Below are 182,943 nucleotides of genomic sequence, written 5' to 3'. Positions count from 1 at the left end.
CTCGGTAGCTCAGTCGGTAGAGCAGAGGACTGAAAATCCTCGTGTCGGCGGTTCGATTCCGTCCCGAGCCACCATTTAGTTTTTCGGAGGGCTAGTGAAGTGGCTAAACACGGCAGACTGTAAATCTGCTCCTTTCAGGTTCGGTGGTTCGAATCCATCGCCCTCCACCATTTTCTCTTTATGAGAGCCATTAGCTCAGTTGGTAGAGCACCTGACTTTTAATCAGGGTGTCGAAGGTTCGAGTCCTTCATGGCTCACCATTTTTTTAAACGTAGAACCCGTCGAGAGGCGGGTTTTTTTGATGTCTATTTAGAACTTTATTTTGATGTTTTATTTGAACTTGTATTAAGTCTCCATATATAAAGGGCTGCCGCAAGGTCATTGTTGACCAAATACGGCAGCCCTTCTTTTATAAACGTATTAAGCTCTGCGTTTCAATTCTTCAACGAGCTCTGTGATCGTGGCATCAAGCCGCTCCTTCAGCTCGTCATTCAGCTGAAATTGCGATTCGCCAACTCCGGAGTCCAGGCGGGCGATTTGGGAGTCGATCGCATAGACGCCGCTGCCGAAATGCTTCGCGTTAAGCGAAGACAGTACAGGCTTCAGCGCGTAGTCGATGGAGAGCAGATGAGCGATCGTGCCGCCGAGGAAAAGCGGTGTAACGAATTTGCCGCTTAATCCTTTTTGCGGGAGCAGATCAAGGAAGGTTTTGAGTACGCCGGTAAAGGAAGCTTTGTAGACAGGGCTTGCAATAATGACAGCCTCCGCCGCTTCAACTTTCGCAGCTGCCTCAATAATTGGCTTGCTGTCGAACTTGGCATGGATGAGATCCTCTGCAGGAAGCGAGGCCACAACTACATGTTCAAATGAAATGCCCTGCTCGGACAAGTGGCTTTCTACATATTGCGTAATGCCGGACAGGCGCGAGCCTGGATTTGGACTTCCAGATAGGATAACGACTTTAGACATATAAATTCACTCCCTATAATGAATATAATTCCGATGTATTAACTTTGAATTAACTCTACCATCTTTTAACACAAGCGTCAACGGATTTGCAGAGCGTTCCATTTCCTTATCATTTTAACGCTGTCAGGGGATAATGTGAACCACATGATTATCGGAATAGCTGAAATTGCCAGGCGGTATATGTTACAATGACGAAAAAAAGGCATCATTCATGGCTGGAGATAGGAGATAGACAAAAATGAGCACGACAGAATGGTTAAACCCGCTGGAGCACATTTTGAACTGTCCGGTTCGTTTGGTTACTTTGCAGCAATCCGATTGGGAAGAGTTGACGAAGAAGGCTGACCGCGTATTTCTTGGCGATGACCCTAACAGCCGATTGGCGGCAGAAGGCAGCCGTGTTGAGCAGGAAGGCACTGTGTGGATCGTTGCGGGCAACGTTAACAAAACGATTGAAGCTATCGAGATTCAAAGCCCAGGCCTGCAGCAAAGGGAGCTGGAGCTTATTAGCTGGACGCTTCGCACGCAAAGCCTGCGCAATCAAACAACCAAAGCCTCCGCGGCTTCCTTATCGGAAAGCGAGAACTTTGCACTCAAGCTAAGTGAATGGATCCAGCAGCAGCTGGAATCGGAAGAGCCTTCTTATTCTATACCTGACAGCCTTACGGCTGGCGGCAAGCTTTTTGCCGAAATGATCCCTTTTCTTCTTATTACAGAGCAGCCCAATACGAAGCAAGCCGCTTTTTCTGAACTGGAGAAGCTGCTTCGCTCTTTCCTGGCTGACGATATTTTACTGATTCCGCTTAAAAATCAAGAATGGCTCATATGGGGCCCGGCTTCCCTTCTGAGGGATGCGGATTCTGAGCTCGCTGACGACGAGGATGAGGAAACGGTTGAGGACAGTCTGGCATCGATCTGCCATGGACTGCATGAAATGCTCGCCAGTGAATGGATTGGCGAGTGCCATCTGGCCGTTGCACACCCGACAAGTCCGGCGAAGGGCATCGTAGAGACGACTGCACTTCTTCGTGAAACGATTAATCTGGGACGCAAATTCCATGTCGGCACCAATATCCATTTGCCGTGGATGCTTCAACTGGAGAGATTGCTCAATGCCATTCCAGAGGTTCAGCGCTCGCGTTATCTGGAGCACTCGCTCAAAAGAAGCGAGCTGTTTGTCGAAGCGGAGATGCTCGCCACGCTGGAAGCCTTCTTCGCGCTTGATTGCAATGTCAGTGAAACGGCAAAAAAACTGTACATTCACCGCAATACACTGCTCTACCGGCTGGATAAGCTGAAGCAGGAGACAGGCCTTGATGTGAGGCAGTTCAGAGATGCCGTATTGGTTAAAATCATTTTACTATTGTACAAAGTTACGAAAAGAAATTAGTTTTTTTGTACAGTTTGTGCATAGTCAGCATACTGGGCTGTGGGATAAGATATAAGCATAACGAAATTTCTTTTAGGGGGAAAAATCACATGGCAGGCGTACGCTTAGAAGGCATTTACAAAAAATACCCGGGTTCCGACAAAGCATCGGTAACTGACGTTAACCTTGATATCAAAGACAAAGAGTTTCTCGTATTGGTTGGTCCATCCGGTTGCGGTAAATCGACAACACTGCGTATGATCGCAGGACTTGAAGAGATTTCCGAAGGTAAATTGTTCATCGGCGACCGTCTTGTAAATGACGTAGCTCCTAAAGACCGCGACATCGCGATGGTATTCCAATCCTACGCGTTGTACCCGCACATGAATGTATACCAAAACATGGCTTTCGGCCTTAAACTTCGTAAATTCAAAAAAGCGGACATCGACAAACGCGTTCGTGAAGCCGCTAAAATTCTTGATATTGAGCACTTGCTCGACCGTAAACCAAAAGCACTCTCCGGCGGTCAACGTCAACGTGTCGCTTTGGGACGCGCAATCGTGCGTGAGCCGCAAGTATTCTTGATGGATGAGCCGCTCTCCAACTTGGATGCTAAACTTCGTGGTCAAATGCGTGCGGAAATTTCCAAACTGACAAAACGTCTGGAAACAACGACAATCTACGTAACGCATGACCAGATCGAAGCAATGACGATGGGTGACCGTATCGTTGTTATGAAAGACGGCTTTATTCAACAAACTGCTTCGCCGGAAGAGCTTTACAACCATCCGGTAAACATTTTCGTAGCTGGCTTTATCGGCGCGCCTTCGATGAATTTCATCAGCGGCACGGTTTCCGAGCAAGGCGGAGCTTTGAAATTCAAAGCGACTGGCGTAGACGTTGCGATTCCAGAAGGTAAAGCAGCTGTTCTTCGTTCGAAAGGTTATGTAGGCAAAGAAGTAATTCTGGGCATTCGTCCAGAGGATCTTCACGAAGAGCCTGTATTCCTGGAAGCATCCCCGAACACAATCGTTAACGCGAACATCGAGGTTGCAGAAAACCTGGGTCACGAAATGTACCTGTACCTGAACGGTATCGGCACAGAAACAGTTATCGCACGTGTAGACGGACGTTCCGCGCTGCGTGACGGTTCCAGCGTTAAACTGGCTCTGGACATGAACAAAGTACATTTGTTCGACAAAGAATCCGAGCTGAACATTTTCGAAAACTAATCAATCCGTTATTCCAAGGCTGTCTCCCGATGGGGGGCAGCCTTTTTTACATTTATCCGGTAAAAGAAAAACCGTTTGAGCCATATGCGCGTCTAATTGTCACAAGAGGTTGCGCGGAGGGGGAAGGGCATGGATAAAGACGAGTGGGCGGCCGCTGCGGTGAAAGGCGATGAAGATGCGTTGTTTCGACGAATCGATATCGATAAGCGCCAGCTTTACGGCATTGCCTATTCTTATATGAGGAACGAGACGGATGCCGTGGAAGCTATGCAGGAAACGGTATGCAGAGTGTGGGCGAAAAGGCGTTCGCTTCGAGATCCGAGGCTATTCACAACTTGGATGATTCGGATTCTAATACGCGTCTGTATGGATGAACGGAAAAAGAAGCGCAGAGAGCTGGTATCTGCTGATTCATTCGTTCAGGGCTGGTCTGAAAGCCGCGCGATAAATAACTTGCCGGATATGGCGGAGCGAATCGACATGGAAGCGCAAATTAAATCGCTGCCGTCGAAATACCGGATGGTCATCGTTTTGAAGTATTACCGGGATTTAACGATTACGGACATTGCAGAGCTGTTGGAGAAACCGGATGGAACGGTACGTACTTGGCTTCATAAGGGCCTTACGCTTTTGAAAAATGATCTCACAGCGATAGGAAAGGGGGAGGACCATGGACAGGGAGGCAGAAAAGGGATGGGAAGAAGTGCTTCAGGCGCTGCGGAATGACCGTGAGCAGCTGGAGCAAGAACAGCATGAACCCAGTGATGAAAAGCTTGATGCGGCAATACTGACGGGCCTGAAGCTTGGCAGCAAACGTTCGGTACGAATGAAGCGGCGTCGGTTCGGGCTGCAAATGCTGGTATCGGCCGTATGCATCTTCATGCTGCTGACCGCGTTTATTAGAGTCTCCCCGGCTTTCGCTGCAATACTGCGCGATATTCCGGGCTTCAGCGGGTTTGTGAACCTGATCGAAAACGATACTACATTAAGAAGCGCAATAAACAATGAATTCATTCAGCCTGTAAACAAGTCGGACAGCAGGAACGGATATACGTTAACGGTAAGCGGCATTATGGCTGATGACCAGCGCGTCGTCATTCTATATACCGGTACTGGACCGGGCGTGACAAAAAATACGGAGATTAAGGAATATGTCATTCAAGATGGTGATGGCGAAAAAATTGTCGGTTCCATTGCATGGAGCCATATCGCCGAGCGTAAAGAGGGAGCAGCAATGTACGACACGTTTGACATCGTGATGGGAGAAGGTCACCAGGTACCACAAACGATTCATCTGGAAGTCAACTTGGAAGGACAATGGTTAATTGTAGACATTCCTGTCGATCATAGCCGTTTCGCCAATCTTAAGGAGACTATCCCTCTTAATAAAGACTTCGAGGTGGGCGGTCAGCGTTTTACGTTGAGAAAAGCAGTTATTACGCCCTTGCAGATCAGTATTGATGTGCAAACCGATTCCTCCAATGTGAAGAAGTCAAATAGCTTTATTAAGCTGGCTCTTGTCGACGAGAAAGGCAGGCGCTGGGATACAAAAGGCGGATTCGGCATGTTGGACGATGGGATGACGATACATTTTCAAAGCAATTATTTCGAAAAGCCGAAAAAGCTGTATCTTGTCGCCGATGGTCTGCTGCTGTCGGAGCGAAATAAGAAGTTTGTCATTAATACCGATATAGGGGAGACGCTTGAAACGCCGGAAAGCCGTTTTCAGTTAAAGAGCGCGGTGAGCGGAAGTCTTACGGTATCCTTATTGAATCTCGCTGAGCCGGAAACCGGTTATGGATATTGGTTTTTTGATTACGGGGCCACGTTCCGGGATGCATCAGGCAAAATCTATAAGCTGCTAGACAAAGATGGCACCCAGTATTCATGGCGTCCTACCGAGACAGGGTCGGACGCAGAGGCTTACTATGAGATCCCGCTTGCCGACTATGTACAGCCGCTTACTTTTGACGTATATCAATATCCGGGGTATGTGCTGGAGCCGATTCACATTGAAATAAAATAAAGCTTTTGGCGCCGGGCAGCGGTCAAACGTTGCGTTCGGCGCTTTTTTCCTTTACGATGAAGTCATTGGAAATCGACTTACATACAGACATATAGACGGTTAGATGAGGAGGCCGTACGATGGCTAAGAAAGTAAAGGTATCACAGCTGGTTCAGCATTTCTCGCTAGAAATCATATCCGGAGAAGACGGCTTGAAGCGTTCGATTACAGTAGACGATCTGTACCGCCCGGGCTTGGAGATGGCGGGTTATTTCGACTATCATCCAAGTGAACGCGTTCAGCTCCTCGGAAAAACGGAGTTAACGTTTCTGAGCACACTGTCGACGGAGGAGCGTAAATATCGGCTGGCGCAGCTCTGCCACGACGACACGCCTTGTATCATTATAACAAGGGGAATGGAAGCGCCTGCTGAGCTGATTGAGCACTCGAACACCGCACAAATTCCCGTGCTCCGCAGCAATACGGCGACAACGATTCTGTTCAGCCGGATTACCGATTTCTTGGAGAAAAAGCTTGCGCCTACAGCGACGATTCACGGCGTACTCGTGGACGTATATGGCGTCGGGATGCTGATTACCGGAGGAAGCGGTATCGGTAAGAGCGAGACGGCGCTGGAACTCGTGAAACGCGGTCATCGGCTCGTAGCCGACGATGCGGTTGAAATTCGCCAGACGTCGGACAATCAGCTGCACGGAAGCGCACCGGAGCTCATTCGGCATTTGCTGGAGATCCGCGGTCTTGGCATCATTAACGTCATGACGCTGTTCGGCGCAGGAGCCGTGCGCAACACGAAGCGGATTTCGCTTGTCATTAAGCTGGAGAACTGGCAGCAGGACAAGCAATATGACCGGCTGGGGCTTGATGAGGAGAAGACGCGTATTATCGACACGGATGTGACGCTAGTCACGGTACCGGTTAGACCAGGTCGAAACTTGGCCGTCATTATCGAGGTGGCCGCGATGAACTTCCGCTTGAAGCGGATGGGCTACAATGCTGCTCTGCAATTTACGAACAAGCTGACGGAGACGATTGCTGAAGACGCGGACGACTACGATTGATCGTGCCTGTGAAGCTTGGCTGAAGGAACCCATTCCAAGCGATAAGAAAAGGAGCTTATAACTCATGAGTATGATGATTAATCCCATCGCTTTTTCAATAGGGACGCTAGACGTGCGTTGGTACGGCATTATTCTAGGTACAGCCGCGCTTGTAGGCCTTCTGCTTGCTGTCCAAGAGGGCAAGCGCTTCGGGATCAAGCCCGATTTCTTCATGGACCTGCTGCTGCTGGGCGTGCCTTCTGCCGTTATTGGCGCCCGTATCTATTATGTAGCGTTCAAATGGGATGATTACAAAAACAATTTGCTGGATGTTTTCAAAATATGGAACGGCGGTATCGCGATTTATGGTGCGCTGATCGGCGCCTTCATCTGCGGTTATTTCTATTTCCGCTATAAAGGCTACAGCTTCTGGCGGCTGGTCGATATTTGTGCGCCTTCCTTGCTTGCCGGTCAAATGATCGGACGCTGGGGCAATTTCATGAATCAAGAGGCATATGGCGGCGTGGTAGAAGAAAGCTTTCTCCGCGATACGCTGCATTTGCCGAATTTTATCGTCAATCAGATGAATATTAACGGGGAAGGTATTTACCATCATCCCGCGTTTCTGTATGAATCAATCTGGAGTCTAGTGGGTATTGCTATTCTGTTCATCTTGCGCCGTCAAAAGTTTTTGCGTGCAGGCGAGCTGGTCGCGAGCTACTTCATCTGGTATTCCATCGGACGCTTCTTTATTGAAGCATTGCGTACGGATAGCTTGGCCTTCCAAGGTCCGGCATGGCTGGCTTCTCTCGTGAATGGTCTTTGGACGCCAATGACCGTGTTGTTCGAGCAAGGTTACCTCGATCCGGCTTACGGCAATATTCGGATTTCACAGCTTCTGGCGCTCGGACTCATTATTGCAGCTGTTGCTTTTATCATCATACGCAGAGTGACGGGGGCTGCTTCGGCGCATTACTCCGATCCTATCGTATCGACGAAGGAAGCGGGAGCGTCGGCATCCGAAAGTGCAGCGGCAGCGGAGCTTGATCGCGCGCCAAAAACAGAAGGATAACGGTAAAGCGTATTTCAGACAAGTAGGAGTGAAAGCAAACGTGATAAAGCCTGTACGTACGATGCTGTTTGATCTGGACGGGACTATAGTAGACACCAATGAGCTCATCATCCGCTCGTTTCTGGAAGCATTGAAGGGCATCGCCCCGGAAGGCTTTTCACGGGAGCATATTATTCCAAGCATGGGCCTGACGCTATCGGATCAGATGAAAATTTTCTCCGGACTGGAGCAAGTGGATCATCTGATCGCGGCGTACCGCGAAGTGAATTACAGGCTGCACAATGAGCTGGTCAAGCCTTTCGCCTATGTAGGTGAAGTGATGGACCATTTGCAAAAACAAGGGGTTCGCATTGGCATTGTGACGACGAAAATGCGGCTCAGCACAGAGAAAAGCTTGAAGTTCGTCGGTTTGTATGACTATATTGTTCCCGATGCGATCGTAACGATCGATGACGTGAAAAATGCGAAGCCGCATCCTGAGCCCGTACTGATGGCGCTGGATAAGCTGGGTGCAGCGCCTGAGGATGCCATTATGGTTGGCGACAGTCCTGTCGATATGCAGTCGGCCAACGCGGCGGGTGTCGTGTCGGTTGGTGTTGCCTGGTCGCTTAAAGGAGCGGAAAAGCTGCGGGAGAGCGGTGCGAAGCATGTCATTGACGATATGCGGGAGCTGTACGCTTTTGCCGGATTGGAGCGGGAGAAGCTTGCGGGACGTTGAGATTTATCCGGTAGAAGGGCCAAACGCGTTATGGCAGGTATACTCGACGGTTAGCCGCTTTAAGGCGGTTCGCAACTTTATTTTCATCCAAATCGCCCGCTATTGCCCGATTCTGCCGGTGAAAAACTGGATCTACCGCCGTATCCTCGGTATGAAGGTAGGCAAGCATACCGCCTTCGCGCTGATGGTGATGGTCGATGTGTTTTTTCCTGAGAAGATTGAGGTCGGAGACAATAGTATAATCGGCTATAATACGACGATATTGACGCATGAATATTTGATCCGTGAGTACCGGCTTGGCCGTGTGCGCATTGGAGCGAATGTAATGATTGGCGCCAATACGACGATATTGCCGGGCGTGACAATTGGCGATCATGCGGTCGTAGCAGCGGGCTCGGTCGTCCACAAAGATGTACCGGCCTATGCTTTCGTTGGCGGCAATCCGATGCGCGAGATCAAACGCTCGCCGGGCAGAAGCGAAGAGAAAGAAATTCAGGGTTAATCCTGAGCTCAATAGAAAGTTTCCCTCACCCTCTGCGGAGTTTAACTCTGCGGGGGGTGAGGTTTGTTTAGATGAATTGGACGAATTAGACGAAGATGGATTCACAGGCAGATAGTCTTGACGAATGAGGAAGCTTCATGCTAATATCGATAAATACTTTATTTTATTAGCAATTTAAAACTTTAATATACTAAAGCATTTGAGGGTGAATTCAAAATGTCGAAACCAAAGGTATTTGAAAAGCCGATTGGCGTAAAAGATTACCTCCCGAACGCCGTGGCAAAACTGCGCCAAATTGAGCGCGACGTGTTGACCTGTATGTCGGGTTGGGGTTACGAGCAAATTATTACGCCAACAATTGAGTATTACGATACGGTTGGTGTAGCAAGCTCCACATCGGATCAGAAGCTGTTCAAGCTGCTTAACAATCGTGGAACTACGCTCGTATTGCGCTCCGACATGACGGCGCCAATCGCGCGTGTCGTTTCTTCTTTGTTGAAGGAACAGCCGTTTCCGCTCCGTTTGTCCTATCACGTTAACATATTCCGCTCCATTGAAGAGGAAGCGGGCCGGGAAGCGGAGTTTTTCCAGACGGGTGTCGAGCTTGTTGGGGATGCTTCGGCTGAGGCAGATGCGGAAGTCGTTGCACTGGCTATTGCTTCTCTGAAGGCGGCAGGGGTAGAACGGTTTAAAATCGCTATCGGTCATATGGGCTTCCTGAACGGCTTGTTCGAGCAGACATTGTCCGGTAATACCGATGCGCAAGAGCAATTGAAGGCTTGCCTGCTCGGCCGTGATTACGTCGGTTACCGTGATCAATTGCGCAAGCTGTCGCTGGCAGAGCCGGTGCAACGCGAGCTGGAGAGCATCTTGCGGCTGCGCGGCGGCCAAGAAATTTGTGAGCAAGCGCTGGAGCTTACGACTGATGCGACGGCGCAAGCGTCCATTCGCCATTTGTGCGAAATCTGGGATGTGCTGAAAGCCTATGGCGTATGCGAGCATGTGTTGATCGATCTGACGATGATCGGTGACTTCTCCTACTACACAGGCATGACCTTTGAAGGCTATGCGGCAGATCTGGGCTTCCCAGTCGTTAGCGGCGGCCGTTACGACAATCTGCTCGGCCAATTCGGCCGTCCGACACCGGCGACAGGCTTTGCCATTAAGACGACACGTATTCTGGAGCTGCTTGGCGACCAGGACGATACGGCGGCATTAGCGCCGCGTGTGCTGATTGGTTACGACGCAGAAGGACGCGCTGAGGCGCTTGCAGAGGCGCAGCGTTTGCGCGGCGAAGGACAATCGGTCGTGACGGAACGGATGAGTGCAGAGGAAGCAGGTAAAGTGGCAGAGGGCGCTTTTTCATATAAAGGCAATAAATTTACGGAGCGGGCGTTCTACATCGCCGGCATTGAACGGACAGGAGGCAGCCAGGCGTGAGCGGAGCAGGTAAAGATATTTTGAAGGTAGCGATGCCGAAGGGCCGGATCTACAAGCAGGCATCGAAGTTGTTTCGGGAAGCGGGACTGCCGATTCCGAGCGATTTTGACGATACGCGCAAATTGATTATTGAACTCCCTGAGGCAGGAATGGAATTTATTATGGCGAAGCCGGTAGACGTTCCTACTTACGTGGAATATGGCGTGGCCGATATCGGGATTGTCGGCAAGGACGTTCTGATGGAGGAAAACAAGGATGTCTACGAGCTTCTGGACCTTGGCATTGCAAAATGCCGGATGTCGGTTATTGGACTTCCTGACTGGAAACCGATTATCAATCCGCGTGTAGCGACTAAGTATCCGTCTGTCGCTTCGGCCTATTTCCGTGAACGCGGCCAACAGGTTGAAGTAATCAAGCTTAACGGCTCTATCGAGCTTGCACCGCTGATTGGACTGGCGGATCGGATCGTCGATATGGTGGAAACGGGACAAACGCTGCGGGAAAACGGCCTGGTCGAGATGGAAGAGATATTCGGCATTACAAGCCGTCTCATTGCGAACCGCGTGAGCTACCGGATGAAAAACGATGCGATTCAAAGCCTGTGTGATCGGCTTCAAGTGACGATTGCTGCGAAGGTTTAAGCTTATCGCATAGGTAAGTGAAGAGTCGGAACCGTAATGGTTTGAAGTATACGAGGATGCGGCTTGGCTCGGTTGATCGAAATTGAGGTTTCCTTCTTATAAACGATTGAAACTAAGGATCAGGCTGCTGTGATAGGGGGATTAGAGGCTATGCGTATTATGAAGCCGGAGCAATTTGGATTGCAGCGCGAGGTGGAGTATGGATCGCCGGCGCAAAATGAAGCGGTTCGCCAAATCGTTGAGGGCGTCCGGACGGAAGGAGACGCGGCACTGCTGCGTTATACGGAGGAGCATGATCGTGTTCGTCTGGAAGCGTCATCGCTGCGTGTGACGCAGCAGGAGATTGAAGCGGCGTATGACAAGGTAGACGCTGATTTTCTCACGGCTATCCGTGAGGCGGCCGTGAACATTCGGGTATTCCACGAGAAGCAGCTGCGTAATTCGTGGATGGATTTGCAGCCGGACGGGACGATGCTGGGGCAAATTCTCCGCCCGCTGAAGCGGGTCGGCGTCTATGTGCCCGGCGGCAAAGCGGCGTATCCGTCGTCCGTGCTGATGAACGTCATTCCGGCACAGGTGGCCGGCGTGCCGGAGATCGTGATGGTAACGCCGCCGTCTACAGGCGGCAAGGAAGGGATCGACCCGTATATTCTCGTAGCCGCCGCTGAGGCGGGCGTCAAGGAGATGTACCGGGTCGGCGGTGCGCAAGCGATTGCCGCATTGGCATACGGCACGGCATCGATCGCTCCGGTCGATAAAATTTGCGGACCGGGCAATATTTACGTGGCGCTGGCGAAGCGCGCCGTATTCGGCGCCGTCGATATCGACAGCATCGCCGGGCCAAGCGAGATCGTTGTGCTCGCCGACGAAGCGGCGAATGCGTCGTACATCGCGGCCGACTTGCTGTCGCAGGCCGAGCATGATGAGATGGCATCTGCGATTCTCGTGACGCCGTCGGAGTCTTTGGCGCAAGCAGTTGCCGCTGAGGTGGAACGCCAGCTGGCGACGCTGCCGCGCGAGGCGATTGCCCGCGCATCGATCGACAGCTACGGCGCGATCTTGATCGTCGACTCTCTGGAAGCGGGAATTGACGTCGTGAACCGCTTGGCTCCCGAGCATCTGGAAGTGCTGACGGCAGACCCGATGAGCCTGCTAGGCTTGATCGAGAATGCAGGCGCGATCTTCCTCGGACCGTACAGCTCCGAGCCGGTAGGCGATTATTTTGCAGGACCGAACCACATCATTCCGACGAATGGTACGGCGCGTTTCTCGTCGCCAGTGAACGTGGACGATTTCTTGAAGAAGTCGAGTCTGATCTACTACAGCAAGCAAGCTCTGCTCGCAAACGGCGGCAAAATTATGACGCTGGCGCGGCATGAAGGGCTTGAGGCGCATGCCCGGGCGATTGAGATCCGTTTAGAGCAAGAGGGTCAGTAAGAGCGGGAAGAAGGCTGCTGTTTGAATCGACAGTAGGTGAGTATTGAACTATGAATGGAAAGAAGGATGGAATAATGACTGAGCTTAACAGCGTTCAGCGTAAGGCTGAGATTGCACGCAAGACGAACGAAACGGATATTAAGCTGTCGTTTGCAGTAGACGGTACGGGCGAAGCGAAACTTGAGACAGACGTTCCTTTTTTGAACCACATGCTGGATCTATTTACGAAGCACGGCCAATTCGATCTGCAGGTTGAAGCACGCGGCGACATTGATATTGACGATCATCACACGGTTGAAGATATCGGAATTTGCCTCGGTCAGACGCTGCGCGAAGCGCTCGGCGACAAACGCGGCATTAAGCGTTATGCGAGTGTTTTTGTACCGATGGACGAAGCGCTTGCCCAAGTTATTATCGATGTGAGCAACCGCCCGCATTTTGAATACCGTGCGGAATATCCGTCGGCACAAGTTGGCAGCTTCTCTACAGAGCTGGTTCATGAATTTTTGTGGAAGCTGGCGCTTGAAGCCCGCATTACGCTTCACGTCATCGTACACTATGGCCATAACACGCACCATATGATCGAAGCGGTGTTCAAAGCGCTCGGCCGGGCAATCGACGAAGCGACGAGCATCGATCCACGCGTACAAGGAGTGCCTTCGACGAAAGGGGTACTGTAGCATGATCGCAATCATCGACTACGGCATGGGCAACCTGCACAGCGTGAGCAAAGCCGTAGAGAGACTTGGCTATGAGGCCGTCATTACGGCTGATCCTGCTGTTATCGCTGCGGCGGACGGCGCGATCCTTCCAGGCGTTGGCGCATTTGGCGATGCAATGGACAATTTGCGCGAGACGGGTATGGATGCGGTAACGAAAGCGTATGCCGCATCCGGCAAGCCGCTGCTCGGCATTTGCCTGGGTATGCAGCTTTTATTTAGCCAAAGCGAGGAGCATGGGATCAACGAAGGATTGTCGCTGCTTCCGGGCAAGGTCATCCGATTCCAAGGCGACTACAAAGTGCCGCATATGGGTTGGAACAAGCTGGGCTTCGAACAAAGCGAAAGCCCGCTGTTTAAAGGATTGGACGAAGGGCATGTCTATTTCGTTCACTCGTATCACGCGAAGCCGGAGCAAGCCTCCGACCTGCTCGCGACGACCGATTACAATCAGCAAGTAACGGCAATCGTCGGTCGCGGCAACGTATACGGCATGCAGTTCCATCCGGAAAAAAGCGGCGAGCTGGGCATGCAATTGCTGGGCAATTTTCTTGCTCTGGCGGGAAGCCCGGTGAAGAGTTAGTATCGTAGCTCTAATGCCTTCAGTGGGGGATACCGAGCTGTGCGGCTCGGCTGACGGGTCACGCCATTGGCGAACCATAGTCGCTAATAAGGAAACTAACTTAACTCCCGTAGCTGCCTTATTCTACAAGTACCGATAACGAACCCACTTCGCAAAATAACGAAACTGACTTTGCTACGGAGGCCAATCCAAGCTAAAGTTGGCCTGCAACGAAGCAGCTTCGCAAATTAGCGAAGAGAAGTTCGTTGTAGGAGTTAATGCGAGATGGTTACTGTGACGGAGCGAAGCGAATTTCGCAATTGGCGAACCAAGGTTCACGGAAAGCGAAATTTGCTTCGCTAATTGGATAATAGCCCGTCGAATTTAGGCTAATAGCGAATTTAGCTTCGCCAAACAACGAACCAGCTTCGTAGTGGATACGATCTGCGCGGTTCAACATAAAAGGCAGCGCTGCAAAGCGCTGACCGACTCAAGCAAGAGAGGAGAGTGCAGTATGCTGGCCAAACGTATTATTCCGTGTCTGGATGTGAAGGACGGCCGTGTAGTGAAGGGCGTCAACTTCGTCAACCTGCGCGATGCAGGGGACCCGGTTGAGCTGGCGTCCACTTATGACCGCGAAGGAGCCGATGAGCTCGTATTCCTTGATATTTCCGCTTCGGTTGAAGGCCGTGCGACGATGATTGAAGTCGTGAAGCGGACAGCAGGCGAGATTACGATTCCGTTCACGGTTGGGGGCGGCATCTCCCATGTCGACGATATGAAGAGATTGCTGCGTGCAGGCGCAGATAAGATCGCGATTAATACGGCCGCGATTCTGAATCCGTCGCTCGTTCGCGACGGCGCGCGCAAATTCGGCTCGCAATGCATCGTGGTCGCCATTGACGCGAAATACAACGAAGCATGGGGCGAGTGGGAAGTGTTCACGCACGGCGGCCGTAAAGAGACCGGCATCAAGGTGCTGGAATGGGCGCGTGAAGTCGAAAAGCTGGGCGCAGGCGAGATTCTGCTCACCAGCATGGACGCGGACGGCACGAAGGACGGCTTCGATCTGAAGCTGACCCAAGCCATTTCCGATTCGCTGAGCATTCCGGTTATCGCTTCCGGAGGAGCAGGCAAGGTTGAGCACTTCGGCGACGTGTTCCAGCAGGCGCATGCCGATGCGGCGCTAGCAGCTACGATTTTCCACTATAAAGAAATGACAATACGCGAAGTAAAAGACGACTTGCGGCAGAAAGGCGTGGAGGTTCGATGACCGATCAATTGAAACAGCTAGCAGCTCTGATTAAATGGAGCGAAGAAGGCCTCGTACCTGCCATCGTTCAAGATGCGCAGAGTAAAGAAGTCCTCATGCTCGCTTATATGAATGAGGAGTCCCTCCGGTTGTCTGCGGAGAACGGTGTTACTTGGTTCTGGAGCCGTTCGCGGAATGAGCTGTGGAACAAAGGCGCGACAAGCGGCCACACGCAGCGCATCCGCTCGATGTCGTATGACTGCGACGCCGACACGCTGCTCGTGAAGGTTGACCAAGTTGGACCGGCATGCCACACTGGCAAATACAGCTGCTTCTTTAACGATATTGAGGTGCAGGGTGCAGACGCTGCTAACCAGCAGAGTGAAGAGTCCGATCGTTTTGCGATTCTTGGCAATCTTGAGGGGGTTATCGCACAGCGTTATGCGGAACGCCCGGAGGGAGCTTACACGACGTATTTGTTCGAGAAGGGTCTCGATAAAATATTGAAAAAAGTAGGCGAGGAAGCGACGGAAGTTATCATCGCAGCGAAAAACGGCGACAACGACGAGCTTCGTTCCGAGGCGAGCGATTTGCTGTTTCACTTGCTCGTATTGCTGCGCGAGCGCGGACTTCCGCTTGACGATGTGATGCGGGAATTGAACGGACGCCACGGCAAACCAGCCTCCAATAATGCAATGAAGCGCGAACAGGCGGGTGGCCAATAGGCTATGCGGCCTTAAAGCCGATTGGCATAGACACGGCTCCACAACGGAGCTGATCGATGCTGACCGGCTTTTCCCCTGTCCGCACAAATTGGACAATACGCTGATTATATAAGCGTCCGGTGTTGAAAGATGTCGGTTTTGTCCGCTTGCTGGCGAAAAAGAGTCGAAAATTGCCAACAGCTGATTTTTGAATTATCGTAAATACAATGTATAATGGTATAGTAAAGACGAAATGGCTGGCGTTCTTGTAGGGGAGACGCAGCATTTTATCAAAGCGGCCGGCTTGCCGCGATGCTGAAGACAGCCGGCGCAAGCAAGCTTTTGCAGAGGGTACCAGCCCATGTCAAAAGCCCGACGTCATGTCCAATCTTATTAATTGGTTTTAAAACGCTCAGGAGGGTATCATGTTAAGCGACAAGTTGCGTATTTTCTCGGGTTCGTCTAATCCGGTTTTGGCCCAAAAGATCGCCGAGGACTTAGGATTGACACTCGGCGCTATCAAAATGTCCCGTTTCAAGAGCGGGGAAGTGTACGTTCACTACGAAGAAACGATTCGGAACTGTGACGTATTCCTCGTTCAATCTTTCTCTCATCCGATCAATGAGCATTTCATAGAACTGCTTGTTATGATTGATGCGGCAAAACGGGCATCCGCCAAAACGATTAACATCATTATGCCGTACTACGGGTACGCTCGTCAGGAACGGAAGGCTGCGCCGCGTGAGCCGATTTCGGCCAAAATGGTGGCAGATGTGCTGACGACGGTCGGCGCGAACCGGGTCCTCACGATTGACCTGCATGCACCGGCTATTCAAGGCTTCTTCAATATTCCGGTAGACCATATGACAGCGCTGGATTTGCTCAGCGACTACCTGAAATCGAAGAACATCAAGAACCCGGTTGTCGTTTCTCCGGATGCGGGACGAGCTTCCACAGCTGAGAAGCTCGCCAACTACCTCGATACTTCGTTTGCCATTATGATCAAAAAACGTCCTGCGCATAACGAATCGTCCATTACGCACGTAATCGGCGACGTTCAAGGGCAGACGCCAATCATTATTGAAGATTTGATCGATACGGGCAACACGATCGTGAACGTAGTGGAAAGTTTGAAGGAACGCGGTGCGGAAGACGTGTATGTATGCGCAACTCATCCGTTATTTTCCGGCAATGCCATTGAGCGTTTGGATCATCCCAATATTAAAGAAGTCGTCGTAACCGACTCCATTCTGCTGCCGGATAACCGTCCGGAGCGCTTTACGGTTCTCTCGGTTGCGCCGTTGCTTGCAGAAGCAACAAGAATTATTATCGAAGGCGGTTCGATCAGTACCCTCTTCAAAAATGCCGGCGTATAGGGCCGAATTTGCATAGCTAGTCACGGAAAATCGCGGGCGGTTAATATAACGTCCGCGATTTTCCCACATATTCTTTCGTGTTAGGATAGGCGTTGCTATGGTATAATCGTAGAAAATCAGAAGATCGGGAGGTGCCTTGCCGGTGAAGGAGAAGAAACGAGCTGCCTTGGAACAGCCAACGAAAATTATACCGATACAATGGGACGCGACGTTTTTTTTCGAGAGGGCGGTACGATCACTGGACCGTTACCACTATGACAAGGCACTGAAGTATTTCCGTAGAGCTGTGGAATACGAGCCGGACAATCCGGTTAATCATTGCAACATGGCTGGTATTTTATCTGAAATGGGCAATTACGAGGAATCCAATCGCATTCTGAATTGGATCGTCGATGAACTTGATCCTACAATGACGGAATGTCATTTTTATATGGCGAACAATTACGCCAATATGGAGCTTTACGAAGCGGCTGAAGGCGCGCTTGTGCATTATCTGGAAGAAGACATGGACGGCCAGTTTCTGGACGAAGCGGAAGAAATGATGGATTTGCTTCATTTCGAGCTGGAACGGCCTACTCGTCTCACAAGTATTAAGTCCCGCGAAGGGATGGTCGAGCACGACCAGGCGCGAATGCTGCTTGAAGAGGGCAAGTTTGCCGAAGCAGTGCGGATTTTAGAGCAGATTATCGAGGCACAGCCTGATTTTCTTGCGGCACGCAACAACTTGGCGCTGGCGTTCTACTACATGGGCTTGTTCGACAAAGCGATGGATACGATTCGCGAAGCTTTAGAGATCGAGCCGGGCAATTTGCATGCCCTTTGCAATCTGGCGATTTTCTATCAGCATAAAAGCGACACCGAGCAACTGGCGCCGCTGGTGGAGATGCTGGTTAAGACCATGCCGTTCCACCAGGAGCATGTGTTTAAATTGGCTACGACAATGGGCATCTTAGGAGAACATGAGTCTGCTTACCGCCATTTCACCCGGCTGCTGAAGGATACTTCGCTGCCTCAGGACCCGTGTTTGTATCATTATGCGGCGGTAGCGGCCTGCAATATCGGGCGCTATGCGGAAGCGGAGCGCTTGTGGAAGCAAGCGGCGAAGCTGGACCCGGATTCGGGTATCCCTCGCTATTATATGGAACAGCTTGAGTTGGTCAAAGGCGGTGAGCATAACGCTTCAATCAGCTACCATTACCACCTGCCATTCGAGGAGCAGTTCAAGCTTTGGGAAAACTCCTCCGACGGTTTGCCGGATCATATGAAGCGGGATCCGCTCGTGCGTTCTTCGTTCTTCTGGGCGTTGCGCCACGGCGATCAGCATACGAAGCTTCAAGTCATTCAAGCGCTCGGCATGATTGCCGATAACGAAGTGAAGGATGTGCTTCGCTCCTTCTTACTGGAGAAGGACGAGGACGATTACTTGAAGCGGATTGCGATCTTTGTTCTTCGCACGATTGGCGTACAAGAGCCTCTTCAAGCGGTGCTTGAGGGCAAATCGACGGTCATCGAGCCGAATCGGGTGCCTTCCAGACTGCCTGTATGGGAGCAAAAGTGGCAGGACGTCGTCGAGACAGCGCTGGTTCGTATGAACAAGCATTATGATCTCGTTCAACAGCATGATCTGATGACGCTGTGGGTTGAGTTTCTGTCCCGGGTCTATCCCGACGTGCCAAAGCTTACAAAGGTAGAAGGCTGGGCAGCTGCTCTGGAATACCTTACGGCTAAGATGCACCGTCGTACGATCTCTTATCACGAGGTATCGCAGCGGTACAACACATCTATTGCAACGGTAAGCAAGAATGTAAAGAAGATCGACGAGGTTTGCGGCATTAAGGAAAAGATGAAGTCGCTTAGCTCCGTGTTCTCCATTACGGACGTCCAATCGGCTAGCGACTCCGATACCGATACCGACTCTGACTTGCTGGAATAGCAAGTCAAGCCGTTATCTCTTTACTCTCTTTCACTCTCCCTCACATGAGGGTTGAACGACATTTTATAAGAACTTGGCGATGGTGAAGCGGAGCGGCCATATCGTCCTGTAGAAGCGGCAGCGTTCGCTTTTGTCCACGAATGGTCCCCATAGGGGACTTTGTTCAAACCATTCGGGGGCAATGGCGATCGGAAGGACGATATGGCGGCACAGCGGCAGTCATTGAGCATCCATATAAACGGAGGTAAACCCAACATGTACAAATCCATTATTATTGGTACAGGCCCTGCAGGCCTCACCGCAGCGATCTATCTGGCACGCGCGAACATGAATCCTCTTGTCATCGAAGGTCCTGAGCCAGGCGGCCAGTTGACGACGACAACGGAGGTTGAGAACTTCCCAGGCTTCCCAGAGGGTATTATGGGCCCTGATCTGATGGCGAACATGCGCAAGCAAGCGGAGCGCTTTGGTGCCGAGTTCATCACAGGCTGGGTGAACAGCGTCGATATGTCGGAGCGTCCGTTCAAGCTGCAAGTGGAAGGCAAAGGCGAATTCGTCAGCGAGACGCTCATTATCTCAACCGGCGCATCCGCGAAGTACCTCGGCATTCCGGGTGAGAAAGATAACGTAGGACGCGGCGTAAGCACATGCGCAACTTGTGACGGATTCTTTTTCCGCGGGAAAAAGATCATCGTTGTGGGCGGCGGTGACTCCGCAATGGAGGAAGCGAGCTTCCTGACTCGCTTTGCCACTAATGTGGAGCTGGTCAATCGTCGTGACGAGCTGAGAGCTTCCAAAATCATGCAGGATCGCGCCAAAGAAAACGAAAAAATTAGCTGGAGCTTGAATCGTACACCGCTTGAGGTTGTAGCTAACGGTATGGGCGTAACGGGTCTGAAGGTCCGTGATAACGAATCCGGCCAAGAAGAGGTTATTGAGACCGACGGGATTTTCATCGCAATCGGCCATACGCCGAACACGAAATTTCTGGATGGACAAATCGATACGGACGATCACGGCTACATTAAAGTGAAGCCGGGTACCTCCGAGACGAACGTACCGGGCGTATTCGCTTGCGGCGACGTGCAGGACAGCAAGTATCGCCAAGCGATTACGGCTGCAGGCAGCGGCTGTATGGCGGCACTGGACTGTGAACGGTATTTGGAAGGCCACATTACACAAGACTGGAGCCAGTCTTTGTAAAAGATTCGGATCCTGCCTTTTCGAGCCCTTTTCGTGGGAACTGCGATTCCTGCGGACAGGGCTCTTTATATGAAGGAGCTGCGGCATTATGCGCCGAAGGCTAGCAGTACGTTGTCTTGACCGAACAAGTGCGTTCGCTTATAGTTGGATACAGAGAAGATAACCTATTAATGAGGTGGACTAGTAATGTCTGAGAAGATTTACGTTGGTGTCGATGTAGGCGGAACCGCCATTAAAGTCGGAATTTGCAATCAGGAAGGCGAGTTGCTGCAAACATACGAAGGGCCAACGGAAACAGCCAAAGGCACAGATGTGATCCTTCAAAATATTGCGCAATATGCCAAGAATATTGTGGAAGAATCGTCATATAACTGGGGGCAAGTGGAAGGCGTTGGCGTGGGAATCGCTGGCTTCCTCGATATTCCGCGAGGCTATGTTAAATTCGCGCCGAACCTGAAGATTCGCGACGTAAATTTGAAGGATTATTTGGAGGACACGCTTCAAGTAAAGGTGCTCGTTAATAACGACGCTAACGTAGCAGCGCTTGGCGAGGCATGGGCTGGAGCTGGCAAAGGCGTTGACAACTGCGTATGCTATACGCTGGGAACCGGCGTAGGCGGCGGTATTATTATCGGCGGCAAAATCGTCGAGGGCTTCGCTGGCATGGCAGGCGAGCTTGGTCATATTGCAATCGTGCCTGATCTGGAAGCGATCCAGTGCGGCTGCGGCAAAATGGGCTGCCTAGAGACGGTGTCTTCGGCAACCGGCATTATCCGCATGGCCAAAGACGCTGTGGAGCGTGGAGACCGTACGACGTTGTCCCTCGTTGAAAATATTATGGCGAAAGACGTTATCGACGCTGCAAAAGCAGGCGATGAAGTGGCTGCACGTATCGTTAACCGCGCCGCTTACTATTTGGGCAGATCGATGGCGGTTCTGGCTGTCGTTTTAAATCCAGAAAGCTTTATTATCGGCGGCGGCGTATCCAAAGCCGGTGATTTCCTATTCGATCAAATCCGTGAAGTATTCGAGAAATATACGCAAAACGAAGCAAAAGACGGTGTGAAAATCGTAGCGGCAACGCTTGGCAACAACGCCGGCGTAGTAGGCGCGGCAGGACTTATTCTGCGTGCGTAGCAGCAGACGACCCCGTTGATTGCAGCAAGCGCAGCGGGTCAAGAGGAGGAAGTTATGGAAGCGGGAGCGATGTCGAAGCTGGTTATTATTACAGGGATGTCGGGCGCGGGAAAGACCATAGCCGTACAAAGCCTGGAAGATCTCGGTTTCTTCTGTGTCGATAATTTGCCTCCGGTGCTCATTCCGAAGTTTGCGGAGCTGATAGAGCAGTCGAACGGAAAAATCGGAAAAGTCGCGCTTGTCATCGATTTGAGGGGCCGCGAGTTTTTTACCGCTTTATCGGAATCATTGAATTTTATTAAAGATCATTTTACGATCAGCTGCGAGATTCTTTTCCTTGATGCGAAGGATGAAGTGCTCGTTCAGCGCTATAAGGAAAGCCGTCGTCGTCATCCGCTGAACCCGGAGGGTATGCCTCTGGAAGGCATTCGAATGGAACGCCGCATGCTGGAGGATCTCAAAGGCTCCGCTTCGCTGGTGATCGATACGAGCAGCATCAAACCGGCTTTACTGAAAGAGCGGATTGTCTCCCGGTTTACGAATCTGGAGCAAAACAGCCTTCAAATCAATGTAACGTCCTTCGGCTTCAAATACGGCATTCCAATTGACGCCGATCTCATTTATGACGTTCGTTTTCTGCCGAACCCGCATTATATTGAGCATCTGCGTCCCAACACCGGGCAAACGCCTGAAGTTTACGAGTACGTGATGAAATGGCCCGAGACGCAGACCTTTTTGACCAAGCTGGTGGATATGCTTCAATTTCTTATTCCTTTATACCATAAGGAAGGCAAGAGCCAGGTTGTCATAGGGATTGGCTGTACCGGCGGCAAGCACCGTTCGGTAGCCATTGCTGAATATTTGGGAAGAGTGCTCGGCAGCAGCGATACGGAGCGTGTTCGTGTCAGCCATCGCGATGCCGACAGAGATAAGCATTGACGAGGTGATGTGATGCAGAGCAGGCATAAAATAATGAGGCGGCCCAAAATTGTCGTCATTGGCGGAGGAACCGGTCTGTCGGTTATGCTCCGCGGACTGAAGGAGAAGCCGCTCGACATTACGGCAATCGTAACGGTTGCCGACGACGGCGGCAGCTCCGGCATCCTGCGCAGCGAGCTGCAGATGCCGCCTCCGGGCGATATCCGCAATGTGCTTATGGCGCTTGCGGATGCGGAGCCGCTTTTGACCGAGGTACTGCAGTACCGGTTTAACAGCGGCACGGGATTGGCTGGCCATAGTCTGGGCAATCTCATGCTAGCAGCGATGACGGATATTGCAGGCGACTTTGTCACCGGCATTCGCGAGCTGAGCAAGGTGCTTGCCGTTCGAGGCAGAGTGCTGCCCGCAGCGGATCAAGCGATTGTGCTGAAGGCAGAAATGACCGATGGTACGATCGTGGAAGGCGAATCTGTTATTCCAAAATCGGGAAAGATCATCAAGCGCGTCTTCGTGGAGCCTAGCGACGTGGAGCCGCTTGCGGAAGCAGTGGAAGCGATCGAGCAAGCGGACGCGATTCTTATCGGTCCGGGAAGCCTGTACACAAGCATTATTCCGAATTTGCTCGTGCCGAAGCTGGCGCAAGCGATTTGCGATTCCGATGCGGTGAAGCTGTTTGTCTGCAACGTGATGACACAGCCGGGCGAGACCGACAACTATACAGTAAGCGATCATTTGGATGCGATTCATGCGCATATTGGTCATCATCTGTTCGACTATGTTATCGTTAATGATGGCGAGATTCCGCCTCAAGTTGAAGATAAGTATGCGGAAATGGGCGCGAAGGCCGTTCATCTGGATCTGGATGAAGTGACGAACAGAGGCTACGAGGTCATTGCTGACCGGCTTGTCCTGTTCCGGACATTCTTAAGGCATGATGCGGAGCGATTGAGCCATCATATCTATAAGCTAGTGGAAAACTGGATGCTTAGAAAGAGGTGAAAAAACGATGTCATTTGCGGCGCAAACAAAAAAGGAACTAACGATGGTTGAAGCGGACACTTGCTGCGAGCGTGCGGAATTGTCGGCACTCATCCGGATGAACGGTTCTGTCAGTGTATCCAGCCGCAAGGTCGTTCTGGACATCTCTACGGAAAATGCGGCTATCGCGCGGCGGATTTATTCGCTGCTGAAGAAGCATTATGAAGTGCATACTGAGCTTCTCGTTCGTAAAAAAATGAGACTCAAAAAAAATAACGTGTACATTGTCCGGATTCCGACAAGGGTACAGGAAATTTTGAGCGAGCTTCGGATCGTGTCCGAAGGATTCGTCTTCAATTTGGGCATAAATAAAGACATTATTCGCAAGCCTTGCTGCAAACGTTCTTACTTGCGCGGTGCTTTTCTCGCCGGCGGTTCGGTCAACAATCCGGAGGGCTCGTCTTATCATCTGGAAATTTCCTCGATGTATGAGGAGCACTGCAATTCGCTTGTTGATCTGGCGAACAAGTTCGATTTGAATGCAAGATGCATCGAACGGAAGAAAGGTTTTATTTTCTACATTAAAGAGGGCGAGAAAATTATTGAGCTGTTGAACATTATCGGCGCTCACCAAGCGTTGTTCAAGTTCGAGGACGTTCGCATTATGCGCGACATGCGCAACTCGGTCAATCGGATCGTGAATTGCGAAACCGCAAACCTGAACAAGACGATTGGCGCGGCGGTACGGCAGATCGATAATATTAAGCTTCTGCAGAAGGAAATTGGCCTAGGTAATCTTCCGGATAAATTGAAGGAAGTAGCGCAGGTTCGTCTCCAACATCCGGATATGAACTTGAAAGAAGTCGGCGAGCTGCTCAAAGGAAACGTCAGCAAGTCCGGCGTCAATCATCGTTTACGAAAAATTGATGAGATGGCAGAAAAAATACGCAATGGGTGAACTTTTATCCTAGTGCATCCTTTGGTATAATGATATAATGATGTACAAAACGGGCTTTATTACATGACATGTGAATGTTGATGCTTTATTGATTATGATATAGGGGGTATGGTTTCCATGACAAGGCTTCCGGTTGTCGTTCGTCTTAAGACGGGACTACATGCTAGACCAGCAGCACTTTTCGTTCAAGAAGCGAACAAATTTTCCTCTGAAGTATTTGTTGAGAAAGACGACAAAAAAGTGAATGCCAAATCGATTATGGGAATTATGAGCTTGGCGATTAGTTCCGGTACTGAAGTTTTTATTAGCGCGGAAGGTTCCGATGCCGAGCAGGCTGTAAACGCTTTAGTCGCACTCGTCAGCAAAGAGGAGCTCGAGAACCAATAATCGCTTGTTTTTCACGGATCACACAGAGAATTTAAAGGGGCTGTCGCTGAAGTCTGTAAAGACTAAGGCAGTCTTTTTTTATTGCGCGGAAAAGACGGGAATTTGACGGCCCGAGGTGGCCGTGATTCGATAGGCTTGTTGCTAATAGGGAGAAAAAGGCGCCGCCCATTGCTGGGCGGCGCCTTTTTTCTGTGCTTTGGAGGCGGAAGCTTGGAGCTTCCTCCATGGAAGATGATTATTGCACTTTCTCGATGACTTTGTCGACGAGTCCGTATGCTGTTGCTTCTTCCGCGCTCATGAAGTAATCGCGGTCCGTGTCGCGCTCGATGCGCTCGAGCGGCTGGCCGGAACGTTCAGCCAGAATGCCGTTGAGCTTGTCACGCATTTTCAGAATGCGGCGGGCGCGGATTTCGATATCGCTCGCTTGGCCTTCTGCGCCGCCAAGCGGCTGGTGAATCATAACTTCGCTGTTCGGCAGCGCATAGCGTTTGCCTTTCGCGCCTGCTGTCAGCAGGAAGGCACCCATCGAAGCGGCCATGCCAACGCAGATCGTCGACACATCCGGTTTAATGTATTGCATCGTATCATAGATAGCCATACCCGCCGTAATCGAACCGCCAGGGCTGTTAATGTAAATGGAAATGTCTTTCTCGGGATCGTCAGCCGCCAGGAACAGCAATTGCGCGATGATCGAGTTGGCCACGACATCATTAACGCCAGTGCCGAGGAAGATGATGCGATCCTTCAGAAGCCGCGAATAAATGTCATAAGCGCGTTCTCCGCGATTGTTTTGCTCAATAACCATAGGAACGAAATTCATGTCCAACGTAAGTCCCTCCTCGAAAATTACAAAGATGATGTTGCTGTAATCCCATAATAGCGGATTGCATTTCAAAAGTCAAAGATAGTCAAACCATTGTTTTCGGACGCCGATTTGGCGCGGTTTGACGGCCGTCAGATGACCATTAAGAGTAGATTAAACGGGCTGATTCATGCTGAACCACTAGATTGTTTTGACCAGTAATAAGGCTGTTTTAACGCGTGATTGAGTAACGGGAGTAATGTGGCAGACCTCCCAGCGCGAGGTGTAATGTTTCATGATAGGGGAGAATAATAAACTGCCGCTCATATGACTGGACCAAATGCTACTCTAAGTTGCTTGAAGACACATAGTTCCAAAACTCGATAAGTGGTTTGAAGTAACCTGAATATATTTCCCCGGAAAGGCTGATCTGACCATTCACCCACATCAAAATGCAAAAGTGCAGGTTGAAGAGCCCGATTTGCTCTAAAATGGCGCTCAAAATGCAAAAGTGCAGTTGAATGGGGCATAAATCGTCGAATTCGAATCAAATCAGGCATACAAAATGTATTTTTGCATTTTGATGGTCTGAAACAGGTGATATGAGGGGTATCAACCTGCATATTTGCATTTTGATATGCTGCAGGGCCATAAATACATAGTTATGTTGAGTTAGTTGGAGGGTAATAAGTGATATGGAGTACTAGGTTCGGGGATGCGATGCGAGTTAGTGGACTAACGTTGAGTAGTTGGCAGGGTTAAAGTAACCATGCGGTGAATGTGCGGAAGCTGGAAAGTCAGAGGATGTAAGACGTAGAAGGATGGAGTGAGGCAGATGATGAAGGGCAGAAAGAAGGCTATACATTGATTATTAAGAGGTAAGTGTTGTAAGTGTTGTTTGCAAGCTAAAGCTGTGAATGAAGGGAATTAATTAAATGCCGCTGGTTGAGATAGGACAAGCAGTAAGACAGCTATTATCTAGACGCAAAAAAACCGCCCCAGAAGGGCGGTTAGCATTCAAAAGTAGTATGGCGCGCCCGCTAGGAATCGAACCTAGATCTCAGGCTCCGGAGGCCTACGTCATATCCATTGGACCACGGGCGCATAATTAAATGGAACAGCAAAAATTAGTATATGATATTCTGGGCGGGAAATCAAGGCCTCTGAGAAAAATAAATTTGTGAAAATGGTGGCGGTAACCGTTTTCACGTTCAAATGTTCGCTTGCTAACGTTTAAACTTTTAGCTAAAATAAAGGTGGGACTTAAAATGAGCATGCGGGACATATTGAGTCCAACGGCCTATATCAACGAAATGCTCATCACCGTTCCAAAACGCAGTGAGCCGATGGAGTGAATAATAGAGGATGCGCCAGATTATTGAACTGCAGCAGCAGCTTCTCCCGGATTTGCTCGAAGTGATGCGGAAGCGGTACTCCATCTTAAATCAGGTCCAGTTATCCGATTTGATTGGCAGGCGGACTTTGGCTTCGTCATTATCGATGACGGAACGGGTGCTGCGCGCGGAGACCGATTTTCTGAAATCGCAAGGCTTGCTAGAGATTCACCCAACGGGAATGCGGATAAGTGAGGCGGGCCGAGAGCTATTGGAGCAATTGGAGCCCTTCTACACGACGATGTTCGGCTTATCCGAACTGGAAGAAAAAATTCAGACCGCTTTCGGTTTGCCCCAAGTTATTGTTGTGGCAGGGGATTCGGAGCAATCCGTGCAAACGAAGCGGGAGCTTGGACGAGCGGCATGCCAAGTGCTTCGCAAGGTTATGGAGCCCGGAGATGTAGTGGCCGTAACTGGCGGAACAACGATTGAGCAGGTAGCCAATCAATTAACGACTTCGGCTCCGCTGAAGACGAATTGGTTCGTACCGGCAAGAGGCGGCCTTGGCGAAAGCCTAGACTACCAAGCAAACACAATCGCCTCGACAATGGCAAAGCGCACTGGTGCGAATTACCGGCTGCTGCATGTACCGGATCATTTGGGCGAAGAGGCGTATGCTTCTATTATGCAAGAGCCCAACATTCGTGAGATTGTCGATGTCATTCGAAGCGCACGTATCGTCGTACACGGAATTGGAGATGCCAAAGTGATGGCCCGCAGGCGAAGGCTGAAGCCGGAGCTGCTGGATGCGATGACGAGAGATGGCGCGTTGGCGGAGGCATTCGGTTATTATTTTGACCGTGAGGGCCGGGTTGTGCATCAAATGCAGACGGTAGGATTACGTTTGGATGATATTGTTAAGACTGAGGTTGTTATCGGTGTCGCCGGCGGCAAAAGCAAAGGTGAAGCGATCGCAGCGGTGATGCGGTTCGGTCATAACGACGTAATCGTCGTGGACGAAGCGGCAGCGCTGGAAATCGTATCGATTATCGAGCAAGAACAGTCCCATTAGATTTGTGTCTTAACGGTTTGTGGCGGTCACCTGGGATAGCTGCAGAACGTTTTGAAAATACATTTAGCCCTTAAAAAACATTTAGGAGGAAATAACAATGGTTAAAGTTGGTATTAACGGATTTGGCCGTATCGGCCGTAACGTGTTTCGCGCGTCCCTGAGCAACCCTGAAGTAGAAGTGGTAGCGGTAAACGATCTGACTGACACTAAAACACTGGCTCACCTGCTGAAATATGACACAACGCATGGCGTGCTTGACGCAACGGTAGAAGCTAAAGAAGGCGCAATCGTAGTTAACGGCCGCGAAATCAAAGTTTTCGCTGAACGTAACCCTGAGAACCTTCCTTGGGCTTCCGTAGGCGCGGAAATCGTTGTTGAATCCACAGGTATCTTCACAGCTAAAGAAAAAGCTGAGCTTCACTTGAAAGGCGGCGCGAAGAAAGTTATTATCTCCGCTCCTGCTACTAACGAAGACATCACGGTTGTTATCGGCGTTAACGAAAACCAATACGATCCAGCTGCTCACACAGTTATCTCGAACGCTTCTTGTACGACTAACTGCCTGGCGCCATTCGCTAAAGTATTGAATGACAAATTCGGCATCGTTAAAGGTATGATGACGACTATTCACTCGTACACGAATGACCAAGCAGTACTGGACGTTCCTCATAAAGACCTGCGCCGCGCTCGTGCTGCTGCAGAAAACATCATTCCTTCCTCGACTGGCGCAGCAAAAGCAGTATCGCTGGTTCTGCCAGAACTGAAAGGCAAACTGAACGGTATGGCTATGCGTGTTCCTACGCCTAACGTATCCGTAACAGACTTGGTTGCTGAACTGAAAGTTGACGTTACCGTTGAAGAAGTTAACGCAGCATTCAAAGAAGCTTCCGAAACTTCGCTTAAAGGCATCTTGAACTACAACGAATTGCCGCTCGTATCGAGCGACTACAATGGCGACCCAGCTTCTTCCACAATCGACGCTCTGTCGACTATGGTTGTTGAAGGCAACATGGTTAAAGTCATTTCCTGGTATGACAACGAGTGGGGCTACTCGAACCGCGTAGTTGATCTCGCTGCTTACATCGCAAGCAAAGGTCTGTAAGACTAAGGGAGCATGTTCCCCTAATTGCAAGGAACGCTTGCATCCCGGATCATTCATGATCCGGGATGCGCTTAGTCTGCAGCGCTCCCGGTAACGCGTGGGGCGAAGCAAACGGCGTTCCTTCTCCATGAAGGAACGCCGTTTCTATGCCTGCACATTCACCGCTTTCTATTTTCCAAGCGTCCATTCATTGTCCTTACTTAACAGGTTCGACCGAATAAGCAACCAATCAGGAGGGTATACGATATGAATAAGAAAAGTGTTCGTGACGTAGAAGTAGCCGGCAAACGCGTATTTGTACGCGTGGATTTCAACGTGCCGCTCGAAGATGGCAAAATTACCGATGACAAACGGATTCGCGAGACGCTTCCGACAATTAACTTCCTGATCGAAAAAGGCGCAAAAGTCATCTTGGCAAGCCACCTTGGCCGTCCAAATGGTCAAGTTGTGGAAGAGCTTCGTCTGACTCCTGCTGCTGAACGCCTCTCCGAGCTGCTGGGCAAACCGGTTGCGAAAGCTTCCGAATCCACAGGCGAAGCGGTTAAAGCGCAAATCGCGGCTTTGAACGAAGGCGACGTGCTGTTGCTTGAAAACGTTCGTTTCAACGAAGGCGAAGAGAAAAATGATTCGCAGCTGGCGCAAGCTTTCGCTGAACTGGCCGACCTGTATGTCAACGACGCATTTGGCGCTGCTCACCGCGCACATGCATCGACGGAAGGCATTGCACATCATCTGCCGGCCGTATCCGGCCTTCTGATGGAAAGAGAGCTGGATGTACTGGGCAAAGCACTGAACAACCCTGAGCGTCCGTTCACGGCGATCGTAGGCGGTTCTAAAGTGAAAGACAAAATCGACGTCATCAACAAAATGATCGAGATTGCCGACAACATCATCATCGGCGGCGGCCTGTCCTACACTTTCTTCAAAGCGCAAGGCCATGAAATCGGCCAATCGCTCGTTGACAACTCGAAGCTGGATCTGGCACTCGAGTTCATCGAGAAAGCGAAGAAGCTGGGCAAAAACTTCCTGATCCCTGTCGATATCGTTGTAGCTGACGATTTCAGTAAAAACGCGAACACGAACATCGTTAGCATCGACAGCATCCCAGCTGACTGGGAAGGCATCGACATCGGTCCGAAAACGCGTGAAATTTACGCTGACGTGATCAAAAACTCCAAGCTGGTCGTATGGAACGGACCAATGGGCGTATTCGAAATCGAGCCATTCTCGCACGGCACGCAAGCTGTAGCAAATGCTTGTGCTGAAACAGAAGGCTATACAGTAATCGGCGGCGGCGACTCCGCTGCAGCAGCTGAGAAATTCGGCCTGGCTGACCGTATGAACTTCATCTCGACAGGCGGCGGCGCTTCCCTCGAGTTCATGGAAGGCAAAGTGCTTCCTGGCGTTGTAGCTCTTAACGATAAATAAGCTTAACTTCACATAGATCCATCCGGAATGAATATTGAATTAGGAGGTAATACGATGAGCAGAAAACCAATCATTGCAGGCAACTGGAAAATGTTCAAAACCGTATCCGAAGCCGTTTCTTTCTTCTCCGAAGTAAAAGGCAAAGCAGAGGTTGACGGTGTAGAGAGCGTAATCTGTGCCCCATACACAACGCTTCCCGCTTTGGTAGAGGCAGCAAAAGGCACGTCGATCGCGATCGGCGCGCAAAACCTTCACTTTGAAGACAACGGTGCATTCACAGGCGAGATCAGCGGCGTTATGCTGAAGGATCTTGGCGTGAAATATGTGATCATCGGTCACTCCGAGCGTCGTGCTTACTTCGCGGAAACTGACGAGATCGTTAACAAAAAGACGCATGCGGCATTCAAGCACGGCTTGACTCCAATCGTCTGCGTAGGCGAGCACCTTGAAGAGCGTGAAGCGAACCAAACGAAGGATGTCGTTAAAGTTCAAACCGAAGCGGCTTTCCAAGGTTTGTCTGCAGCACAAGCTGCTGAGGTCGTTATCGCTTATGAGCCAATCTGGGCGATCGGCACTGGCAAATCTTCGACTTCTGAAGACGCACAAGACGTTATCGGCTACATCCGCGGCGTCGTTGCTGGCCTGTATGATGAAGCGACTGCAAACGCAGTACGCATTCAATACGGCGGCAGCGTGAAGCCTAACAATGTTGCGGAATACATGGGCCAAGCGGACATCGACGGCGCTCTCGTCGGCGGTGCAAGCCTGGAGCCAGCATCCTACATCGCTCTTGTCGAGGGGGCCAAGTAAATGGCAGCTCCTAAACCTGTAGCACTCATTATTTTGGACGGCTTCGGCCTTCGGGACGATGTGACGGGCAACGCGGTCGCACAAGCGAAAAAGCCGAACTATGATCGTTACTGGTCGACTTACCCGCATACGACATTGACGGCTTGCGGTGAGGCGGTAGGCTTGCCAGAAGGCCAAATGGGCAACTCTGAGGTTGGCCATTTGAACATCGGTGCAGGACGCATCGTGTACCAAGACCTGACCCGGATCAGCAAATCGATCCGCGACGGCGAGTTTTTCGACAATGAAACGCTGCTTGGCGCAGTGCGTCATGTGAAAGCGAACAATAAGAAGCTTCACCTGTACGGCCTCGTGTCTGACGGCGGCGTACACAGCCATATCGCGCATTTGTTCGCGCTGCTTGAGCTGGCGAAAAAGGAAGGGCTCACTGAGGTTTATGTGCATGCTTTCCTGGACGGCCGTGACGTAGCACCGGATAGCGCAAAAGGTTACCTGGAGCAGCTGCAGGCGAAGATCGAAGAGGTTGGCGTAGGCCAGGTCGCAACGGTGCAAGGCCGTTATTATGCGATGGACCGCGACAAGCGCTGGGAGCGTGTTGAGAAGTCGTACCGCGCCATGGTTTATGGCGAAGGCCCAACTTCCACCGATCCGATCAAAGCGGTAGTTGAATCCTATGAAAAATCGGTTTATGATGAATTCGTTATGCCAACGGTTATCGTGGGCGAAGACGGCAAACCAGTTGGTCTCGTGGAATCCGAGGATGCGGTTATTTTCTTCAACTTCCGCCCCGATCGCGCGATCCAATTGGGACAAGTATTTACGAACGAAGATTTCCGCGGGTTCGACCGCGGCGAAAAAGCGCCGAAAAACTTGTATTTTGTCTGTTTGACGCTGTTTAGCGAAACGGTTGGCGGCTTCGTTGCGTATTCACCTAAGAATCTCGACAACACGCTGGGCGAAGTGCTCGTTCAGAATGGCAAGAAGCAGCTGCGCATCGCCGAGACGGAGAAGTACCCGCATGTTACGTTCTTCTTCAGCGGCGGCCGCGACGCGGAGCTTCCGGGTGAAACCCGCGTTCTGATTCCTTCTCCGAAGGTTGCAACCTATGACCTTCAGCCGGAAATGAGTGCTTATGAAGTTGCTGCTGCGGCTGTAAGAGAGATTGAAGCCGACAAGCACGACGCGATCATTCTGAACTTCGCCAATCCCGACATGGTTGGTCACTCCGGCATGCTGGAGCCGACGATCAAAGCGGTGGAAGCGACGGACGAATGTCTCGGCAAAGTGGTAGAAGCGGTTCTTGCCAAAGGCGGCGTAGCGATTATTACTGCCGACCATGGCAACGCAGATATGGTGTTCGACGAGAATGGCCGTCCTTTCACGGCACATACAACGAACCCGGTTCCTTGCATCGTTACACGTGCGGGAGCAGAGCTTCGCGAAGGCGGCATTTTGGCCGATTTGGCACCTACAGTACTTGATCTGCTGCAGCTGTCCAAACCGAAAGAAATGACGGGAACGTCGCTCGTTCAAGAGTAATAAACCAACCACTAAATCCAACAATTAAAAGGAGTGTTTCATTCATGTCTATCATCATTGATGTATACGCACGCGAAGTGCTGGATTCCCGCGGGAATCCAACTGTTGAAGTAGAAGTATCCCTGGAATCCGGCGGCCAAGGCCGTGCAATCGTTCCATCCGGCGCATCCACTGGCGCTTATGAAGCTGTTGAGCTTCGCGACGGCGACAAAAGCCGCTACCTGGGCAAAGGTGTTATTACAGCAGTAGAGAACGTAAACACAATCATCGCTCCTGAAATCATCGGTCTGGACGCTCTTGATCAAGTTGCAATCGACCGTAAAATGATCGAGCTTGACGGTACGCCTAACAAAGCGAAACTGGGCGCAAACGCAATTCTGGCTGTATCGATGGCTGTTGCACGCGCTGCAGCTGACGCGCTGAACGTATCCCTGTACACGTACCTGGGCGGCTTCAACGCTAAAACACTGCCAGTTCCAATGATGAACATCATCAACGGCGGCGAGCATGCCGACAACAACGTTGACGTACAAGAGTTCATGGTTCTGCCAGTTGGCGCTCCAACATTCAAAGAAGCTCTTCGCATCGGCGCTGAAATCTTCCACAACCTGAAATCGGTTCTGAAAGACAAAGGCCTGAACACAGCTGTTGGCGACGAAGGCGGCTTCGCTCCTAACCTGGCTTCCAACGAAGAAGCAATCACAACAATCATCTCCGCTATCGAGCGCGCAGGCTACAAGCCAGGTGTTGACGTATTCCTCGGTATGGACGTTGCTTCGACTGAGTTCTACAAAGATGGCAAATACCACCTCGAAGGCGAAGGCAAATCGTTCACATCCGCTGAATTCGTTGACCTGCTCGCTTCGTGGGTTGATAAATACCCAATCCTTACAATCGAAGACGGCTGCTCCGAGGACGATTGGGAAGGTTGGAAATTGCTTACCGACAAACTGGGCGGCAAAGTACAACTCGTTGGCGATGACTTGTTCGTAACGAACACAGAGCGTCTGTCCGACGGTATCGACAAAGGCGTAGGCAACTCGATCCTGGTTAAAGTGAACCAAATCGGTTCCCTGACTGAAACATTCGACGCGATCGAAATGGCGAAACGTGCAGGCTACACTGCAGTTATCTCCCACCGTTCCGGCGAAAGCGAAGACAGCACAATTGCTGACATCGCAGTTGCAACAAACGCTGGTCAAATCAAAACAGGTGCTCCGTCCCGTACGGACCGCGTAGCGAAATACAACCAATTGCTTCGCATCGAAGACCAATTGGGTTCGACAGCGCAATATGCAGGCAAATCTGCATTCTACAACCTGAAAAACTTCAAATAAGGCCGGTCGGGCTTAGCCCGATTGCCTCTGATAGAGAGAAGAGCATCCTGTGGGGTGCTCTTCTTTTTTGTGTGAGAAGGAAAACGGCCGTGCGGGTGGAACTCCTTTTTAAGCAGGGAATACTCCTATAAGGCGGCGGTGCAACAGCATGTCCATTCCGACGGTTGCAATCCAGATGTACTCGCTTCGCGATTTGGCGCAGCGTGATTTTCTAGGCACGTTGGCTCTAGTGGCCGACATCGGGTATGAGGCAGTGGAATTTGCAGGATTTTACGATACGCCGGCTAGACTGCTAAGACAAAGGTTGAATCAGCTGGGCCTAACCGCACCTTCGGCTCATATTGGGCTAAATTTCACGAATCCGGATCGAATGGAATCGGAGTTTGAGGCTCAGTTGGAGTATGCATCCGAATTAGGCTTGAAGCATGTCATCACGCCGTGGGCGCCTTTACCGGCACAACCGACGATCGATGAACTGGCCCGGCTTGCGGAGCTTTTCTACCGTTGCGGGGAGCAAGCTTCGCGTTATGGTTTGAAGTATGGTTATCATAATCACGAAGCCGAGTTCAAGCTCGTTGCGGGCCGCCCGGCTATTGATCATTTGCTGGAGCGGGTGCCAGCGGAGCTCATGACGATGGAGTTTGATTTGGGATGGGTGTATGTGGCGGGTAATGATCCGGTCGACTATTTGCGCAGATATGCCGGGCGGGTGCCGCTGGCTCATTTCAAAGATTTAAGCGACGGGCGGCGTGATATGGAGCTGGGAAGCGGCAAGGTCGGTTACGAACGTCTGATTCCGGAAGCTATCCGCGCAGGTGTCCAATATATGATTGTCGAGCAGGAGCAGTTTGCGGTAAGCGCAGTGGAGAGCGCAAAGCAGAATTTGGCGTTCTTTGAAAGCTTTGATCTGTCGGGTAAAACTGGATGAAGCAGGCAGGCGATCTAAACTATTGAATTCGTAGATGGGCTATGCTACAATCGATTTATGTGTTTTTAACGGAGCTCCTGTGCTGGAGGTGGATGAAATGGAAATCTTTTTGAAAATATTGCTCGTACTCTTCTCGGTCGGTTTGATCACGGTCGTTTTGCTGCAAAAGGGCAAAAGCGCTGGCTTGTCTGGTGCGATCTCCGGCGGTGCTGAGCACTTGTTCGGTAAACAGAAAGCACGCGGTCTGGATTTGTTCTTGCAACGTCTGACAGTTGGACTTGCAGTCGGATTTTTCGTGTTGTCCTTGATTGTTGCATACGTTGTGAAACTGTAGAAGTTGTACCGAAAAGCGGAAGGTGAAGCCTTCTGCTTTTTTTTGTTGTATTTTCCAGAATGCGCGGATGCGGGCCCCTTATTTCGTGTATACTAAATGGTATATGATAATCTATCAACCGGCAGCAATGGATGCAAGTCATGATAGAACTACCGGTGTATGAGGTGAAAAGGACAATTATGATGCAAGAGCAGGAACTGCTTGATTTTATGCGGGAGACGGCATATAAGCCGATGACCTACCAGGAGCTGGAGCAGCATTTCGGCATCGCGAATGCCGCAGAGTTCAAGCTATTTTTGAAAATGCTTAATCAGCTCGAAGAGGAAGGGAAAGTCATCCGGACGCGCAATGAGCGCTATGGTGTTCCCGAGCGGATGAACCTGCTGAGAGGGAAGGTGCAGGCGCATGCGAAGGGCTTTGCTTTTCTGCTGCCTGACGAGAAGGACCACCCTGACGTTTATATACATGCCAATGATCAGAAAAGCGCGATGAACGGCGATATCGTTCTCGTCCGTATTACTTCGCAAAGCGAAAGCGGGGGCCGCTTGGAGGGCGAGGTTGTACGAATCGTGCAGCGCGCAGTTGTTCAAGTGGTCGGCACATTCGAGAACCATGAGTCGTTTGGCTTCGTTGTTCCAGACGATAAACGGATCAACCGCGATATTTTTATCGCTAAGGGTGAATTCCAAGGCGCAGTTACGGGCCAAAAAGTCGTGGCGCGAATTGTGTCGTATCCTGAAGGGCGCGCTGCCGCAACGGGAGAAATTATCGAAATTTTGGGACATAAGAATGATCCCGGAATCGACATTTTGTCGATTATTCGCAAGCATCAGCTTCCGGAGAGTTTTACGGACGAGGTGCTGGCAGAGGCAGAAGCCGCTCCCGATTCCATCACGGAGGAAGAGATTATTCAGCAAGGCCGGCGGGATCTGCGCGATGAAGTCATCGTTACCATCGACGGCGAGGACGCGAAGGATCTTGACGATGCGGTTCATGTGAAGCGGCTGGATAACGGCAACTATTTGCTGGGCGTACACATTGCCGACGTAGGCTATTACGTGACGGAAAAGTCGGAGCTGGACCAAGAGGCGTTCCGGCGCGGCTGCAGCGTCTATCTGGTGGATCGCGTCATTCCGATGCTGCCGCATCGGCTGTCGAACGGTATCTGCTCGCTCAACCCGCAGGTAGACCGGTTGACTTTGTCCTGTGAGATGGAGTTTGATGCGAAAACGCTGAAACGGGTACGCCATGAGGTGTTCACGAGCGTCATCAAGACGAAAGAGCGGATGACATACTCCAACGTACGCAAGCTGTTGACGGCGACTGAAGAAGAGCCGGAGACTGAGCTGAAGGAACGCTATGCCGATCTGCTTGATATGTTCAAGCTGATGGAAGAGCTGGCAATGAGACTGCGGAAGAAGCGGATGAAGCGCGGCGCGATCGATTTCGATTTTCAAGAATCGAAGGTTATCGTGGACGAGCAAGGCAAAGCTGTCGATATCGTGAAGCGGGAACGTTCTGTCGCGGAGCAGATTATCGAGGAGTTCATGCTGTCGGCGAACGAAACGGTTGCCGAGCATTTCCACTGGCTGCGAGTGCCTTTCCTGTACCGGATTCATGAGGACCCGGATCAGGAGAAGCTGCTTCATTTTATGCAATTTGCGTCGAATTTTGGCTACGTCGTGAAAGGCAAGGGCAATTCGGTCCATCCGCGCGCGCTTCAGACGCTGCTGGAGGAGATTCACGGCACGAAGGAAGAGACGGTTATCTCGACCGTTATGCTTCGTTCGATGAAACAAGCGAAATACGATGCGGACTGTTTGGGTCACTTCGGTTTGGCTGCGGAGTTCTACACACACTTCACTTCGCCGATTCGCCGGTATCCCGATTTGGTCATTCACCGCGTTATTCGCGAAGTGCTGGAGAACGGCGGCTCGCTGCCGGAGAAGCGCCAGGAGGCGCTGATGGCTCGTATGCCGGATTATGCCCAGCATTCGTCCGAGCGGGAGCGCGTGGCCGTCGATGCGGAGCGGGACACAGATAAGCTGAAAAAATGCGAATTTATGCTGGATAAGGTCGGAGAAGAGTTCAACGGCATTATTAGCAGCGTAACGAGCTTCGGCATGTTCGTCGAGCTGGACAATACGGTGGAAGGGCTTATTCGTCTGAGTGATTTGACCGACGATTATTACCATTTCCACGAGCTTCACATGGTGCTGATTGGCGAGCGCACTTCGAAGGTGTACCGCATTGGCGACGAAGTGAAGATCCGTCTGGCTAGAGTGAACATGGAAGAGTATACGATGGATTTCGAGATGGTCGATATGAAACCGCGCAGCGGATTCAAAGGCGTAGCTGATGCTGGCTTCGGCGTAGGCCGCGGCGCGAAGAAGCGCGGCGGATTCGGCCGTGGCGGAGCGGATGATCGCGGACGCGGCGGAAAGCGCGGCGGCGGCGGTGACCGCGCCAAAGGCGGCGTGGGCGCGCTTGCACCAGCTAAGGGTGGCAAGGGCGATCGCCGTGGTAAAGGCGGCAATGGAGCCGCTGGCGCGTTAGGCGATGCAGCGAAGGCTAAAGGCGGCAAAGGCAGCGGCGGAAACGGCGAAAAAGGCGAAGGCCGTGGCAAGAACGATTCTATAGCATTGGGCGTGCCGAGAGATGAGAGATCCGGCGGCCGGGGGAAAGGTGTTGCAGAAGTGAACGAAGCGAGAGATGAAGTGAACAAGAACGAGGGCGGCAAGCGCCGGCGCAGAGGCGCTGGAGCCGAGGGCTCAACAGGTGCTACCGGTACAGGCGCAGCGGCTGAGGGTTCGCCGTGGCAAAAGCCGGCGGAGCCGCTGGAGCCAGGCAGACGTGTACGCGGCGGCAAAAGCGTTCCGCGTACCGATATGTGGGGGCTGCCCATCCGAGAGGGCAGCAAAAGCTGGGGCGGCGACACGGGCGAGGATCCTCGCTCGGAGAGACGTGATGGCCGCGGCGGTCGTGGCGGCAGCGGTGGTCAAGGCGGCCGCGGGCGCAGCGGCGGTGCTAGAGGCGGCAATGGTGCAGGCGGCGGCGGTACGGCAGGCCCGAGAGGTCATGCAGGCAGTGCTGGCACACCTGGCGGAGGTCGGCCGAAACCGGCAGCTGAAGCTCAGCCCAACGAAAATAATAAACAAGTTTCGCCTGACGTGAATAATTCCGGCGAAGAAGGCAAGAATAAGAAGAGGAAGAAGAAAAACGGAGGCGGCGGCGGTAACGCGACTGCTGCGTTCGTACGCAAAAATCGAAAATAAATACCAGATGTTTACTTTACCCCCAAACATGGCGTTGCTGCTCGGATCTGCCGGATTGCAGCGCCGTGTTATGGATAAGCTGGCAAAATATATTTAAGCTTGTCGCTTGCTTTTTGAATATGGGTATAGTACACTCAAAGCAATTGATGATATGAACCTGAATTCACATATTGAAAAGGGTGTCATTAAAGTCATGAGACCTTTTCCAATGTGTGAATTTTTTGTTTAAAAACGAAACAGGCGCATATTAATTTTATTTTGTGGAGGTTTTTACACATGCAACAAGGTACAGTTAAATGGTTTAACGCAGAAAAAGGTTTTGGCTTTATCGAAGTTGAAGGCGGCAACGATGTATTCGTACATTTCTCCGCAATCACTGGCGAAGGCTTCAAAACTCTTGAAGAAGGCCAACGCGTTGAGTTCAACGTTGTTCAAGGCAACCGTGGACCACAAGCAGAAAACGTAGTTAAGCTGTAATAGCTTACTAACTGCGAGGAACCGTCCGGGCCATCTGGTCTGGGCGGTTTTTGTATAGTCAGGGCATGATAAGGGTGCAGGACGTTTGTCTGTCTGTTGCATAGGCGCTAGCACTGAGCATTTTGCTTTGTTTAGCGATTGCTTAAGTTTGCTCCTTCCGGCAGGCAACAAAATGCAAAAGTACATTTTGATTACGCTTTTATGACTGGTTTTTCGCCTCAAAATGTAAAAATACATTTGAATGACGTGAAAATGCTCCAAATGGACGATATTGCGCGGATTCACCTGCATTTTTACATTTTGAACGCATAAATTGGCTTATTTACGGCAAACAAACTGTATAATTACATTTTGTTTATGAGGCAGGGACTGGCGTTGCATTGGGCCCTTATAATTTGTTACAATGTATTCCTAACAGCGCTTACTTGAACATGGGCGTAACGACGAAGAGGTGATTTCTATGGCGAGCAAGAAAAGCGACGGCAAGCAATTAGCGCAGAATAAGAAGGCTTCCCATGATTACTTCATCGAAGATACGTACGAAGCGGGAATCGTGCTTATGGGCACGGAGATCAAAGCGCTTCGCATGGGCAAGGCCAATATTGGGGATGCGTTCGCGACGATCCGGAACGGCGAGATATTTATCCATAACATGCACATCAGTCCTTTTGAGCAGGGTAATCGCCATAACCCGACTGATCCGACGCGCGCAAGAAAGCTGCTGCTGCATAAGCAACAGATTCATAAATTACTTGGCCTGTCTAAGCAAGAAGGCTACTCCATTGTGCCACTGAAGATTTATGTACGCAACGGTTATGCTAAGCTGCTCATTGGCTTGGGTAAGGGTAAGAAGCAGTATGACAAGCGCGACACAGCTGCCAAGCGGGACGCACAACGCGACATTCAGCGTGCGCTGCGTGAGAAGCAAAAGGTTGCCCGTTAGATGGTTTTAGAATCGATTCCAGCATCCTCCCTCCTTGCCAGCAAGAAGTTCGGCAGAGCGGGCGTGAATCGTGTTATACTAGGAATGTACAAATGAAGGATGGTTTTAAACGAGTCAAACGTGCAACATGGTTGCATGATGCATTCGTGCTCGATAGATCGTTAGATCCGGGCTTCATGTGCTAATCGGCGTTAAGGAGCCGTTTATGCCGTATTGGGGGCGTTTATGGATTCGACGGGGATAGTACGAGCGCGGGTTGCGGGTAGCAGGGAGTCGTCTGCTTCATCAACGCTAAAGCCTATTAAATGGCAAACAACAAACAAACTACGCTTTCGCAGCTTAATAACCTGTGAGCGTGCTCCTACCTAGCATCGCCCATGTGACTAGACTAGGGGCTAACAAGTAGTGGGATACGCCGTTCGGTCTCCGCCTGGGGTCGACGGAAGAAGATAATCAGGCTGACCCAACGCATAGCCGGTTACGGGGCGCTGCTCGGGTGACATCAAAACTGTGACTACACCCGTAGAAGCCTGTGTGGCGTTGTCTTCGGACAGGGGTTCAAATCCCCTCGCCTCCACCAATATGTAGAACCCCGACCGCATGAGGTCGGGGTTTTTGCTGTTGCAAGCAACGTATGTTTTGAACGATATCGGGCGGGGATGAATTATTGTTTTATCAAATGTACGGATTCTTTAGAGAGTTCACAATGTTGTGAAAATTTTCACATTCATATGAATTAAAGTATGTTATATTAAAGGTGCAAGGAGAAAGCAATACATAGCAACAAGAAGAAGGGAAGGATGTATCATGGCAAATCACATTCAAAAGCGTTTCTGGTTTGAGCGATCTAGTCTTTCTGTGAATCTTAGTTTATCGTGTAAGAAAGAAGTTAAGGTATCTTTTTAAGATAGTATGTGAAAAAAATCACAATAAAATCGGAGATGATTATCATGTTAGCATGGTTAAGAACGAATAAATATGTTGCAATGGTTATGCTCTTCGTTCGTGTCTACCTCGGTTATCAATGGATCGGAGGGGGCTGGCACAAATTAACGGGCGGATTCGATGCCACCGGGTTCTTGACTAACGCGATTAATAACCCGATAGCCAATGCAACGACTCAAAAATTGGTTTATCCGAACTTTGTATACTTCATCGAGCACTTCGCTTTGCCGAATGTAAAGCTCTTTAACTTTATCATCCCAATAGGCGAATTACTCGTAGGCATCGGATTGATTCTCGGGGGATTGACGGCTGCGGCAGCCTTCTTCGGACTCTTAATGAACTTCATGTTCATGTTCGCTGGCACGCTAAACACTAACCCATGGCTTGTTCTTCTCGGAGGAATCGTACTCTTTGCAGGCACCAACGCAGGACGGTATGGATTGGATTATTACCTGCTTCCGCTAATGCGTAAAGTACTCAAATTTAAGAAGCTTGATGGAGACGGAAAAATGACTCCTGCCGGCACTGCAAAAGCCCACTAACTCATACGCATTAAGCAAAAAAACGAACCTCCTCATGCGATCCATACGATGGGGTTCGTTTTTTCATTTCCGCTATAAAATCCGCCCATTCGGCGCATGCTTAGTTTGATGTCGAAAAGTTGCCGGTAAGGTATCAAAAATAAATTAGCCGTTTACCTCTTTAGAGGACTTGCTAAGACAGCCGTTGTAGTATAGCATAGAGGTAGCATAATTATATTTCTAAAAGACTAAGAAGAGGAATAGTAAAGCTTTCCATGCGTCCAGAGAGCTGTTGGTCGTTGCGAAACAGTCGCGGAAGAAGCTTGAACTCGCCTTGGAGTTGCTCGCTGAACAAGTCAGTAGGCGGAGCCGGATTCCTGACCGTTATCATCAGGAGGTATGAGATTTGCCGCTGCTTGCAGCCTGCGAATTTCTATCTGTAGAGTGCATGCCGTAACAAGCATGAATTTCGGAGTGGTACCGCGTAAGATGTTCAAAGTCTTTCGTCTCTGTTAAGGAGACGAGAGGCTTTTTTTGTTTATTTTATAATTTACACAATAATGACCATAAGGAAGGGAAGACCACCGATGAAAAATGTTGAGAAATACGCCAGAGGATATTATATGCCGCCGCAAACCAGCCTGAAATGGACGCAAAAAGAATATGTCACTGAGGCGCCTATCTGGTGCAGTGTTGACCTTCGTGATGGCAATCAGGCGCTGATTGTGCCGATGAATCTGGAAGAGAAGCTGGAATACTTTAAAGTTCTCGTCGACATTGGCTTCAAGGAAATTGAGGTCGGGTTTCCGGCTGCGTCGGAGACGGAATTCACCTTCCTGCGCACGCTGATTGAACAAAATTTGATTCCGGACGACGTAACGATCCAAGTACTGACGCAATCACGGGAGCATATTATTCGCAAGACGTTTGACTCCTTGAAAGGCGCTCACAAAGCGGTTGTTCATCTGTACAACTCGACTTCGCTGGCACAGCGGGAGCAGGTATTCCGCAAGTCTAAAGAAGAAATTATCGAAATCGCCGTAACCGGCGCGAAGCTGGTGAAGCAATGTGCAGAGGAAACGGAAGGCAACTTCCAATTTGAGTATTCACCAGAAAGCTTCACGGGTACGGAAATCGAATTTGCGCTCGAGATTTGCAACAAAGTACTGGATGTTTGGCAGCCAACTGCGGAGAATCCGGTGATCATTAACCTGCCGGCAACCGTATCCATGTCGATGCCGCATGTGTACGCTAGTCAGATTGAATATATGAGCGAGAACCTGAGCTATCGCGACAATGTCATTCTGTCGGTGCATCCGCATAACGACCGGGGCACAGGCGTGGCTGATGCCGAGTTAGGCATGCTGGCCGGTGCGCAGCGCGTAGAGGGTACGCTGTTCGGCAACGGTGAGCGCACGGGCAATGTTGATGTTGTTACGCTTGCTCTGAACATGTATTCGCACGGGGTTGATCCGAAGCTGAATTTCGACAATCTGCCGGAGATTCTGGCCGTGTACGAGCGGTTGACGAAGATGCGCGTAAGCGAGCGTCATCCGTACGGCGGCGAGCTTGTCTTCACAGCTTTCTCTGGTTCTCACCAAGATGCAATTGCCAAAGGTATGAAATGGCGTGAGGAAGAAGACCGTCAGCATTGGTCCGTTCCGTATTTGCTAATTGATCCGAAAGATATCGGAAGACAATATGAAGGTGATATTATCCGCATCAATAGCCAATCCGGCAAAGGCGGTATTGGTTACGTGCTGCATCAGAAATACGGCCTTGACCTTCCGGCGAAAATGCGCGAGCATTTCGGTTATGTTGTGAAGAACGTATCCGATCATCAGCAAAAAGAGCTGATGGCGGAAGAGATTTACGACATTTTCAAGAATGAATACGTTAACCTGCGCACGCCTGTAGAGTTCGTAAAGTATCGGATCAAGGAAGACGATAATGAGTTCGAAACGATCGTGACTATTCGCGTCAACGGCGAGGCGAAAGAAATTGTGGGTAACGGCAACGGCAGGCTGGATGCCATCAGCAATGCGTTGCAAACCGAGCTGGGCTTCGATTATTCAGACTTATTGTATACAGAGCATGCGCTTGAGACGGGTTCGAAATCGCAAGCCGTATCCTATATCGGCATTAAAGCGACGAACGGAACGTCCTATTGGGGCTGCGGCATCGATGCGGACATCATGGTGTCCTCTGTCAAAGCGTTGTTTAGCGCTGTGAATCATCTGATCGCCGAGTAAGCTAATTTACAAACAACACTAATCAAAGCACTCTGGCGGATTGTGGATTTGTACAATCCCGGTTCGCCTCCACGGATATGAAAACCCCCGACCACATTGGTCGGGGGTTTTGCTTTTCAACGATAACTGGAGCAGCGTTTATTGACTAGCTTCTTGTCTGAAAGGGTATCATGTTCAATTGAAAGCTTTTCCTGCGTGGTGTTTTATTTTTGGACAACTTTCCGTCAAATTTTTTACAGAATAAACTGATTTTTTAGTTGTTATGTTACTTAATATCTGTTAGCCTTAACTTAAGTAACATTATTCGGAGGGGTTCTCTGTGCAATTTGTTAATCCAATTCGGGACGTCAAAACCATACAAGCGATGAAAGAGGAGTTGAGAAAACACTCTGTAAGAGATTTGCTGCTGTTTGTATTGGGAATTAACACCGGGATTAGTCTTCTTGATTTGCTCAATCTTACTGTACAGGACGTTTGGGATGGCCAGAATGCTAAGCCTTTTCTTTATCTCAAGGATGAAAGGACAGGAGAAGAGAAGGCTTATTACCTAAACAGCAAGGTCAAGGAGATCCTAATCGAATATTTATCAAATATGGATTGGAAATCAGAGGATTATTTATTCAAATCCAAAAAGGATTGTCGTCCGATTACCCGTCAGCAGGCGTATCGAATTATTAACCACTCAGCAAGGGAGGTAGGCATATCAGAGAAAATCGGCACCCATACGCTGAGAAAGACGTTTGGTTACCATGCGTACTACAGGGGGGTTGCGATCTCCATCTTAAAGTCGATTTTGCATCATCATTCCACGGCAGAAACGTTAAAGTATCTGGGAATCGACAAGGCGGAGAAGAGAACCGTTAAAGTGGATGTAAATTTATAAATGATTGTGTTTGAAAAAGAAAAAATCTCCACATTAAACATGTGGAGAAGGATAGTTGCTTTGTATTCTTTTATTTAACAGAATCGTCTAGATTCATCGCTGCATGAATATCTACATTTGTTAATTCCGTAACAATCCCGTCAATAACTTGAACGTGCAAAGTTGCAGCATCTTTCATAAACCGGAAAATTCCGTTATCGAAATCGGTATCGACTTCTTTAAAGAAGATGCCTTCAAAATCGATTTGCTTCTCATGATTGAAGCTTAGCTTGTATTTCTCCCCATCTTTAATCAAATAGGCTCGAATTCCTTTTTCATAAAGACCTTCCTCATCCCGAATATAACGGGCAACGGAAACAATATGCAGGTCGACAAATGGGATCTCGCGTACTAAGGAATTAATGATAGATCCCTTCGTAATTTGTTCCCATCGGCTGTGTGCCGTCTGACCAAGAATGATCTGTGTAATGTTGTTATCTCTGGCCACTTCTGCAATGACCTTATATACAGGGCGGCTTTCATTGTCCTTCATAACAAACTGGGCCGTAGCATGTGCGTGGGCATATTCTTTCCATTGTTCGATATAGAACAATTTCTCGGCATCCAATTCGTCAAATGGCTTCGGATCAATGGTCAGTATATAAAGCGGAGCTTTCATCAGATTAGCGATTGCACAGCCACGTTTGATTAATCTTTCACTATTGGGACCATAATAAACGCAAACAAGAATGCTCTCATTATATACGCTGTTATTCATTTTAAGTATTTCACCTCAATGCTAGTAGTTGGACTCGCTTAAACTATGTAAGACTATAGTTGATGTTACGTAAAGAGTCAATACGCAGATAAGGAAGCTGCAGATAAAGAAGCAGAATTCTTAAACAAGGAGGAGTGCGCTTCACTATGTTCTATACCTTTATTTTTCTCCCGTTGATTAGTGCATTGTTTGTTCCTTTACTATATAAATATTTCAACCGCTTGGTGCATACGGGATGGTTCGTTTTAGTTGTACCTCTAACTATTTTTATCTATTTGCTGCAGTATATACCTGGCGTAGCGGCTGGCGGTACCTATAAATACACCTTATCTTGGATTCCTTCTCTTGATATGAATATTGTTTCGTACGTGGATGGGCTTAGTCTGTTATTCGGTCTGCTCATCAGCGGTGTCGGTGCACTGGTCATTGTTTATTCGATATTCTACATGTCTAAGATTCGAGAGGCGCTCCATAATTTCTATATTTATTTGCTAATGTTCATGGGCGCCATGCTGGGATTAGTATTCTCAGATCATCTCTTGGTCCTGTACGGGTTCTGGGAGTTAACCAGCGTTTCTTCCTTCCTGCTGATATCCTATTGGTACGAACGAAAGAGCTCTCGCCAAGGCGCCTTAAAGGCGCTGTTAATTACAGTCCTTGGCGGATTCGGCATGTTAGCCGGATTCATCATGATGATCATGATGGCGGATACGTACAGCATTCGTGAAATGCTCGCTAACCTGGATGTTCTCCAGAATCATGCGTTGTTTATTCCTGCTATGCTTTGCGTTTTGTTAGGTGCATTTACCAAATCAGCGCAATTTCCATTTGGCATTTGGCTGCCGGACGCAATGGAAGCGCCAACTCCGGTGAGCAGCTATCTCCACTCGGCTACGATGGTCAAGGCTGGCATTTATTTGGTGGCTCGCATGACTCCGATTTTTGGGGGCAGCTCTGTATGGTTCTGGCTGGTAGCTGGAATAGGGATCATTACGCTGCTGTATGGCTCGTTGACTGCGCTCAGACAGACGGATCTAAAAGCGATGTTAGCTTATTCTACGATTAGTCAATTGGGCTTGATTATGTGTTTGCTAGGGGTCGGTTCTTTAGCCGTCTACTTTGGAGCCAGCGACAGCGGCACCGTCTTTGGGGTAGCCGGATTTGCGGCCTTATTCCATTTGTTTAATCACTCTACCTTTAAAGGAAGCTTGTTCATGGTTGTCGGTATTATTGACCATGAGACAGGCCGGCGGGATATTCGCTACTTAGGCGGTTTGATGCAAGTGATGCCAATCACGTTCACGATCGCTTTGGTTGGCGGATTATCCATGGCGGGATTGCCGCCGTTTAATGGTTTTCTAAGTAAGGAAATGTTCTTTGCGGCAGTGAATGAGGTATCTCAGGCGGGGATTTTCGGTTTGAGCAAGATTGGACTACTGTTCCCGATCATTGCTTGGGTAGCCAGCATATTTACTTTCGTCTACTGCATGATTTTTATATTCAAAACCTTTGGCGGACAATATCGTCCTGAAAAATTGACGCGAAAAGTGCATGAAGCGCCTTGGGGCATGTTGTTTTCTCCAATCCTTCTAGGCTTACTCGTTCTATTCATTTTCTTCTTCCCGAATGTATTGGGCAAATATATTCTTACCCCGGCATTAACTGCCATGCTGCCGATGACGCCGATGTCTTCCTATGACTTGAAGATTAGTGCATGGCATGGGCTAAATCTAGAACTCGTGATGACGATCGGTGTTATTGTTGTCGGTCTCCTTCTCTTCAAATCATCGAAGCGATGGGTTCAGGCCATGCGCAATTATCCGCAAGGATTGACGTTGAACCATTGGTACAATAAGGGCTTATCCGGTACGGAGAGGTTCTCGACATCCTTAACGAATGGATATATGACAGGCTCGCTGAGGCATTACCTGATCTACACATTTACATTCTTCGTCATAGTATTGATAAGCTCGCTTTTGCTGCTGTATGGTATCCGGTTCGATTTCTCCAATGATGCAGCTATCAGCATTTTTGATGTAGGACTTGTGCTCGGAATGGTAATTGCCGCTGGTACGGTCTTACTGGCGGGCAATCGAATTGTAGCTATCGTAGCACTTGGCGCGTTAGGTTATATGGTTGCGATGTTCTTCGTGATCTTTAGAGCTCCAGACCTTGCACTGACGCAAATGGTGGTGGAGACCGTGAGTACGCTGCTATTCCTTCTGTGCTTCTACCATTTGCCGAAGCTGAAGAAACAGATTGAACGTGTTCCTTTCAAACTGACGAACCTGATTATATCCCTCGCGATGGGTTTAACGGTGACACTGCTCGCGTTGTCCGCCAACGGGCATAAATTGTTTGAACCGATTACCTCGTTTTTTGAAAATTCCTACAAGCTGGCAGGCGCCAAAAATATTGTCAACGCTATACTAGTGGACTTCCGCGGCTTCGATACGATGCTTGAAATATCCGTGTTGGCCGTTGCAGGGCTAGGTGTATATATACTGGTTCACCAGCGTTCCAAAGGGAGGGAACAACATGAAAACGAATGATGTGATACTGAAAAGCGTAACCCGAGTAGCTGCCGTGATCATATTGACCTTTTCGATCTATTTATTTATGAACGGTCATCATCATCCGGGAGGGGGATTCATTGGGGGACTGAGCATGTCATCAGCTATTGTCCTGCTGTATCTTTCTTTCGGAGTCGATAAGGTCAGGGAAAATATACGAGTTGATTTCAAAAAGCTTGCGGCGATTGGCGTGCTGATTGCGATTGGCACCGGAATGTCGGGCGTCATATTTGGCAAACCTTTTTTAACCCAGACCTTCGGCTATTATGATTTGCCGATCTTCGGGAATACCGAGCTCGCATCTGCTCTGATTTTTGATACCGGAGTCGCTCTCGCTGTCATAGGCACCGCAGTCAATATTATTCTAAGCATAAGTGAGGATCGTTAATATGGAGACATTAATGGTCATACTCGTCGGTATTCTAATATCCATTGGAACTTATTTGATTCTATCTAAGCAGCTGCTGCGGATTGTGCTCGGAGCATCGATCGTAGGTCATTCCGTCAATTTGTTGATCATTACTTCCGGCGGGCTGAAGAAGGGGAGCGCCCCGCTGCTGGGAGAGAAGGCCGCAGGCTTTGCGGACGCGATTCCTCAAGCCTTGATATTAACTGCGATCGTCATTAACTTTGCCGTGACAGCAGTAGTACTCGTTCTAAGTTACCGTGCCTATAAAAGCTTTGGGACGGATGACATGGAGCAATTAAGGGGAAATGAGAATGAATAATTTGTTGATCGCACCAGTTATCATTCCTTTGTTGACTGGTATGGTTCTTATTATATTCCAGAAAAATATTATGCTTCAGCGGATTCTTAGCCTGGTTGCCTTGTTAGCCACTGGTGTTATTGCCGTTCTATTGATGAATCGGATCAAAGACGGCGGTATTCAGTCGATACAGCTGGGCGGCTGGGAAGCGCCTTTCGGCATTAGCTTCGTAGGTGACATGTTTAGCGCCTTGCTGCTCTTGGCTACTTCAATTGTCGCGATAGGCTGTCTAATCTACGCCTTTTCTTCCATTGGCCGAAAACAAGAAAAACTATATTTCTATCCACTATTTTTGTTTTTGATTACAGGTGTCAATGGTTCGTTCTTAACAGGGGATTTGTTCAATTTATATGTATTTTTTGAATTGTTTCTGGTTGCATCCTATGTACTGATCGCACTGGGGGGAACACAGAGGCAGCTTCGCGAGTCGCTGAAGTATATTTTCACAAATATTATTGCTTCGGCGTTCTTCTTGATCGGCATTGCCTATTTATACTCGATGACGGGCACATTGAACCTCGCCCATTTATCGCTGCGGATCGCAGAGATCGGCCAGGATGGGTTAATTACGACCGTCGCCTTGTTGTTCCTGATTGTTTTTGCCATGAAGGCGGGCTTGCTGCTCTTTTTCTGGCTGCCAGGCTCCTATAGCGTACCGCCAACAGCAATTGCCGCTATTTTCGCCGCGTTGCTCACTAAGGTAGGGATCTACGCGATTTTCAGAATGTTTACACTCATCTTTTATCATGAACCGCAGATTACCCATCTGTTTATCGGGATACTAGCCGCAATTACGATGATTTTAGGCGGACTCGGTGCGATCGGTTTTTGGGATTTGAGAAAAATCTTAACCTACAATGTGATTATAAGTGTCGGATTTATTATGGCTGGACTCGTTTCTTTTACAACAACCGGCATAGCGGGTTCCATTTATTATTTAATTCACGACATCCTGATCAAGGCGCTTATATTCATAATTGGGGGAACGATTGTTCATCTGACAGGTACAAGCGATTTGAGGAAAATTAGCGGCTTGATTCGTCTTCACCCTCAATTAGGCTGGATGTTCTTCCTTGCAGCTTTGTCTATGGTGGGGATTCCGCCGTTAAGCGGTTTCCTTGGTAAAGTATTTACGACGCAAGGTGTCTTTGAATCCGGTTATTATTGGCTTGGAGCAATCGGGCTGCTGGCCAGCTTGTTCATCCTGTATTCGATGATTAAATTGTTTATGAACGCTTTCTGGGGCGAAACGATTCTAAGCGAAGATGAGGAGAAGGGGACGACGAAAGGCTTGTTGTTTCCGATCGCTTTGTTGACGGTGGCTAGTGTTGCTATGGGAATCGGCGCTGAGGCGATAACAGGTTACGTAGACCAAGCTGCGGAACAATTGTTGAATCCAAGCTTATATATTCAGGCCGTGTTTGAATAAAGGGGGAAACAGCCATGCCCGTTCAGGTGCTACTCAACATATTCATCGCCTACTTGTGGATGTTTCTGCAAGAGGAGATGAGCATATTAAACTTTATCAGCGGTTATCTTGTTGGTCTGTTTATTTTAATGTGCATCCGCCGATTTTTTAAAACACCGTTTTATCTATTTACGCTAATCGCAGTCGGCAAGCTATTCATTCTATTTATTCATGAGCTGAATATTTCTGCGATGATGGTCGTGAAGCAAGTACTCCGTCCTAAAATCGATGTGAAGCCAGGAATTTTCAAGGTCGAAACCGATTTGGAGGGAGATCTGGAAATTACGCTCCTATCCTTATTAATTTGCTTAACGCCAGGTTCGGTCATTATGGAGGTAAGCCCCGATTCAAAGGTGCTGTACATTCACGGTCTGAACATGCCCGAATCCAAGGATTCTGTATTAAAATCTAAATCTGTGTTTGAAAAAGCGATAAAGGATGTGACGAGAAAATGATATTTAAGACGGTGCTGGTCATTGCATTATGTATTCTAGCGCTGGCCATACTAGCCAATTTATATCGGATTATTAAAGGGCCATCCAGTGCAGACCGCGTTCAAGCGTTGGATTCCATCGGTATTAACTTGATCGCCAGTACTGCCGTATTCTCCGTGCTGCTGCACACGCATGCCTTTTTTGACCTCATATTGCTGATCGGGATTCTTTCATTTATCGGAACCGTCGCCTTTGCCAGATTTATTGAAAGAGGTGTTGTTATTGAACGCAAGCGATGAAATAGGTGAAGTAGTCGGAGCCGTCCTCATTCTCATCGGAGCTATTTTCAGCCTTATCAGCGCGATTGGGATTGTACGGTTGCCCGATGTGTACACAAGATCTCATGCAGCATCTAAAAGTTCTACGCTTGGCGTACTGTGCGCTTTGCTTGGAACCTTGCTGTATTTCATCATATCCGACGGTTTCTTCAGCATCCGCCTCATCTTGGGAATCTTCTTTGTATTTCTGACAGCTCCAGTAGCCGCCCACGTGATCACTCGGGCCGCTTACCGTGATAAGGTGCCGTTAGCCGAGCAGAGCGTCCAAGATGAATTGAAGGACTATTATAGGGAGAATGAAATTGTTGAAGTGGAGGTAGAGGATAAGGCCGAAGCCGTTAATTATCAGACGAAATGAAGACGTAACTCAGGCGAATTGTGGTTTTGCACAGCCACGGTTCGCCTCCACAATATATAGAACCCCAACCTCATTCGGTTGGGGTTTTTTAATTTGGAATGATACCCGGAGCAGCCTACAACTTGAATTTCTGCACCGCTTCTTCCAGGCCGGTCGTTCTGGTCTCAAGCTGCTTGGACGTATCGGCAATGCGCTTCGTGGCCTTTAACTGATTGGCCGTCATCGATTGAATCGCTGTTGCGTTTTCTGCAGCCATGATGGAGATTTGAGAAATTTGCTCGACGGACGCGGCGACTTCTTCGGAGCCAGCCGACATCTCCTGGGCAGCCGCCGTTATATCTTGAATCTGGCCGTTGACGATCAGGAACCGATCAGCCGTATGGTTGAACAGTGATTCCACTTGATTGAAAAGCTCTGTGCTTTTCGCCATCTCCTCGCTTTCCTTCAGCATCCAGGCTCCGATCTGTGTGGATTCCTGCTCAATTTGCTGCAGAAGCGAAGTAATATGGGCCGCGGAAACCGAAGAAGCTTCTGCTAGCTTGCGCACTTCGCCGGCAACGACGGCAAAACCCGAACCCTGCTCGCCTGCTCTAGCCGCTTCAATTGAAGCATTAAGCGCAAGCAGCTTGGTGAGGTCGGCAATGCTGGAAATGGATTGGAGGACAGGCTCGATCTCTAACATGTACGTATTCAGCGCCTGTACGGAGGTTGTTGTCTGCTGGACGACATGGGACATGAGAGCGACTTGCTCCTTCAATCCATGGATGGAGCTGCGTCCGTGCTCCACTGTATCCAAGGCTTCGCCGGAGGCATGGGATACGTCGGCAGAAGCCTCGGACACCCGCCCGATGGCAAGCGTAATTTCCTCCATAGATTTGGCGCTATCTTCGGATGCGATACGTTGGTGTTGTGCTCCATTTGCCAGTTCCGTCATGGATTGCTCGAGCTGCTGATTTAAGGCGACCAGTTGGTTGACCTCCAAGCTGAACTGCTCGGTGGAATGGACGAGATCATCCGTTGTCTCCGTAATATTGCCAAGGACATCTCCAAGGGTGCCTCCGAGTCGCTCTAACATCTTGTTCATAGCGGAGTATGCCTGTCCGATTTCATCGCCAGACTTCACGTTCTTGGACAGCAGAAGCGCCTTCGCCTCTGCAAGATCGCCGCTAGCGATTGCTTCGGCACTGCCTACGATAAGACGCAAAGGCCTCAGAGAACGGGACATGAACCACGAGATCAGAATAAAGATAAGCAAGGTTAAACTTCCCATCAGGATGAATAAGGGGATGCTTTCCTTCATGACTTTCTGATGTATCGTGGTCGCAACGGATACACTGGTATCGATTCCTAGCACTCCGATAATCGTGCCATCCGAGTCGCGAAGAGGCACGTAGGAAGAAATATAATCCCCGTACACGGGGTTTTGGATTACGTCGGTCTTCGACGATTTCCCGCTCAGCAATGCACGAATAGATGCGTGGGGTACATCGGTCAATTCCCCGATCGGCGATGCGGAATCCGATTCTTTTGGCTGGCCGTCAATGAGCAGAATAGGTTTCTCTTCGTCATCGATCATAAAAGTGTACACATACTGCGCGCCGATCTGCGAGCGGAATTGATCCATCTCTGCGCGAATGCTCCAGTATAGATCATTCTCTTTAGGATCTTTCAGGAATTGTTTGTAGGCGTTCAAGTCGAATCGTTGCGCATAGGCTTCGGCTATGTGAATGCTGAAGTTGCCGATCGTTTCATTGCTAGCCTTTTTGGTGTTCTGGATTTGCATGTAAATAAGAGTGGAGGACAAGATGATGAGCAGTACTAGAATACTAATGGATAATTTTACTGCTAGACGGTTTTTAAGTTTTAACATGAAGCGGTTCCTCTCCCTAGGTGCCCTAGATCCTGAATGTCAATCGACGCTAACTTCAGATGCTGTTCGATATTATTCTCCATATTCCTGCAATTTCCTTTGTTAGCTGTCGACAAATATTCTCAACTGTTCGATTCGCGACCAGTAAGAGGGGAATTGTTGCATAATGTAGCCATTGCCTGACTCTTGTTCGACTAGTTAATATAGGGATAGACAATTAGAGAAAGCAGGGTGATTGGCATCAAGCTGAGCCAGATTGAGGATAGGATCGATCTGATAATTCTTGAGCGAGGGGAAGCCTATCGGGAAAACGGCCATATCCTTTCTATAAAAGAAGTCAAGCCGCGGGTTTATGAAGCCGAAGTTGAGGGAACTGAGCTCTACGATGTGGAGATTCAGCTTGATTCACGTGGTGAAGTTAATCATACACTGTGCGAATGCCCTTATGATAAAGGCCCTATATGCAAGCATGCAGCAGCTGTGCTTTTGGAAATCAGAGACGAATTTTTCAATAAAGAAAAGGCTCAGTCTTTCCCTAAAAACAAGCCTGTTTCTAAAAAGACTATCGCTGACCAACTGTCTAATCTCAGTAAGGATGAGTTGATCACGATGCTCGTTCATTTTTCTGATGAAATTAAGGAAGTAAAGCAAGCACTCTCTTTAAAATTTATAGATGCCGATAGTAAAGAAGGATTAAATCAGTATAAAAAAGTCATTCGTGCATCTATTAAGCAATACTCTGACCGTCATGGGTTTGTTCCTTATCGTAATGTTTACCCCTCTATAGCGGGTGCAAGTAAAATATTGGAGAAGGCAGAGGAGCAGCTAGAAAGCCGACATCATCTTCGTGCGGCTGAAATTAGCTTTTGTGTTATGCATGAGATGGTAAATCTGTTGCAGTCATGTGATGATTCTGATGGATATGTAGGCGATTTAATTAAGGAATGCTTGAACGCTATACATCTTGCAGCTAGCCAAATTGGCTCTGCCAAGGATAGCCCCGCTCTGTTTCAGCTGCTCCTAAAAGAAGTGCTTCATGAAGGCTTAGAGGGTTGGAATGAGTGGCAGTTGTCCCTTATGGAAAGTGCCACTTGCTTAATAACTAACGTTGCGGAAAAGGATTCGTGGTTTAAACTGCTTGAAAGATTGGAGAGTCATGAAAGAAACCAATCCTCATACAGCTCCTATTTTACCGAGGAAGCAGCCAAGCTTCGATATCAAGTCATTGAAAGGCTTGAAGGCGACAGCCAAGCCTTATCGTTTTTACAAGATCATCTCCACATTACGGCTTTTCGCAAAATGGCAATTGAGACCGCAATCAAAAATCTCCAATTTGACAAAGCGCTGGAGCTGGTCGAGCAAGGAGAACGACAAGATACGAGTAAAGGTTATAGGGGTCTTGTTAATGAGTGGAAAAGATACCGCTATGAAATCTATGAGCTTACTCATCAAGTAGGGCACCAAATCGAGCTTGCAAAGGAATTTGTACGATCGGGTGAGCATAGCTATTACTTGCGGTTAAAAGAATTATATAGCAAGGATGAATGGGAAGCAGGCTACGAGGGGCTATTAGATGAACTAGAACATAATAGTGATAGTGATTGGGCTACTTCCTCCTTATACACTCGTATTCTTGTGGAAGAAAATCAGACGCTGAGACTGTTGAAATATGTTGATAAGCGCAAACAAACCTTAATCCATTACTACCCTCATCTGATCAGTGAGCATGCAGAGGAAGTTTTTCTATTGTTTACGCAGTTCATATCGGAGGAAACCGCTCAAGCTTCTAATCGAAATCAATATCGTAAAGTATGTGGTATTATTCGTCACCTCATCAAGGCAGGCGGAGGAGAGCATGCGAAAAGAATCATTGAGCAGTTGTGCGTCACTTATCAAAATAGGCCTGCTCTCATAGACGAGCTGCAAAAAATTAAACGGATTTAAAACTTCTCCAGACCGCTCCCAACGATAAAACTACAAGAACAGAAGCAATATCGTCAGAAGGTAGTAGCTTCTACGTTAACAATAGGGGTTAACTGTCCCCTCTCTAAACAATCCCAGCATCACGTGTCGGTGAGTTGTGGTTTTATACAGTCACTCTTCATCTTTACCAATATGTAGAACCTCAACCGCATATGGTTGGGGTTTTAATTTGGAAAAAATAGAAGCCGCCTCAGCCCGAAGGAAAACATTACGATTCTACGCTTGAAGATAGTTCGTGCTACAATCAATACAGGATTTAGGTAGCGTGAAATCGATATACTAGGGTGGTGAGCTTCCTTGTTTTACAAGAAACAGAATGCTGGAAACCATATTTATGCTTCCCTTGAAGGCATGTGCTTTAAGGTTAGAGAGATGAAGCACATAAATAGAAAAAACAGTTCAAATGAGTGGGAGCTAAGAGTTCAGTTTCTTAAATCCTATATGATGATAGTCGTCGCGAGCGGTCAGGGCTGGCTAACGATTGATGGACGTTTTGTCGAGCTGCGTGAAGGCAGGACTTATATTTGTTCGCCTGGACAGCTTGTAGAAGGTTTCCTCCAGTCTTTTGATGAGCGCGGTTTTTATGAATTGCGTTTTGATGTCATTGTTGATGAGGGAGTAACTGGTGACTACACAGATATTGTGAGACAAGAGGAGCATTTTCCTGTAAAGGGAGAGGTCGTTGCATCATCGCCAGTATCCATAATCGTATTATGTGAACGGATTGCGGATCATCTGCAAAGAGATTTGCTTCAACGATTTCGAGGACAAATTTATTTTCAAGAGCTGTTGTACACGATTTTGGCAGATGCACTGCTGCTGAAGGAACGTGATTCGGAAGCCGCGCTTGAGAATACAAAGAGCTATATTGAAGAGTACTATCAGTTGGATTTGAAGATTGAGCACTTGGCCAAGGTTGCGGGAATGAGCGAAAGACATTTTATGAGGCTGTTCAAAAAAAGATATGGTTGCAGCGCGATTGAATATTTGACCATTTACCGAATTAGTCAGGCACAGCAGCTTATTCGCTCAGGCGGGCACTATCGGCTCAAGGATATTGCAAGGCATGTTGGTTACAATGATGATGCCTACTTCAGACGGAAGTTCACACAGGTGTCAGGCATTCCTCCAGCAGCGTTTATGAGAAATTGCAAGCTAAAAATCGTCGCCTATCATCCAGCGATTATCGGGCAATTGCTCGCGCTGAAGGTTATACCTTGCGCTGCACCCTCCGACCATCCATGGACCGATTATTATAATAGAAAGTTTGAAAAGAATAACGTTCTGCCCTTAAGCACGGATACATCGCTAAAACTAACAGAGCTTGAGCTTGCGGCTCCCGATTTCATTGTTGGCTTGGATAATCTGACAACTGTGGAGGAGGAAGCAAGTCTTCGGGATATTGCGCCTGTTTTATTGCTTCCTGGGGAGGGAATGGATTGGCGCAGTCATTTGACCCTTATTGCCCAGTTTCTGAATAAAAAAGGCGCAGCGGATGCTTGGCTCGAGCATTACGAACGGAGGGTTCGTTTTGTAGCTGAGCAGATTACACCGGACATCTATGGGGACCGCCTTCTTGTACTGAGAATTAACGAAGCAGGCTTAGAAATGATGGGGAACAGAAGCGTCAGAACTGTATTTTACGATGATTTACGCTTGCAGCCAGCAGCCGGTGTCGAAGATACCGAGAAGAATCGGCAGGTTACGATTGCTCAGGCGGCTGAATTTAATGCCGACCGGTTATTACTGTTTATAGATGAGAACGCTCATCCCAGCATAAGCAAGCAAACACTTATGCGATCGGAGCAATGGCGTGTTATCCCAGCCGTTCGAAATGGTCGTGTGGATGTCCTGCCAGTCTATCCATGGACTGAGTATACGGCATTTACCAATGAGCTTATGTTGGACGAATTGCTGAAGTTATGGCGGTATCGTACCTGAAACAAAGTCGTTTTCATCAGTATTACCTCATAAAGAAATGAACTATACTACTAACTAGTGATAATGATAATCAACATCTATTGAATGTGTTCAATAGATGTTTTCATTACAAATAGTTGTAGGGGGATTAGTGAATGAGACACAAGTGGAAGATCGGTTTAATTATTATGGTGTTATTGCTGGTAGGAACAGCATGTGGTGCTGTTAACAATAAGGGAGAAGGTACTGCTCCTGGATCAGAAACACCTGCTTCGTCGTCAAACGCGACGGATCCTACAGCAAGTCCTTCCAGTCCAACGACGAGAATTGTGAAGAGTGAAAAGGGAGAGATTGAAATTCCAGCCGAGCCTAAGCGGGTGATTGGACTTTCTGTTGTCTATCCCGAATTTTTGTACGCGCTGGGTGTAACTCCGGTTGCTGTGCAAAATTATCATGAGGAGTTTCAGAGTTATCTGGAACAGCCGTTTAAAGATACGATAAAAATGGGAATTGCAAAAACACCAAATTTCGAAATGATTTTGGATAGTGAGCCGGATTTGATTCTTGCCCCTGCGTGGTGGTCTGAGAAGGATTATGATCAGCTGTCCGCAATTGCACCAACCGTGCTTCTGCCGCAGCGTGATGACTGGAGAGATGAACTTCGAGATATTGGCGAGGTTCTGGGTAAACAGGATGCAGCTAAGAAGGTTATTGAAGACTTGAAAAATAAAGAAGCGAAAGCGAAAGCGCGGCTTGACGAACTGGTCAAGGATGAGACTGTGCTGTATTTGCGGATAATGGACAATGGCATCATTATTAATGGTCCGAATATTGACCGAGGTAATTTTATTCATAATCAATTGGGTCTGAAGCCCGTCGAAAATTACCCGCAGAATGAGTCTACGCTGACCGTTTCGTTGGAAGTGCTTCCGGAGTATGATGCGGACCATATCATTGTACAGCTTGATGATGAGACGAAGGCTGAGCTGCAGGATAAATATGCTCACATACTGAATAGCTCATTGTGGAAAAACATGAAAGCGGTCAAAGCAAATCACGTTTACATGGTTGGAGGCAAAGAATGGTTTAATCTGGGTATGGCTCCGCTTGCCGATAGTTATGCCATAGATGAGGTTGTTTCCATATTCGAAAACAAACAACAATAGTCGGAATCGGCCAGCAAAAGGAGATTACTGATTATGAACAAAGATGAGCTTTACGATGTCACAATCATTGGTGGCGGACCGGCTGGCATGTATGCCGCATTTTACGGTGGCATGCGCAACATGAAGATTAAGCTGATAGAGGGAGCAGGTGAATTGGGCGGATTTCTGCATACCTACTCGGAAAAAACGATTTGGGATGTAGGGGGCATTCCCCCCATTCGCTGCGATAAGCTGATTTCATGGCTCGCCGGGCAAGCTTTAACCTTTGAACCGACACTCGTGTTTAATCAGCGAGTAGACGACTTGCAGCGTCAGGCAGACGGGACGTTCATTTTAAGGACGAATACAGGACAACAGCATTATACTAGAACGGTTATTATAGCTGCTGGACGCGGGATTACAGAGCTGCAGAAGCTGGACATTGAAGGTGCGGATCGGTATGAGCTCACCAACCTTTACTATACGGTTCAGGATTTGAGCAGTTTTCGTAACAAGCATGTACTTATCTCCGGTGGCGGCAACTCGGCAGTGGATTGGGCGCTTGAGCTGGCTGAAGTGGCGGAGCGGGTAACGGTTGTTCATCGCAGCACAGAATTTCGCGCTATGGAACGCAATGTAGCCAGCATACATGAATTGACGAATATCCGAACACCCTATCAAATCATTCAATTGCATGGACAAGGAGAGCAAATTCATCAGGTTACAATTGCTCATATGACGAACAATGTAACCGAGCGGTTGGACGTTGATGCTGTCATCATCAATCATGGCTATAGCGGGAACTACGGATCGCTCTTAAATTGGGGGCTTCGTATTGGTGAGAGTGGGCTGATTGTAAATGAGCAGGCAGAAACGAATGTGGCTGGCATCTTTGGCGCAGGCGATTGTGTCACGCACAAGAGCAAGGTGAGGCTGATTGCCGGTGCATTCAATGATGCGGCTCTGGCCATTAATAGCGCGAAACGTTATCTCGACCCCGAAGCGCCCGGAATGGCGTATGTTTCTTCTCACAACGAGCGGTTTAGAGAGTTGAATAAGAAATTATATAACTAAAGTAAGCTGGTTCCGATAGTCAATCGGAGCCAGCTTACTTCACTTTAACTGATAGATTCGCCCTTGAGCTTTCTCCAATGAACCCATACAATACGGATAGAGTTTGGAAGTATTCATGTTCATCTATTACTATAGATTGGCAGGTGAGTCTGAATGAGTGAAAGATTTTGGTTAGTGGTGCAATATCCTTTGAAAAGTGAAAGAGGCAGCCAGCGCGACCACTGGTTAAAAGATAAAGTAATGGAATACTTGGAACTATCCCTGGCAGATGCTAACTTAGGCTCTGTCGATGGCTTTGATATGGGTAAATGTATTTCTGACCCTAAGAAGTATGCTCTTCATATATTTTGCATCATTACAGAAGAGGAACGGAGCATAGCCTTGGTAAAAAGAGTTTTAAGAGAAAGCAGGCTCGATTATACTCGCATCAAAATTGCTACAATGCCCTATGGGAAGGCGGATGAAACATATACTTTGAAATATGCCTATAAAAAGGGTGTTACCGATTTTTCGCTATAGCATGACCTCCACCAATAGATAGAACCCCAGCCGTATGAGGTTGGGGTTTTTGCAGCATTTTATTACAGAAGTAGAATCCTTAGCTTAGCTGTAAGGTCGCTAGTCCATGCTTTACCCTTTTACTTTTGTTAAAATAAAGGATAATTCGACTTTATAAGCAGGTGTCCAATGATGAACAAAGCTTCAAAGGTTCCGATACATAAGCAGATTGCCGATATTTTTCGGATTCTTGCTTTTTCGTACCGTGAAATATTTATTTTCGAACTTCTGTATAAGGCGCTAACGTTATTTGTTTTTATTCCAGCTATTTCATCCGTATTTCGCGGATTTCTCCACTTAGGCGGGTTTGCCGGCGCTACCAATTACGAGCTGCTGCAATTTGCGATGAGCAAGTATGGCATATTATGCATGCTAATTCTGATTCCTATCGCCACACTGCTGATATTTATAGAGTTCTCAGTTTTAATTATTCTGACGTATTATGGTCACAAAAGGCAGCGTATCGGACTTGTTCAGGCGTTTTTGCAGTCGCTTTCCTATCTTCCGTCCTTGTTTAAATATGGATTTCTAGGGATGGCGATCTATCTGCTGTTGTTTCTACCACTTGGTGGCGGACTTGGCGCTTCGCTGCTGCCGTCTCTGGATATCCCGAATTTTATCTCGGGTGAGCTGGTAAAAACAGGCGGAGGAACACTGCTGCTTATCAGCGTATTGGCGATTATGTTGTTTTTCAATATTCGCTGGACCTTCTTGCTTCATATTGTGGTGATCGAGGGGGTGGCAGGCTTTCGGAAGGCGGCGAGAAAAAGCGCTGCATTCCTGACAAAAAGATATCTCCGCATATCTGTCGTCATGCTGTCGGTCACGTTATTGTATCTGCTCGTTGTCATTTTGCTGATTGTAGGTATTGTAGGAGCTGTTGGTCTTCTATACGCGCTATGGGAGCGGCAGACGGTATTTGCCGGTGTGGTGCGGATCGTCGCTTTGAAGAGCGCCGTATTATCCCTCTATCTGGCGACGCTATTTTCAATGCCGCTTTATATGGCCACGATTACCCGGTTATATATGGTGAAAGCGGACCCGAATCATGCCGTGCTGCAGCTTCCTGAACTAAAGGGCTGGGAGGATCGTTTCACTCTGAAGCTAGGATTGCTGCATAAGCATAAAAAGAAAATAATCGGTCTTGGTTCAATTACCGTTTTTGCAGCGGCACTTGCTCTGCTGCCTGCCATTGATGAAATGCAGATGGCGGATAAAAAAATTGAGATTATGGCCCATCGAGGATACGTTTCTAAGGGGCCGGAGAATACGATTGAAGCTATACAGGGTGCTATTGAGGCGAAGGCGGATTACGCGGAAATCGACATATTAGAAACCAAGGACGGCGACCTTGCCGTTATACATGATACCAATTTGAAGCGTCTGACAGGTACCCATGCACAGGTGTATGACCTGACGATGGATGAATTACGAAAGCTGGAAGTGAAGCAGGGGGATTTCACAGGGCGAATCAGCAGTCTGGCAGAAGTGATGGAGATGGCCAGAGGCAAAATCAAGCTAAACATTGAAATTAAAACACATGGAATGGAAAAAAATCTGGTGGATACCTTTACCCGGATCGTACACGAGAATGATTTTGAAAAAGAATGTGTGGTGCAGTCGCTGGATTATGAGATCGTGCAGCAAGTCAAAGCTTCGGCACCTGAGCTTCAGGTGGGGTATATCGTGTTCGCCGGTGTCCCGGATATGGGGCGGCTTCATGCCGATTTTGTCGTTATGGAAGAATATATGGCCAAAGAATCGGTCATCGCTTCGGCCAAACAGCATCATAAGCCGATTTACGTCTGGACCATAAATAGCACAGACAGCATGGGGCGATTCTTCAGCATGGGTGTCGACGGGATTATAACAGACTACCCCGAGGATGCGATTTCCGTTGAAGAAGAAATTAGAACCGGGCCGCTCTCGGCATTGACCCGGTGGCTTAATCAATTGAGTTTTTGATACCTGAAGAGAAACAGCCCGGTACAACTCCTGTTATGAATTCATGTGTGTTATAGTTTGGAGCTATTGTCGAAATGTTGCTATCGTATTCTGATTTTCTTGGGCTTCCTCATCAACATGGTTATACTGAATGTAATATGGCGGTGAGGAGCTGAGGCGATGGATACAGAGTTATTCGATAAGGTTTACGAGTCTATCGTGAACAGACAGCCAACCTATGATGGTATTTACTATACCGGTGTAAAGACGACAAAGATTGTATGTCGCCCTTCATGCCGAGCCCGTACACCCAAACGAGAAAATATTACGTTATATCCAAATTTAAAGTCTGCAATACGCGACGGCTTTAGACCTTGCAAGCGTTGCAAGCCCGAAACCCCGGGTACATTAAATCCAGATGCCATGCTAGCTGCACAAGTCGATGCGATTATTTCAGCAAATTATACATCAGCGTTAACCTTATCCTCACTGGCAGATCAACTCGCCATTAGCCCGTATCATTTGCAACGTACCTATAAACGTGTTACAGATCGCACACCAATTGAGCGGCTTCATCAAGTAAGGCTAAAGGAAGCGAAATTTCTCCTGGCGGATAGGAAGCTGACCATAAGCGGCATAGCTTTATCTGTTGGTTATAAACATGCTTCACATTTTGCTGTGTGGTTTCGTGAGCAAACGGGTCTATCCCCAACAGCTTATAGAGCTGCTATACAAAGTAATGCTGAGTCAAGGACGGACTAATGAAAGGAAGACAGGCATGAGAAATGAACTAATGTGGACAAGAGTTGAATTCGATCAGAGCAATTGGCTTCTGCTTGCTACGGAAAAAGGCTTATGCCGAATCATATTTCCGCATGAGGGAGTAGCGGATTTCCAAAGCTGGATTAGTCGTATTATCCCTAAGGGAGAGCTAAAGGAAGATCATGAAGCCATTAAGCATACAGGGATTATAGAATGGCTTGAGGGTTATTTTGCAGGGGAGCAATTGTCAATTGAAGGTGTTCAGCTTGATTTAATCGGGACTGACTTTCAGCAGCAAGTATGGGAAGAGCTTGGGAAAATACCTTATGGTGAAACCAGATCCTATGGAGAAATCGCCAGGGCAATAGGCAGGCCGCAGGCTGTTCGGGCGGTTGGCGCAGCGAACGGAGCCAATCCCATTCCTATTCTATTACCTTGTCATAGAGTAATTGGGGCCAATCGGAAGCTAACGGGCTTTAGAGGCGGACTTGAGATGAAGAAAAAATTACTTGCGATTGAAGGCATAACAAATGTTGAAGATGGTGGCTACGATCGATTCTTGTTTTGACATAGCTGTTCCTGCTAAGCCTTACTAACTTGTAAACCTGCTAAACGATTTCTAGCTGCCGATAAAGCAAAAAGCTCTATTCCTAATGGAATGGAGCTTTTTGGTGAGTTCATTTAGAAACATTGAAATTGTTGAATCGACTGCAGGCTTATTCCAGTATAAGCCCAAAACCTGCCGTTCCATTGAAACCCTGCAACCGAGGTGCGTCCTACGAAAACCGGGTAAAACCAGAATTGATTTCGATTCACGAGCCAAACGTACGTATTCCGAAATAAACAGCCGGCTATCGCTCTGGGGTCAACAGCAAAGGGTGTAACCGCAGGCTGCTGAGGGGTGAATGCTGGAGGAGGCGAGCTGGGACCCATGGCTCCCGGCTGTCCCGGTTGTCCGGGCGGCCCAGGCGGTCCTGGTTGTCCGGGCTGCCCTGGAAATCCGGGGAATCCTGGGGAACCTGGGAACCCCGGGGGACCTGAAGGCGGAAAAAATGACATGATCTTGTCACTCCTTATTTGATGGGCTAAAGCATTGTATGTAAGAGCGGAGAAAAGGGAATGGGCGTTTGTAATTTTAATGTGGTTTGCGTATGAGTATCCTGTAGAATACAAAGTTTCTTTGCTATAATTAGGAAGCCAGCGTGATCACTGGTTAAAAGATAAAGTAATGGAATACTTGGACCTGTCTCTATCAGATGCTAATTTAGGCTGTGTGGATGGCTTTGATATGGGTAAAAGCATTGAAGAACGAAGCGGGACAGACCCGGCCTGATGAGGCCGGTCTGTCCTATTCTATGTAAAAGAACATGAATGTATTATTAGGGAAGGGAACTCAAATGAAATAAAGCATCCTTTGGGAGTCTTCTTTAAGCTGAAAATATTTTCATGCGAGAGAATATATTGATTTTTATCTAATTAAATTTTAAAATATGTTAAATTATAAGAGATCATCTATTAAGGAGACACCTATGACTTTTCTGGATACGATCTGGAGTTGGTTAATAAATATACCCTATTTGGGAAGATTTCTAATTGGCGTTTTTGTGCTTGTATCATTAAATGAAATAATAGACAAGATATCTGGCTATAAACCATTACATATGCTTTTTGCTTTTCTGGTAAAAGTGACTTTCTCTCAGAAAATAGATGGTAATCGAAAGAAATACTATGACACATTGGCTACTGAAGAATTTCAAACTTGGCAAATGAACGTAATTAAAAAATTATACGGAGAACAAAATCTAGTCAGTCTGTTCGGCATTTCTTATGTAACTACTGTTTATTCAGCAAGTAGGGGCATATCTAATTCTTATAAAGATATTGGCGAACTTGAGAGTACTAAAATTGAAGAAAATATAATATTAAGTGGTATTAGTAAAAGGTACATTCGGTTAATGGGGAAAACCATAAAGAGACCAGACTTAGCGGGTTTTGTCTTAACAACTATGAAGTTGGATGCTTTTGGTCAGATTAAAGGATTTATAGCTAAAATAGCTACATATAAGCTTAATGTTGCTACAAGCCATGTTTTGGAATTTGAATTATATCTTGCATACAAGAAATATAAAGATAGGTTTTTGAGTTTTTCCAAAGATCAAATGCTTAATCGTTTGAAAATGAGGCAAAACATACATACCTCTCAGCAGGAAGAAGAAATTTTAATAACTGGCAAAGGGAGATACTCCTTATTAGGTGTGCAAATGCTGGTCGTTTATTTGACGAACGATGATGAATATCGTGTCTTGGTTATAAAAAGGTCGGAAGATGTTGCAGCTAGACCAGGATATTTTCAGTTCGTACCTTCTGGTGGGTTTGAGTTTTTTGAAAAAGAGAAAGAAATTAGTGAAATAAACATAGGTAAGAATTTCGATGTAGAATTAGCCTTATACCGAGAAATGGTTGAAGAAATTTTTGGAGAAGTTGAGTTTGAACATAATGGAACGGGAAACCCCGTTGATAATATTTATAAGCATAAAAAGGTTGTTGATGTACGTACTTGGTTAAAGGAAGATCAGGCAAAATTAGAGTTTTTAGGATCGACCGTGGATCTTGTAACTTTAAGACACGAGCTATCATTCTTACTACTGATTAACAATAAACAATTTTCAATGAATTACTTTAAACGGAATCATGAGGCGACTACATTAGTGGAAATGGACATTAAAGATTTAGAAAAGCATTTTGGAATAGGAAAAGAACGCTTGAATCCGACAAGTGCGAGTTTATTGAAACTTGCTTTGGATAGCGGAGCTCTCAAAAAGAAGATTGATCCATCAATAGAAGTTAATGTTGCAGGTTAGTATATTTTTATAGGTGAAGCATGAAGATTGGATTTGAAAGTAAGCAGAATAAATCTCCGTGGTTTCCTTCATTCTCAAAAAAATCCACAGCCAATAAGGCTGTGGATTTTCAATTAATGCTGATTATTGAATACTGGTTCCGTTCGAAGCAAGTAGTTACCCCTTACCTCTGCAGCCCAGTTTGCAAAAACCTCTCTCCATTGAATACTGTCAAAGAATTGGTCTACGGACTGGTTGTCGGAATCCCAGTCAACAAATATGTTGAGAGGTGTAATTCCTCCAGCCCATATTCCATTACCGACATCGTTGGCGGCTGCCCCACATTGGCTTCAAGGATTTCAACAAAAAATCTGCGGAAGTTAATGGCGAGCAATCCATAGCTTGAAAAAACCAAGCGTCGTATATTCGTCAGAATGTTTTCCGGATATTGTTCGCTTACGGGCAATGTGCGGGGAAAGAGCAATGCATCTTCAATTTCCGCAACAAGGCGGTTCAGAAACTGGCCCTGCAAGTCATTTACCGTGTTTGTTGTACTTAGAAATATAGGAATTCGAAAAGCACGACCCACGCATGCATTAATAGCCGATGATTTGCCCTGTTCAGTACCGGCAGGCTTAGGAGTTGAGGAGGAAGAGGAAATCTTTACATTACCGCGGACAGCGGGAAGCTCCCTTACAATGCTTACGGGAGAAAGCTTTTTCATAGGAAATTGCTGAGCTTTATCCTTATTTTTTGTATGACTGAATGTTCACAACTCCAATGCAAAAGATCTGATTGATATTCAACCATAGCCTATGCACATTAGCCCATTCGGTTACGGAACACTTCTGAAGAGCGTGATCGTCGCTAAAAAAAGTGCAGCCTATCACAAGGGATGGGCTGCACTTTACTTTTGTTGCGATTATTTGGTTTTATCTTTCAACATTTTTTCCATGGCTTGCAAGACCGTAGTGTTTGGCTCTGTATACTCATAAGCATACGCTTCAGGATAATTAGTCTTGTACACTACACGGTTAAACATACGAGGCACCATATCCTGATAGTATGACGTTGATTGAAGCGGGCTCAATAAATCCGCCGCAACATCTCCAGGGATGATTCGGACAACATCACCTAACACAGCCTTTATCTGTTCATCTGTAAATTGTTTTTTAATAATTTCTAAAACGGTAGAGTAGGTTGTTTTAAATGCGGATGCAAAATGACGCTTTCCATCCGATTCAGGTGATTGCATCAGCTCAATATTCATTGCTGCTGCGTCGCGAACATCAATCCCATACAGCTGCGAATCTGCCATAGCTCTGTCGCCGTGAAGCATAGCATAAATCATATCATGATGCCATGGTGCAAAGCTTGGTCCCATGACATGTGTAGGGTGAATCGTTGTCATGCTTATGTTTGTCGTATTTTCATGATAGTTGATAAACGACCAAGCCGCTTTTTCTTCCATTGTTTTTGAAACCATATGGAGGTCAAATAGGCCTTCCCGGTTTTCATCCGTCCAGTCATCCTCGGTAAACGTCGTTTTTGACGGATCTTCGTTCGCGTAAGCAATCGTTGATTCCGCACTGGTGTGCACGATTTTTTCCACACTGCCCGATTCAACAGCCAATTGTAAGAGCATACGGATTCCTTTTTGTTTCGTGCGGCCCTTATCTTTATATGTTTTATCGTTCGGATTAAATGCGCTCCCCTGGTTAAAAACCCACTTCGCCTCACTCAGCACTTCTTTCCAATTGCCTTGTTCCTCAAGATTCGCTTTGTATAAGTTCAAATTGGGCAGCATCGATTGAAGCTGTTGCGCTTTTTCTTCATTACGGTACGTGCCAGTTATCTGGTTATAACCCATATCAGTTAGCAGCTTGGCAATCCATACACCGATGTAGCCTGTTACCCCTACAATGACAATCTTATCGTTTTGTTCCACTTTTACGCATCTCCCTTCATTTTCATTTTAACTCACCTCCAGCAATTCTTATACGTTATGGAGAATCCTTTTAGAAGAATGAGTTGTGGTCCTTGTATCAATTAATAGTAGCAATCTTATAATTTCCGTCATTAGTAATATAAAAATCGCATATAATTGATAGAACATGAGCAATACATGTCTGATTTAGAGTTGCATAGGAGGTATTGTTCGTATTTTTTTTCACTTTTTCTTTCTAGCGATTGCACTCCATTCTGAAATGGGTTAATCTTCAATGAGCGACTTATTAGTAGGGTCTTAGTTTTACATTATTAATCGTATTCATGAAGAGGAGTAGATCTGTACATCCGCCAATGTCTGCAATTGGCAGTATTCCACTACAACTTCATATACTTAGGTACATGGTGCTGTGTTTACACAGCTCAAAATGGAAGATCAGTGCAAAGCTGACGCGGTCCCGCCACTGTAATGCTGAGTATGCTAACGTGTTTCCACTGTATGTAATACGGGAAGGAGTTAGCCATACGATGAAGCAAAGCCAGGATACATGCCATTTACCTTTTCTACGATTTCACGAGGATGAAAGGAGAGATGTTTAACTGTATGTATTTGGACATTGGTATGTCCTTACGCCCGTTTGTCAAACACCTTTCACGTTGATTAGTGAGAGGTGTTTTTTGTTTTGCTAAAAAAAATTAAGTTTAAGGAGATGGATCATGTTACTGCAAAAAGTATGGAAAAAGAGCATAGCATTAGGTTTGACGTTACTAATGATGTTCTCACTATTCAGCCCGATAGCTGCAATGGCAGCAGGGGGCACTACAGATGCAGAAGGCATCAAAGGATATGTAACCGTATCTGTTGAGAAATTTACGTTGGGACAAGGCTATGTTATTGAGCCGGTACGCGTTCCTTTGCATGAAGGAGATAATGCGGCAGCTGTTATATCAGAGCTCTTGGGGGAAAATCGCTATAAACATGGAGGCAGCATAGAGAGCAGCTTTTATTTGTCTAGCATATACGACCCTGGAGCCGGAGAAATCCATGTCCCTTCCTATATCTTGCAAGCCATCGGGGGAGCAGGGACTATCGGTGACCGTACCAATGCAGATTGGCTAGGGGAATTTGATTATACCTACAAATCGGGTTGGATGTTCGCTGTCAACAACGCCTTCCCGAATGTCGGATCCTCGGACGTCTTGCTTGAAAACGGTGATGTCGTTCGGTGGCAGTATACCGTCTGGCTGGGAGAAGACTTAGGAGTTCATGGCAATCTGATCAATCCTGCTCAAAAAGACGCATTAACTGGAAAAGTAGCAGAGATTAACAGCAGCACAGATAAATCAGAAATTCTTGCTGACGAAGAAGTTCGAACAGCATATGATAACGCTTATGCTGCACTCACCAATATGGAGAGCAGTCAATCTGCTGTTGATACTGCACTGGAAGATTTGGTTGAGGCAATGGGTGAGACTCCTGAGCTGAATACAGCTGAATTGGAAGCTTCCATACAAGCAGCTGAATTAAATAAAGCTTCTGTCAAGGTAAGTACTGACGGAACCGATGTAAGCACAGCCGATTATTGGGTTGTTGAAGCAGACCTTAACGCATTGGTACAAGTCATCCTATCGGCTCAGCAGTTAATCGCAGATTCCAATGCTAGGCAAGATGATGTGGACGCAAAGGTATTGGCGCTAAATCAGGCCGAGACTGCCTTTAATGAAGCAAAAAAACAAGGCACATCGGATGAGGAAAATAAACCTAAGTACAATATTACATTCACCGTAGCGCCTAAGGCAGCTAAATTAGAGCTTTATAATTCCAAAAATAAACTTGTAAATATCGGTGATGGCGAAGAAGGCACTTATAAAGTCTATAAAGCTTCTTTGCCTGCAGGCGATTATCGCTATAAAGGGACTGACGCTAGCGGAAACTCTATTGGCGAAGGCAAGTTAACGGTAACGACAGAGCCGGATCAAGCATTCTCATTCCGTCAATTAAACCTTAAAGCCAACAATTCAGGATGGAACGCAGATACCGACTATACGGTAAGAATCGGTCAGGACAGCCCAAGCGACCGGTCCCTTACTTTGGGAACCAAGACGGCTGCGGGCCAATATCCTGCATTTGTTCTTGCCGGCAAAACATATTTCTATTCCTTTGTGCCAAGTGAATCGCGTGAAGCAGAAGGATATATTACGCTTAGCAACAGTGTGACGGTCACGATATCCACTACAGCACAAGCTGTTACAGGAGCGATACCTTTATCACGAAGCATTACGTTTGCCGTGCCTGAGGGAGCTTCTTTGTTCGTAGGCCGGAAAATCAAGCATTTTGTTTCCTTTGAAAAAGTAGAACCTGTGGAAACGATGATTCTGGACGGTAAGCAGGTGTCCCGCTATAAGCTGGTAGACAACCAGGATTATAACTATCGGGTAAGCCAAGCAGGCAAGTTGACGAATACGGGAACGTTCAGAGCAACTGCAGCGAATGCGGCGATGGCGATTACGGAACAACAATTAAATGTTTTATCACCAGATTCGATTCTAAACCGGGGAACTTATCTAGAAGGAAATATTTATCTCAATATTAATGAACAAAATCATTTGAAGCTGGCCGCGCCGGGCGCTGAATTTAAACTATTAAGTTTACGCAGTTGGCAAGCTTTAATTGAAGGTATCGGTAATTATTTCTTTGAACCTGATTTTCATTATGAAATTATGTCCGGACAAGATGTCATTGATATTATTGAGGGCGAGCCGGGCAGCTATTCAACAATCCGTGCGAAAGAAAACGGAACCGCGATTGTTAAAGTTACTTATGATGCTATCAAGGTAAACGGTTCCTCTTATGTTACAGGTGCAAATGATGCCTTTAGTGCAATTTGGCCAGAAAATGTCGGTCTATTCGTTGTTACGGTAGGTCAGGGTCAGACAGGTATTGTAACTGGCATCGAGAGCAATAAGGCTCGCAATCAGAAGGCCAATGAAGGCAAGACGGGCAATCAAGTCATGAACCTTCAAAACGGAGCATTTGACGCTGATATCGATAGTGTGTACTTTGTGGATACAGAACCTGGGGCTACTTATACGTTCACTCCTTCAGCAGGCAGTACAGTCAGTGTTCTGCGTCCTGAAATCAATCATTCGACAGAAAGCGTATCTTATGGAGACGGCTCATTCTCTACTGAAAATGTGACTGCACATTCTAATGGATCGTTTAGTGTGCTGCTGACGGAAGGTCGCAATATTGTCAAGGTTGAGAGAGATGGCCTTGCCGAATATCAGGTTATGACGGCAAGACCGCTAAATGTGACTATCGATAATTTGACGCATCCAGGACAAGATGCTGGCCCTGGTGATCAAGTCAAAGTTATATTTAAGGGGATGTCATTCCCGGCTAACAAGCTATCGGGCATTTATAATTTTAATGCGCAGCTCAATTTTTTGGGGGGACCGAATCGGACACTGATTACCGGTCAGACTAAGCAATACAATATTACGAATCAGGGCAATAGCGTGGAATTCAAGGTGCCGCAGGATCTGGAAGGCAGTTATAGCCTGAATGACGGACATCTTAAATTGGGCTTTTTCGGAAGTCCTATTGGGGATCATCGTAATATTGATCCGGTAGTAGGGGCAAATCCTAACTTTACGGCATTGGCTAGAGAAGGATACTACAGTATTTTTCCCAAGATCGTAATTGTTAAGGGAGCGGATAAAACTGCTCTGCAGCTTGCAATTGATGATGCCAAAGAACAATTGGGATCGGTCACAGTAAGTACAGATGGAAACGATGTTCTTCAGACCAACTATTGGGTGTCGGAAGAAGTATATAGCCAATTGGTACAGGTCATTGAATCGGCGCAAGATTTAATAGCTGATGAAAATGCCAGCCAAGATAAAGTCGACGCTAAAGTACTAGCGCTAGACCAAGAACAAGCTGCATTTAACAATGCTAAGCAATTAGGATTGAAAAAAGCAGTTATTAATGTTACTGCACAGTTGAACAAGCATTTAGCTTATTTGGTTAACACAGTAAGCAACCCTACATTCGGCACGAGTGATGGGGAATGGAGTATTCTTGCTCTTGCCCGCGCGGGTTATGAAGTTCCTGAAGGCTATTACGCTACTTATTATAGAAATGTAGTTCGTGAAGTTGAAAAATTAATGCCTGCTGGTAAGCTGCATACTGCTAAGGGCACGGAGCATTCCAGACTGATCTTAGGTCTTACCGCAATCGGCAAAGACATCCATGATGTTGCCGGTTATGATATTAGCGCAGCATTAGGCGACTTTAATTACGTTATTAAGCAAGGGGTTAACGGGCCAATCTTTGCGCTGATTGCGCTCGACAGCCATCAATATGAAATCCCTGTTCAAAATGGGGTTGCCAATCCAACAACGCGCGATAAACTGATTGACTATATTATCAGTAAAGAAGTTGCCGGCGGCGGCTGGTCTTTGTCTGGTGCTGCTGATCCCGACATAACCGCAATGGCGCTTCAGGCTTTAGCTCCTTATTACGCGGAGAACGAACAGGTTAAAGAAGCTGTAGATCGTGCAATTGTTTGGCTTTCTTCTGCTCAGAACGGAGCTGGCGGTTACTCCAGCGGGGGACAGGAAAATGTTCAAAGCGTCGCCCAGGTAATTGTTGCCTTAACCACTCTTGGAATTGATCCGCATACGGATAAGAGATTTAACAAAAACGGTCATTCCGCAGTAGAGAATCTGCTGACCTATGCGTTGCCGACTGGCGGATTTGTTCATCCCAAAGGCGGAAGTGCGAATGAGATGGCAACGGATCAAGGCACCTATGCCCTTGTCGCCTATGCCCGTTATCTGAATGGAGAATCCAGTCTCTATGATATGACGGAAGTTGCTATTGAAGTCCCAGAGCCGGACGGTACGGTAACTCTTCCGGATGACGGTCAGTCTATCGTAATTCCTAACGATGGCAAGGACTACACGATACGGGTGAAAGAATCGGATCGTGACAAGCAGGTTTCCATCAAGCTGGATGATTCTTCGCAATCGAAAGCATTTATTGATTTCCCGGCTAATGCGGCGTTGCCGAATCTGACAATTTCCAGAGGCGGCATTGTAACCGAATTCCCTAAAGGAATTACAATGGATGGCGGGTCGAATCAGATACTTGAACTGATGACGCTCAATAATAAAGATGACGCTGCGCTTAAGTCGAGCTTGAACGGCGTAATCGATTCGAAGCAACAATTAAATGCCGTTCATCAATTTTTTACAATCGGCGGCAATCAATCGGTTCACTTTACGAATGGATTTGTGACGTTTACTTTTGAAGGCATGAAGGGCAAAGAAGCTGCATTTATTCAAAATGGGCAGCTTACCCCGATTCAAAAATTTGCTAGCAACTCAGAAGGGCTAGCGAGCGGGAAACATGAGTATGCGTATGAGGCTGGAAATGACCTCATTGTTAAAACGGATCACTTTACAGACTATGTCGTCTATTCGGTTAAGGAAAAAATCGAAGGCGGCGGCAATGGCGGTATAGAGCCTGAAAAAGCAACGATTAAATTATCGATTGATAAGCTGACAATTAATAAAGGATACGTATTATCGCCAGCAACGGTTGAATTTGTGGCAGGCGAATCTGTATGGGATGTTTTGAAGAGAGAACTGGATAAACGCGGTATCGTATATGGATATTCATTCTCGAGTAAATACAATAGCGTTTATGTGGAGTCAATCGCAGGCGATGGGGAATTTGATCATGGCAGCGGCAGCGGCTGGATGTATAGTGTCAATGGGGTATTCCCGAATTACGGCGCAAGCCAGTATAAGCTGCAGCAGGGAGATAAAGTAGAGTGGCGCTACACAACTGATTATGGTAAAGATGTAGGCGGCTATACTCCGGAAGAGGAAGAGAAACCGGGTACGGACAAACCAGATCCGAACAAACCTGAGAATGAGAAAAAGGTTCTGGCAGACTTCTATAAGGATAGCGCCAAAATATCCTCATGGGCCAAAGATCTCATTTTAGAAGCAACACTAAAAGGGTTTGTTCAAGGGTTTAACGGCAAATTGAATCCACAAGACGAGATTACTAGAGCTGAATTTGCCAAGTTAATCGTTGAAGTTTTTAACATTAAAGCAATTGATGAGAAAGCCAACCCTTTCACTGACGTCAAGGCTACGAATTGGTTCTATCCGTTCGTTACCGCGGCCTATGAAGCTGGAATTGTGACAGGCTATAACGATCAATTCTTGCCGAATGCTACGATTACAAGAGAAGAAATGGCAGTCATGATTGCAAGAGCGTTGAAACGGGCGCCGGTTCAATCCAGCGTCGTCTATCAAGACCGTGACCAAATTTCGTCATGGGCACAAGATCAGGTTGCGGATATCTCTGCGTTAAACATTATGATGGGTAACGCGGACAAATTTAATCCGAAGGGTGTTGCAACCAGAGAGATGGCTTTTGTTGTTGCAATGAGAGCCTATCAATACAATGTGAGTCTGAAAGTGAAGTAGGTACAGCAGTGGCGAAATGGGGATGAAGCATCAACGTTTCGCTTCCATTAAAATGTAGAACCCCAACCTTACGGTTGGGGTTTCTTTTTTTCTCCTCCTAATTAGGCAAGTAGACAGTTTGATAATTTTGATATTTCTGAATTTTTTGAGCAGGAGATTCCATTTCATGGTATGTTACATAGTAGATGTCTTAAAATAGGGGCTGAGGAATGATAGATAATACGACAGAGAAAGAACGGACAATATTTGATCATGCTGGAAATACGATCAAGACAGATGATCGAGAGATTCGAATTCTTGCCAAGTATGAGGCACCTTTGGTTGTCGTATTAGGGAATGTGCTTAGCCATGAGGAATGCGATGAGCTAATTAATAATTCCAGGGAACAATTGCAGCGTTCAAAAATCGGCGGAGATCATGCCATCAATCAAATTCGAACAAGCAGCGGGGTGTTCTGTGAGCAAAATGAGACGATTGCAAGAATCGAGAAGCGATTCTCTCAAATTATGAATATTCCTATCGAGCATGGCGATGGTTTACAAGTTCTGCTGTATACTCCTGGTCAAGAATATCAGCCTCATTATGATTTTTTCGCAGAAAGCAGCCGGGCAAGCGCCAACAATCGCATTAGTACGCTCGTCATGTATTTGAATGATGTGGAGGAAGGCGGAGAGACGGCGTTCCCTATGCTTAATATTTCTATTTTTCCTAACAAAGGTATGGCAGTCTACTTCGAGTATTTTTATAACGATCATGAATTAAATGATTTCACCTTGCATGCGGGTACACCGGTGATCAAAGGGGAAAAGTGGGTTGCCACGATGTGGATGAGAAGACAAGCCCTTCGCTCCTCCTAGATTTACGATTAGGTTTGGACCTGCTCTCAACATGTAACCCCCGACCGCATGAGGTCGGGGGTTTTATTATTTGAAACATTTTCCAAATTTATCGCGTTTGTTATCAGTGAGAGGGGAGTGGGTTAGATGTCAGCAAAAAGATTTGGAATATTAATTTCCATTATTATGGTATGGATCACTATTTTAGCTATCGTTGTATTATTAGTTCTCTCGAAGTTGTTTGGTGAGCAATTATCCGTTCATCTTACAGGTATTCCTGGCCAAGCAATTGCTCCGCAAATGACTACGATTCAAATGGATAAGAATGAAGTATGGATCATTGATCCAAACAGCAACACCATGAGAGTGATTACAAAAGGTGAGACTGGCTACCATGTAACCGTAGCGGAAATGTCAGTTAGTGTGGAGTAGATTATATAGCCTAAAACAAATCGATGGTCAGAAATGATCCTCATCCTTAAAAATACAGCCGTAATGGCCTGAACTGTACGGCATGATAAACAACGAAACCGAAAAGACTCATGCTGCCCCTCGGGAGAACGGCATAAGTCTTTTTTTACTATAAAAAACAAACCAAAATTCCTAAATTAACCCATAACAGAAATAATGGGAAATGAACTATAATCTCCGTGAAAGCGATTACAATACATCCATGCACATACACACGGGAGAAGTACCGTCTTCAGCCTAACCCTACAAACGGAAGGAGGAGATAGACGAGAAGCGATAAATGACCGGTTAGTAAGCAGAATTACGATTTTGCACTGACAGTAACACGGTTTTGTATTGAATTAGAATTCATAAGGAGGTAAGTTGTTTGAATATTAAAAAAATGAATAAAATAACCGCTTTGCTTTCGGTTATGGCTATCGTTGCCGGACTGATCGCCGTTCCGGCTCCAAAGGCGGAGGCTGCCTTGCCGCCTTCATCGGCCAATAATACGATTTTTGGCCCGAATGTTTATGTGTTCGATCCGTCTATGTCTACTGGCGATATTCAGAACATTACGGGAGCGGCTTTCACCTCACTGGAGTCGAATGAATTTTCCAGCGATCGTTATGCGTTTCTATTTAAGCCTGGCTCTTATAATGTCAATTTCAATGTCGGCTTTTACACGCATGTGGCGGGTCTCGGCCAAAATCCGGGCGACGTCAACATTAACGGCGGCGTTAATGTGAACGCTGACTGGGACAACGGCAATGCGACCCGCAATTTCTGGCGGAGCATGGAGAACTTGACGATTACGCCGTCCAGCGGTACGACGCAAATTGCAGTTTCGCAAGCTGCACCTTTGCGCCGGCTGCATATCAAAGGAGAGCTGCACTTGTTCGACTTTGATAATAACTGGAACGCAGGCTGGGCTAGCGGCGGCTTCCTTGCCGACTCTATTATTGACGGAACTGTCGTTCCGGCGTCTCAGCAGCAATGGTTTTCGCGCAACAGCCAGTGGGGCAATTGGACAAATGGCGTCTGGAACATGGTGTTCGTGGGTAATAATAATGCACCAAGCGGCAACTTCCCCGATCCTCCGTATACGGTAGTAGAGAAAACGCCGGTTATGAGGGAGAAGCCTTATCTATACGTAGATAATGCTGGAGGATACCGTGTGTTCGTGCCTTCGCTGACGACGAATACGCAGGGCGTCAGCTGGGCGAATGGCTCTACGCCAGGTCAATCACTTCCGATCGACCAGTTCTATATCGCCCGATCAGATCAATCTACTGCTGCGACGATTAACGCAGCACTGGCACAAGGCAAGCATGTGCTGTTCACACCGGGCATCTATCACTTGAGCCAGGCTATTCAGGTCAACAACCCGAATACGGTCATCCTTGGAATTGGTATGCCGACGCTTGTTCCAGACCAAGGAACTGCGGCGATCAATGTTGCTGACGTTGACGGGGTGAAGCTTGCCGGTCTGATGATTGATGCCGGTCCAGTCAATTCTGCGGCGCTTGTCAAAATTGGCACAGCGGGCAGTGCTGTATCCCATGCGGCTAATCCAGTTTCGCTGCATGACATCACGGTAAGAACTGGAGGTGCAATTGCCGGACGAAATGATGTTGGTATCGAAATTAACAGCAATGATGTAATCGGTGATCATTTCTGGTTGTGGCGGGCCGATCACGGGGCGGGAGCCGCATGGACGACGAATGTGTCGAAGAACGGTCTGATCGTTAACGGCAATAATGTCACCTTATACGGCTTGTTCAACGAGCATCATAACGAATATCAGACAATATGGAACGGCAACAATGGTCGTCTGTACTTCTATCAATCGGAAATTCCGTATGATGTTCCTAATCAGTCCGGCTGGATGAGCAACGGAGGAACGGTTAACGGCTATGCTTCTTATAAAGTAGCGGATACGGTTACGAATCACGAGGCATGGGGACTTGGCATTTACTCATTTTTCCGTGATGCGGCGGTGAAGCTAAACAGTGCGATTGAAGTGCCGAACTCGCCAGGCATCAAAATCCATCATGCGACGACAATTTGGCTATCAGGCACGAGCGGCAGCGAAATTACCCATATCATCAACAATCTGGGCGGAAAAGTATATGCGAATTCACCTGCGGAAGCAATGCGCCAGACGCTGTCCGAGTTCACAGGCAACGGTGCCATCGATACACAGCCGCCAAGTGTGCCGCAAAATTTAACGGCAGCAGCAGCAGCATCCAGTCAAATCAATCTGAACTGGGCCGCTTCGACGGATAATGTCGGTGTAACCGGCTATAATGTCTATCGCAACGGGGCTTTGATTGGTACAGCAGCGCAGCCTTCTTTTAACGATACCGGGTTGACTGCTTCAACGTCCTATACGTACACGGTTGCGGCAAAAGATGCTGCAGGCAACGTATCGGCTGTCAGCGCTGCAGTGACGGCAACGACACTTCCGGGCGGAGGAGCCGGAACAGCTCTTAGCCGTACTGGCTGGACGGGTGCCTCTTCCCCATCTAGCGGGGATGCGGCTGCTAACCTGTTTGACGGCAGCATGGCTACCCGCTGGAGCACCGGCGCTGCCATGCAGCCAGGACAGACATTGACGGTTGATATGAAAGCGGTCAATCAGATCTCGAAGGTTGTACTGGATTCGACCGGCAGCAATGACGACTATGCCCGCGGCTATGAGCTTTACGTCTCCACGGACGGTTCCAACTGGGGCAGTGCGGTTGCAGCAGGCGCTGGAACAGGTCCGGTCTTGACGATAAGCTTCACGGAACAAAACGCCCGTTATATTCGTATCGTGCAGACGGGTACCGTATCGAATTGGTGGTCTGCTCGTGAGTTAAATGTATACGGTACGGCTGGTGCAGGTGTCGATACACAGGCGCCAAGCACGCCGCAGGGTTTAACGGCATCGGCCGCCTCGGCTGGGCAGGTCAACCTGAGTTGGACGGCCTCTACAGATAACATTGGCGTGACTGGTTACGATATTTACCGTAACGGTGCGGTTGTAGGCACATCAGTGCAAACGACTTACAGTGATACGGGAGTAGCGGCTGCCACTTCATATTCGTACACAGTAAAAGCGAAAGATGCGGCCGGTAACGTATCAGCTAACAGCAACGCAGCTTCTGTTACGACACCGGCGGCAGGCGGTGCGACCCCGCTTGACCGTGCAGGCTGGACGGCGTCTTCAACGCCTTCGAGCGGTGATATAGCGGCCAATCTGCTCGACGGCAGCATGGCGACAAGATGGAGTACAGGGGCGGCAATGACGCCAGGCCAGGCGATTATCGTCGATATGGCTGCCGTTCGAAGCTTTAACAAAATTGTGATGGATTCAACCGGCAGCGATAACGACTACGCTCGCGGATACGAGGTCTACGTCTCGAATGATGGTGTGAACTGGTCTGGAGTCATTGCGAGCGGCAATGGCACAGGTCCAGTCGTGACCGCGCAGTTCGCCGGGCAAAGCGCTCGTTACTTGAAACTCGTGCAGACCGGAACAGCTTCGAGCTGGTGGTCGATTCGCGAATTAAACGTTTACGTGTAAAAGAGTTCTAATAGGAGGGACGAAACGAGCGGCAGCGCTGGTTTCGTCCCTCTTTTCTTATGCTGCTTGAACCTGTATTTTCAGTAGCGTTTGTGAAAAGGTTCTATTAGAATGGAAAAAGGAAACATCTGTATTATTTTTTAGATAGAGAGAAGTAGAAGGGAAGGGTTGTCTTGAAATTCACGAGAGTTGTAATGAGCATAATATTGCTTGTTGCTGTTTTTTTCGGAGCATCTAGTACCAGTGCACAGTCCAAAACATTTAAGGACGTTGATGCTTCGTTCTGGGGGTATGAAGCTATTCAATGGGGCATCGAACAAAATATTGTTAAAGGCTATGACGATGATACGTTCAGGCCGGATCGAATCGTGTCAGAAGAGGAGTTTATTGTCTTATTGGTACGAGCATTTGGTATTACGGTAAGCCCGCTTGAAAATCAGCGGTGGTCAGCTCCCTATTACATAGTGGCACGTCAGCATAATTTGCCTGTCTTATCTACCTATATCGCTCCAATTAATCGTCAGAATGTGGCAGAAATTATTGTGGGTACCCGTGGCGTGAATTTTATGGGTAACGATGCGATTGCTTATATGCTGAATAAAGGGCTGTCGAAAGGCAAATCTTCCGCGACCGTTGAAGGCTATGAAGGACAAGGTATGCTGACTAGAGCTGAGGCAGTGGCTTTTATTAAAAATGTGCTGGACAAAACGGGCAGCAAAACAATGGGAGTAAGACCGCAAGAAAAATCCCCCAATTTCCTTTTGACACAAACCGAGGAATTGCAGATAACGAATCCGAAAGCGATAGAAGCACTTCATCAGACCATCCGTTATTTTAATGATGGATTGAAGCAAACTGGACTGGATTCCTCTTATTATGCGGGTTTTGAAACTTTGACATTTACGGAGAATCTGTATAATGGAGACTCTAATTCTAAAGTTTATAATACCTCAAAGTCTGTTAAGGACTCTTCGTCTGTTAAGTTTGTCTACAGCCTGACCATTACAACGAACGCTCAATCAGGAGAAATTGATAGAGTTAGCGTGTGGGTTCATGATCAAGAAAGGGTGAAGGACATTGTATTAAGTACGATCTATGCACTTATGCAAGACGCAGAGAAAAGCAAACAGTTTTATGAAAAAAGTCAGTTCTCCAGTTCAATTGATTCGGAGCTTAAAGCTAGTGAGAATAAGTCGATATCAGCAACAGAAGGACCGTACAAGGCCACTTATTTTTTGATGAAAATCCGAGAGGTTAGTAAAGGGGGACCGTCCACTAGCGTTCATACGTTTGAAATGAAAAAGGTGTGAGCATAAACGATGGCCTGTTTACAAAATAGTGAGCTTATAATCTATTTACATTGGAAACTCAGGCAACTTAGGCTCTATGAAAGGATTTTCAATTAATATACTCAAAACGATTTGTATAATAACACTACAGACTAATAGGAGTATAATTCTATTTATAAGCATTGTTATGCCTCGCTCAGTTCCAAATTTAAGAGTGAGATCCTGAAAGTAAAAAACAGCGATGCTCGGAATTAGGATAGCATGGATAAAAATAATGATTCCACATACGAGCATGTGACCTAAACCGGTCAAAAAACCATCCTTATAAAAATCTGGAAATATTAAATAGAATATATTCAAAACTAATATCGGAATGATTACAGAGACAAGCAATGCAATGACAGCAATCAAGATTTTTTGACTTTTCATACTCAAATATCCTCTCTTTTCTTTAGCTTAAGCTATTGTCAGTACTTCCTCTGAAAATAAGCTTATCACAGCACTAATTATAGGATAGTACCATCTAATTCTAGTACCAGATGGCAGTGTGGTATTCTGTTATCCTGCCCGTTAGCTAACCGCCTCTTCACAAGGCGGTTTTTTTAATGTACTTAAGTTCAATCCCGTAAATATTAAGAAGTCCTTCATAATTATCCTAAATAGATGTTAATATCTTCCGGTTACTATTAAGATAATGAAAGATGACTTCTGGAAAGAGGAGTGAACGATGGACAACTTTTTTGTGCTCGTTGTAGATGATGATAAAGAAATACGAGATGTGATCGAAATTTATTTGAAAAACGAAGGCGTTACGGTGTTGAAAGCAAAGGACGGAATGGAAGCATTAGAAATCATAAACGATCATCCAGTCCATCTCATTATTATGGATGTGATGATGCCCCGGCTTGACGGAATTGCCGCTACATACAAAATTCGTGAGAAGAAAAACATACCGATTTTGATGCTGAGCGCGAAAAGCGAGGATAGCGATAAAATATTAGGTCTTCATATGGGAGCGGACGACTATGTGACCAAACCTTTTAATCCAATGGAGCTCGTTGCCCGTGTGAAATCTCAGTTAAGAAGATATGTGACTCTGGGCACTTATGAAGGCATTAAGAAAGTGGTTGATCTGAGAGGGCTTACGTTAGACAAAGCAGCGAAAGAAGTAACCGTTCATGGAGAGCCAGTGAAGCTTACACCTATTGAATATAAAATCGTTGAATTATTAATGACGAATGCCGGCCGGGTGTTCTCGATTAGTGAAATTTACGAGCGAGTCTGGAAGGAGCCAGGCTATAACGCAGAAAATACGGTAGCCGTTCACATCCGAAAAATTCGGGAGAAAATCGAGATTGATCCGAAAAATCCAACGTATTTAAAGGTGGTATGGGGAATTGGTTACAAAATGGAGAAATAGATTAGGCATTGGAGTCTGGTCGGTTCTGTTTGCTTTTGGTCTAAGCGGGCTCTTCATCGTATCAAGTTTCGGCTCTAACTACGTTCAACGCGATTATTTTCACACGGAGCAATTTCGAAATGAACTCGATCGATTCGCTCAATATTTAAACATGTACGAACTTAACCTTATTCCACTGGAGGAAGCGAAACAATTAATAACGGTGTCTGAGGATGAGATCATTGATTACCGGCATAGATTAGGAGATATAACGCAATTAATTACTTCCCTTAATAGCGATTATGAATCTCGAATTGATGAAGCGAGGGCAGGAAATAACCAAGAGGCTGCAGATATTCTCATTGCTGAGCGAGATAAAAAAATCGAGGATATTAAGAAAGTGTTCACAAGCGATGAATATGCCCGGACCAAGGCTATCAGTGAGAAAGAGAAAGAGCTTGAAGCGTGGTACAAGGGGGGAGAGGAAGGTTATCAGGATTATTTAAGACTCAAGGGGCAATTTCAGTATTATTTTAAAAGCACTGTATCGGATGAGGTCTATTCAAATTTGAATATGACCGGAAACGAATCCATTAATGACCAGTTGAGCGCTAAGAACATGAGATATATAACAAGCTACTCCATTCCAATCGAGTCTTCGAGAAACTACTATAGTTTAAGATACGCTCAATTGGAGAATGCAAACGTTCTGTTCCAAGGACAGATTGCGGTGGCTAGAGCTTTGCCTCCATCCAGCTCGGTTGCGATTAAATACGACAACTACCATCGGGAACAAATTGCATTATGGGCGTATACCTTCGCAAGTATAGTCGCTCTTATTCTATCCTTCATTTTCATCAGGAGAACGAAAGAAATACCCGCGAGAATTGGCCGATGGGCGCCCCATTATAATAAGCTTCCAATCGATGTACGTTTAGTATTTATCGCGTTAACAGGTCTGGGGGCTATTATTTTATTGTTTATGGTTAAAGATGAATTCCATTACCTATTCGAAAATCCATTTGTTTCAGGGTGGAACATGATTATCAACCTAACAATGGCATCGATTTGCGTAGTTGCAACCCTTATCCAGACGAATTTTACTGCGGCACAATTAAAGGATGGGCCGTCCGTTAAGACAGAATGGGAAAAAGGGCTGCTGATTAAAAAGGGACAGCGTATAAAGGCAGGTTATCAGCAAATTAAGCGCAGCCTTAGTGATTCCTTTCTTAATAAAAGTATGGGAGTGCAGTTGTTTGCATTGTTAATAGTCTTATTTGCTCTAGGTTTAGCAGTGCTGCCGATTGTCATAACTCCCGTTTACTTTCTCGTCTATGTCATACTGCTTGCTATTATTGGAATACCAACTGTAATGATCTTAGTTAACCGGGTCGGGTACTTCAACCGCATCGTAATAAAGACGAAGGAGCTTGCTGCCGGCAGTTCAGGGCAGGACCTGCTCGTATCGGGTAATTCTGTACTAGCAACACTTGCCGGAAACATTAATATTCTAAACGATGGGGTAAGAACGCTACAGAACGAACAAGCAAAGAGCGAACGACTCAAGACCGAGCTCATTACGAATGTGAGTCACGACCTTCGAACGCCGCTAACCTCCATTATTACGTACACGGAGTTGTTGAAAAAGGAAGAGGTATCTAATGAGGATAGGGCCGCCTACATTGATATTATTGATCAGAAATCACAGCGGTTGAAGGTGCTGATCGATGATTTGTTTGAGGTTTCGAAGATGGCTAGCGGAAATGTTGAGTTAAACAAGGAAAAGGTCGATCTCATACAGCTTCTGCAGCAGACATTAGCGGAATATGATGATGCGATTAATGACTCCAGTCTTCAATTTCGGCTGCCTAACATGGAAGAGCCGGTATATGCCTTTGTTGACGGGCAGAAGCTATTTCGTGTGTTTGATAATTTAATCGGCAATATATTGAAATATTCCTTGGCCCATTCACGCGTTTATATTACGGTACAGACCGTCGGCAATCAAGTGATTGTAGCATTTAAAAATGTATCCAAATATGAGATCAGCGAAAATATTGATGAGCTGTTTGAACGGTTTAAGCGAGGAGATTCTTCACGTCATACAGAAGGCTCTGGACTTGGGCTGGCTATTGCGAAATCAATCGTAGATCTTCATGAAGGCCTTCTCAACATTGAAGTCGATGGCGATCTATTTAAAGTGAGTATTTCTTTAAGAGTGAGTGAATAGGATAGCAGGCTGCTAGTTTATTGGAGCTTGTAAAAATTGAAGAAAATATTTTGTGTTTAGGGTAGGAGACAGCTATCTTGCCCAGCAATATGTAGAACCCCAACTGTAAGAGGTTGGGGTTCTACGACATTCATTTGAAAAATAGTTTTTCGCTGATTATTTCTTGAACTTTGACTAATTGCCATATAAATACGTATCTTGATGTTCGGCCACAGTAATAAGTCTGCTTCTATTTGTGGTCAAGTTCTATTATTGGTTTTATGACTTGCGAGATTAGCTTCACTTTCTCAGGGGAGCAGCCTTCTAACATTATCATAATTTCATTTCTCAAATAGTCGTCGGCAGTGTTATTGGATCCATTAAGAATGTATTCTGTTGATTTTTCGAGCACAAAGCATAGATCTGATAATCGGTCCAGACTAATTGGTGTTTTTCCGCGTTCTATCTTACTAATATATGCATTCGAAACATCCAACTCTTCAGCTAATCTTTCCTGTGTTAGCCCTTTCTTCTCCCGTGCTTTTTTAATTCGTCGTCCTATAATCCCATAATCAAAACTCAAGTTCATCACCCACTTAAAATATAGCAAGCTCAAGCTAGTGAATACATGTATGATTGGTTCAATTGAACTTATTTATCAACACTCCTTAATCATTCGCCTGCTAAATTGGAAAATATAAAATAAATACTATTGGGTTTAATTGAACCTATAGGTTAATAGTGCTAAAATATACTCATTATGCTATTCGTGACTATTTAACTAGAAATGAAGGTCAAATGACCTAATAGGAGAGGCGATATGAATTCTTTTGTGCAATATTTAGATCAATTTAACGTCCTTTCGCCAAGTCATGCCAAAATTTACGATGAGTATACACAAACTACGGATGAATATCGATTTGCAATCGATACGAAGATTGAAAATTTTCTTGTTTCCTTATTTGAAGAAAAACCGCGTAGCGTCATTATGACTGGTAATGCGGGAGATGGTAAAACTCGTTTGTGCAGAACAGTATATGAGAGACTGACAGGTAAGTCCTTGTTAGAATGGCCGATAACCGGAATAGTCGAGATTCCTTTTAGTAGAGGGATTTTACGTATTGTGAAAGATCTATCGGAGCTGACGGATGCGGTTATTAACGAAGAGCTACAGTGTTTGCAAGATTTGATTCAAGCCAACCATTCAAGTAAGTTCTATTATTTAATTGCAGCTAATGAAGGGAAGTTGACAAAGTTCCTTTCTCAGAATGCTTCATTGAATCATTTATCTGAACTAGTGAAAGAACGTTTTCTAGATCATCACCAGAATGACCTTCATCTCCATCTGGCAAACCTGCAAGATATTACTTCCTCGATTTATGCAGGCCGAATCATTAAGGAATGGAATCGTGAAGAGAACTGGGATGCATGTGAATCCTGCAGTCATATGAATAACTGCATTATTCGATTGAATCATCGCAGAATGTCTCAAGAATCGATACAGGAAAAGCTTATTGAACAGTATCGGCTGCTGGACTGTTTGGGAATCCATGTGACAATGCGCGAGATTTTAATTCATATTAGCTATGTCATTACAGGGGGACTCACCTGTGAGCAGGTTTTGTACGCGAAGTACAAAGATGTAGAGGAGCAGGCCAATCGTGCTTACTACGACAACTTTTATGGGGTTTATATGAAAGAGAATGATTCAGGGCATTTAGGAGCTATTCGATATTTACGACAATTGGATCCAGGTCAGTTGTCTATATCTTCTATCGATGATTACTTGCTGAATGGTGACATCAGCGGTAATTCATATATTGTTGAAAAACATCAGATTCTCTTCGATGAAGAAATCGACATGTTATTCGGATATTATCGTAAGCAAATTGAAATGTATCGTACTCAAAACCCTGATAAGGATAACGTTGTTATTTTTGATCAAATGCCTAAGTTCAGGAGGAAGTACTTCTTTGAATCCAATGAACATGATGGCACGCGCGAGAAGCTAGTGCCCTATCTACATTTTTATCGATTTGTCGACAGCTTGACGAATAAACAATCACTTGCGACAGTTCGGAAAGAATTAATTCAAGGATTAAATCATTCTTTTTCAAAGAAGCTAATCAATCGAGGGGAAACTCAACTATATATCGTTAATGAGAACCTGCTGATACACGAGAGTTATTCAGCTAGCCAAGTCAGGTTATCCATTGATGAGGAACGATCAGACATTGACTACTTGCCTTCGAAATTATATATCACTGTTAATCATGATACAAAGCTTGAGGTTAAACTGCCTGTGTTTGAATATTTGCTTCGTTTAGCTGGCGGGGGGTTGTTTATTACACTAAGGCAAGAAGTGGATATATTGATAAGTACGTTCAAGAATGACCTGATTAATCGAAGTGAGTTGGATGAATATATTTTGCAAGTATTTGCGATTGATCCTAATAAAGGCGTATACGTGCCTTACCAGATTGACATTTAAAGTGGAGGTGCTACAGCATGGCTATAATAGAAGTGACGAGTAATCTAGATAAATTCACGTCGCAGCTGTCTGCACATATTTGGGGGCACCGCTTCAAAGAAGGACAGCGGGGTCCAGAGTATGTGCTGGAATTTCTTAATGTGTTGTTTGGCACGAATTACAGCTTTGGCCATGAGTCTTATCAGCGAAGGCGATCGGTAGGTCTTCGTAAATTTATATTCGAAGGCGTCAAGGAAGGCGGCGGTTCAAGAGATATTCTGGTTCTTGAGGAAGAGGAGAAGCAGAGGTTGTTGAGTGCCGTTCAAGAGGATGATGTTCTTGTATTAAAGCAGTTTCTCAGAAACCAGGAAGTGGTGCTATATAACACTACGGGTAAGGAAGCTGATCGTTCATGGTTCGCCAGGTCACTTTACCCGCTCCACGAGTCACTGCTATATGTAGAGCTCCGTAAAAAGGGGAAAGAGCTCTCTTTTGAGCGTAATTTTTTTGCTCGTGGAGGAGAATTATATTTCCTTATGTTGGAATTAGGGACGGAAAAGCATGAGGAACGCAGGAAATATATTGAAGATAGATTCCAACAATTGTTAACGAAAAATAAGGTGATCGAGAAAGTCGTTGATAAAATAACGTCTGCATTTGGGGAGGAAAAATCTAAGCATGATCCTTGTAAGCTTCGTTCCTCTTCGCAAGACGAAAATGTTCCTACATTGCCCCCTCACGCTTCCCAAGAGAATGAGCGTTTGTTCGAGGACTTTACAATCGAGCTGGAGCACTTGTTGTTTCTCGATCTCGACATTTATGAAATGTTTCATCTATTGATATCACTTACTTGTTTCCAATTAGCCCGTTATATGCATGAGCGAGCTTTGATTGTGCCTGACAAATTCAGTTATTTTGTTGATTGTCTTGACGGAAATAACAAGCAGATCTCGCAGTTGTCCGCCATTAGCTTCGAGAATCACGAGAATTTGATTAAGGCTAAATTTGAGCATGAATTCGAACAGAAGATGCAGGAAATGCTCGGGAGTGTGGAGCAAATTGAAATTCAATTGCCGGTATGGAAAAACGATCCCGAGGGCTTCTTTGAGAAGATGGGCTTGAGCCAAATGCGTAGCCGTAAGGGAATAATAAAGGCGACTTTAGACAAGTGCACAAATGCATCTGATGTGATGGTAAAACTGAAAAATACGATGCGTGAAGCAGTATCCGATCAATTGAAGAAACATCAGCTTAATATTACGCGTGTGCTGTCGAGGGATGGGGGATTTGCCACATATCGACGCGGCTCCGCTTCGAATTATCGATATACAATATCCGATTCCTTTCTGCAAATGCTTGTGTTCACGAAAGTGAAGCCACAAGAAAAAATGGAATACTACGAGTTTCTAGAAACGCTATACCAACACTATGGCATTGTAATTGGAGAGGTTCAGGCAAAGAAATCTGGACTCTATGAACAATCTAGACTGAATGTTAGATACTTCAATGATAACGAAAAGGCGTTACGGGATAAGTTGCGACAAAACGGGCTACTTATCGAATTCTCGGATGCTACGGCAATGATTCAGAATCCGTATACCCGTACACTGGAGGTTAGCTATGCATAGTTCCGCACGACAATTACTCGGTCAGTGGGTTGTGGAGCTTGTACTTCGATATTTCAGCGAACAGAAGAAAGCAAGCGGAGATAAGCTGTTCGCTAAAGTTGTGGGTATTGATGAATCTGCTTGGAATGAGGTGCTGCAAGCCTTTCAGGAAGCTGAAGATAAACTTGCAAAACATTATACACCTGTGCTCAGAACGTTAACAAAGATTGATGGTTTCGATGCTTATCATTGTCAGCAGCACGAGACTAGTACTTGGCTTCGTAATAATACATCATCAGGCAATGCGTTGGTCATCTTTATGACCGATATGTCGCCAGAAGCGCAAAGTTTAGAAAATATATTTACCATTGACGAAGCTCGTTTGATGAGTGCAGAAGGACTGGAAGTGTTATTTGATCTATTCGCTGATACATACAAGTGTTTTGGAGACGAATTAAATGCACTTAAACAATTCTTTGACATGTATAATCGGTTATCTGAGCCGCAACTTCGCAATGTTCTTGCATTCATGGCAGCTATTATTCAGGATACACGAACATCGATGGTCGATAAGATTCAGCAAAATCTGGATCAACTACTCTTGTTTCGTGATAGTAAGATAACGCTGCGAACGAGTGATGGATTTGTACGCTTAAAGCGTAATTATCAGCTATCCCGTTTGGAGAAGGAAGGCAGAGCGGTTAAAAAGGAAGATCTTATTGATAATATTTATAAATTTGTAGAAAAGTCAGCTGATCCGCATGATGGGCATGAACTATGGGAGCATGTGCAGCCTGATAAATTCCGTCAGCAAGCGAGCGACTTCATAAATAATCAATCGAATGAGCTGCTTCAATATGAGTTCGATCATATTTCTGCAGCCCTATTTTTTAAATTAGGAAAGCCTAAGTTAAATGAGAGAGTTAACGATTTCAAATCAATGCTTGAGGCAAAGGATGAGTGGACGGCAGAGAAAAATCAGTTGGTCACGTCTGCATTAGAGGCTATTGATGAAAATAGAAATTCTGATCGAATTCAGGAATTTATTGATGAGTTCGCAGATGAGCTTCTAGAGGTGCCTAAGCTTCGAAAAGATTTAGAACGAGTTATCGTTCGACAAAGACAACTTCCAGAATATTCAGAATTGACAGAAGCACTACTACGGGAAAGTATTCTGTTGCTCGATGAATATTGTGCAGACTCCGAGTTGAATGATATCAAATTCATACTAAAGTTGACAACACAGCTAAGCGAGCAGACACATACGATCATTAAGTTTCACCTGCTAAATCTTGAAAGTTTGACGGGATATATAAGTTTTGATGAATCGACCTTAGGAGAACCTTCGGATAGTAACAAGGAAAGTGATATTGCGTTCCAACTCGTTATGTTGGCTGAAGGCAGAGAAGCATTAAGAAGTGAATTTAAGCTTATTAAAGCCTTTAATGGAACACTTTTCAGCATGCTAGATCATTTAAGGGAAAATGGCCGGGTTCCTTATGTACGTGAGTATTACGGATCTGAAATGAAGCTCATTGATGTTATCCAAGAGGTCAAAGAACGTGTTAGCGGTTATGTGGCAACGGGTAACACAGATGTTAGGGATGCGGCGGATGCTTATGCCCAATTTGTATCCCTTTATACGACTGAACTACACGGAGCGATACAAAGTGGTTTATGCAGCGTAGACTTCAAGCAGTTAGAAGAACAACTGGAGAACATTCTGAGTTATATTCATCAGTCTGCACTTCTATCTAAAAATATCTTTCAGTATATTAGCTGCCTTGGTGCGATCGATCATTATGATTGCAAGATTAATGATCCGGTGGGTCATGTTCAGACTAGAGTATTAACATTACTGAACCCAATTCGACTGCTTAGTTATGCAAAGCGAGTATCCTACATTCAGATAGAGCTGGATCAATGGATCGCTCAGCAGCGGGTGGCGCCAAGTATGATTGAAGAGATGAATGCTTATTTGCAGCACGTGAGCGAAGTAACCTCTCGTTTATCACCACACTATTTCGTTATTGATGGTGTCCATGATCAGTTCCTAATTGAACAGCAGGAACGTATGGGTGAGGGAACATTTTCATTAAACGGTAAAAATAGCGGCGAAGATCAACTTGTTGACACATTTGCCGATGAGTTTCTATCTACTGTGAAGACGTATATTGACGTTTACCCTTATTCGCGTGATTGTCTAGATATCGTATTTCTCTATTGTCCACATCCCCAGTATGTGATGGGGGCGATCGATCGAATATTTAAACATACAAATGTTCGTAAGGTGAAAGCCGTTGTACATGCTGAGAAGAATGGTGCTGCTATTCATGAGACATTGAACGAGTGGGTAAACCAGGAGGAACAGTATTCAGAACGTTATTATAGCTTTCCAAAAGTAGAGATCCAGGTAATCGCAGAGCAATCAATTAATACTATGATGCATAGTGTCTCTCATTATTTACTTGATGCGGACATCGGTGTTTTAATTAATTATTTTGGACAGACTTCTCATATTCAATACAAGCTGGAAAAGCTGCAAGTAAAGCATTCCTCGAACTGGTTCGATACCATCTACAAAGAACCGTTAAAGAAGGACGATGCAGTTAAAAGAGTAAGCCTCATTAGCGAGAGCTTACCTAAAATTATGCAATATTTCTATCAGATGCAGTATATCCTGCATAGCAATGAGATGATTTCCAGCGAAGAACACTATTTGCTGCGAAATGTCATTTCGATCACAAAGTTATCAGATACAGAACTAATTAATTTTATGCACGATCAATTTAACTGGTCACTTTTCATTGATCGTCATCTTGATAAATCGTTATTGAGGCAAGTATCTTCTAAAGCTCAAATTATTAAATATAAATCCAAGGTTGGTAACAATAAAAATTACCGTACATTGCTGTCTTCATCGAAGTATATACGAAAGCTGGCTAATGAGCTTGCAGATCATGATTATTATGATCGATTGCATCAGAAGTTTGCGAAGCTGCTTAAGAATAATCAAATCGATTCTCAAATTATTGTACAGGCAACCGAGTGCGTGAAAAGTATTTCTGGTGGTATCGTGCTGCGGGCGATTGGACCCGGTAAATTCGCTCACGAGATGATGGCAATGTATTTATCGACGCAGGCAAGAGCGGCTCAAGATGGAGAACTTGTCATTTGGTCGGTATGTGATGAACTTCCATGGTTCCAAAGTTCAGTTCGCAGACCCGATCTTGTCAGGACTTCTTTAAGACGCGAAGGGGAGCGAATTCAGCTCCAATTTGAGTTGGTTGAATTGAAGTTCATTTCGCATACCATTTTTGAGACGGAAAGATATGATGCCATTAAGCAAGTAAAGGCTGGACTCGATCTGTACAAGAGTCGATTTCTGTTTCAAGAGCACTCAGCGGGTGCGGAGTTATGGCGAAAGGAACTGATATATTATCTGTTAGAGTATGGCACTTACTCTGTAGAAGACGCTTTACTTCTAAAGGAGCTTCAATCTATTTCAATGGATCATATTAACGTTGCTTTGTCTGGCTCTATTGATACGTTCATCTATACTTCCAATATGCTTGATCACAGTATTATGGAAGGAAATGTAAATGGATATCGATCGGAGTCATTACACAATGAGTATGTTAATCATATCTATAATCGATCATATATTTTGAGGACTCTGGGCGCATTGCAAGAAGAAGAGGCCGTTCCTTCCTACGAATCGCTACAAGAGCTTCCGGATTATGTCACTAGCAAGCTTGGTTTAGAGGCTCCAACGTCAGTGAATGAAGATGGGTTTATATATGAAGAAGACTCGGGTTCGGGAGATCATAAAGCAGCCCCAATTGAAATAATGGATACAAGTCCAAACAATGGGGAACAGGAGATGGCATGGCGCGAAGCGACCAATATAGCTTATGTAGCAGTAGCCAAATCACTCGAGGCAGAGCCAACAACCATCTATCCAGAGCAACAGGCACTATCGAAAGAGGAGAAATTGGAAGAACCGCTAGAGGAAGACATAATGCCATTGGTTGAGAGTTATCAAAGGAAGCTGCGCTACAACTTCAACCAAAATGGCATTCCTATAAAAATCGTCGATTCCTTCATTGGAGTAAGTGTAATTCGGATCATCGTCGAGATACCACCGGATAAGTCCTATAGCACGATTGAGAATAGAGCTAAAGATATTTATTTATGGTTGCAGCTCTCTTCTATCCCGCTTATTTCGTTACGTAATGGACGAATCAATATTGATATTAATCGTGATGTAGCGGAGATTGTCTACTTTGAGAAATTCATGGAGCAAACAAGGAAGTTATTTCCTCCAGAACGGTTGAAAGGAAAGCTTATTGCTCCAATTGGTGTGGGACAATTGCGTGAACTAATCACGCTGGATTTCTCTAGCTCCAATACGCCCCATCTCCTGGTTGGTGGAACAACAGGAAGCGGTAAGAGCGTTACGATCAATTCGATTATCCTGGCTATGATGTGTATATATACTCCATCCGAGGTTCAATTTCTATTTATTGATCCGAAGAAGGTCGAATTCCTAACATACGAGAATCGCCGACATACGAAGCAAGTAATAACACAAATTGAAGAAGCTATTTTGGCACTTGAGCAGTTAGTCGAGGAGATGGAACTTCGTTATTCTAAATTTGCACATGAAAGCGTAATGAGCTTAGACGAGTATGTCGAGGTGACAGGTGAACCAATGCCTAGATTAGTTGTTGTATTCGATGAATTCGCGGATTTTATGGAGCGAGAGAAAAGTCTTAGTAGCCGGGTGGAAAGTGCTATTCTGCGCCTCGGTGCTAAAGCACGCGCGGCCGGAATCCATTTACTTATTTGCACACAGAACCCGAAGGCTGACATTGTGCCGACCAATATTCGCAATAATTTACCTGCTAGACTGGCACTCAAAGCAGCCGATCATCACGCGTCAAAGATTATTATTAACGAAGAAGGCGCTGAGAAACTGGGTGGAAAAGGTGATTTTCTAATCAAATTAGATTTACCTGAAATTATTAGGGCGAAGAGTCCCTTTCTTACTCCACGCGTGAAGAGAGCGTTATTACAATTTTTCAGTAGATAACAATATAAATTATTTGCTTGAAAGGATGAACTCGCTGCATGAAATTTGGAGCACATCAAAGTTTTTACTTGCGGGTGAATTGGCTTTCGAAGGCGATAAAGATGCAAGATGAAAACCCTAGATTTTTCTTTGATGATTTCGCCTTTGAGAAGATTGGGCTCGGCAGGAACATGGTAAAATCATTACGTTATTGGATTGTGGCGACGAATGTGATGGAAGAGGGTAAAGACGATAATCGACAGTCTATTCATCAATTGACGGAGTTTGGGAAGCTTGTGGCGGTCTTCGACCGCTTTATGCGGCTCCCCTTAACTTCTGTTGTCCTGCACTATATGTTAGCTACTAATAAAGAGCATGCTACAACCTGGTACTGGTTCTTTAATGAATACAATCATCGGTCTAGCAATAACGAAGATATACATGGAGCATTAAGTGAGTGGGTAACGCAGCATCATAAACGACCTGTTTCAGCCAATACACTTAAACGCGATTTAGATTGTCTTAAGCAAATGTATACGGCGAGAGCTAAAATAGATAACGATCCCGAGGAAGTTGTAGCAAGCCCGTTATCTGGGATTGAGCTAATTTATGATTCTAGAGAACAGTTCATTAAAAATAGTCCAGGACTAGAAAGACTTGATATGGATGGCCTTTACTTTGGTTTGCTGCATTACTGCTATATACACCAAGTAGACAGTGTGACTTTAGAGGAAATCCAAATAAAGCCTCAACTTTGGGGGAAGTTGTTTCATTTGTCTTCCAACCAAATTCTTGAGGTGCTGGAGTTGTTCCATGCGGACCCAAGCTATCCGGTTTCATTTGTTCGTACCAATCAAATATATAGTCTTAACCTAGAAGTTGTAGATCCTTACATCTTTTTGCAGAAGGCTTATGAACGGAAGGCGGCATATTAATGCAAGGGTTCCGCTCAAGTATTAACTTACATTTTGATTTGCCCAATCCTAAGTTATTGGACAGGTACGTGCTGACACCATCTCATTGTGACGTGTTGAATGGAATTCTTGAAGGCGTCGTTAATACAGAAGGTAAACATGCGCATCTGCTTATCGGTCCATATGGAACAGGCAAATCGTTGTTGTCTACAATTGTATGCCAACTGGTATCGAGAAAATTTTCGGAAGAATGGCGTATTCGCCTACTAACACAAACGGAGCGAATAGACACTCGACTAGCCGACTATATACGCAATACAGAAAGTGTAGGCCTTACTTATATACCGGTAATGATAAATGGGAAGACGGGGAGCTTTCGTACAATCATAAATCAGGCCATATATCGGGCTCTACACCAGGCGAAGATTGAGGTCATTACTCCGAACGAAGCTTCTTCTATACTCAATGTGGTAGATCGTTGGAAGCAATTGTACCCAGATACATACAAAGCTTTTTTATGCCACTTGGAGGCTAAACAAGTTCAGGAAATCGAATGGCGCGCTCATATTGAGAGCTGTCACGAAGAAATGACGAGAGATTTTATTTCCTTCTATCCGAGTGTTACATCAGGCACGACTTGGATGGTTGAGCATGATACGTACTTCATTGAAAACCTTGAAAAATTATCAAGTGAATTAGTGGCAAGAGGAATTGGTCTATTTGTTGTTTATGATGAGTTCGGTAGATTCTTGCAATCTCTTGGTGGTGAGAATACCCTACAGGATATGCAAGATTTACAAAATTTGGCTGAGTTTGTGGATAGGGTAGCGAATATTCACTTGTTGGTTGTGGGCCATAAACACATTAGGCAGTATGCTGCAAGCAGTAGAGAATCGATACGACAAGAATTTGAGAAAGTAGAGAAGAGATTTCGGTTCTACAGTTTGGAGAATGATTCTAGTACCTTCTTGCAGCTAGCACAAGAAGCAATTATAGAGACAAATACTGAATGCCTGAACGAGGAAATAAAGCTTGAGTCGGTAGAGACGCTACAAAATTATACTTTATTTAATGAGTTTACCTCCTACCAACTAGAGCAAGGTATTGTTAGAGCGTTGTATCCACTTCACCCTGTTGCTGTTATGTTGCTACCGCATTTATCCAATATATTTGGTCAAAACGAACGGACACTATTCTCTTTTTTATCTGATGATGAACGATATAGCTTACGAGACTATGTTAATCAGAACAAGGGATATTATTATGCCGATCAAATGTTTAATTTCTTTAGTGTTGGATTGGCTGAGCCTAAAGACCAACCGAGCTTGCAACTCTATCACTCGATTGCACCATATCTAGACAGCCAAATGTTACTACAACGACGAATTGTTGAACTGCTTACAATGTGGTCTGTAACACGACTCACCCAGAAACAGCCCATAACGACGAAGTTTCTTGCTTTTGCTGTTGGTACGGGTTTGGAGGAAATAGCAGTTCTATTAGAGCTCATGTCCGAATCTAAAATCATTAGATTTAATTCAATCCGTGAACAATGGGAATTGTATGATGGTAGCTCTATCGATTTAGGTATGGCTGTTCAATCCAGATTAGCCTCGACGACCTTGCAAAATAAAGAAGTTATGCATTTGTTGGAACGTCATCTGCCGATGACTTACATTCTTCCTTATGAATACAATGAAGATATGGACATGCTTCGTTATGCAGATATACATTTTGCAGACGTTTCAGAGTTGAAAGTATATCAGGATGGGACATTACCTGCGGATGATCGTATTTGGTTAATCGTCTATCAAGACATGGATCAAATTGAGGATCCTATTACAATAATGAATGAAATGACTTCATCTAGTTTAGTGGCATTTCCTCATTTTTCTGTAGATAATGTTCAGTCCAGTTTGCTTAACTTTAAGGTCATCGATCAATTACTGCATGATTCGGAGTTCTTGTCGCAAGACGCTAGACTTAAGAATGAGCTGACGTATATGCTTCAGGAAACAAGTAAACATATACAGGTATTCGTTGATCGTTACTTTGCTTTCCATGATCTTGAATGGTGGTCGGGTAAGGAACAGAAATCGATTGTCGATTTGAATGAGTTGGAGCGTCTTGTTACCCATCGCCTAAGGAGCAAGTATAATGTCACACCTCATATACGCAATGAAGCGTTCAATCGTAATCGTATTTCGGCTATTCAGCGAAGAGCACTAATAGATGTAATTGATCATCTCATCCAGCAGCCGAGAGAGCCTGCTCTTGGTATAAGTGGATACGGGCCAAACTATCTGATCTATGCCACTGCGTTGAAAAATAACGATTACTATATTGATGCTGAAGGCAACGTGCAATGTAATGGGACTCTTGCAGAAATTAGGAATGCTTTACGGGAAGTACTTGATTCTAAACCCATTGGTAAATTGTCAGATCTGATCGGTATGATGAAATCTCCTCCTTATGGGATTAGATCATCCGTCATTCCGCTATTGTTTGTGGCTCTATTGAGGGATCGTTGGGATCAGCTGCATTTGTTTGCGAACGATATGTTAATTTCTAGCTTAAGCGGAGCTTCAATACTTGAAATAATCGAGCTCTCGGAGTCTTTTGAATATCGTTACTACAATTGGACGATAGAGGAGAAGCATCAGCTTATTGAATTAGGGGGATATTTTGATCTTCCTGAGGAAACGTGCACCAGCTTTCTTCTAGTTGCCGACGCTTTGCTACAATGGCTTCGAAGCTTGCCTAAATTTACTCAGATTACTAGGCAAATAACGAAAGACACGCAACGGATTAGGGATATAATTCGCTCGTCGGAAGTAGACCCTTTCACGAATATAAAACAACTTGCCACATACGGACACTTATTGCTTGAAGCAAAGAGTGAGCTCGAGCAGTTTCATATTTGTAATGAGCATGAACTTGAACGGCAGGTCCTGAAGGTGACAGGACAAACGACATTATTGCAAATGTTCCCCGTTTTGAAGAAGTTCCGTAATGAGGCCATCGGAAAGAATAGTAAGCTTCTCACATTATCGTTGTCTGAAGAGGGTCAGGGAATAATTGATAGTATGGCTGAACAGCTAGTGGGTGTAGCTCGAACGGAGTGGTCTGATGCAACACAAGATCTTTTCATTGGACAAATTAAATATGAATGGGAATTATTACATTCAGGGGTAGAAATCTCAGCATCCCTAGATAAGATTTCGGATCATAATGTACCGTTGTCCAAGAAGTCCCAGACACTCTACGCTAACGTTAAGAACATGCTCAAATATGCCGGTAGAGATATATCGACCCAAGAGGTCAGGCAGCTATTAGTTAAGCTGCTTCATGAACTATAAGTTGCGGCTTGTGGAAAGGAGTAGTTAAATATGTCGCGTAAGCATGTTCACGTAGCTATGTATAGCGGAGGTGCTTCTTCTGCTTATGTTGCGCATCATATGGTCCAGACCTATGGACGAGAGAACTGTATTCTCTTCTTTACTAATACATTATGGGAGCATGAAGATAATTATCGATTCATGCACGAAGTGGCTGATTACTTAGGCATGGAGATTACTTATCGTACGGACGGTAGGACTCCTGAACAAGTATTTTACGATTATCGATTCATGGGTAATTCGCGCCTGGCCAAATGCTCAGAAGAGTTAAAGGTAAGGCATACCGTTATTTTTCTCGAGGAATTGCGGTCGGAACATGGGCTAGAGCCTATCCTTTATTTCGGAATTGGACGACATGAGCAGCATCGAGCAGAAAATTTGAAGGAATTCTATGCTCATGTGCCACTCGAACCAGTAGAAACTCGTTTTCCACTCATATCCACATTCCGTGAAGAGATAGATGCCAAGAGAATTATTGAAGATAAATGGGGAATTCGATTACCTATTATGTACAAATTAGGATTTTCTCATGCCAACTGTGGTGGTCGATGTGTCAGAGGTGGATTTCAACATTATGCACAGTTGTATCGGACGTGGCCGGATGTCTATCGGGAACAGGAAGAAATGGAAGAAGAATTCCGACGTCATTTCGAAAAGGACGTATCCATTTTGAAGCGTAATGGAGGACCGTACACACTTCGTGAATATCGTGAGGTAATGGAGAGAGAAGGGTTCGAACAATTTTTGAAACAAGAGGATGATACTGTCCCTTGTGTTTGTACAGTTTAAATGTAAAATTTCAATTTCATAGTCTTAAAATCACGTATACTCCGCATACTAAATAGTATTACAAAATGAATGGATGAAGCTTATGCGGAGTATATCGGATTATCCGGTTTTAGACGAAGGGCTTACAGTATTGATTGCATACCATCTATATAAGCGATGTTTTTCGATTCGAGATTCAAGTTCACGTAAGGTGATTATGTATACTGACCGTATTATTGTTCGAGACGTTCAGTTTCCCGTGTCGTTGTCAGGAAGGATGCGCGTGCTTCGAGAAAGAAAGAAAAATGTTCACGCCTATGTTCGAGGGTGTTTTGAGCAACGGTTGCAACATGTACAATTACCATTCGAACAATGGTCTGAGGCTTATTATAATCCTTACTTTGGACCTTCATTCGTAGATCGGTGTACTGAAATGCCGATTGATTGTGCAGATTTAGCGATTTGCGAGAAGGGGAGAGTATTTTATTATCAAAGTAATATGAGGGTCTAGTCTAACTTGAACTTATCAGTTCAAGTTATTTTTTTGTGCATGTACTTAGAACCGGGAGGTTGCTATATTCGGTTTGGGTGATGACCAATGTCGTTCATGAGTGAAAAAGATTTAAAACGAATCGTCTCCAACTTGTCGATATGGAAACGAAATGATGAAAGAGCCCCACACAAACCGCTGTTACTACTGCTTGCACTTGCTAAACTGCAGCATGGAGAATCTGTGCTACATTATGAAGATACCAGGATAAAACTTAAAAAGCTGTTAATTGAGTTTGGTCCGAAGAGAAAAACATATCATCCCGAAGAGCCATTCGTTAGATTAACGACTGATAAGATATGGAAATTGAATAAAAGTGTTGATAAAAATAATTTTTCTGATCGAAAGTTAGTTGCTGAACAAATAACAGGGCAATTTCAGTCGGATGTGTGGGATCTTCTTAATGCAAATGGTAGATTAGTTCAAGAAATTACAGAGCAATTGCTGCATGAGCATTTCCCGGATACGATTCATCAAGATCTTATTGAAGAAATTGGCTTACAATTTTCAATGACGACTAAACGCAGAAGGGATCCTGAATTTCGAAATCGTGTATTAAAGGCTTACGAATACGGCTGTGCAATATGTGGATTTAATGTTCGATTAGGTCATAATCTAGTTGGAGTTGATGCAGCTCATATTCAGTGGCATCAAGCGGGCGGTCCGGATCATGAAGAGAACGGTATTGCATTGTGTGTTCTACATCATAAGCTGTTTGATCGGGGCGTTTTTACTATTACCAATGATCGTGAGATACTCGTTGCTGAAGAAGCACATGGCACTCATGGGTTTGAGGAGTGGTTGATGAAATATCATGGAACGACCGTTAGGGCCCCCATTCGCCCATTATACCAGCCTAAAATCACCTTTCTGGAGTGGCATATTCGGGAGGTTTTTAGAGGGCCAGCTAGATACAGTGAAAAAAAACTATAATATACTCCAGCCTTGCTTGTAACAATTATAATAATTTGCAACAAACAATATATGCTGGTAGTGAGGATTACTTTGGTTCCAGATTAAAACGCCGAATGGCGTTTTTTTATTTGGGATGAATTACAACTCCATGTGACACATCTCATCAAACTAATTACTAAATATTTTTAAAACCAAGTAAACTTATATGATTGACATGGTTTTGGTGAGATGCTATCATAAGAAATAATTGTAATAATCCATTATCATTAAATGATAATAAAGGGGAGATTGTATTGTTGAGTGGTGTTCAAGATCAATACGTATTTGAGTGTTGACCCTCTTCCTAGTTCTGACATCCATGGCTTTACTCATATAGCTTTGTTAATTGATTCAACATTTTATCAGGCAGCACTTTTAGAAAAATGAATTGTAAATACGGAGGGGTAACCATGAAAAAGAACAAAACGAGTTTGCTAGTACTTGTATTAATCATCGCCTTAGCGACTGTTGCTGCTGGCTGCGGAGACGGCTCGTCCAAGAAAAAGGTAGTTGTTGGTTCCAAGAACTTTACAGAATCACTGCTGCTGGGCGAAATGTTTTCGTTGGCACTGGAGGATGCCGGTATCAAAGTTGAGCGTAAGTTGAACCTTGGCGGCACGTTGATCGCTCATGAGGCGCTTAAAAAAGGTGATATCGATGTTTATCCGGAATACACAGGCACAGGCCTGCTGAATATCTTGAACGAGAAGCCGCTTCCGGATCCGAAGGAAGTGTATGATCGTGTCTCGGATTACTACAAAAAGGAATTTAACTTGGTTTGGCTGGACCCTTCCCAAGCTAATAACACGCAAGCGATAGCTATTTCTCGCGCAGCTTCTGAGAAATATGGCATTACAACGCTTTCCGAACTGCAAGCCAAAGCTGGTGAAATCAACTTTGCAGCTGTTCCTGAGTTTGAGGAACGTGAGGACGGACTGCTCGGAATGAATCGCGTATATGGAGATTTCAAGTTCAAGAGCCTCAAGCTTTTCGACTATGGTGTTAAGTATCGTGTAGTTCTGAGTGACGAAGCTCAAGCTACCATTGCTTTCGGGACGGACGGCGAGCTGCTCAATCCGGATCTGGTCGTGCTGAAGGACGACAAACAACTGTGGCCTCCTTATAATGTAGCGCCGGTTATCCGTCAAAAAACGTTGGACCAGGATGAGAATATTGCTACGATTCTGAATAAGATTACAGCAAAGCTGGACGATCCAACTCTTCAAAAGCTGAATGCTGAAGTCGATATTAACAAGAAGGAATACAAAGATGTAGCCAAACAGTTCCTGAAAGACTCGGGCCTAATTAAATAACATCGTATACTAGGAACACCATCCTTATATGGATGGTGTTCATTTTCAATTGCCTTGTTTTGAACAATATTAAGAGGAGTATGGTATATGAGTACCCCACTAACAATAAACGGATCTAGCTTAAAGATGGAAGATATGAATGCGGTATTGGCAGGAGAACAAATAACGGTAAATCTCGTCAAGCCGCTTCATCATAACTCGAAGTTTTCATTCCAGTATGAACCGGAACAAAGCCCGTTCAGCGGACCACAGGAGAGCCTGCTGGATTCTCTTAAGGACTATGTACGCTATGACGGTGAGTTATTGCCTGCCGAGACTGGCCTGTTGAGCCTATACCTTCTGTTGAATCATGCTGTCAAATATGATGATGCGCTTAGCGATGAATGGGTGGATCGAGTTTTGTTTTTTGTAAATCATCGTATCGAGCCTTGCTTACATCAAGCAAATAGGACTGAGCTATCCGCCATGAGTGAGCTTTTCTTAATTCTTCATGGGGAAGAGGAGCTGGTCTGTCGCTATCAGGGACAATTGATAACGGTCGGAGATTTGTTCCGGGAGACGGGTTTAAGTAAGCTTTCCTGCACTAAACAAGATACGGCGTTTATTACGAGTCTATGCTGTGTTTCTACAGCTATGGCTGTCTACACGGTTTCCGAGGCTGCTAGATTGACGAAAACCGCCGATATTTGTGTTGCGATGCAGCTTGAAGCGATACGCGGGGAGACGGGAGCCTTCGATTCCCGGCTGCATGAGCTAGGCAGGCCGTATACGAGTCAAATCGAAGTAGCGGATAACGTTAGAAGGCTGATTTCGGGAAGTGAATTTACGACGGAGAGAGGCAGAGAAGCTTTTGGCGGCGACAATGGGCCGCGCTGTCAGGATGCCATTAGTATTCGCGCTGTGCCGCAAACGCATGGAGGTGTCAGAGATACCGTCAGGTGGCTGAAGGAGCAGTTGGACAATGAGATCAACGCCATCCCGGATCAATCAAATCCGTTATTAGGCTATCTATTGGACTTGTTGATTATTGGTTTAATTGATCTGGGCAATATAAGCGAGAGAAGAAGCTTTAGACTTTTGGACAGCAAACTGTCTTATGGTCTGCCGATGAATCTTGTCGGAGAAAATCCCGGCTTTAACCATGGCTTCCCGGTCATTCAGGCCTCCGCTGCAGGTATACTAGGCGAAATGAAATTACTAGCGATACCGAATTCTGCTTTTGCCAAATATGATCCGATTACGAAAAAGTATAGGTGCGCAACGTTTGCATCCTCTATCAAAGTATTGAATGCTGTAGCGTTGCTCAACAAAATTTTGGGAATTGAAATGTACATGGCGGCTCAAGGGATGGATCTGGCAAAAGCGAAGCTTGCGGACTTTGCGTTTGGAGCGGGTTCAAGCGAGGCGCTTCGTACATTCAGAAATTTTGTACAGACGGTAAAAGTGAACCGCTTTGCGTCGCCGGATATGGTAGCTGCAGACAAAGTGGTCTCAGAAGGTGTCGTGTTAAACGCAGTGGAAAATGCGATCGGACAGTTAAGGTAGGTGGCAGGTTATGAAGGATACAGACTTTTATATCGATGGTTATAGCTTAACGGTAGAACATATTATAAAAGCCGGACGCGGGGAATTAGGCGAGGTAGGCTTGAATGCTGAAGCGAGGTCCAGATGCCAGAGCAGCAGGTCGCAGATTGCGAATTGGCTGGGAGCGGATGCTCCTGTTGTATACGGTGTGAATACAGGGCTTGGCAATCTGAAGGATACGGTATTGTCGCCAGAAGAGCATTTGGCTTGGAATAAAACAATTCCCTATCCGCATGCAGTAGGGGTGGGGCAGTATTTGAATCCTGCTATTACAAGAGCCTCGCTGCTTATACGTGCCAACGTATTGAGCCGGGGATACTCCGGTGTGAGGCCTGAGCTGATCGACAGAATGCTGACGATATTTAACCATGGCATCGCCCCGGCAATCCGTGAGCTAGGATCTACAGGGCTCAGCGATCTCGGTCCGCTTGCTCATAACGCGATGGTCGTCAGCGGACTGGAAGACGCGGAAGTGTTCTATAAAGGCAATCAGCTACGTGCTCAAGCGTGCTTTGAAGCGTTGGGCTTGGAGGCTGAATTTCCTCTGGAATGCAAAGAAGCGCTTGCTCAAATGAATGGCTCGACGATGACGCAAGCTATTGCTATCTTTGCGTGCCATAACATGCTGCAATTGCTGGATATTGAACAGCAAATCGAAGGCCTTCTGAGTCGCGAAAGGGAGATTCGTATCGATTCGAAAGACCAAATAAATAGGGCTGTAGAGAGAGCCTTTGGCCTTATTTTGAACACAGTAAACTTTGAAAACAATATTACATGCGATAATCCGCTTCTATTTGTGGTAGAGGACGGTTATGAAGCTGTAATGGGATGTAATTGCAGTAATACGCAGGTAGGCTATACGATGGATTTGCTTACTATCCTCATTGCGGACAAGGCCAACTATGTGATGGAATTCATTAATAGGCTGGATGAGGCGGAAGGGGGAAAACTCAGAGCAATCCGAGAAGCCGCATCGGCAGCAGTGGGGCTTGTACAAACATTATCCCTCCCGGCCAGCGCCGATTCTATTCCTACCAAAGCTAATCAAGAGGATCATGTAGAGTTTAGTTATGGAGCGGCAAGAAAAGCAATGAAGGCATTGGGCGCTTATCAGTCACTATTATCCTATCTCTTTAGTGCAGTGATAAAGATAGAAGCGGCTCACGAGAATGACAGTAAATTAAAAGAGGTATTCCCAGATTTGAATGTTAATAGGACAGCCCCTTCTGCCAGGCTGGCAGCCGGTTTAAATCATTATTTGGGCGAAAAGTTTGATCTGGTACCACTGACATACAGCTAGTGAACAACCATCACCATAAAGATCCACAACCTCACAAGGGTGTGGATTTTTTTCTATTCCTCTCAAGCATTCCCCTTGAAAAAATGAGTCGAGCCATGCTCATGCAAACGGATGAGCTGCATTGCCATATATTTAGGTGAATATTTCATATCATTTTCCAGCCAATACATAATGATCCCTAGATGGGCTGACGTCACATAGCGGACGATAATCTCTCGCGGCATCGTGACATGCTGGTCGTTGGGCTGCGCAATGATGGAGCGGCGGTATAAGGATTCCCGGATGATGCTTTCCATGCGCAACGCGAAACCAGGCAAGCCATTGGGGCCAAGCATAACACGGTAAAATGCGGCATGTTCGGCTATATGCTGGAACTGGCGGATAAAGGAGTCAGGCGGCGTATTCGCATCCTTAACGAAATCATTCACTTCAAATTCAGGCGGCAATTGAAATGCAGCAGCAAATTCGTCTAGCATGCCATCGACCATTTTTCTCAAAAGATCATACTTGTCCTCATAATGCAGATAAAATGTAGCGCGATTGATCTCTGCATATTTCGTAATGTCCCGAACGGTAACGTGATCGAAGCCTTTCTCCTCCATCAACGACAGCAAGGCATCTCGAATAAGATAATGTGTCCGTTTCACACGTGGATCAAGCTGCATGGGCATAGTAGACATTTCATGCTCCTTTGTGCAATGTTTTGGCTTTAGGCAACAGCTTGACTTCCGTTGTTGATAATGCGACATCGGGCTTTAGCATTGTTGGTTGCTGCCTTCTTTTCTTTATTTTAATATAGCTACACATCGACGTTAATGCAACACTGTGTTGATTTGTAGTTATTTAAAAATAAGAAGGAGAGTTTGATGAAATGCCATATGATCAACGAAAAACAACCCTCATTACGATCGCACTGTTGCTCGGACTGTTCCTATCCTCGTTAGACCAGACCATCGTATCGACCGCTATGCCAACGGTAATCAACCAATTAGGCGGCTTTTCGTACTACAGTTGGGTATTTACTGTCTATATGCTGGCTTCGACTACGATGATGCCGATTTACGGCAAATTGGCAGATCTATTAGGCCGCAAGAAGGTCATCCTGACAGGACTGTCCTTATTTCTTGCAGGCTCCGCTTTATGCGGGCTTGCTGGTAATATGTCTGAGCTTATCCTTTTCAGAGGGATCCAAGGCTTGGGAGCAGGCGCGCTCATGCCGATAGCGATGACTATCGTGGCGGATATTTACCCTCCTGATAAAAGAGGAAAGTTTATGGGCTTGCTTGGCGCAGTGGTTGCGATATCCAGCGTTTTTGGACCGGCCATGGGCGGCGTTATTGTGGAGCACTGGAATTGGGGATGGATTTTCTATATGAATCTGCCGATTGGTCTCGTTGCTTTTCTGCTGTTGGCATTGGCAATGAAAGAAAGCAGGGGGACAGAGAAACGGCCAATCGACTGGTTTGGAGCTGTTACGTTGAGTCTTGCCATTGTATCGCTTTTGCTTGCTTTGGTACTTAGCGGCGGCGGTGAGAATGCGGGAACCGGCACGAGTTATGCGTGGAATTCTCCAGAAATAATGGGGCTATTAGGCGGTGGTGCGACTTTGCTTGCTCTGTTCCTATGGATAGAGACGAAGGTGAAGGAACCGATAATTCCGCTGCATCTCTTTAAAATCCGAGCCATCGCTTATGGCAATGCTGTTGGCTTTTTCATGAGTGCTGGCTTGTTTGGAGCAATTGTTTACATTCCGTTATTCGTTCAGGGTGTTATTGGCGTGAAATCGTCAATTGCAGGTTATATATTAACGCCGCTTATGCTTTCGGTTACGATCACATCCATAGTTGGCGGACGTCTAATGAGCAAGTTTTCTTACCGGGCGATATTGATTCCAAGCATGCTGCTCATGACGTTCGGTTTTTTTCTGCTTAGCCGAATAACGGCAGATACGACGCAGACGGAAATCATAATTTATATGATTGTTGCAGGACTTGGAATGGGCGCGGTCTATCCGACTGTTGGCACTGCTGCACAGAATGCGGTCGGCAGCTCATCTAGAGGAGCTGCTACTTCATCCTCACAGTTTTTCCGTTCAATTGGAGGCACTATTGGCGTTAGTGTGTTAGGTAGTCTGCAAGCCAAGCAAATGTCCTCAGGCGTGATGGAGCTGCAGAAGGAGATCGATCTTTTTCCATCGAGCCAATTGCAGCAGGTTGCACATTCTCAGGCATTGCTAGATCCCAGCGTCCGGGCTTCTTTGTCTCCTGAAGGGCTAATCGGTCTGCAACATGTATTTAGCAATGCACTAGCTCATGTATTTCTAGGCGGTATGATGTTTGTTGGAATGGGTTTGATCGCATGTTTCTTTATGGGAGATGCTCGCTTGGTAGAGAAGGATATAAAAGTTCAAAAAAATATATCTTATAAAAATTAATAAATCATCCCTAATTTGTCGATAAAATAGGAGACTAAAATACATCTGGGGGAATTAACGTGGAAAAAAGCTCTAAATCTTTTGTTGCAGCATTATTACTTTGTATATTTTTATCAGGTTTGTCCGGCCATCGTTTCTATGCTGGAAAAGTGGGTACAGCTATCCTGCAGATTATTACTTTAGGCGGATTGGGCATTTGGTGGCTAATCGACCTTATTATGATTATTTCGGGCAAGTTTACGGATAGTGAAGGAAAAGTAATTTCAGCAAACTAATAAATAAAAAAGACACATCCGGCAAACGGGTTGTGTCTTTTTTATTTATTGGCATTTATGGCCACTAGTTATTTGCACTCTTTTCCAAAACATGAACCTCTTTAACGGCTTTTGAGGCCTTCTTGCCGATCTTATAGGATTTAACCAGTTTCATGCCTTTGGTGACTTTAAACAATTTGAATGATTTTAAGGATTTTACTCCTTTGAAAGCTTTAAGTCCGGTTAATGAACCGATACCAACGACACCTTCCAACAGTTGCGTGGCAGAGATCGAGGTTACAACTGCTATAATACTGAGCCATTGTTCTTTGAAAAACGTCCGGGCGTCTTTAGCAAGAAAGAACAGCGCAACTAACTCAATAACATAGAACCATAGAATGTAGTGCGCGATAGCATCAAGCGGCGCTTTAACATCCTTGGAAACCGAAGTGAAGCTTAGAATGGTGACGAATACAATGAATAAAGAAAGAATAAATGAAAAGATTAGATACCACTTTTTAAAATGTTTGAGAGTCATCCACCATTGGCCCCTTCTTTTACATTACAATGAATATCGTTAGTATTGTTTTTATTTTCATTATAAAACATTTTGAGCAAATGTCACCATTGAGGGCAATTGCATCTTTTTATAGTTCTAACCTGCGCAGCAACAAGAAGGCTCTGCCCGTCATGTTTGCCGGGTAGAGCCTTCTTTCGTCTAATCGAGCGAGACTGCTGAGTTAGATCATCGCTTATTTTCTATATTGTAGGTTGGATAGGGTATAAGCGTTTTTGCTCGCGTTGTTCCTCCAGCAAATGCATCATCCGATTTTGGATGCTTAACGTATACGGAGTTGTATAGGCGGGATGGGCCAAGTTTCGTGTCTCCAGAGGGTCATTCGTTAAGTTATACAGCTCATACTCGTCGGGCACCGGTTGTGTTTTCGTTGACGTTGCCCATTCACCAGAGTTTCCAACTGGATGTGTGGTCACATCTTGGACCCTCGGCTGACTCCAAAATTGACTATTATCGAAATAACGGGAAAACTTCCAAATTTCACGTTGTTGTTCTTGATAAAGGGGTGCGATAACGGTCTCGATATGGTTAGGCTGGACAACTGGCGGATAAGGCACTCCCAGCGGATTTTGCTGATGCTGTCCCCGGGTGACATCGTCATCCGTCATGAAGTAAAGGGGCTGATCTGTTAGCGTCTGCTTGCTATTGTCCCGAACGAGCGGGCTAAGGTCACGGCCGACCAACGGACGGGCTTCGCTGAAGCGGGTTTGCAAGCGGCTTTGAATTTCATCCCTATTAATATGGGCTAATCCGAGCATGGTTGGCAGCAAATCCAGATGACTTGTCAGCGCATGCGTATTCTTTTGTTCCGGGAATAGATGTTTATTGTGGATGATCAAAGGGACATGAAGGTACTCTTCATAGGCACAATACCATTTTTGATGCAAATCGCCGTGAGAGCCCAGCAGATCGCCATGATCAGATGTGAAAATGACAATCGTATTCTCGTAAAAGGAAGAGCGGGTAAGCGCCTCAAATACTTTAAGCATTTGCCGGTCTGCATTTTTCTGCAATTGATAGTATAACCGGCGGTAAAAGTACTGATTGCTAATCGGCTGCAAAGCTCTCGGATAGACATCGCGATAGGACGCCTGACAGCGCGGTTTGGTGTTCAGCTGTTCATTCATGGTTGGAGGAGGGGAGACTTCAGGTATCGTTGGATCTACCTCGAATTTGAAAGTAGGCAGCCGGGCTGCAAGGTCGCCATAGAGCGTAATATCATGCGGATTTACAAAGGAAGAGACGATTAGCCACGGCGGGGCTTGATTGTCTTGGGAGTGCCAGTGATCAAGCGCCTCAATGAGCTGCACGGTCTCTGCAGCATACACTTCATCTCTGCCGCTTAATCCGATGGCGGAGGAGGAAGCGGAGTTTCGAGGATTTCTGCCTACGGGATCGGGACCAATCCAACTCGAGAAGCCAAAGTCGTCCAAGCGATTCGCATGGAGATATAATTGTTCCAGCTTCGGATCGGGCACGCCTGTCAGAGGATGGTAACTGGGAACACTTTTGTGAGTGCCAGGAGAAATAATATCTTCATTAGAAATATGCCATTTGCCTTTATAGTAAGTACTGTAGCCCGCCGCGCGGAAATAGTGACCCATTGTGGGCACCGTATTTCGGTTCAGCCAAAACATATCGGAGTCGAACGCCTCTTTCGCTATTCCGACTGTCTGACTGACGCCATGCAATGATGGATACTGGCCTGTAAATAAAGTAGCCCGGCTGGGGCAGCAAGCCGTGCTTCCTATATAATGCCTATGGAATTCCAGGCTATTGGACTTCAACAATTGCTGTGTAACGAGATTTTGTTTGCGCCATGCTCGAAGCTCTTCGCTTTCATAAACAGGCGGATATCGCTCCTCATCGACCATTAGGATAAGGAAGTTGGGTCTTTCCAATTTGCGTGGGGATTCGGAAGCTTGATTCATGTCGGATACACACCCTCTGCCAGGTTTTATTCTAGGCTATGTAGGGAGGCATCTGAACATGATTCGAGACAAACAGAACCCCCAACGGCTTGTTGGGGGTTCTGTTCATGGGGTTATCCCTTAGTCCTCACGGCGCTCGTCATCGCCATCAATGTCAGCGTCATCCACATTTTCTCCAGCCTTGTTGCCAAGAGCTGCACCTACGATGCCGCCTGCAATGGTGCCTACAGGGCCTAAAACGGAACCGACAACAGCGCCTACAGCGCCGCCTCCTACCGTTCCTACAGCTTCTCCAGTATTTGTTTCGTCCTTATCATCGATTCGATCCCGGTCATCATGTTGAGTCATCGATTTACACGTCCTCTCTTTTTTTATGAATGCTAGCTACGTTGTAGCGCAGTCTCGACATCTATATTGCCCTAACCAGTTTGAGGAAATGCATCAATTGAATAAATAAATGAAGTGATTTTGAATCGAAGTCCATTGGCAAACGGCCCTCGATAAGGCGCTGGCGGCATCGATAAATTTGCAATAGAGAATTTGGGCTACTCATGAGGGAGGATTTCAGCCGTTTCTTCTATAATAAGACCCTCTGAGGCCTCTGAGGGCCTTATCGCCTTCAATAACATCGTGTCGGCCGGAGTTAAGACCTCCTGAGGGTCTTAACTCCACTTTTTTTCACCTGGAAAGGCGGATTTCGGCCTTTTTTCTGCAGATAAGACCCTGACAGGGTCTTATCATACCCGCTAGCATGAATTCAACCGGGCTTAAGACCCCGCCAGGGTCTTATTCCTCCGTTTGATCTTATTAGAATGTCCGCAGGGGCATAGGCAGCGTGGCTGCGGTTAGGTTACCCGGCCAGCCTTGTTATTGAATGTGTCTAATGAAAAGGGGAATACTAGCGATCATATGACACAGTAGAAAGAAGGCTTCAACAATGGATAGAGCGAGAACCAATACGACTTGGACCGTAGCTGGCCTGCTGCTTGGCTTGTTTATGGCCGCACTGGACCAGACCATCGTATCTACGGCCATGCCTACTATAGTAGGGGAGTTTGGCGGCTACGAGCAGTTGGTATGGGTGTTTTCTGCCTATATGATTGCAAGCGTCGTAACCACTCCGATTTTCGGAAAGCTGTCAGATATGTACGGCCGCAAACGGTTTTTCCTGTTAGGGCTTGGCATATTTTTGCTTGGTTCTGTCCTATGCGGGATAGCGAACGGCATGACGGAGCTTATCCTATTCCGGGCGCTGCAAGGTATTGGCGGGGGAGCTATTATGCCGCTCTGCTTCGCTGTTATTTTTGACATTTTCCCGATTGAGAAGCGGGGCAGAATGAACGGACTGTTCGGTGCCGTATTTGGCCTGTCGAGTGTATTCGGACCGCTTGCCGGGGCGTTTTTCACCGATTACTGGCATTGGCGCTGGGTGTTTTATATTAACATTCCGTTCGGTATACTGGCTATTTTGTTTATCGTCCTGTTCTATAAAGAGGCTGGCGAGACGAAGAAGCAGGTGATCGACTGGGGTGGCGTTTTACTGCTCGCAGCTACGATTCTGAGTTTGATGTTCGCACTGGAGCTTGGCGGGAAAACGTACGCATGGAATTCCGTGCAGATTATCGGATTGTTTGTCGCATTTGTCGTTCTGCTCGTAATCTTCTTGCTTGTGGAGAGCAGGGTGTCGAATCCGATCATATCGCTGCATTTGTTTAAAAATAAAGTGTTCACCGCCAGCCAAGTCTGCAGCTTTCTGTATGGCGCGATTTTGATTTCAGGCGCGACCTATATTCCTATTTTCGTACAGGGCGTATATGGCGGCTCGGCTAGTTCTGCAGGACAAACGTTGACGCCGATGATGCTGGGGGTCGTGGCAAGCTCTGTGCTTGGAGGCCGTTTTGCCACTAAATTTATGTTCCGCAGCATTATGCTGGTGTCCGCAGCGATTCTCATTATTGCGCTATTCCTCTTAGGCACGATTGATGCCGAGACGCATCGCTGGGTCGTTACGCTGTACATGATTTTTGTAGGCCTCGGAATCGGTGTTTCGTTCGTCATCTTCAATATTGCGACGCTGCACGGTATCAGTCCGGAATATAAAGGCGCTGCAACCTCAATGGTCGTATTTTTCCGGACCATCGGTTCCGCGCTTGGCATTACAATATTTGGTGTCATCCAAACCAGTCGGTTGAAGACAAACATTACGGCCGTGCTTCCCGACCCTTCGATGGCCGAGAAATTCGGCGACCCCCAAGCGCTGCTGAATCCTGCTGTCCGTCAGATGTTCCCGCAAGACGTGCTTCAGAATATGATTGTGGGCTTAGCGGATTCGATCGCCTTTCTGTTCCAATGGAGCATCGCGTTGCCGCTCTTGGCTGTCGTCTTTATTCTGATGCTGGGCCGAGCTAGGGTGCCGCAAGGCGGTTAGGCAGAAGCTTTGAATGATCAAGAGGTAACACGGCGAAAAACCTTTGGGCTCTGCACAAAGGTTTTTCGTTTTTGTTGCACACTATACCCTATAACTTCTCCGGTTTTTCGGCATACTCCCGTAAAATCCAGCCGCAGCGGCTGCAAATAAAAAGAATACGCTCACTTTGAAAATGAGAGGTGATCAGCTTTCCCTTTAACGCGATACGCTGCGTATAGATACCGCCCTCTTGCAGGCTGTGTGCGATCTTGATCTCACTCCCGGGGCAATCCGGACATTCCAGGTTGACTCTGATTTTTTCAACATCCATGGTGTACCTCCCTATCTTGGTGAATATATCAGCCCATTATATGTAGAATTTTCTAATTTCAGTATAGCGATAGGGTGAATGAGCTGGAATAGCAAAAACCCCAACCTTACGAGGTTGAGGTTCTCTTTATTGATGATGGCTAGACAAGCGGGATATCTAACTTACAATGCCCGCATCCGGTTGTTGCGGGGGTTATGCTCAACCTCTGCGAGTCCTAAAGCTTCCATAAGCGGAGGGACATACATGCCGAACCGGCCGCGGAATCCTTTTTTCAGACCATACCAGCCTGCAATCGGATTCTCGGAGGAACGGGCCCAAGCTTCGACCGTACCTTCTTTGGCTGGCTTCTGCTCGTCGGCGCTCCCCAGCTCAATCCAGTCTCCATGCTGCTTGAGCATGTCGTGCAAATCGGCAATACAGCGATAGTCATAATGAAGAACGGTTTTGCCTACCGTGCACACGATAATTTCTTTTCCATCCTTCTCATCCTTATACATTTCGTATGCAGAGGTTCCAGGAGGCGTTTTTAATTGCCATGGATGTTGTTTCGTACCTTGTTCTGCCGACATAGGACGCTCCTTTGTATTTCTTATTTTGTCTTCAATAAAGAATAGCATACGAAGGCGGAGAAAAGACATGAGGAAAGAAGGGTGGCAGAGGGAAGGTGAGATAGATAGAACGGGAGAGATAGAGAAGGTTGGAGAGCGGGGGGAAGTTGAGAATGTTCGGAAAGCTTGAACATTAGGGGAAATGGAAGAAATGGGAAACTCGGCGGGAAGTCAGGAAGGCTGGTTAAGTCAGCGAGGGTACAATATTACAGCTCCAAAGCTTCTCTCGTTATTTTCTGAATATCAACGGGGCAGTTCGGGCTTTCTTTCACGATGTCAGGCAAAATATGCGTTAAAAAATAATCGACGCAGTGAAGCTTGATTTTCTTAATCTTTATAAGCGCCTCACGGTACATAACAACGAATTCCTTCTCCGTGTTGCCTCTTTGCAATTCCGTAAGCGCCTCATACACTTGATCCAGCTTATCAGCTACTTCAAGAATTAACCCTTCGACAGAATCATCTTTGCCTTCACGCAGCTGTCTGCGGAAGATAGGCTTGAATTCCTCCGGGATATTCTCTTCTATAAACATCGCAATCATGCCTTCCTCGACTTGCTGGAGCATGCCGCGCAATTCCATGGAATAATGTTTAACGGGCGTTTTAATATCGCCTATAAATATTTCACCATAATCATGGCTGCTGGTAATCTCGTAGAGCTTTTTCCAGTCGATGACGACGCCATTGCTTTCCTCGATATCCGCCAATGTTTTGGCATACTGGACAACCTTCCAGGAGTGAGCGGATACACTATGCTCTTCAAATTTGAATTTTCCCGGACAGCGGATAATACGTTCAAGATCGTTCAAGGATTGAAAGTACGTGTGAATTCCCATAATATGCAATTCCTTTCGTCGTTGTTGTGTGTGCTGCTGTACAATTCGAGTATAGCTTGGATTTGTTAAGGGATGATAAAGTTGTTTATCGGTTGAAAATAAACTGCACGAATGGTAATATAGGGAAAATTAGTGCGCTGGGAGTGAATGGTGTAATGATTCTCGTTGTTCTTAATCAGTTGATCTAATAACTGAATATAAGAGGTCCAATGAAAGGCGGATGAAGCATTCATAATGCTTGATTTGCTATGTAGTATTGCCTCTTATGATAAAGAACAACAGTTTAATCATACACCGCGATCTCCGCTGCCATAATGAAGAAGCAGGCTGTATGAATAGGATAATGATACCCGTTCATGCTAAAGAGATATGAGGCTGCAGATGAGCTATGTTCATCTGCAGCCTTTTTTGCGTTCTCCAGCTTCATTATGGGAAGCAGATGGTCATTTTTCCCTCCAATGACGTCTGCTTGTTATTTTGTCATGTGACAATATTGATGACAGCAGTCACTAGGGCTGGAAGAAATAGGGCTATATACTTATGTAGATGGTCATATCATTCTTTTGGAGGTAGTGTAATGAGAAAAGGCAATAAACTATCATTATCCTTATTATTATCGCTGGTTATCGTTTTCTCGCTTGTTCAGCCAATGGCTCATGCGGCAAGCAATATGACAGATCGGTTATATGAGGGGCAAGTAGTAGATTTTGATGACACTGACGATGCGGTTTCTGAGGCGCTGCCGATCGGCTTTGATTTTAGCTTTTTTGGAAGTGAGTATGACGAAGCCTATGTGACGACGAACGGCTATCTGATGTTCCATGATCCTGTAGATGCCTATCGGTATGAAGGACCGCTTCCGATTGAAAGACCTAACAACTATATCGCGCCATACTTTACAGATTTGGTTGTGGATAACGCAACGGTTCTATACGCCACAATCGGAGAGGCGCCTAATCGTAAATTTGTCGTGCAATGGACGAATGTGAATCCCATTGATAATGACAACAGCTATGCAACGATTCAAGTGATCTTGTACGAATCAACCGGTGAGGTGCAGTTCCAATACCCTCAGCTTGATTTAGAAGAAGATGAAAACGATAACGGTGAATATCCGCTGTTCAGTCTAAGCGCAAATAATTATAATTTGCTGATTGGACTGCAAGATGGAGAGGCCTATACGAACTATTCGATAGACCAAGCAAATACCGTTGCAGAGGGACAAGCCATTCGCTTTACGCCAAACAGCGAAGACTCTGCTCTCTACACCATCAATGCTAACGCTAATTATGAGTCGTTTGCTCTGACAGCAGATCGTCTGTTGGCAAATCCGCCTGAACAACTGCTTCCTGCTAAAGGGGCTTTGGTTAACGACTCTTTGACATTAAGCTGGAGCAGCGTGCCAGACGCAACGGAATATGTTGTTCTAATCGACAATGATCCGTCATTCCATGATCCAGCGGTTATAGAGGCAGGCTCGGCTACTTCTTATTCATTGGACGATTTGCCGGAAGGCACTTATTACTGGGTAGTATTTGCTGTTGATTCAGACAACGAGAGATATTCCCAATCTTCGGTTTCAAGCTTTACGGTTGTGTATTCTTCCGGACTGGGCTTTATCCAATTGAGCAACATTACACTGGATCGTCCAGTGAGCGAAAGCGTTTATATTTATAACGCGACAGTCCCTCATTCTGTAACGGTTACATCAGCAACTTACACGCCGACCGATAGCAAGGCAACTGCTGTATTAAAGCTGGATGGAGAACCCGTGGACAATCCAATTAGCTTGAAAGTGGGCTCCAACTTAATCAGTCTGGATGTTATCGCACAGAATGGTCACGTACAGACGTATGAGTTTCATATTACACGCCTCGCTGAATCGACTACGGGCGGCGGCAATGGCGGTAACGGAGGTAATGGCGGCAACGGCGGCGGTCCAGTCGCAACACCATCCCCAACGCCTAAACCAACGCCAACCCCACAGCCCGGGACAGAAGGTTCGGTATTTAAAGGCAGTATTCAATATGACCAATGGAAAGAGGACTTGAACAAAAAGGTAAAGGAAGCTAATTCCGGTTCAGCTCCTGCTCCATTATCGGACATTGCAAACCATTGGAGTAAGGATGCAATTATTCTCTTCACGAAGCTTGGCTTTGTAGCAGGCTACGAAGATGGCAGCTTCCGTCCGGATGCAAGTATTACTCGTGCAGAGTTTGCTAAGATTGTGGCACAGATATTCAATCTTCAAACGGCTAGTAACGCTGCAGGATTCAGCGATACAGGCAGCCACTGGGCGAAAGCCGCAATCGATGCGCTGGCTTCGAACGGTATCATTACCGGCTACAATGATGGAAGCTTTAAACCAAACCAGACCATCACCCGTGCGGAGATTGTCGCTATAATCAGCCGGATTGTCGATTTGGACAAAGCATCTGGCGGTAAAGACAAAGGATTTACCGATACGAACGGTTCCTGGAACGAAGCGCAGATTAAAGCAGCTGCAGCAGCAGGAATCGTACAAGGACGTTCCGATGGCAAGTTCCAGCCGAACGTGAATTCCACTAGAGCCGAAGCGCTTACGATCTTGCTCAGAGTTCTAGACTTGGATCCGCAGATTAAAGCTTTGCTCGAGGCATTGAAATAATTAAATAGGATGAAGAGCTCTGCGAGATAACCGCAGAGCTCTTCTTTCATTGCTTTTGTCGAATCTATTTCATCAGACCTGTCATCAATCGCTTATAATGAATGAATACATATCGAATCGACACGAGCCAATTGGGGGAGAGCGCAAATGTTCGAGTTGCCGGGTTATCAAACCGAGGAAACCATGGGGAAATATGAGGATGTGAGTCTCTATCGGCTTACACGGGTCCGGGACGGCCTGCGTCTCTTGGCCAAAACAACAAGCCATGAATATCCTGGTACGGCTGCAATCGACAGCTTCCGCCAAGAGTTCGAACTGCTCACGCGATTGAACGGCAGCGGGACGGTTCAGCCTTTCCAATTTGAAATCTTCAAAGGACGGCCGGTACTTCTTATCCGGGATAACGGAGCCATTACGCTCGATCGCTTCTTGAGGGATCGCAGAGAGGTCACGCTATTATTGCTGCTTGAAATGGCGGTGGGGCTTGCCGATTGTCTTTTTCGGGTTCACCGCGAGCGCATTATTCATTACGGACTGATCCCGGGTCATATTCTCATTCATCCCGATACAGGTTTGGCTGAACTGCTGGAGCTCAGAAATTGCTCGGTGATGAGGGCAGACTCATCAGCCAATCCGCCAACAAGCCACGCCGATTCCCGGCTAGCTTATCTATCGCCGGAACAGACGGGCAGAACAGGGATTGAGGCGGACTATCGCAGCGATTATTACGCTTTCGGCGTTATTTTATATGAATGGTTTACGGGCAGCTTGCCCTTTATTGGGGATACGGCTGCGGATATGATCTATGCTCATATCGCGCTTACGCCGGAGCCTGCTAGCAGCCGGAACCTTGATCTTCCGGTCGGCATCTCAGATATTATCGGAAAATGCTTGGAAAAAATGCCAGAAGCCCGATATGCCAGCGCTCTTGGCATCAAGTCAGATTTGGAGCGGTGCCTATGCTTATGGAGAGAGCACGGCGAGATCAAATCTTTTCCCCTTGCGAGTCAGGATATTCCTGAGCAATGGAAGTTTGGCGAGCGTCTATACGGGCGCGATGAGGAACAGCAAATGCTGCATGAGGCGCTCCGTCTTGCATCGGATGGGACGACCGCCATGGTTCGGATTGGCGGTAATGGCGGGATCGGAAAAACCTTTTTGGTTCAGCAGACGTTAAAGCAAATCTTGCCGGAGGGCAGCTTTTTCGCTGACAGCAAGTTTAACTCCGGCCAGGTTGCTTCTCCTTATGAGATGTGGGTTGAGGCCATAGGCAAGCTGACGGATCAGCTGCTGACAGAAAATGAACTGCAATCTGAAATTTGGAAGCTGCGCATATTGGATGCGTTAGAAGGCTATGGGAAACTGCTGGTTGAGCGGGTACCCCGATTAGAGCTTTTGATCGGCCCGCAGCAGGAAGTGCCGCCGCTTGCTCCAGCGGAAGCACAGCAACGATTTCATTTGCTGCTCAATCGGTTTATATCGTTGTTCTCGCAGAGAGGGCGGCCGCTCGTTTTGTTCTTTGACGATCTCCAGTGGGCAGATGAAGCATCGCTGCATTATCTTGCCCAATTGCTTAGTGATCAGCGTAACTCCAAATACCTGCTGGTCATCGGGGCGCTGAGGGATACGGAAATAAGCCCCCAGCATCCGGCAGCAAGGTTCGAAGCTCAACTACAGGGCTTGCCGCTTACGATTAAGCGAATTGAACTAGAGGCGCTAGAGATGCCTGACCTGCTGCTCATGCTGCAGGATACGATGCATGCACAGCCGGGTACAGTGCAGCAGCTCGCCGATATTCTCATGCAGAAAATGGCAGGAAGTCCTTTTTTCATCAAGCAGTTTCTTCAGGATTTGTTCAGTGGCGGCTTTCTGACATTTCACCCGGGGAGTCGAAGCTGGCAATGGGACATGCAGCGTATTTACGAGATGCATATATCCGATGACATGGCCACTTATCTCTCCGTTAAGTTGAAGCACTTGCCAGAAGCTATGGTGCTCGCTTTAAGCAGGGCTGCTTATTTGGGAAGCAGCTTCCATGAAGCGGCATTGATTCCGATAACCGGGCTCTCCAAAGACTCCTTGCATGAAGCGTTGGAGCTTGCTGTAAACGAGTCTTTGCTGCGAAAGGTTGTAGAAGCCGGGAACAACCGTTACCGGTTTCAGCATGACCGTATTCAGCAAGCTGCCTTCGAACTGGTGATTCCAGATCAACGTCCTATGCTGCATTGGCAGATTGGCTGGTTCATTGCGGATCAGGGTGGGGAGATCTATGAGGCGGTTAACCACCTCAACCAGGCATGGGAGCATGTCGGCAACGAAAATCCGGGGCAGCGGAAGCAAATAGCGGAGTTGAATTTGCGGGCAGGCATAAAGGCGAAGCAAGCGAATGCGTATGAAACAGCGCGGGGCTATTTTCGCATGGCTACCCGATTATTGGACGATAACTGCTGGGAGGACGACTACGGTCTGGCCTTTCAGAGCTACAAGGAAAGATCCGAATCGGAGTATTTATGCGGTCAATACGAAACGGCGCAGCAATTGTTCGAGATGCTGCTCGAACGTTCGGGAACTCCGCTCGATAAAGTGTTTGTCTATACGATGATGCTTCAACTGGAATCGAACAAGGACAATTACGAAGGGGTGCTTCGGCTAGGCGAGAAGGCATTGGATCAGCTCGGTATTCCTTATCAATTCCAGCCAAGCAAGCTTAAGCTGGCGATGCAATTGATGCGTGTGCGGCGTAAGCTGCAGGGCCGTTCTCCCGAGTCGCTGCTGCGCCTGCCGCCGATGGAAGATGAAGCACTGCAAGCAGCTATGACCGTGTTAGTCCATGTAGGCAACGCATGCTTTATGTTTGCGAGAAACGGCTGGGTTTCCACTTCTTTGACAATGATTGAGATGACGCTGGACTACGGAATTGCTCCCGAGTCATCCATCGCTTGTGTCGGTTATGCGATGCTGCTTTGTTTTCAATTCCAGAAGCATAAAGCAGCGTATGACTGGGGGATGCTTGCGCTTGCGATTTCCAAACCTTATCCGGTTCTGTATACAAAAACATTAAGCTCGTTTTCGCTTTGCTTTGATAGCTGGCGAAAGTACGATCCTCAATTTATGGATAACTTTTCGGCTTATGCTGGAAAAATAGGTTTGGAGTCCGGAGACTTGTGGCTTAGCAATCAAAGCGTCATTGTAAATTGCGGTTTAATGCTTCAATATGGCTACCCGCTCCGTGATATTTACGACAAGCTCGTTGCTCTATTCCCCGATTTGGAGAAGCATAGGGGCAGCCTGTTATGGATGCAGGCAAGTGTTCTTGCTAGAATGAGTTCTGCACTAACGGATTATTCGGTACCGCATGATCCGTTCAGGGGCGAAGATGCGTTTACTGAGCATGGTCATCAGGAGCAGCTTATACAAATTACGGCGAGTATCTATCACTATATTACCGCTTATTTTTTCGAAAACTACGAGGAAGCCGAACGGCACTTGGATGTGGCCGAAGCCATCCAACGAGAATTAAAAGAAGAAAATTTCAATGCATCGATGTTTATGATGTTTCAAAGTCTCACTTGGTCCATGCTCTATGACAGCGTGTCGAAGCAGCGGCAGCGGAGTTATCTATCTCGAATGCGCAAAAACCTGGCTCAACTGAAAAAGTATACCTTCTCTTGCCCGGAAAATTACCGGCATAAATATTTGATCGTGAAAGCCGAGATTGCTCGCATTGTGCAGAAAGACTCCCTGGCGGAGGAACTCTACGAAGAGGCGCTCGACGATGCCCGACTTCATGGACATGTTCATAATGGAGCCATTATTGCCGAATGCTATGCGAAGTACGGATTGAACCGCGGGAAGCACCGGCTAGCCCAATTTTATATGGCGGAAGCCTATGAAGCGTATGGGCAGTGGGGAGCGGAAGCGAAACGATCTCATATGGAAGAAAAGTATGGCTACCTGTTGAATTTGAATCTGAACTCAGGTATGGAACAGGTGGATTACTTGTCGGTCGTCATGGCTGCCCAAGCTCTCTCTAGTGAAATGGAGATGCCTAGCCTTCTTAAGACGCTCTTGGGTATTATGCTCCGGAATGCAGGGGCGGAGTTTGGTGCGCTTATATTCGAGAATGATTCCTCATGGGCAGTAGAAGCCTGCGGCACAGAGGAGGAATTAATCGTTCAGACGATTCCTCTCGAAGACGCCGTCGACATTTTACCGCTTTCGGTGGTCGGCTATACGGCTAGAACACAAGAGGAGGTTGTCCTGCATAATGCAACGGAAGAGGGCATGTTTATACGCAATCATTACGTACGGGAGAAAAAGCTAAGATCGGTATTATGCTTGCCTATCATTCATCAGAATAAGCTGATCTGTCTGCTTTATATGGAAAATAATCTTTCTCCCGGCGTGTTTACGTCGGAACGGTTGAGCTTGTTGAAGCTCTTATGTGCCCAGTGTGCCATTTCGATAGAGAACGCAAGGCTATACTCCGGCATTCAAATGCTGAAGCTTAATCTGGAAGAGCAGGTAGAGGAACGGACAAGAAGTCTTCGGCAGTCGATGAGCGAGACCTCTGCCGCACTGGCCGAGATGTCTGTCTATGCAGAGCGGAATCGGATTGCGCAAGAAATTCATGATGTGGTAGGCCATGGACTGACTTCGACAATTTTGCAGATTGAGGCAGGGAAGCGTCTTCTTCATAAGGAAGACAAGGAGGGCGCGGTGTTGAGGCTGCAAGGCGCCCAGGATTTAATTCGTCATAGTCTGAACGAAATTCGCGGATCGGTCCATATGCTGCGTGAAGGGCAGGATTTCAATCTTGTGCAAGCGATGGACAAGCTGATCCGCGACACCGGAGTTGCTGTGGAAACCGAAATCGTAGAGGTTCCCGCTATATCCCTGGCTCATAAAAAAGTGTTCTACCACGCTTTGCAGGAGGGACTTACGAATGGCATCCGGCACGGAGGGAGCAAGGCATTTCGTTTTACTTTGCAGCATGATCATGCCAAGCTCTATTTTCTACTGAAAGACAACGGAATTGGCGCGGATCATGTCGTTATGGGTTTCGGACTGCAGACGATGAAGGAGCGCGTAGAGCAATTAGGCGGTAGACTCCAGATTCAGTCGAAACCCTCTGAGGGCTGCATTCTTACCATTGAATTGCCTTATTCGAGCTATAAGACAGGAGATAAAGGATGAAACCGATAACAATCATAGTTGCGGATGATCAAATGCTCACCCGGGAAGGGCTTCGAACCATACTGGATTTGGAAGAAGATATGGCAGTAGTAGGCACGGCAACGAATGGACAGGAGGCTTGCGAGCTGGTAGAGCAGCTTCGTCCGGATTTGGTGCTGATGGATATCCGCATGCCGGTGATGAACGGAATTGACGCCTTGAAGCGAATTAGGATGAGCTGTCCGGAGACGGCTGTACTTATTCTTACGACCTTCCTTGATGATGAATATATTATCGAAGGGATGGCATCCGGTGCGAAAGGCTACATTCTAAAAGACATGGAAGGCGACAAAATGATTGCCTCTATTCGCGATACAGCCTCTGGTCAATTTGTTCTGCCTTCGGTTGTTGCCGCAAAACTGGCGGCCAAATTGAATGAAGTGACGTCCAATTTCGAGCAGTGGCAAAGCTTCTCTAAGTCGCAAGTAGGTCATGTGAAGCTGACGGAGCGGGAGAAAGAAGTTGCAGCACTTATTATCCGGGGTCTCAGCAACCGCGAGATCGCGGAGGTGCTTCATGTCGCTGAAGGAACGGCGCGTAATTATATAAGCAACTTGTATGGGAAAATGGAGGTTAGCGACAGGGCGCAGGCCATTATCCGCCTGCAGGATCTGTTATGATAGAATCGTATTGAACATGGAACACCCGATGTTACACGCGGGTGTTTTTGCTATGAGAACAACGCGTCCTGACAAGGATTTTAGGTAATTTTGTCGAATGATAGACGAATCGGAAAAAGGGAGGCGCGCAGTCGTGGATACAAGACAATGGATGGCGATATTGCTATGTTTCGCGACGGCGCTCATGTTGTTCGTTTCTTTTCTATCCTATCGGAAACGTCACCTGCAGGTGGCGCGGACGATGATCTATATGATGGTAGCAGCGTCCTGCTATGCAATCGGCTATGCGTTCGAAATTACAGGCGAAAGTCTGAACAGCGTGAAGCTGTCGCTGCAGCTCGAATACTTGGGCATTCCGTTCGTCTCCGCATTTTGGCTGCTGCTCGTTATTCAGTTTACCGGCCTGGCCGTTCGTTACCGGAAGTGGCTTGCGGTACTTCTCTTTATTGTCCCCACAGTGACATTCGTGCTCCATCTCACTAATGACTGGCATCATTGGATATATGAAGAGTACATCTTGAACATGGACGGTACGGTGCCCCTGTACAACACGGTCAAGGGACCTTGGTATGCGGTGCACGCGGTCTATAACTATACGATTCTGCTGCTTGGCATTCTGCTGTTTGTACCGATGTATCTGCGGGCCATGCCGATTGTCCGGAAGCAGATTCTCGTTCTTATTTTAGGGGCGGCAGCGCCAATGCTGTTCAATATCGGTTATATGTTCAGTAAAGTGATTGATTTTACGCCTTTTGGCTTCGCGGTATCGGGACTTGTCTATGCTTGGGGGATCTTCCGTATCCGGCTGCTTCGCTTAACCCCGCTTGCCTATGCCAAAATGTTCGATACGATTCGCGATGGCGTCATTCTGTTGGACTATGAAGGGCAAATCGTCAACCATAACCGCGCCGCTGAAGAAGTATTTCCAGAGCTGGAATGGGCCAAAAGCTTTCCTTTATCCGGCAAAGATATGCTGTCTGCTTGTCCGGAACTGGTTGAACGGATCGCAGCAGCAGATTTTCAGGATGAGCGGTTTGCTCTTCAGCGTGTGCTGGAAGATCGGATGCGGCATTATATTTGCAGCTTGACCTATATTTACGATACGGGTACGTCTCCTATCGGGAAAATGCTGATGTTCAACGACATTACCGAGTTGAAAGAGAATGAAGAGCGGCTGCGCGAGAAATCACAGCGGCTGTCGCAGCTGAACGCTTTTAAAGATAAGCTGTTTACCGTAATGGCTCATGATATCCGCGATCCGATCGCACTGCTTGTAAGCTTGACTGAGCTGCTAGGTGAAGAGCCAACAGATACGGACATTGCGAAGGCGGAAGTGTTTCAAGAGATCAGGCGGCAAGTTCGCGGCACCCATCACCTCGTAGATAATCTGCTGGACTGGTATCGCAGCCAGAATGGAGAGGTAGCTTTTCGTCCGCTTTCTTGGAATTTGCAGCAGGTCGTCCGGCAAGCGCTGTCGTTAGCCGGGGCGAGGGCTGGGATGAAGAAGATAAGCATCACAGAGCGCATAGATGATAAGCTCACAGTAAATGCGGATAAAGAGATGCTTGATCTTATTTTCCGGAATTTATTGTCCAATGCAATTAAGTATTCCGGTATCGAAGGAAGCATTGAGGTAGATGCATTTAATAATGGTGAACTAGTGACAGTGTCCGTGAGCGATAATGGAATCGGGATTGATGAAAGAACGGCAGAACTGCTGCGCCATGATGAGATGTTCTTCAAGGAGCCTGGATTTGCGAGCGGAGAAGAAGGGGGAGAGATGCGATTCGGACTCGTATTGACCCGTGAGTTTCTCCGTATGCACGGCGGCAGTTTGCGCTTTGAGAGCTTGCCTGGAAAAGGCACGACATTTATATTTACCCTCCCGGGATCGGCCGGCGGCGGAGGGAACGAGAGAAAAGCGGGGTGAAAACCTATGAAGGTGATACTGATCGATGATGAGCCGGTCATGCATTTAATCATGCGGAAAATGCTAGTTAAATATGCGGAGATTCAGGTGGCGGGAACGTTTGCAGATACCGGGGCCGCAACTGCATTTTTAGATGACAATACCGACGTTGAACTGGCTTTTGTGGATATATCCATGCCTGGCGGCAGCGGGCTAGAGCTCGCGAGCAAGCTGGATAAGGCAGGCTGCAAGACACAAATCGTATTTGTAACCTCTCATAAGGACTACGCTCTGGAAGCTTTCGAGTTGTCCGTTCTTGATTATCTGGTTAAGCCGGTTACTCAAGAGAGGCTGGAGCGAACGATTCATCGTGCGCTGGAGAGCAGGAAAACCGTGCAGCAGCTGAAGTCATCGGGTAATACGTCGGTAAACGTCAAACGGACAAGCATCTCCGCGCTGGGTGATTTTTTTATTCGCAGTGAAGCTGGGCGTGTGAAATGGATTTCGAGTAAAAGTGCTGAACTGTTTGCTTACCTGCTGTTGAACCGGGGCAGGCGGATTTCGCGTTCCCGGCTAGTGGCGGATATTTTTGCGGGCATGACAAGTATAAACGCGGAGAAATACCTGAACACGACCGTCTACCAGATGCGGAAGTCGCTGGAGCCGGTTGGCCTTCGGGAAGCGGTTCGCTCGGAGAATGACGGCTATGTGCTGGAGTTGGACGATGCCGTTATCGACTATGAGGAATTCGAACGTCAGGTGACCCGACTGGGCAAAATCGGAGCCGCGAACGTGGATGAGGCGCTGAATGTTGAACGGCTCTACACTGGTGATTTGTTCGGCAGCAAAGCTTATGTATGGGCCATCCATGAGACGGACCGTCTATCGGAGAGGTACGCTTCCTTCGTCAAAAGCTTGGCTGAAACGCTGCTCACTTTGCCGAACACAACAGCAGCTTCGAAGCTGCTGTTGAAGCTTCACGAGCGGAATCCGCTTGACGAATCGGTCGTCGGGCTTCTGATGAAGAAGTATGGGAGAGACGGCGATAAGAAAGGGCTGACAGCCCAGTATACGGATTATGTGAGGCTGCTAAAAAGAGAGCTCGGAATCCGCCCGTCGCAGGAGATGCTTCTGCTCTATGACTCGCTTGTCAGCGGTATATCTGACGGCGGCAGATAAGGGGAATGAAATCGTTATATAGTCGTGGGGCAGGTTCCAATGTCTTGTGAAGAAAGTATAGTCTTGGACCTGCAACAGCCAGCCATTAAAGTTGCAAATGTTTGAAGCAGCAGGAGATGGTGTTAAATCAATGTTACATAGGGTGTTTAGCGTTTGTATGCAATGGTCCAATCTCAATTAATACGACTAAAATCAGCACCTCTTGTTAATGCTAAACGCAGCATGATACACACACCTTGCAACAGCTTCACCCGCCCGCTTTAAAACCAGCACCGTTTGCACATTTTAACGTTTGACTGACTAATCAGTCCTTGAAATTACTGGAACCCGCTTTCTCATTCGCTAGCCCGTAAAAGTATGTGCTGTCTGCCGCCCCGGACGTTAACAAACATTTTGTCAACAAGCATGATGACGCAAGGTGGTTTTCATTTCGTTGTATTGTAAGCGCTTTCGACTTATCATAAAGCAAGAGCGACAAGGTCAAGGGTTTCCGGTCGCGGTCTATATATAGAGGGAGGTTCACATTAATGAGTCAAGTGAATCGTGAAAATACGGGCTCCCAAGGCGGAGCAAGAGTGGCCATTCAAACATTTGGACGGTTTCTGAGCGGTATGGTAATGCCGAATATCGGCGCATTTATTGCCTGGGGTTTAATAACCGCGTTGTTCATTCCTACAGGCTGGCTGCCGAACGAAAGCTTCGCATCGCTTGTTGGCCCAATGATTACGTATTTGCTGCCGCTGCTTATCGGCTTTACGGGCGGTAATATGGTACATGGCACACGCGGCGGGGTCGTTGGTGCTGTAGCAACGATGGGCGTTGTGGTAGGCTCCGACATTCCGATGTTCTTGGGCGCGATGTTGATGGGGCCGCTTGGCGGATGGTTAATTAAGAAGTTCGACAAATCGATTGAAGGTAAAATTCGTTCCGGCTTTGAGATGCTGGTGAATAACTTCTCGGCGGGCATTCTCGGCGGTGCGCTTGCCTTGCTGGCTTTCAAAGGAATTGGACCTGTTATCGAAGCCATCAGCAAAGTGCTGGCGAACGGCGTCGAATTCCTCGTGAATCATAATTTGATTCCGCTGGCTAACATACTTATTGAGCCGGCCAAAGTATTGTTCTTGAACAATGCGATCAATCACGGCGTGCTTGGACCGATCGCAATGGATCAGGCTGTCAAAACCGGACAATCGCTTATTTTCATGCTGGAGTCGAATCCAGGCCCAGGCCTTGGCATCTTGCTTGCTTACTGGCTGTTTGGACGCGGCATGGCGAAGCAATCTGCGCCAGGTGCGGTTATCATCCACTTCCTGGGCGGTATTCATGAAATCTATTTCCCTTACATTCTGATGAAACCGGTCTTGCTGCTCGCAGCGATCGCCGGCGGTGTAGCCGGTACATTCACGTTCTCCATTCTGGGAGCGGGTCTTGTCGCAACGCCTTCACCGGGCAGTATTATTGCCTACATCGCCATGACGCCGAAGGGCGGCTTGCTGCCAATGCTGGCTGGCGTTGTTGTCGCTACCGTTGTTTCGTTCCTCGTCGCCGCTGCTTTCCTTAAGGGCAGCAAACAAACGGACGAGGAGGAAGATCTGGGAGCCGCAACTTCGAAAATGCAGCAAATGAAGGCGGAGGCAAAAGGAACCGCATCTTCGGCTTCCGCAGTTGAAGCGCCTCAAGCAGGTGCTGAGAAGGCTGTGGAGGATGTGAAGAAAATCGTATTCTCCTGTGACGCCGGTATGGGTTCCAGTGCGATGGGCGCTTCGATTCTTCGCAAGAAATTGCAAAAAGCAAACGTCGACGTTAAGGTCACCAATACGGCGATCAGCGAAATTCCGACGGATGCCGATATTGTTATTACCCATAAAACATTAACGGCAAGGGCAAAACTAAAAGCACCCGAAGCCGAGCACATTTCCATTGACGATTTTCTCAAGAGTGCCGAGTATGATCGCTTGGCAGAACGCTTGAGCAAAGATTAACGGAATGATCGTGGAGCGCTGACGTAATTTTCGTCGGCGTTTCCTCCATTTCCCGGGAAGGAGGAGAACGGTCTTGATTGTATCGAATCGGCAACGTCGGATTTTGGAAGTGCTGCTTCAGCGCAAGGAAGCTACCGCCAATGAGATTGCAGAAGAAGTGCAAATAAGCGCGCGAACCGTTCATCGGGATATTAGCGAGATGAAGGGTTTGCTGTCGGACTACGGACTCTTTCTGGCAACGAAGTCTGGGAAAGGCATTGCGATTCAGGGCTCAGACGATAATCTGGCCCAGTTTCATAAAGTGCTCGCCCACTTCGAGACGGTTACGTACGCTCCGGAAGAACGGAAAACGTTAATTTTATGCCGGCTGCTGGAAGCCTTTGAGCCAATCAAACTGTTCTCGCTCGCCTATGAAATGCGTGCCGCCATTCCGACCATTAGCCGTGATTTAGATGAAATCGATCCGCAGTTAAGCAAATATAAGCTCGAGCTTATTCGCAAAAGAGGATATGGGGTAGAAATTAAGGGGATGGAAGGGGCCAAGCGGGCCCTGATCGAATGGCTCGTCCGCGAGTATTTGGATGAATCCGATCTGTTCGATCCCGGTCCCATCTCTTCGAATCCATGGACGGTGTCCAGGCGGCTGCTGCATATGGTGGGAAAAGACCATTTTCTCTCTATTGAGCGGATGCTGTGGGAGCAAGAGGAGAAGTGGCCGCGCCGTCTGACGGAGAGCGCCTATATGCGCCTGCTGCTTAAGCTGTCTATTGCGGTTGCGCGCATGCGAAGCGGCCACTGGTTGTCCAGTCGGAAGCCCGGAAAGCAAGGACACGGAGGGACCGCGGATGCCGCGGATCTTCCGCCGCCTCATTTGCAGCCTTTCATTGATGCATTTCCATGGGAGTGGCCAGCCGCCGAGCTAGAAGCGATGCAAGAGCTGTTCGTCCATGCGATGGCCGAAGCTGTTAAGCAGGAGGAGAATCTTCTTCACCGGAATGGAGCTGCCGCAGCAGATGCAGCCGACCGGCTCATTCAAGCGATTGGCAGGAAGCTGAATATGCCCTTCGATCAGGATCAATCTTTGCTCGAAGGCTTGGTCAATCATCTGGCTCCGGCCATGGACCGTCTAAGCCGGGGAGAGGCGATTCGCAATCCGCTGCTCGCGCAGATCCGCAAAGATTTCGCTGTATTGTTCGCAGCCATTCGTGCAGCTGTAGATGAGCTGCCTGTTGCCGATTTGGTGCCTGATGAGGAAATCGGCTATCTGGCGATGCATTTTGGCGCTTCGATGGAACGGTTGAATCAGCTAAAGCCGGTAAGGGCAATTATCGTCTGTACGAGCGGAATTGGATCTTCCAAGCTGCTTGCGGCACGGATTGCCAAGCAATTTCCGCGAATTGAATTAATCGGCAATTATTCATGGTATGAGGCTTCGAGAATTCCGCAGACGCAATACGATCTCATCGTCTCCACCGTCGATTTGCCCATTGATGCGGGACGTTACGTCAAGATTAGTCCCTTGTTGACGGCCGAGGAGACAGAAAAGCTGCGTGCATTTATGGGCAGTTTGTCCATAGATGAAGCGGCTTGGGGCGAGGAAGGCAAACGCGAGGACGCGGGCGGCTGGGAACGGATGAAGCAGATGAACGTTTATACGTCGGCGATTATTCAGGTGCTGGAGCCATTTGCCGTTCATCAGCTCCATGCCCCGCATGGGCCGCTTAGCGAAGTTGTTTCGGCCATGCTGGCTCCTCTCGCAGCGGATTTGGAGCTGGAGGGTACTACGGCAGTAGCAAAGCTGCTGCTGGAGCGGGAACAGGCGAGCAGCCAGGCGATAGCCGGTACGCAGCTTGCGTTGTTTCATACGCGAAGCGACCATATCAGAAAGCCCATTCTAAAGCTTTATCGTCTGGAAGAGCCGCTGTGGCTTGGCGAAGGCGGGGATTACGAAGTGCGCCGGATATTGCTGATGCTGGCACCCCTTCAACTGAGCCGCCCTGTACTTGAAATATTAAGTGAAATTAGCGTTCTATTGCTGCAGCCCGAATTCGAGGCCTTACTCGAAGATGGTGAAGCAGATGCCATTAAGCTGTACGTTTCCCAAGAGCTAGAAGCATATATTCAGTCCAAATGGAGAGGGAGAGACCTACATGAACATTCTAAATAGAGAGAAAGTAAAGCTGAACGTGAAAGTTAACGATAAATTTGAGGCCATTCGTATGGCTGGCCAATTGCTTGTTGAAGCCGGGCATGTTGAACCAACCTACGTGGATAAAATGCTGGAGCGCGAGCAGTTGTCTTCCACGTATTTGGGGGCGGGGCTCGCTATGCCGCATGGTACGAATGATTCCAAGCCTTTTATCAAATCGACAGGCATGTCCATCCTTGTCATTCCGGACGGCGTTGACTTCGGCGGCGAGACAGCTAATTTGGTCATCGGGCTTGCCGCTGTTGGCGATGAGCACATGGAAGTGCTCTCCAGCGTTGCCGTGCTTGTCTCCGAGGAAGAGGATATGGCTCGTATTCTGCAGGCGCAAACCGAAGAGGAGCTGATCGCGATTTTCGAAGAGGGGATGGACCTATGATCGCCGTCCATTTTGGAGCAGGGAATATCGGTCTTGGCTTTATCGGCTTGCTGCTGTCGGAGTCGGGATACGATGTTAAGTTCGTTGATGTGAATGAAGAGCGGGTCGCGCTTATTAACGAACGGGGGGAATATAAGGTTACGCTGGCGAATGAGGCCGGAGAAGATTTCGTTGTAAAAGGCGTCTCCGCAATTAACGGCCGCGATGAAGAACAGGTGGCTAAGGCGATAGCTGAAGCGGATATCGTGACTACGGCTGTTGGCGTAGGTGCACTTCCTTATTTGGCCGGAAGCATAGCGAAGGGAATTGAGCTTCGTCTTCAAGCTGGAGCGAAGCCGATTCCGTTCATCGCCTGCGAGAATGCAATCGGCGGAAGCACGATGCTCAAAGGTCATGTGCTGGGCAAGCTATCCCCTGAATTACGAGAACGTGCAGAATCCGTTGCGTCCTTCCCGGACGCGGCAGTCGACCGGATCGTTCCGCTCCAGCAGCATGAAGATCCGCTGCAAGTGACAGTGGAGCCGTTCTGCGAATGGGTGATCGACCGCTCGGCGCTTCCGGCGGATTTTCCGACTATGCAGCATGTGAAGTATGTCGATAAGCTAGGTCCTTATATCGAACGCAAGCTGTTTACGGTTAATACCGGACATTGCAGCGCTGCATATCTTGGTTACTTGCAAGGTTATGAGACGATTCAAGAGGCGATGCAAGATGAAGGAATCACAGCTGTGCTTGGTGAAGTGTTAGGAGAGACGGGACAAGTGCTTGTTCGCACACATGGCTTCGATGAAGCGGAACATGGACGCTATGTTGAGATTATTATGGATCGTTTCCGCAACCCTTACTTGACGGATGAAGTGGTGCGCGTTGGCCGTTCTCCAATTCGCAAGCTGTCGGCTAATGACCGGCTCGTTCGTCCGCTCTTGCTCGCCTATGAACTTGGCATTGATACGCCGGGATTGATCAAGGCTATCGCAGCCGCGCTATCCTTCAATTTTGCAGAAGATGCTGAGGCCGTGGAAGTTCAACACGGCTTAACGGAGAATGGAATCGGGAAGACGATTACTCACTATACAGGTATTGGAGAGGAGCATCCGCTTCATCCAGCCATCGTCCGCCAATACGAAACGCTTCATCAAAGGCAGGAGGCATAAGCGATGACACAACCACAACTTCAAGGTATTGCGGCTTCGCCGGGAATTGCGATCGCAAGAGCCATTAGAATAGATCTGGAAGAATATATTCCTGAGAAAACAACGGTTCAGGATCCGAAGCAGGAGGTTGCACGCTTCCGTCAAGCTGTAGAAGCAGCCGGAGAGCAAATCGAGGGCATTCGCGAGGCGACGGAACAGAAGCTTGGTGCAGAAAAAGCTGAAATTTTCGAAGGCCATCTGCTGCTGCTTGAAGACCCGGAATTAATCGATGTTGTCGTTGAAAATATCGAGAACGACGCGGTTAATGCTGAATATGCGCTATACGAAGTATCCCAGTCATTCATTGAGATGCTAAGCCAGCTGGATGATGAGATGCTGAGAGAGCGCGCGGTCGATATCCGCGATGTACGCGGACGGGTTCTGAACCTGCTGCGTGGCGTTGGCGGCAGTGATCACACGCAGCTTCAAGAGGAATGCATTATCATCGCCCGCGATTTGACGCCTTCGGATACTGCTCAATTGAATCTGGAAGCGGTGCGCGGCTTTGTCACGGAGATTGGCAGCCGGACTTCGCATTCCGCTATCATGGCTAGGTCACTCGACATTCCGGCAATTGTAGGAGCTGGCGCGGCTATTCAAGAAATCCAGAACGGCGATTTGATTGTAATGGACGCGGTGGAAGGCCAAGTGTGGATTAATCCGGATTCCAGCTCGCTGGAGCAGTTCCGGGTAAACAAAGCCCGTTACGATCAGCGGAAGGCTGAGCTAGCGGTTTGGGTCGACAAGCCTTCGCTTGCGAAGGATGGGCACCGGATCGAGCTTGCTGCCAACATCGGCAAGCTGGATGATGTGCAGAAAGCTCTAGATAACGGTGCCGAGGGAATTGGCCTCTTCCGTACCGAGTTTCTGTACATGGGACGCCAAGAGCTGCCTTCGGAGGAAGAGCAGTTCCAGAGCTATAAATATGTACTCGAAAAAATGGCTGGAAAGCCAGTCGTTATCCGTACGCTCGATATCGGCGGGGACAAAGAGCTCCCTTATATGGATTTGCCGAAGGAAAGCAATCCGTTTCTCGGTCAGCGGGCGCTGCGTCTCTGTCTGGAGCGCGATGACCTGTTCCGTACGCAGCTTCGGGCTTTGCTCCGGGCTAGCCAATATGGCAATCTGAAGATCATGTTCCCGATGATTGCCGTTCGCGACGAGCTTTTTGAGGCGAAGCGTATTTTGAAAGAAGAGAAGCAGCTGCTAATCGAAGCTGGCGTTGCAGTCAGTGAGAGCATCGAGATTGGAATGATGATCGAGATTCCTTCTGCGGCAATCTCTGCGGATCTGTTCGCGCCGCATGTCGACTTTTTCAGCATCGGTACAAATGACTTGATTCAATATACGATGGCGGCGGACCGGATGAATGAGACGGTTTCGTATCTCTATCAGCCTAGCCACCCATCCATCCTCCGTCTAATCCGTCTTGTTATCGAAGCGGCCCGGCAGGAAGGGAAATGGGTAGGATTATGCGGTGAAATGGCAGGCGATCTGGCATCGGTTCCGCTGCTGCTTGGACTTGGTCTCCATGAATTCAGCATGAGCGCCGGTTCTTTGCTTCAAACGAGAGAATTGATTGCAGGGTTGAACTATGCGCAGTGGCAGGAGCATGCCAAACAGGCTTTGACCCTTGGAAGCCAGCAGGAAGTACAGGCTTTCGTTCAGGAAATACAGAAAGGAGAGAATGAATAATGATCACAAATTCATATACAGTACTCAATCCAACGGGGCTTCATGTTCGCCCGATCAAAACAATCGTGCAGGCGGCAAGCGAATTTCCGTGCAAAATTACCGTTCTCAGCAATGGGAAGAAAGCGAACGGAAAAAGCTCGCTCAGCATGCTGACACTCGGCATTAAGATGAATGATGAAGTGACGCTTGAGATCGACGGAGAGCGTGAGGAAGAAGCGCTGCAGGCGATTGGCGCGCTGCTCGTTCAAATTCACGAATAAGATTAAGCAACTGAGAGCGGCCGCCTTCCTAGGGCGGTCGTTTTTTTGTGGGCAGGGTTACGTCACATGCTAATCTCATACCTTTCACTGCTCAAAGCCGTTTGCGCAATAATAGGCATGGTTCCCGTAACAACACGCCTTAATTGCATTCCATAAATCGGTTATTATGGACGCTGAATCCATGTTGCAATAGAGGGGGATATATATGCATATGCGAAGCAGAGTATTGCCGATTTTATGCGGACTTATGGTAGTCTTCCTGCTGGCCGGCTGTACGGGGAAATCGAAGCAAGAGGCCGTCAATGGAGCGGTTAAAGTCATGTATCTTTATCAAGAATCCTTTTTTAGAGATTACGGTGACATGTTTACATCCAAATACCCGGATGTCACGCTTACGGTTGCGGAGACGAATAGTCTTTTCAATGAAGCAGACGACCGCGAGCAGAAGCTGCGGGAATGGATCGATAAGGAGCAGCCTGACATTCTTGAATTGACCCAGGATGACTACGAGAGGCTTGCTGGAGAAGGCGTGCTTCTCGATCTGGAGCCATTAATCCAGAAGGATAAATATCCGATGGATTCTTTTCTGCCCGGCATTATTGAATTGTTGAAAGCGAAAGGGAGCGGGCGCATTTACGGTTTGCCGCCGAGCTTTATGGCTGCCGCGTTATTTTATAATCAGGATCTGTTTGATCAGCAGGGCATATCGTATCCGACGGACCAGATGGGCTGGCAGGAAGTGCTGACGCTGGCCGAGAGGTTTGGAGACGGCACATCTCCATCCTCCGAGTCCAAAGTGTATGGTTTTGCTTTAATGCCGTGGGAATCGTCGCCTGTTAGCTTGATGTACAAAATCGGCCGTGCCAGTCAGTTGAGTGATGTGAATGCGCAGACGATGCGGGTTCAGATTGACAGCGAAGGTTGGAAACAGGCAGCAGGCCAAGCTTTAGCTGTTTTTCGTTCAGGCAGTATCCAGCAAATTGAAATGAAGGAGATGACGGAAGATTTGTGGAAAAAACAGCCGTTTCTCGAAGGGAAGGCGGCGATGACGCTGGCTCCATTCTCCTTTATCTATGAAGTGGACGAGGCGTTTAAGAAGAAGGGCATGCAGTGGTCGATGGTGACGGAACCGGTCGATCCGAAAAATCCGGCATATGCCAGCTCGCTGTACGTGGGTTCTATCTATGCTGTCAATGCGAAATCGGCGAATATCCAAGCGGCGTGGAAATTGATCAGCTACATGAACAGTGACGAAGTGGCGAAGATCAAGTCTCGAAGCTCGTTCAACCTGCTTTCACGCAAAGGGCATATGACGGAGTTAAATGGCCATTCGCTTGATCTGTTTTACAAGCTTGATTTTAACGCCAACAATAGAATGATATCAGGCAAAATTCCGACCCAATTTTATAATGACTTTTATGCCGTGATGAATAACAAGCTTCAGAAGGTTTCATCCTCGGAGCTTACGCTTGACCAAGCGTTTCAGGAAGCGCAGCAAGAGGGGCAGAATGCGCTAAATTCAGCGCTGGCAGCTTCGCGCAGCGGGGAAGGGCAGTAGTTATCATTCGAAAAAAGGGACCTCAAACTCCGCATTTCAGTGGAATTTGAGGTCCTCTTTTGCGTAAACGGGTGCAGCCCCTTAGTACTTGTTTGCTTTGATGGCTTTAGAACGTGCTAAATGAGACGCCCGAAGCTGTAATGAACGGGGAGCTGAATGTGACCTTGTAGGTGCCGTAAGGCTGGCTTGTCGCAATCGGATAATAGCCGGTAATCGTCTGGCCTGCGCCAACGGAGAACGAAGTACTGCCGACGTATTGATCGCCCGAGCTTGTGACGCGGTAAAGCGTCAGGTACATCGTTGTGCTGTAAGTAGCGTGCGTGTTTTTGAACGTGCCGCCTACCTGGATATTGCCGTAGGCCGTTCCTGTGTAGCTGTCGGAGTAGCCTGGCGTGCTGGCCCATACCGTAGAGCTGGCCGTTTGCCCTGTACTGTTGCGGGCGACAATTTTCACCTCGATAGAAGTGCTTGGGGTGGCCGAAAGCGTATAGCTCGTACCGGATGTAGTCGTTACATAAGTATTGCTTTTATAAATATCATAGTTGACGGCATTGGCTGCGCTCCAAGACAAGCTGATGGAAGAGTGTGTAGTCGTATAAGAGATGACCGGGGCGGTAGGATCTAGCGAGTTTAAAGAGATGGCTGTTGCTTGGGCACTTGTTGCTGCATGGGCGGCAAAGGCGGGAATAACGAGAAGGAATACCAAAACGAATACTGACATTTTTTTAATGAAACGAGCTTGCATGAAATCCACATCCTTTTTCAATAGTTTTTTTTAATCGAAATACGATGCCCTCCAACCGTTAGTACGTCCGGACGCCCCCTCCCTAAATAAATGTAAATTTATGGTTCGCGTTAGTAGTCTATCACCGGGACTGGACAAGCAACAATCGATTTACTCAAAGAGGATAATAAGATACTGGAAAATTGTATAATGTCTGGGTAATATTGCGGTGAAAATGGGATGAGATGCAAGTGCGGCTGTTACGGATGTGTATGTCAGGTTAGTTGACACAAAACTTTATTTTTAATAAAATACGGTCATAACCTTTAACCGATCATAAATAAAAGCGATTGTCATCTATACGAAAACCTTATTTTTATATACGAGCATCTAGGAGGGGGAAATGAATTGAACATCATTGCACTGAAGCATTTTTCATTTGACGATGAGAGTGCCATAGCGTCCTGGGCTAATCAGCAGGGCTACCATATGCGCGTGCTCGATCCTTCCGAAGTTGAGGAATATCCGGTGCAGGCCTCTTACGATATGCTTCTTATACTAGGCGGTCCTATGAGTGTCTATCAGGAGGATAAGTATCCGTGGCTTGCGGCCGAGAAGCGTTTCATTCGGGCCGGTATTGATGCCGGCAAATCCGTTCTCGGCATTTGTCTTGGCGCCCAACTATTGTCCGAAGTGTTAGGCGGCACCGTATCCCGTGGTCAGCAGAAGGAGATCGGCTGGCAAGAGGTTCGGCGAACGGAGGAGCTGCATCCTGCTTTTGAAGGGATGCCGTCATCCTTTATCAGCTTTCAGTGGCACGGCGATACGTTCACGTTGCCGGACGGAGCGAAGCGGCTTGCCTATTCCGAGGCTTGCGGCGAACAGGCATTTGCTTACGGCGAGTCGGTCGTTGGGCTGCAATTCCATCTGGAGGCGACGCCGCCTTGTATCGCAACGATGCTCGACGTTTGGTCGCATGAGCTCGTAGATGCACCGTACATTCAACCGGCTGCTGTCATAGCCGCACAGGCGGAGCGCAGCGCTGTCTCACATGCCATGCTAACAGGCATTCTAGAACGTATGGCAGCACAGGTGAAACAGGCGATTGGATAGCAGGAGTAAGAGTATCCTTCCATTAGCCGCATCAAACCGATATGAAAGTCGGTCTTGATGCGGCTTTTTACGTCTGTGTCCCCGTACCACCCATATGTCAGATTAGCTCCACTATGCCAGCCTCCCCCGTGCCAAATGTGAAACAAAATGCAAAAATGCATGCTGATGAGCCTCAAAAAGACTAAAAAAGCGTTCGAAATGCAAAAGTGCATTTGAAATCGCTCCATTCAACTCGAATGAGGCTTTTTAGAGCAATCAAACTGCATATTTACATTTTGATGCGATAAATCGTCGAAAAATCGGCTTCCAACCTGTACTTTTACATTTTGATCGGTTCCAGCCTGCACTACGAGATGCGGAGGGGGCAGATGATAGCGGAACGAAGAGCTACAACAGTGTTATTTGCAGGCATGGGATGAGCGGAGCGTTTTGAGTTCAGGATGATTTTTTGAAGATTCTATCCATTATTCAGCGTGAAAGCGATGAAGACAGTGGAATCAAGAATAGCAGCATGAACCAAAACGCGCAGCGAGTCCGTTTTTAGTATGTAAAGTTTAAAACGCACCCAACAGGGTGCGTTTTTTTCATGCAGGTTAACTGAGTTACCTCGCTATAAGCACAATGAAGCAGCGTGATGCTCTAACTAACCACAATGACCAGCTTTACTGCGTAACAATGTTATGTTACATTGAATAGAGAGAGGGGCGTTACCATGGAAGAAGAACTCATCTCCAAGAAAGAGCTGCTTGATTTAACTGGCATCTCATATGGTCAGCTGTACCGCTGGAAACGCAAGCAGATCATTCCTGAAGAGTGGTTTATCCGAAAGTCAGCCTTTACGGGACAAGAAACTTTTTTTCCGAAGCAGCGAATGCTTGCCAGAATCGATAAAATCCTTCATATGAAAGACGGGTTGTCGCTGGATGAATTGGCAGAAATGTTCTCGCCGATCCCTTCGGGGCAGTCCATTCGTGTACTTGATATACTAGAACGAAACATTGTTTCGCGATCATCAGTCGAATTAGCAGCACCGTATGTCGGACAATCGGAGCTCTACAATTTTGAACAAACCTTATATCTCTACATTCTCGATCAGTGTCTGCTGTCGGGCGAGATGAGTTTGGAGGAGGGGCCGCAGCTTCTGCGCACGCTCATGGAGCACTATGGTAAGTACGAAGGGAAAAATTGCGACGTACTGATGATTCGGAAAATGGGGATGTCCGTAGTTATGATGCTGTCAGCAGGCAGTGAGGCTTTTTTCGAAAGCGGGGCAAAAATCATCTTTCGGGTTTCTGTAGCGAAATGCATAGAGGAATTGAAGCTGAAAATTTCCACCTTATAAAAGGAGGCAGAGGCGATGGTAGAGGAAACCGTACGTCACTTGTTGATATCAGGCATAGGCGCCCTTAAAGGCGGTATTTTTCAAGAGGCTAAAATCGAGGGTGTCGGGGACGTGGATGGCGACGTAGTCTGCACAAATTTTAAGCTGGACGGAAAAGTGAAGGTGGATGGAAGCGTCAGTGCCCAAAAGGTGGAAATGAACGGGGTTGCGTTCATAACGGGCAGCCTGCGTTCCGACTCCATGTCCGTTCAAGGCAAATTAGAAGTGAAGGGCGATCTGATCGGAGAAGACTTGCAGTTAAACGCCAAGTTGATCGTAAAAGGCAGATGTGAAACTGAAAGTCTCCGTGCAAACGGCAGTTTGCGAATGGGCATGCTGAATGCAGGCAGCGTTCATATAGAATTGAATGGAACGAGTCATATAGCGGAAATCGGCGGCGGACATATTCATATTCAAAAACAGTCTGCCGTATCTTTGAATAAATGGCTAAAGGCGCCTGAGATTCCTCCTGTCAGCAAGCTGACTGCACAAATGATAGAGGGAGACGACATCTACCTGGAATACACGACTGCAGCGGTCGTCAGGGGGACGAATATCATAATCGGGCCGGGCTGTAAGATTGGTCTGGTGGAATACAAAGCGAAGTTTGATCAAGACAAGAAGGCTAAGGTTGAACGGGCTGAACGTATATAAAGGAAAGAGAGGAGGCAGGTATGATGGGAATAACCGGAATCGAGTCTTTTAAAGGAGACCTGAAGATTACAGGCCAATCTTCGGCTCCAGGCGGCCGCTATGAACGAGTCAAAATTATGGGGGACGGTGTCGTTAACGGAGACGTTGATTGCAGCCGGCTAAAATGTATAGGAACCCTCGTCTTGAACGGCAGCCTGTCATCGGAGCATATCAGTATGATCGGAACCGGCTCGTTCTCGGGAGACGTTCAGGCGGGGCAGGTGAAGTTAACAGGAACAGCTGCTATTGGCGGCGATGCCAGACTGAATGTGCTGCGCGGCTCGGGATCTGTGGAAACGAAGGGGAGTCTGCGCGGGGAACAGTTTAGGATAACCGGACAGATCCAGACTCAAGGAGATTGCGCAGCGGATGTATTCAACCTTCGAGGGATGTTCGAAATCGGCGGACTGCTAAATGCGGGTGAAATTGATATCCGGCTATACCAGGACTGCTGGGTTCAAGAAATCGGAGGGGAGCATATCTCCATTCGGAAAGCGAGCTTGCGAAATCCTCTTCAATATTTCTATTTCCGCCCTCAGCCGCATGCCTGTTTAACTGTAAATGTTATTGAAGGCGACGACATTTATATCGAGCATACCAAGGCGGCAGTCGTGCGGGGCAACCGGATCACAGTAGGTCCGGGCTGCGAGATTGGGCTTGTGGAATATAAGGAAAGCTTCGAGAAGAAGAAGAGTGCCCGTGTGTCGGAGTATCGCAAGTTATAAGCGGCGGATTGAATATCGCATAACAATTGACGAATAATGATAATGAATCAAACGAGCCGCAGCGGCTAAGCTGCAGGCTCGTTTTTAGGTTGTTTTAACGGCAGCAATCCACTATTCTTAGTGATGTACTCGGATTTAAGGGAAGTGTTATTTTCCTATAAAAATAACCGTCAATCCCTAGTGCGTTACTTAAACTGACGCATCTCTAACGATTTTTATTGACTAGCTGGTAATGGTTTGTTAATTTATTGGTAGATAGAAATCGATTATTAAATATTGATAATAAGGAGTGACTGAAATGGATAGAATCATGGCAGCCCGGGGCGGCGAGCTTCGTTGCAAGGGCTGGAGGCAAGAGGCGCTGCTGCGCATGCTTGAGAACGTTCTCGAAAATGGTGAAAATCAACAGGAGCTTACCGTTTACGCCGCGCTCGCGAAAGCGGCCCGCAATTGGGATTCTTATCATGCCATTGTCAGCACGCTTAAATCATTAGAAGAAGACGAGACGCTCGTCATTCAGTCGGGCAAGCCGATTGGTATTATGCGGACGCATAAATATGCCCCAATCGTCGTCATGGCGAACTGCAACATTGTAGGCAGATGGGCGACGAGCGACAACTTTTATAAATATCAAGAACAAGGCTTGATCGTCTGGGGCGGACTGACGGCTGCAGCTTGGCAGTACATTGGTTCGCAGGGCGTTATTCAAGGCACGTATGAGATTTTCCAATCGATTGCCCGTATGCATTTCGACGGCAGTCTGGCTGGGAAATTCATTCTGACCGCAGGTTTAGGCGGAATGGGCGGCGCACAGCCGCTTGCAGGAACGATGGCGGAAGCCGTTATTCTGTGCGTGGAAGTGTCCGAGGCCCGCATCGATAAACGCATCGAGGTTGGTTATTTGCAAAGGAAAACAGCGAGTCTGGACGAGGCGCTCGCATGGGTGGCAGAAGCGCAAGCCAAGAAGGAAAGCCTGTCTATAGGCCTGCTCGGCAATGCAGCCGATATATATCCGGAATTGGTACGTAGAGGCATTCAGCCGGATGTCGTGACGGATCAAACCTCCGCGCATGACTTGATGTATGGGTATATTCCGAACGGCTACAGTTTGGAGAAAGCGGCTGAGTTCCGTAAAACAGCACCGGAGCAGCTCCGTGCAGATGCAGGGGCCTCCATTGCCATTGAAGTGGAAGCGATGCTGGAATTCCAGCGCCGCGGCGCGATCGTCTTCGACAACGGCAACAACATCCGCTCGCAGGCGGTGCAATACGGTGTGGAGAATGCGTTTGACATCGCCGTATTTACGGAAGCGTTCCTTCGTCCGCTGTTCGCTCGCGCAATTGGCCCGTTCCGTTGGGTTGCGTTAAGCGGAGACGCTGAAGATATCCGCAAGATTGACCAATATATATTGAAAGAGTTTAGCGACAATGAGATCGCCGTCAATTGGATACGGCTGGCGAATAAGTACGTTCCGGTGGAAGGATTGCCGGCACGTATCGGCTGGTTCGGCCATGGCGACCGTACGAAGCTGGCGCTGGCAGTGAACGCCATGGTAGCAGCGGGTGAGCTTAGCGGCCCGATTGCCTTCTCCCGCGATCATCTGGATGCCGGCTCGATGGCTCATCCGAACATTATGACCGAGAATCTGCTGGACGGCAGCGATGCGATATCAGACTGGCCGCTGCTCAACGCGATGATTAATTGCTCTTCGATGGCTGATCTCGTTGCGATTCATTCCGGTGGCGGCGGGTACAGCGGCTATATGACGAGTGCCGGCGTTACACTGGTTGCCGACGGTACTTCGGATGCTGAGCTGAGATTGAAGACAACGCTTGATAACGATACAGGGCTTGGTGTGCTGCGCTACGCGGATGCAGGCTATGAAGAGTCCCTTGATGAGGTCAATAAAAAAGGAATTAGACGGATCGACACGAATCGAAAGGGGAATGCGTAATGCGTGAATTAACGATAAAGGATGTACAGGCAGCAGTAAGAGGAGGGGCGGTATTCGCTTCCGGCGGCGGCGGCTGGGTCGATCACGGCCTCGAAATCGGCGGAGCAGCGGTTGGCATTGGCCGGCCGAAGCTGGTATCGGTTGATGAGCTTCCAGATGATGCGATTATCGTAACTGCGACAGCCATTGGCGCGCCTGCAGGCAACGAGTGGGAAATGTGGGGCGTCGATTATATTAAAGCGGTACAGCTGCTGATGGACAATTTCGATGGCAAAGTCGTCGGCATTATGACGCCTCAGAACGGCATGTCCAGCACGATTAACGGCTGGCTGCCCGCAGCGGCGCTTGGTTTGGTCGTCGTTGATGCTACTGGCGATATTCGCGCGCATCCGACGGGCAAGATGGGCTCCATGGGGCTCGCTTCCCGTACAGACTACGAGACAATTCAAGTCGTCGTAGGCGGCAGAAGAGATACAGGCTCCTACTTGGAGCTCGTCGTGAAGGGCACGCCGGCCAAAACCTCCAACATTTTGCGGACGGCATCGGATATGTCGGGCGGCTTCATTGCTTCTGCACGTCATCCGATTCCCGCTTCTTATGTAAAGGAGCATGCGGCAATCGGGGGCATTACGCTGGCGCTTGAGCTGGGCTACGCCATGATTGAAGCGGAGGCACAAGGCGCTGAGGCGATTATGGATACGGTGTGTAAAAAGACGAACGGCCGCATCGTTGGACGCGGCAAAGTGCTGAAGAAGGACGTTCATTACTCCGGTGCCTTCGATATCGGCACGATTACGATGGAAGACGGACAGGGCGGGCAGTTGACGCTGCACGTCATGAATGAATATATGGCAGTAGACGACGCCGAGGGTAACCGCTTGACTACCTATCCGGATGTTATTACGACTTTCGAAGCGGCTACGGGGCTTCCGATCAGTGTAGGCGGCGTGCAAGAGGGGATGGAGCTGGCACTGTTTGCGATCGATAAGCAATTCGTGCCGCTGAGCTCCAGCGTGAAGGATCCGACTGTGTATCCGGAGGTAGAGAAAGCGCTAGGTATTCCACTTGCAGAATATGGCCTGAAGGGCATCTAATAAGTTAAAAGGGATAAGGGACAGAGTGAGTTAGCCGGGTTTTTGACTTCAACGAAGAAGGTGTCTCGAATGAACGACATAGCAGAGGGGAAACAACAGGAGAACAGCACACCGGAGACAGACCGCGTCATCGTGCTGGACGGACAGCAGCTTACGATTCGCGAATTAGAGCGAATTGCCGTTGACGATTATCGGGTAGAGCTGGCTGAGCCCGCTTTGAAGCGGGTAGAGGAAGCGCATCTCTTGATCCACGAGCTTGCTGCCGGAGGCATGCCGATCTACGGCTTGAACCGCGGAGTGGGATTGAATAAGGATTGCGAGATTACGCCTGAGATGTATGAGACGTTTAATCGGAATTTGATCTACTCTCATTCCGCAGCTGTCGGTCCGTTCGCGTCCGTGGCGCAAGTCCGTGCGATTATGACGGCCAGGCTGAACTCGCTGCTGGTGGGCTGCACAGGCATGCAGCCTGCTATTGTCTTAATGTACCGCGATATGCTGAATGCCGGCATCCATCCGCTTGTTCCGCTTCGCGGCTCGGTGGGCGCTGCCGACATTTCGGTATTGTCCCATATCGGGCAGGCGATTCTCGGTGAAGGCGACGTTATTTACAAGGATGCAACGGTAGCGGCTGTCGATGCTTTTCAAGCGGAAGGCCTGGTTCCGATGAGCCGGCTTGGCCCTAAGGATGCGCTTGCGATTGTAAGCTCAAACGCGCTTTCCTCCGGAACTGCAGCGCTTGTCGCGGCATCGGCGCTCCGGCTGCTGGATACGGCCGATGCGATCTTTGCCTTATCGCTGGAAGCGCTGCAGGGCTGCACAAGCCCCTTTGAGGAAGGGTTGTTCCGGGTCAGACCGTTCGAGGGTGCCGCGATAAGCGCGGCTAACGTTAGAAGACAGCTTCGCGGCGGAGCTCTGGAGGCGATGGATCGTGCTGACCGCATTCAAGACCCGCTTAGCTTCCGCAGCGCCTGCCATGTGCATGGCGCGGCGCGGGATGCGCTGGCATTCGCGACGAAGCAGCTGCTCATTCAATTGAATGGCTCCGATGATAATCCCTGCGTGCTGATTGACGAGAGAAGAGTCGTTCCTTCCTCTAACTTCGATGTAACATCATGGACCATAGCGTTCGAATCGTTTGCGATTGCTCTTAGCCATGTGTCGAAAATTTCCTGCTACCGCTCGCTCAAGCTGGGTACGCCTTCTTTCACCGGACTTGGACGTTTTCTGGCGCCAAGTCCGGGGACGATAGCATTCGGTACGCTGCAGAAAACCTATACTTCACTGGATGCGGAGATTCGTTTGCTCTCTAATCCGGTGTCGGCGGACTATTTCGCCATTGCAGGCGATATCGAGGATCATGCGAACAATACGCCGCTTGTCATTCGCAAGACGTCCGAAATTATCGACCATTTATACTATATTCTCGGCATTGAAGCGATGCATGCAGCGCAAGCCATCGATCTGCGCGGCTCTCAGGCGGATTTGAGCAGCGCCTCTTCTGCCCTGTACGAGAAAATTCGGAGCGTCGTGCCTGCATTGACGGTAGACCGCCCATTAACGCCGGACATCAGCGCCGTCTATACGCTCGTTCGCCAAGGCTTGAATACGGAAGGGGAAGAACACAATGAATCCTACCTTTGATCTCCTCATATACGGAAATATAGTGCTGCCGGAAGGCGTGTCCTATGACTCGGCAGTAGGTGTGAAGGACGGTATCATTACTGCCATTGGCAAAATCGGCGATGCCGCCTTTGCCGAAGCTTTAGCGGCTAGAGTCGTTCATGCAGAGGGAAGCTTCGTGCTTCCCGGCGCTGTAGATGCTCATGTTCACTGTTACAGCTCCTTGGACGAAGGCTTTCAAACGGCGAGCGAGTCGGCAGCGGCAGGCGGCGTCACGACGATTATTGAAATGCCTTACGATGCGACAGGGATGATCTGCACGCTGGAGCAGTTCGAGCAGAAGCGGCAGCAACTGGAGCAGCAGTCCGTCGTCGATATGGCGATGCTCGTGACGATCCACAAGCAGGACGGCTATGAGCATATCCGCCAATTGGCGGAAGCAGGAGCCTGCGGATTTAAAGTGTCGATGTTCAACACCGATTCCTTCCGCTTCCCGCGCATCGATGATGGACAGCTTCTCGATTCTTTCGCCGTTATTGCGGAAACGGGTTGTCCGGTAGGCGTTCACTGTGAAAATGATGAAATCGTTCGGCGCTATATTGACAAGCACCGCTTGGAGGGCAGTGATCCCCGGTCGCATAACCGCAGCCGGCCTAAAGTGAGTGAGTCGGTTGCTGCTTTGACGGTGATGGAGCTGGCGTATGAGACAGGCGTGAAGCTGCATCTCTATCACTGTACGTACCCTCGTATTTTCCAACTGGCGGATTACTTCCGTTCGCTCGGTGCGAAGGTAACGGCGGAGACGTGTACGCATTACTTGACGCTCAGCGAGGATGATATGCCCCGTTTGAAGGCAAAAGGCAAGATCAATCCGCCGCTTCGCACAAAGCAGGATGTTGACGGCTTATGGGAGCTCGCGAAATCCGGCGCAATCGATATGATTACGTCTGACCATGCGCCGTGGCTGCTTGAGCGCAAATCGGACGAGGATATTTTCAATAATGCCTCCGGTGCTCCCGGCGTCGAGCATTTGCTGCCGGTCATTTACAGTGAAGGGGTAGCGAAGGGCAAGCTGTCGCTGACTGATCTGGTTCGTCTGCTCTGTCAAAGGCCTGCCGATGTATTTGGCCTCGGTCATCGTAAAGGCCGCCTAACGGCGGGCTACGATGCCGACATAGTCATTATCGATCCGGCGATTGCCTGGACGATGGATGAGCGGGAGCTGCATTCCAGCGCAGGCTGGAGTCCTTACAACGGTATGGAAATGCAAGGGAAGGTTACGCATACCTTCGTAAGAGGAAAGACAGTCTATGAAGCTGGCATTGTAGTCGGCGAACCGGGACTGGGCCAATTCATTAAAGCGGAGCATCAGCGTTAACCACATTCGGAGGGGAGTGATTGGAATGGGCGATAAACTGATTCCGGACGTTGCCAGACTGCAGGCGAGCATTGAGCAGTTGTCTACATTCCGGGATGCGGCCAAGCCGGGGTGGACCCGGCGGCCGTTTACGGAGTATTACGACAGCGGGAGAGAATGGCTGGCGGAGCAGATGCAGGAGGCGGGCTTGTCCACGTCGATCGACGCGGCGTCCAATCTCATTGGAAGCCTGCCCGGAAGCGAGCCGGCATTGCCGCCGATTCTGATCGGCTCCCACACCGATACCGTTACGGGAGGCGGGCGCTTTGACGGCATCATCGGCGTTCTGGCAGGAATCGAAATCGCACGCCGTCTGCAAGAAACGGGCATCCGGCTGCGCCACCCGCTGCAAATCGTCGATTTTACAGCGGAGGAGCCTAGCGAGTTCGGCCTTTCGACGATTGGCAGCCGCGGGATGGTTGGCAATCTCACCGCCGAGATGCTGGAGCTTCGCGACCATGCCGGGCTGAAGCTCGCGGATGCGATTAACGGGCAGGGAGGCGACGTTGCTAAGCTAGCTGAGCAAGCTAGAAAACCGGGTGACGTAGCGCTCTATCTGGAGCTGCATATCGAACAGGGGCCAGTGCTGGAGCAGACGGGGCATCGTCTTGGCGCGGTGCAAGGCATCGTCGGCATTCAACGCTGCCGCGTTACGCTGGAAGGCGCGCCAAACCATGCCGGCACGACACCGATGAACATGCGCAATGATGCGCTCGCGGGTTTCTGCGAAATCGGATTGGCTTTCGAACGCCATTGTCTCAGTCATGCGAAGGATGCGGTAGGCACCATCGGCAAAATCGCCAATGAACCAAACGCCTCCAATGTGGTGCCGGGTCTCATCCGGTTCGAGCTCGAAATTCGCTCGCTGGAGCGGAGCATCGTGGAGGCCGTATATGACGCTTTTGCTGCGGACGCAGCCGTCATTGCTGAGAAACGGAGTCTTAAGCTGTCGATTGAAATACTGTCGCGCTCGGATGCCGTACAAGTGGAGGCGGCTGTATTGGAGCAGGTGATGAAAGCCTGCGCCGCCGTTGCTCCTTCGATATCTCTCCCGAGCGGGGCGGGGCATGACGCCAATCAGTTGGCCCGAATTGCGCCAATCGGAATGATCTTCGTGCCGAGCAAGGATGGCAGAAGCCATTGTCCGGAGGAATGGACGGATTATGCCGATGTTGCAGCCGGCACGGAGGCGCTTGGCTCAGCACTGCTGGTCTTTGATGCGCACGGTGAGCGGGTGGCCGAATGAGTGAGGTGGTTATCCCGCGGATTAACGGCGAGAGGCTATGGCATTCGCTTCAGCAGTTAGGCGAGATCGGAGCGGATTCCAGCGGCGGTGTCACGCGTTTGTCGCTTAGCGAAGAAGAGCTGGGGGCCCGGCAGTTCATTGTCCGCTTGATGAAGGATGCGGGACTGGACGTCAGGCAGGATGAGGCAGGCAACTTGATAGGCCGTCTCGAAGGCGATGGAGCTGTCCAAGGAGCGGTGGTGACCGGCTCGCATATCGATTCGGTCATTCAGGCAGGACGGTTCGACGGGCCGCTAGGCGTAGTGAGTGGAATTGAAGCTCTTCGAACTATTAAGGAGCAAGGTATTCGTCATGAGCGTCCGCTGGAGGTCATTTGTTTTACCGATGAGGAAGGCGTTCGTTTCGGGGCAGGCTACTTCGGCAGCCGGGCGATGGCAGGCGACTGGGACGAGGCTTGGCTGGAGTTGACTGATTTTTCCGGCATCACGCTTAAAGAAGCGATGGAAAGGGCAGACTTGAAACCGCATAAGGCGTCGCTGGCCGCCCGCAGCCGCGAGGAAATCAAAGCCTATGTCGAGCTGCATATTGAGCAGGGCCGCGTTCTGGAGGATCGTGAGCTCTCCGTAGGCATTGCCACCGCGATCTATGGTCATCGATGGCTGGAGGTGCGATTGCGCGGAAGAGCCGATCATGCCGGCACAACGCCGATGAAGCTGCGCCGCGATCCGCTGGCAGCGGCAGCTGAGGCCATGCTAGCGGCAGAGCAAATCGCATTGCAGGCGGACGGCGTTGCGACGGTGGGTACGCTGCAGATAAGCCCGGGTGCCATCAATGTCATCCCTGGCGAAGTTTTGTTCACCGTGGACGTGCGTCATGAACGGCTTGATTCTCTTCACGAGATGGAGCAGGCGATTGAGGCAGGCATCGCCCGAGTGGCCGGTGAACGGGGGCTGGAAGCATCTATCCGTGTCATTGACGGTGCGGACCCTGTGCAGTCTGCCTCACCGATTATGGACGCGATTGGAAGGGGCTGTAAGGCGCTGGAAATCCAAGAGCATCGGATGGTGTGCGGAGCAGGCCATGATGCTGTGGCGATGAACGAATTGGCGGATATAGGCTTGATTTTGGTCCGGTCACGGGATGGAATCAGCCATCATCCGCAGGAGTGGAGCAGTCCGGAAGATTGCGAAGCTGGGGCGAATGTCCTGCTGTACACCCTAATTCGACTTTCAAATGATATAACATAATCATTCCGATTGACATAATAGGAAATGTGGATTAATAATATTGGTAAATAATTATTAATAATTGATAATCAATAGGAAGGGAGGACGATTTCAAGTGAATGTTTTCCTCGGTGCCTACGATTATATAGTAGCGAACAGCGACCGTTTCTGGGAGGCGGTTCGGGTCCATCTAACACTGAGCGTGTACGCGCTCCTGATCGCTGCCGTTATTTGTATACCGCTTGGCATATTATGCGCCAAGAAGCAGTGGCTGACCGGGCCGATCATGGGCTTGTTCAATTCGCTGCGGGTCATTCCCAGTCTGGCGGTGCTTGTCATTATATTGCCGATTATGGGAACCGGCTTTGCACCGGCTCTGGTCGCGCTCACGCTGCTGGCCTGTCCGCCGATTCTCATTAACACCTATATGGGCTTTAGGGGCATTGAGCCCTCCATTATAGAAGCCGCCTCTGGCCTCGGCATGGGGCCGCGGATGCTGCTGCGGAAGATCGAGCTGCCGCTTGCAGCGCCCTTGCTGCTCTCGGGTATGAAGACATCCGCAGTGGAGGTAGTCGCCAGTGCAACCTTGGCTGCATTTATCGGGGGAGGCGGGCTTGGAACGTTCATCATTAACGGACTGGGGATGTACAAGTTCTCTCTTTTGCTCGTTGGAGCATTGCCGGTGGCGTTGTTAGCCATTCTATCAGAAATCGGCTTCGCAGGGATCGAAAGAGCGGCAAGCAAATATCAGCGTTTATAAAATGAGGAGGGTCTTTTCATGAAAAAGAGATTAACAGTAATAGCAACTTTACTTATTAGTATCGTTCTGGTCGTCAGCGCTTGCTCGTCCAATAGCGGCTCTGGCAAGCAGGTCGTGAAAGTAGGCTCCAAAAACTTTACAGAATCACTGATTCTAGGCGAAATGTACGCCCTTGCGCTTGAAGATGCAGGCTACAAAGTCAACCGCAAGCTGAACCTCGGCGGTACGCTGGTTGCTCACGAAGCGCTCAAAAAAGGCGACATCGACTTCTACCCGGAATATACAGGCACAGGCCTGATCAACGTGCTGGAGCTGCCTCCGCAATCCGACGCTAAAGCGGTATATGACGAAGTAGCGAAAGGCTACAAAGAAAAATTCAATCTCGTATGGCTGGAGCCAACGAACGCGAACGATTCGCAAGGTCTCGTAACGACGAAAAAAATCGCGGAGAAATACAATCTCTACAAAATTTCCGATCTTGTAAAGCTGGCTCCTGAGCTGAACCTGGGCGCTGTACCGGAATTTGAAGAGCGCGAAGACGGTTTGAAAGGTTTGAACGCGTTCTACGGCGAAATGAAGTTCAAAAGCATCAAGCTGTTTGACTACGGCATCAAATACCGCGTAACGCTGGATGGCGAAGCGGATGTAACGGTTGGCTTCACGACGGACGGCGATTTGACGAACCCGGATCTTGTCCTGCTTGAAGACGACAAGAAGTTCTGGCCTCCATACTTCGTAGCTCCGGTCATTCGCGGCGAGCTGAACGAGAAGGATCCAGAAGTAGCTAAAGTACTGAACGCCGTTTCGGCTAAGCTGGACAACACGACTGTACAAAAACTGAATGCGCAAGTCGACATCGACAAGAAAGAGTATGCCGATGTAGCAAAAGCATTCTTGAAAGAGCAAGGCTTGTTGAAATAAGCAATCGATCGAAAGATGCAAAGGGGTTTCTCCAAATAAGGGGAAGCCCCCTTCCTACAGGAGCTGATAATAATGAGCAAAGAGGCAATCAAGTTCGAACAGGTGTCCAAAACGTTTCCCAAGGCAGCAAAGCCGTCCGTTCATGAGACGAGTCTCATCGTACCGCAAGGCTCTTTTGTCACGATCTTAGGCGCATCAGGCTGCGGCAAGACGACCTTGCTGAAGATGGTCAACCGCATCATCGAGCCCACGACAGGAACGATTTCCGTATTCGGCAAGGATATCCGGAGCACGCCTGTGACCGAATTGCGCCAAAGCATCGGCTATGTCATCCAGCAGGTGGGGCTGTTCCCGCATTTGACGATTGAGCAAAATATTGCGACCGTACCGAACATACTCGGCTGGGAGCGTCGGAAAACGGCGGAGAAAGTCGATTACTTAATGAAACTCGTTCATCTGCCGGAAAACTACAAGAAGCTGTATCCGCGCCAGTTGTCAGGCGGCCAGCAGCAGCGCGTCGGTATAGCACGGGCGATGGCCGGCGATCCGGCCATTCTGCTCATGGATGAGCCATTTGGCGCAATAGACGCTATTACACGTACGAAGCTGCAGGATGACTTCAAGAGCATTCAGCAGGAGCTGGGCAAAACTGTATTATTCGTCACCCATGACGTCGAAGAGGCGATGAAGCTTGGTGATCGGATGATCGTTATGAATGAAGGCACGATTCAGCAATATGATACGCCGCTTGCGGTCATGTCCAAGCCAAGCAACGAGTTCGTCTCGACATTGATTCAAGCGGATGATTTGTTCCAGCAGTTGAGCCTGATGCGGGCAGGAGAGCATATGACCGCTCTGCCGCAGGAGCCGGTTGGAGCAGACATTCCGCGCGTTCAGACCGGAGACAGCTTGAAGACTGTGCTTCAAACGCTGCTGCAGCATAATGTTCCTTATGTTGTTGTTGAGAACAGCAGCGGCGAGCCTGTAGGCCAACTGACGCTGGAGCAGTTGAAGCTGGGTAACGGCAAATGAAAGGGATCCTGGACTATTTCACCCGCTATTATAACGAGTTGTTGACCGCATTTCTGGAGCACATTTATTTAACGCTCGTATCTTTATTAATTGCAATTATAATCGCGCTTCCCATCGGCTACTGGCTGTCCAAGCACCGGCGGATCTCGATTCCTGTATTATCGGTATTAGGTATCATTTATGCTATCCCGAGCTTAGGCATGTTCGCCATGCTCATTCCGCTGGTGGGGCTCGGCGCAAAGCCGGCGATTATCGCATTAGTCGTCTACAGCCAGCTTATTCTCGTGCGCAATGTCATTTCGGGATTCCAATCCATTGATCCTGCGATTATTGAGGCGGGAAAAGGAATGGGGTTTGGGCCATGGAGGCTGTTCGTGAAGATCGAGCTGCCGCTGGCACTGCCGGTCATTATTGGCGGTTTGCGAATCGCTTCGGTATCGGTAATCGGGATTACCACCATTGCGGCATGGATCAATGCAGGCGGGCTGGGCACGATTTTATTCCAAGGGCTTTATCAGAACTCGGTTCCGAAAATGGTGTGGGGAACGCTGCTCGTCTCGCTGCTTGCGCTGACGGCCAATACCATGCTGCTGGAAATTGAAAAAACGATGCTGCGCAGAGCACGCGGCGAGCAACGAATATGATATAATAGTCAGAGTGTGACTATTGCTTTCACTTGAGGTGTAGAGATGAATGGGACTCAAACATTGGGACGTGCGATCGACATTTTATTCGTGCTTGCTGAATCGGGAGCTACACTGACGGTTAGCGAAATTGCGGAGAAGGTCGGCATTCCCGACAGTACAGCTTACCGTTTTATTCAAACGCTCATTAAGAATGGTTTCGTAGAGCGCAAAGGCAGGGGTCAAATCGGATTGGGACTTCGAATCTTTGACCTGGCAAGAAGCTTGTCCCAGCAGATCGAGAAGGAACTCCTGACGATTGCCCGGCCTATTATGGAAGACCTTACGGGTCTGACGAATGAAACGACGGTGCTGTTTGTCCGTTCAGGCTCCAAAGCCATTTGCATAGAAAACGTAACAAGCCGAAGATTGGTCAGGCTGACGATTGAGAACGGCCGCATTTTGCCGCTCAACTCTGGCGCCTCGGGAAAAATTTTGCTCGCTTACGAAAGCGATAAAATAATCTCCGAAATGACCAAAGTCTTCGAAGAGGATAAAAGCGCAGATAAAACTTCACTGCTCAATGAGCTGCAGCAGATCAGGGACAACGGTTATTCCCTGACGCTTGGCGAGGTGGATGAAGATGTATTCGCGGTTGCGGCTCCAATCTTTGATCCGCAGCAGCGCATCGTCGCCAGCTTGTCAGCTGCCGGTCCTGTTCATCGGTTGAGCGAACAGGAGATGCCAAAACTCATTCAGGATGTAAAATCGGCGGCATCGCAAATTTCTTGTAAACTTGGCGGATTGGCTTAAAGGCTGGGTTTTCTAGGCCTAAAGCGTCTCGAAATCCGCCTTTTTTTACCGATTGTCATTCATTTACAGCGAATGCCAATTTTTATTCGCGCGGATCTGTGTTATAATAAGTTTATCGAAATAGCGACCTAACGAATTCACATAGCGTAGAGGGTTATTCTAAGGAGCAATAACCTTGTACACTATGTGAATTTTTATTTCTTTATAAAGAAGTAAGAAGGTCATGTAAATCAGATAAAAGGTGGTTTTTTAGAATGGAAACAGGAACAGTGAAATGGTTTAACGGAGAAAAAGGCTTTGGTTTTATCGAGGTTGAAGGCGGCAACGACGTATTCGTGCATTTCAGCGCAATCGTTGGCGACGGCTACAAATCGCTTGACGAAGGTCAACGCGTAGAATTCAACATCGTACAAGGCAACCGCGGACCGCAAGCTGAGAACGTTGTAAAGCTGTAGGATTAGCAGAGAATCATGCCCCGGACTGACGTTTGGGGCGATTTTTTATCGCAGCTGCACCTATAACGAATTCAAGAAAGAGGGATGCGCGCATGTACAATTCTCGGAAAAAGAATCTAGAAGATGTTCCCACAGAATTAACTGTCATTTGGTCTTGTTCGAGCGAGGATTGCAAAGGTTGGATGAGGGATAACTTTGTGTTCAATATGGTTCCCGTATGTCCGCAATGCCAGTCTCCCATGGTTAAAAACGAAAAAATGCTTACTGCTGTAACGAATACCAGCCCAAGCTGGTTTAAAAACAAATAAAACGCGCCACAAGCGCGTATTTTCTTCACTATGTAAAACCCGACCGCAAGAGGTCGGGTTTTTGCTTTTTCCGGGACCTATTTTCTAAATAGCAAGCGGTCATGCTATGATGTTGCTATATACCAATAAATTGTCAGGGGAAGATTGGGGACCAGGATGGAGAAGACTAAAATTCTTATAATCGAGGATGAGGAAGCGATTGCCGATCTTCTTGCATACGGCTTAACCAAAGAAGGTTATCTGACGCAGACGGCGGCGAGCGGTACAGAAGGGCTGCGGGAAATGGAACGGTTCCGTCCCGATTTTCTGCTGCTCGATTGGATGCTACCCGATCAAAGCGGCCTTGAGGTGTGCAAGAAGGTGACCGCCAGCTATAACATCCCCATTCTCATGATTACAGCGAAGTCTGATATTACGGATAAAATACTCGGCTTGGAGTTTGGCGCCGACGACTATATTACGAAGCCGTTTGATTTGCGCGAGGTGATCGCCCGGATTCGCACCATTCTCCGCCGTATGGCGCAGGCTAACCGCAGCGGCAGCGAAGAGCCGGAGAACGAAGTCATTCGCTTCAAGAACATTGAGATTATTCGCAATGAGCGGCTCGTTAGGAAGTCCGGGGAGACGGTCGACATGACGCCGAAGGAGTTCGATCTGCTCGTGAAGCTTTGCAGCAGCCGGGGCCGGATATTCACGAGAGAAGAGCTGCTGGAGCTCGTCTGGGGCTACGACTATGTCGGGGAGACGCGAACGGTCGACAATCATATCCAGCGGCTTCGTAAAAAGCTGGATGCCAATGATTTCATTACGACGGTGTTTGGCATTGGCTACAAATTCGAGAAGGACATCGATTAACGATGATGCGATTTCAGCTGCGATCGATCCGCTCGAAATTCATCGTCGGCTTTTTTCTGATTTTCCTAGTCTCCTTTCTGCTGCTGAACCAGACGGTCACGAGCATTATTCAGACAAGCAATCAGAAGATTATTACGGATGACTTGCTGGGGCTGAAAAAAACAAGCAATAACTATGTCCGTCAGGCGTTTATGATTAATCATTTTACGAATAATGAAGTTTACTTCGGCCAGATTGCGGAGGAAATGATCGGCGATCTGCTGTATGCCACCTCCAGCGAAGTGAGTGCCTATTCCATAGACGGCAGCTTGCTTTACGCCTCCGATCCGGCTGTGTTCGCGGGTCCTTCTGATAATGACCTGAAGCAGGCAATCCGCGGCTCTACCGCTTATACGATTTCCTACGACAGCGGGACAGCAGCCGTGCTCTATTCCTATCCCGTCATTATTGACGGCGTGAAGGTGGGCATTCTTCGCTACTCCAAGACGTTTGGCTCGCTTTATGAGCAGTCGGGAAAAATTTTGAATGCGATTTTTTATATTGCGCTTGCGATTTTTGGCGCTGCCTTCTTGTTCTCCTATTTGCTTTCCCGCCACATATCGATTCCGTTAACGAAGCTCGCTAATGTCTCGAATGAGGTGACGAAGGGCAATCTCGATGTCCGCCTGACGATGCGGCGCAACGACGAGATCGGGCGGCTGGCAAGCAACTTCAATGACATGATTGAGCAATTGCGGAGTCAGATCGGGAAGATTGAACGCGACCGCGACCGGCTGGAAAAGCTGCATTTGCAAAGCAAGCATTTCTACGACAATGTGACGCATGAGCTGAAAACGCCGCTGACCTCGATTTTAGGCTATGCGGAGCTGATTAGAGAAAACGGGGAAAGTGATCCTGAGTTTTTCCGCAAAGGAATGAAACATATCGTGGGGGAAAGCCAGCGGCTGCATGAGATGGTCGTCTCGCTGCTGGAAGCTTCCAAGGAGCAGGACAGCTGGGATGACAAAGGACGGATCGAAATCGGGCCTTTGCTGAAGGATGTTTGCGAATCGATGGCATTCAAGGCGCAAAGATACAAGAAGACCATCGATTTTCATGCGGAGGGCGGGCTGTACGTTGCGGCACAGCCGGACAAGCTTCGGCAGCTGTTCATCAATCTGGTCGATAATGCCATCAAGTACGGCCGCGCCCATTCGGAAATTTCGGTCCAAGCGAGCGCCATTCACGAATCGGTCCTTATTGTATTTGCCAATCAAAGCGATACGATCCCTCCTGAGCAGCTGGCTAAAATTTTCGAGCCCTTTTACTTGGGCGAGAACCGGGTGAAGGAGCAAGGCAGCGTTGGGCTTGGTCTTAACATTGCGAAATCGATCGTGGATGATATCGGCGGAAGCATCGGAATGAGAAGCGAGAACGGGGAAACGTCCGTTACCGTGGAATTACCTTTTACGAAAGCGGAGAGATGGCATGAACATTAAGCATATACGTATAGGCTTGTGTCTCGGCATATTGCTGCTGATTTTGTCCGGCTGTATGAGCAGGCTTCGCTCCGAGACGATCATCATACCGGACACCGCCGAAGAAGTGCCTGAGGATCGGGGGGGAGAAGCTTTTGAGGTTCGTACGATATACCGGCTTCCCTCTATGCACGAGAAAAGCGGCGGCGAGTTTCGCTGGAGCGGACCGGAGTCGCTGGTCCGAGTGTACTGGGGAGATAAGGGAAATCAGACGATTGAGCGATATGCTCCGCCCTACGAGAAACCGCAAAAGCTTCTGGGCCTAGATTTCTATACGACCGATTTAACGGGAATGTCGCCGGATGGCCGGTATTTCGCAGGATTCAGCTATCAGCCTGACACGGAAGACGGGCAATATTCACTTTCTTTGGTCTCCCTGTCTGATGTGACGGTTCATGTGGTGGACACAGTGCATATCGTGGCGAGGCAAGGTCCAAGAGCGTTGGCATGGTCGGACAACAGCCGGTTTCTTTCTTATTTCTCCTTGTCGGAGCAGGGCGAGACCGAGATCAATGTGTACGATACCGAGAGCCAGACGAAGAAAAGCTATACGATGCCCGACTTGAATAAGACCGCCTATTTTTACTCCGTCAAGCTGTCCGAAGATGGCAGCAGCGCCTTGATTGTGAAGGCGGAGAAAGGCAAGCTTACGAGCTTCGTGTTAGGCAGATGGAAGGGCAGCCAGTTCGTCAGCGAATACGAGCATACGCTGCATGATAACTTTCAGGTCGATTGGCTCGACAAGGACCGGATCGCTTTTGTCGGTACAGATGGTACCTTGTTCACGTATGACAGGCGCAATAGCGGCGTATCTGTGCTGTTGGATCAGGTGGGCAGCTTTGAATTGTCCAAGGACCGGCAATACATTGCCTATACGACAGAGGAAGCGACGATCGATGTGGCGAAGCTGCAAGGCAACAATCTGTTGAATAAGAAATCGGTTTATCGCGGCTTCGTTGCCACGCAGATGGCTTGGAGCCCAGACAACGGCGCGCTCTTCATTCAAGGACGGAAGCCCTATGACGGCGTGAGTGCCGCGCAGCCCGCTGCTCCAAAGGTGGAGCTGTATGACAATTTCAATAACCAGTCCATTATCGTTGCTTTCAAGCGATAAAGGCAATTTCGCAGACATCTTCCGGCAGCGGAAGATGTTTTTTTTGCGTTTCGTGACAACTTGTTTACAACTCCAAGATTCTTTTATGACATCATTCCCCTAAAGTAAAGAAGTCGAATCCATAGGGATGCGATTAGACAGAAAGGGGTTATTATGATGAAAAAAATGATGGGTATACTAACCAGCCTGATTCTAGTTTTTACGCTTGCGGCTTGCAGCGGCGGCAACGGATCGGGCAACCATACAGAAGGCTCTTCCGGGAATGGGAACGGGAACGGGAACGGGAACGGGAACGGAAACGTCTCAAGCGGTTCGGGTGATCCGGCGGGCAAACCGGGCAAAGGCGATCAAGAGGGAGAGACGGCAACGACGGATATAGGGAAGAAGACGATCGTATTCTCGACCTTCTGGCAAGACGACAAGTTTGAGGAAGCGAAGAAAAAGTATGAAGCGCTGCATCCGAATATCGAGATCAAGCTGCAGCACATCGATACGGACAACGCGCATGTGGAAGCGGACTTGGAGAAGTTCGCCACTACGACCAATACGGCGATGCTAGCCGGCAAAGGGCCGGATTTGCTGGAGATGGACAAGCTGCCGATTGAGGATTACGTGAAGCGCGGGCTGCTAGCTGACTTTAATACGATGATGGAGCAGGATAAGAGCTTTAATAGAGCCGACTATTTCACAAATATTTTGGACAATGCGGGGGTCGGAGGCGGTCTTTACGGCATGCCATTATCCTTCTTCCTGATGGGCTTTGCCGGGGACGTGGACGCGATTGCGAAAGCTGGCGTACAAATCGATGACAAGTCATGGTCATGGGATGATTTTGCGCAAATCGCGAAGAAGCTCGTCAAGGACGGCGATTATCCGAATGTGATCGCCAGCATGCCTGGCAGTATTTTGACCATGATGGTCACGGATAACTACGCATCGTTCATCGATGTGAAGAAGGGCAAAGCGAATTTCGAGACGGCCGCTTTCACCGATATGATGAAGCAAGTGAAAACGATGGCCGACGATGGCGTTATCGGGCAAGAACGTCCCTATTTCTTCCCGACGCAAATTAATTCTCCCGGCGATTATTTGACTACCTTAAAGGGTTATCTCGCTAAAAATATGAGTCTGTACGCCAAGCCGCATACAAAGGACACATCTCCCGGAGGCTATTTCCGCTCGTATCGTACGATCGGGCTAAATGCGAATTCGAAGGTGAAGCAGGAGGCTTGGGATTTCATCAAGTTTATGATGTCGGAGGAGATCGCATCGTCCCCGTTGTCCGCTGGCTTCCCAATTAATAAGAAGGCTTATGCCAACCAGCTGGAGGAATTGAAGAAGATGGGTTCGGTCAAAGGGCATGAGGAGGGGCCGCTGCACGGGGCATCAGTTCCGGTAGACGATGCGAAAATTCAGCAGCTGACGGGTTATGTCAATGGCGCGATTCATCAGGTCGCTTATCAATCAAGCAAAGTCGAAGAGATCATCTATAACGAGTCCTTGGCATTCTTCAGCGGGCAAAAAACGGCGGAGGCTGTGGCGAAGCTCATTCAGAACAAAGTGACGACTTATATCAATGAATAGGAACCGGCTGCAGCGCTGGCTCCGCAGGGAGGGGATGCTGGCGCTGCTCTTTCTGGCGCCAAGCTTGATTGGCTTTGCGGTCTTTTACATCATCCCATTTGCTATGGGCGTCTATGAATCGTTCACGGATCGTACTCTGGGTGGTTCGTTTGTCGGCTTTGACAATTACAAGGAACTGCTAGCCAGCAGCTCCTTCCGCAAAGCGGCGGCGAATACCCTGCTATTTACCGGGCTTAGCGTCCCGCTGCTAATCGCAGCGTCGCTGTCGCTTGCACTGCTGCTGAACCGGCCGTTGTTTTTCCGCAACGGGCTGCGAACGGCCTTTATTTTACCATTAGTCGTACCGGTCGCTTCGATCGTCATGATCTGGCAAATCTTCGCCGACTGGAATGGTACGCTTAATCTTTGGCTGCATCACTGGGGCAAAGAGCGGGTTGACTGGCTGCAGTCCGATTGGTCGATGGGCGTCCTGGTCATCATGTATCTGTGGAAAAACATCGGCTATAACATGATCTTGTTTCTGGCTGGTCTTCAGTCGATTCCGCAAGACTATTATGAAACAGCCCGAATTGAAGGGGCGGGGCGGTTGCGTCAGCTGGTTCATATTACGCTCGTTTATTTGACGCCTACGATGTTCTTCGTCATCCTGATTTCTATTATCAACTCATTCAAAGTATTTCGGGAGACGTATTTACTAGCCGGCGATTATCCGTATGACCGCATTTATATGCTTCAGCACTATATGAACAATATGTTTTTTTCACTCGATATTCAGAAGCTGACGGCGGCCGCTACGCTGATGGTCGGCTGCATTGTCCTTTTTGTGACTGGATTGCTGAGGGCGGAGCGCCGGTTTCGGGACAATATGGAGTGACGGGAAGGGGATTCGAGATGAAGAGGCCGGGATGGATGTCCAAGCTCGTTCTAACGATTTGGCTTGGGGTGATGGCCGCGATCATGCTGGTACCCATCGTGCTTACGTTTACGAACTCGCTGATGATGGAGCGGGAGATCGGATTGAATTACGATCTGATTGGACAGATGACGGATGCTGCGGCAGGCGGCAAGTTTGTTAATTTGAAAGTTCTGCCCGATTGGCTGTCGCTGGAGCAATATTTGCACATCCTCGTGCTGGCTCCGAAGTTTCTGCGAATGTTCTGGAATTCCGCAGCACTGGTGGTGCCGATTATTGCCGGGCAGACGGCTGTCGCTGCGCTCGCTGCCTACGCTTTTGCCAAGCTGCGGTTTTTCGGCCGGGACAAGCTGTTTCTGCTCTATCTGATGACGATGCTGATGCCGTTTCAAGTGACATTGGTTCCGAACTATATGGTCGTTGATAAGCTTGGTTTGATGAACAGCGGGGCAGCGATTATTTTACCTGGTATTTTCGGGGCGTTTGGCGTGTTTATGCTGCGGCAATTTATGGCGCATATTCCGTTTGCTTATACCGAAGCGGCGAAAATCGACGGCGCGGGGTCATGGACGATTTTTGCGCGCATTATATTGCCGCTGGCCAAGCCCGGGCTTGCCGCATTGACGGTTCTGCTCTTCGTGGATTACTGGAATATGATCGAGCAGCCGATCATTTTTTTGCAGGATGCTTCCATGCAGCCGCTTTCTCTTTACCTCGCTTATATCGATAAGGAAGCGCGCGGCATAGGCTTCGCCGCCTCTGCGCTCTATATGACGCCGATGGTGCTGCTGTTCCTGTATGCGGAATCTTATTTTATCGAAGGGGTGCAGCTGTCGGGCATTAAAGGATAGTACGGGAGTGATGATAGTGGATTTGGATGAGACGGCAGCACAATCGCGAAAACGGAAAATTCGCCGGTTTGCAGCGCTGTTTTTTGGATTGCTTATCGTTTTGACTCTGACAGGCAATACGCTGCAGGCGCTTACGCTGCCTAAAGTATATACGGCTCAGGCGAATAGGGGTGAGCTTGCTCATGCCTTTAAAGGCACGGGGACGGTCGTTCCGGCTGAGATGAAGGAGCTCGCCAATCCGGCAGGCTGGAAGGTGGCACATGTGCTTGTGAAGCAAGGGGAACGGGTGAGCAAAGGGCAGACGCTTGTCCAATACGACGACTCTGAGGCAAAGCAACAGCTCGCTGAAGCTCAGTCTGCTTTGAAGAAGCTTCAACTGTCGATGGAAGGATTAGAGCACAGCTATATCCTGGCGGTTACGGACGGCGATGAATCCGCCAAGCTGAGCGCTAAACTGGCGATCGAGACGGCCAAGCTGGATATCGCTGATCAGAAGCAGCGCATACAGTTTCAGCAAGCAGGCAGGGCAGAGAACCAGCGTCTCACTGCGCCGTTTGACGGAGTGGTTGCAGCGATTGGAGCGACGGAGGGCTTGGGGTCTTCGGGCGCTCCCGATATCCAATTGACGAACGCGGCTAAAGGCTTCCAGGTCGAGATGCTGATTCCTTCAACGATCGCCGAATTGTTGAGCGAGGGCGATCTGCTGGAGCTGCAGTTGACCGGAGAGGAGCAGCGAATGCTCGAAGGCAGAGTAGCTGCTATGAAGTCCGATTCGCTAGGCGGTAATGCTGGTGATCTCGGCGGCGGCGGTGCGGGTGCAGGCGGACAAGGGCAGGGGGCTGTCTCTTCAACTCTGCTTACGTTGGCTGTTGTCGACGGCAAGGGCTTGAAAGGCGGGGAGCGTGTGGAACTGAATCTTTCTAAAGTGAAAAGCGCAGCCGCCATTCTGATACCGAATGATGCAGTCCATAAGGACGTCGATGGCGCCTATGTGTACACAGTCGAAGAGCACCAAGGCCCCCTTGGCAATGCCTACTATGTTGCGCGAACGCCGATTGAAATCGCCGATGCTAACGAGACTACGACCGCCGTCAGCCAAGGTCTGTTCGATCAGCAGAATGTGATTGTCAACAGCAGCGAACCTGTTATCGACGGGGTGCGTGTACGATATTGAATATAACGGTTGGACTGGTATAGACGGTCCGGCCGTTTTTTTATGCTAACGATTCTAGTAGATCCAGTTTGCTAGTTTTAGAGACAAATTGGTGACAAGTTGTAGACGTGGTTGTGATCTCCGGACGTTATAACTAAGAGGTAGTTATATTATTGATTCTACTTCAGGGAGGATTATCATGAACCGACGTTACAAAACAAGAAGACTAGCGAGTATGGCGGTAATGCCGCTATTTTTAGTCGTTATAATAGGAACTGTTATTTTTCTGGTAGGCCATTACACGAGAGATTCCAAAATGATGACCAAGGCGCTCTCCGGCAGCGTGGAGGAGCCCGGAAGTGTCCGGCTAACCTCATCTAATAATGGCTATAGAATTATGATCGACGCTGGGCATGGGGGCAAAGACCCTGGCGCGCCGGGATCGAGCGGCATTGAAGAGAAGAACAGCAACCTTGCCATCGCGCAAAAGGTATATGACTTGCTGCGCAACGATCCGATGTTTGAGCCTCGGATGACCCGGACGGATGATTCGTTTGTGGAATTGGATGAGCGCGCGGCGATGGCTAATGATTGGAAGGCGGATGTTATGCTTTCGATCCACGGCAATTCCTATGAGAGCGGCAATATTTCAGGCACGGAAACTTACTATCGTTACGAAAATGGTCTGCCGCTTGCAATGGCCATTCACCAGAAGGTGGTGGAGGCGATGGGGTTTGAGGATAGGGGTGTCCGGGAAAATCACTTAAAGGTGCTGTCCCTCAGCGAGATGCCGGCCATTCTGGTGGAGACGGGCTATCTGACGAACACAGCGGAGGAAGCAGTGCTGCTGAGCGAAGCGGGACAAAATAAAGCGGCAAAGGCTATTGTGGACGGGCTTAAGCAATATTTTAAAGGAGTGGAATGATGGTGCTGGAGCGTGACAAGGAAGAAGCGTTTAATCGTATCTACCATCAATATTATAGTCTCGTCTACTATACGGCCTACAAGGTGCTCAATGACTCCTACATGGCTCAGGATGTCGTTCAGGAAACGTTCATCAAAGTATTTAGCCACCTTCATACGATCCGACAGCAAAAGAATAAAGCGGCCTGGATCAAAACCATATCAAAGAACAAAGCGATTGACTACTACCGGAGAAGGGCAGTACGAAACGAAATACTAGATGATCTGATCGAAAGTATAGGCTCTGTTGAAGATGCGACGGATAGTTTAGCTGAAAAAAATGCGCTGCATGAGCTCCTTTATACGCTGGAGCCCCAGTACAGGCAATCGCTGCTCCTGGTTTACGAGCAAGGCTTTACTTACGAACAGCTTGCGGCGTATCAGAACACAACAGTTAGCGCCGTTAAATCCAAGCTGCATCGCGCCAAGAAAAAGCTGCGCTTAATCGTTGGCGAAGCGGGACCGGGAATGACCGCAGTTGATCGTTACGCTTGATGAAGTGCAGGGAGTGGGAGGATTCATGGAACGCTAAAGGTACGCAGGTGTCGTCTTCGGCATTGCGGATCTCAGTCACATTTTGGTGGTCGACCTTACCGCTGTATACGAGAGAACCTCTCCATCGGATACGCTAAAATTCCCGCCTCGCCCCGCTTCCTGGGATTCAAAATGTAAAAGTACATTTTGATCTTGTTGAAATCGCCCTATATAGGGCTCAAAATGCAAAAGTGCATTTTGATTGGCTGGTTATGACCTGAAAAGGCTGATTTGGCCGAATTCACCTGCAGATTTGCATTTTGATGGTGGTTTTGGGCTGTATTCAAGGGCAACAAACTGTATTTTTACATTTTGATGCTTGATTCTCTATTGTAACTGGAGCCTCTAAGCGAGTCAGACTGGTACCGTGCGCGAACCATCGAATGGTGCCATGACGCCAGATTAGCTGCTTGGAGCCAGAGCCCAAATTATTCAACTATGCTGCTAGCGTTTGGAGTTTGGCTGAACGGCCTGAAGGGCGATTCTCGACAGCCCATACACCATTAAATAAGCAACGCTTGTCAAAAAAGTGGCGGATTGCAGCACGGAGTGGATTTCCGTCATGAAGATCGTATCGTCCATGATCGTGCGGGTCGCCGCCGATCCGATCACCGTCGAAGCCAGAAATAGGGCAATGGACGCTAGTACGCCAAGCACCATACGGGCAATTGCGCTGCGGTATCCGATCCAGCCTGCTGCAAAGGACGCCACCGCCAATAGGATACCGATGATTATCGTCATTCTCTTTCACCTCATTAGCCAGCATGGGTAAAAGGAGACCGCTCTAAACCATAATGGTCATACTTCACCCGACCAAGGTCTAGTGTCCCCCTCAACCCCGCGGCCGTTTTCGTCCTGCCTATAGCCTTTATAATTAGAGTCAGGTGAACGATAAGGAAATAGGTGAATCCATAATGATGATAAGATCAAAAACGAGGCAAGCCTTTTGCATGTCGGTGCTGTTATGCACAATAGCCGCAGGATTTGTTAGTTATGGTCTCGTACCGGAGCGTGCAGCACTAGCGTTGGCGTCCCAATCGAGCTCTAATCATTCGACTGCGACCTTGATGAAGCAAGAAAACTACGAGGAAATCGACCGTTTTATGGAGACGGCGATTGACAGGCTTGATATACCGGGAGCGGCGGTCGGAATCGTCAGCAAGAACGGGGACATTTACACAAAAGGCTATGGGAAAGCCGATGCGAGCGGGACGGCGGTAACGCCACAGACACCGTTCATTCTCGGCTCGACGAGCAAATCGTTCACGGCGCTGGCAGTTATGCAGCTGGCTGATGAGGGAAAGATCGATTTGGATACGCCAGTTCAATCGTATTTACCCGATTTTACGGCAGCTAATGCCCAAGGCGCAGCAGCTATTACCGTCCGTCAGCTGTTAAACCAAACGAGCGGCTTTCCGACGATTGCTGGACTAAAGCTGAACGGCTCGGACCTATCTATCAAACAATACCCGGCTACATTGAAAGATATGAAGCTCAGAGGAGCTCCCGGTGCCAAGTTCGAATATTCCAATGCGAACTATAATGTATTGGGGGCGCTCGTTCAGGCCGTATCCGGACAATCTTATGGTGAATATGTACAGAAGCATATATTCACACCGTTAAGTATGGATCATAGCTTTACTTCGAGAGCACAGGCTGAGCAAAACGGCTTGTCGCAAGGGCATCAGTCGATTTTCGGCTGGGTGAAGACGGCCAATCCGCCGGAGCGTCCGGTTGATGTGCCTTCGGGTTACATCATGTCGAGCGCAGAGGATATGGCTCATTATTTAATTGCGCAAATGAATAACGGTGTTTATAACGAGAAGCGTGTCGTAGCGGAGCCAAGCGCGCATCTCATGCACGGGAAAGACGGCGCACCGATGGAGAAGGGTGCCAAGTACGGAATGGGCTGGATTGCTGTCGACCATACCATTACACATGATGGAGGCGTGGAAAATTTCAGCTCCAATATGCTAATCGACGGTGACACCGGTATCGTATTGCTGCTCAATAAAAACGGCTCATCGGTGAGTGTCATCACAGAGGGCATCCGCAGTATTCTTAACGGAGAAGAGCCGCCGGCCATTCCTTCCGAAAACGGAACTGACTGGCTGATCCGCGTCGTGTCATTGCTAGTGGTCTTGTTTGTTCTTCGTTCCATTTATGTAACGGTGCGTTGGAAAAGAGATGCACGGCCAGAGCGGCGCTCAATTATTTTACACTCGCTCTCGATTGGTCTTCTGCATTTGGCACTTCCGCTATTTCTGCTATTTGTGGCGCCGCAACTGCTTCAACTGACATGGGAAATCATGCTCGCTTTTCTTCCGGGCATCAGCCACCTTCTTCTCATCGCATCCATTATGCTTCTAGCTTTTGGTATATCCAGGCTAATCCTGCTGATCGGCTCGTTGCGAAATACAGCATCATCAGCTGCCCGGCCCCAATAGGCCGGGTTTTTGCCGGTTGCCGCTTAAATACGATAAATATCGCCTGTATACGTTAATATCGCCTCATAGTTATTGCTTCTAAATCCGGTTATGCTAAAACGACCGGACGCATCCGTCCGGAATGCAGGTTATTGGAGGTTTATAACGATATGAAAAACCCGATTATTACTTCGATTTTTACAGCTGACCCGTCCGCCCACGTATGGGAGGATGGAAAGGTGTACATATATGCCTCTCACGATATGGACCCGGCCAGAGGCTGCGACTTGATGGATCGCTATCATGTGTTCTCTTCCGAAGATATGGTCAACTGGGTAGACGAAGGTGAAATTTTGCGTTCTGACGACGTATCTTGGGGCCGGCCGGAGGGCGGCTTCATGTGGGCGCCGGACGCTGCCTACCGGAACGGCACGTATTATTTCTACTACCCGCATCCAAGCGGTACCGCCTGGAATGATACTTGGAAGATTGGCGTTGCGACAAGCAAAAAGCCAGCGAGCGAATTTACCGATCAAGGCTATATTACAGGGCTTGGCGGCTTTGCGATGATTGATCCTTGCGTCTTCGTTGACGATGACAACCGTGCCTATATGTATTATGGCGGCGGCAGCAAATGCGCGGGCGGCGAGCTGAACGACGATATGATGTCGATGAAGAACGAAGCCATCGAAATGGAAGGCCTGGAGGATTTTCACGAAGCGACTTGGGTATTCAAAAGAAACGGCATTTATTATCTGACGTATTCGGATAATCTGGACGGTCTAAACCAGATGCGTTACGCGATCAGTGACAACCCGCTTGGTCCTTGGACGTATAAAGGCGTGTTCCTGGAGCCAACCGGCTGTTCGACTTCCCATGGCTCTGTTGCGGAATTTAAGGGGCAATGGTATTTGTTCTATCATAACCAGGAGATCTCCAATCAAGGCAATCTAAGAAGTGTCTGCATCGACTATTTGCATTTCAATGAAGACGGTACAATCCAGACTGTCGTGCAAACGAAAGAAGGCGGAATTAAGCCGGTTGGACCAAGTCCTGCAGCTAATCCGAACCGGATCGTTTATGAGGCCAAACAAGCCGCCGTGGGCGGAGGGGCAGCTCTTCAGCCTGACGATCAAGGCAATGTCGTAATCGGGTCTTTGGACGGAGAAGGCGCGTACTGCCAATTTGATCAATTGGACGGCTTGGGCGGCGGAAGAACCTCAATCGAAATTCGCTATGCAACGGCAGAGCGTCTGGCTAAGCTCAATCTGACGGTTAATGGCGAGGACTTCTCCTTGCTGAACGCGTTGTCAACTGGAAGTCTGTCCGATTACACGGGAATTACCAACATTACGGTTCCTTTCAAAGCAGGTGCCATCAATAGCGTTAAGCTTGCCGGCGGCAATGGTGAGCTGCGCATCGCCAGCATCGCTGTGAGCTCTTTCGAAGACTAGAAGCAAAAGCAAGAAATGACGAAACCCCGGCCGCAAGAAGGCCGGGGTTTGTTGTATACTTAGCTTATAGAAGAGTCTAGCGGAAAGAGGAGATTCACAATGGCGGAACCCTTAAAGGACATTTATAATCAGGCCTTTCTAGAAGGCTTTGGAAATAAGGTTAAACATGTACACCCTTCATTCGATGCGACCGGCTTTGTCACCGAAGTAATGGATGAGAGCTGGGATGGCCTTGAGTTGAAAGGAAGGACGCGGCGGATTTCTACTATACTGGGGCGTTACTTGCCAGAACGGTATGAGGATGCGCTGCAGGTATTATTGAAGTTATACGGTACATGTACCGGTTTTCCATACTTGTTTTTCCCTGATTTTGTAGAGGTTTACGGTGGAGCGGACGAGCATTGGGAGCTATCCATGAATGCTTTGGAAAAATTCACGCAAAGCTCTTCCGCTGAATTTGCCATTAGGTGGTTCCTCATTCACAATCCGGAGAAAGGAATGCAGCAGATGGCAATCTGGTCGGAGCATCCCAACGAGCATGTCAGGCGTCTGGCAAGCGAAGGCTGCCGTCCCCGCTTGCCATGGGGACAGGCACTCCCGCTCTTCAAGCAGGATCCGTCACCGATCCTGCCGATCTTGGAGACCTTGAAGGCCGATCCGTCGCTTTATGTAAGGAAAAGCGTAGCGAATAATTTGAATGATATTGCCAAGGACCACCCTGGACTCGTACTTGAGACTGCCCGCCGCTGGCAAGGCCATGATCCCCATACGGATTGGATTATTCGCCACGGCTGCCGGACGCTGGTCCGGAAGGCTATCCCTGAAGCACTGGCGTTGTTTGGGTACTCAGAGTCTTCGGAGGAATCATCGCTTACCGTACAAGCAACTATTTTCACCGATCGGGAAGAGATTCGCATTGGCGAAAGCAATGAACTGGCTTATGTGCTTCAGATCCGCGACGGTGATCCGGTCCGTATTCGCATCGAATACGGCATCGACTTCGTGAAATCAAAGGGCAAGACGTCGCGGAAGCTATTTCTATGGTCGGATAAAACGGTGCCAGGAGGCTCCCGGCTTACGGGCGAACGGACGCATAAATGGGCGGATCTGACGACGAGACGTCATTATCCCGGGTTGCATCGCATTACGCTTCTGGTCAACGGACGAGAAACGGCGCATACGGAAATACGCTTGTTGGAGGGGGAACAGACCCCGGGCGAATAGGCCAGCAATTAACCGCATCGAGAGTAATCTCCATGCGGTTTTTTCTCAAATTGGCATTAAAAATTGCTCATACCCATTAAATATAGTGCAAAAGACGAGAGGCAGAAGGAATCGAACGGAATATGTAGAAATTGACATACACTATGTATTACTGCTGGCCGGTTAAAGGGAGTTATATCCTAAAGACGGGGTGGGATCTTAACTTGTTTTGGATGTATGCGTCGGGACTTCTTGCCTGTTTGACGGTTATGTATTTCTTGTTTCGATCCGCGCGATCCGCGCGACGGAGATTGCATTCTTTTATCGATAACAATTTTGACGCGATCCTGGTGCTGGACATCTCAGGTGTCATTACACGCGTGAACCCGGCATTTGTAAAGATGTTGGGGTACAGCAAGCAGGAGGTTGAGGGAAAGTCGGCCTTCAATTGCGCGTTCCTTCCAGAGGAAGAACTGCGGCAGCTGGTGACCTTGCATGAAATGGTTATGCGCGGCGAATCGCTGTCGTCCATTGAGTGTGTCCGCGCGACGAAATCGGGTGTACAGCTGAATATCATGCTGTCTGTCACCCCTTTTTACAACGATCGTAATCAGATTGACAGCTGGATTATTGTCGTAGCCGACCGCACGGCGCAGAAGCAGGATCAGGAGCGGCTTATCGCCAATCAGGAAGAGCTGGACATTTTCATTCAGAACAACTCGGATGGCATTGCGTTTTTTGATGAAAGCGGATCTTTGATCAAAATGAATAAATCCGTCGAGACGATTTTTGGTTACAGCTTTAAGGAACTGCAGAATATATCTTATTACAATATCCCCATCGTCTCCGAGGAAATGAAAATAAAGCTGACGGAGCAGTTTATGAGGGACAGTGTGATTCGCAATTTCGAAGTAGAAGGGGTCACCAAGGAAGGCAGAAAGCTGCCTATGCTGGTATCCATAACACCTCTAACCAAGACAATAACGACTTACGGCGTCGTAATAAAAGATATCAGTCAGCTAAGATCGGCGCAATCCTCTTTGAACCGTTCGGAAGCTTTGTCGATGATTGGTCAATTGGCTGCCGGCGTTGCCCATGAGATTCGCAATCCGCTCACGTCGCTCAAAGGATTCACCAAGCTGATTGAGCTGAAGGCGAACATCGAGAGCAAGCATTATTTTGAAATAATGAATGATGAATTTAATCGGATTGAGCTCATTCTAAATGAAATGCTCGGTGTGGCCAAGCCTCATAATGATCGTGTCATCAAAACCGAAGTCAGCGCCATTATTGAATATGCTATCGCCTTGCTGCAAACGCAGGCCGTGATGAAGAGCATCGAGATCGTGACAGAATTTATTGACAACCCGGTTATTGAATGCGATGACAATCAGATCAAGCAGGTGTTTATTAATGTGGTGAAAAATGCGATTGAAGCGATGGATCAAGGCGGACAAATTACGGTCCGGGCTGTTCAGCCCAATGAAGACGGCATACAGGTAGAAGTGATTGATCAGGGAGAGGGAATGACGCCCGCCCAGCTTGCCAAGCTTACAGAGCCGTTCTATTCCACCAAAGAAAAAGGAACGGGGCTTGGTCTCATGATGTGCCTCAATATTATGGAACATCACAAAGGCTTCTTGAAGTTTGAAAGTGAGCTGGGCAAGGGAACTCGGGTCATTCTCGGGCTGCCTGTGCGTCAATAGCATGGGCAGAAGCAAAGCAAGAAGCAAGCCGAATGCCCCTCAGGAAAAGCAGATCCGTAGGATTTAACAGAAACGGCAATAGGACGGGGGAGCGCAAGTGGACACGCAATTCGATTTCACAGTCGTCAAAATGTATTATCATATCTCTCCGGAAGGTGCAGACCATCCTATCTACGAGCTTCCGGTGACTCGCTTTATCAATCCGGATGACTTGAATACAGCACTGCAGACCAGCGGTCAAACGGTTCAAGCGATATCGAATGCGCTTCCTGGTTCTTTCATTGGCAGCTCGCTATGCAAGCTTAGTTTAATTCAACTGCTGTTTGCTGCTCAATATGACCGGCTGATCGATTTGTCGCCGGACAATCTCATTTATCAGATCGAAATGCACGACGACCATACGCATCTTGGTTATAAAATTATGGAGCTGCGCTCGGTTCCGATTCCATCATCACCGGCTGAGCGTCAAGCGTTCTGGATTGCACATTGGCAATCCTTCTTTGCACAATTTATTACGCCTTCGGTCGAAGCGATAGCTGCTGGAGCAGGCTTGAAGGCAGAGGCGATCTGGCAGCAGTTTGGCGGTCAACTCACGCTGTTGAAAGACTTCCTGAGCGAACATGAACCGCGGGCAGACGTGCTCCGCAAGTTCGAAGAAGACAGCCGTACGTTGGCCGAACAGATAGGGCCGGAATGGTTCAAGCGCAGGCGCAATCCGTTCGTGCATCAGCCCCGGTATATCGAGAATCCGTTGAATGCGGATGAGAAATGGCAGATTCAATCTTCTTGCTGTATGTACGACCGGCGGGAGAATGGCGTCAAATGCTATACCTGTCCTCGCATGACGGCTGCGGAAAGAGAGGAGCGGGCATGTGCCATGCTGGAACGCGCGGGCGCTGGGGCTTAGCCAATAGGCAGGCGTTGAAAAGGAAAGAGGTATCTCCGATGGATCGGGATACCTCTTTTTTTGCTCTCCTTTAAAGCGAATATGCGGATCTGCGAATCGTGTTTGCAGCATCAACCAACTGTCCCATCATCGAGACGGGATCTTCTCGCAGCCAATCCTCAGTCAGCCTGTAGCAGGTTTTGTTCTGGATGGCGGGAAGCTCCTGCCACATTGGGGTATTCTGGAGCTCTCGAAATTTGGCTTCCGATTCCGGATCGGGCGACACGACGACAAACATGTGATCGCCAGCGTACAAGGGAAGTTCGGATGCATGGATGCGTTCTTTGAACGGATGACCCTCACGGGCTTGAGCAGCGGCGATGGCGGGCGGCGCCTGGCAAGCCAAGTCCCGGTACAGGACACCGACGTCGTAATAGACTTCAATCTGTTCAGGGAGTCCGCGCAGCCAGAAGAAGGATACCGTTTCCTTCTCATGACCGGAATGAGTCAGAAGATCTCTGGATTGTTCCGTGATGATGCGGTAGCGGTCCATCCATTGCTCGGCTTCATCGGAACGGCCAATCCACTGTGCAATATAACGAAAGCGCTCAAAGAACGGGAGTGACCAAGATACATCCAGCGTAGGCGCGATTTTGGAATATTCGGAGTAATGATAGCCGTCGAAGGTTACGATGACATCGGGCTTCAGCTCGTTCAGCTTCTCCAGATGCGGGGTGACCACGGTACTGCCGACAATCTCGATTCCCTCAATATGCGTTTGATAATAGCGGCTGGTGAGCAATTGGCTGGGCGCCCCTACAGGCTTAATGCCGAGTGCGAGCATCTCGCCTAAAAACTGCAGTGAAGCGACTCGCGGCGGCTGTTTGCGCATGTGTACATAAAGCCGGGGAGATACACCCGTATGCTGCTTGAAGCTGCGGCTGAAATGGAACGGGTCCCGGAAGCCGATGGAGCTGGCGATTTCGTGAATTGTGTCCTTGGAATCTAGAAGCAGCTGCTTCGCCTTGCTCATTCGTTGCTCGATGAGGTAGTCGATGGGACTCTTATTCGTAAGCGTACGGAATATCCGGGAAAAATGGCGCGGCGACAAGCCCGCGTTCTCCGCTAATTGTCCCAGCGTAAAGTCATCATTCAGCGAATCCCGCATCTGTTGGATGGCTTGCTCGACAGCTTGTATCGCCTGCAGCTCCTTATTCTCGTCCGCAGCTTTCATTAATTTGTAGACAAGCTCTTGGAACCAGAGGTGATTCTCGTATTCCTCTCGCTCGTTGAGTCTTTTGCGGTGATCATACAGCGCTTGTGCCAATTGAAGGATCCGGGAAAAGGGACGCGGCTGAATGGCCCCTTCGGGCAAACTGTCAGGAGTGGTGCTGTTTGGACCACCAGCGTCTATATGGGTTGGCAAAATATCGAACTCAATGATATGGACAAAGGTCTGGTCATCAGAACGGTTGGCAATACGCATAGCCTCGCCTGGCTTAACGATGAAGCATCTTCCTCTAGCCAGCGTATATTCGGTTTCATTGATCCAGAGATGACCGCCGCCTTCGGCAGCAATGACGAGGGCATAACGGTCCGGCTTCTTTTCCACTTGTGCAGACATGCCCTCGCACGTGAAGCATAGCGAGTCCCTCCATACATACATCCATGAGATCATGGGCAGTCGCCTCCTGCTAAAAACAGAAAAGAGTTCCCCGACGATTGTCGAAGAACTATTCTCTGCAAAGATTGTTTTTTCAAATATTGTTGATTAGATTATTCGGACAGCAAGCGTACAGCGTCTTTAAGTTGAGCTTGGAACGATAATACGTCATAAGAAAACCAAAGGTCGGCATCGACGGTATAAATTTTATTGTTCTTGTAGGCAGGCAGGTTTTTCCACAGCGAGCTTTCATCCACCTGCTTCAGGAAATCCTTGTCATTGTCGAAACGGACAACGAACAAGCGGTCAGCCGAAGCGTATTCAGGAAGCTTTTCCATCGAAAGGTTGATACCCAGCTCGTTGTCCCCTTTATTCCACTCCGTTTGGACAAAATCCGTCATCGGGAATTGCAGCGTGTTGAACAAGGTATAGCCAACGTTGCCGTCACCATATACACGCAGCTGGCCTTTTTCGAAACCGCCGATTACGACAGCACCAAACGTTTCGCCTTTTTCGACCTTAGATGCGAGTGTTGCTCTTGCTTCTTCGGCCTCTTTATTGAAGTTTTTAAGCCAAGTCTCGGCTTCGTCGTTTTGACCGAGTGCGTCCGCTACATTTTTGAAATGTGCAACCGCGTTTTGGCCTTCCCATTGCAGAACGATAGTGGGAGCAATTTTGTTCAAGCTTTCAACTTGATCCTTGCTCCATTCTGCCGTAATAATGAGGTCGGGTTCAAGCTCCAATATTTTCTCCAGATTCGGATCATTAGTCGGGCCGATATCATTAATGCCGGCAATTTGATCCTTCATATAAGTGAAGCCGTTAAGAAGGTGGGACGCAACGCCAGCAGGCTTTGTTTCCAGCGCCATCATTTCCGGCAAATATTGCAGCGCGATCACTTTTTTCGGATGGGTTGGGATTGTAACTTCGCGTCCCAGGCCGTCTTTGAAAACTCTTGTAGCCGATTCTTCCGCTGCTGGCGGCGAAGCTTCAGCAGTCGCTTCAGCTGACGGCGACGGATCAGTCGAATTGGAATTCGAGCTATTGCTTCCGCAAGCTGACAGAACCGATACCATCAGTACCAGAACGAGCAGCAAATATTGTTTGTTCCAAGTCTTAAGCATGTTGTGTTTCCCCTTCTCTACTTTAAAATGATAATCATTATCACCCATTATAGTCAATAACAAGTCGGATGGCTATGTCGGATCTGGACTCTTTTTTGAATGGAAATGTCCACTTGTGCGGGGTTCTGATGCAGGTGGATAAAGCAGGAACACATTGGGATTAGGGAAGTTAGAGGGGCGAATAACCGAATTTTGTCCTGAGAATCGGACATATCAGTAAGATTGTATTATAGAAGGGGAGAACAGTAGTAGAGTTGTATGCGTTCTCTCTCTATAATACTTGTTATCTAAATACGGAAATGGGGCTGCAGCATGACGATCAAAGCAGTTTGGAAAGGCAATGAGAACGAAAATATTTGCGCATTTACATTTGACGACGGGCCTTCCCGTCTTCCGATTGAGGCTTGGCTGGACGTGTTGGATGAGGAAGGCGCGGTAGGCACATTCTTTTTCACCGGCGAGTGGATGGATCGTCATCCCGATCGTGCCCGATTAATTTTATCCCGCGGGCATGTGCTCGCTCCGCATACGTATCATCACCGCCGGATGGCGCAAGTGCCAAAGCCTGTATTTTTGGAGCAGTTGAAGATGACGGAGCTCGCTTATCAAGACGCGACAGGACTTCCGTGTCCGACTTTCATGCGGTTCCCGTATTGCTCGTTCCGCGAGGAAAATCTCGACTGGCTCGTCGAGCGAAACTATATTGATATTGAAGGTATTGATTCTGGCGACTGGGCGGGCATTCCGGCAGAAAATATTTTCGCTAAGGTGGAGCCTAAGCTGGAGAAGGGTTCGATTGTCGTCATGCACAGCAATGACATTGCGATTGGTTCGCCTGAAGGCTTGCGGGCATTAATCCGGTTGGCAAAGCAGAAAGGACTTGAGGGCGTCGGAGTTCCTGCTATACTGGAATCAATTGGTGCGAAAGCGAACTACAGAAGCTGGAACATCTCCATTGAAGTTCCGGCGGAGCTCGATCATCCGACAGAACACTGGTCCTACCTGAATAGTGAAGAGCAGCTGGCTGCGCTTGCCGACCAGACGCTGGAATGGAGCCTTACACAATATGAGCAGCATGCGAACAATCGTGAAGAATGGCTGACTTATTTGCAGCAGCCGATTCAAGCGCATGGGGCAACGGAGGACCGCGAGCTGTTTGGCCTGCGCAGCTTCGAAGGAACGCATTGGAGCTACGTACGTATGGGCGTGAGAGGCGATACGCTCGTACTGCTCGACTACGCGGCGAAGGAAGCGCAAGCCGATACGCTGGTCTATATTTTCCGCTGGGCGGCAGAGACGGCTTCGAGACTTGGATTAACGCGCATTGAGGCGCGGCGTGACCTGCGCCGGGCTGCTGAAATGTGCAGACAGCTTGGCTGGCCAGCCGAAATTGTGGAAGATGTGCCTACAGAGCAATAGAAGTGTCATAAGCCGATAGAGGCTAGGCCTGAGGAGAAGAGCCGGTGAGAATTTTAGCAGTTTATTATTTTGTTTGGTATTGCGCGGTTTCCGTCCTCATTCCTTATACGAGTCTATATTTCAGTGAGCAGGGATACACTTCAACGAAAGTTGGTTTGATACTGTCGTTATGGGCAATGGTTAGCGTAGTGGCGCAGCCGGTGATGGGGATTATCAATGACCGGATTGGCAATCCCAGAACGATCATGATTCTGTGCGCAGTTGTCTCACCCTTGCTGGGGATGGGCTTTCAATGGACGAGCGGAATCGCAGCCGTACTTGTACTGTCTGTTTTCTTCGCCTGGTTCCAATCGTCAGGCGGACCTATCGGCGATGCGATTGCTGTAGAAATCGCCAGTCAGCGCGGTTTTTCATTCGGCAGCGTCCGTTTATGGGGAGCGTTAAGCTACGCCATTGGTACATTTGCGACAGGCATTTTATACGAAAAATACGGCTATGATAACATTTTCAACTACTATTTGGTTTTTAGCTTGCTAATTTGCGTCGTCATCGTGTTCCTGCCTTCGGCGAAATTGAAGCGCAGCCGTGCGCCGCTATTTGGCCAGATCGGCGAGGTTATGCGGAACAAGCCGTATATCGTGTTCATTGTAACCAGCATGCTCATGATGATGTCCGCGAACATGAATATGACTTTTCTCCCGTTGTACTTTAAGGAAATGAATTTCGATAAAAGCTGGATCGGCAGCGCGTTTGCCATTGCAGCACTGATCGAGGTGCCGATGTTCTGGGTGGCGGTTAAGCTCAGCAAACGGATGGGACGTTATCAGCTGCTTTGCCTGGCGTCTGCCATATATGGTGTGCAATACTTCATGATGTTTGCCTTCGAGAGCGTCTCTATGACGCTGAGTTTGCAATTGCTGAACGGGGTGGCCTTCGCATTCATTGCCGGCACATCCGTTGAGGTTGTGCAAAGCCTCTCCTCCGAGGGGACGAAGGCGACGCAGCAAACGCTGTATACGGCCATATCTTGGGGACTAGGCGGCATCATCGGCAGCGCGCTTGGCGGCGTACTCGTCGATGGCTTGGGCGCTCATTACTTGTACTTGATTTTATGCGGGTTATGTACGATAGCTGCTGTGCTGTTTTTTGCATTTAGACGTCATCAACAGCAAGTGGCTCCTACTGTAGCTGCGTAAAGTGTGCAAGATGCAACATTAACTGTAACGTAGGCGTGAAATTTGCCCGTCACGTTGCGAGAGACAGAGCATTCGCGGGTCCAGTTGGACTTGCGGGTGCTCTGTTTTTTTATGGTGTCGTCTGCTGTCTGGTGATGACTTTTTTTGCCACCTGGCGAAGGGTAATGGTAAAATGAATGCTATCACCTTACAAGGCTGTCTTAACGGCGGCTACGGCAGGTAGCGAGGAGGGGATTTGATGTCGATCGTTCCAAGCTTGTTGGCTTATAACGAGCAGTTTGTAGAAGAGAAACGATATGAGGATTATTTGACGGATAAATACCCGGATAAGAAGGTTGCTATCCTTTCATGCATGGATACTAGGCTTGTCGAGCTTCTCCCAAAGGCGCTCGGATTTAAAAATGGCGATGCCAAGTTCATTAAAAACGCCGGAGGCATCCTGACGCAGCCTTTCGGCAGCGCGATGCGGAGCATCTTGGTAGCGGTGTACGAGCTTGGCGCTAGAGAGATCATCGTTATAGGACATCGCAATTGCGGGATGAACTCAATCGACTCTGAACGGATGGTTGGCAAGTTCATCGAGAACGGTATCGATCCTTTAGTGATCGAGACGCTGGAAAACTCCGGCATCCGGATGGATCGCTTCCTGCGCGGCTTCGAACGTCCCGAAGACGGCGTGATGCACAGCGTGCGCATGATCCGTCGCCATCCGCTGTTCCCGCAATCCGTTCCGGTGCACGGCTTCGTTATGGACCCTGAGACGGGAGCTATCGAAGTCATTGTCGAGGATTTTAGAGAAGAGCAGTAGGCTGGGCGTATGTTCATGATTTGCTGATTCATACCCCGGAAGGAGCCACGCGGCAAGCGCGGCATCTTCCGGGGTATTTGCTGTGCAAGCGCGGTACTGCCGCATCGGAACGGCAGTTGATGCGGCGAGCTACGCTGCTAGTGCAGCGCGGCATTGCTGGGCAGCGGAGCTGGTTCGTATGCGAGTTCCGAGCGAATTTCGGTTCGCAAAATAGCGAACCCAAATTCGCTGCAAGCAGGTCAGCAGCGGCTGAGGGAGTCACGAGCGAAGCAGGTTCCCAAAATAGCGAACCCAAATTCGCTGTAGGTAGTTCAGCGAAGACCGTGTGAGTCTCGAGTAAAGCAGGTTCGCAAAATAGCGAACCCAAATTCGCTGTAGGCATGTCAGCAGTTGCTGTTCGAGACCACAGCGAATCTAGATTCGCAACTGGTGAACCTACGTTCACGAATAGCGAAAATCAGTTCGCTAATGAAATAATGGGGTGCCTCTCATCGTGCCACAGCGAACCTAGCTTCACTATTTAGCGAAGCAGCTTCGTTAATACGCTAAGTAACTTGAAAACGGCCACACTGTCGCTGACTCATCAGAGTAACCTAAGTGTTCACCCGAATATAGTTAACGCTCTAAAGTACATGAGTACGAGTAGGCAGATAGCCGTCAGCGCTCTAAAGTAACATGGGTACGTTCCTAAGTAACAAGAGTAAGTCTGAGCAGTTAGTTAACGCACCAAAGTAAAATGAGTAAATCAGAACAGTAGTTACTCATCAAAGCAAAATGATTAAATCAGAATAGTAGTAACACGTCAAAGCAATATGGGTAAATCAGAACATCAGTTGACGCGCCAAACCAAAGTAACACTAATGCATCTAAATAATTTGTTTAACATGCAAAAGTATCGTGTGGACGCTCCAAAGTAACATCCGTTACCCTTATCCTTTTACTTTTAAACAGCTGTTATCTCATTGGAAGTTGCCTAGGCGCGCACCCGTACAATAAAACTCTATATTAGTGTCCTCGCGAACAACTGCCGCTGTTCTGAATGAAAACTCGCGTAATAGAGGCATTCTTGCCTAAGTGAGGGAGTCTAGTCTGGATCTCTGATTCATTATGCTTTAGTCACATGAATATTAAAGCAGCTTATGGACTAGTGGAGCAGATTCAGTACAGAAGTGAAATACAAGGCAGCGGGAAAGCTCACATAATCGCTCTGAGAGTCGTAGTGAAGCAAACACGCTAAATAGCGAACCAAAATTCGCTGTAGACCTTCTCGTGTAGGTTCGAGAGTCTACAGCGAATCTAGGTTCGCTATTGGTGAACTTGAGTTCGCGAGTTGCGAAATTTGATTCGCTAATAGAAGAAGCCTGATCCATTGGCCTTCCAAGAGCGAACTTAACTTCGCTAATTAGCGACTTAGGTTCGTTAGGTTGTCTTCCCGGGCAGAAGGGACACCCGCTTGTCCCTAAACCGATCTTCAGTCTTGCTTATTCAGCAGCAGCTTCCCATTGTTCGATTTGCAATTTGTATTGCTCATACAGCTTCGCGAGCGATTCTTTGATTGCCGCTGCATCTTTGCTTTCAACGGCTTTAGCCAGCGCGATTTCTGCACGGAGGAATGCTTTATCCGAGTCGCTTGCTTCCAGAGCGGCTGCTGGGACCAGCGAAGCTGCTCCATCTTTGGAGATCTCGGCCAGTTTGCCAGCATCAATCGCTTCGCCTTTAATAAATTCACCTTTGACGATTTTACCATCGGCTGCTGCTGTTGTAGCTGCAAATTCACCATTCAGTTTCACGTCGCCTACGACTTTAAGATCTTTAGCGTCGAGAACTTTAACGTCGGAGAGATCGAGATCTTTGATATTTACGGATTCAACAGCTTGCAGGCTGACGGCAGCGGAAGCGCCATCCACAGCAACTGCTTCTCCGACAGGAACGTTGGCAAAACGATTGCTGATTGCTTTGTCATAAGCGGCGAGAATCGATTTCCAGTCATTTTCTGTTTCCGGCGCATATTTTTTCGCCAGCTCAAGCGGGTTTGTGAAGCTGTTTACGACCGACAGTGTTTTCGTGGAATCAAATTTCACATCTTGCGAAGCAACATAGCTGCCTGTAGTAGTAACGGGCTTGTCATTGCCGGTTGCAGCATTTGCGATAGCTGCTCCAGCGATGCTGGACATGATCAGGGCGGACAGGGCTACTCGGGAAATAATCGTTTTGTGGTTCATAGGAACACACTCCTTCGTGGTTTGTTTTGTCTTACAGGGACTACTTTACCGGACAGGTATGGCAGAACATTGGTTGATTTGTGGAAAAACAATGGCACGCCCCCATACCGCCTGCCGCCTTGGTATACTGAGAGCAGCAATGTACAGGAGGTATAAGGCGTGCCTAACAACAATTTTCGCATCGCGATTGTAGACGATGATCAGCATATACGTCATTTGGTAGAGGTTTATTTGAAAAGAGAAGGTTATGAGACGATTGCCATGGAAAGCGCGGAGGATGCTTGGGAGCTATGGCGGACGAGCCCTCCCGATCTATGGGTACTGGACGTCATGCTTCCCGGTATGGACGGGTATGAGTTTTGCCGTCGCATCCGCAATGAAGGGGATGTGCCGATCATTATGATTTCTGCCAAAGATAATGAAGTGGATAAAATATTAGGGCTGGAGCTTGGCAGCGACGATTACTTGGTGAAGCCGTTTAGCCCTAGGGAACTGGTCGCCCGCATTAAGCGGCAATTGCAACGCTGGTACAAATATAGGAATGCGGATGAGAGCAACATATCGCCTGCAACGCTTCCAGCAGACCGGATTGAACGCGGCGAGCTACAATTAATACTAGATGAGCGGCGCGTGTTCTGGCATGGCGAAGAGATTGATATGACGAGCAAGGAATTTGCGATGTTGAAAGTGTTCGCGGAGTATCCGAACCGGGCGTTCACCAGGTCGGAGCTGTTGACGCTCATCTGGGGCGACGATTATTTCGGCAGTGATCGCGCAGTCGATCATCTCATCAAACGTGTGCGCAAAAAAATGGAGCAGCTGCCCATCGAATCGGTATGGGGACATGGCTATCGTATGAGAACAGAAGGGAGCGTGCCGACGAATGAAACTGGTCCATCAAATTAATATCGCTTTTGGAGTTGCGCTGGTGCTCGTCTTATCCATTACGGCTGTACTGATTCATTATGTACTGCTGGATCATTTTATCGGGACGCAGAAGCAAGATATGAGAACGATGGGCAGCTATCTTTCGGCAAATATGAAAGAGGAAAACGCTTCAACACTAAGTGTAAGCAATGCTACGCCCATTAATATTCAGCAATTATCACCTGCCTATGCGAATATAGAAGCGATTATCAGTGATGATAACGGCAATATTGTGCCTAGCGGAACGGTATTGGAAGGTACTACAACAGCTGCTAATCCCCTAATAGCCGGTATGGCGGCTGTTAGCACACCTTATGTTAAGGTGGAGGGGGCGGTCACCTCCATAAAGGGAGAGCCTGTAACGGGCTCTGGCCTGAAGGATCTATGGTCTGGCGCAGATGGCCGTTATTTGGTGGAAGTCAGCTCTTTGCCACAGGGCAAGTTAACACTGTTGACACCCGTCAGCAAAATTAAGGAAATCGAGCAGGCGCTGCTCATCCGTCTGCTGCTCGTTTTTGGCGTCGGGGGATTGCTCATGCTGCTGTTCAGCCTCCTCATTACGAGAAAGCTTATCAAGCCGCTGATGCGGCTGAAAGAGGAGCTGCAGAAGGTGAAGGGGCGGCAATTTTCCAAAGTGAAGCTTGTGAAAGCGGGCGGGGAAATCGGCTCGGTCGCTCAGACGGTGTATGACATGGCAGGGGAGCTCAACCGGTTCAACAGTGCGCAAAAGCAATTTTTTCAGAATGCGTCCCATGAACTGAAATCTCCATTAATGTCGATTGCGGGCTATGCCGAAGGCATTCGGGACGGCGTATTCGAAGGGGACAGCGTACGCAAGGGGCTGGACATTATTTTGAGCGAGAGCGGCCGCCTAAGAAATATTGTGACCGAAATGACACTGCTAGCGAAGCTGGACAGCGAGGAAGATATTTATAAAGCCTCCCCCGTTGATTTAAAGGAGCTAATTCTGGAAACGACGGAAAGAATGAATCCGCAGTTGGTGAAAAAGGGTATTCAACTGCATGCGTCATACGAGGCATTGGAGCAAATAAGCGTGACGGCCGATCGCGACAAGCTGCTGCAAGCGCTGATCAACGTGATGTCGAATGCGATTCGTCATGCCGAACGGAATATCTATATTCAAGCTGTTGTGGAAAAAGGCCAGATCCGGCTAATAGTAAGCGATGACGGCAAAGGCATACCAGAAGAACTGCTGCCGTACTTATTCCACCGGTTTGTTAAAGGAAAAGACGGGGATTCCGGCTTGGGTCTTGCAATTGCCAGAGCGATCGTGGAGCGCTGCGGAGGATGGATTACAGCGGACAACCGGCGAGAGGGCGGCGCACAGTTTTCCTTCGGTTTTCCTGTTTCGGGGTAGCTTAGTCGGGTTGTGGGGCTCGGCGGCTCCGCTTATACTAAGAGGAGAGGCATTCAACAGGAGCAAGCGAAAGGAAAATCAATATGGCCATTCAACCCATTACAGAAGACGATTGGCTTCGCATGAACCGGATTGGTTCAGGAACGGATGCGATTCTATTCTCAACGCCGTTTTGCGGAACATGCAAAGTCGCCGAGCGAATGCTCGAAATCGCCGATACAGCTGGAGTACCAGCCACACTTTATAAAATGAATATGAACTACTCGCCCAAGCTGCGCGAGGCGTGGCGCATTACAAGCGTTCCATGCCTTGTGCTGGTCAAAAATGGCGAACCCGTTCGTTTTGAATACGCGATGCGTTCCGTCGATTACTTGTACAGCCTCCTTAAGGAGGCCGAGCAGCCGAATGGATAATGCGGCAGTACGGACAGCAACGCTAGGCATGGGCTGCTTTTGGAGTCCGGAAGCCTTGTTCGGCCATCTCCCCGGTGTCATTCGCACGGCAGTTGGCTATGCCGGAGGGACGACGCCTGACCCGACTTACCGGGAGATGGGCGATCATTCGGAGACCGTGCAGCTCCAATACGATTCGAATCAGCTTGCCTTCCAGCAGCTGGTGGAGCTGTTCTGGCAAAGTCATAACCCCATTAATATTAATGGCTATAAAGGAACGCAGTATATGTCGTTGTTATTCTATAACTGTGAGGAGCAAGAGGAAGTCATCCGTCATGTTATTCAGAATCGTATCAATCTGGGATATGAACAGCCCGAGACGCGAATAACGCGCTATACCGAGTTTTACCCAGCGGAAGAAAGACATCAGAAGTATTATTTGCAGCGATACCCTGATGCAATAGAGAAGCTGTCAGCCCTATATCCAGACAAGCAGGAGCTGTTCCGCTCTACACTCGCCGCTCGGCTTAACGGTTTGGCGAAAGGCTACACGAGTATGGAGCGCATTCGCTCCGAGCTTGAGGACTGGAACATCGGACCGGATGAACGAAAGGAATTGCTGGAGCTTCTGCGCCGGATCAAATGGTAACGTATATGGAATGCAATAGGATTCATAGTGAAAATGAGAGGGAGCACAGAGCATGCAGCTGTTTGCCTTAAAGACGAATTTGCTTAAGGCCGGCAGAATGTCGGCTTTTCTCGAGGATCATTATATTTGCATCGGCTGGCCGGGGATCGGTGATCTGGAGCGTATGGAGCCGGATGAGGCGATGGCTTCGCTGGCCAAAGTATATCGTCTCGAAGGTCAAGAGCTGGCCGACCGAATGCAGGAGCTCAGTATGTTCGCCTATGGAATGGCGGATGGCGATTATGTGCTCGTCAAGGATGAGGAAGAGATTCATGTCGGCGATCTCGGCGACTATTACTACGTGGAGAATGCCGATACGCCGGATGACGGCACCTGCCATCGGCGTGGTGTCACGTGGCTGAAGACGGTGCGTTCTGAGGATCTGACTGCTCACGAACTGCAGCGCTTGCTGCATGAGGAGCGGGCCATCGCCTGGCTGGACCGTCCTGTCGATAAGGCCACGCTGGAGCGTTGGCTTTCAGGAGCTGGAGCTGCGGAGGAGACAGGAAGCGGCGTTCTGCCGGTGGGTGAAGCGCCGGTGGTGGACGCTGCTACCATCCAAGCTGCGCTGGACATTCTGAAGGCGGCGCTATACAGCGAGGATGCAGAGCGGCGGGAGCGGGCTGCTATTGCGATTTTAACGTATGCGAAGTCTTGATTAACGGCTTCCTCCTACTTACAACGAAAAAAGGCACGCCCCGCGGGACTGTTCCCTCTCTGATGAGAGAGTCAGCCCCCGCAGGGCGTGCCTTTCTTATATGCTACTTGTTTTAAGACGATGGCTGAAGCACGGTTACTTCATCTTTGTAACGATCGAAGTCGCTTCTCCGGCATTCCATGACAAGCCGTGTTCCTTCTTCCTCATAGGCCGTCGATTGCACATGCGCATGTTCGTTGAAATAGGCGACGAGGCGGCCTTGGGTATACGGGATAAGCAGCTCGCACTGCACATAGTCGTTAAAGATTTGGCCGCGAACCAATTCAATCAGCTCATCCAATCCCGCACTCTGCCGGACGGAGAGATAGATGTTGCCGTCGACTGTTTCAGGGAACGGATGATCCGTCAGATCACATTTGTTGTAAGCATAAATCATCGGAATATCGAGCGCACCTAAGCTTTTCAGCGTATCATTGGTGACCGTGACCAGCTGCTCGTAATCCTCATGCGCGTAATCCACGACATGTACGAGCAGGTCGGCTTCGGTGACTTCCTCGAGCGTGGAGCGGAACGCTTTTACAAGATGGTGAGGCAGTTGGCTTACGAAACCGACCGTATCGGTAAGCAGAAAGCTTTTGTTGTCGGGCAGCTCGATGCTTCGCACCGAAGTCTCCAGCGTCGCGAACAGCATATCCTGGGCAAAAACAAACTTGTCGCTCTCCGGGTGGAATTTCTCGATGAGCGCGTTCATCATGCTGGATTTGCCTGTATTCGTGTAGCCCACGAGACAGACCACAGGTACTTCATTCTTCTTCCGCTGCTTCCGCTGAATTTGGCGTCTTGCAACGAGTTTCTCAAGCTCGGCTTGTAGCGCTGTAATCCGTTCTTCGATTCTGCGGCGGTCGAGCTCCAGCTTCGTTTCGCCGGCGCCTCTGTTCTTGAGACCGGAGCCGCCACCTTGCCGTCCCAGCGAAGCGCGAAGGCCAACAAGCCGGGGCAGCATATATTGAAGCCGCGCGACTTCAACTTGAAGCTGGGCTTCTCTTGTTTTGGCACGTTCTGCGAAAATATCCAGAATGAGAATTGTCCGGTCGATAACGGTGCATTCGAGCTCGGCTTCCAGGTTGCGAATTTGCGAAGGCGACAGCTCGTCGTTGAAGATGACGACATCCGCCTCGTGACCGTGCAGAAGCGCACGAAGCTCATCGATTTTTCCGGTGCCGATGTAGTGGGAAGGGTTGATGCGGCTGGCCTTCTGGCTTAGCTCATCAACAACCTCGATAAAGCAGGCTGACGCCAAACTGCTCAGCTCCTGCATGGAATAGGCAAAGTCCGTTTGACCTTGCAGCTGAACGCCGACAATAATCGCTTTTTGCTGCTGCTGCAGCAGGGTTTGGTTTTCCATCATAGATCTATCATCCTCCAAACACGTATTAAAAAAACAAAAAAACAC

Annotated in this window: 146 protein-coding genes, 3 tRNA genes, 1 other RNA gene, 1 riboswitch and 1 other annotated feature; of the genes, 128 read left to right on the top strand and 22 right to left on the bottom strand. The window is 48.0% G+C overall.

Annotated features, from left to right (window positions below; all coding sequences use genetic code 11):
- The first annotated feature begins 85 nt into the window (after nt 1-85).
- Nucleotides 86-170, top strand: a tRNA-Tyr gene (locus IEX98_RS11560).
- Nucleotides 171-184: 14 nt separating this feature from the next.
- Nucleotides 185-260 (top strand) — tRNA-Lys (locus IEX98_RS11555).
- Between the two features lie 160 nt (nt 261-420).
- On the opposite strand, the gene ssuE is transcribed toward IEX98_RS11555, so the two are convergent.
- Nucleotides 421-969: an NADPH-dependent FMN reductase gene (ssuE, locus tag IEX98_RS11550; RefSeq protein WP_188889313.1), complete on the bottom strand. Its 549-nt coding sequence runs from the start codon at nt 967-969 to the stop codon at nt 421-423.
- A 238-nt stretch (nt 970-1,207) separates the two neighbouring features.
- Between ssuE and IEX98_RS11545 the strand changes: the two genes are divergently transcribed.
- From IEX98_RS11545 to IEX98_RS11435, 23 genes are all read left to right on the top strand, one after another.
- Nucleotides 1,208-2,359 (top strand): PucR family transcriptional regulator, encoded by a 1,152-nt coding sequence (locus IEX98_RS11545; RefSeq protein WP_188889312.1) that lies wholly within the window; start codon nt 1,208-1,210, stop codon nt 2,357-2,359.
- 89 nt (nt 2,360-2,448) lie between these two features.
- Complete coding sequence (locus IEX98_RS11540; RefSeq protein ID WP_188889310.1) at nt 2,449-3,570, top strand: ABC transporter ATP-binding protein; 1,122 nt, start codon at nt 2,449-2,451, stop codon at nt 3,568-3,570.
- 129 nt (nt 3,571-3,699) lie between these two features.
- Entirely contained in the window at nt 3,700-4,296 is a 597-nt protein-coding gene (locus tag IEX98_RS11535) for a sigma-70 family RNA polymerase sigma factor (protein ID WP_188889309.1), read from the top strand.
- Nucleotides 4,241-5,596, top strand: a complete 1,356-nt coding sequence (locus tag IEX98_RS11530; RefSeq protein WP_188889307.1) for a DUF4179 domain-containing protein — start codon at nt 4,241-4,243, stop codon at nt 5,594-5,596. Before IEX98_RS11535 ends, IEX98_RS11530 begins: the two co-directional genes overlap by 56 nt.
- 119 nt (nt 5,597-5,715) lie before the next feature.
- Nucleotides 5,716-6,654, top strand: a complete 939-nt coding sequence (gene hprK, locus IEX98_RS11525; RefSeq protein ID WP_188889305.1) for an HPr(Ser) kinase/phosphatase — start codon at nt 5,716-5,718, stop codon at nt 6,652-6,654.
- A gap of 64 nt (nt 6,655-6,718) precedes the next feature.
- Nucleotides 6,719-7,705, top strand: a complete 987-nt coding sequence (gene lgt, locus IEX98_RS11520; RefSeq protein ID WP_188889303.1) for a prolipoprotein diacylglyceryl transferase — start codon at nt 6,719-6,721, stop codon at nt 7,703-7,705.
- 40 nt (nt 7,706-7,745) lie between these two features.
- Complete coding sequence (locus IEX98_RS11515; RefSeq protein ID WP_229692099.1) at nt 7,746-8,423, top strand: HAD-IA family hydrolase; 678 nt, start codon at nt 7,746-7,748, stop codon at nt 8,421-8,423.
- Nucleotides 8,410-8,925 (top strand): acyltransferase, encoded by a 516-nt coding sequence (locus IEX98_RS11510; protein WP_188889301.1) that lies wholly within the window; start codon nt 8,410-8,412, stop codon nt 8,923-8,925. The genes IEX98_RS11515 and IEX98_RS11510 overlap by 14 nt, the downstream gene beginning before the upstream one ends.
- 216 nt (nt 8,926-9,141) lie before the next feature.
- Nucleotides 9,142-10,365 (top strand): ATP phosphoribosyltransferase regulatory subunit, encoded by a 1,224-nt coding sequence (locus tag IEX98_RS11505; protein ID WP_188889299.1) that lies wholly within the window; start codon nt 9,142-9,144, stop codon nt 10,363-10,365.
- Between the two features lie 32 nt (nt 10,366-10,397).
- The gene (gene hisG, locus IEX98_RS11500; RefSeq protein WP_188889369.1) at nt 10,398-11,006 is read left to right on the top strand and encodes an ATP phosphoribosyltransferase; all 609 of its coding nucleotides are present in this window, start codon (nt 10,398-10,400) and stop codon (nt 11,004-11,006) included.
- A 150-nt stretch (nt 11,007-11,156) separates the two neighbouring features.
- Nucleotides 11,157-12,443: a histidinol dehydrogenase gene (hisD, locus tag IEX98_RS11495; RefSeq protein ID WP_188889297.1), complete on the top strand. Its 1,287-nt coding sequence runs from the start codon at nt 11,157-11,159 to the stop codon at nt 12,441-12,443.
- Nucleotides 12,444-12,517: 74 nt separating this feature from the next.
- Nucleotides 12,518-13,123: an imidazoleglycerol-phosphate dehydratase HisB gene (gene hisB / locus IEX98_RS11490; RefSeq protein WP_188889295.1), complete on the top strand. Its 606-nt coding sequence runs from the start codon at nt 12,518-12,520 to the stop codon at nt 13,121-13,123.
- A 1-nt stretch (nt 13,124) separates the two neighbouring features.
- On the top strand, nt 13,125-13,745 hold the full coding sequence (hisH, locus tag IEX98_RS11485) for an imidazole glycerol phosphate synthase subunit HisH (RefSeq protein WP_188889293.1): 621 nt from the start codon (nt 13,125-13,127) through the stop codon (nt 13,743-13,745).
- A 493-nt stretch (nt 13,746-14,238) separates the two neighbouring features.
- Nucleotides 14,239-14,997, top strand: coding sequence for an imidazole glycerol phosphate synthase subunit HisF (gene hisF / locus IEX98_RS11480; RefSeq protein ID WP_188889290.1), 759 nt, complete (start codon nt 14,239-14,241; stop codon nt 14,995-14,997).
- The gene (gene hisIE, locus IEX98_RS11475; protein WP_188889289.1) at nt 14,994-15,701 is read left to right on the top strand and encodes a bifunctional phosphoribosyl-AMP cyclohydrolase/phosphoribosyl-ATP diphosphatase HisIE; all 708 of its coding nucleotides are present in this window, start codon (nt 14,994-14,996) and stop codon (nt 15,699-15,701) included. Before hisF ends, hisIE begins: the two co-directional genes overlap by 4 nt.
- Before the next feature lie 404 nt (nt 15,702-16,105).
- Entirely contained in the window at nt 16,106-17,056 is a 951-nt protein-coding gene (locus IEX98_RS11470; RefSeq protein ID WP_188889287.1) for a ribose-phosphate diphosphokinase, read from the top strand.
- Nucleotides 17,057-17,198: 142 nt separating this feature from the next.
- Entirely contained in the window at nt 17,199-18,989 is a 1,791-nt protein-coding gene (locus IEX98_RS11465) for a tetratricopeptide repeat protein (protein ID WP_188889285.1), read from the top strand.
- Nucleotides 18,990-19,244: 255 nt separating this feature from the next.
- Entirely contained in the window at nt 19,245-20,192 is a 948-nt protein-coding gene (gene trxB / locus IEX98_RS11460) for a thioredoxin-disulfide reductase (RefSeq protein ID WP_188889283.1), read from the top strand.
- 186 nt (nt 20,193-20,378) lie between these two features.
- A complete protein-coding gene (locus IEX98_RS11455) occupies nt 20,379-21,329 on the top strand; it encodes an ROK family glucokinase (RefSeq protein ID WP_188889281.1) in 951 nt (316 codons plus the stop codon).
- A 54-nt stretch (nt 21,330-21,383) separates the two neighbouring features.
- Nucleotides 21,384-22,268: an RNase adapter RapZ gene (gene rapZ / locus IEX98_RS11450; RefSeq protein ID WP_188889368.1), complete on the top strand. Its 885-nt coding sequence runs from the start codon at nt 21,384-21,386 to the stop codon at nt 22,266-22,268.
- 33 nt (nt 22,269-22,301) lie between these two features.
- Nucleotides 22,302-23,267, top strand: a complete 966-nt coding sequence (locus tag IEX98_RS11445; RefSeq protein ID WP_308421779.1) for a gluconeogenesis factor YvcK family protein — start codon at nt 22,302-22,304, stop codon at nt 23,265-23,267.
- A 7-nt stretch (nt 23,268-23,274) separates the two neighbouring features.
- Nucleotides 23,275-24,204: a DNA-binding protein WhiA gene (whiA, locus tag IEX98_RS11440; RefSeq protein WP_188889279.1), complete on the top strand. Its 930-nt coding sequence runs from the start codon at nt 23,275-23,277 to the stop codon at nt 24,202-24,204.
- A gap of 117 nt (nt 24,205-24,321) precedes the next feature.
- On the top strand, nt 24,322-24,591 hold the full coding sequence (locus IEX98_RS11435) for an HPr family phosphocarrier protein (protein ID WP_042168817.1): 270 nt from the start codon (nt 24,322-24,324) through the stop codon (nt 24,589-24,591).
- Between the two features lie 235 nt (nt 24,592-24,826).
- Here the strand turns inward: IEX98_RS11435 and clpP are convergent, their stop codons facing one another.
- Both clpP and IEX98_RS11425 read right to left on the bottom strand, forming a co-directional pair.
- A complete protein-coding gene (gene clpP, locus IEX98_RS11430) occupies nt 24,827-25,411 on the bottom strand; it encodes an ATP-dependent Clp endopeptidase proteolytic subunit ClpP (RefSeq protein WP_188889366.1) in 585 nt (194 codons plus the stop codon).
- 1,011 nt (nt 25,412-26,422) lie between these two features.
- Nucleotides 26,423-26,497: transfer RNA gene (locus tag IEX98_RS11425), tRNA-Arg, on the bottom strand.
- A 261-nt stretch (nt 26,498-26,758) separates the two neighbouring features.
- Between IEX98_RS11425 and IEX98_RS11420 the strand changes: the two genes are divergently transcribed.
- From IEX98_RS11420 to IEX98_RS11350, 15 genes are all read left to right on the top strand, one after another.
- On the top strand, nt 26,759-27,799 hold the full coding sequence (locus IEX98_RS11420) for a sugar-binding transcriptional regulator (protein ID WP_188889276.1): 1,041 nt from the start codon (nt 26,759-26,761) through the stop codon (nt 27,797-27,799).
- A 97-nt stretch (nt 27,800-27,896) separates the two neighbouring features.
- Nucleotides 27,897-28,901 (top strand): type I glyceraldehyde-3-phosphate dehydrogenase, encoded by a 1,005-nt coding sequence (gene gap / locus IEX98_RS11415; protein WP_188889274.1) that lies wholly within the window; start codon nt 27,897-27,899, stop codon nt 28,899-28,901.
- 246 nt (nt 28,902-29,147) lie between these two features.
- Nucleotides 29,148-30,329 carry a phosphoglycerate kinase gene (locus tag IEX98_RS11410; protein ID WP_188889272.1) on the top strand — a complete coding sequence of 394 codons (1,182 nt, stop codon included), beginning with the start codon at nt 29,148-29,150 and terminating at the stop codon, nt 30,327-30,329.
- A 54-nt stretch (nt 30,330-30,383) separates the two neighbouring features.
- A complete protein-coding gene (gene tpiA / locus IEX98_RS11405; RefSeq protein WP_188889270.1) occupies nt 30,384-31,139 on the top strand; it encodes a triose-phosphate isomerase in 756 nt (251 codons plus the stop codon).
- The gene (gene gpmI / locus IEX98_RS11400; RefSeq protein ID WP_188889269.1) at nt 31,140-32,678 is read left to right on the top strand and encodes a 2,3-bisphosphoglycerate-independent phosphoglycerate mutase; all 1,539 of its coding nucleotides are present in this window, start codon (nt 31,140-31,142) and stop codon (nt 32,676-32,678) included.
- A 44-nt stretch (nt 32,679-32,722) separates the two neighbouring features.
- Complete coding sequence (gene eno, locus IEX98_RS11395) at nt 32,723-34,015, top strand: phosphopyruvate hydratase (protein ID WP_188889267.1); 1,293 nt, start codon at nt 32,723-32,725, stop codon at nt 34,013-34,015.
- A 148-nt stretch (nt 34,016-34,163) separates the two neighbouring features.
- Nucleotides 34,164-34,943, top strand: coding sequence for a sugar phosphate isomerase/epimerase family protein (locus IEX98_RS11390; RefSeq protein WP_188889265.1), 780 nt, complete (start codon nt 34,164-34,166; stop codon nt 34,941-34,943).
- 97 nt (nt 34,944-35,040) lie between these two features.
- The gene (gene secG / locus IEX98_RS11385) at nt 35,041-35,277 is read left to right on the top strand and encodes a preprotein translocase subunit SecG (protein WP_042168803.1); all 237 of its coding nucleotides are present in this window, start codon (nt 35,041-35,043) and stop codon (nt 35,275-35,277) included.
- Between the two features lie 179 nt (nt 35,278-35,456).
- Complete coding sequence (rnr, locus tag IEX98_RS11380) at nt 35,457-38,552, top strand: ribonuclease R (RefSeq protein WP_188889264.1); 3,096 nt, start codon at nt 35,457-35,459, stop codon at nt 38,550-38,552.
- Between the two features lie 276 nt (nt 38,553-38,828).
- Nucleotides 38,829-39,029, top strand: coding sequence for a cold-shock protein (locus IEX98_RS11375; RefSeq protein WP_028609190.1), 201 nt, complete (start codon nt 38,829-38,831; stop codon nt 39,027-39,029).
- A 460-nt stretch (nt 39,030-39,489) separates the two neighbouring features.
- Complete coding sequence (smpB, locus tag IEX98_RS11370) at nt 39,490-39,972, top strand: SsrA-binding protein SmpB (protein WP_188889263.1); 483 nt, start codon at nt 39,490-39,492, stop codon at nt 39,970-39,972.
- A gap of 215 nt (nt 39,973-40,187) precedes the next feature.
- Nucleotides 40,188-40,552: a transfer-messenger RNA gene (gene ssrA / locus IEX98_RS11365) on the top strand.
- A 370-nt stretch (nt 40,553-40,922) separates the two neighbouring features.
- Nucleotides 40,923-41,459, top strand: coding sequence for a DoxX family protein (locus IEX98_RS11360; RefSeq protein WP_374705335.1), 537 nt, complete (start codon nt 40,923-40,925; stop codon nt 41,457-41,459).
- 220 nt (nt 41,460-41,679) lie between these two features.
- Nucleotides 41,680-41,952 (top strand) — a binding site (T-box leader).
- A gap of 73 nt (nt 41,953-42,025) precedes the next feature.
- Nucleotides 42,026-43,690: a 2-isopropylmalate synthase gene (gene leuA / locus IEX98_RS11355; protein WP_188889262.1), complete on the top strand. Its 1,665-nt coding sequence runs from the start codon at nt 42,026-42,028 to the stop codon at nt 43,688-43,690.
- Between the two features lie 319 nt (nt 43,691-44,009).
- Entirely contained in the window at nt 44,010-44,573 is a 564-nt protein-coding gene (locus IEX98_RS11350; protein WP_188889261.1) for a tyrosine-type recombinase/integrase, read from the top strand.
- Between the two features lie 70 nt (nt 44,574-44,643).
- On the opposite strand, the gene IEX98_RS11345 is transcribed toward IEX98_RS11350, so the two are convergent.
- Nucleotides 44,644-45,330: a universal stress protein gene (locus IEX98_RS11345; RefSeq protein WP_188889260.1), complete on the bottom strand. Its 687-nt coding sequence runs from the start codon at nt 45,328-45,330 to the stop codon at nt 44,644-44,646.
- 146 nt (nt 45,331-45,476) lie between these two features.
- Between IEX98_RS11345 and IEX98_RS11340 the strand changes: the two genes are divergently transcribed.
- The 7 genes from IEX98_RS11340 to IEX98_RS11310 are packed head-to-tail and all read left to right on the top strand — an operon-like array spanning nt 45,477 to nt 51,268.
- Nucleotides 45,477-47,882 carry a Na+/H+ antiporter subunit A gene (locus IEX98_RS11340; RefSeq protein ID WP_188889258.1) on the top strand — a complete coding sequence of 802 codons (2,406 nt, stop codon included), beginning with the start codon at nt 45,477-45,479 and terminating at the stop codon, nt 47,880-47,882.
- Complete coding sequence (locus IEX98_RS11335; RefSeq protein ID WP_188889257.1) at nt 47,869-48,291, top strand: Na(+)/H(+) antiporter subunit B; 423 nt, start codon at nt 47,869-47,871, stop codon at nt 48,289-48,291. The genes IEX98_RS11340 and IEX98_RS11335 overlap by 14 nt, the downstream gene beginning before the upstream one ends.
- 1 nt (nt 48,292) lies before the next feature.
- Nucleotides 48,293-48,631, top strand: coding sequence for a Na(+)/H(+) antiporter subunit C (locus IEX98_RS11330; protein ID WP_188889254.1), 339 nt, complete (start codon nt 48,293-48,295; stop codon nt 48,629-48,631).
- Nucleotides 48,624-50,099 carry a Na+/H+ antiporter subunit D gene (locus tag IEX98_RS11325; protein ID WP_188889252.1) on the top strand — a complete coding sequence of 492 codons (1,476 nt, stop codon included), beginning with the start codon at nt 48,624-48,626 and terminating at the stop codon, nt 50,097-50,099. Before IEX98_RS11330 ends, IEX98_RS11325 begins: the two co-directional genes overlap by 8 nt.
- Before the next feature lie 14 nt (nt 50,100-50,113).
- Complete coding sequence (locus IEX98_RS11320; RefSeq protein ID WP_188889251.1) at nt 50,114-50,593, top strand: Na+/H+ antiporter subunit E; 480 nt, start codon at nt 50,114-50,116, stop codon at nt 50,591-50,593.
- Nucleotides 50,590-50,871, top strand: a complete 282-nt coding sequence (locus tag IEX98_RS11315) for a Na(+)/H(+) antiporter subunit F1 (RefSeq protein WP_139996556.1) — start codon at nt 50,590-50,592, stop codon at nt 50,869-50,871. Before IEX98_RS11320 ends, IEX98_RS11315 begins: the two co-directional genes overlap by 4 nt.
- Entirely contained in the window at nt 50,855-51,268 is a 414-nt protein-coding gene (locus IEX98_RS11310; RefSeq protein ID WP_188889250.1) for a Na+/H+ antiporter subunit G, read from the top strand. The genes IEX98_RS11315 and IEX98_RS11310 overlap by 17 nt, the downstream gene beginning before the upstream one ends.
- Nucleotides 51,269-51,383: 115 nt before the next feature.
- Here the strand turns inward: IEX98_RS11310 and IEX98_RS11305 are convergent, their stop codons facing one another.
- Entirely contained in the window at nt 51,384-53,138 is a 1,755-nt protein-coding gene (locus IEX98_RS11305) for a methyl-accepting chemotaxis protein (RefSeq protein WP_188889249.1), read from the bottom strand.
- A gap of 231 nt (nt 53,139-53,369) precedes the next feature.
- Here IEX98_RS11305 and IEX98_RS11300 point away from each other — a divergent pair, with 231 nt between their 5' ends.
- From IEX98_RS11300 to IEX98_RS29430, 8 genes are all read left to right on the top strand, one after another.
- The gene (locus tag IEX98_RS11300; protein WP_188889248.1) at nt 53,370-55,082 is read left to right on the top strand and encodes an SWIM zinc finger family protein; all 1,713 of its coding nucleotides are present in this window, start codon (nt 53,370-53,372) and stop codon (nt 55,080-55,082) included.
- 411 nt (nt 55,083-55,493) lie between these two features.
- Nucleotides 55,494-57,062 (top strand): AraC family transcriptional regulator, encoded by a 1,569-nt coding sequence (locus IEX98_RS11295; RefSeq protein WP_229692098.1) that lies wholly within the window; start codon nt 55,494-55,496, stop codon nt 57,060-57,062.
- 134 nt (nt 57,063-57,196) lie between these two features.
- On the top strand, nt 57,197-58,207 hold the full coding sequence (locus IEX98_RS11290; RefSeq protein WP_188889245.1) for an ABC transporter substrate-binding protein: 1,011 nt from the start codon (nt 57,197-57,199) through the stop codon (nt 58,205-58,207).
- A gap of 33 nt (nt 58,208-58,240) precedes the next feature.
- Nucleotides 58,241-59,260 (top strand): NAD(P)/FAD-dependent oxidoreductase, encoded by a 1,020-nt coding sequence (locus IEX98_RS11285; RefSeq protein ID WP_188889243.1) that lies wholly within the window; start codon nt 58,241-58,243, stop codon nt 59,258-59,260.
- A 153-nt stretch (nt 59,261-59,413) separates the two neighbouring features.
- A complete protein-coding gene (locus tag IEX98_RS11280) occupies nt 59,414-59,779 on the top strand; it encodes a hypothetical protein (protein WP_188889241.1) in 366 nt (121 codons plus the stop codon).
- A 168-nt stretch (nt 59,780-59,947) separates the two neighbouring features.
- On the top strand, nt 59,948-61,783 hold the full coding sequence (locus tag IEX98_RS11275) for a glycerophosphodiester phosphodiesterase (RefSeq protein WP_188889239.1): 1,836 nt from the start codon (nt 59,948-59,950) through the stop codon (nt 61,781-61,783).
- Nucleotides 61,784-61,942: 159 nt separating this feature from the next.
- Nucleotides 61,943-62,524, top strand: coding sequence for a bifunctional transcriptional activator/DNA repair enzyme AdaA (locus IEX98_RS11270; RefSeq protein WP_188889237.1), 582 nt, complete (start codon nt 61,943-61,945; stop codon nt 62,522-62,524).
- A 16-nt stretch (nt 62,525-62,540) separates the two neighbouring features.
- Nucleotides 62,541-63,092 carry a methylated-DNA--[protein]-cysteine S-methyltransferase gene (locus tag IEX98_RS29430; RefSeq protein ID WP_188889235.1) on the top strand — a complete coding sequence of 184 codons (552 nt, stop codon included), beginning with the start codon at nt 62,541-62,543 and terminating at the stop codon, nt 63,090-63,092.
- Between the two features lie 113 nt (nt 63,093-63,205).
- Here the strand turns inward: IEX98_RS29430 and IEX98_RS11260 are convergent, their stop codons facing one another.
- Nucleotides 63,206-63,583, bottom strand: a complete 378-nt coding sequence (locus IEX98_RS11260; protein ID WP_188889233.1) for a collagen-like protein — start codon at nt 63,581-63,583, stop codon at nt 63,206-63,208.
- Nucleotides 63,584-64,053: 470 nt separating this feature from the next.
- Between IEX98_RS11260 and IEX98_RS11255 the strand changes: the two genes are divergently transcribed.
- The gene (locus IEX98_RS11255) at nt 64,054-65,385 is read left to right on the top strand and encodes a hypothetical protein (RefSeq protein ID WP_188889231.1); all 1,332 of its coding nucleotides are present in this window, start codon (nt 64,054-64,056) and stop codon (nt 65,383-65,385) included.
- A gap of 223 nt (nt 65,386-65,608) precedes the next feature.
- Here the strand turns inward: IEX98_RS11255 and IEX98_RS11250 are convergent, their stop codons facing one another.
- Complete coding sequence (locus IEX98_RS11250) at nt 65,609-66,088, bottom strand: hypothetical protein (RefSeq protein ID WP_229692097.1); 480 nt, start codon at nt 66,086-66,088, stop codon at nt 65,609-65,611.
- Nucleotides 66,089-66,286: 198 nt separating this feature from the next.
- Nucleotides 66,287-67,312 (bottom strand): NAD-dependent epimerase/dehydratase family protein, encoded by a 1,026-nt coding sequence (locus IEX98_RS11245; protein WP_188889229.1) that lies wholly within the window; start codon nt 67,310-67,312, stop codon nt 66,287-66,289.
- Nucleotides 67,313-67,697: 385 nt separating this feature from the next.
- Nucleotides 67,698-67,881: riboswitch (cobalamin riboswitch) on the top strand.
- 147 nt (nt 67,882-68,028) lie between these two features.
- On the opposite strand from IEX98_RS11245, the gene IEX98_RS11240 reads away from it, so the two are divergent.
- The 7 genes from IEX98_RS11240 (at nt 68,029) to IEX98_RS11210 (ending at nt 83,596) form a co-directional block, all read left to right on the top strand.
- Nucleotides 68,029-73,821 carry a DUF4430 domain-containing protein gene (locus IEX98_RS11240; protein ID WP_188889227.1) on the top strand — a complete coding sequence of 1,931 codons (5,793 nt, stop codon included), beginning with the start codon at nt 68,029-68,031 and terminating at the stop codon, nt 73,819-73,821.
- A gap of 209 nt (nt 73,822-74,030) precedes the next feature.
- Nucleotides 74,031-74,678 (top strand): 2OG-Fe(II) oxygenase, encoded by a 648-nt coding sequence (locus IEX98_RS11235; protein WP_188889225.1) that lies wholly within the window; start codon nt 74,031-74,033, stop codon nt 74,676-74,678.
- A 126-nt stretch (nt 74,679-74,804) separates the two neighbouring features.
- Nucleotides 74,805-75,089, top strand: a complete 285-nt coding sequence (locus IEX98_RS11230) for a hypothetical protein (RefSeq protein WP_188889223.1) — start codon at nt 74,805-74,807, stop codon at nt 75,087-75,089.
- A gap of 406 nt (nt 75,090-75,495) precedes the next feature.
- Nucleotides 75,496-78,678, top strand: a complete 3,183-nt coding sequence (locus IEX98_RS11225; protein WP_229692096.1) for a discoidin domain-containing protein — start codon at nt 75,496-75,498, stop codon at nt 78,676-78,678.
- A gap of 194 nt (nt 78,679-78,872) precedes the next feature.
- Nucleotides 78,873-79,988 carry an S-layer homology domain-containing protein gene (locus IEX98_RS11220; RefSeq protein ID WP_229692095.1) on the top strand — a complete coding sequence of 372 codons (1,116 nt, stop codon included), beginning with the start codon at nt 78,873-78,875 and terminating at the stop codon, nt 79,986-79,988.
- A gap of 706 nt (nt 79,989-80,694) precedes the next feature.
- Nucleotides 80,695-81,387, top strand: a complete 693-nt coding sequence (locus tag IEX98_RS11215) for a response regulator transcription factor (RefSeq protein ID WP_188889219.1) — start codon at nt 80,695-80,697, stop codon at nt 81,385-81,387.
- Nucleotides 81,365-83,596, top strand: a complete 2,232-nt coding sequence (locus IEX98_RS11210) for a sensor histidine kinase (protein ID WP_188889217.1) — start codon at nt 81,365-81,367, stop codon at nt 83,594-83,596. The genes IEX98_RS11215 and IEX98_RS11210 overlap by 23 nt, the downstream gene beginning before the upstream one ends.
- 229 nt (nt 83,597-83,825) lie before the next feature.
- Here IEX98_RS11210 and IEX98_RS11205 read toward each other — a convergent pair whose 3' ends face one another.
- The gene (locus IEX98_RS11205) at nt 83,826-84,158 is read right to left on the bottom strand and encodes a helix-turn-helix domain-containing protein (protein WP_188889215.1); all 333 of its coding nucleotides are present in this window, start codon (nt 84,156-84,158) and stop codon (nt 83,826-83,828) included.
- A 237-nt stretch (nt 84,159-84,395) separates the two neighbouring features.
- Between IEX98_RS11205 and IEX98_RS11200 the strand changes: the two genes are divergently transcribed.
- The 11 genes from IEX98_RS11200 to IEX98_RS11155 all read left to right on the top strand — a co-directional run bounded on the left by IEX98_RS11200 (nt 84,396) and on the right by IEX98_RS11155 (nt 103,507).
- Entirely contained in the window at nt 84,396-86,066 is a 1,671-nt protein-coding gene (locus tag IEX98_RS11200; protein WP_188889213.1) for a hypothetical protein, read from the top strand.
- 122 nt (nt 86,067-86,188) lie between these two features.
- On the top strand, nt 86,189-87,673 hold the full coding sequence (locus IEX98_RS11195) for a hypothetical protein (protein WP_188889211.1): 1,485 nt from the start codon (nt 86,189-86,191) through the stop codon (nt 87,671-87,673).
- Complete coding sequence (locus IEX98_RS11190) at nt 87,666-92,747, top strand: FtsK/SpoIIIE domain-containing protein (protein ID WP_188889209.1); 5,082 nt, start codon at nt 87,666-87,668, stop codon at nt 92,745-92,747. Before IEX98_RS11195 ends, IEX98_RS11190 begins: the two co-directional genes overlap by 8 nt.
- Before the next feature lie 38 nt (nt 92,748-92,785).
- Nucleotides 92,786-93,661 carry a DUF4007 family protein gene (locus IEX98_RS11185; RefSeq protein ID WP_188889207.1) on the top strand — a complete coding sequence of 292 codons (876 nt, stop codon included), beginning with the start codon at nt 92,786-92,788 and terminating at the stop codon, nt 93,659-93,661.
- On the top strand, nt 93,661-96,999 hold the full coding sequence (locus IEX98_RS11180) for a hypothetical protein (RefSeq protein ID WP_188889205.1): 3,339 nt from the start codon (nt 93,661-93,663) through the stop codon (nt 96,997-96,999). The genes IEX98_RS11185 and IEX98_RS11180 overlap by 1 nt, the downstream gene beginning before the upstream one ends.
- 30 nt (nt 97,000-97,029) lie before the next feature.
- Nucleotides 97,030-97,827, top strand: coding sequence for a phosphoadenosine phosphosulfate reductase domain-containing protein (locus IEX98_RS11175; RefSeq protein ID WP_229692094.1), 798 nt, complete (start codon nt 97,030-97,032; stop codon nt 97,825-97,827).
- A gap of 73 nt (nt 97,828-97,900) precedes the next feature.
- Complete coding sequence (locus IEX98_RS29615) at nt 97,901-98,317, top strand: hypothetical protein (RefSeq protein ID WP_445376012.1); 417 nt, start codon at nt 97,901-97,903, stop codon at nt 98,315-98,317.
- Nucleotides 98,318-98,413: 96 nt separating this feature from the next.
- Complete coding sequence (locus IEX98_RS11170; protein WP_188889362.1) at nt 98,414-99,289, top strand: phosphorothioated DNA-binding restriction endonuclease; 876 nt, start codon at nt 98,414-98,416, stop codon at nt 99,287-99,289.
- A 431-nt stretch (nt 99,290-99,720) separates the two neighbouring features.
- The gene (locus IEX98_RS11165; RefSeq protein WP_188889203.1) at nt 99,721-100,623 is read left to right on the top strand and encodes an ABC transporter substrate-binding protein; all 903 of its coding nucleotides are present in this window, start codon (nt 99,721-99,723) and stop codon (nt 100,621-100,623) included.
- Between the two features lie 87 nt (nt 100,624-100,710).
- Nucleotides 100,711-102,168 carry an aromatic amino acid lyase gene (locus IEX98_RS11160; RefSeq protein ID WP_188889201.1) on the top strand — a complete coding sequence of 486 codons (1,458 nt, stop codon included), beginning with the start codon at nt 100,711-100,713 and terminating at the stop codon, nt 102,166-102,168.
- A gap of 10 nt (nt 102,169-102,178) precedes the next feature.
- The gene (locus tag IEX98_RS11155) at nt 102,179-103,507 is read left to right on the top strand and encodes an aromatic amino acid ammonia-lyase (RefSeq protein ID WP_188889199.1); all 1,329 of its coding nucleotides are present in this window, start codon (nt 102,179-102,181) and stop codon (nt 103,505-103,507) included.
- Between the two features lie 62 nt (nt 103,508-103,569).
- Here IEX98_RS11155 and IEX98_RS11150 read toward each other — a convergent pair whose 3' ends face one another.
- Entirely contained in the window at nt 103,570-104,187 is a 618-nt protein-coding gene (locus tag IEX98_RS11150; RefSeq protein WP_188889197.1) for a TetR/AcrR family transcriptional regulator, read from the bottom strand.
- A gap of 191 nt (nt 104,188-104,378) precedes the next feature.
- Here IEX98_RS11150 and IEX98_RS11145 point away from each other — a divergent pair, with 191 nt between their 5' ends.
- Both IEX98_RS11145 and IEX98_RS11140 read left to right on the top strand, forming a co-directional pair.
- The gene (locus tag IEX98_RS11145; protein ID WP_188889195.1) at nt 104,379-105,941 is read left to right on the top strand and encodes an MDR family MFS transporter; all 1,563 of its coding nucleotides are present in this window, start codon (nt 104,379-104,381) and stop codon (nt 105,939-105,941) included.
- Nucleotides 105,942-106,000: 59 nt separating this feature from the next.
- On the top strand, nt 106,001-106,216 hold the full coding sequence (locus IEX98_RS11140; protein ID WP_188889193.1) for a TM2 domain-containing protein: 216 nt from the start codon (nt 106,001-106,003) through the stop codon (nt 106,214-106,216).
- 64 nt (nt 106,217-106,280) lie between these two features.
- Here IEX98_RS11140 and IEX98_RS11135 read toward each other — a convergent pair whose 3' ends face one another.
- From IEX98_RS11135 to IEX98_RS11125, 3 genes are all read right to left on the bottom strand, one after another.
- A complete protein-coding gene (locus IEX98_RS11135) occupies nt 106,281-106,733 on the bottom strand; it encodes an ion transporter (RefSeq protein ID WP_188889191.1) in 453 nt (150 codons plus the stop codon).
- Nucleotides 106,734-106,954: 221 nt separating this feature from the next.
- Nucleotides 106,955-108,703, bottom strand: coding sequence for a sulfatase-like hydrolase/transferase (locus IEX98_RS11130; RefSeq protein WP_188889190.1), 1,749 nt, complete (start codon nt 108,701-108,703; stop codon nt 106,955-106,957).
- 120 nt (nt 108,704-108,823) lie between these two features.
- A complete protein-coding gene (locus IEX98_RS11125) occupies nt 108,824-109,051 on the bottom strand; it encodes a glycine zipper domain-containing protein (protein ID WP_188889188.1) in 228 nt (75 codons plus the stop codon).
- 589 nt (nt 109,052-109,640) lie between these two features.
- Between IEX98_RS11125 and IEX98_RS11120 the strand changes: the two genes are divergently transcribed.
- The gene (locus IEX98_RS11120; protein ID WP_188889186.1) at nt 109,641-111,131 is read left to right on the top strand and encodes an MDR family MFS transporter; all 1,491 of its coding nucleotides are present in this window, start codon (nt 109,641-109,643) and stop codon (nt 111,129-111,131) included.
- 88 nt (nt 111,132-111,219) lie between these two features.
- Here IEX98_RS11120 and IEX98_RS11115 read toward each other — a convergent pair whose 3' ends face one another.
- From IEX98_RS11115 to IEX98_RS11105, 3 genes are all read right to left on the bottom strand, one after another.
- The gene (locus IEX98_RS11115; protein ID WP_188889183.1) at nt 111,220-111,441 is read right to left on the bottom strand and encodes a hypothetical protein; all 222 of its coding nucleotides are present in this window, start codon (nt 111,439-111,441) and stop codon (nt 111,220-111,222) included.
- Nucleotides 111,442-111,602: 161 nt separating this feature from the next.
- Nucleotides 111,603-112,010, bottom strand: coding sequence for a DUF6855 family protein (locus IEX98_RS11110; RefSeq protein WP_188889181.1), 408 nt, complete (start codon nt 112,008-112,010; stop codon nt 111,603-111,605).
- Nucleotides 112,011-112,255: 245 nt separating this feature from the next.
- On the bottom strand, nt 112,256-112,885 hold the full coding sequence (locus IEX98_RS11105) for a YfbR-like 5'-deoxynucleotidase (RefSeq protein WP_188889179.1): 630 nt from the start codon (nt 112,883-112,885) through the stop codon (nt 112,256-112,258).
- Between the two features lie 577 nt (nt 112,886-113,462).
- Between IEX98_RS11105 and IEX98_RS11100 the strand changes: the two genes are divergently transcribed.
- From IEX98_RS11100 to IEX98_RS11045, 12 genes are all read left to right on the top strand, one after another.
- Nucleotides 113,463-115,532: an S-layer homology domain-containing protein gene (locus IEX98_RS11100; RefSeq protein ID WP_188889178.1), complete on the top strand. Its 2,070-nt coding sequence runs from the start codon at nt 113,463-113,465 to the stop codon at nt 115,530-115,532.
- A 147-nt stretch (nt 115,533-115,679) separates the two neighbouring features.
- Nucleotides 115,680-120,728 carry an AAA family ATPase gene (locus IEX98_RS11095; protein WP_188889176.1) on the top strand — a complete coding sequence of 1,683 codons (5,049 nt, stop codon included), beginning with the start codon at nt 115,680-115,682 and terminating at the stop codon, nt 120,726-120,728.
- Nucleotides 120,725-121,387, top strand: a complete 663-nt coding sequence (locus tag IEX98_RS11090; protein WP_188889174.1) for a response regulator transcription factor — start codon at nt 120,725-120,727, stop codon at nt 121,385-121,387. The genes IEX98_RS11095 and IEX98_RS11090 overlap by 4 nt, the downstream gene beginning before the upstream one ends.
- Nucleotides 121,388-121,520: 133 nt before the next feature.
- Nucleotides 121,521-123,317, top strand: coding sequence for a sensor histidine kinase (locus IEX98_RS11085; protein ID WP_188889172.1), 1,797 nt, complete (start codon nt 121,521-121,523; stop codon nt 123,315-123,317).
- A 6-nt stretch (nt 123,318-123,323) separates the two neighbouring features.
- Entirely contained in the window at nt 123,324-124,475 is a 1,152-nt protein-coding gene (locus IEX98_RS11080) for a response regulator (RefSeq protein ID WP_188889170.1), read from the top strand.
- Between the two features lie 527 nt (nt 124,476-125,002).
- Nucleotides 125,003-126,457: a PTS mannitol transporter subunit IICB gene (locus IEX98_RS11075; protein WP_188889168.1), complete on the top strand. Its 1,455-nt coding sequence runs from the start codon at nt 125,003-125,005 to the stop codon at nt 126,455-126,457.
- A 73-nt stretch (nt 126,458-126,530) separates the two neighbouring features.
- Nucleotides 126,531-128,624 (top strand): BglG family transcription antiterminator, encoded by a 2,094-nt coding sequence (locus IEX98_RS11070; RefSeq protein ID WP_188889166.1) that lies wholly within the window; start codon nt 126,531-126,533, stop codon nt 128,622-128,624.
- Nucleotides 128,608-129,042 (top strand): PTS sugar transporter subunit IIA, encoded by a 435-nt coding sequence (locus IEX98_RS11065; RefSeq protein WP_188889164.1) that lies wholly within the window; start codon nt 128,608-128,610, stop codon nt 129,040-129,042. Before IEX98_RS11070 ends, IEX98_RS11065 begins: the two co-directional genes overlap by 17 nt.
- Nucleotides 129,039-130,196 (top strand): mannitol-1-phosphate 5-dehydrogenase, encoded by a 1,158-nt coding sequence (locus IEX98_RS11060; RefSeq protein ID WP_188889162.1) that lies wholly within the window; start codon nt 129,039-129,041, stop codon nt 130,194-130,196. Before IEX98_RS11065 ends, IEX98_RS11060 begins: the two co-directional genes overlap by 4 nt.
- A 3-nt stretch (nt 130,197-130,199) precedes the next feature.
- The gene (ptsP, locus tag IEX98_RS11055) at nt 130,200-131,930 is read left to right on the top strand and encodes a phosphoenolpyruvate--protein phosphotransferase (protein WP_188889160.1); all 1,731 of its coding nucleotides are present in this window, start codon (nt 130,200-130,202) and stop codon (nt 131,928-131,930) included.
- Nucleotides 131,930-132,190: an HPr family phosphocarrier protein gene (locus IEX98_RS11050; protein WP_188889158.1), complete on the top strand. Its 261-nt coding sequence runs from the start codon at nt 131,930-131,932 to the stop codon at nt 132,188-132,190. The genes ptsP and IEX98_RS11050 overlap by 1 nt, the downstream gene beginning before the upstream one ends.
- 211 nt (nt 132,191-132,401) lie before the next feature.
- Nucleotides 132,402-133,748, top strand: a complete 1,347-nt coding sequence (locus IEX98_RS11045; protein ID WP_188889156.1) for an ABC transporter substrate-binding protein — start codon at nt 132,402-132,404, stop codon at nt 133,746-133,748.
- 106 nt (nt 133,749-133,854) lie between these two features.
- Here the strand turns inward: IEX98_RS11045 and IEX98_RS11040 are convergent, their stop codons facing one another.
- On the bottom strand, nt 133,855-134,493 hold the full coding sequence (locus IEX98_RS11040; RefSeq protein WP_188889154.1) for a hypothetical protein: 639 nt from the start codon (nt 134,491-134,493) through the stop codon (nt 133,855-133,857).
- 387 nt (nt 134,494-134,880) lie between these two features.
- Here IEX98_RS11040 and IEX98_RS11035 point away from each other — a divergent pair, with 387 nt between their 5' ends.
- From IEX98_RS11035 to IEX98_RS10910, 26 genes are all read left to right on the top strand, one after another.
- Nucleotides 134,881-135,585, top strand: a complete 705-nt coding sequence (locus tag IEX98_RS11035; protein ID WP_188889152.1) for a type 1 glutamine amidotransferase — start codon at nt 134,881-134,883, stop codon at nt 135,583-135,585.
- Between the two features lie 712 nt (nt 135,586-136,297).
- Nucleotides 136,298-136,927: a YhbD family protein gene (locus IEX98_RS11030; protein WP_188889150.1), complete on the top strand. Its 630-nt coding sequence runs from the start codon at nt 136,298-136,300 to the stop codon at nt 136,925-136,927.
- A 15-nt stretch (nt 136,928-136,942) separates the two neighbouring features.
- Nucleotides 136,943-137,620, top strand: a complete 678-nt coding sequence (locus tag IEX98_RS11025; protein ID WP_188889148.1) for a polymer-forming cytoskeletal protein — start codon at nt 136,943-136,945, stop codon at nt 137,618-137,620.
- 20 nt (nt 137,621-137,640) lie between these two features.
- Nucleotides 137,641-138,384 carry a polymer-forming cytoskeletal protein gene (locus tag IEX98_RS11020; RefSeq protein ID WP_188889146.1) on the top strand — a complete coding sequence of 248 codons (744 nt, stop codon included), beginning with the start codon at nt 137,641-137,643 and terminating at the stop codon, nt 138,382-138,384.
- Between the two features lie 298 nt (nt 138,385-138,682).
- On the top strand, nt 138,683-140,338 hold the full coding sequence (locus IEX98_RS11015; RefSeq protein ID WP_188889144.1) for a urocanate hydratase: 1,656 nt from the start codon (nt 138,683-138,685) through the stop codon (nt 140,336-140,338).
- Nucleotides 140,338-141,432, top strand: a complete 1,095-nt coding sequence (locus IEX98_RS11010; protein WP_188889142.1) for a DUF917 domain-containing protein — start codon at nt 140,338-140,340, stop codon at nt 141,430-141,432. Before IEX98_RS11015 ends, IEX98_RS11010 begins: the two co-directional genes overlap by 1 nt.
- A gap of 69 nt (nt 141,433-141,501) precedes the next feature.
- Nucleotides 141,502-143,076, top strand: coding sequence for an HAL/PAL/TAL family ammonia-lyase (locus IEX98_RS11005; RefSeq protein ID WP_188889140.1), 1,575 nt, complete (start codon nt 141,502-141,504; stop codon nt 143,074-143,076).
- On the top strand, nt 143,060-144,433 hold the full coding sequence (locus IEX98_RS11000) for a dihydroorotase (RefSeq protein ID WP_188889138.1): 1,374 nt from the start codon (nt 143,060-143,062) through the stop codon (nt 144,431-144,433). The genes IEX98_RS11005 and IEX98_RS11000 overlap by 17 nt, the downstream gene beginning before the upstream one ends.
- A 25-nt stretch (nt 144,434-144,458) precedes the next feature.
- Entirely contained in the window at nt 144,459-145,718 is a 1,260-nt protein-coding gene (locus tag IEX98_RS10995; protein ID WP_188889137.1) for a M20 family metallo-hydrolase, read from the top strand.
- Nucleotides 145,715-146,965: a Zn-dependent hydrolase gene (locus IEX98_RS10990; RefSeq protein WP_188889135.1), complete on the top strand. Its 1,251-nt coding sequence runs from the start codon at nt 145,715-145,717 to the stop codon at nt 146,963-146,965. The genes IEX98_RS10995 and IEX98_RS10990 overlap by 4 nt, the downstream gene beginning before the upstream one ends.
- Nucleotides 146,966-147,059: 94 nt before the next feature.
- The gene (locus IEX98_RS10985; RefSeq protein WP_188889133.1) at nt 147,060-147,704 is read left to right on the top strand and encodes an ABC transporter permease; all 645 of its coding nucleotides are present in this window, start codon (nt 147,060-147,062) and stop codon (nt 147,702-147,704) included.
- Between the two features lie 18 nt (nt 147,705-147,722).
- Nucleotides 147,723-148,625 (top strand): ABC transporter substrate-binding protein, encoded by a 903-nt coding sequence (locus tag IEX98_RS10980; protein ID WP_188889131.1) that lies wholly within the window; start codon nt 147,723-147,725, stop codon nt 148,623-148,625.
- A gap of 72 nt (nt 148,626-148,697) precedes the next feature.
- The gene (locus IEX98_RS10975) at nt 148,698-149,657 is read left to right on the top strand and encodes an ABC transporter ATP-binding protein (protein WP_188889129.1); all 960 of its coding nucleotides are present in this window, start codon (nt 148,698-148,700) and stop codon (nt 149,655-149,657) included.
- Complete coding sequence (locus IEX98_RS10970) at nt 149,654-150,301, top strand: ABC transporter permease (RefSeq protein WP_229692093.1); 648 nt, start codon at nt 149,654-149,656, stop codon at nt 150,299-150,301. The genes IEX98_RS10975 and IEX98_RS10970 overlap by 4 nt, the downstream gene beginning before the upstream one ends.
- 45 nt (nt 150,302-150,346) lie before the next feature.
- On the top strand, nt 150,347-151,093 hold the full coding sequence (locus tag IEX98_RS10965; RefSeq protein ID WP_188889127.1) for an IclR family transcriptional regulator: 747 nt from the start codon (nt 150,347-150,349) through the stop codon (nt 151,091-151,093).
- A 254-nt stretch (nt 151,094-151,347) separates the two neighbouring features.
- On the top strand, nt 151,348-151,548 hold the full coding sequence (gene cspD, locus IEX98_RS10960; protein ID WP_042168546.1) for a cold-shock protein CspD: 201 nt from the start codon (nt 151,348-151,350) through the stop codon (nt 151,546-151,548).
- 92 nt (nt 151,549-151,640) lie between these two features.
- Nucleotides 151,641-151,856, top strand: a complete 216-nt coding sequence (locus IEX98_RS10955; protein WP_188889126.1) for a cold-shock protein — start codon at nt 151,641-151,643, stop codon at nt 151,854-151,856.
- A 156-nt stretch (nt 151,857-152,012) separates the two neighbouring features.
- The gene (locus tag IEX98_RS10950) at nt 152,013-152,711 is read left to right on the top strand and encodes a response regulator transcription factor (RefSeq protein WP_188889123.1); all 699 of its coding nucleotides are present in this window, start codon (nt 152,013-152,015) and stop codon (nt 152,709-152,711) included.
- A 2-nt stretch (nt 152,712-152,713) separates the two neighbouring features.
- Nucleotides 152,714-154,189: a sensor histidine kinase gene (locus IEX98_RS10945; protein ID WP_229692092.1), complete on the top strand. Its 1,476-nt coding sequence runs from the start codon at nt 152,714-152,716 to the stop codon at nt 154,187-154,189.
- Nucleotides 154,179-155,342: a WD40 repeat domain-containing protein gene (locus IEX98_RS10940; RefSeq protein ID WP_188889121.1), complete on the top strand. Its 1,164-nt coding sequence runs from the start codon at nt 154,179-154,181 to the stop codon at nt 155,340-155,342. The genes IEX98_RS10945 and IEX98_RS10940 overlap by 11 nt, the downstream gene beginning before the upstream one ends.
- A 153-nt stretch (nt 155,343-155,495) precedes the next feature.
- Nucleotides 155,496-156,926, top strand: coding sequence for an ABC transporter substrate-binding protein (locus IEX98_RS10935; protein WP_229692091.1), 1,431 nt, complete (start codon nt 155,496-155,498; stop codon nt 156,924-156,926).
- Complete coding sequence (locus IEX98_RS10930; protein WP_188889119.1) at nt 156,919-157,800, top strand: carbohydrate ABC transporter permease; 882 nt, start codon at nt 156,919-156,921, stop codon at nt 157,798-157,800. The genes IEX98_RS10935 and IEX98_RS10930 overlap by 8 nt, the downstream gene beginning before the upstream one ends.
- Before the next feature lie 17 nt (nt 157,801-157,817).
- Nucleotides 157,818-158,690: a carbohydrate ABC transporter permease gene (locus IEX98_RS10925; protein WP_188889117.1), complete on the top strand. Its 873-nt coding sequence runs from the start codon at nt 157,818-157,820 to the stop codon at nt 158,688-158,690.
- 16 nt (nt 158,691-158,706) lie between these two features.
- Complete coding sequence (locus tag IEX98_RS10920) at nt 158,707-159,864, top strand: efflux RND transporter periplasmic adaptor subunit (protein ID WP_188889115.1); 1,158 nt, start codon at nt 158,707-158,709, stop codon at nt 159,862-159,864.
- 178 nt (nt 159,865-160,042) lie between these two features.
- Nucleotides 160,043-160,768, top strand: a complete 726-nt coding sequence (locus IEX98_RS10915) for an N-acetylmuramoyl-L-alanine amidase family protein (RefSeq protein ID WP_188889114.1) — start codon at nt 160,043-160,045, stop codon at nt 160,766-160,768.
- Nucleotides 160,765-161,301, top strand: coding sequence for an RNA polymerase sigma factor (locus tag IEX98_RS10910; RefSeq protein ID WP_188889112.1), 537 nt, complete (start codon nt 160,765-160,767; stop codon nt 161,299-161,301). Before IEX98_RS10915 ends, IEX98_RS10910 begins: the two co-directional genes overlap by 4 nt.
- A 483-nt stretch (nt 161,302-161,784) precedes the next feature.
- Here the strand turns inward: IEX98_RS10910 and IEX98_RS10905 are convergent, their stop codons facing one another.
- The gene (locus IEX98_RS10905; RefSeq protein WP_188889109.1) at nt 161,785-162,081 is read right to left on the bottom strand and encodes a hypothetical protein; all 297 of its coding nucleotides are present in this window, start codon (nt 162,079-162,081) and stop codon (nt 161,785-161,787) included.
- Between the two features lie 173 nt (nt 162,082-162,254).
- On the opposite strand from IEX98_RS10905, the gene IEX98_RS10900 reads away from it, so the two are divergent.
- The 5 genes from IEX98_RS10900 to IEX98_RS10880 all read left to right on the top strand — a co-directional run bounded on the left by IEX98_RS10900 (nt 162,255) and on the right by IEX98_RS10880 (nt 169,036).
- A complete protein-coding gene (locus IEX98_RS10900; protein ID WP_188889108.1) occupies nt 162,255-163,787 on the top strand; it encodes a serine hydrolase domain-containing protein in 1,533 nt (510 codons plus the stop codon).
- Between the two features lie 149 nt (nt 163,788-163,936).
- Nucleotides 163,937-165,220 carry a family 43 glycosylhydrolase gene (locus tag IEX98_RS10895; RefSeq protein WP_188889106.1) on the top strand — a complete coding sequence of 428 codons (1,284 nt, stop codon included), beginning with the start codon at nt 163,937-163,939 and terminating at the stop codon, nt 165,218-165,220.
- Nucleotides 165,221-165,319: 99 nt separating this feature from the next.
- Nucleotides 165,320-166,444, top strand: a complete 1,125-nt coding sequence (locus tag IEX98_RS10890; protein WP_188889104.1) for a hypothetical protein — start codon at nt 165,320-165,322, stop codon at nt 166,442-166,444.
- Nucleotides 166,445-166,656: 212 nt separating this feature from the next.
- A complete protein-coding gene (locus tag IEX98_RS10885) occupies nt 166,657-168,129 on the top strand; it encodes a PAS domain S-box protein (protein WP_229692107.1) in 1,473 nt (490 codons plus the stop codon).
- Between the two features lie 97 nt (nt 168,130-168,226).
- Nucleotides 168,227-169,036, top strand: a complete 810-nt coding sequence (locus tag IEX98_RS10880) for a (2Fe-2S)-binding protein (protein WP_188889100.1) — start codon at nt 168,227-168,229, stop codon at nt 169,034-169,036.
- A 70-nt stretch (nt 169,037-169,106) separates the two neighbouring features.
- Here the strand turns inward: IEX98_RS10880 and IEX98_RS10875 are convergent, their stop codons facing one another.
- Nucleotides 169,107-170,693: a helix-turn-helix domain-containing protein gene (locus tag IEX98_RS10875; RefSeq protein ID WP_188889097.1), complete on the bottom strand. Its 1,587-nt coding sequence runs from the start codon at nt 170,691-170,693 to the stop codon at nt 169,107-169,109.
- A gap of 98 nt (nt 170,694-170,791) precedes the next feature.
- Nucleotides 170,792-171,802, bottom strand: a complete 1,011-nt coding sequence (locus IEX98_RS10870; protein WP_188889095.1) for an ABC transporter substrate-binding protein — start codon at nt 171,800-171,802, stop codon at nt 170,792-170,794.
- A 312-nt stretch (nt 171,803-172,114) separates the two neighbouring features.
- On the opposite strand from IEX98_RS10870, the gene IEX98_RS10865 reads away from it, so the two are divergent.
- The 3 genes from IEX98_RS10865 to IEX98_RS10855 all read left to right on the top strand — a co-directional run bounded on the left by IEX98_RS10865 (nt 172,115) and on the right by IEX98_RS10855 (nt 175,225).
- Nucleotides 172,115-173,221 (top strand): polysaccharide deacetylase family protein, encoded by a 1,107-nt coding sequence (locus tag IEX98_RS10865; RefSeq protein WP_188889093.1) that lies wholly within the window; start codon nt 172,115-172,117, stop codon nt 173,219-173,221.
- A gap of 44 nt (nt 173,222-173,265) precedes the next feature.
- Nucleotides 173,266-174,417, top strand: a complete 1,152-nt coding sequence (locus tag IEX98_RS10860) for an MFS transporter (RefSeq protein ID WP_188889091.1) — start codon at nt 173,266-173,268, stop codon at nt 174,415-174,417.
- A 238-nt stretch (nt 174,418-174,655) separates the two neighbouring features.
- Complete coding sequence (locus IEX98_RS10855; RefSeq protein WP_188889089.1) at nt 174,656-175,225, top strand: beta-class carbonic anhydrase; 570 nt, start codon at nt 174,656-174,658, stop codon at nt 175,223-175,225.
- Nucleotides 175,226-176,706: 1,481 nt separating this feature from the next.
- On the opposite strand, the gene IEX98_RS10850 is transcribed toward IEX98_RS10855, so the two are convergent.
- Entirely contained in the window at nt 176,707-177,447 is a 741-nt protein-coding gene (locus IEX98_RS10850; RefSeq protein WP_188889087.1) for a hypothetical protein, read from the bottom strand.
- A 159-nt stretch (nt 177,448-177,606) separates the two neighbouring features.
- Between IEX98_RS10850 and IEX98_RS10845 the strand changes: the two genes are divergently transcribed.
- The 5 genes from IEX98_RS10845 to IEX98_RS10825 all read left to right on the top strand — a co-directional run bounded on the left by IEX98_RS10845 (nt 177,607) and on the right by IEX98_RS10825 (nt 181,490).
- Nucleotides 177,607-178,353, top strand: coding sequence for a response regulator transcription factor (locus IEX98_RS10845; protein ID WP_188889086.1), 747 nt, complete (start codon nt 177,607-177,609; stop codon nt 178,351-178,353).
- Entirely contained in the window at nt 178,331-179,752 is a 1,422-nt protein-coding gene (locus tag IEX98_RS10840; RefSeq protein ID WP_188889085.1) for a sensor histidine kinase, read from the top strand. Before IEX98_RS10845 ends, IEX98_RS10840 begins: the two co-directional genes overlap by 23 nt.
- An 83-nt stretch (nt 179,753-179,835) precedes the next feature.
- Nucleotides 179,836-180,165 carry a thioredoxin family protein gene (locus IEX98_RS10835; protein ID WP_188889084.1) on the top strand — a complete coding sequence of 110 codons (330 nt, stop codon included), beginning with the start codon at nt 179,836-179,838 and terminating at the stop codon, nt 180,163-180,165.
- On the top strand, nt 180,158-180,793 hold the full coding sequence (msrA, locus tag IEX98_RS10830) for a peptide-methionine (S)-S-oxide reductase MsrA (RefSeq protein WP_188889083.1): 636 nt from the start codon (nt 180,158-180,160) through the stop codon (nt 180,791-180,793). The genes IEX98_RS10835 and msrA overlap by 8 nt, the downstream gene beginning before the upstream one ends.
- Nucleotides 180,794-180,845: 52 nt before the next feature.
- Nucleotides 180,846-181,490: a hypothetical protein gene (locus IEX98_RS10825; protein ID WP_188889082.1), complete on the top strand. Its 645-nt coding sequence runs from the start codon at nt 180,846-180,848 to the stop codon at nt 181,488-181,490.
- Nucleotides 181,491-181,602: 112 nt separating this feature from the next.
- On the opposite strand, the gene hflX is transcribed toward IEX98_RS10825, so the two are convergent.
- On the bottom strand, nt 181,603-182,898 hold the full coding sequence (gene hflX / locus IEX98_RS10820) for a GTPase HflX (protein ID WP_374705334.1): 1,296 nt from the start codon (nt 182,896-182,898) through the stop codon (nt 181,603-181,605).
- Nucleotides 182,899-182,943 lie beyond the last annotated feature (45 nt).

This window comes from Paenibacillus radicis (ex Gao et al. 2016), assembly GCF_014641555.1.
Lineage (GTDB): Bacteria > Bacillota > Bacilli > Paenibacillales > Paenibacillaceae > Pristimantibacillus > Pristimantibacillus radicis.
The sequence above is the reverse complement of the archived record's forward strand: the minus strand, read 5'-3'. Positions and strand labels throughout refer to the sequence as shown.

Bases quoted from the DNA above. Each gene is read 5' to 3' on its own strand.
- ssuE (WP_188889313.1), bottom strand. From the start codon at position 969: ATGTCTAAAGTCGTTATCCTATCTGGAAGTCCAAATCCAGGCTCGCGC.
- IEX98_RS11545 (WP_188889312.1), top strand. From the start codon at position 1,208: ATGAGCACGACAGAATGGTTAAACCCGCTGGAGCACATTTTGAACTGT.
- IEX98_RS11540 (WP_188889310.1), top strand. From the start codon at position 2,449: ATGGCAGGCGTACGCTTAGAAGGCATTTACAAAAAATACCCGGGTTCC.
- IEX98_RS11535 (WP_188889309.1), top strand. From the start codon at position 3,700: ATGGATAAAGACGAGTGGGCGGCCGCTGCGGTGAAAGGCGATGAAGAT.
- IEX98_RS11530 (WP_188889307.1), top strand. From the start codon at position 4,241: ATGGACAGGGAGGCAGAAAAGGGATGGGAAGAAGTGCTTCAGGCGCTG.
- hprK (WP_188889305.1), top strand. From the start codon at position 5,716: ATGGCTAAGAAAGTAAAGGTATCACAGCTGGTTCAGCATTTCTCGCTA.
- lgt (WP_188889303.1), top strand. From the start codon at position 6,719: ATGAGTATGATGATTAATCCCATCGCTTTTTCAATAGGGACGCTAGAC.
- IEX98_RS11505 (WP_188889299.1), top strand. From the start codon at position 9,142: ATGTCGAAACCAAAGGTATTTGAAAAGCCGATTGGCGTAAAAGATTAC.
- hisG (WP_188889369.1), top strand. From the start codon at position 10,398: ATGCCGAAGGGCCGGATCTACAAGCAGGCATCGAAGTTGTTTCGGGAA.
- hisD (WP_188889297.1), top strand. From the start codon at position 11,157: ATGCGTATTATGAAGCCGGAGCAATTTGGATTGCAGCGCGAGGTGGAG.
- hisB (WP_188889295.1), top strand. From the start codon at position 12,518: ATGACTGAGCTTAACAGCGTTCAGCGTAAGGCTGAGATTGCACGCAAG.
- hisH (WP_188889293.1), top strand. From the start codon at position 13,125: ATGATCGCAATCATCGACTACGGCATGGGCAACCTGCACAGCGTGAGC.
- hisF (WP_188889290.1), top strand. From the start codon at position 14,239: ATGCTGGCCAAACGTATTATTCCGTGTCTGGATGTGAAGGACGGCCGT.
- hisIE (WP_188889289.1), top strand. From the start codon at position 14,994: ATGACCGATCAATTGAAACAGCTAGCAGCTCTGATTAAATGGAGCGAA.
- IEX98_RS11470 (WP_188889287.1), top strand. From the start codon at position 16,106: ATGTTAAGCGACAAGTTGCGTATTTTCTCGGGTTCGTCTAATCCGGTT.
- trxB (WP_188889283.1), top strand. From the start codon at position 19,245: ATGTACAAATCCATTATTATTGGTACAGGCCCTGCAGGCCTCACCGCA.
- IEX98_RS11455 (WP_188889281.1), top strand. From the start codon at position 20,379: ATGTCTGAGAAGATTTACGTTGGTGTCGATGTAGGCGGAACCGCCATT.
- rapZ (WP_188889368.1), top strand. From the start codon at position 21,384: ATGGAAGCGGGAGCGATGTCGAAGCTGGTTATTATTACAGGGATGTCG.
- IEX98_RS11445 (WP_308421779.1), top strand. From the start codon at position 22,302: ATGAGGCGGCCCAAAATTGTCGTCATTGGCGGAGGAACCGGTCTGTCG.
- whiA (WP_188889279.1), top strand. From the start codon at position 23,275: ATGTCATTTGCGGCGCAAACAAAAAAGGAACTAACGATGGTTGAAGCG.
- IEX98_RS11435 (WP_042168817.1), top strand. From the start codon at position 24,322: ATGACAAGGCTTCCGGTTGTCGTTCGTCTTAAGACGGGACTACATGCT.
- clpP (WP_188889366.1), bottom strand. From the start codon at position 25,411: ATGAATTTCGTTCCTATGGTTATTGAGCAAAACAATCGCGGAGAACGC.
- IEX98_RS11420 (WP_188889276.1), top strand. From the start codon at position 26,759: ATGCGCCAGATTATTGAACTGCAGCAGCAGCTTCTCCCGGATTTGCTC.
- gap (WP_188889274.1), top strand. From the start codon at position 27,897: ATGGTTAAAGTTGGTATTAACGGATTTGGCCGTATCGGCCGTAACGTG.
- IEX98_RS11410 (WP_188889272.1), top strand. From the start codon at position 29,148: ATGAATAAGAAAAGTGTTCGTGACGTAGAAGTAGCCGGCAAACGCGTA.
- tpiA (WP_188889270.1), top strand. From the start codon at position 30,384: ATGAGCAGAAAACCAATCATTGCAGGCAACTGGAAAATGTTCAAAACC.
- gpmI (WP_188889269.1), top strand. From the start codon at position 31,140: ATGGCAGCTCCTAAACCTGTAGCACTCATTATTTTGGACGGCTTCGGC.
- eno (WP_188889267.1), top strand. From the start codon at position 32,723: ATGTCTATCATCATTGATGTATACGCACGCGAAGTGCTGGATTCCCGC.
- IEX98_RS11390 (WP_188889265.1), top strand. From the start codon at position 34,164: ATGTCCATTCCGACGGTTGCAATCCAGATGTACTCGCTTCGCGATTTG.
- secG (WP_042168803.1), top strand. From the start codon at position 35,041: ATGGAAATCTTTTTGAAAATATTGCTCGTACTCTTCTCGGTCGGTTTG.
- rnr (WP_188889264.1), top strand. From the start codon at position 35,457: ATGATGCAAGAGCAGGAACTGCTTGATTTTATGCGGGAGACGGCATAT.
- IEX98_RS11375 (WP_028609190.1), top strand. From the start codon at position 38,829: ATGCAACAAGGTACAGTTAAATGGTTTAACGCAGAAAAAGGTTTTGGC.
- smpB (WP_188889263.1), top strand. From the start codon at position 39,490: ATGGCGAGCAAGAAAAGCGACGGCAAGCAATTAGCGCAGAATAAGAAG.
- IEX98_RS11360 (WP_374705335.1), top strand. From the start codon at position 40,923: ATGTTAGCATGGTTAAGAACGAATAAATATGTTGCAATGGTTATGCTC.
- leuA (WP_188889262.1), top strand. From the start codon at position 42,026: ATGAAAAATGTTGAGAAATACGCCAGAGGATATTATATGCCGCCGCAA.
- IEX98_RS11345 (WP_188889260.1), bottom strand. From the start codon at position 45,330: ATGAATAACAGCGTATATAATGAGAGCATTCTTGTTTGCGTTTATTAT.
- IEX98_RS11340 (WP_188889258.1), top strand. From the start codon at position 45,477: ATGTTCTATACCTTTATTTTTCTCCCGTTGATTAGTGCATTGTTTGTT.
- IEX98_RS11335 (WP_188889257.1), top strand. From the start codon at position 47,869: ATGAAAACGAATGATGTGATACTGAAAAGCGTAACCCGAGTAGCTGCC.
- IEX98_RS11330 (WP_188889254.1), top strand. From the start codon at position 48,293: ATGGAGACATTAATGGTCATACTCGTCGGTATTCTAATATCCATTGGA.
- IEX98_RS11325 (WP_188889252.1), top strand. From the start codon at position 48,624: ATGAATAATTTGTTGATCGCACCAGTTATCATTCCTTTGTTGACTGGT.
- IEX98_RS11320 (WP_188889251.1), top strand. From the start codon at position 50,114: ATGCCCGTTCAGGTGCTACTCAACATATTCATCGCCTACTTGTGGATG.
- IEX98_RS11315 (WP_139996556.1), top strand. From the start codon at position 50,590: ATGATATTTAAGACGGTGCTGGTCATTGCATTATGTATTCTAGCGCTG.
- IEX98_RS11305 (WP_188889249.1), bottom strand. From the start codon at position 53,138: ATGTTAAAACTTAAAAACCGTCTAGCAGTAAAATTATCCATTAGTATT.
- IEX98_RS11295 (WP_229692098.1), top strand. From the start codon at position 55,494: ATGAAGCACATAAATAGAAAAAACAGTTCAAATGAGTGGGAGCTAAGA.
- IEX98_RS11290 (WP_188889245.1), top strand. From the start codon at position 57,197: ATGAGACACAAGTGGAAGATCGGTTTAATTATTATGGTGTTATTGCTG.
- IEX98_RS11285 (WP_188889243.1), top strand. From the start codon at position 58,241: ATGAACAAAGATGAGCTTTACGATGTCACAATCATTGGTGGCGGACCG.
- IEX98_RS11280 (WP_188889241.1), top strand. From the start codon at position 59,414: ATGAGTGAAAGATTTTGGTTAGTGGTGCAATATCCTTTGAAAAGTGAA.
- IEX98_RS11275 (WP_188889239.1), top strand. From the start codon at position 59,948: ATGATGAACAAAGCTTCAAAGGTTCCGATACATAAGCAGATTGCCGAT.
- IEX98_RS11270 (WP_188889237.1), top strand. From the start codon at position 61,943: ATGGATACAGAGTTATTCGATAAGGTTTACGAGTCTATCGTGAACAGA.
- IEX98_RS29430 (WP_188889235.1), top strand. From the start codon at position 62,541: ATGAGAAATGAACTAATGTGGACAAGAGTTGAATTCGATCAGAGCAAT.
- IEX98_RS11260 (WP_188889233.1), bottom strand. From the start codon at position 63,583: ATGTCATTTTTTCCGCCTTCAGGTCCCCCGGGGTTCCCAGGTTCCCCA.
- IEX98_RS11255 (WP_188889231.1), top strand. From the start codon at position 64,054: ATGACTTTTCTGGATACGATCTGGAGTTGGTTAATAAATATACCCTAT.
- IEX98_RS11250 (WP_229692097.1), bottom strand. From the start codon at position 66,088: ATGAAAAAGCTTTCTCCCGTAAGCATTGTAAGGGAGCTTCCCGCTGTC.
- IEX98_RS11240 (WP_188889227.1), top strand. From the start codon at position 68,029: ATGTTACTGCAAAAAGTATGGAAAAAGAGCATAGCATTAGGTTTGACG.
- IEX98_RS11235 (WP_188889225.1), top strand. From the start codon at position 74,031: ATGATAGATAATACGACAGAGAAAGAACGGACAATATTTGATCATGCT.
- IEX98_RS11230 (WP_188889223.1), top strand. From the start codon at position 74,805: ATGTCAGCAAAAAGATTTGGAATATTAATTTCCATTATTATGGTATGG.
- IEX98_RS11220 (WP_229692095.1), top strand. From the start codon at position 78,873: ATGAGCATAATATTGCTTGTTGCTGTTTTTTTCGGAGCATCTAGTACC.
- IEX98_RS11215 (WP_188889219.1), top strand. From the start codon at position 80,695: ATGGACAACTTTTTTGTGCTCGTTGTAGATGATGATAAAGAAATACGA.
- IEX98_RS11200 (WP_188889213.1), top strand. From the start codon at position 84,396: ATGAATTCTTTTGTGCAATATTTAGATCAATTTAACGTCCTTTCGCCA.
- IEX98_RS11190 (WP_188889209.1), top strand. From the start codon at position 87,666: ATGCATAGTTCCGCACGACAATTACTCGGTCAGTGGGTTGTGGAGCTT.
- IEX98_RS11185 (WP_188889207.1), top strand. From the start codon at position 92,786: ATGAAATTTGGAGCACATCAAAGTTTTTACTTGCGGGTGAATTGGCTT.
- IEX98_RS11180 (WP_188889205.1), top strand. From the start codon at position 93,661: ATGCAAGGGTTCCGCTCAAGTATTAACTTACATTTTGATTTGCCCAAT.
- IEX98_RS11175 (WP_229692094.1), top strand. From the start codon at position 97,030: ATGTCGCGTAAGCATGTTCACGTAGCTATGTATAGCGGAGGTGCTTCT.
- IEX98_RS29615 (WP_445376012.1), top strand. From the start codon at position 97,901: ATGAAGCTTATGCGGAGTATATCGGATTATCCGGTTTTAGACGAAGGG.
- IEX98_RS11170 (WP_188889362.1), top strand. From the start codon at position 98,414: ATGAGTGAAAAAGATTTAAAACGAATCGTCTCCAACTTGTCGATATGG.
- IEX98_RS11165 (WP_188889203.1), top strand. From the start codon at position 99,721: ATGAAAAAGAACAAAACGAGTTTGCTAGTACTTGTATTAATCATCGCC.
- IEX98_RS11160 (WP_188889201.1), top strand. From the start codon at position 100,711: ATGAGTACCCCACTAACAATAAACGGATCTAGCTTAAAGATGGAAGAT.
- IEX98_RS11155 (WP_188889199.1), top strand. From the start codon at position 102,179: ATGAAGGATACAGACTTTTATATCGATGGTTATAGCTTAACGGTAGAA.
- IEX98_RS11150 (WP_188889197.1), bottom strand. From the start codon at position 104,187: ATGTCTACTATGCCCATGCAGCTTGATCCACGTGTGAAACGGACACAT.
- IEX98_RS11145 (WP_188889195.1), top strand. From the start codon at position 104,379: ATGCCATATGATCAACGAAAAACAACCCTCATTACGATCGCACTGTTG.
- IEX98_RS11135 (WP_188889191.1), bottom strand. From the start codon at position 106,733: ATGACTCTCAAACATTTTAAAAAGTGGTATCTAATCTTTTCATTTATT.
- IEX98_RS11130 (WP_188889190.1), bottom strand. From the start codon at position 108,703: ATGAATCAAGCTTCCGAATCCCCACGCAAATTGGAAAGACCCAACTTC.
- IEX98_RS11125 (WP_188889188.1), bottom strand. From the start codon at position 109,051: ATGACTCAACATGATGACCGGGATCGAATCGATGATAAGGACGAAACA.
- IEX98_RS11120 (WP_188889186.1), top strand. From the start codon at position 109,641: ATGGATAGAGCGAGAACCAATACGACTTGGACCGTAGCTGGCCTGCTG.
- IEX98_RS11115 (WP_188889183.1), bottom strand. From the start codon at position 111,441: ATGGATGTTGAAAAAATCAGAGTCAACCTGGAATGTCCGGATTGCCCC.
- IEX98_RS11110 (WP_188889181.1), bottom strand. From the start codon at position 112,010: ATGTCGGCAGAACAAGGTACGAAACAACATCCATGGCAATTAAAAACG.
- IEX98_RS11105 (WP_188889179.1), bottom strand. From the start codon at position 112,885: ATGGGAATTCACACGTACTTTCAATCCTTGAACGATCTTGAACGTATT.
- IEX98_RS11100 (WP_188889178.1), top strand. From the start codon at position 113,463: ATGAGAAAAGGCAATAAACTATCATTATCCTTATTATTATCGCTGGTT.
- IEX98_RS11095 (WP_188889176.1), top strand. From the start codon at position 115,680: ATGTTCGAGTTGCCGGGTTATCAAACCGAGGAAACCATGGGGAAATAT.
- IEX98_RS11090 (WP_188889174.1), top strand. From the start codon at position 120,725: ATGAAACCGATAACAATCATAGTTGCGGATGATCAAATGCTCACCCGG.
- IEX98_RS11080 (WP_188889170.1), top strand. From the start codon at position 123,324: ATGAAGGTGATACTGATCGATGATGAGCCGGTCATGCATTTAATCATG.
- IEX98_RS11075 (WP_188889168.1), top strand. From the start codon at position 125,003: ATGAGTCAAGTGAATCGTGAAAATACGGGCTCCCAAGGCGGAGCAAGA.
- IEX98_RS11065 (WP_188889164.1), top strand. From the start codon at position 128,608: ATGAACATTCTAAATAGAGAGAAAGTAAAGCTGAACGTGAAAGTTAAC.
- IEX98_RS11060 (WP_188889162.1), top strand. From the start codon at position 129,039: ATGATCGCCGTCCATTTTGGAGCAGGGAATATCGGTCTTGGCTTTATC.
- ptsP (WP_188889160.1), top strand. From the start codon at position 130,200: ATGACACAACCACAACTTCAAGGTATTGCGGCTTCGCCGGGAATTGCG.
- IEX98_RS11050 (WP_188889158.1), top strand. From the start codon at position 131,930: ATGATCACAAATTCATATACAGTACTCAATCCAACGGGGCTTCATGTT.
- IEX98_RS11045 (WP_188889156.1), top strand. From the start codon at position 132,402: ATGCGAAGCAGAGTATTGCCGATTTTATGCGGACTTATGGTAGTCTTC.
- IEX98_RS11040 (WP_188889154.1), bottom strand. From the start codon at position 134,493: ATGCAAGCTCGTTTCATTAAAAAAATGTCAGTATTCGTTTTGGTATTC.
- IEX98_RS11030 (WP_188889150.1), top strand. From the start codon at position 136,298: ATGGAAGAAGAACTCATCTCCAAGAAAGAGCTGCTTGATTTAACTGGC.
- IEX98_RS11025 (WP_188889148.1), top strand. From the start codon at position 136,943: ATGGTAGAGGAAACCGTACGTCACTTGTTGATATCAGGCATAGGCGCC.
- IEX98_RS11020 (WP_188889146.1), top strand. From the start codon at position 137,641: ATGATGGGAATAACCGGAATCGAGTCTTTTAAAGGAGACCTGAAGATT.
- IEX98_RS11015 (WP_188889144.1), top strand. From the start codon at position 138,683: ATGGATAGAATCATGGCAGCCCGGGGCGGCGAGCTTCGTTGCAAGGGC.
- IEX98_RS11010 (WP_188889142.1), top strand. From the start codon at position 140,338: ATGCGTGAATTAACGATAAAGGATGTACAGGCAGCAGTAAGAGGAGGG.
- IEX98_RS11005 (WP_188889140.1), top strand. From the start codon at position 141,502: ATGAACGACATAGCAGAGGGGAAACAACAGGAGAACAGCACACCGGAG.
- IEX98_RS11000 (WP_188889138.1), top strand. From the start codon at position 143,060: ATGAATCCTACCTTTGATCTCCTCATATACGGAAATATAGTGCTGCCG.
- IEX98_RS10995 (WP_188889137.1), top strand. From the start codon at position 144,459: ATGGGCGATAAACTGATTCCGGACGTTGCCAGACTGCAGGCGAGCATT.
- IEX98_RS10990 (WP_188889135.1), top strand. From the start codon at position 145,715: ATGAGTGAGGTGGTTATCCCGCGGATTAACGGCGAGAGGCTATGGCAT.
- IEX98_RS10980 (WP_188889131.1), top strand. From the start codon at position 147,723: ATGAAAAAGAGATTAACAGTAATAGCAACTTTACTTATTAGTATCGTT.
- IEX98_RS10975 (WP_188889129.1), top strand. From the start codon at position 148,698: ATGAGCAAAGAGGCAATCAAGTTCGAACAGGTGTCCAAAACGTTTCCC.
- IEX98_RS10970 (WP_229692093.1), top strand. From the start codon at position 149,654: ATGAAAGGGATCCTGGACTATTTCACCCGCTATTATAACGAGTTGTTG.
- IEX98_RS10965 (WP_188889127.1), top strand. From the start codon at position 150,347: ATGAATGGGACTCAAACATTGGGACGTGCGATCGACATTTTATTCGTG.
- cspD (WP_042168546.1), top strand. From the start codon at position 151,348: ATGGAAACAGGAACAGTGAAATGGTTTAACGGAGAAAAAGGCTTTGGT.
- IEX98_RS10955 (WP_188889126.1), top strand. From the start codon at position 151,641: ATGTACAATTCTCGGAAAAAGAATCTAGAAGATGTTCCCACAGAATTA.
- IEX98_RS10950 (WP_188889123.1), top strand. From the start codon at position 152,013: ATGGAGAAGACTAAAATTCTTATAATCGAGGATGAGGAAGCGATTGCC.
- IEX98_RS10945 (WP_229692092.1), top strand. From the start codon at position 152,714: ATGATGCGATTTCAGCTGCGATCGATCCGCTCGAAATTCATCGTCGGC.
- IEX98_RS10940 (WP_188889121.1), top strand. From the start codon at position 154,179: ATGAACATTAAGCATATACGTATAGGCTTGTGTCTCGGCATATTGCTG.
- IEX98_RS10935 (WP_229692091.1), top strand. From the start codon at position 155,496: ATGATGAAAAAAATGATGGGTATACTAACCAGCCTGATTCTAGTTTTT.
- IEX98_RS10930 (WP_188889119.1), top strand. From the start codon at position 156,919: ATGAATAGGAACCGGCTGCAGCGCTGGCTCCGCAGGGAGGGGATGCTG.
- IEX98_RS10925 (WP_188889117.1), top strand. From the start codon at position 157,818: ATGAAGAGGCCGGGATGGATGTCCAAGCTCGTTCTAACGATTTGGCTT.
- IEX98_RS10915 (WP_188889114.1), top strand. From the start codon at position 160,043: ATGAACCGACGTTACAAAACAAGAAGACTAGCGAGTATGGCGGTAATG.
- IEX98_RS10910 (WP_188889112.1), top strand. From the start codon at position 160,765: ATGATGGTGCTGGAGCGTGACAAGGAAGAAGCGTTTAATCGTATCTAC.
- IEX98_RS10905 (WP_188889109.1), bottom strand. From the start codon at position 162,081: ATGACGATAATCATCGGTATCCTATTGGCGGTGGCGTCCTTTGCAGCA.
- IEX98_RS10900 (WP_188889108.1), top strand. From the start codon at position 162,255: ATGATGATAAGATCAAAAACGAGGCAAGCCTTTTGCATGTCGGTGCTG.
- IEX98_RS10895 (WP_188889106.1), top strand. From the start codon at position 163,937: ATGAAAAACCCGATTATTACTTCGATTTTTACAGCTGACCCGTCCGCC.
- IEX98_RS10890 (WP_188889104.1), top strand. From the start codon at position 165,320: ATGGCGGAACCCTTAAAGGACATTTATAATCAGGCCTTTCTAGAAGGC.
- IEX98_RS10885 (WP_229692107.1), top strand. From the start codon at position 166,657: ATGTATGCGTCGGGACTTCTTGCCTGTTTGACGGTTATGTATTTCTTG.
- IEX98_RS10875 (WP_188889097.1), bottom strand. From the start codon at position 170,693: ATGATCTCATGGATGTATGTATGGAGGGACTCGCTATGCTTCACGTGC.
- IEX98_RS10870 (WP_188889095.1), bottom strand. From the start codon at position 171,802: ATGCTTAAGACTTGGAACAAACAATATTTGCTGCTCGTTCTGGTACTG.
- IEX98_RS10865 (WP_188889093.1), top strand. From the start codon at position 172,115: ATGACGATCAAAGCAGTTTGGAAAGGCAATGAGAACGAAAATATTTGC.
- IEX98_RS10855 (WP_188889089.1), top strand. From the start codon at position 174,656: ATGTCGATCGTTCCAAGCTTGTTGGCTTATAACGAGCAGTTTGTAGAA.
- IEX98_RS10850 (WP_188889087.1), bottom strand. From the start codon at position 177,447: ATGAACCACAAAACGATTATTTCCCGAGTAGCCCTGTCCGCCCTGATC.
- IEX98_RS10840 (WP_188889085.1), top strand. From the start codon at position 178,331: ATGAAACTGGTCCATCAAATTAATATCGCTTTTGGAGTTGCGCTGGTG.
- IEX98_RS10835 (WP_188889084.1), top strand. From the start codon at position 179,836: ATGGCCATTCAACCCATTACAGAAGACGATTGGCTTCGCATGAACCGG.
- msrA (WP_188889083.1), top strand. From the start codon at position 180,158: ATGGATAATGCGGCAGTACGGACAGCAACGCTAGGCATGGGCTGCTTT.
- IEX98_RS10825 (WP_188889082.1), top strand. From the start codon at position 180,846: ATGCAGCTGTTTGCCTTAAAGACGAATTTGCTTAAGGCCGGCAGAATG.
- hflX (WP_374705334.1), bottom strand. From the start codon at position 182,898: ATGATGGAAAACCAAACCCTGCTGCAGCAGCAGCAAAAAGCGATTATT.